This window comes from Pseudomonas sp. BC42, from assembly GCF_021560055.1.
GTDB lineage: Bacteria > Pseudomonadota > Gammaproteobacteria > Pseudomonadales > Pseudomonadaceae > Aquipseudomonas.
Genome location: NZ_CP091067.1, coordinates 1,856,226 through 2,082,126 on the forward strand (window position 1 = coordinate 1,856,226; position 225,901 = coordinate 2,082,126).

The window sequence follows — 225,901 nt, forward strand, 5'->3', positions numbered from 1 at the left end:
CGGTGCTGACCTTTTTGCTGGCACGAAAGAAGTCAAAAAGATTCATTATCTACCTCCAAACAGGCGCTCGAAGAATCCCTTCTTCTCGACATCAAGGAACCGATGTTCCACGGTTTTGCCCAGCAGACGATCGACCGCGTCGCTGTAGGCCTGGCCCGCATCGCTCTGGTCGTCGAGAATCACCGGTACGCCCTGGTTGGAAGCCTTGAGTACCGCCTGGGATTCGGGAATCACCCCGAGCAGGGTCACTGCGAGAATTTCTTTGACGTCTTCAACGCCGAGCATTTCGCCATTGCTGACGCGCTCCGGGTTGTAGCGGGTCAGCAGCAGGTGCTCCTTGATCGCATCTTCGCCCTTTTCGGCGCGGCGGGATTTGCTGGCCAGCAGGCCGAGCATGCGGTCGGAGTCACGGACCGAGGACACTTCAGGGTTGGTCACGACGATCGCTTCGTCGGCGAAGTACATGGCCAGGTGCGCGCCTTTCTCGATACCTGCAGGCGAGTCGCAGACCACGAACTCGAAGGTTTCCTTGAGTTCCATCAGGACTTTTTCCACGCCTTCGAGGGTCAGCGCGTCCTTGTCCCGGGTCTGGCTGGCGGCCAGCACGTAGAGGTTTTCCAGGCGCTTGTCTTTGATCAGGGCTTGCTGCAGGTTGGCTTCGCCGTTCACCACGTTGACGAAGTCATACACCACGCGACGCTCGCAGCCCATGATCAGGTCGAGGTTACGCAGGCCGACGTCGAAGTCGACGATGACTGTTTTGTGACCACGCAGAGCGAGGCCGGTACCGATAGCGGCGCTGGTGGTGGTTTTACCCACGCCACCCTTGCCGGATGTAACCACGAGAATCTTGGCCAAGGTGTTTCACCCCTAAGGAAAAAGGACTTTTAGCCCCTGAAAAACATCTCTTGAAAACTACTGCAGTCGGACAGCCTTGGCTGGAGCTCGGTCAGCGGCAGGGTTCATCGTCGATAAACACTGCTGATTGCCAATTTCCTACTTCGTTTGAGCCGTAATCGCTACGTTTTAGAGATGCTTGGAAAATGCGGCAGTATCCGTTAAAGACGTGTGATGTTCAACACGTCACCCGACAGGCTGACCTGGACTCCAGAGCCCCATAGCGGGTCGCGTCGCAGGTCCTCGGAAACCTTGTACTGACCGGCGATGGAGATCAGTTCAGCGCTCAATTGCTGACAGAAAATCCGTGCCTTGGTGTCGCCTTTGACGCCAGCCAGGGCCCGGCCGCGCATCGGGCCGTATACATGGATATTGCCATCGGCGAGAAGTTCCGCTCCGGGGCTTACCGAGGACACCACCACCAGATCGCCACCCTGGGCATAGATCTGCTGTCCGCCGCGTACTGGCGAAGTGATGATGCGGGTCGGTTTGACCGTAGGCTCCGGGGGCTTTTCCGGCACTTTCTTGATTTCGCTCTCGGGCGGCTCAAGTGGCCGTTCCCGGGCACCGGAAGGCGGTAGCACCGGCAGGTCGACGGCAATCGCCGCGGCGATGTCTTCTATGCGGCTGGCACGAATGGCCAGGGTGCGCAGGCCGTGCTGGCGGCAGACGCGCATCAGCCCGGGCAGATCCACCGAGCCCTCGGCGGCAGGCAGCTTGTCCAGCGCCAGCACCAGCGGCGCGTTGCTGAAGAAGTTCGGGGCCTGGGCGACTTTCGCGGCCAGTTGGCGATCAAGGCCTTCAAGGTCGTTGCGGGCCAGTTCAAGCACCGTGATGGCGAGCATGCTGCCCTTTAACTGGAACACAGGATCTTGGTCTAGCGATTCGGTTTGGCTCATGGTCTGCAGAAGGCGGCTTGTCACTAAAAGTGCCGAGACTTATAACGAGATCGCCCGCGGCCCGCAAGCCAGGGCGAACCGATGTAGAATGCGCGACCTTGTTGTCTGTCCCGGAATCTGTAATGGATCGCCCGCGTTTTCGAGCTGCATTCTTGTCTCCACGTTTCTGGCCGCTGTGGCTGGGACTTGGCGTGTTATGGCTGATCGTCCAGCTGCCTTATCCCGTGCTCCTGCAAATCGGTCGTGCCCTGGGGGCGCTGATGTACCGGGTGGCCGGTGATCGGCGGGCGATCGCCCGGCGCAATCTGGAACTGTGCTTCCCGGAAAAGTCCGCCGCAGTGCGCAAGCGCCTGCTCAAGGAGAACTTCGCCTCCACCGGTATCGCCTTCTTCGAAATGGCCATGAGCTGGTGGTGGTCCAAGCCGCGTCTGGCGCGCCTGGCCCATGTCGAAGGGCTGGAACACCTCAAACAGGCCCAGCGCGACGGGCATGGGGTGATTCTCATGGCCCTGCACTTCACCACCCTGGAGATCGGCGCGGCGCTGCTGGGCCAGCAGCACACCATCGACGGCATGTATCGCGAACACAAGAACCCGTTGTTCGACTTCATTCAGCGCCGTGGCCGTGAACGGCACAACCTGGACTCTCTGGCCGTCGAGCGTGAGGACGTGCGTGGCATGCTCAAGCTGCTGCGGGCCGGCCGGGCGATCTGGTACGCGCCGGATCAGGACTATGGCATCAAGCAGAGCCTGTTCGTGCCGCTGTTCGGCATCCAGGCCGCTACCGTTACCGCCACCAGCAAGTTCGCGCGTCTGGGCAAGGCCCTGGTGGTGCCTTTCACCCAGGAGCGCCTGGCCGACGGCAGTGGCTACCGCCTGGTGATCCATGCGCCGCTGACGGATTTCCCTGGCGCCACGGAAGAAGAGGATTGCCTGCGGATCAATCAGTGGGTCGAAACGGCGTTGCGCGCCTGCCCCGAGCAGTACCTATGGGCCCATCGGCGCTTCAAGAGCCGGCCGCCGGGCGAGCCCAAGCTCTACACGAAGCGCGGTTGAACTTACGGGTACTGATCGGGACCTTGTGCGCCATGGATGGAGTGAATTGATGAGTGCGGCGGAACCGGTCACCGGTTTGATTCTTTCGGGTGGTGGCGCCCGGGCGGCCTATCAGGTGGGCGTGCTGGCGGCGATTGCCGAGTTGATGGGCCCCGGGGCGCGCAATCCGTTTCCCGTGATTGTCGGCACCTCGGCCGGGGCCATCAATGCCGTCAGCCTGGCCAGTGGCGCCACGGATTTTTCCGCGGCAATCAAGCGTCTCACAGCGTTCTGGAGCAGCTTTCGCAGTGATCAGGTGATGCGCAGCGATTGGCCCGGGGTGATTCGCCAGGCCAGCCGTTTTGTCGGCCACAGTCTGCTGGGGCTTGGTGCTCAGGTGCCGGTGGCGTTGATCAACAACTCACCGTTGCGTGACCTGCTCAACCAGCACATGCACCTTTCGGGCATCAATCAGGCCATTGCCCAGGGGCAGTTGCACGCGGTGGCGGTAACGGCTTTCGGTTATGAATCCGGACAGGCGGTGACCTTCTATCAAGGGGGCGGGGTCATCAATCCCTGGTTGCGCCACCGGCGGATCGGCATTCCCACCCATCTGACGGTGGACCATCTGCTGGCCAGTGCGGCCATTCCCCTGTTGTTCGCTCCGGTCAAGCTCGACCAGGAATACTTCGGCGATGGCGCGGTGCGCCAGTCGGCGCCCATCAGTCCGGCCTTGCACCTGGGAGCCAGTCGCGTGCTGGTGGTGGGGGTCAGTGGCAACCCGCGGGGCAACGATCCGGACACCTCACTGCAGCGCACGTACACCGGGCAGCAGCCGACCCTGGCACAGATCGGCGGCCATATGCTCAACAGCACCTTCATTGACAGCCTGGAAAGCGATATCGAGCTGCTGGAGCGACTCAATCATTTCAGTCGCCTGTTGCCGGGCAGCGCGGCGGATCGCAGCCTGGGCATTGCGCCTGTGGAAGTACTGGTGATTGCCCCGAGCCAACCGATCGACGAAATCGCGGCGCGGCACCGGCAGGAGTTGCCGGCGGCGTTGCGCCTGTTCCTGCGTGGACCCGGGGCGACCCGCACCAGCGGTGCCGGGGTCCTGAGTTATCTGCTGTTCGAGGCGGCGTACTGCAGCGAGCTGATAGAACTGGGCCGCAGTGACGCCCTGGCCAAAGGGGAGGAGTTGGCGCGGTTTCTGGGCCTTAAGGGTTGAAGCCCGGGCTCAGCCGATGAGCCCGGGATTTTCCCAGCCTGAGCTCAGTGAGGCAGGTAGTCCTGGATGAACTGGCGGATTACACCGATAAAATCCTCGTCCGCGGTAAAACCCAGCTCGCTGGCATATCTGGCACTGAAGGCTCCCGGCCAGGAGCCGACGATGCGTTCGATGTTGGCATCCGGGCGTAGCTGAATACGCTGGGCAACCTCGTCGCCCGCCACTTCCCGCAGCGCATCGATCATCTGTGCCACGCTCAGCGACAGGCCGGGCATGTTGATCACTCGGCCCTGACCCAAGCGCTTCCCGGCCAGTTCATGGCCATGGATCAGGTTGGCAATGGCCTGGGCTGGAGACATCAACCAGAGTCGGGTATTCAGGGGCACCGGGCAGACGCTGGTCTGGCCGCTGAGGGGTTCTCGGATGATACCGCTGGCGAAGCTGGACGCCGCCAGGTTCGGTTTGCCAGGTCGCACCACGATGGTTGGCATGCGCAGGCTGCGGCCATCGACGAAGCCGCGGCGGCTGTAATCGGCGAGCAGCAGGTCGTTCATGGCCTTCTGGGTTCCGTAGGAGCTTTGCGGAGCCCAGACCTGATCATCGTCGACGTTAACCGGCAGTTGCCCACCGAAGACGGCCACAGAACTGGTCATCACCCACTTTGGGCAGGAGCCCAGCTGGCGCGCCCGTTCCAGCAGACCTTGGGTCGCACTGAAGTTGACCCGCATGCCCAGTTCGAAATCACCTTCCGCCTGGCTGGAGACCACGGCGGCCAGGTGAAAGATGCTATCGGTGTCGACGTCGATCAGTTTGGCCAGCACCTGTACATCGCTAATGTCTCCTACCTTGATCTGCACCCGTGGGTCAACGAGGCCCTGCACGGGCTCCCGGTCGAAAGCGGTAATGCGCTTGATGGGTTGCAACTGGCCATGGCGGTCCGTGAGTGTGCCCCGTTGCAGCAAGACTTCGATCAGCCGCCGTCCGAGAAAGCCGGCCGCGCCGGTGACAAGAATATTCATAAGTGGCTCCAACTGTTCAGCGATTGACGAGTTTTCCGGGAATCTTGAAGACCAGCAGGGCGCCGATGAACAACGCGCTGGCCATGACGTACATGCCGATGGTGGTGCTTTGGGTCAGGTCTTTGAGAAAGCCCATCAAGTAAGGCGAGACGAAACCGGCGAGGTTGCCCCAGGAGTTGATCAAGGCAATGCCGGCGGCGGCCGCGGTGCCGCCGAGAAAGGCCGTGGGCAGGCTCCAGAACAGCGGCAGGGTACTGAAGGCGCCCATGGCACCCAGGGTCAAGCCGATCATCGATACCGTGAAGTTGTCACTCCAGGTGGCGGAAATCATCAGGCCGATACCGCCAAGTACAGCGGTCAGCGCCAAATGCCAGCGGCGTTCGCGCAAGCGGTCAGCGCTGCGGGAGATCAGCACCATGGTCAGCGCTGCCGCGGCATAGGGAATCGCCGTGAGCATGCCGACCTCGAACACGTCGCTGACCCCGGCCTGGCGAATCAGCGAGGGCAGCCAGAAGCCAACGGTGTAGAAGCCGGCGATCATGCAGAAATAGATGGCGGTCAGCAGCCAGATCCGGGGTTGCCCGAACACTTGCCTGACGCTGTGAACCTGATGGCCGTCGGCCTCTGCCTCGATTCGGGCCTGCAGCAGGTTTTTTTCTTGGTGGGTCAGCCAGCCCGCGTCGGCGATACGGTCGTTGAGGCAGTAGATCACCAGGCCGCCCACCAGGATCGACGGCAAGCCTTCGAGGAAAAACATCCATTGCCAGCCCGCAAAGCCCTGGTGGCCATTGAGGGCACTCATGATCCAACCGGACAGCGGCGCGCCAATCAACCCCGAAAGCGGTACCGCGGTAGCGAACAGGGCGTACATCTTGCCGCGGCGGTTGGAAGGGAACCAGTACGACAGATAGAGGATGACCCCCGGATAGAACCCGGCCTCGGCGATGCCCAACAGAAAGCGCATCACATAGAAGGAGGTAGGGGTGCTGACGAAAGCCATGCACGAGGAAATGATGCCCCAACTGATCATGATGCGAGCGATCCACAGGCGCGCACCGACCCGATGCAGGATCAGGTTGCTGGGAATTTCCACCAGAAAGTAGGCGATGAAGAAAATCCCCGCGCCCAGCCCGTAGACCGCTTCGGAAAATTGCAGGTCTTCGGACATCTGCAACTTGGCGAAGCCGACGTTGACCCGATCCAGGTAGGCCACCAGGTAGCACAGCAGCAGCAACGGCAGGATGCGCCAGGCGACTTTGCGATAAGCCAGGTCTTCAAAGGAGGTGGTGGGGGAGCGGGCGGCAGTTTGCGACAGTGATTCAGTCATGTCTTTACCCATCCTTTTTTCTTGTATTTGGGTGATTTTGTTTTTATCGGACTTGCTGAGGTGTCTTAGATATCATAATACATCATACGAATTCAACGACCAGATACCGAACGGGACGGCGTGCATGAAATGCAGTACCGTTAGCCACTTTGAATACAGAGATACCCATGTCCAAGCCTGACAACTCTTCCCTCGCCGTCGATTCCCTGGCGACGCTCAAGGATGCGGCCAAGGGCACCCTGGCGGATCAAGTGACTGCGGCACTCAAGGCGCATATCGCCAGTGGCGAGGCCCTGCCGGGTTCGCGGCTGCCCACCGAGCCGGTCATGTGCGAGCGTTTCGGGGTCAGCCGCACGGTCATCCGCGAGGCGATTTCGCGCTTGAAGTCGGCCGGGCTGGTGGAGGTGCGCCAAGGTAGCGGCACCGTGGTCAGCGAGGGCGCGCATATCAAGGCCTTCACTATCGATCTGGATGTACGCGGGTCGATCGAGGCGGTTCTGCGAGTGACTGAACTGCGACGTGGTATCGAGGGCGAGGCGGCGGCGCTGGCTGCGCAGCGGCATACCCCGGAGCAACTGCAGGCGATCCATCAGGCGCTGCTGGCCATCGATGTGGCCGAGCAAGCCGGCCAGGACGGCGTGGAACAGGACCTGGCCTTTCACTTGTCGATTTCCCAGGCCACCGGCAATCCGCTGTATCCCTCATTGCATGAGTTCATTGCCCAGTTCATCAAGGAGGCGATCCGCATTACCCGCTCCAATGAGGAGCGGCGCCGGGATCTGGCGCATTCGGTGCGCGATGAGCATTTCGCGGTCTATGGGGCCATTGCCGCGCGGGATGTCGAAGGGGCGCGGCAGGCAGCGCTGAGCCACATCCACAATGCGGTGGAACGGCTCAAGAGTGCCGATCCGGCATTCTGGCGGGACTCCGGATCACGTCTTGCCTGATAGGCAGCATCGCGCTTTCCCATCAGCCTGAGCGGCCGGCGCTCATCGGAACATGAGGGCCGGCCGTCTCACGGGGTATCAGAAGTGGTACTTGACCAGCAGGCTGGCAGTGTCCTGGTTGGTCTGGAAGTTGCGCGAATCCTCGATACCGTACTTGTTCTTCCAGTAGTCGTATTCGAAACCGACGTACAACTGCTTGGCGCCCCAGTTCAGTGCCTTGCCCAAGTCATATTTGATCTGTGGGTTGAAGTGCAGGTTGGCGTGGTAGGTGCCCTTGGCGTTCTGGTCGTTGTCCACCACCCAGTCCATGAATCCGTCGATCAGGATGTCCGAGCGGCCCACGGGAATGGTGTAGGACCACACCGGAGTGATCTGCCAGACGTTGTCGCCCGGGCGGCTGCCTTCGGTGTGACGCTGGTAGAAGTTCAGCTGGAAGTAGTCGAAGCCCGGTACTGCCAGGTCGAAGCCCGGGCCGATCAGGTAGGACTCATTGTCGCCTTCGCCGAATTCGTAAGTGAACGCCAGGAGCACGTCCTTGATCGGGCCGAATTCCAGTTTCTGGTCGAAGATCTTGCCGAACGACAAGCGTGGCGAGAACTCGCCGTAGTAGGTGTCGGGGCCGACGTTGCCGTCTTCCTTGCCGTTGTAGAAGATCCGGTCGAGGAAGAAGAAGTTGTCGCCGTACTTCCAGGCGTCGGCATGTTCGAAGGTCACCGTCTGTTGAATCTGCGGGTTGACCTCGAAGTTCTTGCCGTACAAGTAAGTCAGGCTGTTGTTCTGCCACTGCAACAGGTCGCCAGCCACGGCCTGTCCCCCCACCAGCGCACTGGCGGCCAACATCAGGCTCTTGCACATCGGTTTCATTCGGTTGCTCCCAAGTAGGTAGTTCCACGTTTTTATGGCTCGGCGCTCTGGTATGGCGCCTTTTTTCTTTGCTTTAAAAAACCATCCGATCGGTCAGCTTTGTTGCTGGTAGCAAGAGCTGAGCCAAGGCCGAAAAAAAGCAAAAAAACTCCCGGTCGGCTGTAGCAATACAGTCGAACGAGAGTGTTTCGAGCATTGATTTCGTGCGCCTCGAGACCTGTCCTGGCCGGGATAAGTTGGCCTTCAGGTCAGGTTTTTCATCCGGGCTTTTTTTTAGACCGGATTTGCGCGGCCGCGGAGAATACTGGCTCCCACGGCAGGGCTCAAGTGCTCTGCAACAGCGCACTGGCAGCCACTTTGGGGCAGGCAGACCGCACATCTCAGCGCGTTGTCCGTGCTGAGAGGCGCAGAAACCGCGCGGACGACCCGCCATCAGGGGCGCAGTGGGTGGCCGCAAGTGGGTGAGCGGCGGACATTTGTCGGGCTGGTGCAGGCTGCATGGCGGGCTCCCTGTTTATTCTTGTTTTCAAGGCGCGGCGTTGTTGGGCAGTGATCGGTACAGGGCTGGCGAGCACTGCACTCATGCATGCGCGGTGAGGCAGGGATCGGGGCGCCGGTCCGGCGCCCTGGTCAAGCCTTAATGCTGGTGAGCCTGTTCAGCGTTGCTGATGGCGCGCTCGGTGCCCCCGAGAATGTTGAACAGCAGGTTCAGCACCAGGGCGCTCAAGGTCGCCATGGCAATGCCGCTGTGGGTGATGGGGCTCATCCACAGTGGCAGGTGGGCAAAGAACTCCGGGCGCACCACGGGAATCAGGCCCATGCCGATGCTCACCGCCACCAGCAGTTGATTGCGCCGGTCGCCAATATCGGCTTCCTGGAGGATCTTGATCCCGGTGGCGGCCACCATGCCGAACATGGCGATGGCTGCGCCGCCCAGTACCGCTGGAGGAATCGAGGCCACCAGGAATGCCGCCTTGGGCAGCAGGCTGAGGATGATCAGCAGGCCGCCGGCAACGATGGTCACGGAACGGCAGCGCACCCCGGTCATCTGCACCAGGCCGATGTTCTGGGCGAACGAAGAGTGGGTGAAGGTGTTGAGGAAACCGGCGAAGAACGAGGCGCCGGCATCACACAGCAGGCCACGGCGCAGCATGCGCGGGGTGACCTCCTGGCCGGTGATCTTGCCCAGGGCCAGGAACATCCCGGTGGATTCGACAAAGATGATCACCACCACCAGGCACATCGACAGAATGGGGGCCAGGTGGAACTGCGGCATGCCGAAGTGCAGCGGGGTGACAACCTGCAGCCAGGGCGCCTGGGCCATGCCGCTGAGGTCGACCATGCCGATCATGCCGCACAGCACGTAGCCAAGGCCCATGCCGATCAGCACGGAAATGTTCACCCAGAAACCACGCATGAAACGATGGATCAGCAGGATGGTGCCCAGCACCAGTGCAGCGATGGTCAGGTAGATGGGCGAACCGAACTGCGCGGTACTGCTGCCACCGCCGGCCCAGTTCACCGCCACCGGAAACAGTGACAGGCCGATCGAGGTGATCACCGTGCCGGTGACCAGGGGCGGGAAGAAGCGCACCACCTTGGACATGAATGGCGCCATCAGCATGCCGAAGAAGCCTGCGGCGATGGTGGCGCCAAAGATGCCCTGCATGCCGATGCCGGGCATGCCGGCCATGGCCACCATGCTGCCTACGGCGGCGAAACTGGCCCCCATCATCACCGGCATGCGAATGCCCATGGGGCCGATGCCCATCGACTGGACGATGGTGGCGATTCCGGCCACCAGCAGGTCGGCATTGATCAGGAAGGCGATTTCTTCACGACTCAGGCCCGCGGCCTGTCCGATGATCAGCGGCACCGCAATTGCACCGCCATACATCAGCAGAACGTGTTGCAGCCCCACCAGGATCAGTTGCAGGAAAGGCAAGCGCACAATGGCGGGCGCGGCGGGGACGCACTGTTCGGATGAATCGGACATGCAACACCTCGAATCTTTTTATTCTTGTGATTTAACCGCTGCGTCTTGGTGCGCAACGGGTTTGCCGCGGACGAATCTTGGACGGCTGACGGCAATCAAGCCCGCCCCTACAGATGAATCCGGTTCTGTAGGAGCGAGCTTGCTCGCGAAGCAGCCTGGGTGCAGGCACTGATCAGTGGGTTTGGGCCCCCTGGGCAATCCAGGCGCCGATCAATTCACGTTCCTGCTGGGTCATCTGGGTGATGTTGCCCAGCGGCATGATCTGGCTGGTCACGGCCTGGGCCTGGATACGCGCAGCTTGCAGGCGGATCTGTTCCGGTGTGTCGAACATCACCCCGGCAGGCGCGGCGCTGAACAGCGGGCTGGTGGGCTTGGCCGAGTGGCAGACCGCGCAACGCTCCTGTATCACGCTGTGCACCTTGTCGAAGGCCGGGCCGGCATTCGAAGCCTGCGCCGGGGCGCTGGCCGCGGCAGGCGCAGCTGGCGCTGGTGCTGGTGCTGGCTGAGCTTCGGTCGTGGTTGCCGGTTTGCCACCCAGGGCGGTTTCCGGCAATGGCTGGAACTGGGTCTGGGCAGGGGCCTTGGCCACGTCCGCAGCACTGGGCGCTGGCGTCGGACCGGTCACATAGGCCAGGCAGATCATGCCCAGCGCCGCCACGGGCAGGGTCCAGGCGAACTTGTGGCTGTCATGACGGGTGTTGAAGTAGTGACGCACCAGCACTGCCAGGACCGCGATCCCGGCCAGGATCAACCAGTTGTACTGGCTGCCGTAGGTGCTCGGGAAGTGGTTGCTGATCATGATGAACAGCACGGGCAGGGTGAAGTAGTTGTTGTGACGCGAACGCAACAGGCCCTTGGCCGGCAGGGTCGGGTCGGGGGTGCGGTTTTCCGCGATCGCCGCCACCAGCGCGCGCTGGGCCGGCATGATGATGCGGAACACGTTGCCCACCATGATGGTGCCGATGATTGCACCCACATGCAGGTACGCGCCTCGGCCGCTGAACACCTTGCTGAAGCCATAGGCGGCGCCGATCAGCAGGAGGAACAGAATGAAGCCGAGCAGGGCGGGTTTCTTGCCCAGTGGCGAGTCGCAGAGGAAGTCGTAGACGAACCAGCCGGCGATCAGCGCACCGATCCCGATGGCCACGCCTTCAGGGCCGGTCAGGCCGCTGCCGGGAGCCACCAGGTAGAGCATCGGGTTGTAGTAGAACACCAGGCACAGCAGGGCGATCCCCGACATCCAGGTGAAGTAGGCTTCCCACTTGAACCAGTGCAGGTTCTCCGGCATCGAGGGAGGGGCCAGCTTGTATTTTTCCAGGTGATAGATACCGCCACCGTGAATCGCCCAGAGGTCGCCGGACAGGCCGTCCTTGGGGTTGACGCGATTGAGGTTGTTCTCCAGCCAGACGAAGTAGAACGATGCGCCGATCCAGGCCACACCAGTGATCATATGTACCCAACGCACGCTCAGGTTGAGCCATTCCAACAGATGTGCTTCCACAGTCTTTACCTCTTGCCTGTCACTCTTGTTGTCGAGTGATCAGGCCTTCTCTTATTGGTGGGGGGCGAGGATCAAACGCTCATCCTCTTTGAAGAAATGCTCATCGCAGTTATTGCCTTTGCCACTGCGATCAACCACCAGGAAGTCATCCCGCTTTTCGATCGTCAGCACCGGGTGGTGCCAGACGCCGCGATGGTAATTGATGCCCTGCCTGCCATTGCTGACGAAGGCGCGGACCAAGCCTGATACAGGTTCATCGCCAAGTGGCGCGACCACGATCAGAAAGGGGTTGCCGAGCAGCGGGATGAAGGCCTGGCTGCCCAGCGGATGGCGTTCCAGCATGCGAATGGTCAAGGGCATTTCCAGCGCGTCGGCGCGGAAGATGCTGATGATCGCTTCGTCCTCCGGCTGGGCGGTTTCAACCGTCGCCAGGCGGTGGAAGCGCATGGTCGAACCATTGTTGATCATGAAGTGGTCGCTGCCGTCGGTCTCGATTACGTCACCGAAGGGGGCGAAGGCTTCTTTGCTCAGGGGTTCAATCACTAATGTGCGCATGCTGTTCTTCTTATGTTCTCTGATAAGGGTGTCGGTTCATCATCCCCTGGCGCCGCCGGCTTGCCGGCGACGGCGGCCTCAAGCGGAGCGGGGATGCTGAGCTGCCGCTACAGGGCCTGTAGACGGAACAGGGCGATCTTGTTGATCTCGGCCAGCGCGCATTTGAACTCGGTATCCACGGTGTTGTGGATGCGGGTTTCGAACGCGGCGAGGATCTGGTGCCGGTTGCTGCCCTTCACCGCCATGATGAAGGGAAACTTGAACTTGGCCTTGTAGGCATCGTTCAACTCGGTGAAACGCTGGAACTCTTCGGCCGTGCATTGGTGAATGCCGGCACCGGCCTGTTCGTTGGTGCTGGCTTCGGTCAGCTGGCCCTGGACGGCGGCTTTGCCGGCCAGGTCCGGGTGAGCGTTGATCAGTGCCAATTGGGCGGCGTGATCGGCGCTCAAGAGGATATCGCTCATGCGCTGGTGCAGGCCTTCGATCTGGTCGACGGAGGCGTCGAGGCCCAGGTCGTAGGCTTTTTCAGCCACCCACGGCGAATGCTCGTAGATGTCGGCGAAGGCCTTGACGAAGGCTTCACGGCTCAGGCTCGAGGGCTTGAGGCTCTGGAAGGCGGTCATTTCGTCGCTCCCTGGTAAGGATGGGTCTGTTGCCAGTGGCGGGCGATGTCGACGCGGCGGGTGAACCAGACCTGTTCATGGCCTTTGACGTACTCGATGAAGCGCTTGAGCGAAGCCAGGCGTGCAGGGCGGCCGATCAGGCGGCAGTGCAGGCCGATGGAGAGCATCTTCGGCGCTTCGGCACCTTCGGCGTAGAGCACGTCGAAAGCGTCTTTGAGGTAGTGGAAGAAGTCGTCGCCCTTGTTGAAGCCTTGCACCTGGGTGAAGCGCATGTCGTTGGTGTCCAGGGTGTAAGGGATCACCAGGTGGGGCTTGCCGGTAGGGTTGTTGGGTTCCCAGTAGGGCAGGTCATCGTCGTAGGTATCGCAGTCGTAGAGGAAACCGCCTTCCTCCATCACCAGGCGCCGGGTGTTCGGGCCGGTGCGGCCGGTGTACCAGCCCAGGGGGCGCTCGCCGGTGATCTCGGTGAGGATGCGGATGGCTTCGAGCATGTGCTCGCGTTCCTGGGCCTCGTCCATGTACTGGTAGTCGATCCAGCGGTAGCCGTGGCTGCAGATCTCGTGACCGGCTTCGACCATGGCGCGGATCACGTCCGGGTGGCGCTGGGCGGCCATGGCCACGGCGAAGATGGTCAGCGGAATGTCGAATTCCTTGAACAGCATGAGAATCCGCCAGACGCCGGCGCGGCTGCCGTACTCGTAAAGCGATTCCATGCTCATGTTGCGCTCGCCCTGCAGCGGCTGCGCCGAAACCATTTCCGACAGAAAGGCTTCCGATTCCTTGTCGCCATGAAGAATGTTGCGCTCGCCGCCTTCTTCGTAATTGAGCACGAAGGACAGGGCGATGCGGGCATTGCCCGGCCAGTGAGGATGAGGAGGGGTGGAGCCGTAACCGATCAGGTCGCGAGGGTAGTCAGCGCTCACTGCAGTCTTCCTTCTTGTTCGTGATAACGGTGGCGTGGCGGAACCTGAAGCCGGGAAGCCAGGTGGGCGTCACTGCGATGGGGCGATTGTATACAAATTTATATTCAGTTTGTAAGCCCGATTTTTTGCATTTTTCCGCTTTTGTCACGAGGAATCCTGCTTGCAAGAAACTTGCCCGGTTGGTCAGCTTATGCCTGGAGAGTCGCCTGCTGCTGAGGTTTGGAGGGCGATTCGCAGGTTGCCGGGGAGGGCACCGGTTGTGGGCATATTTGTGATTATTGTTGTGTACAATTTTTTTGAAAAATGTCTTAATCGGAACCTCTCCGCAGCCTTTTCACTGCTGAAACGCCGCGGTCCCCTTTCAATCACTGACTCCGGGAGGCGCGAGGCCTGTTCACTCATTGGGCGACAGGCACGCAGAATCAATGGGACGTTTGACTACACATGTTTTGGATGCCGCACATGGCTGCCCTGGCAGCGCTATCAAGGTCGAGCTGTATCGGGTTGAAGGGACGCAGCTGGAACTGGTCGCCAGCGCCCTGACCAATAGTGATGGCCGCTGCGACAGTCCCTTGCTGCAGGGGGAAGACTACCGCTCCGGGGTCTACCAGTTGCAGTTCCATGCCGGTGACTACTACCGCGCCCGAGGCGTGCCACTGCCGCAGCCGGCCTTTCTGGATGTAGTGGTGCTGCGTTTTGGCATCAGTGCCGAGCAGGAGCATTACCACGTGCCGCTGTTGATCTCGCCTTACAGCTATTCGACCTACAGAGGAAGCTAGGACTTACCCCCAAGAATCCTGCGCAAATAGCTTCTTTTGGTCCTTGCCCGCTCACACTGCGGGCTTTTTTTCGTCCCGTTGAAAGTGCCGCCGGTGCAGGTGGCTATTGGCGGGTTGGCAACAAGCGTGTCAACGACTCAGGAGGGATGCAGCTCCAGCCGCGCCGAACAGTCCGGCGCTGAGGCGATTGAACCAACTCTGGCCCTTGCCGCTGCGCAGGTAGCCGGCGGCGCCGCGGGCGCCAAGGCCGTAGGCCAGCTTGCAGCCCAGGTCCAGCAGGGTCCAGGTGGCGAGCATGATCAGCAGTTGCGGCATAAACGGTTGCTGGGCGCTGAGAAACTGCGGCAAGAAGGCGGCGAAAAACAGAATGTCCTTCGGATTGCTCGCCCCTAGGACAAAAGCGCGCCCGAACAGTGCACGAAAGCGCGGTATCGGTGCGGCATCCATCAGCACGGCGCCTTGCTTGTGCTGCCGTGACTGCAGCCAGCTTTGCCGGGCCAGATAGAACAGGTAAAGCGCGCCGACGATCTTCAAGGTGCTGAACAGCTGTTCCGAGGCCATCAACACCGCCCCCAGGCCCAGGGCCGATGCGCTCAACAGGCAGATCGAGGCCAGCACGCCACCCAGAAACGCCGGGTAGGAGCGGCGCAGGCCATGGTTCAGGCTGTTGCTGATCATCAGCAAGGACAAGGGCCCGGGGATCAGAATCACCACCAGTGCAGCGCCACTGAACAACAGCCAGGTTTCCGGGTTCATCACGTTCTCTCCATGCACAAAAGCCCCATCCGGCGGGATGGGGCAGGTGAAGCCGGAGCAATTTACAAGAAAATGAACTTGGCGATGAAGATTGCGCACAGCACATACAGGCTGATGGAGATTTCCTTGTGCTTGCCGGTTCCGGCCTTGAGCACCACATAGGTGATGAAGCCCAGGGCAATGCCGTCGGCAACGGAGAAGGTCAGGGGCATCATGATTGCCGTGACGATGGCCGGAATGCTGTCGGTGGCTTCGTCCCAGTTGATGTGGGCCATGCCGCCCATCATCAGCATCGCGACATAGATGAGGGCGCCGGCTGTGGCGTAGGCGGGGATCATCCCCGCCAGCGGCGCGAAGAACATGGCGGCGATGAACAGCACGCCTACGGTGACTGCCGTCAGACCGGTGCGCCCGCCGGCTGCCACCCCGGCGGCACTTTCCACATAACTGGTCACTGGCGGTACGCCGACCACGGCGCCGAAGACGCTGGAGGCGCTGTCCGCCTTGAGGGCCCGGGACAGGTTCTCGATCTTGCCGTCGGGGTTGACCAGGCCGGCGCGCTGCGCCACGCCCATCAGGGTGCCGGCGGTGTCGAACATGTGCACGAAAAGGAAGGCCAGGACCACGCTGATCATGCTGACGTTGAACACCCCGGCGATATCCATGGCCATCCAGGTTGGCGCCAGGCTCGGTGGGGTGGAGAGAATACCGTTGTAGTGCACCAGGTCCATGCCCCAGCCGGCCAGGGTCACGGCGATGATGCTGAGCAGAATGGCGCCGAACACCCGGTGGTAGCTGAGCACCGCGATCATCAGAAAGCAGATCGCCGCCAGAAGCGGGCCGGGCTCGCGCAGGGAGCCGAGCTTGATCAGGGTCGCCGGACTGTCGACGATGATGCCGGCGGTTTTCAGGCCGATCAGGCCGAGAAACAGGCCGACCCCGGCGCCCATGGCATAGCGCAGGCTCACCGGAATGCTGTTGAGCAGCCATTCACGGACCCGGGACAGGGTCAGGATCATGAACAGCACGCCGGAAATGAACACGGCTCCGAGAGCCGTTTCCCAGTGGTAGCCCATGGTGCCGACCACGGTGTAGGTGAAAAAGGCGTTCAAGCCCATGCCCGGGGCCAGGCCCACCGGCCAGTTGGCGTACAGGCCCATCAACAGGCAGCCCAGGGCGGCAGCGATGCAGGTGGCAACGAAGGCGGCGCCATGATCGATACCGGCATCGGCCATGATGTTGGGGTTGACGAAGATGATGTAGGCCATCGTGATGAAGGTTGTCAGACCGGCAATCAGCTCGGTCTTCACCGTGGTGCCGTGCAACCTGAGTTTGAAGATGCGTTCCAGCCAGCCGCTGTTCAGCGAGGGCGAGAGGTCCAGCGGAGAGGCTTCGGATTTGCGGCTTTCCACAGCGAGTACTCCTCAAGAGTTTTATTGTTTTTTCCAGAACCGGGCATCAGAAGGTGGGCGGCGGCTCTTTGAGGCAGGCAGGGCTTGTGGGGTTTGTTGACTTTCAGGTCAAGAACTCACACGGGCGAATTATGCTTTTGTATACAAAGAAAGCAAATAATGTTTTTGCTTTTGTGTGCGAAAAATCTGAGGGCGTGGCTATATACCGGCCCCCGCTTATGCCCTGGGGCCGACCGTCGTGCGTGTGCGATAGACGCCGCCCGAGCGGACGGCGAGGGAGGGCAGGGTCAGAGGTCTGCGATTTTTCCGGCCAGGGCCTGGTTCACCGCCAGCCAGCCGTCGACGGCGCTTTCTCCAGCTTCGCTGAACGCGCGTTGCAGCAGCTTGACCTGCTCGCGGCGCAAGGCTTGTTCGAAACGCGCACCATCGGCGCTCAACTGCAACAGGCGTTTTCGTTTGTCGCTGTCCGGGGCGACGCTGTCCACCAGGTGCATTTCCATGAGTTGGCGCAAGGGCGTGTTCAACGCCTGCTTGCTCACACCCAGCAGGTTGAGCAGCTCTTTCACGCTCAGCCCCGGGTAGCGCGCGATGAAGAACACGATGCGTTGGTGCACGCGACTCAGGCCACGGCGTTCGAGCATTTCGTCGGCCTTGGCGGTGAAGGCCTGATAGCCAAAGAAGAAGGCCTCCATGGCGGCCTGTTGCGAGGTCTGGTTTTTAAGGTCAAGCATATTGACGTATCTGCGAAAGTCGGCGTAATTTCGGTCAAGCAGTTTGACGTATTTTCTCCCTCCTTCGCTAGCGGTGATCTCCATGGCTTTCTCCGAACGTGTATCGCGCCTCAAAAGCTCCCTGATCCGTGAAATCCTGGCAGCGGCCCAGCGCCCGGAAGTGATGTCGTTCGCTGGAGGCCTGCCGGCCGAAGTGATGCTGCCCAAGGTGCAGTGGCAAGACATGCCGCTGTCCATGGGGCAGTACGGCATGAGTGAAGGCGAGCCGCAGTTGCGAGAGGCCCTGGCTGCCGAGGCGCGCAAGCTGGGTGTAGCCTGCGAGGCGAGCCAGGTCCTGGTGGTCAGCGGCTCCCAGCAGACCCTCGATCTGGCGGCCAAGCTCTACATCGACAAGGGCACGCGGATCATGCTGGAGGCCCCGACCTATCTGGCGGCCCTGCAGATCTTCCAGCTGTTCGGTGCCGATTGCCTGACGGTGCCCCTGGAGGCTGACGGTCCGGACCTGGCGCAGATGCGGGCGAACCTGGAACAGCATCGTCCGGCCTTCGTCTATCTGATTCCGACCTTCCAGAACCCATCGGCGGTGCGCTATAGCGAGAGCAAGCGCGCCGCCGTGGCGGCGTTGCTGGACGAGTTCGGGGTCACCCTGATCGAGGACGAGCCCTATCGCGAACTGACTTTCGATGGTGGCAGTGCCACGCCGATTGTCAGTCGTCTGCAGAAGGCCAGCTGGATCTACACCGGCACGGTGTCGAAAACCTTGCTCCCGGGATTGCGGGTCGGCTACCTGATTGCCAGTCCGGACCTGTTTCCCCACCTGTTGCGTCTGAAACAGTCTGCTGACCTGCACACCAACCGCGTCGGCCAGTGGCAAGCCATGCAATGGATCGGCAGCCGGCAGTTCCAGGAGCACCTGGACGCGCTGCGCAGTTTCTACCGCCAGCGACGGGATGCTTTCCAGGTGGCATTGCAGAGTCATTTCGCCGATCTGGCGGATTGGCAGGTGCCCGAGGGCGGTCTGTTTTTCTGGTTGAGCTTGAAACAGCCCCTGGATACCCGCACTTTGCTCAAGTCGGCGTTGGAGCAGGACGTGACTTTTATGCCCGGCGAACCGTTCTTCTCTGAACCGGAGCGCAATCATGGGCATCTGCGGCTGAATTTCAGCCATATCGATCCGGCGCGTCTGGACGAAGGCCTCAAGCGGCTGGCCACCGTGATACGTCAAGCACAGGCTGCACAGGCAGCCTAAGGGGAGGGCCATGTACAAGGTTTATGGCGATTACCGTTCGGGCAACTGCTACAAGATCAAGCTGATGCTCAATTTGCTGGGGCTGCCCTATGAATGGCAGGCGGTGGACATTCTCGGAGGCGATACCCAGACCGAGGCTTTCCTGGCGAAAAATCCCAACGGCAAGATTCCGGTGCTGGAACTGGAAGACGGCACTTGTCTGTGGGAGTCCAACGCGATTCTCAACTTTCTCGCCGATGGCAGCGAGTTCCTGCCCAGCGAACCGCGCCTGCGTACCCAGGTTCTGCAGTGGCAATTCTTCGAGCAATACAGCCATGAGCCCTATATCGCCGTGGCGCGTTTTATCCAAGTCTACGAAGGCTTGCCCGAAGAGCGTCGGGAGGAATACCTGAAGTTGCACAAGCGTGGCTACAAGGCACTGGATGTGATGGAAAAGCAGCTGAGCCGCACGCCTTACCTGGTGGGCGAGCACTATTCGATTGCCGATATCGCGCTCTATGCCTACACCCACGTGGCCCATGAAGGCGGCTTCGACCTGGCCCGATACCCGGGGATCCAGGCCTGGATCCAGCGAGTGCAGAGCCATCCGCGGCATGTCGGGATGTTCGATTGAACGGACCTGGCCGGATCTGCAACTGACCCGGGACGGCATCGTCCCGGGGAAGGGCCTCAGGCCGCGGAGAAGCGCTGGTTCAGGTAATCGATGATCACCTTGGATTCGTACATCCAGGTGGTCTGGCCGTTCTCTTCGATCCGCAGGCACGGCACCTTGATCTTGCCGCCCTGTTCCAGCAGGGTCTGGCGATCCTGCTCGTTGTTCTTGGCGTCGCGCAGGGCCACCGGCACGTTCAGGCGGTGCAGGGTGCGGCGGGTCTTCACGCAGAACGGGCAGGCATGGAACTGATACAGGGTCAGGCCCTTGGCGGCCGCTTCGACGTTCGCCTGATCGGCAGCTGTGCGCTTCTGCTTGCGCGGACGGGTGATGAAGTCGATGAAAATGATGAGTTGACCCAGGCCGACTCGCAGCGCTTTGACGATCACGGTATTGCCTCTTGCCCATGAATGAAGGGGCGGCAGCTTACCTGATTTTGCCGGGCGAAAAAAAAACCGGCGATCATCGCCGGTTTCTTGTCTGCCGTCTGTCACTTGATCAGGCTGAGGAACTCGCTGCGGGTCGCCGCATTCTCACGGAACTCACCCAGCATCACCGAGGTGATCATCGACGAGTTCTGCTTCTCCACACCGCGCATCATCATGCACATGTGCTTGGCCTCGATCACCACGGCGACGCCCAGGGCACCGGTCACTTGCTGGACGGCGTCGGCGATCTGCCGGCTGAGGTTTTCCTGGATCTGCAGGCGACGGGCATACATGTCGACGATGCGCGCCACTTTCGACAGTCCCAGAACCTTGCCGCTGGGAATGTAGGCGACGTGCGCCTTGCCGATAAACGGCAGCAGGTGGTGTTCGCACAGCGAGTAGAGCTCGATGTCCTTGACCAGCACCATTTCGCTGTTGTCGGAGCTGAACAAGGCACCGTTGGTGACCTCTTCCAGGGTTTGGGCATAACCGCGGCAAAGGTACTGCATGGCTTTGGCGGCACGCTTGGGCGTGTCGAGCAGGCCCTCGCGGGAGACGTCCTCGCCCAGTTGGCCGAGGATCGCGGTGTAATTCTGTTCCAGAGACATGAAACTACCTGTGGGATTTTACGCAAAGGGCAAGGGTACGGTGGCGGACACGACGCTGCAAGCGTGATGCAGCGGCTTTATTCGTCACGGCCTTCCATCATGGTGCGTTTGAGCATCACGTAAAGCGCACCGGTGCCGCCGTGTTTGGCCTGGCACGAAGTGAAGCCCAGCACCTGTGGATGTTGGCGCAGCCACGTGTTGACGTGGCTCTTGATCATCGGGCGCTTGCCGTCCAGGCGCACGGCCTTGCCGTGGGTGACGCGCACGCAGCGGATCTCGAAACGGGTGGCCTCGGCAAGAAACGCCCAAAGGGTTTCCCGGGCCTTTTCCACCGTCATGCCGTGCAGGTCGAGGCTGCCTTCGAAGGGGATCTGGCCGATTTTCAGCTTGCGCATCTGGCTTTCCTGGACCCCGTCGCGGGCCCACATCAGCTCATCTTCCGGTCCTACATCGATGACGAACTGATCGGACAGCCCATCCACCGTAGTGGTTTCGCTGCGCACGGTGGCGGCCTGGCGCAGCTTGGCGATCTGCGCGCGGTCAGCCTTGGGTTTGCCTGTATCGGCACGATCGTGCTTGATCGGCTTGACGCCGCGGATCTCGTTTTTGAACAGGGAAAAATCGTCGTCTTGCATGTCAGCCTCCGCGAAGGGCGGCTAGTTTACCCAACTCGGTACACCTTCTGGCGCGCAAATCGCGCGCAGATTCGTCAGTCGTGTTTTTTCATCAGGTGTGGCGCCATGTTCAGTGCCAGGGGCTGGCGCATGCGCCGCCGGCAACGCCGCCACAGGCGAACGCCGACATACAGCAGTAACAGGCCAACCGCCAGAATCACCGCCGACCCGGCCGGGCTGGCATTGAGTTCTCCCAGCGCCGGAGCACGGCCCAGCAGGCTGGCCGCACCTGCCATGGCCAGCAGCACGCCGAATGTCGCCAGCAACGCGGAGAATCCCGCCCCCAGGCGCAATCGCCAGTTCCGCGGGCTTCTGGGCCGCAACCGGCGTGCGTCAAAACCATCGGATATCTTCATTCCGACCTTCCTCAATGGGTATCGGCCCTTCGACCGGGAGTTGACCGGGTGGTTCCTGAGGCTAAGGCAATTGCTGCAAATGCGAGGCGTTTATGGATGAGCGGCCCGCCAGCCGCTCACCAGGGCTGATCAGATCAGGCTTGCGGTCTGGGCGAGGGTGGCGAAGTTGTCGGCCATGATCGCCATTTCGGTCTGCTGAACATGCTCGGCACTGAGGATGCCGCCCTTGTAGGGCAGGTCGCGGGTGGCACAGGCGTCTTCCACCAGGGTGCAGCGGAACCCCAGGTTCTTGGCTGCCCGCACGGTGGTGCTGACACTGGAGTGGCTCATGAAACCGGCCACGATCAGGTCCAGGGAACCGAGGTCTTGCAGGCGTTTTTCCAGTTCGGTGCCATGGAAGGCGCTGGGCAACAGCTTGCCGATGATGGTTTCGTCGCCTTGCGGCTCAAGGCCGGGGATGAACTCGCCGCGCTCGCCCTGGGGGTCGAACAGACCACCGACGGTGCCGAGGTGGCGCACATGCACGATAGGCCGGCCGGCCGCCCGGGCCGCCACCAGCAGTTGACGAATATTGGCTACGGCCGCGTCCATGCCGGACAGGGCCAGGGGACCGCTGAGGTACTCTTTCTGGGCGTCGATGATCACAAGGGTCGCGTGGCTCAAATTGGCCGCGGCGTAACCACGACCGCTGAGTTGAAACATCGTCTTTGGAACGGACATTCTGGGGCTCCTGTGAGTGGGGCTTTTGCGACATTGTCCTCTGGCAGAGCGCTTCTGTGAATCGCTACTAACGTAAGGTGCGCCGTTGTTGGCCTGCAGCCTTGTCAAGAGGGGCAAGGTATTGGCCGTTGAGCGGCAAAACTTGCGCGGCGGACGATTGCCTGCCTGCGGTTTTTCATTCGTCGTCGGCAGGCGTTTTGGCTGGTAGTATTGCCGGTCGTTTTGTCAGGAGTCTGTCCCGTGATCACTTCCCGCCTGCGCACCTTGCGCGACCATATCCGCTGGGCTGTCAGCCGCTTTCATGGGGAGGATCTGTTCTTCGGCCATGGCACCGACAATGCCTGGGACGAGGCCCGCCAACTGGTGCTCGGTGCCTTGCACCTGCCTTGGGAAATTGCCGACAGCTATCTGGATTGCGCTTTGGAAGAGGACGAACTGGCCCACCTGCAGCACCTGCTCAAGCGGCGTATCGAAGAGCGGGTGCCCACCGCCTACCTGTTGGGCGAGGCCTGGTTCTGCGGCATGTCGTTCATCGTCGATGAGCGGGTGCTGATTCCCCGTTCCCCTATCGGCGAACTGATTGAAAAACGCTTTGAACCCTGGCTGGGCAACGAGCCGGCGCGGATTCTCGACCTGTGCACCGGCTCCGGCTGCATCGGTATCGCCTGCGCCTACGAATTCCGCGACGCCGAAGTGGTGCTGGCGGACCTGTCCTTCGAAGCGCTGGAAGTGGCCAATCAGAACATCGAGCGGCACGGCGTCGACGAGCGAGTGTTTACCGTTCAGGGCGATGGCTTCGATGGCTTGCCGGGGCAGCGCTTCGACTTGATCGTGTCCAACCCACCCTATGTCGATGCCGAAGACTTTGCCGACATGCCGGACGAGTACCAGCATGAACCCGAGCTGGGCCTGGCTTGTGGCGACGATGGCCTGAACCTGGTGCGCCGCATGCTCGCCGAAGCTGCCGATCATCTGACCGAGAAGGGACTGCTGATCGTCGAAGTGGGCAACAGCCAGGTTCACGTCGAGGCACTTTATCCGGAAGTGGATTTTGCCTGGCTCGACTTCGAGCGCGGTGGTCATGGCGTGTTCATGCTCACGGCAGAGCAGTGCCGCGAGCATCAGGCGCTGTTTGCTTCTCGCGTTTGAGTGATGGGCCGGCCCGCGTGATGCGGGCCTTGAGCCGTCAGCAGTATGCGACTCAGCGGTGCGTCGCAATCCAGATCAGCAGCCCCGCCTGGAATACCGCGAAGGCCACCAGGCAGGTGATGGTGAAGCGCAGGCCGGTGTCTTCACGTTTGTACTTGGTGACTTTCTCTTCCTGCTTGCGCAGATTGACTTCCAGCTCTTCCAGGTTCTGTTCGGCCTGCTGGAGCATCTGCGCCGCTTCCAGTATTTCCACGAACTGCAGCTTCTCGGTGTTCCACTGGCTCAGCAGCTCGCCTGCCTGGACATCCTTGACGCTGCCCTTGAGGTGTTGGGCGTCGGCATACACCACGTCGAAACCCTGGGTGCGCAACACATGATCGCGACGCAGGCGAGTGTCTTCGTTGAGGGCCTCCTTGTTGCCGAGGTCGAAGCCGTCCACGCGGTAATGCGGCCACTTCTTTTGCGCCCACTGCGCGGCCTGGGCTAGCAGGAAGCGCCCGATGCCGCGGTTCAGCGGTTCGATCTGCAGCCCACCCTCGGGCTCGAAGTACACCCGGCGGGTCTCGTGCTCCACCCAGACATCCAGGTGATTCTGTTCCTTGCGCACCCGCTGACCGGGCAGGCGGATCGTCATGCGCAGCAGGCTGTGCTCTTTGTTGTTGCGTTCGGCATAACCGAACTCGACAAAGCGCAAAGGCCGCACGCCGGTGGCGCGATCGGTCTTCAGGGGCGCCAGGCGCAGCATCTTGTGATGTTCGGCCTGAACGTCCGCCCACGGCAACGGCGGCGCTTCCGGGGCGACGGCTTCCTGCTCGGAGGCGGGTGAATTCGGGGTATCAGTCATAAGGGCAAGTCCTGTCCAATCGCTGCGCGCCGACAGCAATCGAACGGCCGGCAAAGACTTATCGGCCGTTTTTTTCAGGACTGGAGGGTAAAAACAGCCTAACGGGTGTGAAGTCCGTCAATAAAACTGATGATCGACCGGCCCAGTTCTGCCGCCAGGGGCAGTTGCGGGTCCCTGTAGGACGCCAGTTGGCGCTTGAGATCGTTGGGCACGATACGCATGACGTGGTTCATGCCGTCGATCAGGGTCAGTTGGGCGTCGGTTTTCGCCGCCTTGAGCACCCGGGCGTCGTCGACGCTGACCTGGATGTCGTTGCTGCCCTGAATGATCAGCGCCGGCATTTTCAGGCGAGCGAAGGCGGCGGCCGGGTCTTCGCGAAACAGGGTGATCAGATAGGGCTGTACGCTGGGGCGGAAGATCACTTGCAGGGCCGGCGGCACATCGCTGTCCACCTGGCCGGCCTTGAGGCTGTCCAGCAGTTCATTGCTGCGCACCATCAGTGCGGGTGGCAGGCGATAACTCAATTGCTGGCGCAGGACCTGATCCACGGGCCGGGCGGTGCCGGAGATGGATATCACCCCCGCGGCATCCAGTTGCGGTGCGGCGAGGCTGGCGATCAGCGCCCCCTCGCTGTGGCCCAGCACAATCAGTTGGCCCAGGCGCGGGTCGGCCTTGAGCTTCTTGCCCCAGGCCACGGCGTCGGCCACGTAGGCATCGAGCGTCAGGTTGCGTTCGTCCGGGGTCGCCGCGAGACTGGCCGCCACGCCGCGCTTGTCGTAGCGCACGCTGGCAATGTTGTGCTTGGCCAGGACCCAGGCCAGGCGCTTGAGGCTGTCGTTGCGTCCGCCGTCGGGATTGTTGCCGTCGCGGTCGGTGGGGCCCGAGCCGGAAATGATCAGCACCACCGGCACGGGTTGCTCGGACTTGGGCAGCAGCAACGAGCCATACAGCTCGCCGTGGCCGGTGTCCAGGCTGACGGGGCGTTGCAGGACGGTCGCCTGGACCAGGCCGGTGAACAGGGAAAGGCTCAAGAGAAGGGCTCGCAGCATCATCACGCCATCATGGATAAGGTGCCAGTTGGACTCAGGCAGCGGCAGAAGGTTCGAGGATGAACTAGTTGGGTAGCCTGCGTATACTTGCGCCCTTCAGTAATCCTGATTGAGTTATTTCGGCTGATTTCACGGAGCTCCCCGCATGTCCGGCAATACCTACGGCAAGCTGTTCACTGTCACCACCGCGGGCGAAAGCCATGGCCCGGCGTTGGTCGCCATTGTCGACGGCTGCCCGCCGGGTCTTGAGCTGTCCCTGGAGGATCTGCAGCGTGATCTGGACCGGCGCAAGCCCGGCACCAGTCGGCACACCACCCAGCGCCAGGAGCCCGACGAGGTCGAGATCCTTTCCGGAGTGTTCGAGGGCAAGACCACGGGCTGCGCCATCGGCCTGCTGATCCGCAACACCGACCAGAAGTCCAAGGACTATTCGGCGATCAAGGATCTGTTCCGTCCGGCTCACGCCGACTACACCTACCACCACAAGTACGGCATTCGCGACTACCGTGGCGGCGGTCGCAGCTCGGCGCGGGAAACCGCCATGCGCGTGGCGGCCGGAGCCATTGCCAAGAAATACCTGGCCACTCAGGGCATCGTGATCCGCGGCTACATGAGCCAGCTGGGGCCGATCGAGATTCCCTTCAAGACCTGGGATTCGGTGCAGGACAACGCCTTCTTCAGTCCCGATCCGGACAAGGTTCCGGAGCTTGAAGCCTACATGGACCAGTTGCGTCGAGATCAGGATTCGGTGGGAGCCAAGATCACCGTGGTGGCCGAAGGCGTGATGCCGGGCCTGGGCGAGCCGATCTTCGATCGTCTGGATGCCGAGCTGGCCCATGCGTTGATGAGCATCAATGCGGTCAAGGGCGTGGAAATCGGCGCCGGTTTCGCCTGCGTCGCCCAGCGCGGGACCGAGCACCGCGATGAACTGACCCCGCAAGGGTTCCTCAGCAATAACGCCGGCGGCATTCTGGGGGGCATTTCCTCGGGGCAACCGATCATCGCCCACCTGGCTCTCAAGCCGACGTCCAGCATCACCACGCCCGGGCGCTCGATCGACATCGATGGCAATCCGCTGGACGTGATCACCAAGGGCCGCCATGACCCCTGCGTGGGCATTCGCGCCACGCCGATCGCCGAAGCGATGATGGCCATCGTGCTGATGGATCACCTGCTGCGTCACCGCGGCCAGAATGCCGACGTGCGCGTCAGCACGCCGGTACTGGGTCAGCTGTAATGGCGGTTCTGCCAGTCGCCACGGCCTGATGGCCGGGGCGGCGCTGCCGTACTGGCGGCTTTCCAGTTTCTACCTGTTCTACTTCGCCCTGCTGGGGTCGACCGCGCCGTTCCTGGCGTTGTATTTCGATCATTTGGGTTTTTCCAGCGCGCGGATCGGCGAGCTGGTGGCCATTCCCATGCTCATGCGTTGCGTGGCGCCCAACCTGTGGGGCTGGCTCGGTGATTACACCGGCCGGCGCCTGGCAATCGTGCGTTTTGGCGCGTTCTGTACCCTGGTCTGTTTCTCCCTGATCTTCGTCAGCAAGAGCTACGCCTGGCTGGCGATGGTCATGGCGCTGCATGCCTTTTTCTGGCATGCGGTACTGCCACAGTTCGAGGTGATTACCCTGGCGCATCTGCAAGGGCAGGCCTCTCGCTACAGCCAGATCCGTCTCTGGGGCTCCATCGGTTTCATCCTTACGGTGGTCGCGATGGGCCGCCTGTTCGAGTGGCTGAGCCTGGATATCTATCCCGTGGCGCTGGTGATGATCATGGCGGGGATCGTGCTCAGCAGCCTGTGGGTGCCCAATGCCCGCCCCGTGGTCCAGGGGTCGCGTCTGGCCGGGGACGGCTTTCTCCAGCAGTTGCGCGGTCCCGGTGTGCTGGCGTTCTACCTGTGCGTGGCGCTGATGCAGATGAGCCACGGGCCGTATTACACCTTCCTGACTCTGCACCTGGAACGTTTGGGCTATACCCGCGGCTTGATCGGCATGCTCTGGGCCCTGGGAGTGGTGGCCGAGGTGCTGATGTTTCTGGCAATGAGCCGGATTCTCGCGCGGTTTTCCGTGCGTCGGGTGCTGTTGGCGAGTTTTCTGTTGGCGGCGCTGCGCTGGTTGCTGCTGGGCAGTCTGGCGGAGTATCTCGGGGTGCTGTTGTTGGCGCAGGTGCTGCACGCGGCCACCTTCGGCAGTTTTCACGCCGCGGCCATTCATTTTGTCCAACGCAGTTTCGGTGCGCGCCAGCAAGGCCAGGGGCAGGCGTTGTATGCCGCCCTGGCCGGAACTGGTGGTGCGCTGGGGGCCTTGTATGCCGGCTACAGCTGGAACGTCCTGGGCGCCACATTGACCTTTAGTATTGCCAGCGTCGCCGCCATGGCCGCAGCCGTTATCATTGCCACCCGCATGCAAGAGGAGTTGCCGTCATGAGCAGCCTGTCCGTCTACCACGTATCCAGCCCGGACCTGCCGAACAAGGTTCTGACCCATTTCGACGATATCGCGGCGACCCTGGCCGAGCAGGGCATTCGCTTCGAGCGCTGGCCCGCCACCACCCGCATCGTGCCGGGCGCCAGCCAGCAAGAGGTGATCGACGCCTATCGCGAGCAGATCGACCGGTTGATGACCGAGCAGGGGTATCTCAGCGCCGACGTGATCAGCCTCAACCGCGACCACCCACAGAAAGCCGAACTGCGCGCCAGCTTTCTCGACGAACATCGTCATGGCGAGGATGAAGTGCGATTTTTCGTGGCCGGACGCGGTCTGTTTTCCTTGCACATCGACGACTACGTCTATGCCGTGCTCTGCGAAAGAAATGACCTGATCTCGCTGCCTGCGGGCACTGCGCATTGGTTCGATATGGGCGAGGAGCCGAATCTGGTGGCCATCCGCCTATTCAATAACCCGCAAGGCTGGGTTGCCAATCCGACCGGCGATCCCATCGCCAGCCAGTTCCCGCGGCTGGAAGACTAGGCGCGGGGAACAACGACCACAGGCCGGCCCACGCAACGTGGGCCGGCCAGTCGAACCATGGCAGCAGGCTTACGCGCTGTGGTAGGTCGGCAGGGCGAAGCGGTTCTGGCTTTGCAGCATGGAAATCTGAGGCAGCTCACTGGCCTGTTCGGCCAGATCCCGACGAATCGCGCTGATGACCCAGGACAGTTGGTCGGCGGCATGCAGCTGCGCGTAGGAAATCGAACGCTTGAACTGTTTGCCTTCGCTGTTGCGCAGGGTCAGCAGGATGCCGCCGTCGGGACGAGGCTGGGTGGTGACTTCGAAGTTGGAGAACAGGGAGGAGAATTTTTCTTGGATCAGGCTCATGTCTATCAGCTCCGTTAGCTCTTGAAGGGCAAGCGTGAACGGATAGGTGCAGCGATTGTGCCAGTATTGATATTTTAAAAAATCCTTTCAAATCAATTGGTTATATTTTTCATTGAAATCCTGATTCGTGCAAATTGCATGAAAGGCCATCGTGCATCCTGCATTTTGCAGGTTGGTGGCGGGGCAGGGCGGGCGTAGGTACAGAGGTGTGACCACAGGCTGGGGCGGAAAATTCAATCGCTGATGCAAGGTTTCAGGCCTCTGCCGAATCCCGCCGCAGAGATACAAAAGTTTGCAAAAACCCCGTGTACAGTCTCGCGACGGCTGACGTATTTTCCAGCCAGTCACGCCGTTTCAAGTCGGCCTTGGCACCTTGCCGAAGACCGTTGAGAGGCGTTTCTGCGACATGGAATGGTGGGGCGCGATCTTGGCGATCCAGCCCGCCAGATAATAAAAATACCAGGACGCCCTCCATGAACGGTCCCACCGCATCGATGCCGGTGCTGTCAGCAGCGCCGCGCTTGTCCTTTCTCTGTCCCGCCCCGGGAGCCATCCACCGTCCCTGCTTGCCCGTTGCCGACACCCGGGGCGCGGCGCCCGGTTGAGCCCTGTTCCGGCCCTTGTCACGCCCGACCCGTCTGGTCGGGGCACAGACTGTTGTCTTCGAACCGGAGCACGCATGAACAAGCACAAGAGCGACATGATCACCTGGGGCATGATGCTGCGTAAGCTGCCTTCCATTGCCAGGGCGCTGCCGCGGGTGGTGCGTGGCGTCAGGGCGGGAAATATCGACAAGCCTGATCAGGCCTGTGGCCTGGGCTGGAGCTTCGAGCAGGCGACCCGGCGCAATCCCGATGGGCCGGCCTTGTTGTATGGCGATCGGATCCTCAGCTATTCCCAGGTCAATCAGTGGGCCAACCGTATCGCCGCCTACCTGCAGGATCGAGGCATCGGCAAGGGCGATGTGCTGGCAATCTTCATCGAGAACCGCCCGGAACTGCTGGTCACGGTGCTGGCGGTGGCCAAGCTCGGGGGGATCTGCGCGATGCTCAACACGGCCCAGACCCACAGCGTGCTGGCGCATAGCCTGGAGCTGGTGAGGCCGGCGGGGATCATGCTGGGCGGTGAGTTGCTGGCGGCCTACGGGGCGGTGCGCGAGCAGGTGGGGATCGACCCGCAGCGCACCTGGTTCGTGGCCGATCAGGACACTTTCGCTGATCCGGGCACTGCCCCGGACGGGATGCTCAACCTGATGGGCGAGAGTGCCGGTTATCCCGCCGACAATCTGCAGCAGACTCAGCAGATCTTCTTCAATGACCCCTGCTTCTATATCTATACCTCCGGCACTACGGGCCTGCCCAAGGCGGGGATCTTCAAGCATGGGCGCTGGATGCGCACATCCGCCGGTTTCGGCACCATCGCCCTGGATATGCAACCCGACGACGTGGTGTATTGCACCTTGCCGCTGTATCACGCCACCGGGTTGTGCGTGTGCTGGGGCTCGGCCATCACCGGGGCGTCGGGATTCGCCATTCGGCGCAAGTTCAGCGCCAGTCAGTTCTGGGACGATGCGCGTCGCTACAAGGCGACGACCCTGGGCTATGTCGGTGAGCTGTGTCGCTACCTGATCGATCAGCCAGGCAGTGCGCAGGACACCGAGCATGGTGTGTTGAAGATGATCGGCAACGGCCTGCGGCCGGGAGTCTGGAGCGAGTTCAAGCAGCGTTTTGGCGTCGGTCATGTCTGTGAGCTGTACGCGGCCAGCGACGGCAATATCGGCTTCAGCAATATCCTCAACTTCGACAACACGGTGGGGTTTTCCCTGATTCCCTGGGCGTTGGTGGAATATGCCCACGACACCGGGGCACCATTGCGCAACAGCCAGGGCTTCATGCAGAAGGTGGCCAAGGGCGGCCAGGGCCTGCTGTTGGCGAAGATCGACGACAAGGCGCCGCTGGATGGCTACACCGATCCGGAAAAGAACCTCAAGGTGATCCTCAAGGATGTGTTCGAGAAGGGCGATTGCTACTTCAACACCGGTGACTTGCTGCGCGACATCGGGTTTGGCCATGTGCAGTTCGTCGATCGGCTGGGGGACACCTATCGCTGGAAGGGCGAGAACGTTTCCACCACCGAGGTGGAGAACATTCTCCTAGGGCATCCACAGATTGCCGAAGTGGTGGCCTATGGCGTTGAAATCCATAACACCAACGGCCGGGCGGGGATGGTGGCGATCACGCCCGCGGAGTCCCTGGCGACCCTGGATTTCGGCGAATTGTTGCAATTTGCCCGGCAGCAGATGCCGGCGTATGCCGTGCCGCTGTTTCTGCGGATCAAGGTGAAGATGGACACCACCGGCACGTTCAAATATCAGAAAAGCCGCCTCAAGGAGCAGGCATTCGACCTGGAGCAGGTGGCCGATGATCCGATCTATGCCTGGTTGCCGGGGTCGGACACTTACGTGCGGCTGACCCCGCCGATTCTGGCGGACATTCAGGCCGGACGCCTGCGTTATTGATTGTGTCTATGGCGCTTCTTGGGAAAAAAGGGATGACAGGCCGCGGCCGGCTTGGGGACACTAGCGCCTTTCCGATTTGCCGAACCTGGAGTTTCCGATGACCGACAAAAGCCGCCAGATGACTGAAGAAGAGGCCGCCCAGTTTGTCGAACAGGTATTCAACGTGGCCCGTCAGGGTGACGCACAGATGCTCGACAAGCTGGCGGCCAGTGGCCTGCCGGTCAACCTGCGCAACCACAAGGGCGACACCTTGCTGATGCTGGCCGCCTATCACGGGCATGTCGACGCCGTGCAGGTGCTGCTCAAGCACAACGCCGATCCCGAGATTCGCAACGACAATGGCCAGAGCCCGATAGCCGGCGCTGCCTTCAAGGGCGACCTGGCGGTGGTCAAGGCCTTGGTGGAGGGCGGCGCGCAAGTGGAAGGTTCGTCCTTTGACGGGCGTACTGCGCTGATGATGGCGGCGATGTTCAACCGCTGCGAAATCGTCACCTACCTGATCAGCCAGGGCGCCGATCCCAAGGCGCGCGACAGCAATGGTGTCAGTGCCCTGGAAGCCGCCAGGACCATGGGCGCGGTGGACACCGCCGCACAGCTGGAAAAACTCCTGGCCTGAGCCGTCAAGGCCCGAGGGGCGAGGGCGCCGGGTGCACCTCACAGGCGTAGGTCTGGCCGCGCACTTTAGGCTATCCTTCGCGCCCTCGAATTTCCTTGCCTACAGGATGTGCCCATGAAAACCGCCCTTATCGAACTCATCAGCAAAATCAGCTCCGGGTGCATGGGCGACGCCGAGATCCAGCAGATCGCCGACGAAGCGGCCCAGGCCTACGCCGATCCCCAGGCGTTCCTGGCGGCCAACCCGGACATCAACTATGACGACAGCTTCCCCATTCCCCTGGGCGAGTGGGTGGTGGTCGGCAGCTTGCCCGATACCGTGCTGTTTCAGGCCGACACTTATGTCGATCTGTTTGCACAGATCGTCGCTTCCTTCGGCAAGGACGTGCCTTTCAACATCAAGCCCAAGCAACTGGCGAAGATCGAAGCCCTGACGGCCTTGAACCGCATCCAGATCCAGATGGGCAGCATGAACCCGGAAAACGGCGGCTATGTGCTGATGAATTTCAGCCAGTTGCTCGATGACGAGCTGCAGATGGTGCTGGTCTACGGCCATGACCTGCCGCGAGTGCTTGAGCTGTGTGCCGAGGTCGGGATCGCCGCGGCGCCGGCCCTGGAAGCGCTGAAGATTGCCGTGCACGTCTGAGCGGGTCTCCGTGCAATACAGGGGAACCCCGAAGGTGGGCGGCTATCCTAAGGAGGCACACCATCATTTGGGAGCGACACCATGGGTTCCACCTTCAATGGCCTGATTGGCCTGATCATTCTGGCCCTGGATATCTGGGCCCTCATCAACGTGCTGAAAAGTGGCGCCGAAACCGGGATGAAGATCCTGTGGGTGCTGTTGATCATCTTCCTGCCGGTTTTGGGGTTGATCATCTGGGCCATTGCCGGGCCGCGAGGCAATGTGCGGCTCTGACCCGTGAAGGTTGCAAGATGAAGAAAAGGGCCGTCAGGCCCTTTTTGTGTGACTAAACATGCGTTAAACGAAATTTTCACAAAGCCTCAAAGACAATTCGCCGGCGTTTTTCCCCTGGTGTAAATCCCTGCCATCTGTTGTTCCAGAGCCGTAGGAGGTGGGCTGGTCGGTAGTGCCCACTAATCAATGGCAATGCCTTCAGTGATCGTGCAACATCTGCGCACCGCGTAATCCCCGTCGCCCTGGCGACAAAAAGAGGGCAGAACGCCGCTTTTTCTTTGCAACTTAAACTTCCAATGGGTCCTAAAACGACATGGCAAACTCGGATGCCCTGAGTCAGCAGCGATCCTCGAATCGCTTGCTGCAACCGACCGTTAAATCCCATCTGGCCTACACGCTGCTGTGCGCGCTGGTCGTGATGGTGATGCTCTCTTTGTTGCGCGTTGCGCTGCTGATCTACAACCGCGAGATGATTCTCGACACCCCGGCTTCGACCTTTCTTGAGGCGTTCGCCAATGGGCTGCGTTTTGACCTGCGGCTGGTGGTCTATCTCAGCGTTCCGCTGATCCTGGCGCTGACCAGTGCCCGGGCCATGGCGGCGCGCGGACTGTTGCGCTTCTGGCTGACGGTGACTTCCAGCATCGCGCTGTTCCTCGGCCTGATGGAGATGGACTTCTACCGTGAATTCCACCAGCGCCTCAACGGCCTGGTCTTTCAGTACGTGAAAGAAGATCCGAAAACCGTGATGAGCATGCTCTGGTACGGTTTCCCGGTGGTTCGCTACCTGCTGGCCTGGGCTGTGGGGACCTGGATTCTCAGCCTGGCATTCAAGGGCGCTGACCGTGCCACTCGGCCCCGTGGCCCGTTCAGCGGAGGCAATGTCGGTACGCGGCAGATTGCGCCCTGGTATGCGCGCATCGCGGTGTTCGTGGTCTGCCTGCTGATCTGTGTGGTCGCCGCCCGTGGCACGCTGCGGCAGGGCCCGCCCATGCGTTGGGGCGACGTCTACACCACCGAGTCGAACTTCGCCAACCAGCTGGGCCTCAACGGCACTCTGCAGTTGATGGCGGCCGCCAAGGATCGCCTGTCCGAAGACCGCAACAATATCTGGAAGGCGACCCTGCCTCAGCCACTGGCTCAGCAGACCGTACGCGACATGCTGCTGGTGCCGAACGACAAGCTGGTGGATGCGGACATCGCCGCCGTGCGCCGTAACTACAGCCCGGATGCGGACAAGACCCTGCCGATCAAGAACGTCGTGGTGATCCTGATGGAAAGCTTCGCCGGGCACTCGGTCGGTGCTCTGGAGCGTCCGGGTCAGATCACCCCTTATTTCGACAAGCTGTCGAAGGAAGGCCTGCTGTTCGATCGCTTCTTCTCCAACGGCACCCATACCCACCAGGGCATGTTCGCCACCATGGCTTGCTTCCCCAACCTGCCGGGCTTCGAGTACCTGATGCAGACCCCGGAAGGCAGCCACAAGCTGTCCGGCTTGCCGCAGCTGCTCAGCGCCCGCAAGTACGACGATGTGTATGTCTATAACGGTGATTTCGCCTGGGACAACCAGTCGGGGTTCTTTGGCAACCAGGGCATGACCAACTTCGTCGGCCGCAATGACTTCGTCAATCCGGTGTTCTCCGACCCGACCTGGGGTGTGTCCGACCAGGACATGTTCAACCGGGGCCTGGAAGAGTTGAAGGCCCGTGATGGCAAGGGGCCGTTCTACGCCCTGCTGCAAACCCTGTCCAACCACACCCCCTATGCGTTGCCGACACCATTGCCCGTGGAGAAGGTCACCGACCGTGGCAGCCTCAACGAGCACCTGACCGCCATGCGCTACTCCGACTGGGCGCTGGGCCAGTTCTTCGAGAAGGCGCGCAAGGAGCCGTACTTCAAGGAAACGCTGTTTGTCGTGGTCGGCGACCACGGTTTTGGCAATGAGCAACAGATCACGGAAATGGACCTGGGCCGTTTCAACGTGCCGATGCTGATGATCGCACCCGGTATCCAGGAGAAGTTCGGCCAGCGCGACCACACCGTGGGCACGCAGATCGATATCGTGCCGACCATCATGGGCCGCCTCGGTGGTGATGTGTTGCACCAGTGCTGGGGGCGTGACCTGCTCAACCTGCCCGAAGGCGACAAGGGCTTTGGCGTGATCAAGCCGTCGGGTAGCGATCAGACCGTGGCGCTGCTGACGGCGGATCGGGTGCTGGTCCTGCCCAAGGAAATGCCGCCCAGGCTGTACAAGTACGAACTGGGTGCAGCACCCGGAGGCGAGCTGATTTCCGGAGCCGCCGATGAGGCGCAGCTCAAGCAGAAGCTGGAATCCTTCCTGCAGACGGCGACCAAGAGCCTGATCGACAACACCGCCGGCGTGGTCAACGGCAAGCCGGATTGACCCTTGGACTTGTCGGCGCTTGTAGAGCGTTGGCAAGACCTTGCTGAGAAAGAAAACACCCCTGATGGGGTGTTTTTTTTTGCCTGTCGACAGATGAGGCCATTGATTTGTCTTGAGGTATTTCCCGTTCTTCTTGGGAAAAGTTTCTCGGTGATTAGTCGATTTCTCGCGTTTAAATGGGAAATTTCTTGGATTTTAGGATTCATCTGATGTTAGCCAATACAACAGACTGTAATGATCGCATCCGCTTCGGCCCGGACGGATACGCACAAAGCTCCAGATCTGGCACGCAGCATTGATTGTTGAATGGTGTGGTCGGCAGTACGCCACGATGATGGGTAAATGGAGAATTAAATGAAAAAGTTTCGTTTGGCGGCGGGTGTTGTATCGGCTCTATTCTTCGCGGCAAACAGTGCTTTTGCATATGATGTGCTGCTTACATTTGAGGGTAAGGTTGTACCCACGACATGTAAGGTAGACGGGCTTTCTGAAATTAAACTTAATCCTGTGAGTACAAGTGCTCTGAAAAGCTCGGGTGATTTTGCAGGTGCGAGTCCTTTTACTATTCATGTGTCGGGGTGTGATGCTACTAAGTTAAAAGGAAAGTTTAGTTTTGAGTTTCCTAAAGTGGACGCTAAAACAGGCGCTCTTATAAACAGTGCTCCAGGTGGTTCCACGGCTCAGATCCAACTGCTTGATCATGGAAGTAATCCTATTCATCTACTGGCCTCATTTGCTCAAGAGCCGTTTGCGCCCGTGGTTGCAAATGAAAGTGAGGCGCGATTTGCATTCGCTGCTCGGTACTTGGCAGGTGAAGACCCAGTGACTGCAGGGGACGTTAAAGCCGAACTGACCTTTGATCTTGTTTACGAGTGAAATCAAAGCCTTGAAGCCTGAGCTTCGAGGCTTAATCCTGTGAGCGATAGAGTCCATGTTTTGTTGTTTCATTTCACGTCTGATCACTTGTATCGCTATTTTGCTGTGTTCTCTATCCGTCCAGGCCAGCGTGGTGGTTGATGCCACGCGAATTGTCTATCCAGCCAAGGAGCGCGAGGTTTCTCTCAGGCTGAGCAATCAGGGGCAACAAGCGGCGCTGGTACAGACCTGGATCGACGATGGCCGCGTCGATGCCAAGCCGGATGAGGTGGATACACCTTTCATGGTGACGCCGCCCATGGTGCGGATCGATCCCGACAAGGGGCAGTCGCTGCGGATTGCCTTTGTACCGTCAACTCATTTGCCCAAGGATCGTGAGTCGGTGTTCTGGCTCAATGTGCTGGATGTACCCCCACTGGCGAGTGCGCAGGTCGGCAATCACATGCAACTGGCGTTTCGTACGCGTCTGAAGTTGTTTTTCCGCCCTGCGGATCTTCCGGGAAGTTCCACTGAAAGTGCGGAAAAACTGCGCTGGAATTTATCCAAGTCTGGCAAGGATACTGTCTTGCAGGTGCACAATGATGGAGCCTTTCATGTGTCTTTCAAGTCGGTTGAGTTAAAGCTCAAAGATGGTCGGGCTGTAACAGTAGAAAGTCATATGGTTGCTCCAAAATCATCTGCTGATTTTGTTTTTGAACAAACACCCAAGGCCTCCGAGGTCGGGGTGGGTGTGATGTACGAATGGATCAACGATTTTGGAGTCAATGTGCGCGTTGAGGCCAAGCTGCAACAATAAAATACTCCAGAAAAAGCTCTTGGTTTTATCCCCTGCTTAATGTTCGTGCCGAGGCATTTGCCTCGGTATTTTCGTCATTGACCCATCGTACTGACTGTTCGGGCAGGTTAGATGAGTGCTTTGTCAAAAAAGTTGCTGTTACTTGTGAGTTGCGTACTTGCTTACTCTAGAAAGTGTTTGGTTGTGCGTGATGGTTTTATTCTGGGCAGCATGACGCTGATCGGATCGTGGATGGTTATTGATGTCAGCGCGGCTGACGAGCCGATTCGTTTCAATCCGGCGTTCTTTGGCAACAGTCGTGGAGAAACGCTGGACCTGTCCAGGTATGAGCAAGGTAATCCGCTGACGCCCGGGACTTATCGGCTTGATGTGTATCTCAATCAAAACCGGGTTGGGACTCAAGAGATCCTGCTCAGGACCGTGGCCGATGGTTCAAGGGTCGAGCCCTGCCTGCCACCCGCTTTGCTGGAGCAACTGGGCGTTGATTTCACCCGGCTGCCCGAGGACCAGGTCAACCGGGCCCGCGCCGCCGAGTGCCTGGGGCCCGACGAAATGGTGCCTCAGGGGCGCCTGGAAGTGGACATGGCCGACTTGCGCGCTGATCTGTCCATTCCTCAGTTGTACCTGAGCCGGACCCAGCGCGGTTATGTGTCGTCCAAAGAGTGGGATGCGGGGGTCAATGCAGGCTTTCTCGGCTACAGCAACAACCTGTCCGAGAACCGTAGCAACGGACAGCGCAGTCGCCAGTTTTATAGCGGCCTCAATACGGGGCTCAACCTGGGCCAATGGCGCCTGCGACACAATGGCTCCTACAGTTATGACGATCAGTCAGGTTCCGGCGGTCGCAGCCAGTACAACGCCTTGAGCAGCTATGTGCAGCGCGATATCACCGCAGCCCAGGCCCAGCTGACCTTGGGGGAGTTCTATACCCCCGGCAATCTGTTCGACAGCTTTTCCTTTACCGGCGTACAACTGCGCAGCGATGAGCGCATGTTGCCTGATTCGATGCGTGGGTTTGCGCCCGTGGTGCGTGGCGTCGCCGATACCACCGCCAAGGTCAGCGTGCGTCAGGGCCAGAACCTGTTGCATGAAACTACGGTGCCCCCGGGGCCGTTTGCCATCGATGACCTGAACAGCGCGGGCTACGCCGGTGACCTCAATGTCACCATCACCGAAGCCGATGGGCGGACCAAAAGTTTTGTGGTGCCCTATGCCTCGATGGCGCAGTTACTGCGGCCCGGCAGTTCGCGCTTCAGCCTGAGTGCCGGACGCTACCGCGATGACAGCCTGGATACGCTGCCCGGTTTTGTCCAGGGAACCTATCAGTACGGCTTGTCCAATCTGTGGACCGGTTATGGCGGCAGTATCCTGGCTCAGGATTATCGGGCCTGGCAGGGCGGCGTGGCCTTGAGCACTTCCCTGGGAGCGGTGGCGCTGGATCTGACCCATTCCCAGGCCTCGGGCTTGAACGATTCAGAGGCTGACGGCCCCACGCAACTCAGTGGTCGCAGCCTGCGCTTGTCGTACAACAAGCTGATTGAAACCACTGCCACCAACTTCAGCGTGGCGGCCTATCGGTTCTCCAGTGAGGGTTATCTGAACTTCGACGAGTACGCTCGCCTGCGGGACAGCCCGTCGCAAGACCGGTCGTTCAAGCAACGCAGTCGGCTGCAGTTGAGCCTGAGTCAGCCGATAGGCGAGCGCATGGGGCAGTTGAACTTTTCCGGTCTGGCGCAGGATTACTGGAGTCGCGATCAGGGGCGGGATCTGAGCTATCAGGTGGGGTACTCCAACAGTTACAGCTGGGGAAGTTTCAGTTTCAGCGCCGCCCGCACCCGCAGCGCAGGGGGCAGCATGGACAATCAATACCTGCTCAGTATCAGTTTGCCTCTGGGACGCAGCCGCTATTCACCCTACCTGAGCTCGTCCATCAACTACGACGCCAGCGGCAATCACGGCGTCAATAGCTCCTTGAGTGGCAGTCTCGGCGAAAACGCCCAGGTCGGTTACAGCCTCTACGGTTCACGTGATCGTTATGCGGGGCAAAGCAACAGCAACTATGGCGGCAACCTGCGTTATGACGCGGCCCATGCCAACTACAACCTGAGCGCCAGCCGTGGCCAGAACTATCAGCAAGCCAGCTTCGCCATGCAAGGCACTCTGGTCGCCCACCCGGGCGGCATCAACGCCACCTCGGGGCAGGGCGAAACCATGGCGGTACTCGAAGCCGCCGGGGCCAAAGGGGCTCAGGTCCTGAGTAACGCCAACACGCGGATCGCTGATAACGGTTATGCAGTCGTGACCGGACTTACGCCTTATCGACGCAACGATATGGCCCTGGACCCTAAGGGCACTTCTCGGGATGTCGAGCTGGAGATGACCTCGCAACAGACAGCTCCGCGTGCGGGGGCGGTGGTCATGCTGCGTTATCCGACCGTGGTGGGGACGGCCGTGCTGCTCAAACTGGTACGCGATGATGGCCAGATGATCCCCTTGGGCGCGCAAGTTCTCGGTGCCAATGGGGAGGTGTTGACGCAGGTCGGACAGGGCGGCCGAGCCTTTGTTCGGGGATTGGAAGGTCAGGGGCAGTTGTTGATTCAGTGGGGGGCAGGGCAGAGTTGCCTGGCCTCTTATCGCATGCCCAGCGCCCCCTCCTCGAATGACGAGTATTACCAGCAATTGGAGTTGCCCTGCCATAAGGGCGGCGCAAACTTAAACAGGTAGGTAAGGGATGAGTATCAAAGTCCTGCTCAACAATCGATGGTCCTTAATCGCGTGGTTACTGCTTGCCACCATTTATGGCAATCACGCTCTGGCCACATGCACCGGAAAACCATTGTCGACACCCTTCACCAGTGCCGACTTCGCCATGCTCAAGCCTCCGCGCGATATTCCGGTGGGCAGCACTATCCTGGTCAAGGAGATAGACCAGGGCAACACCACCATGACCTGTAGTGGCAACGGGCTCTGGTTTGACTACGGCTTTGTCGGGGGCGCCACCAAGACCGCCTTTGAGCATGTCTATGAGACGGGAGTGCCGGGGATTGGCATGCGGATCTACTGGTACAACGAGGGCGGTGTTTACATGGAATGGCCCAGGTTCGAGCGTCGGTTGAACGCCACCACCTATTCACCGCCGCATAAGTTCAAGTTCGAACTGGTGAAGACCGGCACCATCAGCTCGGGAAAGTTCATCGATCACAAGATCGAGATTTATTATCACAACCAATTGAGCAATAAGATTTCGTTCAATAACGTGTCCTACACCGCTCAGAGCAGGGGTTGTACTGTCGCCCGTCCGGTGCAAACGGTCACCATGCCCACTGTTCCGCTGGGCAAGTTCGAGCCGGATGCCACTCCGATCGGCCCCAAGTCGTTTGCGATCGATCTTAAGTGTGACAAAGGCGTCAAGGTTGCCTATTACATCACCGGGCTCAATACCGACCTGCATATTTTAAAAAACAGCGTGGGGAAAGGCATGGCCAAGGGTGTGGGCCTGATCCTGGTTCAAGGTGATGCCAGCAGCCAGACCCAGCAAATGTTTGGCACCCGCACTGAGTTCAAGACTTCGCAAACTACTGTCGATGACGAAAGACTCAGTATCCCGCTCACTGCCTTTTACATTCAGTACGGTCCGGAAGTAACGGCAGGCGATGTCCTGGCCAACGCCACGGTGACGTTCATGTATGAATGAACGGGGGTTCTTCACTCGTCTGTGAACCCTGCCCAGCGTCCTGTCGTCAGGACGCTGGCTGTTTCAGTAGTCAGTTCACGCTAAAGCGGTCTGGCTGATTCAAATCCTGCCCAGCAGCAATAACACCAAGAGCACCACCAGCACGACGCCGATGATTCCCGAAGGGCCATAACCCCAACTTCTGGAGTGGGGGAATACAGGCAGGCCGCCAATCAGCAGCAAAATCAGAATGACGATCAGAATGGTGCCCATGGTGGTTTCCTTGAATTGAATAGAGTTGAACAACGCAGTTGTTCAAGGACAACTTGGCTTTATGAATAAAGCCAAGCGCTTAATAAATCCGACTCTGCGCCTATCGAGATAATTCCAAATTTTTTAATGTATTGCGCTGCCCGGGTTATTTCCTTTGCGTCTGTCATCGGTCGCGCGGCACCGTGCACCCGGCCAGTGGTTTGCCCGGGGCATTCAGCAGCCTGATGGTGCGTGGGTGGCGCAGGGGCCTTCGCTACACTGCGGCCCATCTTCCCCGGAACAACAAGGCAACTCTTATGCACAATCGCATGATGATCACTGGCGCGGGCTCCGGCCTGGGTCGCGAAATCGCTTTGCGCTGGGCCCGCGATGGCTGGCGGCTGGCCTTGTCCGATGTCAGCGAAGCGGGTCTGCAGGAAACCCTGAAACGGGTCCGCGAAGCTGGTGGCGACGGCTTCGTGCAGCGCTGCGACGTGCGTGACTACAGCCAGTTGACGGCGTTTGCCCAGGCTTGCGAAGTCAAGTTCGGCGGCATCGACATCATCGTCAACAACGCCGGTGTGGCTTCGGGCGGTTTCTTCAGCGAGCTGTCCCTGGAGGATTGGGACTGGCAGATCGCGATCAACCTGATGGGCGTGGTCAAGGGCTGCAAGGCCTTTCTGCCGCTGCTGGAACAGAGCAAGGGCAAAATCATCAACATCGCCTCCATGGCCGCCTTGATGCAGGGCCCGGCCATGAGCAACTACAACGTGGCCAAGGCCGGCGTGGTGGCGCTGTCCGAGAGCCTGCTGGTCGAGCTGGCGCAGCAGGAAGTCGGCGTGCACGTGGTCTGCCCGTCGTTCTTCCAGACCAACCTGCTGGATTCCTTCCGTGGTCCGACCCCGGCCATGAAGGCCCAGGTGGGCAAATTGCTGGAAAGCTCGCCGATTACCGCCGCCCAGATTGCCGATTACATCCACACCCAGGTCAACGCCGGCCAGTTCATGATCCTGCCCCACGAGCAGGGACGCATGGCCTGGGCCCTGAAGCAGCAGACCCCTCAGGCGCTGTACGACGAAATGACCCTGATGGCCGACAAGATGCGCGCCAAGGCCAAACAGAGCGCTCCTTGAGCTTGCTCCACCCCCTTGGCCTCGTTAGGGTTGCCGGCACCTGGCAATCCTGACGAGACCTTGCATGCTCAATTACCTGTGGTTCTTCCTCGCCGCGCTGTTTGAAATCGCCGGCTGCTATGCCTTCTGGATGTGGCTGCGCCAGGGCAAGAGCGCCTTGTGGGTGATTCCCGCCCTGATCAGCCTGACCCTGTTCGCCCTGCTGCTGACCAAAGTCGAAGCCACTTACGCCGGACGCGCCTATGCCGCCTACGGTGGCATCTACATCGTTGCGTCCATTGGCTGGCTGGCGGTGGTGGAGCGGGTGCGGCCCCTGGGCTCGGACTGGCTGGGGCTGTTGCTGTGTGTGATCGGGGCCAGTGTGATTCTGTTCGGCCCGCGCTTTTCCAACGGTTGAGCATCCCGGCCCAAAGGTTTGGGCCGGTCCAGGCATCAGTCGAACAGCTCCTTGGGCACGTCGTGCTTGAGCATCAACTGGCACTGTTCGCTGTCCGGATCGAAAACGATCACCGCCTGGCCCTTGCTCAGGGCCTGACGAACCCGCAGCACACGGGTTTCCAGAGGCGTCTCATCGCCGTTGTCGGTGCCCTCGCGGGTGACGAAGTCTTCGATCAGACGGGTCAGGGTGTCGACTTCAAGTTGGTCGTGGGGAATCAGCATGGGGGCCTCCGAAAAACAATCCCGGATGCTACTGCGCCCGGGGCCGTGCCGCCAGTTGTAGCGCGCACAAACCCCGGGTCGCGGTTCAGGACCTGGTGCCCACCAGGCTGTCTACCGAGGGCACCCGAGTGTCGCTTTCCATCTGGGTGTCGTGTTCCAGCTGATGACTGAAGCGGTCCAGGGAACCCTGGGCCGGTTGTGCATCGCTGGCAAACACCGGCGGGCTGAGAATGTAGGCGCTGAGCAAGCGGCTGAGCGCCGCCAGGCTGTCAATGTGGGTGCGTTCGTAGCCGTGGGTGGCGTCGCAACCGAAGGCCAGCAAGGCGGTGCGAATGTCATGGCCGGCGGTGACCGCCGAATGGGCGTCGCTGAAGTAGTAGCGGAACAGGTCGCGGCGCACCGGCAACTCGTGCTCGGCAGCCAGGCGCAGCAGGTGCCGGGACAGGTGATAGTCGTAAGGGCCGCCGGAGTCCTGCATGGCCACGCTGACCGCGTGTTCGCTGGAGTGCTGGCCCGGGGCGACCGGGGCGATGTCGATGCCGACGAATTCACTGACGTCCCAGGGCAGGGCCGCCGCCGCGCCGCTGCCGGTTTCCTCGGTGATGGTGAACAGCGGGTGGCAATCGATCATCAACGACTCACCGCTGTCGACGATGGCCTTGAGCGCTGCCAGCAGGGCGGCGACGCCGGCCTTGTCATCCAGGTGCCGGGCGCTGATGTGGCCGCTTTCGGTGAACTCCGGCAGCGGGTCGAAGGCGACAAAGTCGCCCACGCCTATACCTAAGGATTCGCAATCGGCGCGGGTGGTGCAGTAGGCGTCCAGGCGCAGTTCGATATGGTCCCAACTGATGGGCAGCTCATCCACCGCCGTGTTGAAGGCGTGGCCGGAGGCCATCAACGGCAGCACGCTGCCGCGCAATACGCCGTTGTCGGTGAACAGGCTGACCCGGCTACCCTCGGCAAAGCGGCTGGACCAGCAGCCCACCGGGGCCAGGGTCAGGCGGCCGTTGTCTTTCACCGCGCGAACGCTGGCACCGATGGTGTCCAGGTGCGCGGACACCGCCCGGTCCGGGCTGTTCTTCTGGCCCTTGAGGGTGGCGCGGATGGTGCCGCGCCGGGTCAGCTCGAAGGGAATGCCCAGTTCTTCCAGGCGTTCGGCAACGTAACGCACGATGGTGTCGGTAAAGCCGGTGGGGCTGGGAATGGCGAGCATTTCCAGAAGGACTTTCTGCAGGTAAGCGAGATCGGGCTGGGGAATCTGACGGGTCATGGAAACTCCGGATGAAAAAGGCCATCGATGGTTTCGATGAGGCAGTGAGAGGCCTGAAGAGGGCTTTCGCTGGCAAGCCAGCTCCTACGAATGAAGGTAGGAGCCGGCTGGCCGGTGAAGGATCAAGGCGCAGGTTGGCTGTGGGGAAACAGCAGGTCGATAAAACGCTCGGCAGTGGGTTGCGGGTCGTGGTTGGCCAGCCCGGCGCGTTCGTTGGCCTCGATGAACACATAGTCCGGCTGGTCCGCCGCGGGCACCAGCAGATCCAGGCCGACCACCGGAATGTCCAGGGCCCGGGCCGCGCGGATGGCGGCGTCGGCCAGGGCCGGATGGAGGAGGCTGGTGACGTCTTCCAGGGTGCCGCCGGTGTGCAGGTTGGCGGTGCGTCGGACGAACAGCCGCTCCCCGGCCGGCAGCACGCTGTTGTAGTCGTAACCGGCGGCATGCAGGGTGCGCTGGGTTTCCTGGTCCAGGGGGATCTTGCTTTCGCCGCCGGTGGCCGCCTGGCGTCGGCGGCTGCGGGCCTCGATCAACGCGCCAATGGAGTGCTGGCCGTCGCCGATGATCTCGGCGGGACGGCGAATGGCCGCGGCCACCACTTCAAAGCCGATCACCAGGATGCGCAGGTCCAGCCCTTCGTGGAAGCTTTCCAGTAACACTCGGCTGTCAAAGCGGCGGGCTTGGTCGATGGCGCGCTGCACCTCTTCAATCGTGCTCAGATCCACGGCCACGCCTTGTCCCTGTTCTCCGTCCAACGGCTTGACCACCACTCGCTGGTGCTCGTCGAGAAACTCCAGGTTGTCGTCGGCGTTGCCCGCCCGTTGCTGGGCGGGCAGCTTCAGGCCGGCCTCTTTGAGCACCTTGTGGGTCAGGCTCTTGTCCTGGCACAGGCTCATGCTGATGGCACTGGTCAGGTCGCTCAGGGATTCCCGGCAGCGCACCCGGCGACCGCCGTGGCTGAGGGTGAACAGCCCGGCGTCGGCGTCATCCACCTGGACATCGATGCCACGGCGATGGGCCTCCTCGACGATGATCCGGGCATAGGGGTTGAAGTCCGCCTGGGGCCCGGGGCCGAGGAACAGCGGCTGGTTGATGCCGTTCTTGCGCTTGATGGCAAAGGTCGACAGGGTGCGAAAGCCCAGCTTGGCGTAGAGGCTCTTGGCCTGGCGGTTGTCGTGCAGCACCGACAGGTCCAGATAGCTCAGGCCGCGGCTCATGAAGTGTTCGATCAGATGCCGCACCAGCACTTCGCCCACGCCCGGGCGGCTGCAATCGGGGTCCACCGCCAGGCACCAGAGGCTGCTGCCGTGCTCCGGGTCCTGGAAGGCCTTGTGATGATCAAGGCCCATGACGCTGCCGATCACCGCGCCGCTGTCCTGGTCTTCGGCCAGCCAGTACACCGGACCGCCCTGATGGCGCGGGGTCAGCCGTTGCGGGTCGATGGGCAGCATGCCCCGTGCCTGGTACAGGCGGTTGATGGCCTGCCAGTCGGACTCGCTTTGCGCGCGACGGATGCGGAAGCCGCGAAACACCCGGGTGGCCTGGCGGTAGTCGCTGAACCACAGGCGCAGGGTGTCGGAAGGGTCGAGGAACAGCTGCGTCGGTTCCAGGCCCAGCACCTGCTGCGGCGCGGCCACATACAGAGCAATGTCGCGTTCACCGGGCTGCTCGTTGAGCAGTTCCGCGGCGAGGCTGCCGGGATCGGGAAAGGTGTGGCCGATCAGCAGTCGGCCCCAGCCGCAGTGCAGGGCAATGGGGGCGTTGCCGGGTTCGCTGCCGTCTTCGGCAAAGCGCGCTTGCAGACGTTCATAGGAGGGCGCCTGGCCGCGCAGCAGGCGTTGGCTGTAAGCCGTGGCATTGGCTTTCATCGGTCAGATTCCTTGTTCGCTGAGCCACAGGTTCAAGGCCGCCAGTTGCCACAGCTTGGAGCCGCGCAGTGGGGTCAGTTGGCCCTGGGGATCGGTCAGCAGGCGATCGAGCATGGCCGGGTTGAACAGGCCGCGATCCTGGCTCGGGTCCAGCAGCAGTTCACGCACCCAGTTCAGGGTGTCGCCCTGCAAATGCTTGAGGCCCGGCACCGGGAAGTAGCCTTTCTTGCGGTCGATGACCGCGCTGGGGATCACCCGCCGCGCCGCTTCCTTGAGCACCTGCTTGCCGCCGTCCGGCAGCTTGAAGCGTGCCGGCACCCGGGCCGACAGCTCCACCAGGCGGTAGTCGAGGAAGGGCGTGCGCGCCTCCAGGCCCCAGGCCATGGTCATGTTATCCACACGTTTGACCGGGTCATCCACTAGCATCACCGTGCTGTCCAGGCGCAGGGCCTTGTCCATAGGCGCGTCGGCGCCGGGTTGGGCGAAATGCTCGCGGACGAAGTCGCCGGCGGCGTCGTGTGCCGTCAGCCATTGCGGCTGCACGGTGGCCGCGTAGTCGTCGTAGCTGCGATCGAAGAAGGCCGCACGGTAGGCAGCATACGGGTCGCTGGCGCCGTCTACCTGCGGGTACCAGTGGTAGCCGGCGAACAGTTCGTCGGCGCCTTGGCCGCTTTGCACCACCTTGCAGTGCTTGGCCACTTCTCGGGACAACAAATAGAAGGCGATGCAATCGTGGCTGACCATCGGTTCGCTCATGGCGCGGAACGCCGCCGGCAACTGGTCGATGATCTCGCCCTCGTCGATGCGCAACTGGTGATGCCGGGTGCCGTAGTGGCGGGCAATCAGGTCCGAGTACTGGAACTCGTCGCCGCGTTCGCCGCCGGCATCCTCGAAGCCGATGGAGAAGGTCGACAGGTCGTCCACCCCGACGTCTCGCAGCAGGCCCACCAGCAGGCTGGAATCGACACCGCCGGACAGCAGCACGCCGACATCCACCGCCGCCCGCTGACGGATGGCCACTGCCTCGCGGGTGCTATCGAGCACCCGGTCAGTCCAGTCTTCCAGGGTCAGCTGGGTTTCGTCGGCACGGGGGCCGTAGGGCAGGGACCACCAGGTCTGCTGGTCGGTGCGGCCGTCGGCTTCGATGCGCATCCAGGTGGCCGGTGGCAGTTTCTCGATGCCCGCCAGCAAGGTGCGGGGCGCCGGCACCACGGCGTGGAAGTTCAGGTAGTGATTGAGCGCCACCGGATCGAGAATCGGGTTGATGTCGCCGCCCTTGAGCAAGGCCGGCAGGGCTGAGGCGAAGCGCAGGCGCTGGCCGGTGCGCGACAGGTACAGAGGCTTGACCCCGAGGCGGTCGCGGGCGATGAACAGGCGCTGGGCGTCGCGCTCCCAGATGGCGAAGGCGAACATGCCGTTGAGCTTGGGCAGCAGGTCGGCGCCCCAGGCGTGATAGCCCTTGAGCAGCACTTCGGTGTCACCGCCGGAATGGAAGGCGTAGCCCCGGGCTTCCAGTTCGGCGCGCAATTCGGGGAAGTTGTAGATCGCGCCGTTGAAGGCCAGGGACAGGCCCAGTTGGTTGTCGATCATGGGCTGCGCCGAGCCGTCCGACAGGTCCATGATTTTCAGTCGTCGATGGCCCAGGGCGATCGGGCCCTGGCTGTGAAAGCCCCAGGCGTCGGGGCCACGGGGGGCCAGGTGATGAGTGATTCGTTCAACCGCTGCCAGGTCGGCAGGTTGATGATCAAAGCGTAATTCGCCAGCTAATCCGCACATAAGTCCTTACCGGTTTTTCCGTTGGGGAGAGTCGATCCGCAGTCGCCAAAACGGCGGCTACCTGGAAACTGACCTGTGCATAACTCGGGAGTTTTAGACCGATCGGTTATAAGCCGGCCGGTGGTGCTGAGGCGTGAAGAGCGGTTTTGCGTTCGGCCAAGGGCCGGCGGCGCTCTTCAACACCCGGGGTTGGCGCTCTGTCTCAGGCCTTGCCGCGAATCAGGCGGCGCAGGGCAAAGCGATTGGGATGGCAGGCTTCGGCCACGCTCCTGGGCAGTGGCAGCGGCTCGTTTTCCAGCCAGGCGGCCAGCAGTTCGCCGGACAGTGGCGCAGTGATCAGGCCGCGAGAACCGTGGCCGCTGTTGATGTACAGGCCATCGAGCCAGGGGCAGGGCAGGTCCGGCACCTGGCGCGCGTCCTTGCCCAGGGCGGCGTAGGTGTCGGCGAACGCTGCCGGGTCCGCCAGGGGGCCGACGATGGGCAGGTAGTCCGGGCTGGTGCAACGGAAGGCCGCACGACCTTGCAGGCGGTCCAGGGGCAGTTGCTCGGCGTTCAGGCGTTGCAGCAGATCACTGGAGATTTCCCGCAGCATGTCCAGGTTGCCGGCATGCTCGGCGCTGGTCGGGGTCAGGTCCTGGCTCTTGAAGTCGAAGCTGGCGCCCAGGGTGTGCTCCCCAAGGCGCGGCGGAGCGACGTAACCCTCGGCGCAGACCACGGTGGCCAGGCTCTGGCTTTGCGCAGTCTGCGGCAGGCGGGTGATCTGCCCGCGAATGCGCTTGAGGGGCAATTCGGCACTGGCCGGGAAGCGCCTGATTTCGGCGGCACCGGCAAGGATCACCACCGCCGCACTGGCCAGCATCCGTTCGCCGTCCCAGGCTTGCCATTGCTGATCGACCCGGCGTAACTCCAGCACCTCCCGGTGCGCCAGGACCTGGATCTGCGGATGATCGGCCTGCCACTGGCACAGCGCTGGCGGATGCACCCAGCCGCCTTCGGGGTAGAACAGGCCGCCGTGTTCCAGGCCTATGCCGGCCAGGGCCTGGGCCTCTGGCTGGCCCAGCCGCCGCAGCAGGTCGGCGGGGAAGGCCGCGGCCAACTGCGCCTGGCGCTCGGCTTCCTTGGGGTTGAAGGCCAGTTGCAGTACCCCGCAGCCGTCCCAGTCCAGGCCACGTTGCAGGTGTTCCAGCTGGCGCCGGGTGTAGCCGAAACCGCTGAGGATCATTTGCGATAGCGCAGTGCCGTGGGCGGAGAGCTTGAGGTAGAGCACCCCTTGCGGATTGCCCGAGGCTTCCTGGGCCAGTTGTTCGTGGCGTTCGAGCAATTGCACCTGCCAGCCGCGGGCGGCAAGGCTGGCCGCACTGGAGCAGCCGGCCAGGCCGCCGCCGATCACCAGGGCGGTTTTGGCCTGGGCCGGTGGGCGGGCGAACCACGGCTTGGCCTGTGCCGGCGATGGACTGTCCTCGGGCCAGCCCAGGAATTCGCCGCGCAGCACTTCCCACTTGCGACCGATGCCTGGGGTGCGCTTCATCTTGAAACCCGCCGCGTTCAACAGGCGGCGTACCCAGCCGGTGCTGGTAAAGGTGCTGAGGGTGGAACCCGGTGCCGCCAGGCGCGCCAGTTCGGCGAACAGTTCCGGGGTCCACATGTCGGGGTTCTTCGCCGGGGCGAAGCCGTCGAGAAACCAGGCGTCGATCTGTGCGTCCAGTTGCGGCAATTGTTCCAGGGCGTCGCCGATCAGCAGGGTCAGGGTGACCCGGCCGTCGTCCAGCACGATGCGCTGGAAACCGCCGTGCACGGCGACGTAGTGCTTGAGCAACTGCTGGCTCAGTTCCGTCAGTTCCGGCCACAGGGCCAGGGCCCGTTGCAGATCGGCCGGACTCAGGGGGTACTTTTCCACGCTGACGAAATGCAGCCGTGCAGTGGCCGGCGCCTGCTGCCGGAACAACTGCCAGGCGCAGAGAAAGTTCAGCCCGGTGCCGAAGCCGGTTTCACCGATGACGAATCGCGCATCGGCATTCAAGGCGGCAAAGCGTTCCCGCAGGCGGTTCTGTTCAATGAACACATGGCGGGTTTCCTCCAGGCCCGAGTCGCTGGAGAAGTACACGTCATCAAAGACCCGCGAGCGCGGGCGTCCTTGGTCGTCCCAGTCGAGCTGGGCGTGGGGCAGTTCAGGTGTCATGTTCGGCTCGTCTGGCGCAAGGCGGCCATTCTAGCCGATCGCCGGCGCCGTGCCTGATCCACGGCAAGGCTGAGCGGGGTCGGGGATTTGTTTTCCTTGGCCGAGGCCGATCCGCTAGTCTTGGACAATTCTTGGAAGGAGCCACCCATGTTCGAATCCGCTGAAATCGGTCACGCCATCGACAAAGAAACCTACGATGCCGAAGTGCCGGCCTTGCGCGAGGCCTTGCTCGAGGCGCAGTTCGAGCTGCGCCAGAAGGCCAGGTTTCCGGTGATTGTGTTGATCAATGGCGTCGAGGGCGCGGGCAAGGGCGAGACGGTCAAGCTGCTCAACGAATGGATGGACCCGCGGCTGATCGAAGTGCGCACCTTCGACCAGCAGACCGATGAAGAACTGTCGCGACCACCGGCCTGGCGCTACTGGCGGATGCTTCCGGCCAAGGGCCGCATGGGGGTGTTCTTCGGCAACTGGTACAGCCAGATGCTCCAGGGCCGGGTGCATGGCGAGATCAAGGACCCGCGCCTGGACCAGGCGATCAATGGCGCCGAACGCCTGGAAAAGATGCTCTGCGATGAAGGCGCGCTGATCTTCAAGTTCTGGTTTCACCTGTCCAAGAAACAGATGAAGGACCGCCTCAAGTCCTTGCAGGATGATCCGCTGCACAGCTGGCGCATCAGCCCGCTGGACTGGCAGCAGTCAGAAACCTACGACAAGTTCGTCAAGTACGGCGAACGGGTCCTGCGGCGTACCAGTCGCGACTATGCGCCCTGGCATGTGATCGAGGGTGTCGATCCGCATTACCGCAGCCTTACCGTGGGCCGGATCCTTCTGGAGGGCCTGCAGAATGCCTTGAACCGCCAGCCGCTGAGACCGGCCCAGGTCAACGCCGCGCCGTTGCCGACAGCGGTGGATGAGCTGAGTCTGCTGGATAGCCTGGACATGACCCAGCACCTGGACAAGGACGACTACGAGGAGCAGTTGATTACCGAGCAGGCGCGCCTGGCCGGTCTGCTGCGGGACAAGCGCATGCGCAAGCACGCCCTGGTGGCGGTCTTCGAGGGCAATGACGCGGCGGGCAAGGGCGGCGCCATTCGTCGGGTCGCCGCGGCCCTGGACCCGCGCCAATACAGCATCGTGCCGATTGCCGCGCCCACTGAAGACGAACGCGCGCAGCCCTATCTCTGGCGTTTCTGGCGGCATATTCCGGCGCGCGGCAAGTTCACCATCTTCGATCGTTCCTGGTACGGCCGGGTCCTGGTGGAGCGGGTCGAGGGCTTCTGCCAGCCCGCGGACTGGCTGCGGGCCTACAGCGAGATCAACGACTTCGAGGAGCAGTTGGCCGATGCCCGGGTGATCGTGGTGAAGTTCTGGCTGGCCATCGACAAGGACACGCAACTGGAGCGTTTCCAGGCGCGGGAGGCGATTCCCTTCAAGCGCTTCAAGATCACCGAGGACGATTGGCGCAACCGCGATAAATGGGGCGATTACCGTCTTGCCGTCGGCGACATGGTCGACCGTACCAGTACCGAAGTGGCGCCCTGGACCCTGGTGGAAGCCAACGACAAGCGCTGGGCCCGGGTCAAGGTTCTGCGCACCATCAACCGTGCCCTGGAAGCCGCCTTCGAGCGCTCCGACAAGCACGACAAGAAAGACCGGAAGGACAAGAAGTAGGCCGATGGTCGCGCATACGCCCAGTGAATGATTGTCGCGGCGGCGAGGGAGGGGCATCTATGCTCGAGGCTCTTCCTGCTGCCAACAACAATGAGGTGCGTCATGCGTGAAGTGGTGATCGTCGATAGCGTACGGACTGGCCTGGCCAAGTCCTTTCGCGGCAAGTTCAACCAGACCCGTCCGGATGACATGGCCGCGCACTGCGTCAATGCGCTGCTCGCCCGCAATGGCATCGATCCGGCCAGCGTCGAGGACTGCATCGTCGGCGCCGGTTCCAATGAAGGGGCCCAGGGCTTCAACATCGGCCGCAACGTCGCGGTGCTCTCGGCCCTGGGTACCGGCACGGCGGGCATGACCCTCAACCGTTTCTGCTCCTCGGGCCTGCAGGCGATCGCCATCGCCGCCAACCAGATCGCCTCCGGCTGCAGCGACATCATCGTTGCCGGTGGTGTCGAATCCATCAGCCTGACCATGAAGAGCGTCAACACCGACAACCTGATCAACCCGCTGCTCAAGGAGCAGGTGCCGGGCATCTACTTCCCCATGGGCCAGACCGCCGAGGTGGTGGCCCGGCGCTACAACGTCAGCCGTGAAGCCCAGGACCGGTATTCCCTGCAAAGCCAGCAGCGTACCGCCCAGGCCCAGGCCGACGGCCTGTTTCGCGACGAGATCGTGCCGATGACGGTCAAGTACCACGTCGAGGACAAGCACACCGGGCAAGTACAGATGCTCGACGGTGTAGTGGATCGTGACGACTGCAACCGCCCGGATACCACCCTGGAAAACCTTGCGGCCCTCAAGCCGGTGTTTGCCGAGGACGGTTCGGTGACCGCGGGCAACTCTTCGCAGCTGTCCGATGGCGCCTCCATGACCCTGGTGATGAGCCTGGAACGGGCCCTGGCCCTGGGGCTCAAGCCCAAGGCGTTCTTCCGTGGCTTTACCGTCGCCGGCTGCGAGCCGGACGAGATGGGCATCGGCCCGGTGTTCTCGGTGCCCAAGCTGCTCAAGGCCAAGGGCCTGAAGGTGGATGACATCGATCTGTGGGAACTCAACGAGGCATTTGCCTCGCAGTGCCTGTATGCCCGCGACCGCCTGGAGATCGACAACGCCAAGTACAACGTCAATGGCGGCTCGATCTCCATCGGCCACCCGTTCGGCATGACCGGCTCGCGCCAGGTCGGGCATCTGGTGCGTGAATTGCAGCGGCGCAACCTGCGTTACGGCATTGTCACCATGTGCGTGGGCGGTGGCATGGGCGCCACGGGGCTGTTCGAAGCCGTGCGCTAGTTTTCGCGGAGTCGGCAAGCCGGCTCCTGCGGGGCCGGTTTGCGACCTGCACAATTCTGTTTGCGCTGGGTCGCCAACTGTCACTGTGTCGAGGGTTGGCGCGGGCCTAGAATGTGCACCTCACTGGCACGGCTTTTTGGGGTTCGCATGCACGTCTCGTCCGGTCGTTGGGTCTACGGTCTGTTCCTGGCCCTGTTGACCGCGCTGTTGTGGGGCATCCTGCCCATCAAGCTCAAGCAAGTGCTGCTGGTGATGGACCCGGTCACCGTGACCTGGTTTCGCCTGCTGGTGTCCGGCGGCTGCCTGTTCCTCTATCTGGCGGCGGTCAGGCGCCTGCCACGCTGGCGCTTGCTCGGCCCGAAAGGGATATGGCTGGTACCGATCTCGGTCTTGGGCCTGGTGGGCAACTACGTGCTGTACCTGATGGGCCTGAACCTGCTGAGCCCGGGCACCGCGCAACTGGTGGTGCAGATGGGACCGATCCTGTTGCTGATCGCCAGTGTGTTTGTGTTTAAGGAGCGGTTCAGCCTGGGGCAGGGACTGGGGTTGCTGGTGCTGCTGATTGGCTTCGGGCTGTTCTTCAATCAACGGCTGACCGAGCTGCTGACCTCGCTCAGTGACTACACCGCCGGCGTTCTGACCATTCTCGCCGCTTCCGCGGTCTGGACCTTCTATGCCCTGGGCCAGAAGCAGCTGCTGAGCGTGTGGAATTCCTTGCAGGTGATGATGGTGATCTACCTGTTCTGCGCCTTGTTGCTGACGCCCTGGGTACACCCGCTGGAAGCCCTGGAGCTGAGCCCCCTGCAAGGCTGGCTGTTGCTCGCCTGTTGCCTGAATACCCTGATCGCCTACGGTGCCTTTGCCGAGGCCCTGGCGCATTGGGAGGCGTCGCGGGTCAGCGCGACCCTGGCGATCACGCCCCTGGTGACCTTTGCCGCGGTGGCGTGGGCGGCCTGGGTCTGGCCGGAGCATGTGCAGGCCGAACAGATCAACGGCCTGGGTTATGGCGGGGCGTTGCTGGTGGTGCTGGGGTCGGCGCTGACGGCCCTGGGGCCGTCATTGATGGCGGGGTTGCGCGCCCGGCGGCAGCGGATCGCGGCGGGGTGAGCTGCGCTGGCGAGTCAGTTCCTGCAGCAACCCGTCTGTAGGGACTGGCTGGCCAGCGAACAAGACGCCGCGCTAACCCTGTTTTCCGGCCTCCAGCATGTTTTCCGGGCGGACCCAGGCATCGAACTGCTCATCGGTCAGGTAGCCCAGCTCCAGCGCCGCTTCGCGCAGGGTCAGGTTTTCGGCGTAGGCCTTCTTGGCGATCTCGGCGGCCTTGTCGTAGCCGATGTGGGTGTTCAGCGCGGTCACCAGCATCAGGCCGCGTTCCAGGTGCGCGGCCATCTGCTGGGGATCCGGTTCCAGCCCGGCGATGCAGTGCTGCTGGAAGTTGCTGCAGCCGTCGGCCAGCAAGCGGATCGATTGCAACAGGTTGTGGATGATCACCGGCTTGAACACGTTCAACTGCAGATGGCCCTGGCTGGCGGCAAAGCCGATCGCCACGTCGTTGCCCATCACCTGGCAGGCGAGCATCGACAGGGCTTCGCACTGGGTCGGGTTGACCTTGCCGGGCATGATCGAGCTGCCCGGTTCGTTGGCCGGCAGCTTGACTTCGGCCAGCCCCGCCCGCGGGCCAGAGCCCAGCAGGCGCAGGTCGTTGGCGATTTTCATCAGGCACACCGCGAGGGTTTTCAGTGCGCCGGACAGGGTGGTCAGCGGCTCGTGGCCGGCCAGGGCGGCGAACTTGTTGGGGGCGGTGACGAACGGCAGGCCGGACAGCGCGGCCAGTTCGGCGGCAATGGCTTCACCGAAGCCGTGGGGCGAATTCAGCCCGGTGCCCACCGCGGTGCCGCCCTGGGCCAGTTCGCAGACCGCCGGCAAGGCGCTGCGGATGGCCCGTTCGGCGTAGCCCAGTTGAGCGATGAAGGCGGAGATTTCCTGACCGAAGGTAATGGGCGTGGCGTCCATCATGTGGGTGCGTCCGGTCTTCACCAGCTTCATGTGCCGGGCCGACAGTTCGGCCAGGCCGCCGGACAGCTCGGTGATCGCCGGCAGCAGTTGGAACTGCACGGCCTGGGCCGCCGCGATGTGCATGGCGGTGGGGAAGCAGTCGTTGGAGCTTTGCGAGCGGTTGACATGATCGTTGGGGTGCACAGGAGACTTGCCGCCCCGGGGATTGCCCGCCAGTTCGTTGGCCCGCCCGGCCAGGACCTCGTTGACGTTCATGTTGCTCTGGGTGCCGCTGCCGGTCTGCCACACCACCAGGGGGAACTGATCGTCATGCTCGCCGGCCAGCACTTCGTCGGCTGCCTGTTCGATCAGCCGGGCGATGTCGGCGGGGATATCGCCATTGCGATCATTGACCCGGGCGGCGGCTTTCTTGATCAGGGCCAGGGCATGCAGCACGGCCAGGGGCATGCGCTCGTTGCCGATGGCGAAGTTGATCAGCGAGCGCTGGGTCTGTGCGCCCCAATAGGCTTGTTCCGGGACTTCAACCTGGCCCAGGCTGTCGGTTTCGATTCGATTCATCGTGACATTCCTCCAAGTCTGACTGGCCAGTTTAGGCCCTGATCTGCGGCCCGGGTTCCGTGCGCGGAGGTTTTGTGTCGGTTATCCGGGCAAAACCGGGGTCGCTGGGGCGTGGGGTTGAGGGACGCGGATTAATAGGCGCAGAATGGGCGCCCTTGGGGTTTTACCTCGCCTGCTAGAAAAGGAAACTCGATGACCCGTTTTCGTGCCATCTGTACCGCGGTTGTTCTGGTGTGTGCCAGCGGCCAGGTTCTTGCCGATACCGCCAGCCACAACGCCAGTGCCGAGGCCTTCCTGACCCTGGCCCATGCGGACAAGCTCGGTACGCCGGTGTACATGCAAGTCCAGCAAATGTTCGCCCAGCGTTTTGAACAGACCAAAGCCCCGGAATCCAAGCGCGCTCTGCTGGAAACCTACCAGGCCAAGGCCAACGCCGCGCTGGATCAGGCCATTGGCTGGAACAAGCTGAAACCGGACATGGTCAAGCTCTACACCAGCAACTTCAGCGAGTCCGAGCTCAAGGACCTGGTCGCGTTCTACCAGTCGCCACTGGGCAAGAAAGTCCTGGAAAAAATGCCCCAGCTGACCCAGCAATCGGCGCAGATGACCCAGGCCAAGCTGGAAAGCGCGGTGCCGGTGGTGAACAAGCTGCTGGCCGACATGACCGCCGAGCTCGAGCCCAAGGCGGCCCCGGCGAAGAAGAAGTAAGCGGAGCCCGCAATGACCATGCAACAACGTATCGAAGCGGCGCTCGCGGCCTTGCAGCCCGAGCACCTGCAAGTGCTGGATGAAAGCCACATGCACAGCCGTGGCCTGGAAACCCACTTCAAGGCGGTACTGGTCAGCGAGCAGTTCGCCGGCCTCAACAGCGTCAAGCGTCACCAGAAGGTCTACGCCACCCTCGGTGAGCTGATGGGCCAGTTCCATGCGTTGGCGCTGCACACCTACACCCCCGAGGAGTGGTCGAAGATCGGTGTGGCTCCGGCCTCGCCGACTTGCGCCGGTGGTCGATAGGAGCGGGTGCGTCTCGCCGCAGTTCTGAGGTCACTCAGGTGCGGCTTGCCGCTTGGAGCTTGAGGCTGCCTTTCTGATAGAATCCGCAACGCGCCGCTTATGCCGGCGCGTTTTTTTTTGCATCCGGTTCACCCTTTACGAGGGTAGCCACCTGGAGAGATTTCCCATGACACAACCCATTGTCGTGGCGGCACTGTACAAGTTCGTCACCCTCGAAGATTACGTCAGCCTGCGCGAGCCCCTGTTGCAGGCCATGCTCGACAACGGCATCAAGGGCACCCTGCTGATCGCCGAAGAAGGCATCAACGGCACGGTTTCCGGCAGCCGCGAAGGCATTGACGGGCTGCTGGCCTGGCTGAAGAACGATCCGCGCATGGTCGATATCGATCACAAAGAGTCGTATTGCGACGAGCAGCCGTTCTATCGCACCAAGGTCAAGCTCAAGAAAGAGATCGTCACCCTTGGCGTGCCCGGCGTCGACCCCAACAAGAAAGTCGGGACCTATGTCGAGCCCCAGGACTGGAACGCCCTGATCAGCGATCCGGAAGTGCTGCTGATCGACACCCGTAACGACTACGAAGTGTCCATCGGCACCTTTGAAGGCGCCATCGACCCCAAGACCACCAGCTTCCGCGAGTTTCCGGACTACATCAAAGCCAACTTCGACCCAAGCAAGCACAAGAAGGTGGCGATGTTCTGCACCGGCGGCATCCGCTGCGAGAAGGCTTCGAGCTACATGCTCAGCGAGGGCTTCGACGAGGTGTTCCACCTCAAGGGCGGGATCCTCAAGTACCTCGAAGAGGTGCCACAAGAGGAGAGCAAGTGGCAGGGCGATTGCTTCGTGTTCGACAATCGGGTCACCGTTCGCCACGACTTGAGCGAAGGCGACTACGATCAATGTCATGCCTGCCGGACTCCGGTGAGCGTCGAGGATCGGGCGTCCGAGCACTATGTGCCCGGCATCAGCTGCCCGCATTGCTGGGACAAGCTGAGCGAGAAGACCCGCCGCAGTGCCATCGACCGGCAGAAGCAGATCGAATTGGCCAAGGCGCGCAACATGCCGCACCCGATCGGTTACAACTACAAGCAATCTTCCTCCGAGGCTTGAGCCATGTCTGCCCGCCTGCTCTATGTGATGGACCCGATGTGTTCGTGGTGCTGGGGTTTTGCGCCCGTGGCCCAGGCCCTGGCAGAGCAGGCCCAGGCTGCCGGTGTCGAGCTGCATCTGGTGGTGGGCGGCTTGCGCACCGGGAGCGGCTCGGCGCTGGAACCCAACACCCGGCGCTACATTCTTGAGCACTGGCAGGCGGTGCAGCAGGCTACAGGCCAGCCGTTCACCTTCGAAGGCGCCTTGCCCGATGGCTTTGTCTACGACACCGAGCCGGCTTGCCGGGCGATCGTCACCGCCCGGAGCCTGGCCCCGGACTGCGCCTGGAGGCTGCTGGGGCTGATCCAGCGGGCGTTCTATGTCGAAGGCCGTGATGTCACCCTGGCCAGTGTGCTGGTCGAGCTGGCGGAGCAGGCCGGGGTTCCGCGGATCGAGTTCGCCGAAGCCTTCGACCGGGCCGAGCAGCACGCGGCCACGGCGGCGGACTTCACCTGGGTCCAGGACCTGGGAATCGCCGGATTTCCGACCTTGCTGGCAGAGCGCAACGGCCAGTTGGCGCTGCTGACCAATGGCTATCAGCCGCTGAGCGAGTTGTCGCCGTTGCTTGGCCGCTGGCTGGAGCGCGCCGCCTGTGCCTGAGCCGGTCGAATCCAGCATCCCCGGCAAAACCGTCGATCGTCTGAGCTGGGGTGAGATCCGCCGTCTGGCCCTGCACCACCGGAAGTCGCTGTGGATCGCCAACGGCGTGGCCGTGCTGGCAACGCTGTGCAGTGTGCCGATTCCGCTGTTGCTGCCATTGCTGGTGGACGAGGTGCTGCTGGGGCATGGCGACGCTGCGCTGCAAGTGATGAACCGCCTGCTGCCGGGCGGTTGGCAGAGCGCGGCGGGCTACATCGGCCTGATGCTGCTGGCGACCCTGATCCTGCGTTGCTCCGCCCTGGTGTTCAACGTGGTCCAGGCGCGGCTGTTTGCCGGGCTGGCCAAGGACATCGTCTACCGGATCCGGGTGCGCCTGATCGAGCGGCTCAAGCGTATTTCCCTGGGGGAATACGAAAGCCTGGGGGGCGGCACGGTGACCATCCACCTGGTCACCGATCTGGACACCGTGGACAAGTTCGTCGGGGAAACCCTGAGCCGGTTCCTGGTGGCCATGCTGACCCTGGTGGGCACGGCGGGCATCCTGATGTGGATGCACTGGAAGCTGGCGCTGCTGATCCTGCTGTTCAACCCGCTGGTGATCTTTGCCACGGTGCAACTGGGCAAGCGGGTCAAGCACCTGAAAAAACTGGAAAACGACAGCACCTCGCGGTTCACCCAGGCGCTGACCGAGACGCTGGAGGCGATTCAGGAAATTCGAGCCGGCAACCGTCAGGGCTACTTTCTCGGTCGCCTGGGGCGGCGTGCCGAAGAGGTGCGCGATTATGCCGTGGCCTCGCAGTGGAAGAGCGATGCCTCGGGCCGGGCCAGCGGCCTGTTGTTTCAGTTCGGCATCGATATCTTCCGCGCCGCCGCGATGCTCACGGTGCTGTTCTCCGACCTGTCCATCGGCCAGATGCTGGCGGTGTTCAGCTACCTGTGGTTCATGATCGGCCCGGTGGAGCAGTTGCTGAACCTGCAATACGCCTACTACGCCGCCGGCGGGGCCCTGACCCGGATCAACGAGTTGCTGGCGCGGGCCGACGAGCCGCAGTACAGCGGTGGTACGGATCCGTTCCTGGGCTGCGAAACCGTGGGCATCGAGGTCCGCGGCCTGAGCTTCGGTTACGGCGATGAACGGGTGCTGGACAACCTGAACCTGTCCATTGCGCCTGGCGAAAAGGTGGCCATCGTCGGCGCCAGTGGCGGTGGCAAGAGCACCCTGGTGCAGCTGCTGCTGGGGTTGTACACGCCGCAGACCGGCGTGATCCGTTTTGGTGGTGCGACCCAGCAGGAAATCGGCCTGGAAACCGTGCGCGATAACGTCGCCGTGGTGCTGCAGCATCCTGCGCTGTTCAACGACACCATTCGCGCCAACCTGACCATGGGGCGCGAGCGCAGTGACAGCGCCTGCTGGCAGGCTCTGGAAATTGCCCAGTTGGACGCCACCGTCAGGGCCTTGCCGCAGGGACTGGACAGCGTGGTCGGACGCTCCGGGGTGCGTTTGTCCGGTGGCCAGCGCCAGCGCCTGGCCATTGCACGGATGGTCCTGGCCGAGCCCAAGGTGGTGATCCTGGACGAGGCCACCTCAGCCCTGGATGCCGCCACCGAATACAACCTGCATCAGGCCTTGACGCGCTTTCTGCGTGGGCGGACTACGCTGATCATTGCTCATCGCCTGTCGGCGGTAAAACAGGCAGACCGGGTTTTGGTGTTCGATGGCGGGCAGATTGCCGAAGATGGCGACCATCAGCAGCTTATTGCCGATGGCGGCCTTTATGCCAAGCTTTACGGGCATCTGCAGCAGGTTCGATAGTCTTGAGTTTTATCCGGCTTTCTGTGCTTAGTGCTTGAATTTCCTGGTGGAATAACCGTTTCAGCGTGAGGCAGCGGCCGTTTCCTCCTGCTGGTCAGATCCGCTTGCAGCTCGCCTTGCGTCGGATCTGAGGAAATTGGCCTAATCTGTGCTGGCTGGGGCGGGACTACTGGGTGTTCATTTGGCAGTGCGCGAGCAAGGACCCTCATGAAGCAAAAGCGGACTTTCGCAACGCCGCGGTTGTTGGGCATCGTCTGGCCCTTTATCGCCGTGGTGTTATTCCAAGCCTTGTTGGGCGGCCTTAGCCTCTATGTCCTGTCGGCAGTGCGTGGTTACGTGGCTGGCGAAAGCCTGTGGTCCAAAGGGCAGAAGGACGCCATCTACTACCTCAATCTGTACGCCGACAGCCGCGACGAAGGCACCTTTCTCAAATACCAGAACGCCATAGCCGTGCCTCAGGGCGGGCATGAGCTGCGGGTGGCCCTGGATCGCCAGCCGCCGGATCTTGAGGCGGCGCGGCTGGGGATCCTCAAGGGCGGCAATCACCCGGATGACGTCCCCAGCCTGATCTGGCTGTATCTCAACTTCCGCCATTTCAGCTATCTGGAAAAGGCCATCGATTTGTGGACGGTGGGTGACGGCTACCTGCTGCAGCTCGATACGGTGGCCCGAGAGATGCACCAGGGGATCGGCAGCAACAGCGCCAGCGAAGCCGACGTCAAGCGCTGGAAGGGTCAGATCTTTGCCATCAACGATGGGGTGACGCCGGCGGCCAAGGCCTTCAGCGACGCCCTGGGAGAGGGCTCGCGGGTGATCTTGCGCCTGTTGCTGGTGACCAACCTGGCCACGGCGTTGGTCCTGATTGCCCTGGCGTTGCTGCGCACCCACAAGCTGCTGGCCCAGCGCCATGCCTTTGCCGACGCCTTGCAACTGGAGAAGGAGCGCGCGCAGATTACCCTGCAATCGATTGGCGATGGGGTAATCACCACGGATGTCGAGGGCGCCATTGCCTATATGAACCCGGCCGCGGAAGAGTTGACCCGCTGGAAGGCCGAGCAGGCGGTGGGATTGCCCCTGGCCGCGCTGTTCAATCTGCTGGATGAGAACGCCCAGACCGATGGGTTCACCCTGATCGAGCACATTCTCAGCGGCCAGCTCAGCGGTGGCAGCGAACATTCCAAGCTGATCCAGCGCCTGGATGGCAGCACGGTCTCGGTGACCCTGGTGGGGGCGCCAATCCGTAATGCCGGCAAGGTCAGTGGCACGGTGCTGGTGCTGCATGACATGACCCAGGAGCGGCAGTACATCGCCAATCTGTCCTGGCAGGCGACCCACGATGCACTGACCGGGCTGGCCAACCGCCGCGAGTTCGAGTTCCGCCTGGAGCAGGCCCTGCACAACCTGATCCGCCAGCCGGCCCGGCACGCGTTGATGTTCCTGGATCTGGACCAGTTCAAGCTGGTCAACGACACCTGTGGTCATGCCGCCGGAGACGAGTTGCTGCGACATATTTGTGCGCTGCTGCAGTCGGGGCTGCGCGAAGGTGACACCCTGGCGCGGCTGGGGGGCGACGAGTTCGGGATTCTCCTGGAAAACTGCTCGCCGGAGGCGGCGGAAAAGATTGCCGAAGGGCTGCGTCAGACAGTGCAGAATCTGCACTTTGTCTGGAAGGGCCGGCCGTTCGTCACCACGGTGAGTATCGGTCTGGTGCACATCGCCCAGACCCCGACGACCCTTGAGGCGTCATTGCGGGCGGCGGATATGGCCTGCTACATGGCCAAGGAAAAAGGACGCAACCGGGTCCAGGTCTACCATGCCGACGATTCGGAGCTTTCCCTGCGATTCGGCGAAATGGCCTGGGTCCAGCGCCTGCACATGGCTCTCGAGGAGAACCGTTTCTGCCTCTATTCCCAGGAGATCACGGCCTTGGGTCATGCCGAGCGTGAGGGTGGGCATGTCGAGATTCTCCTGCGTCTGCACGACGAGGCGGGCAGGATGATCCTGCCGGACAGCTTTATCCCGGCGGCGGAGCGCTACGGCCTGATGACCTCTCTGGATCGCTGGGTGGTGCAGAACGTGTTCAAGGTCATTGCCCAGTGCATTGCCGAGGGGCGTGAAGGGCCCATGGCCATGTGCGCGATCAACTTGTCGGGGATCACCATTGGCGACGACGAGTTTCTCGACTTCCTGAGGGAGCAGTTCATCGTCTATGGCGTACCGCCGCAGATGATCTGTTTTGAAATTACTGAAACCAGTGCGATTGCCAATTTGGGCAGTGCGATCCGTTTTATAAATGAACTCAAGGGCTTGGGCTGTCATTTTTCCCTGGACGACTTTTGTGCGGGAATGTCGTCGTTCGCTTATCTCAAACATTTGCCTGTAGACTTCCTCAAGATCGATGGAAGTTTCGTAAAGGATATGCTGGACGACCCGATTAACCGCGCCATGGTCGAAGTGATCAATCACATCGGGCATGTCATGGGTAAGCGCACGATTGCCGAGTTTGTTGAAACACCGCAGATCGAGCAGGCCTTGCTTGAGATCGGCGTGGATTATGCTCAAGGCTACATTGTTGAACGCCCGCAATTGTTTACCTGTGACAGCCTGCAGTGTCGACCCGTGCGACCACGGCCCTTGTTGTTCAAGGCGCCCGGCACCTTCCGTTGAAACCTCTTTTGGGTCCGCACATCACAATCAAAAGGAGTCCGACAGTGATCGACACATTCAACCGAACCGGCCCGCTCATGGAAGCTGCCAGCTACCCCGCCTGGACCCAGCAATTGATCCAGGACTGCAGCGAGAGCAAGCGCCGTGTGGTGGAGCATGAGCTGTACCAGCGCATGCGCGACAACAAGCTCAGCGCCAAAGTCATGCGCCAGTACCTGATCGGCGGCTGGCCGGTGGTTGAGCAGTTTGCCCTGTACATGGCGCAGAACCTGACCAAGACCCGTTTTGCCCGCCACCCCGGCGAGGACATGGCGCGCCGCTGGCTGATGCGCAACATTCGTGTCGAACTCAATCATGCCGATTACTGGGTGCACTGGAGTCGGGCCCACGGTGTGACCCTGGAGGACTTGCAGGCCCAGCAAGTGCCACCGGAACTGCATGCCCTGAGTCATTGGTGCTGGCACACCAGCTCTGCGGATTCGCTGATCGTGGCTATTGCGGCCACCAACTACGCCATCGAAGGGGCGACGGGCGAATGGTCGGCCCTGGTTTGCTCCAGTGGTGTCTACGCTGCCGCGTTCCCGGAAGAGGAGCGCAAGCGCGCCATGAAGTGGCTGAAGATGCATGCCCAGTACGATGATGCTCATCCCTGGGAAGCGTTGGAGATCATTGTCACCCTGGCGGGCCTGAATCCGAGCAAGGCGCTGCAAGCCGAGCTGCGGCAGGCGATCTGCAAAAGCTATGACTACATGTTCCTGTTCCTGGAACGTTGCATGCAGCAGGAAAAGACCACGGTAACCCGCGAGCGTCTCGCGCTGGTCGAGGGGTAAGGCAGGAGGTGCGGGCAGGTCGCTGGTCGCCGGCGCGGGGCGCTTGTGACGATGGCGTTGCCCGCCACTGCTTGTGAGGTGTGGGCCGGCGTCTAGCCGGCCATCGCCAGGCGATTGCGGCCTTCGCGCTTGGCCACGTACAGCGCGCTGTCGGCGCGACGCAACAGGCTCTCGGCGGACTCTCCCGGCAGCAGGGTCGAGCAGCCCAGACTCACCGTCAGTTCGATTGAGTGGTCATCGGCTCGATACTCCTGCGCTTGCGCGGCATGTCGCAGCCGTTCTCCCACCATTGCTGCGGCCTCGCGCCCAGTGTTGGAAAGCAGGATCAGAAACTCCTCCCCGCCAAAGCGAAACACCATGTCCACATTGCGCAACTGCGCCTTGATCGAGGCCGCCACGGCTTTGAGCACTTCGTCGCCGGTACTGTGGCCGTAGCTGTCGTTGATCCGCTTGAAGTGATCGATATCCAGCATCAGCAATGACAGTGGTAGCTGGTGGCGGCGAGCCATCTCGATTTCCCGTTGCAGGGTCTGGTCCATGGCGATGCGGTTGCCGGTGTCGGTCAGCGGATCGCGCAGTGCACTGCGGGTGGCGGCGCGATACAGCAGGGCGTTGCGCATGGGGTACAGCAGGGTGGACAGCAACGACTCCAGGCTGCCCTGTTCGCTGTCGCTGAAACGCTGGTTGCGCCGGAACACCAGTTCGCCCATGGGCTCGCCTTCATGGCTCAGGCTGTAGCTGATGGAGTGGTGCCCGCGCTGGCCAAATTCCAGGCGCAGATCACTGGGGGCGTGCTCATAGCGCAGGGCATCAAGGGGGACCAGTCTTTGCGCTTCGCGAAAGAACAGGCCGAGGATGCGTTGTGGCTCAAGGCTGGTCTGCAGTTGCAGGCTCAGTTGCTGGCGCAATTGTCCGAGGCTGATGGGGTGCTTGACCGGCGGTGTCTGTTGGCCAAAACCCAGGCGTTGCAATTTCGCGCTATCGAAGTCAATTGCGTTGGTCTGGGAAGGTGTTTTCATCTGAGCTTGAGCCCCCTGAGCACTGTGTACGCTGTTACTGCCTGGGTGAGAGCGGCTCGGAGCTGCGCGTCATACTGTTCCTTCAGTCCCGTAGGACAATTGCGCGCATTTTATGCCGCTCGCCATTGGCTAGAAAGCCCTTGGCGCAAGCCGGTTACCACAGTGTTGATGCACTGTGCGTTGAGTGTTCTTAGAGCGAAACTCGTGCCATTCGGTTCATCTGAATAAAACTCGTTTTAATTCAAATGGTTGGTGATTGTTTCGGAAGGCATGTCGCCTCAAGCGACACTTGTTTGGCTTGAGAACCCCCGAGAACCGGGAGCGGTAGAGGCATCGCGCCAGTATTCTGGCGCGACGAACGGGAGGGGTTACTGCGCGTCGAAAGCCTGGCCGTTGATCCCGGCGCTGTCCGGGCCCATGAGGTACAGGTAGACCGGCATGATCTCTTCCGGTGTCGGGTTGTTGCTCGGGTTTTCCCCGGGGTAGGCCTGGGCCCGCATGCTGGTGCGGGTGGCGCCGGGGTTGATGCTGTTGGCGCGAACCGGGGCCACGGTATCCAGCTCATCGGCCAGGGTTTGCATCAGGCCCTCGGTGGCGAACTTGGACACGCCGTAAGCCCCCCAATAGGCCCGCCCCTTGCGTCCGACGCTGCTGGAGGTGAAGACCACCGAGGCATCCTGGGACAGCTTGAGCAAGGGCAGCAGGGTGCTGGTCAGCATGAACATCGCGTTGACGTTGACTTGCATCACCCGCATGAAGTTTTCCCCCGACAACTGCTCCATCGGTGTGCGAGGGCCAATGATCGAGGCGTTGTGCAGCAGGCCGTCGAGATGGCCGAACTCGGTCTCGATCATCGCCGCCAGCTCGTCGTATTGGTGTGGCAGGGCGGTTTCCAGGTTGAACGGGATCACCGCAGGCTGAGGGTGGCCCGCGGCTTCGATGGCGTCGTAGACCTCGGTCAGGTTGGCTTCGGTCTTGCCCAGCAACAGTACCGTGGCGCCGTGGGCAGCGAAGGTCTTGGCGGCGGCGGCGCCGATGCCGCGGCCGGCGCCGGTGACCAGGATGACCCGATCCTTGAGCAGTTCGGGGCGAGCGGAGTAATCAAACATAAAGGGCCTCAACAGAAAATGGAGCGTTCCCGGCGCTTAGCCGGGAATGCCGCTGCTCAGCAGCTGCACAATGCGTTATCCAGAACCTGGCGCAGTTCCAGCGGGTGATTGATCACCACATCGGCGCCCCAGTGCCGGGGGTTATCGTCCGGATGGATGTAGCCATAGGTCACTGCGGCAGTCTTGGTGCCGGCGTCGCGGCCGGACTCGATGTCTCGCAGGTCGTCGCCGACGAACAGGACGCTGGCCGGGTCCAGGTCGAGCATCTTGCACGCCAGGATCAGCGGCTCCGGATCGGGCTTGCTGTTCTTGACGTGGTCAGGGCAGATCAGCAGCGCCGAGCGCTCGGCCAGTCCCAGTTGCTGCATGATCGGTTCGGCGAAGCGCAGCGGCTTGTTGGTGACCACGCCCCAGATCAGATTGGCTTTTTCGATATCGGCCAGCAGCTCGGCCATGCCGTCGAAGAGCCGGCTGTGCACGGCGCAATGCGCGAGGTAGCGCTCGAGGAACTCCAGGCGCAGTTCTTCGAAGCCCGGGGATTCCGGATCCATGGAGAAGGTCACTGCCACCATGGCCTTGGCGCCGCCGGAGACTTCGTCGCGAATGTGCTGATCGTTGATCGGTGGCAAGCCGCGATCATGGCGCATGCCCTGGCAGACCGCGATGAAGTCCGGCGCAGTATCGAGCAGGGTGCCATCCATATCGAAAAGAACGGCTCTGATAGCCATGTCTCACTCCTCTCGCAGGGTCTGGATCATGTAGTTGACGTCAACGTCCGCCGCCAGCTTGTAGTGCTTGGTCAGCGGGTTGTAGGTCAGGCCAATGATGTCCTTGACGGTCAGGCCGGCGGAGCGGCTCCAGGCGCCAAGCTCCGAGGGGCGGATGAATTTCTTGAAATCGTGAGTGCCGCGGGGCAGCAGCTTCATGATGTATTCCGCACCGATGATGGCGAACAGGTAGGCCTTGGGGTTGCGGTTGATGGTCGAGAAGAACACCTGGCCGCCGGGCTTGACCATGCGGAAGCAGGCACGGATGACCGATGAAGGATCGGGAACGTGTTCGAGCATCTCCAGGCAGGTGACCACGTCGAATTGCTCGGGCATTTCCTCGGCCAGGGCTTCGGCGGTGATCTGCCGGTACTCGACGTTGACGCCGGATTCCAGCTGGTGCAGTTGTGCCACGGCAAGGGGGGCCTCGCCCATGTCGATGCCGGTTACGGTGGCGCCACGCTGGGCCATGGCTTCGCTGAGGATGCCGCCGCCACAGCCGACGTCGAGGACTTTCTTGCCCGCCAGGCCGACCCGCTCATCGATCCAGTTGACCCGCAGCGGGTTGATGTCGTGCAGGGGCTTGAATTCGCTTTCGCGGTCCCACCAGCGATGGGCCAGGGCTTCGAATTTGGCGATTTCAGCGTGGTCGACGTTGCTCATGGGTGGTGCTCCAAAGCTAATGAATGCTGTGTTGGGCCTCGAGCATCCGCTCAAGGCCCGGGTTATTGGGTGTGGCCGCCGATGCGCTGGCCCCAGCTGCGGGCGGTGGCGCCAAGCTGTTGTTCATCGAGGCGGGTCAGGCGCCGGTCCTCCAGCAGTTGCTTGCCGGCGACCCACAGGTGCCTGACGCAGTCCCGGCCGGTGGCGTAGATCAGTTGCGACACCGGGTCGTAAATCGGTTGCTGGGCCAGTCCGGACAGGTCGAAGGCCACCAGGTCTGCGGCCTTGCCGATTTCCAGGGAGCCGACTTCGCTTTCCAGGCCCATGGCCCTGGCGCCGTTGAGGGTGGCCATGCGCAGCGCGCGATGGGCGTCCAGGGCGGTTGCCGATCCGGCCACGGCCTTGGCCAGCAGGGCTGCGGTGCGAGTCTCCCCCAGCAGATCCAGATCGTTGTTGCTGGCCGCGCCATCGGTGCCCAGCGCAACATTGACACCGGCCTGCCACAGGCGCTCCACCGGGCAGAAGCCGCTGGCCAGTTTCAGGTTGGACTCCGGGCAATGAATGACGCTGGTGTTGGTTTCTACCAGTAAAGCCAGGTCGTCATCGCTGATTTGGGTCATGTGAACGGCCTGGAAGCGCGGTCCCAGCAGTCCGAGGCGAGCCAGGCGCGCCAGCGGCCGCTCACCGCGCTGCTCCAGGGATTGCTGCACCTCGAATGCGGTTTCATGCACGTGCATGTGGATCGAAGCGTCGAGCTCTTCAGCGATCACCCGAATCTTTTCCAGGTTTTCGTCGCCCACGGTGTAGGGGGCGTGGGGGCCGAAGGTGATCTTGATCCGTGGGTGATGCTTGAGGTCGCCAAACAGTTCCACTCCCTGACGAATGGCTTCGTCGGCGTCGTGGGCGCCGGGGATGGGGAAGTCCAGGATCGGCATGGCGATCTGTGCACGAATGCCGCTGTTGTGCACCCGTTCACTGGCAACCTTTGGGAAGAAGTACATGTCAGAGAAACAGGTGATACCGCCTTTGATCTGTTCGGCGATGGCCAGGTCGGTGCCGTCACGGACGAAGGCTTCATCCACCCACTTGGCTTCGGCGGGCCAGATGTGCTTCTCCAGCCAGGTCATCAGTGGCAGGTCGTCGGCCAGGCCACGGAACAGGGTCATGGCCGCGTGCCCATGGGCGTTGATCAGACCGGGGCTGAGCAGCATGCCGGGCAGCTCGCGGATTTCGCTGGCGCGGCACTTCAAGGCTTCGCTGCGTGGCCCGATGAAGTGGATGCGGCCGTCGCGGATGCCCAGCCCGTGGTCCTTGAGCACGACCCCGGCCGGCTCCACCGGTACCAACCAGGTCGGCAACAGCAGCAGGTCGAGCGCAATGTCACGGTTTGGCATCGAATATCGGTCCAGGGCTTCATATAAAGGATGGCGAAGTATACCCGAGCGTCCTGGCGGGGTGATCGCTATAATCGGCCGCTTTTGTTCATGAGTACGGGGTGAGGGATGCGCGATCGTCTGTTGGCTGCGGAGAAGGTCAAGGCCATTGAATGGCGAGATAGCACTCTGTACCTGCTCGATCAGCGGAAATTGCCCCGCGAGCAAGTCTGGGTTGCATGCGACAGTGTGGCCGGGGTGGTTGAGGCGATTCGCTCGATGGTGGTGCGCGGTGCGCCGGCCATTGGCATCTGCGCGGCCTATGGCGTGGTCCTGGCGGTGGGCGCGCGCCTTGCCGCGGGCGGTGACTGGCTGGCAGCCCTGGAAGAGGATTTCAACCTGCTGGCGGACTCGCGCCCAACCGGTGGTCATTTGCTCTGGACCCTGAATCGCATGCGCGAGCGCCTGGATCGGGTCAAGGATCAGGCCAGTCCACTGGCGGCCCTGGAAGCCGAGGCGCTGGCGATCCACGAAAGCGATCGGGAGGCCAATCTGACCATGGCCCAATTGGGCGTGGAGCTGATTCGCCGGCATCAGGGCAATCCCCAGGTCCTGTTGACTCACTGCAACACCGGCGCCTTGGGCTCCGGCGGTTTCGGCACTGCGCTGGGGGTGATCCGTGCGGCGTGGCTGGAAGGCATGGTCGAGCGGGTCTATGTCGATGAAACGCGGCCCTGGCTGCAAGGCTCGCGCTTGACCGCCTGGGAGCTGGCCCATGAGGGGATTGCGTGCACCGTCAATGCCGACTCCGCGGCCGCGCACATCATGAAGACCAAGGGGGTGACCTGGGTGGTGGTCGGCGCTGATCGGATCTGCGCCAATGGTGATGTGGCGAGCAAGATCGGCACTTATCAACTGGCGGTCAATGCCATGCACCATGGCGTGCGCTTCATGGTGGTGGCCTCCAGTTCGAGCATTGATATGACCCTGGTCAGTGGCGAGGATGTTCCTCTGGAAGAGCGCGAAGGCAGTGAGCTGCTGGATGTCGGCGGGCAATCGCTGGGTGCCTTGGTGGAAGTCTTCAATCCGGTATTCGATGTGACCCCGGCGGACCTGATCGATGCCATCGTCACCGAGAAGGGAGTTGTCGAGCGTCCGGACGCCGCCAAGATGGTGCAATTGATGTGTCGCAAGCGCTTGCATTGACCGTGGTCCGCGGAAATGGTCGGTGGCGACTTCCCGGGGCGGCTGTCCAGTCAGCAAAAACCGGTCAAATGCGTACGAATTTGTCCTCTGAGGCTCTCTCGTCTCTTATCAGGCTGTCACCGGTCAACTAACTATGCTCCATGCGCGTCTGGGGGATAGGTGCGTGGCGGCGATTGTGATAACATCCGGCGGTTTCCAAGGTGGTCCGATGCGGCCGCCTTCACTGCGCAAATCCATGGCATAACTTGTTGATTTGTCGTAAGTCGGTGCATGGCACTAGGCCTGCAGCGGCGAGCTTCGTTCGTCCCATATGGATGTGACGAAGTTTCACCAGAAAAAGGAATCAGGCTTCTCATGGGCGAACTGGCCAAAGAAATCCTCCCGGTCAATATCGAAGACGAGCTGAAACAGTCCTATCTCGACTACGCGATGAGCGTAATCGTCGGGCGGGCACTGCCTGATGCGCGCGATGGCTTGAAGCCCGTGCACCGGCGTGTGCTCTACGCGATGAGCGAGCTCGGTAACGACTGGAACAAGCCGTACAAGAAATCTGCCCGTGTTGTCGGTGACGTGATCGGTAAGTATCACCCGCATGGTGATACCGCGGTGTACGACACCATCGTTCGTATGGCCCAGCCATTCTCCCTGCGCTACCTGCTGGTAGACGGCCAGGGTAACTTCGGTTCGGTCGACGGCGACAACGCGGCGGCCATGCGATACACCGAAGTGCGCATGACCAAGCTGGCGCACGAGCTGTTGGCCGACCTGCACAAGGAAACCGTGGACTGGGTGCCGAACTACGACGGCACCGAGATGATCCCGGCGGTCATGCCGACCAAGATCCCCAACCTGCTGGTCAACGGTTCCAGCGGTATCGCCGTGGGCATGGCGACCAATATTCCGCCGCACAACCTCGGTGAAGTCATCGACGGTTGCCTGGCGCTGATCGACAACCCCGAGCTGAGCGTTGACGATCTGATGCAATACATCCCCGGTCCGGACTTTCCGACCGCGGCGATCATCAACGGTCGTGAAGGCATCATCGAGGCCTATCGTACTGGCCGTGGCCGCATCTACATGCGTGCCCGCTCGATCATCGAAGACATCGACAAGGTCGGTGGCCGCCAGCAGATCGTCATCACCGAGCTGCCTTACCAGCTGAACAAGGCTCGCTTGATCGAGAAGATCGCCGAGCTGGTGAAAGAGAAGAAACTCGAAGGTATCACCGAGCTGCGCGATGAGTCCGACAAGGACGGTATGCGCGTAGTGATCGAGTTGCGTCGCGGCGAAGTGCCTGAGGTGATCCTCAACAACCTCTACGCCCAGACCCAACTGCAGGCAGTGTTCGGCATCAACATAGTGGCGCTGATCGACGGTCGTCCGCGGATCCTCAACCTCAAGGACCTGCTGGAAGCCTTCGTTCGTCACCGTCGCGAAGTCGTGACCCGCCGCACCGTGTTCGAGCTGCGCAAGGCCCGTGAGCGTGGCCATATCCTTGAAGGCCAGGCCGTTGCCCTGTCCAACATCGACCCGGTCATTGCCCTGATCAAGGCCTCGCCAACACCGTCGGAAGCCAAGGAAGCGCTGATCAGCACGCCGTGGGAGTCCAGCGCGGTCATGACCATGGTCGAGCGCGCCGGCGCGGATTCCTGCCGTCCGGAAAACCTTGATCCGCAGTACGGTCTGCGCGATGGCAAGTACTTCCTGTCCCCGGAGCAGGCGCAAGCCATCCTGGAGCTGCGTCTGCACCGCCTGACCGGCCTCGAGCACGAGAAGCTGCTGGCCGAGTATCAGGAGATCCTCAACCAGATCGGCGAGCTGATCCGCATCCTCAACAGCGCTACGCGCTTGATGGAAGTGATCCGCGAAGAGCTGGAAGTGATCCGTGCCGAATACGGCGATGCCCGTCGCACCGAGATCCTTGATGCCCGTCTCGACCTGACCCTGGGCGACATGATTCCGGAAGAAGAGCGCGTGGTGACCATCTCCCACGGCGGCTATGCCAAGACCCAGCCGCTGGCTGCCTACCAGGCTCAGCGTCGCGGCGGTAAGGGCAAGTCGGCTACCGGCGTCAAGGATGAGGACTACATCGCTCACCTGCTGGTTGCCAACAGCCACACCACGCTGCTGCTGTTCTCCAGCAAGGGCAAGGTGTACTGGCTCAAGACTTACGAGATTCCCGAAGCATCCCGCGCCGCTCGCGGCCGTCCATTGGTGAACCTGCTGCCGCTGGACGATGGCGAATACATCACCACCATGCTGCCGGTCGAGGAATACACCGAAGGTCACTACATCTTCATGGCTACCGCCAACGGCACCGTGAAGAAGACCCCGCTGGAATCCTTCAGCCGTCAGCGCAGCGTCGGTCTGATCGCCCTGGAGCTGGACGAAGGCGATGTGCTGATCAGTGCCGCCATCACGGATGGCGAGCGCGAAGTGATGCTGTTCTCCGACGGTGGCAAGGTGACTCGCTTCAAGGAGTCCGACGTGCGTGCCATGGGCCGTACCGCCCGCGGTGTGCGCGGCATGCGTCTGGCCGAAGGCCAGAAACTGATCTCCATGCTGATCCCGGAAGAAGGCAGCCAGATTCTCACCGCTTCCGAGCGTGGTTTTGGCAAGCGCACGGCCATCAGCGAGTTCCCCGAGTACAAGCGTGGCGGACAGGGCGTTATCGCCATGGTCAGCAACGAGCGTAACGGTCGCCTGGTTGGTGCGGTGCAGGTGCTGGACGGTGAGGAAATCATGCTGATTTCCGATCAGGGCACCCTGGTTCGTACTCGGGTCGACGAAGTGTCGAGCCTGGGCCGTAACACTCAGGGCGTGACCCTGATCAAGCTGGCCAACGATGAAACCCTGGTGGGCCTGGAGCGTGTGCAGGAGCCATCGGAGATCGAGGGCGAAGAGTACGAAGGTGAAGAGGGCGCTGAAATCGAGGGCACCGTGCTGGATGCGGCAGCCGAGCCGGATGATGCAACCGATAGCCAACAGGCAGACGCCGCAGGCGAAGAAGAGTCGCAAGACTAAATAAATCGTAGCAGGGCAGAGTGTTTGCTCTGTCCGCTACCGTGAATGCATAGCGAGAGTGGATGTGAGCAAACGAGCCTATAACTTCTGCGCAGGTCCCGCTGCGCTACCTGAAGCTGTCCTGTTGCGTGCCCAGGCCGAATTGCTGGATTGGCATGGCAAGGGCCTCTCGGTCATGGAGATGAGTCATCGCAGCGATGAATTCGTCTCCATTGCCACCAAGGCCGAGCAGGATCTGCGTGATCTGCTGAATATCCCCTCGAACTATAAAGTGCTGTTTCTGCAAGGCGGCGCCAGCCAGCAATTTGCCCAGATTCCACTGAACCTGCTGCCAGAAGGCGGCAAGGCTGACTACATCGACACCGGTATCTGGTCGCAGAAAGCCATCGAAGAGGCTTCCCGCTACGGTCAGGTCAATGTCGCGGCCACTGCCAAGCCTTACGACTACTTTGCGATTCCCGGCCAGAACGAATGGCAGCTGTCGAAAGACGCCGCCTACGTGCACTACGCGCCGAACGAAACCATCGGCGGCCTGGAGTTCAACTGGATCCCGCAAACCGGCGATGTTCCCCTGGTGGCCGACATGTCTTCCGACATCCTCTCGCGCCCTGTGGATATCTCCCGTTTCGGCATGATCTACGCCGGCGCGCAGAAGAACATCGGTCCCAGCGGCATCCTGGTGAACATCATTCGCGAAGACCTGCTGGGGCGTGCCCGTTCCCTGTGCCCGACCATGCTCGACTACAAGGTCGCTGCGGATAACGGCTCGATGTACAACACGCCGCCGACCCTGGCCTGGTACCTGTCCGGCCTGGTGTTCGAATGGCTGAAGGAGCAGGGCGGGGTGGAAGCCATCGCCAAGCTCAACGAGGTCAAGCAGCGCACCCTGTATGACTTCATCGATGCCAGCGGCCTGTACAGCAACCCGATCAACAAGTCCGACCGCTCGTGGATGAACGTGCCGTTCCGCCTGGCCGACGATCGCCTGGACAAGCCGTTCCTGGCTGGCGCCGAGGCCCGCGGTCTGCTCAACCTCAAGGGCCATCGCTCGGTGGGCGGCATGCGCGCCTCCATCTACAACGCCGTGGACATCAACGCCGTCAATGCGCTGGTGGCTTACATGGCAGAGTTCGAGAAGGAACACGGCTGATGTCTGAGCAAGAACTCAAGGCCCTGCGCCTGCGCATCGATGCTCTGGACGAGAAGGTCCTGGAGTTGATCAGTGAGCGTGCGCGGTGTGCCCAGGAAGTTGCCCGGGTGAAGATGGCTTCCCTGGCAGAAGGCGAAGTGCCGGTGTTCTATCGTCCCGAGCGTGAAGCTCAGGTGCTCAAGCGTGTCATGGAGCGCAACCAGGGGCCGCTGGGCAACGAAGAGATGGCGCGTTTGTTTCGCGAAATCATGTCTTCGTGCCTGGCCTTGGAGCAGCCGCTGAAAGTGGCTTACCTCGGCCCTGAAGGTACCTTCACCCAGGCAGCGGCCATGAAGCACTTCGGTCACGCCGTGATCAGCAAGCCGATGGCGGCGATCGACGAGGTGTTCCGCGAAGTGGCGGCCGGCGCGGTCAATTTCGGCGTGGTGCCGGTGGAGAACTCCACCGAGGGCGCGGTCAACCATACCCTCGACAGCTTCCTCGAACACGACATGGTGATCTGCGGCGAAGTCGAGCTGCGTATCCACCACCATCTGCTGGTGGGCGAGAACACCAAGACCGACAGCATCAGTCGTATCTACTCCCATGCCCAGTCCCTGGCCCAGTGCCGCAAGTGGCTGGACGCCCATTATCCGAATGTCGAGCGCGTGGCGGTGTCCAGCAACGCTGAGGCGGCCAAACGGGTCAAGGGCGAATGGAACTCGGCGGCCATCGCCGGCGACATGGCTGCGGGTCTGTATGGGCTGACGCGCCTGGCAGAGAAGATCGAGGATCGTCCGGACAACTCCACGCGCTTCCTGATGATCGGTAATCAGGAAGTGCCGCCGACCGGCGACGACAAGACTTCGATCATTGTCTCCATGAGCAACAAGCCCGGTGCCCTGCACGAGTTGCTGGTGCCGTTCCACGACAACGGTATCGACCTAACGCGCATCGAGACCCGACCCTCGCGCAGCGGCAAATGGACCTATGTGTTCTTCATCGACTTCGTTGGCCACCACCGTGATCCGTTGATCAAGGATGTGCTGGAGAAGATCAGTCAGGAAGCAGTGGCACTCAAGGTGCTGGGTTCCTACCCGAAAGCGGTTCTCTGAGGCTTTAACAATGAGTGGCGACTTCCTCGCACTGGCACAACCAGGCGTGCAACAACTTTCGCCTTACGTTCCGGGCAAGCCCGTGGACGAACTGGCCCGTGAGCTGGACATCGATCCGGCCACCATCGTCAAGCTGGCGAGTAATGAAAACCCGCTGGGCGCCAGCCCCAAGGCGCTGGCGGCGATTCGTGACGAGCTGGCGGAATTGACCCGTTATCCCGATGGCAACGGCTTTGCCCTCAAATCCCTGCTGGCCGAACGCTGCGGCGTGGATATCCAGCAGGTCACTCTGGGCAACGGCTCCAACGACATCCTTGAGCTGGTGGCGCGGGCCTACCTGGCGCCAGGACTGAATGCGGTGTTCAGCGAGCATGCCTTTGCCGTCTATCCCATCGTGACCCAGGCGGTGGGGGCCGCGGCGCGTGTGGTTCCGGCCAGGAATTGGGGGCATGACTTGCCGGCCATGCTCAAGGCCATCAATGAGCAGACCCGTGTGGTGTTCATTGCCAACCCGAACAACCCGACCGGTACCTGGTTCGGTGCCGAAGAACTGGATGAGTTTCTGCAGGACGTCCCGGCTCATGTGCTGGTGGTACTGGACGAAGCCTATATCGAGTACGCCGAAGGCAGCGATCTGCCGGACGGCCTGGACTTCCTGGCGGCCTACCCGAACCTGCTGGTATCGCGGACCTTCTCCAAGGCCTATGGCCTGGCGGCCCTGCGGGTCGGTTATGGTCTTTCGACCCCGGTGGTGGCGGATGTGCTGAACCGAGTCCGTCAGCCGTTCAACGTCAACAGCCTGGCCCTGGCGGCGGCTTGTGCCGCGTTGCAGGATGGGGATTACCTGGTTGAGAGCCGTCGTTTGAATGAGGCGGGCATGCAGCAGCTGGAGGCCGGGTTCGGTGATCTGGGCTTGAGCTGGATTGCGTCCAAGGGCAACTTCATTGCCGTGGATGTGGGGCGCGAGGCTGCCCCCGTGTTTCAGGGCTTGTTGCGTGAAGGGGTGATTGTGCGTCCGGTGGCTAACTACGGGATGCCTAACCATTTGCGCGTCACCATCGGCTTGCCGGCGGAAAACACACGTTTCCTTGAGGCTTTGGCCAAGGTTCTGGCTCGTGGTTGATGTCATTCCAACGCAATCTGCTGTACCTATGATCGGTCGCCTGGTGGTGATCGGTCTGGGATTGATTGGCGGCTCCTTCGCTAAGGGGGTGCGCGAAAGTGGCGTGTGCCGCGAAGTGGTCGGTGTCGATCTGGACCCGCAGTCCCGCCAGTTGGCGGTTGAGCTGGGGGTTGTGGATCGCTGTGAAGAGGATCTGGCTCTGGCTTGCCAGGGGGCCGATGTGATTCAGCTGGCCGTGCCGATCCTGGCCATGGAAAAGCTTCTGGCGCTGTTGGCCAGGATGGATCTGGGGCAGGCGGTGCTGACCGATGTCGGCAGTGCCAAGGGTAATGTGGTGCGCGCGGCACAAGAGGCGTTTGCTGGCATGCCGGCGCGCTTCGTCCCCGGGCATCCGATTGCCGGCTCCGAGCAGAGCGGTGTCGAAGCCTCCAATGCCCAGCTGTTCCGTCGCCATAAAGTGATCCTGACGCCTCTGGAGCAAACCGATCCGGATGCGTTGGATCTGGTCGACAGGCTTTGGCGTGAACTGGGGGCGGATGTTGAACACATGCAGGTCGAGCGCCATGACGAGGTCCTGGCGGCCACTAGTCACTTGCCGCACTTGCTGGCATTCGGCCTGGTGGATTCGCTGGCCAAGCGCAGTGAAAATCTCGACATCTTCCGTTACGCTGCGGGCGGGTTCCGCGATTTCACGAGAATCGCCGGCAGCGACCCGGTCATGTGGCACGACATCTTCCTCGCCAATCGCGAAGCGGTTCTGCGCACACTCGATACATTTCGCAACGACCTCGACGCCCTGCGCGATGCGGTCGATGCAGGGGACGGGCATCAGTTGTTGGGCGTATTCACTCGCGCCCGGGTTGCCCGCGAGCATTTCGGTAAAATCCTGGCCCGCCGGGCCTATGTGGACGCTATGAACTCCAACGATCTGATTTTCCTGGCAAATCCTGGTGGCCGCCTGTCTGGGCGGATTCGTGTACCGGGCGACAAGTCGATTTCCCACCGTTCGATCATGCTCGGCTCCCTGGCTGAAGGCACCACTGAAGTCGAGGGTTTCCTCGAGGGTGAAGATGCCTTGGCCACGTTGCAGGCATTTCGCGACATGGGGGTGGTCATCGAGGGGCCGCACCATGGGCGTGTGACCATCCATGGTGTGGGGTTGCATGGCTTGAAGCCGGCACCGGGCCCGATCTACCTGGGCAACTCCGGTACTTCGATGCGTCTGCTCTCCGGTTTGCTGGCTGCGCAGAGCTTCGACAGCACTCTGACGGGGGATCCTTCTCTGTCCAAGCGCCCAATGAACCGCGTGGCCAATCCGCTGCGGGAAATGGGGGCGGTGATCGAGACGGCGGCCGAAGGGCGTCCACCGATGGTGATTCGCGGTGGTCACAAGCTCAAGGGGCTGACCTATACCTTGCCAATGGCCAGTGCCCAGGTTAAGTCGTGCCTGCTGTTGGCCGGTTTGTACGCTGATGGGAAGACCACCGTCACCGAGCCTGCGCCGACTCGCGATCATACCGAGCGCATGCTGCGAGGCTTCGGTTACTCGGTGAATGTCGACGGTGCAACCGCTTCGGTTGAATCCGGCGGCAAGCTCAAGTCGACTCATATTGAAGTGCCGGCAGATATCTCCTCTGCAGCGTTCTTCCTGGTCGCGGCGTCGATCGCCGAAGGTTCGGAGCTGGTGCTTGAGCACGTGGGTATCAACCCGACCCGTACTGGCGTAATTGATATCCTGCGGCTGATGGGTGCTGATATTCGTCTGGAGAACCAGCGCGAAGTCGGCGGTGAGCCTGTTGCGGATCTGCATGTGCGCGCAGCCAAACTCAAGGGGATCGAGATTCCCGAGGAATTGGTACCGCTGGCAATCGATGAATTCCCTGTGTTGTTCGTGGCGGCGGCCTGCGCTGAAGGACGCACTGTGCTGCGCGGCGCGGAAGAGCTGCGGGTCAAGGAATCCGACCGTATCCAAGTCATGGCTGACGGCCTGTTGACCTTGGGGGTCAAGTGCGAGCCGACTCCGGACGGCATCATCATTGATGGTGGTCAGATCGGAGGGGGCGAAGTGCACGGTCACGGCGATCACCGTATTGCCATGGCATTCAGTGTTGCCTCGTTGCGAGCCAATGCGCCGATTCGTATTCACGACTGCGCGAACGTCGCGACTTCGTTCCCGAATTTTCTCGCGCTGTGCGCGCAGGTGGGGATTCGGGTTGCACAAGAGGCTCAGTCGTGAATATCAAGGCGCCTGTAATCACCATCGACGGGCCCAGCGGTTCCGGCAAGGGCACCATTGCCGGCAAGTTGGCCAAGCATTTGGGGTGGTGCTTGCTGGATTCCGGCGCTTTGTACCGGTTGCTGGCGTTCGCGGCACGCAATCATGGGGTCGACCTGACCAACGAAGAGTCGCTTAAGTTGCTGGCGGCGCATCTTGATGTGCAGTTTCTTGGCGCCACCGAAAATCATCCGCAGAGAATCATTCTCGAGGGCGATGATGTAACTGATGATCTGCGTAATGAGCAGGTTGGTGCCTGGGCTTCTCAGGTCGCGGCGCTGCCGGCCGTACGTGATGCCTTGTTGCAGCGTCAGCGAGCTTTCCAGGAGCCGCCGGGGCTGGTTGCGGATGGTCGCGATATGGGGACAGTGGTGTTTCCGGATGCGCCGTTAAAAATTTTCCTCACTGCCAGTGCCGAGGAGCGTGCTCGTCGACGTTACTTGCAGTTGAAGGGGAAAGTCGATGGTGTTAGTCTGTCGAGTCTGCTAGATGAGATTCGTGCGCGCGATGAGCGCGATACCCAGCGAGCGGTGGCCCCGCTCAAGCCGGCGGCCGACGCCATACAGCTGGATTCTACGGAGTTGTCCATCGATCAGGTGTTGCAACGCATTCTGAGCGAGATCGCCATTCGCGATATCGCCGGGTGAACAAGGAAGATCGCGGGGGACCAGTCATAGTCCTGCGATCTTTCTTTTATATGAACGTAACCCACATTGTCTGGGATGTGGCAGATGGGCGTATTCTTCGCCCTTATCAACAGGAATTAAAATGAGCGAAAGCTTTGCGGAACTCTTTGAAGAAAGCCTAAAAACCCTGAACCTTCAGGCAGGCTCCATCATCACCGGTGTTATCGTCGACATCGACTACCAAGCGCGTTGGGTAACCGTTCACGCTGGTCTGAAGTCTGAAGCACTGATCCCGCTTGAGCAGTTCTACAACGATGCTGGCGAACTGTCCATCAATGTTGGTGATGAAGTTCACGTTGCTCTGGATTCGGTTGAAGACGGTTTCGGTGAAACCAAGCTCTCCCGTGAAAAAGCCAAGCGCGCTGAATGCTGGATCGTTCTGGAAGCAGCCTTCGCAGCCGAAGAAGTGGTCAAGGGCGTTATCAACGGTAAGGTTAAAGGCGGCTTCACTGTCGACGTTAACGGCATCCGTGCGTTCCTGCCAGGTTCTCTGGTTGACGTCCGTCCTGTGCGCGATACCACGCACCTGGAAGGCAAAGAGCTCGAGTTTAAAGTCATCAAACTCGATCAGAAGCGCAACAACGTTGTCGTTTCCCGTCGTAGCGTCCTCGAAGCCGAGAACTCCGCTGAGCGTGAAGCTCTGCTGGAATCCCTGCAGGAAGGTCAGCAAGTCAAAGGTATCGTCAAGAACCTCACCGACTACGGCGCATTCGTTGATCTGGGCGGCGTTGATGGCCTGCTGCACATCACCGACATGGCTTGGAAGCGCATCAAGCATCCATCCGAGATCGTCAACGTTGGTGACGAGATCGATGTCAAGGTTCTGAAGTACGATCGCGAGCGCAATCGTGTTTCCTTGGGTCTGAAGCAACTGGGCGAAGATCCATGGGTCGCTATCAAGGCTCGTTACCCAGAAAGCACCCGCGTTACCGCGCGTGTAACCAACCTGACCGACTACGGCTGCTTCGCTGAGCTGGAAGAGGGCGTTGAAGGTCTGGTACACGTTTCGGAAATGGACTGGACCAACAAGAACATCCATCCTTCGAAAGTCGTACAAGTTGGCGACGAAGTGGAAGTTATGGTTCTGGACATCGACGAAGAGCGTCGTCGTATCTCCCTCGGCATCAAGCAGTGCAAGTCCAACCCATGGGAAGACTTCTCTGGCCAATTCAACAAGGGCGATAAAATCTCCGGCACCATCAAGTCGATCACCGATTTCGGTATCTTCATTGGTCTGGACGGCGGCATCGACGGTCTGGTTCACCTGTCCGACATCTCCTGGAACGAAGTGGGCGAAGAAGCCGTACGTCGCTTCAAGAAGGGCGACGAGCTGGACACCGTTATCCTGTCGGTTGACCCAGAGCGCGAGCGTATTTCCCTGGGTATCAAGCAACTGGAAAGCGATCCGTTCTCCGAGTACGTTCAAGAGAACGACAAAGGCGCAATCGTTAAGGGTGTTGTAAAAGAAGTTGACGCCAAAGGCGCCATCATCACCCTGGCTAACGATATCGAAGCTACTCTGAAAGCCTCCGAAATCAGCCGCGACCGCATCGAAGATGCGCGTAACGTTCTGAAAGAAGGCGAAGAAGTTGAAGCCAAGATCATCAGCGTTGACCGTAAGAGCCGTGTAATCCAGCTCTCGATCAAGTCGAAAGACGTTGAAGACGAGAAAGAAGCTATCCAGAGCCTGCGCGACAAGCCAGCTGCTTCGGATATCGCTGCTGGTCCTACCACTCTGGGCGACCTGCTGCGTGCACAGATGGAAAAACAGAACTAAGTTCTGTCTGGCCATAAAAAGGGCGACTTCGGTCGCCCTTTTTTATGCGTGAGATTTGAGGTGAAAAGAGTGGGGAAACCAATGTCAGCAATGGGTTGTCTCTTTCTTAGCGGCTGGCTCCTTTGGGTCTAAGCTTTTAGTCTAACGGTGTGTTACCCGGGCGGCGCTGGCTGTCCTAAGGAAGAGCATGATCAGGCTGAGTGTTGTTGTCTTTTTTCTTCTCCTGGCCGGGTGTGTGACCAATGTAAAGACCCATGCAGTTCGTGGGGGCAGCGGTATAGAGATTGACTGTTCAGGATTGGGGGTGGGCTGGGGCAAGTGTTACGAGCGTGCTGAGCTTGAGTGTGGGGCTGATGGATACAAGGTCATCACCAAGTCCATCGACTCCAAGGATGAGGAGGGGGATTACCCTTTTGGTTGGAATCCGGCGGGTTATCTGACTCGAACGATGTTAGTCGTGTGCCGATAGGTAGATATTGTATTTTGACTGCTGCTTCCTTTATAGGCTGCTGAGTTTGTGTCTGCTCTGCGCATGGGCTGTTCAAAACCTTCTGGGCGTGCTAAAACCTTTTGAGCACTGACCTAGCTGCTTGAAAAAGAAGGGAAAAATATGACGAAGTCGGAGTTGATCGAACGAATTGTCACCCATCAAGGGCTGCTGTCATCCAAGGATGTCGAGTTGGCCATCAAGACAATGCTTGAGCAAATGTCTCAGTGTTTGGCTACAGGTGATCGGATTGAAATTCGCGGGTTTGGTAGCTTTTCGCTTCACTATCGGGCTCCTCGGGTAGGTCGGAATCCAAAAACGGGTCAATCAGTTAGTTTGGATGGAAAATTCGTTCCACACTTCAAGCCCGGTAAGGAACTTCGAGATCGTGTGAATGAAGAGGATGAGTAATGATTTAACAGGTGCCTGGTTTGGATTTGTGAGTTTTTCGTATTTCAATGTTTTTAATGAGCTTTTTCTGTTTGAAATTTCTGTTTGTTTTAAGTGTTAGTGTTTTTGGCGCATTTTTGTTGGAATGAGTGTGTCGTTTTTTTGTTTTTATGTTTTTTGCTGTGTATATGTTTTGTTTTTTTGGGGGGGTAAGTGTAATTTCGAGGGTTTGTGTTTGGGGTCATTAATTGATGGTTTCTGTATGTGGGCCACTGTCGGGAAATGGTGTGGTTCATGCTGATTAGATTGGCTGTGCTGCGGATTAGATTTAGGTTGTGACGGATTGTGCTGTTGTTATGCATTATTCTTGTTAAGGTTTATATGTGTGCAGAACTTCCTATTAAGTATCTTGATTTTTTAAAATTTATAAGCGGGGTGGGATCTGCATAGTGAAATGAGTTGGGGGGGTAATTGCATCTTGTGTTGGTTTTGAATCAAGGTTTCTAGCCAATGAGGGGAGTTGCCTGTTAATGGCTGTTTTGACGAATAATATATTGGGTAGTGATTTTTGGTGAACATAGTTACGTATTTTTTTTCTGTTTTTTTTTGGGGGGGCGGTTTTTGTATTGCTTTGAATTTTTTAAAAAGATTTGATTTTTGGAAGTTTTGTAGTCTTAGGTTTGAGCTTTTGTCTCGCTGCTAAACAGCGTTGTCGAGAAGGATATTGTATTTTATTTTTTTATGAGGCGCGGGTTGCCAAATATTTTATTCAAAGGGAGCGGTTTGCCAATTGTCGCTTTCTCATTCGGTTTGGGGCTTAAACATAAATGGTGATTTGGTGGCTGATGTCGGCGGTATTTGGTGCTTCGCTGTTTTTAACATGGGGGTTGCGGCGTTACGCATTAACTCGCAGCTTGCTGGATATTCCCAATCATCGTAGTTCCCATTCAGTTCCTACTCCAAGAGGAGGGGGAGTAGCAATTGTCTTGAGTTTTCTTGCGGCAGTCCCTCTCCTGACATTTTTTGCTGATTTGCCTTTGTCATGTATATGGGCTCTATGGGGGGCAGGTGGGCTTATAGCTGTGGTTGGTTTTCTGGATGATCATGGGCATATAGCTGCACGTTGGCGACTAGTCGCGCATTTCTCTGCCGCTATTTGGGCAATGTTCTGGATGCGTGGTCTGCCAGCTTTACAGTTATTAGGAGTCGATTTCGATCTGTCTTGGGTTGGTCATCTTTTAGCCGTTTTCTATCTGGTCTGGATGCTTAATTTATATAATTTCATGGATGGTATTGATGGAATAGCCAGTGTTCAGGCGGTAACTACATGCCTTGGCGCATGTCTTATCTATTGGCTGGCTGGTGATACATCTTTGATCTGGTCACCGTTATTATTGGTTATGGCCGTTTTGGGCTTTTTGTATTGGAATTTTCCTCCTGCGCGTATCTTCATGGGGGATGCGGGTAGTGGTTTTCTTGGTCTTGTGCTGGGGATTTTATCAATACAGGCGGCGTGGGTTTCGCCGCGCTTCCTCTGGGTGTGGGTGATTCTTCTCGGTGTATTTATTGTTGATGCGACCTTTACACTGATGCGTAGATTATTACGTGGCGATAAAGTTTATGAAGCGCATCGTAGTCATGCTTATCAGTTTGCGTCGCGTCAGTTTGGTAGGCATTTGCCTGTGACCTTAGCGGTCATGGTAATCAATATTTTTTGGTTGTTGCCGATAGCCATATGGGTGGGGCTCTTCGATCTGGATGGTACTATAGGCACGGTATTGGCATATGCGCCGTTGGTTTTCCTTGCTGCTAGGTTTAATGCTGGCAAGCTTGAGAAAACCGCCTGATAGTGGTCAATATCATGGGCTGCCAAAGAAAGCTCCCCATTGGCGCTAAAACTGATATTCAGGAAAGGGGCTGGGGCTCATAGAAGCGATTATGGATAAAATACGAACACGTCTCTTGAGGCTTCCGCGCCGACAAAAACGAGTCCTGCAAGTAATAACCGATATCTTTTTGGTATGGGCGGCATTGTGGATAGCGTTCGTCGTGAGGCTGGGTTTTGATGATCTCAGTAACCCCTTTGTTGTGCATTTCTGGCTTTTTGCAAGCGCACCTGTCGTTGCTATTCCGTTATTCATCAAGTTCGGAATGTACCGTGCGGTCATGCGTTACTTCGGGAACGATGCCCTCATTGCAATAGTCAAGGCGGTAACCTTGTCTGCATTGGTTCTTGCACTGGTTGTCTATCTGTACAGTAATCATCAAACCGTAGTGCCACGTTCAATTGTATTCAACTATTGGTGGTTGAGTATGGTTATGATCGGTGGGCTCAGACTGGTTATGCGCCATTATTTTCTCGGGGATTGGTTCACGGCTGCTCAGCATGTACCGTTCACCAATCGTGATGATGGTTTGCCCAAAGTTGCGATCTATGGTGCAGGTGCCGCAGGTAATCAGTTAGTTGCCGCGTTACGATTAGGGCGTCTTATGCGCCCAGTTGCATTTATCGATGATGACAGCAGTATTGCCGACAGAATGATCGCTGGGTTGCAGGTATATAAACCCAAGCATTTGCAGCAAATGATCGACGACACCGGAGCAGAAGAGATACTTCTGGCAATTCCTTCATCAACTCGCAGTCGTCGGAGAGAAATCCTTGGTTTTCTTGAGGGGTTCCCTCTTCATGTCCGTAGTGTTCCCGGATTCATGGATCTTGCCAGTGGTCGAGTGAAGGTAGATGACATTCAAGAAGTAGACATTGCTGACTTGCTCGGTCGTGACTCTGTTCCCGCTCAAGGGGATTTGCTGGCGCATTGCATCCAGGGACAAACCGTCCTGGTGACAGGTGCCGGCGGATCTATTGGCTCTGAACTATGTCGGCAGATTCTGAGTCTGAACCCTACTACGTTAATATTGTTCGAGCATAGTGAGTTCAATCTTTACAGTATCTTGTCCGAGCTTGAACAGCGGCGAACGCGTGAGGCGCGCGCTGTAAAACTGCTTCCGATTCTAGGATCGGTGCGTAACTTTGAGAAGTTGTTGTCGGTCATGAAGACCTGGAACGTCGCGACGGTCTATCATGCAGCGGCTTATAAACACGTGCCTATGGTGGAGCATAATATTGCGGAGGGCGTGCTCAACAATGTGATAGGCACACTCAACACTGCACAAGCTGCCTTGCAGTCCGGTGTTGCCAACTTTGTACTGATTTCCACTGACAAGGCTGTTCGCCCAACCAATGTAATGGGCAGCACCAAACGTTTGGCGGAGCTCACTCTGCAGGCCTTAAGCAAAGAAGTGGCTCCGGTGTTATTCAATGACCCGTCGAATATTTCAAGGGTCAATAAAACCCGTTTCACCATGGTGCGTTTCGGCAATGTATTGGGCTCCTCGGGATCGGTCATTCCGCTGTTCCATAAGCAAATCAAAGCCGGCGGCCCATTGACGGTCACCCATCCGAAAATTACTCGCTACTTCATGACCATTCCTGAGGCTGCGCAGTTGGTTATTCAGGCAGGGTCGATGGGGCAGGGTGGTGATGTTTTTGTATTGGACATGGGCGAGCCAGTAAAAATTGTCGAGCTGGCAGAAAAGATGATTCATCTCTCCGGGCTGAGCATACGCTCGGAGAAAAATCCCCACGGTGATATCGCCATCGAGTTTACCGGTCTGCGTCCTGGTGAAAAGCTTTACGAAGAGTTGCTGATTGGTGACAACGTAGTGGCTACTCAGCATCCGATGATCATGAGTGCCAATGAAGACCATCTGCCTTGGGATTCACTGAAGGTCAAGCTCAGTGAGCTCCTTGCAGCGCTGGACGCAGATGATTATGCAAGGGTTCGCCAGTTGCTCCGTGAGACGGTGAGTGGCTATACACCGGATGGCGAAATTGTCGACTGGGTTTATCAGCAGCACCGCCTCAAACCCTGAGGCTACATACGCAGTAACTCTCCCGCCTTTGACTTGCCTCCCGCATCACCTAGGTTTGGAAGGCAGCTTCGGAAAAGCTGCTTTCCTTACTCGATGTCATGGAGCGTCATTATGCAAAACTCGTATTTCCTCTCTCTGATCTTTGCCTTCCTGGCCAGTCTTTCGCTTACCACTCAAGCGGCTCCTCTTGTCAACGCGCCGGCCAGCTCTCCCGAAATTGTGGAGCTGGCAACCGCTCAAAGTGGCAAGGTCAATATCAATACCGCTGACCAGGCCTTACTGCAGCGCGAGCTCTTCGGTATTGGCGAGGCCAAGGCCAAGGCGATTGTTGCTTATCGTGAAGAGAATGGCCCTTTTGCTTCGGTGGATGAGCTGTTGGAGGTCAAGGGGATTGGCAAGACCATCCTGGAGCGCAATCGGGACAAGCTCGAGGTCAATTGATTTGATTCTGTAATCACCAGAGGCCGGACTTCCACCGGCCTCTGGCGTGTCTGAGGGCTTCTGGCTCGCAAGTGAACCTGCGGCGAAGTCATGGATGGTTTTAGCGACTCAGGGATGTCAGGTCGCAAGCGTTCACTGCCTTCGAGCGTTGTCTGGAGCGGGCGGTGTTACTTAAGCTCCCGCTCCTTCAGGCCATTGGCGACAACATCCAGAATCCGCTCGCCCAATTCAGCGTTTTCCACGCTGCGCGAGAGCATCAGCGCACCCACCAGGGTCGACATGATCATCAGGCTGCGCTGCGCTTTGTTATCGCCTTCCAGGGTGTCTTCCAGTTGCGCGAGCCTGGTGTTCAGTACTGCATCGGTGATGGGGCTGGGTTGGCCACGTTGGCCGAGCTCCGCGCTCATGGTCGGTAGCGGGCAGCCCAGATGGGGGGAAGTCCGGTGCCATTCGGACAGGTAGTTGTCGATAAACGCCTGTAGCGGCTGCGCTTGTGCGAACAAGGTGGCGCAATGGGCATCCAGGTCTTGGGCCGCTGAGCTTAGTGCTTCCTCTACCAGCTCATCCTTTGATTTGAAGTGGGAGTAGAAACCGCCATGGGTCAAGCCCAGCGCCTTCATCAGGGGCTGTAACCCCGTTGCGCCTATTCCATCACGGCGAAAGCGTTCCGAAGCTTCTTTGATAATGCGTTGGTGAGTCTGGGCTTTATGGTCTGCTGAATAACGCATTTGAGAAACCTCCACATCTAGAGCGCCATTTTAACCAAGGATGGTCAGATCACGCCGCACCTTCTTGTAGGCTTTATCTGTAGGTACAGCGTTCTGACAGGTATTGCTGCTCGGAGTCTCAGGGAGGTTTGGCACGATAATTGTTCGCTGATTGATCAAAAGTTGTTGAACAATCCAGAGGCGCCTCCATGAGCAACGGTTTATCCCTGGCGGACCTGATCACCGTGGAACTGCGTGCAGACATCATCGGCGGTCGCTTGCTGCCTGGCATGCCGCTGGTGGAAAGCGAGCTGGTCAACAGTTACAACGCCTCTCGCAACACCATTCGTGAAGCACTGCACCGTTTGGGTCAGGAGGGCCTGGCCCTTTATGTCCGGCATAAGGGCGTGGTGGTTCGCCGTCTCGGTCATGACGACATACGGGACCTGTTTCGGGTACGCCGCACTCTCGAGTTGCAGGCGATCGTCGGCGCCCGCCCTCTGTGTGAGCTGCAGTCCGAGCGCATGCTTGATGCCATCGAAGCGGCCGAGCTGGCCCGGGAACGTGAAGACTGGCGCGCCGTCGGTACCCATGGTTTGCGCTTCCATCAGCATGTGGTGGGGTTGCTGGATTCGCCGCTGTTCGATGAGTTCTTCACCAATGTGGTCGCACAGTTGCGCCTGGTGTTTTGCAACGCGCCAGACGAAGCGCAGTTTCAGGCCCCCTGGCTGATGCGTGACCGGATCATTTACCAGTGCTTGGCAGAGGGGGACAGAACCTCCGCCGGCGAGGCCATGGAGACCTATCTGGACGACTCCGAGCGCTTGTTGTTGAGCATGTTCAGCCAATCCTTACGTCACTGAGCGAGGGCGATACCCATGTACAAAGACTATCCAGCGGCTTACCAGGTCAGTAAAGGTTCGGCGCTGCAGGTGGACACGGCGTTCTATGAACGTATTCGCGACAGCCGTGAGCAGCGCACGCTGGTCGAGCAATTTGAGGTGCCGATCCGCACCGGGCGTGCCTGGAAGGTTCCCGCCGGACATGTGTTTCGCGTCACCACTCCGGCAGGGCCGCAGGTGGGTGATTTCAACGTCTGGAATGCCAACGACCCGCGGGAAAGGTTATGGGCGGCCCGGACCCGGCAATTGCAAGGGGCTCACGTCAGTACCCACGATCGACTCTGGTCGAACCTGCCTTTTCTTCGGCCCCTGGTCACCATCACCGATGACAGCCTGGCGAATTACGGCATTGATGAGCACGGCGGTCGCCTTCACGACCTGTTGGGCACCCGTTGTGATCCCTATGTCAACCGCATGCTCACCGGCGAGGACTTCCACCACCACTGTCACTCCAACCTGACCCGGGCGGTGCTGCCCCACGGGCTGACCGAGTTTGACGTGCACGATGTCTTGAACATCTTCCAGTGCACCGGCCTGAATCACGACGACATGTACTTCATGAAGGCCTGTCCGGCACAGAAGGGCGATTATCTGGAGTTCTTTGCCGAGATCGACTTGCTGTGTGCGTTGTCGACCTGCCCGGGCGGTGATCTGTCGCTACCGATGTGGGGCCCGGATGCCCAGGATCCCTTGAGCGTATGCCGGCCGCTGGGGGTCGAGATCTATCGTCTCGACGAAACCCTGCTCGAAGGCTGGAGCCAGCCGCAGCGCGCGGCCTACAAAGGATTGCACGGCTTGCATATCGCCAAGGCCGAATGGGAACAGTAGGGCACGAAATAGCCCCTTCATCCGTCGGTGAAGGGGCTGGGGATCAACGATCTCGTGCTTCCTTGGCATCCATTTCCGCGTTGCGTTGCGCCACGCGTTTACGCTGCTCATCGGTCAACTCCACCTTGTTGGCGGTGTCGCGCAGCAGCATCAAGCCGCCGACGATCGAACCGATAGCAACCACCAGGATCAACCAGGCATACCAGGGCATAGGACTCTCCTTGAACGGCAGTTCCCGAGGACGAAGGTTCATCCTCGGCACGGCCTGTAATGCTTTGAGTTAAAGCACTGCGCAGGGGTTCCATTGTATGCCCGATTGCCCTGGCCAGTGGCGACTGATGCTTACAGCCCGGTGAGCATGGCATCCGCCGGAGCATTGGCCCGCAGTTGTGCGGTGAGTTGGAAGTAGATGAAGCCCAGCACCATGAAAGCCAGGAAGATCAGGCCGATCAGGGCGTTGAACCAGGCCATGGCTATCAGGCACACCACGGCCAAGACCAGGGCGATCCCCGGTATCAGCGGATAGCCAGGAGCACGAAAGCTGCGTGGCAGGTTCGGTTCGGCCCGGCGCAGTTTGAACAGGCTGAGCATGCTCATGATGTACATCACGATGGCGCCGAACACGGCCATGGTGATCATCGCTGCGGTGAGGGTCATGCCGCCCAGGTTGATCAGGCCGTCGCTGTAGATCGCGGCGATGCCGATCAGGCCGCCGGCGATGATTGCTCGGTGCGGTGTTTGAAAGCGCGACAGCCTGGCCAGGGAAGCGGGCAGGTAACCGGCCCGGGCCAGGGCGAAGAACTGCCGCGAATAGCCGAGGATGATCCCGTGAAAACTGGCGACCAGTCCGAACAGACCGATCCACACCAGCATGTGCAGCCAGCCGGAACTGTCGCCGACCACCGCCTTCATTGCCTGGGGCAAAGGATCGTTGATGTTCGACAGGGTGCGCCAGTCGCCCACGCCGCCGGCGAAGAACATGACACCCATGGCCAGCAGCACCAGGGTCAGAATGCCGCTGATATAGGCCTTGGGAATGGTGCGCTTGGGATCCTTGGCTTCCTCGGCGGCCATGGCGGCGCCCTCGATGGCCAGGAAGAACCAGATGGCGAAGGGAATCGCGGCGAACATCCCGGCGATCGCCGGAGCGCCGAAGGTGTCGGCACCGGCCCAGCCATTGAGGGCAAAGTTGCTGAAGCTGAAGGCCGGGGCCACCACCCCCATGAAGACCAGGAGTTCCGCCACCGCCAACACACAGACCACCAGCTCGAAGGTGGCCGCCAGTTTCACCCCGAGAATATTCAGGCCCATGAAGACGATGTAAGCGCCCACCGCAGCGTGCTTGGGGTCCAGCGCCGGAAACTGCACATTCAGATAGGCTCCAATCGCCAGGGCGATGGCCGGTGGGGCGAAGACGAATTCGATCAGGGTGGCCAATCCGGCGATCAAGCCGCCTTTCTCGCCGAAGGCGCGACGGCTGTAGGCAAACGGGCCTCCCGCATGGGGAATGGCGGTGGTCAGCTCGGTGAAACTGAATATAAAGCAGGTATACATGGTTGCGACCAGTAAGGAGGTCAGCAAAAAGCCCAGGGTCCCGGCGACCCCCCAGCCATAGCTCCAGCCGAAATATTCTCCGGAAATCACCAGGCCAACCGCGATTCCCCATAAATGCAGCGTGCCCAAGGTGGGTTTGAGTTGTGTGTTCATCGGTGGCTCCCTGAACGGTTGACAGTGCTCGGGACAGGCCGCTGCAGCAGCCGTGCCAGCCCAGCAACCCGCGTCGTAAAGTCGGGAAAGCTGTCGTATCGAGGATATTTCCCGCTTTTTCGCCGCTGATTCCCTTCCACCCGCGCTGTCCTCGCGCTTCTTTTTGGGGCACGACCGCTGTTGGCCTCTCAGGCCCGTCCTGCCACCGTGCGCGCCAACCCAGTCTTTACGCTTTCTTTATGGGCTGCCCACCCCGTCGATCTCGTTCCTTTACAGGGACCCTGCGGACAATGACGGCATTCGCGGCAATCGCCGTACCTCGGAGACATTCCATGAACATTCTGGACGCGGTATCGCTGCTGCTGGCAGTGGGCCTGTTCGTTTATCTACTGGTTGCGCTGTTGCGCGCGGACCGGAACTAGGAGCTGCGGTTATGCACAGTTATGACTATTGGCTGATCCTGGCCTTTTTCGCCCTGGTGCTGTTGCCGGCGCCCTGGCTGGGACGTTTCTACTACCGGGTCATGGAAGGCCAGCGTACCTGGCTGACGCCGCTGCTGGGGCCGGTGGAGCGTGTCTGTTACCGGGTTTCCGGGGTCGATCCGCAGGTGGAGCAGAGCTGGCAGAAATACGCCCTGGCCCTGCTGGCGTTCAACCTTGCCGGCTTTGTCCTGCTGTTCGCCATCCTGCTGTTCCAGGATCACTTGCCGCTCAACCCGCAGCATCTTCCTGGGCAGGAATGGACCCTGGCGTTCAACACGGCGGTCAGTTTCATGACCAATACCAACTGGCAGTCCTACAGCGGTGAAGCCTCCCTGAGCTACCTCAGTCAGATGGTGGGCCTGACCGTGCAGAACTTCGTCAGTGCGGCCACCGGCCTGGCGGTGCTGGTTGCCCTGTGCCGCGGCATCGGCCGGCGTTCGGTTCGCACCCTGGGCAATTTCTGGGTCGACATGACCCGCGCGACCCTTTATGGCCTGCTGCCCCTGTGCCTGCTGCTGGCCCTGTTCCTGGTCTGGCAGGGCGTGCCCCAGACCTTTGCCCATTACGTGGACGCCCTGACCCTGCAAGGCAACGAGCAGGTGATCCCCCTGGGCCCGGCAGCCAGCCAGATCGCCATCAAGCAGCTGGGCACCAACGGCGGCGGCTTCTTCGGCGTCAATTCGGCGCATCCCTTCGAGAACCCCACCGCCTGGAGCAACCTGCTGGAACTGGTGTCGATCATCCTGATTCCGGTGGCCCTGGTGTTTACCTTCGGCCATTACGTCAAGGACCTGCGCCAGAGCCGCGCCATCATCGCCTGCATGTTCGCCCTGTTCCTGATCGGCGGCGCCACCTCGCTGTGGGCCGAATATCAGCCCAACCCGGCGTTGCAGAACGCTGCGGTAGAACAGACCGCCCCTCTGGAAGGCAAGGAGGCACGCTTCGGCACCACTGCCACGGTGCTCTGGTCGGTGACCACCACCGCCGCCTCCAATGGCTCGGTAAACGGCATGCATGACAGCCTCAACCCGCTCAGTGGCATGGTGGCGCTGATCAACATGATGGTCGGCGAAGTGATCTTCGGCGGCGTGGGGGCTGGTCTCTACGGCATGCTGCTGAACGTGCTGATTGCGGTGTTCCTGGCTGGATTGATGATCGGCCGCACCCCGGAATACCTGGGCAAGAAGCTTCAGGCCAAGGAAGTGCAACTGTTGGTGGTGACCCTGATGGTGATGCCCATCGGCGTACTGGTCCTGGGCGCCCTGGCTGCCAGCCTGCCGGGTCCGGCCGCTGCCATCAGCAACCCGGGGCCCCACGGCTTCAGCCAGTTGCTGTACGCCTACACCTCGGCCAGCGCCAACAACGGTTCGGCATTTGGCGGCTTCAGCGCCAATACCCCGTTCCACAACCTGATGCTGGGCCTGGGCATGCTGATCGGGCGTTTCGGCTACATCCTGCCGGTGCTGGCCCTGGCCGGCAGCCTGGGCTTGAAGAAAACCGCGCCCATCGGCCTGAACAGTTTCCCCACCCATGGCCCGTTGTTCGTGGCCTTGCTGACCGTGACCATTTTGCTGGTGGGGGGGCTGACCTTCCTGCCGACCCTGGCGCTGGGCCCTATCGCCGAACACCTGAGCATGGGCTTCTGAGGACCTGATGATGAATATGCATGTTCCTGTCTCAAACAAGGCTGCCGATGCGCCCGCCAAGACCAAGCCGGCCAAGGCCGAAGCGTCGGGCACCGCGATCTCGGCCCTGTGGCGTCCGGCGCTGATCCAGGCCTTCGTCAAGCTCGATCCGCGCCAGTTGCAGCGCTCGCCGGTGATGCTGGTGGTGGAGTTGACGGCGCTCCTGACCACCGTGCTGTGTTTCGTGCCGGACACCGCGGTGCCGACTTTCGTCGCTGCCCAGATCGCCCTGTGGCTGTGGTTCACGGTGCTGTTTGCCAACTTCGCCGAAGCCCTGGCCGAAGGTCGGGGCAAGGCTCGCGCCGACAGCCTCAAGGCCGGTAGCGAGGGCTTGAGCGCCCGGCGCCGGAGCGCCGATGGCGGCTATCAGCTGGTGCCGGCGACCCAACTGCGCAAAGGCGATGTGGTTCGAGTCGAAGCCGGGGAAATGATCCCCGGGGACGGTGAGGTGATCGAGGGCATCGCCGCGGTCAACGAGGCGGCGATTACTGGTGAGTCGGCGCCGGTGATCCGCGAATCCGGTGGGGATCGTTCGGCGGTGACCGGCAATACCCGGTTGGTTTCCGACTGGCTGCTGGTGCGCATCACCAGTAACCCCGGAGAGTCGACCCTGGATCGCATGATTGCCCTGGTGGAGGGCGCCAAGCGGCAGAAGACCCCCAATGAAGTGGCCCTGGACATCTTGCTGATCGGCTTGACCCTGATTTTCCTGCTGGTGGTAGTGACCCTGCAGCCGTTCGCCCACTTCGCCAATGGCAGCCTGCCGCTGGTGTTCCTGGTGGCGTTGCTGGTGACCCTGATCCCCACCACCATTGGCGGCCTTCTGTCGGCGATCGGGATCGCCGGGATGGACCGACTGGTGCGCCTGAACGTGATCGCCAAATCCGGTCGTGCGGTGGAAGCGGCAGGGGACGTGCACGTGCTGTTGCTGGACAAGACCGGCACCATCACCTTCGGCAACCGTCGTTGCAGCGCCATCCACCCGGCTCCCGGGGTCAACGCCCGGGAACTGGCGGAGGCGGCCTTGCTGGCCTCCCTGGCGGATGACACCGCCGAAGGCAAATCCATCGTCGAGTACCTGCGCGAACTTTATCCACAGCCCGAGCCGACCAGCGATGTGTTGACCGCCGTGCCGTTCAGTGCGGAAACCCGCCTTTCCGGCGTCGACTACCAGAGGCGGATCTATCGCAAGGGCGCGGTGGATTCGGTACTGAGTTTCGTCGGCCTGGAGCGCCGCGACCTGGCCCCGGCCCTGTCCCGGGAGATCGACAAGATCGCCCAGAGCGGCGGCACGCCGCTGCTGGTCTGTGGCGAAGGCCGGATGCTCGGCGCCATTCACCTCAAGGACGTGGTCAAGCCCGGTATCCGCGAGCGTTTCGCCGAGTTGCGCAAGCTGGGGATCCGCACCGTCATGGTCACCGGCGACAACCCGCTGACCGCCGCCGCCATCGCGGCGGAGGCCGGGGTCGATGATGTGCTGGCCGAGGCCACGCCGGAAAAGAAACTGGCGCGCATCCGTCATGAGCAGAATGACGGGCGTCTGGTGGCCATGTGCGGCGACGGCGCCAACGACGCCCCGGCACTGGCCCAGGCCGATGTCGGCATGGCGATGAACGACGGCACCCAGGCGGCCCGCGAGGCGGCCAACATGGTCGACCTGGACAGCGATCCGACCAAGCTGCTGGACGTGGTGCAGATCGGCAAGGAGCTGCTGGTGACCCGTGGCGCCCTGACCACCTTTTCCATTGCCAACGACGTGGCCAAGTACTTCGCCATTCTGCCGGCGTTGTTCGCGGCGATTTATCCACAGCTGGGCGTGCTCAACATCATGCAACTGACCAGCCCGCAGAGCGCGATCCTTTCGGCGATCGTGTTCAACGCCCTGATCATCGTGGTGCTGATCCCCCTGGCGCTGCGTGGCGTGCGGGTCCAGGCGGCCAGCGCCGCTCACCTGCTGCGGCGCAACCTGCTGGTCTATGGCGTGGGCGGGATAGTGGTGCCCTTTGTCGGGATCAAGCTGATCGACATGCTGCTGACCGCGCTGCACCTGGTGTAGCCCGCCGCTGGCCGGCGCAGGACGCAGCAAGGTTTGCGACCTGATCGCCGGCAGCCGGCCCCTGCACGTGACCGAATGAATCGAGGAATGAGAAATGACTAGCGTATTGCGTCCGGCCTTGAGCCTGATGGTGTTGATGACCCTGATCACCGGCGTGGCTTATCCGCTGGTGGTCACTGGAGTGGCCCAGGTCGCGTTTGCGGACCAGGCCAACGGCAGCCTGGTGCGTGATGCCGAGGGCAAGGTGCGGGGCTCGGCCCTGATTGCCCAGGATTTTGTCGGCGATGCCTGGTTCCATCCGCGCCCTTCGGCGGGGGCCTTTGCCACGGTATCCAGCTCTGCCAGCAACCTGGCGCCGAGCAACCCGGCCCTGGCCACCCGGGTGATCGACGATGCCCGCAAGCTCCAGGTTGCGGGTCAGGGCCCGGTGCCCCTGGCCCTGCTCACCACCTCGGGCAGCGGCCTTGATCCGCACTTGCCACCCGAGGCAATTGACTATCAACTGGCGCGGGTCGCGGCGGCGCGCAATCTGCCGGCGGACCAGCTGCGGGCCCTGGTGGCGGCACATACCCAGCGGCCCCTGGTGGGGCCACCGGTGGTCAATGTGCTGACCCTGAATCAAGCCCTGGACCAGTTGTAAGCGCTGGCGCCGGCGGCGGCAGCTAGAGTGCCTGGTGAATTGAATGTTTCGTTGCAGAGAGATACCCCATGAGTGATTCCGGTCGCGCCGATGCGCTGCTCGCTGAACTGCCCCGTGACGGTCGTGGCCGGCTCAAGGTCTTCCTCGGTGCCGCTCCCGGCGTCGGCAAGACCTACGCCATGCTCCAGGCTGCCCACACGCAACTGCGCCAAGGGGTCAAGGTGCTCGCCGGGGTGGTGGAAACCCACGGGCGCGCCGAGACCGAGGCGCTGCTGGCCGGTTTGCCGCAGCAGCCCCTGGTGCGTTCGGAATACCGCGGGGTGATGCTCGAGGAAATGGACCTGGACGGCCTGCTCAAGGCCAAGCCCAAGCTGGTGCTGGTGGATGAGCTGGCCCACAGCAATGCCCCCGGCAGTCGGCACGCCAAGCGCTGGCAGGATATTCAGGAACTGCTGGCGGCCGGCATCGACGTGTTCACCACGGTCAATGTCCAGCACCTGGAAAGCCTGAATGATCAGGTCCGCGGCATCACCGGGGTCCAGGTGCGTGAAACCCTGCCCGACTGGGTGCTGCAGGAAGCCTATGAACTGCTGCTGGTTGACCTGCCGCCACGAGAGCTGCTGGAGCGCCTGCGGGACGGCAAGGTCTATGTGCCGGAGCAGGCGCGGGCGGCCATCGATGCGTTCTTTACCCAGACCAATCTCACCGCCTTGCGCGAGTTGGCGATGCAGACCGCCGCGGCCCAGGTGGATAACGACCTGGCCCTGGGCTACCGCCAGCTTGGCCAGGCGGCGCCGGCGGTGCGGGGGCGTTTGCTGGTGGGCATTGACGGCGATGCCCAGGCCGAGCGCCTGGTGCGCCATGCCAGTCGCGTGGCCCAGCGTCGGCACCTGCCCTGGAGCCTGGTGCATGTGGACAATGGCCGGCTGCAGGACGAGCAATCGCGCCTGCGGTTGCAGGCGGCGCAGCAACTGGCTGAGCGCCTGGGCGGGGAGGTGGTGCTGCTGCGCGCCGGCGAGGTGGCCAAGACCTTGATCCAGCACGCCGCCGAACGCCGTGCCAGTTTGCTGCTGGTGGGGCAGTCCAGTCGTCGCTGGCGTCGGCGCTGGTTTGGCGGCGGCCTGGCGGCGCGCCTGTTGCGCAACGCCGAGGGCCTGGAGATCAATGTCCTGGACACCGATCCTCTGCCGCATCAGCCGGGCTTGCGCAGCCAGCATTCCCTGCAGTGGTTCGACTATGGCCTGGCGCTGTTGGCCACCGTTCTGGCCAGTGCCCTGGCCTGGGGGGTGGCCAGTGTCCTGCCGCTGCCGAACATCTCGCTGGTGTTTCTCGCCGCGGTGTTGCTGGTGGCGGTGCGCAGCAGCCTGGGGCCGGCCCTGGCCTGCGCCGCGCTGTCGTTTTTGGCCTATGACTTTCTGTTTATCCCGCCCAGTTTCTCGTTTGCCATCCAACGTGAAGAGGATGTGCTGACCCTGTTGTTCTTCCTGCTCATGGCGGCGCTCACCGGCAACCTGGCGGCGCGCCAGCGGCGGCAGCTGCAGGCGCTGCGTGAAACCCAGGAGGAAACCGGCGAGTTGCTCGATCTGTCGCGCAAGCTCACGGCCGCCACCGATCGGCAGGCGGTGATCAGCGCCGCAGCCCAGCACCTGCACGGTCGCGATGAATTGCGCATCTGCCTGCTCAATCGCGACGGGCAGGGCGGCTGGAAAGTCGAGACCGGCGGTTCGCTGCAGTTTTCCGAGGCCGAGCGGGCCGCGGCGGACTGGGCCTGGCAGCATGATCAACCGGCGGGCCTGGGCACCGGGACCCTGCCATTCGGACGCTGGTGGTGGTGGCCGCTCTCGGTGGACGACGGTCCCCTGGGGCTGTTGGGCGTGTGCCCCAGGGAAGGCGAGGAGTTCAGCGGTCAGCGCCGGCGCTTGCTCACGGCCCTCAGCCAGCCCCTGGCCCAGGCCCTGGCCCGGGCGCGTCTGGCCGAGGACCTGGAGGCGGCGCGCCTGCACGGCGAAACCGAACAGTTGCGCAGTGCCTTGCTGGCCTCGGTGTCTCACGACCTGCGCACGCCGCTGACGTCGATGCGCGGCAGTATCGACAGCCTGCTGGCCCTGGGGGAGGCGATCCCCCTGGAAGATCGGCGCGAATTGCTCGAAGGGACGCGGGATGAAGCCGAGCGCCTGGATCGCTATATCCAGAACCTGCTGGACATGACCCGGCTTGGGCATGGTGCGTTGAAGCTGGCCCGGGACTGGGTGGCGCCGGGGGACATAGTCGGCAGTGCCCTCAACCGTCTGCGGGTGGTGCTGGCGCCGTTGCGGGTGAGCACCGAGCTGCCGCCGGACCTGCCGCTGCTCTATGTCCATGCGGCCCTGATCGAGCAGGCGCTGGTCAATGTCCTGGAAAACGCCGCACGCTTCTCGCCGCCCCAAGGGCGTTTGCAGCTGAAAGTCAGTGCCGGTGAGGGGGAGTTGAGCTTTGCCGTCAGCGACGAGGGGCCGGGGATTCCCGAGGAGGAGCGGGCGAAGATCTTCGACATGTTCTACACCTCCGCCCGCGGCGATCGTGGCGGGCAGGGCACGGGCCTGGGGCTGGCGATCTGTCAGGGCATGGTCGGCGCCCATGGCGGGCATATCAGCGTCGCCGAAGGCATCGACGGCCAGGGCACTTGCATCACCTTGCACCTGCCGCTGCAGACCCAGCCGGAGCTGGAGAACGACCTGTGACAAGCCGTGATCCGCAACACTGCCAGTGCGCACGAAGGCCATTTGGATGTGGCCCGGCGTGCGCTACTCTTTTGCCTCTTATTTGCCTTGAATTGAACCCATGAGCCAGACCGCGACCATCCTGGTCATCGACGACGAGCCGCAGATCCGCAAGTTCCTGCGCATCAGCCTGGCGTCACAAGGATACAAAGTGATTGAAGCCGGAGCCGGTGCCGAAGGCCTGGCCCAGGCGGCGCTGAACAAACCGGACCTGCTGGTGCTCGATCTGGGGCTGCCGGACATGGATGGCCAGCAGGTCCTGCGCGAGTTTCGCGAGTGGTCGACGGTGCCGGTGCTGGTGCTTTCGGTGCGCGCCAGCGAAGTGCAGAAGGTCGAAGCCCTGGATGGCGGCGCCAATGACTACGTGACCAAACCCTTCGGCATCCAGGAGTTCCTGGCACGCATCCGCGCCCTGCTGCGCCAGGCGCCCGCCGGCGAGGTGCAGGAAGCGGCCTTGCAGGTGGGGCCGCTGACGGTGGACCTGGCCTATCGCCGGGTACTTCTGGACGGTCTTGAAGTGGCCCTGACCCGCAAGGAATACGCCGTGCTGGCGCAGCTGGCACGGCATCCCGGGCGGGTGATCACCCAGCAGCAGTTGCTCAAGGACATCTGGGGACCGACCCACACCGAGGACAGCCACTACCTGCGGATCGTGGTCGGGCATCTGCGGCAGAAACTGGCGGACGATCCGACCCGGCCTCGGTTCATCGTGACCGAGGCGGGAGTGGGCTACCGGCTGTTGGGCGGCGATTCCTGAGCTGTCGGGCTCGGCTCTTGCTGGCTCAGCGCTGTTCCTGTTCGTAGCGGTCCAGGGTGTCGCTGGCGATTTCCCGCCCCAGGGCGATCAGCTCCGGCGCCTTGTAGAACTCGAAGAACCGGCACACGCGCTTGGGCACGTTGATCAGGATGTCCGGCGGGTAGCCGGCAATCTTGTACTGCGCCAGGGAGGTCTGCATCACCTCGAAGCTCTGGTTCACCAGATCCAGCAGCGACGCCGGGCCGACGTTGTCGATGATGAATGAACCACTGGCGGACTTGGGCGCGCCTTCGGTTTCCGGTGCGGCCGCCGGTTGCTGGGCCTCCGGCTCGGCGCCTTCGACCCAGGGATTGATGTCGGCCGCTTCGCTCTTGAAGGCTTCCTGTTCGAGCAGCAACAGTTGCTCGGCCTGCTTGCGGCGGAACGGCAGGTGCGAGCCCAGGGAATTGATCAGGCTGTCGAAGCGGCTCTTGAACGCCGGCGGGCGCTGGATCACCGGCAACTGGTAATGGCGCTGGTTGGTGGAGTTGAGGTTGACCGCGATGATCAGGTCGCAATGACTGGACACCACCGGCACGATCGGTAGCGGGTTGAGCAGGCCGCCGTCCACCAGCATGCGATTGCCCTGCATCACTGGGGTGAACAGGCTGGGAATGGCCGCCGAGGCGCGCATGGCCTGATGCAGGCAGCCCTCCTGGAACCAGATCTCCTGTTGGTTGGTGAGGTCGGTGGCCACGGCGGTGTAGGGAATGCGCAGGTCTTCGATGTTGACGTCACCGACGATCTTGCGGATCTGGCCGAAGACCTTTTCGCCGCGAATCGCCCCCAGGCGGAAGCTCACGTCCACCAGGCGCAGCACATCGAGGTAGTCCAGGCTTTCGATCCATTCCCGGTACTCGGCGAGCTTGCCTGCCGCGTAGATGCCGCCCACCACCGCGCCCATCGAGCAACCGGCGATGCAGGCAATGTCATACCCGCGTCTTTCGATCTCCTCGATGACCCCGATATGGGCATACCCGCGTGCGCCTCCTGAGCCGAGGACCAATGCAACACGTTTGTTCATGATTCGTCCCTTCGCCAAACAGGCTGCAACAATGCACCCATAGCGCCCCGGGGTTCAATTGCTGATGCGCCTGCGGCTTGCATCAGTGTTTTTTCCTAGGGGCGATGGGGCGGTGACGTTATGCTCCTGCGGCTATATTTTCCAAAGGTCGAGTCAGGCACTTTTCGCGGCTGCCATCGTCTTAACCTGTACGACTGTTTCTTTTTCCTGAGGTGTCATTGATGAAAGCCTGGATCTGTTTGCCCCTGATTGCATTGGTTCTGACCGGTTGCGCGGGCAAGACCGCCTACCGTGACAGTTGCGGCACTCAGCTGGACGCCGCCTGGCATGAGCTGGACCTGGCCAAGGCCGAAGGGTTCGCTGGCACCGTGAGCTATTCCAAGGCCCTGTCGCTGCTGACCGGTGCCAAGACCCAGCAACAATTCGAAGCCTTTGAAGGCTGCACCAAGAAAGCCGAGAAGGCGCGCTTCTACATTCGCGAGTCGCGTGCCGGGCGCTGAGTCGCGCCAGGCGCTACGCTGAAGCGGCAACCCTCATAGCGTGGGGCCGTGACCGGGCGCAATGCCAGTCACGGGCCCACGTTTTCATTCTTGAGCTGGATAAGCCGAATTCAGGCTTGCACGTCGTATTGGGGAACCCGTGATGTCTGCCTTGGTTGATCGATTGGTGGTTCAGATCCTGAGCCTGGAAGTGAGCTTGCTGGCTTGTCAGGCGCGCATGGCGGCGGCCACCGATGCCGAGGCGCTGCACGACTTGCGCATCACCGTGCGCCGCTTGCGCAGCCTGTTGCGCCCGTTGCGCGGCTTGCCCGGTGTCGAGCAGTTGGAGGCGGCAGCCGGCGCGGTTGGGCAACTGACAACGCCGATTCGTGACCGTGAAGTACTGGCGGCTTATCTGCACCAGCATGGCCAGCACCTTGCCGCCGAGCGGCGCACCGCCCAGTTGCGCCGGGAGTATTCGGCAGTGGCTGGCGGACCCCAGCTGGCCCAGCTGTTCCTGGTACTGGATGCGTTTCCGCGATTCCTGCGGGCTTGCCAGCGCCAGGGTTTGCTCCGAGGTTTGCGCGTGCGGATTGAGAAGCGCCTGGCCAAGCAGTGGAAAGCCCTGGGCAAGGCGCTGCAGGACCCCGCTCACGATCGCCATCGTTTGCGGCTGTTGATCAAGCGTGTGCGCTACGCGGCCGATGCCTATCCCGAGCTCGATCGTTTGCCGGCGCTGGCGATGAAACGTCTCAAGGCGGCCCAGGGCGCCCTGGGGGATTGGCATGACTGCTGGCAGTGGCTGGCGCAGGCCGAGCAGCAAGCGGATCTGCTGCCCTGTGTCGCCGTCTGGCGTCGAACCATGCTCAAGGCCGAAACCGCGGCTGACCAGGTGCTGGATCAGTTGTACGACGATTGCTTGCGAAAGTGATTGTCATTGTGCGGCTTATCTGTCCGCTGCTTTGGCCGGAATAGTGGCTGTGCGGCTCTAAGGCGCTGGTTAAGATCCCTGAGTCTTTTTTTTGCCCCCGAGGTTTTCATGCGTTTCTATGATTTGCTCGAAGCCGTTCGCAGCCAGCCCCAGGCGCTGACCATTCCGGCCGAGTGGGCTCAAGGTCGCGCCAGTTTCGGTGGCCTGGTGGTCGCCCTGCAGTACGAAGCGATGCGCGCCAAGGTTCCGGCCGCCCGCCCGGTGCGCTCTTTGGCGGTCACTTTTGTCGGGCCCGTGGCGCCGGACGTTCCGGTCAGTTTTGAAGTGGATGTCCTGCGTGAAGGCAAGGCGGTCAGCCAGGTATTGGGACGGGTGATGCAGGAAGGCCAGGTGGTGACCCTGGTGCAGGGCAGCTTTGGCGCCTCACGCGAGTCTTCGGTGACGATTGACGCCGAACCTGCGCCCGAGATGAAACACTGGGATGACTGCCAGGAGCTGCCCTACATCAAGGGCGTAACCCCGGAGTTCATGCGCCATCTGGCGATGCGCTGGAGCGTTGGCGGCTTGCCCTTTACCGGCAACCGTTCCCGGGACATGGGCGGCTGGGTGCGTTTGCGCGGGGAGGTCAAGGAAGAACCCGTGACCGAGGCGCACATCCTGGCGCTGGTGGATGCCTGGCCGCCGGCCTTGTTGCCGCACCTGAGCAAGCCGGCCGCCGGCAGCACCCTGACCTGGACCATCGAGTTCGTGCAGCCGCTGCTGCCAGTCAGCACCCTGGACTGGTGCAAGTACCGGGTGGAAACCGAACATGCCCGCGACGGTTACGGCCACGCGGCGGCGGCACTCTGGAGTCCCGATGGACAACTGATTGCTCTGAGCCGGCAGACGGTGACCATCTTCGCCTGAGGCCTCAGTGCCGGTGGCGTTGCAACCAGGCCCGCCACCAGGCACCACTGAGGACAAAGCGCGGGAAGGTCAGAAACTGTTCCACCAGCAGGCGTTGCACGGCGTCCTGGCGATCAGTGAAAGGCTCGACGGCTTGGGCTTCCAGGCTATGGCCGTGGCGTTGCAGGCCCAGGGCGGCCAATACACCGACCAGGCCGATGGCCAGACTCAGGAAACTCAGGGAAAACACGCCCGAGACAATCAGCAGAAAACCGACGATGAACAGCGGTACGGCAATCAGGTGCAACACCAGATTGGTCGGGTGCTGGTGGCTCTGCGGGTAGACGCGCCATTGCCAGGCCGGAAGATTGGGGTGACGTTTGCCCATGGTGATCATCCTCAGTTCTTGAAAACTCGTGAACCAAGAATAGGGGCGAGGTCGTAAGAGGGCGAATCAAGGCTGGCTATCGTTCCGATAGCCAGCGGGCATGTGCAGGGGATCAGAGTTTCAGTTGGCCGATGGCCTTGCTCAGTTCGCCGGCCAGGGTCGCCAGTTCACTGCTGGTGGTGGCGGAGGCCACGGTCTGTTGCACGGTGTTTTCGGTGACGTCGCGGATGCTCACCACCGCCCGGTTCATTTCTTCGGCCACCTGGCTTTGTTGTTCTGCGGCCACGGCAATCTGCGTATTGCTTTCGCGCATCTGCGCCACCGCGCCGGTGATCTCCGCCAGAGCCGCCCCGGCTTCCTGGGCCTGCTGTACGCAGTCGTCGGCCTTGAACGAGCTCTCCTGCATGAAGTCCACGGCGTCCCGGGTGCCTGCCTGCAAGGCTGCGACCATGCCGGTGATCTCGTCGGTGGAAGACTGTACGCGTTTGGCCAGATTGCGCACCTCGTCGGCCACCACGGCAAAGCCGCGGCCCATTTCGCCGGCTCTGGCGGCTTCGATGGCGGCGTTGAGAGCCAACAGGTTGGTCTGTTCGGCGATGCTGTGGATCACGTTGACCACGCCGTTGATCTTCTGGCTGTCTTCCGCGAGCTTTTGAATCATCTCGGCGGTTTGCTGCACGCCGTTGGAGAGCCCGGCAATGGACTTCTGCACTCGGCCGACCACTTCATGGCCGGTGCCGGCCAGGGTGTCGGCGGTCTGGGACAGGTCCCGGGTGGCGCCGGCGTGCTGGGCGATGTGGAAGACGGTGGCGGACATTTCGTTGATGGCAGTGGCGGCCTGATCGGTTTCACTTTGCTGACCGAGCATGCCGTGACGCACATCGTTCATGCTCGAGGCCAGGCGCGCGGCGCCCTGATCCAGCTGGCGAGCGGTGTTGGCCACGGTGTTCACCACCCGCTGGTAACCGGCCTGCATGGCATTGAAGGCGCTGGCCATCTGGCCGACTTCGTCCTTGCAGGACAGCGGCACCCGGGCCGACAGGTCGCCGGTTTTCTCCACATGCAGCATCACATCCTTGAGGGTGTTGAGCTGGCTGAGGAGAAAGCGGATCAGCAACTGCGAGGCGCAAAGCATGGCGAACATCAGGATGAAGACGGCCACGGCGTAATGGGTGAAGCGGTCGCTGAAGACCTGAGCCAGGCTCGGTGCGTGGGCCAGTACGGCAACCTGCTGGCCATTGGCGCGGCTGACGACCTCCGCACCCAGCAGCGGGTTGTCGCCGAAGAGCGGCATGTGATTGATTTCGACCCAGCCGTTGGCGCCGTTCAGTTCAGGCAAGGCCTGTTCGTTGAGGCTGGGAGTCTGGCCCTGGGAGAAGGCCAACAGGTTCTCGCCACTGGGCAAGGGCTGTCCCGCAGGCCAGGCATTGAGCAGATGGGCCTGGCTCCGGGCTGCGGCCTGGGCGGCCTGACTACGGGCCTGCTGCTCCAGTTGCACCGCGTACAGCACCAATAACAGGGTGGTGACGAAGGCGACCGCATTGACCGCCCAGAATTTGTATTTCAGCGAGATATTGCTAAGCCAGGCACCCATAGAAGGTCTTCTCTGATTGAGCGAAACAGTATTGGCAAGGTGCCAGTATTGTGCCGCTATGATCTCGGAAAAATCTTGATATGGGTCAAGCAATTTCTGGCAAGTTGAAAAAGGCTCTGGAGCAGGCCGTGCTGTGGCGGGCCAGGTCTTGCGGCGTTTCGTCCCGGTGCAGAGCCACTTCCCGCAGGACTTCTGTCAGGTAGGCCGGTTCGTTACGGCCATTTTTCGGTTTCGGCCGCAGGCTGCGGGGCAGCAGGTAAGGGGCGTCGCTTTCCAGCATCAGGCGTCCCCGGGGGATGTTGCGCACCAGTGGATGCAGATGGGTGCCCCGGCGTTCGTCGCAAATCCAGCCGGTGATGCCGATATGCAGGTCCAGGTCGAGGTAGCTGAACAGCGCTCGTTGCTCGCCGGTAAAGCAATGCACCACGGCTGCCGGCAAACGGTCACGAAAGTCTCGCAGAATGTCCAGCAGACGCTGGTTGGCGTCGCGTTCGTGGAGGAACACTGGCAGTTGCAGTTCGGCCGCCAGGGCCAGGTGCTCTTCCAGGACCTTTTCCTGCTGCGGGCGAGGGGAGAAGTCGCGGTTGAAGTCTAGCCCGCATTCGCCCACCGCCCGTATCCGCGGCTCGCTGAGCAGGGCGCGCAAGCGCCGCGGACTGTCGGCATTCCAGTCGCTGGCAGAGTGAGGGTGCAGGCCCGCAGTGGCGAACAGTCTTTGCCCGTCGGCATCCAGTTGCTGGCACAGTTCCAGGGCCTGTTCGCTGCCATCGACGCTGGTTCCGGTGAGGATCAATTGGCAGACCCCGGCCTCATAGGCGCGATTGAGAACGGCTTGGTGTTTTTCGGCAAAACAGGGATTGGTCAGGTTGACGCCGATATCGATGAGTTGCATGGTGCTATCTCCGCCTGCGGCCGGAAAGCATATCAGAGCTGTAGATTTATAAGAAAAGCCAAGAACTACAACGAGTTAACGCTGTCTTTTGCTGCCAGAAGCACGTAGCGGCCGGGCATTGTGCCGCCGTTTCGCTGCTCTTTTGCACCTTGCCAGCGCTCAAGGCGCTCTGTTTCTGTCGATCAAGCCTTCAAAAAACGACGAAGGGTTGAACAGTATTTCCTGCGGAGAACGGATGACCCGACCCTCGATCTTGCTCGCGCTGTGCCTGTCGCTGCTGCTGCCCTTACCGGCGCTGGCCCGTCTGGCCGGACCGCCGGAAGCCCTGGCGTCCGGCAAGGTCCGCGACCTGGCAGAGATCCGCAGCAGCCGCGTGCTGCGGGTGCTGGTCAATCAGAGCCGCAACAGCTCCGGTGAGGTCCAGGGACAAGCCATCGGCGTCGAATACCATCGCTTGCGCGCGTTCGAGCAATACCTCAATGGTCATGCCCGTGACGGACAGGAAATCAGCCTCAAGATCATTCCCAAAGCCAAGGATCAGTTGCTGGGCGCGTTGCAGCGGGGAGAGGGCGATCTGGTGGCGCCTGGGGAATTACTGGAGGCTCTGCCGGGCCATGCGGTCAGTTCCAGCGATCCCATCGTCAGCAATGTTCCGTTGCTGTTGGTGGGTATCAAGGGCGAGCGTCGTTACACGCGGATCGAACAGCTGTCCGGCAAGACGCTGACCCTGACCACCGGCAGTGCCGCCGGCGAGGCGGTGAGTCAGATCAATCAGCGACTGGCGTTGCGCAAGCTGGCGCCGATCAAGGTCGAGTGGGTGGATCCGAGTCTGGCGGTGGAGGACGTGCTGGAAATGGTCCAGGGGGGAATCTTTCACCTGACCATCGTCGAGCAGCCGATTGCCGAGCGCTGGAGCAAGATCCTGCCCAAGCTGCGTTTCGATCGACAGTTGAAGATCAGCGAGCCGGGCGAGGAGCACTGGTTTGTGCGGCGCGATGCGTCGATGCTGCGGGCCAGCATCGACCGTTTTCTCAAGAGCTATAAGACCCCGGCGGATCAGGATGTGGCGTTCCTGCGCATCTATCGGCGTCAGTATCAGGTGCATTACCCCCTGGCCCAAGCCGACCGACAGCGCCTGGAGAAACTGCGTCCGGTGCTGCAGAAGCATGCCGGGGAACAGGGCATGGACTGGCTGAATCTGGCGGCCCTGGCGTTCAAGGAGTCGGCTCTGCAACCCAGCGTCAGGAGCGGTAGTGGCCCCACCGGACTGATGCAGATCACGCCTTCGGCGGCGCAACGGGTCGGGGTCAACAATATCCAGTCCCTCGATAGCAATGTGCAGGCGGGAGCCAAGTACCTGGCGATGATTCGTCGCAAGTTTTTTGCCAGTCCCAAGCTCAACGAACGCGAGCGCATGGCTTTTGTCCTGGCCGCCTACAACATGGGGCCGGAACGGGTGCAGGGCATGCGCAGCGAAGCCCGGCGGCGAGGGCTCAATCCCAATCAGTGGTTTTTCCAGGTGGAGCGAATCGCCATGGAGCAGGTGGGTATGGGCGCGGTCAGCTATGTTAATAGCGTCAACAAATACTATCTGGCCTTCGATCGTGAACGGGACTCGCTGGAGCCTCGGGAGCGAAAAGTTGCGTCTCGCAAATAATCGAAAATACTGATTGTTATCTCGGAATTATTCCGCTTTTAACATGATAAAAACTGATTAATATGGCGACCAACTTCCCCGTCTTACACAGGACTACACAGCATGAGCACACTGATCAAAAACGTACTGAGCACTCGCGCCGGTTATGGCTTGACCGTTTTGCGGATTTTCGTCGGCATCATCTTTGCCGCCCACGGTTCGCAAAAACTCTTTGGCTGGTTCGGTGGTGGCGGCCTGGCGGGGACGGCTCAGTGGATGGAGAGCATCGGCCTGGCGCCGGGGTATCTGATGGCGTTGCTGGCCGGTGGTACCGAGTTCTTCGCGGGTCTGGCGCTGATCATTGGCCTGTTGGCGCGTCCTGCTGCGCTGGGCCTGTCGTTCACCCTGCTGGTGGCAATCTTTTCGGTGCATATCAGCCACGGTTTGTTCATGGCCAACAATGGCTATGAATTCGCCCTGGCGCTGCTGGGCGGTACCCTTGCCGTGCTGTTTGAAGGCGCCGGCAAACTGTCGCTGGATGCAACGATCGCCAAGTAATCCGTGGGCTTGATTCGTCCGTCGCTGGTGGCTTTCGGACGCTCTGGATCAACCCTTAGGAGAAATTCCAAGGCCTGCCTGTGCAGGCCTTTTTCGTTGCTGCGAAATCTTGACACTGACCGGCCGGCTTCTCTAGGATGCTGCCCATGCGCCGATTTAAACAGCTACTTGCGGGGCGCCAGGTGAGTCGAAAGACCATCGATAGAAGCTGCAGGCAGGCTTCGAAATACCGCTAAAGCGCTGGTTCGGTGTTGCCTCTCACCTGCCCGGCAGAAACCAGAGGCAGAGACACAATACGATGAATGCACCACGCCCCCTTGTACGTCTTGCGCCGCTCACGGCGAGTCTTTCCCAGCGCAACCCGAAAATTCTTCTTGGCGGCAAGCACCAACCCACCCTGTTGCGTTATCTCGATGGCTGGCCGCGGCGTTCCGCGGGCCCGGCGGCATTTCTGATCCAGTTCGTCGAAGAGGGCGAGTCCCTGGCACGTTTTGCCAGTGACAGCTTTGATCTGGCGGTCATTCCGGCACCCAGTGCCGAGCACGCCGCTGAAGTCATCAAGCAATTGACCCGCGTCGCTCGCCAAGGGCTGATCATTCGCCGCTAGTGGTTCGGCGGCTCCGACGGCGCTGCGCAGCTTGCTGCTGACTGCGCCGTATTTAGATAGTGATTGCATCGAGCAGACAGTGGCTGGCGTATCTCCAGCTGTGGCGGATGCTCCTTGCTCATGCACTGATCGGGGCTGGCTATTCAAACAACCGCATTGCGCTTTGCCAGTTCAGCCAGGGCTACCAGGTTGGAAATGTTGAAGCGCTTGAGCAAACGCACTTTGTAGGTACTGACGGTCTTGTGGCTGATCAGCAGGGCGTCGGCAATCTGCTGATTGTTGAGGCCGGTGGCCAGCAGTTTCAGGACTGTGATCTCGCGATCGGTCAGGCGGGAGATCAGTACGCTTTCCTGGCTGGCGGCATTGGTGTTCTGCTGCAGGATATTGATAGTGTCTTCCGGGAAGTAGCTGTACCCGGACAGAATGGCCTTCACTGCATTAGCCAGTTCGTGAAGATTCTCGGTCTTGCACAGAAACCCCGCGGCTCCGGCCTGCAGGCAGCGCAAGGCGAAGTTCTTCGAGTCGCTTGAAGTCAGGACCAGGGTTTTCACATGCAGGTCCGCGGACTTGATATGGGCGATGACCGAGAACCCGTCCAGGTTGGGAATCCCCAGGTCGAGGATCAACAGGTCGGGCATGTGTTTGCGCACCAACTGCACGGCGTCCGCACCGTTGTCGGCTTCAGCGACGATGGTGTGGTGATGGGGTTCCAGCACCGACCTGATGGCCAGTCGGATCAGTGGGTGGTCATCGACGATAATGATGTTGCCCATTTAGTGCATTCCCTTTGTTTTTTAGAGGTTTTGGTCGTTGGTGGCGGGTTCTTTGCGGAGGTAGGTTGCAGGTTGTCAGGCGCGCCGAGTGCAAACTCTGTTGCTTAAAATGTGTCTGAGGCCGTAAGCCTCGGCGGTTTGGCTCTATGATTGGCCGACCTCTCTGAAATCTAAATCGGACAAATCTGATAGTGCTGCGTTAACGATGCGCGGGGAGAGCAGCCGCCCGAGATCGGCCGGGTTCAACGGTTAATTCAAATAACAGAACAGCCGCTACAAGGCTGGAAGGTGACAAGCCAATTGAGTACCAAGCTCATCACGCAGGATGGTTACGACGCACTGAAGCAGGAGCTGGATTATCTGTGGCGGGAGAAACGTCCGGACATCACCCAGAAGGTCACCTGGGCCGCGTCCCTGGGGGATCGCAGCGAGAATGCCGACTATCAGTACAACAAGAAGCTGCTGCGGGAGATTGATCGTCGGGTGCGCTACATCCGCAAGCGTCTGGAAGACATGAAAGTGGTGACCTACGCCCCGGAGCAGGAAGGCCGGGTATTTTTCGGTGCCTGGGTCGAAGTGGAAAACGAGGCCGCCGAGATCAAGCGCTTTCGTATCGTCGGTTATGACGAGATCTATCTGCGCAAGGACTACATTTCCATTGACTCGCCGATGGCCAGGGCGCTACTGAAGAAGGAAGTGGGCGACGAAGCCATTGTTCATACCCCGGCGGGTGAAACCTGCTGGTGGATCAACCAGATCGAGTACGTGAAGTAGGCTCGGCAGCCGGCGCTGGCGAGCCATGAGTCTTCATCCTTCGCGCAGGACGCTCAAGGGGCTGGCGTTCAACGCCCGGCGGGTGCCGAAAATTCCGGCTCCGCCTACCAGCAGCGCGCCAATCACCGGCAGCAGTAATAGCCAGGGGTGGGGGTGCCAGGGCAAGTCGAAGGCAAACCGGTAGAGCACCAGGCTGATCAGTTCGCTGCCCAGGGCCGCCAGCAGGCCGCTGACCGCGCCAAGCAAGCCGAACTCGATCCGTCGGGCCTTGATCAGCAACCGTCGTTCGGCACCGAGGGCGCGCAGCAGCGCACCCTGGCGAATGCGTTCGTCCAGGGTGGCTTGCAGGCCGGAAAACAGCACGGCCATTCCCGCCGCCAGGACAAACAGCAACACATATTCCACCGCCAGAGTGACCTGGGCCAGGATGCTGCGCAGCTGCTCCAGCAGGGCCTCCACTTGAAGGATGGTGACTGCCGGGAAAGCCCTGGACAGTTCGACGATCTGCTGGTCGTGACCTGGACTCAGATAGAAGCTGGTGAGGTAGGTGGCGGGCATGTCCTTCAGGGTGCCTGGCTGGAAGATCATGAAGAAGTTCGGTTGGAAGTTGTCCCAGTTGATGCTGCGCAGGCTGGTGACCTGGGCCTCCCGATTGACTCCCGCCACGGTGAAGATCAAGCGGTCACCCAGTTTCAGCTTCAGGCTTTGCGCCACCTTGGCCTCCACGGACACGCCAGGCACCGGGTCGTCGGTCTGGCTCGACCACCATTGGCCTTCGGTGATGCTGTTGCCGGCAGGCAGATCAGCGGCCCAGGTCAGGCTCAGATCACGCTGAACGGCCCGGTCGCCACTGGAGTCCTTGCTGACGATCTCCCTCACAGGTTCGCCATTGATACTCACCAGGCGTCCGGGAACCACCGGATACAGCGGTGCCGAGGGCGCCGAGAGTTGTACCAGGCGATCGCTGAAAGCCTGCTTTTCGGCCGGCAGTATATTCAGGGCAAAGTAGTTCGGGGCATTTTTGGGCAACTGGTTCTGCCAGGTATCCAGCAACTCGCCCCGCAGCAGGGCGATCAAGGCCATGGACAGCAGAATCAGGCCGAAGGCCAGGGATTGCCCGGCCGCCGCCAGGGGGTGACGCAGTAATTGGCCCAGCCCCAGGCGCCAGGGCAGGGACGACCGGGCCAGCAGGCGACGCAGGCTTTGCAGCAGCAACAGCAGCAATCCGCCCAGGAACAGTGCAGCGATCAGGCCGCCACCGAGCAGGGCGAAGGTCAGCAGTAGATCCAGGCTCAAGCGCCACATGATCAGGCCCAGGGCAAATAGCGCGGCGCCATAGATCATCCAGGTGCTGGAGGGAATCGGCAGCAGGTCGCGCCGCAGGACCCGCAATGGTGGGACCCGTCCCAGTGCGGCCAGGGGCGGCAAGGCGAATCCCGCCAGGGCGACCAGCCCGGTGCCAATCCCGGCGATGGCTGGCAGCAGTCCTCCAGGTGGCACGTCGTTGGGCAAAAGATCATGCAACAGGTAGAACAGGCCAAGCTGGGCCAGCCAGCCCAGCAGCGCGCCGGCGAGGCTGGCCAGCAGCCCCAGCACTGCCAACTGCACGCTGAACAGCAGCATGGTTTCCCGGCGTGACAAGCCCAGGCAGCGCAACAGGGCGCTGGCATCGAAGCGGCGAGCGGCAAAGCGATTGGCTGACAAGGCCACGGCGACACCCGACAGCAGCACTGCCACCAGGCTGGCCATGTTCAGGTAGCGCTCGGCCTTGCCCAGGGCGCCGCCGATCTGCTGGTTGCCATCTCGGGCGTCCTGCAGTCGCTGGTTGGCTGCCAGTCCCGGCTTGATCAATTGGCGGTAGTGTTCGAGGGCTGCGGCGGGGCCGCGCCAGAGTTCCTTGTAGCTGACCCGGCTGCCAGGCTGGACGACGCCGGTGGCTTGCAGGTCATCCAGGCTGATCAGCACCTGGGGCGTCAGGCTGTAGAAGTTGCCGGCCCGGTCGGGCTCATAGGTCAGGACCCGCGCCAGGCGCAGGGTCTGCAGGCCGACATCGATGCTGTCTCCGATCTTCAGGTTCAGGGCGGTCAGCAGTCGTGACTCGACCCAGGCCTCGCCCGCCTTCGGCCCCCCGCCCGATTCTTCGCTGGCGTAGGGAGCTGCTGCGCTCTTGAGCTGGCCGCGCAGCGGGTAGGCGGAGTCCACGGCCTTGATGCTCGACAGCTGGATGCCGTTGTCTGTGGCGATGACGCTGGAGAATTCGACAATGCGTGCATGCTCCAGCCCAAGTTCGCGCCCGCTGTCGATTTGTTCCGGGCGTGCCGGCGAGCTGCCCTCCAACAGCAGGTCGGCGCCGAGAAACTCGGTGGCGCGCAGCAACATGGCGCCATTGAGACGGGCGCCGAAATAGCCGATGGCGGTACTTGCCGCCACGGCGACCAGCAACGCAAAGAACAATACGCGCAACTCGCCGGCGCGGGCGTCGCGCAGCAACTGGCGGACGGCGAGGCTCAGCAGGCGCAACAGTGGCATGCGTGCCATCAAGGCTCCAGAGGGGCGACCAGCAAGCCCGCTTCAAGACGGATCAGGCGCCGGCAGCGATGGGCCAGGCGTTCATCGTGGGTCACCAGCACCAGGGTGGTGCCGCTTTCCTTGTTGAGTTCGAACAACAGGTCACTGATGCGTTCGCCGGTGTGACTGTCGAGATTGCCAGTGGGTTCATCGGCAAACAGCACATCGGGTTCGGCGGCAAAGGCCCGGGCGATAGCTACTCGTTGCTGCTCGCCGCCGGACAGTTGGCGTGGCGAGTGGCTCAGGCGCTGGCCGAGGCCGACTCGCTGCAGCAACTCGGTGGCTCGCTCTCGGGCGTCACGGCGGCCATCCAGTTCCAGGGGCAGCATGACGTTTTCCAGAGCATTGAGGCTGTCGAGCAGTTGAAAGGACTGGAAGACGAATCCCACGTGTTCGGCCCTGATCCGCGCCCGCTGATCTTCATCCAGGCGGCTCAGGGCCTGACCGGCCAGGGTCACTTCACCGCTGCTGGGCAGGTCGAGTCCGGCCAGCAGGCCGAGCAGGGTGGATTTGCCGGAGCCGGAGGCGCCGACGATGGCCAGGCTGTCGCCCTGATTCAGCTCCAGGTCGAGTTCGTGCAGGATGGTCAGTTCACCTTCCGCGCTGGGAACCACTTTGCTAAGGTTCCGCGCAGTGAGAATGCTTGCGCCCATGGAGAATCCGATGCGTGTATGGTTTTTGAGTGCCGGCCTGGCCTTGATGTGCATGGCCCAGAACGCAGCGGCGGGTACGGTCCTGATCGTGGGCGATAGTATCAGTGCGGCTTTCGGCCTGGATACCCGCGATGGTTGGGTGGCCCTGCTGGAGAAGCGGCTCAAGGACCAGGGTTTTAGCGACAAGGTCGTCAACGCCTCGGTCAGCGGCGACACCAGTGCGGGGGGGCAGGCGCGGCTGCCGGCGCTGCTTGCAGCACATAAGCCGCAAGTGGTGATCCTTGAATTGGGTGGCAACGATGGCTTGCGCGGCCAGCCGCCGCAGCAATTGCAACAAAATCTTGCGTCGATGATCGACAGTGCTCAGGCCGACGGGGCCAAGGTTCTGCTGTTGGGCATGCAGTTGCCGCCCAATTACGGTGTGCGCTACACCCGGGCGTTCGCCCAGGTCTATAGCCAGTTGGCCAGCGACAAGCAGGTGGCCCTGGTGCCGTTTTTTCTCGAAGGGGTCGGCGGTCATCCCGAACTGATGCAGGCGGACGGTTTGCACCCCGCGGCAGCGGCCCAGGGCAAGTTGCTGGAAAATGTCTGGCCGACGCTAAAACCGCTGCTTTGACGCTTTTCTAGTGGCAGTGTTTCGGCTAATGTGGCGCCCCCGATTTGGAGCCCCCAATGCCGCGTCCCGCCTGGTCCCTGTTTGCCTATCAACTGATCGAGCCTGATGAGCAGCTTGACCTGTTCGCCTGTCAGGAAGTTCGGGTGCATCTGGTGACTCGGCAGTTGGAATTGGGTGGTTCGGCCGACCGGACCTTGTGCGGCACCTTGCTGCCTGCGCAGCCGCGCTGGTCGAGCGTGGATCGGACGATTTTCCAGGACCAGCGACTCTGCCCTCTGTGTCGGGCGATCCTGGAGTCACAAAAGCGCGGGACGCCACCGATCTGGCCTGAGCTGCGCTTCGAGCTGTAGGCGGTCGATCGCCGACCGTTGCGACAGGGATTTCATGTGTCTGTGCTTGTCTCCCCGCTTGGCTCCCGTAGCCTCGGGGCGGGGGTGTACAATCGCGTTTCTATCACTCGTTGTTCATGCGAAGGATTATCCGGATGTTGCCGCGCCTCCCTGCCGTCACCCGCTGCCTGACACTTGCCGCATTGTGTGTGGCCGGTCCCGTTGCAGCATTGGAATTGCCTCTACCGCCGCCCGGTGAAGATATCGTCGGCCAGGTGCAGGTGATCAAGGCCAAGTACGAAGACACCTTTGCCGATCTGGGTACCGCCTACGACCTGGGCTACCTGGAAATGGTGGCAGCCAACCCGGGGGTCGATCCCTGGTTGCCAGGAGCCGGCACCGAGGTGGTCCTGCCGACTCGCTTTGTCCTGCCTCCCGGGCCTCGTGAAGGCATTGTGATCAACCTGGCGGAGTATCGCCTGTACTACTTTCCCAAAGGGCGGAATGTGGTTTACACCTTCCCCCTGGGCATTGGGCGTGAGGGCTGGGGGTCGCCGATCGCGCACACCAGCATCACCGCGAAGACTCCGAATCCGACCTGGACGCCACCGGCGTCGATCCGGGCAGAACACGCTGCCGACGGTGACCCGTTGCCAAGCGTCGTACCTGCCGGGCCGGACAACCCCTTGGGACCATTCAAGTTCACCTTGGGCACCCCCGGCTACCTGATTCACGGTTCCAACAAGAAGTTTGGCATTGGCATGCGCACCAGCCATGGCTGTTTCCGCATGCTCAACAACAACGTGCTGGAGATGGCTGGCATGGTTCCGGTCGGAACTTCGGTGCGCATCATCAACGAGCCGTACAAGTTCGGCGTCAGTGGCGGAAAAGTCTATCTGGAGGCGCACACGCCATTGGATGACAAGGGCAATCCTTCAGTGGTCGATAAACACACTGCGGTGATCAATGCCTTGCTCAAGCGCGAAGATCTTGCCAATAACCTGCGTATGAACTGGGACGTGGTGCGTGATGTAGTGGCCGCCGAAGACGGGCTGCCAGTGGAGATCGCGGTACCGACGACCGCAGCGCCTGCGGCATCGACGTCCAACCTGTCCTACGATCTGCAGCAGTAAGCGCTGTAATAGAAACCCGCCGATGTCGACTGGCAGCGGCGGGTTTTTTATTGCCGGTGAAAAACTCCGGGCAATAAAAAAGCCGATCCAAAAAATGGATCGGCTTGTTAACAATCCCGAGGGACTATTACTTGCGGCTAGCTTTTTCCAGCATACGCAGAGCGCGCTCGTTAGCTTCGTCAGCAGTCTGTTGTGCTTTTTGAGCAGCAGCCAGAGCTTCATCAGCTTTACGGTAGGCTTCGTCTGCACGAGCCTGAGCACGAGCGGCTGCATCTTCAGTAGCAGTCAGACGAGCTTCGGTTTCTTTGGATACGCTGCTGCAACCGGTAGCCAGAACTGCGGCCAGAGCCAGAGCAGAGAATTTCAGAACGTTGTTCATCGTGTTCCCCTTCAAGGACTTTCTATTAGTAGCTATCCCCCCAGAGTGGGGAAATAACCGGCGTACATACTACCCATTACTTGTAGTAAGTAAACTGACGTAGCGCAAGAAGCAAAAAAAATTCTAGGTGGTGATTCTTTTTCGAGCAACTTTTTGGGCGGTTGTATAAAAAATATTCAATCGCAAGGCTCTGCCAGAGGGTGCTGCTCGTTTGCCAGCATTGCTCACGGACTTTTCCGATCACTGTTTCGGAGTCTAGGCTAAAGTCGTTCTATATTGCGTGACCGACACTTTTCTTCAGATTCCGCGCAGCCTTGGCCTATCTTTATCCATCTCGCCGGTGACTTTAAGAAGCGCTGTTCGTCTTAAGTTCCAGCATCCGGCGATGTATAGCCTCAACCCATTCATGCGCTGAACCGGGCAGTGGTTCCTGCAAGGCCCGATTGGGGTATTTGCGCTGATCTGTGACGAGTGTGGCTTGAGCATTTGCGCCAAGGGCGCCTACTATTTTGTAACGTGCTCGCGATGCAAGAGCGGTAGCTTCTACTCGGCGTCCGACTGGCACGAGGTGGCGTAAGTTGTTCCTTCGCCGGAAAAACATCGGTAAGGTAGGGGTCAGCATTCCAGACCCGCAAGGAGTAGTGATGAGCGAGGCGTTGTCCATCCACCATGACCAGGCTGGTCATCAGTTCGAGACCAATGTGGACGGTCATCGTGCCTACCTGACCTATATGGACCTGGGTAAGCAAACCCTGGATATCTACCGCACCTTCGTGCCCAATGCGTTGCGTGGGCGCGGTATTGCCGCGGCGCTGACCGAGCAGGCACTGGAGTACGCCGAACGTATGGGCTACACAGTGATTCCTTCCTGCTCCTATGTAGAACGCTACATGGAACGCCATCAGCGTCACGCCGCGAAGCTCTGATCGGGGCGACCATGAAAAACGCCGGGCTTGGCCCGGCGTTTTTGTGTCTGGCGAATGTGATCAGCTGCGATCGCGTTTCGGCAGTACATCCTTGAGCTTGGCGTGCATGCTGCGCAGGGTTTTCTCGGTGCTTTCCCAATCGATGCAGGCATCGGTAATCGACACCCCGTACTGCAGGTCCGACAAGTCTTTTGGAATGGCCTGGCAACCCCAGTTCAGATGACTTTCCACCATCAGGCCGATGATCGACTGATTGCCTTCGAGGATCTGGTTGGCGACGTTCTCCATGACCAGTGGTTGCAGCGCCGGATCCTTGTTGGAGTTGGCGTGGCTGCAATCGATCATGATGTTCGGCTTGATCTTGGCCTTGCTCAGGGCCTGTTCGCAGACCGCGACACTGACCGAGTCATAATTGGGCTTGCCATTGCCGCCACGCAATACTACGTGGCCGTAGGCGTTGCCTTTGGTGGTGACGATCGACACGCCGCCCTGTGGGTTGATCCCCAGGAAGCGGTGGGGACTGGAAACCGATTGCAGGGCGTTGATCGCTACCGTCAGGCCGCCGTCGGTGCCGTTCTTGAAGCCCACGGCAGAGGACAGGCCGGAAGCCATCTCGCGGTGGGTCTGGGATTCCGTGGTGCGGGCACCGATGGCCGACCAACTGATCAGGTCCTGCAGGTATTGCGGGGAGATGGGGTCCAGAGCTTCAGTGGCAGTGGGCAGACCCATTTCCGCGAGGTCCAGCAGCAACTGGCGACCAATATGCAGACCGTCCTGAATCTTGAACGAGTCGTCCAGGTACGGGTCGTTGATCAGGCCTTTCCAGCCAACGGTGGTCCGCGGTTTCTCGAAGTAAACGCGCATCACCAGATACAGGGTGTCGGAAACTTCCGCCGCCAGGGCCTTGAGTCGCTCGGCGTACTCGTGGGCTGCCTTGATGTCGTGGATCGAGCAGGGCCCGATGACGATGAACAACCGATGGTCAGTGCCGTCGAGGATGTTGCGGATCACTTCGCGACCCTTGGTCACGGTGCGCAAGGCGGTGTCGCTCAGCGGGATGTCTCGTTTGAGTTGATCAGGGGTGATCAGGGTCTCGTTGGAGGCGACGTTTAGGTCGTTGATCGGTAAATCAGCCATCGTGTTACTCGTCAGGTCACGGGTGCCGGCCGCCAGCGATCCCCGCGCGGCGGAGCACAGCGGATTTGAGCGCGTCGGGGAGCGGAACCTTAGCGCGTTAGCCGGTGACTCTACAATGGGCAAGGGGCGGTTTTATTGGGCTAAGGCTGCACAAAAGCCTGGTGTACACGGTCTTGCGAATAGTCTTCTGCATGCCGTTCGACCCAATCCAGAGCCAGGGCTTCGATGCATTGCTGTTCGCTTAGCGGTTCATGCAGGCGGCAGTAGCGGGCGATCTGGCACACCTGCTCGCCCATGCGAGCGCTGAACAGGGTTTGCTCATCGACGAAGGCGATACCCACCAGATAGCCGCGCTTGCGTTTCAGGCACCAGGCAACATAACCGTTGTAGCGTGCGTTTTCCCCCAGCGAGGGCATGTGCACCTCCAGCGCGGTGCCGTGGCGCCAGGCGCGGTGGTAATTGCACGCCATGCCACCGAGGCTGATAGTGTGCAACCGCTGGCGCGAAATGCAGGCGTACTTGCGCAGGGTCAGTTCAACCGGAACATCATCAGGATGAGGCAGAAAACGTCCCATGACCGCAGACTCCGAGTGTCGTCCATTTGACATTATTTCCCCCAGTATAGTGATCGAATTGGAACTGACCGACTTCGACATCGACCAGCAATTACTGAGCCTGGATGGCGTTTCCCTGGTGGTTTTCACCTCCCCCGGTTGCTCCGGTTGTCGCTGGGCACGATCACAGCTGCCCGGGATGGGACTGCCGGTCGCGCGCCTGTGCTGGGTCGATGCGGGCGACAACGGTGGGGCAGTGGAGCGCTATCAGGTGTTTCACCTGCCGGCGCTGTTCGTGGTGCGCGACGGTGAGTTTTATGGATCCTTAGAATCGCGGCTGACGCCCAATGCGCTCATTGCGGGCCTGCGTCAGGCGCTCAATCGAATGCCAGAGGAGTTGCCTTGATGGGTGCAGACCGTAAGCCGCGTATAGGCATTATCGGAACCGGAGCGATCGGAGGTTTTTACGGGGTGATGCTGGCGCGGGCCGGTTTCGACGTGCATTTTCTGCTGCGCAGCGAGTTCTCCGCGGTGGTGGAGCAGGGACTGCGGGTCAATAGCGCCCAGCATGGGGTGTTGAGCCTGAAGCCGGTGCAGGCATACGCCAGTGCCGAAGAGATGCCACCTTGTGACTGGCTGCTGGTGGGCGCCAAGACCACCAACAATGTCCAGTTGGCGCCGGCGATCATCCAGGCGGCGGCGCCTGGGGCCAAGGTGCTGTTGCTGCAAAACGGGCTGGACGTGGAGGACGCCTTGCGTGCCGAGCTCCCCGACACGCTGCATCTATTAGGCGGCTTGTGCTTTATCTGCGTGCATCGCGCGGGCCCCGGCCAGATCGAACACCAGGCTCTGGGGGCGGTGAACCTGGGTTACCACAGTGGTCCGGCCAGTGCCGATCCGGCCCTGAGCCAGGCGCTGGTCGAGGAGGGGGCGGCGTTGTTTCGTGCTGCCGGGCTCGACTCCCAGGCCATGAACAATCTGCATCAGGCGCGCTGGCAGAAGCTGGTGTGGAATGTGCCGTACAACGGCCTGTCGGTGCTGCTCAAGGCCAGCACCACGCCGCTCATGGCCGACCCGGCCAGTCGCGAGCTGATTCAGGACCTGATGCAGGAAGTCTTGCAGGGGGCTGCGGCTTGCGGTCATGTGATCCCTGAGGCTTATGCACAGCAACTGTTCAGGTCCACTGAGCACATGCCCGATTATTGGCCGAGCATGTACCACGATTTCCTGCATCAGCGCCCTCTGGAGTTGGCGGCTATTTATGCTGCACCTTTGGCAGCGGCACGGGCCGCGGGTTGCGAGTTGCCGAAAATCCGGGCGTTGTACCAGAGCCTGTGTTTTATCGACCGGCACCATGTTTGAGCTTATGACCTGAAGGGGGCGCGGTATGGCAAAGGGACTGGATGGCAAACTGGTGGTGGCAATCTCTTCGCGCGCTTTGTTCGACCTGAGCGAAAGCCATAAGGTCTATCTGGCCCAGGGCGTCGAAGCCTATCGGCAATATCAGATCGAGCACGAGGACGAGATTCTTGAGCCAGGCGATGCCTTTCCATTGGTGAAGAAACTCCTGAGCCTGAATGCCAGCCTGGGCCGGGCGCGGGTCGAGGTGGTGCTGGTGTCGCGCAACAGTGCCGACACCGGCCTGCGGGTGTTCAACTCGATTGAACATTACGGCCTGGGTATCTCTCGTGCGGCATTTGTGGGGGGGCGCAGTCCCTATCCCTACCTGGCAGCCTTCGGCAGCGATCTGTTTCTCTCCACTCATGCCGACGATGTCCGCAGCGCACTGGAGGCCGGATTCGCCGCTGCAACGATCCTTTCCGGTGGGGCCCGACGCGCTGCCAATGGCGAACTGCGCATCGCCTTCGACGGCGATGCGGTGCTGTTTTCCGACGACTCGGAACGGGTCTACCAGGCCGCAGGTCTGGAAGCGTTTCAGGCCAGTGAGCGGCAGTCGGCGCGGGAGCCTCTGCCCGGAGGACCTTTCAAGGGGTTTCTGGCGGCGCTGAATCTGCTTCAGGGCGAGTTTGCCGACGACGCCTGCCCGGTCCGCACGGCCCTGGTCACCGCCCGCTCGGCACCGGCCCATGAGCGGGTCATTCGCACCTTGCGCGAGTGGAACATCCGTCTCGACGAGTCCCTGTTCCTGGGCGGCCTGGAGAAAGCGGCCTTTCTCGAAGCCTTCGCCGCCGATGTTTTTTTCGACGACCAGGCCGGTCATTGCGAGTCCGCTCGCGAGGTGGTCGCTACCGGTCATGTGCCTCATGGCATCAGCAACGAAGCCAGGACTTGAGCCCGAAACCTGGTGGTTTTGCCTCCAGCCTCCCACAGTTCCTGGCACTGCTAAGCTGAATCCATCTCCGCCATCTTGGCAGTTGAGGAGGTCATATGATTCGTTCGATGCTGTATGCCACGGACCTCGGTCTGTACGCTCCCTTTGTCATGCAGCATGCCCTGGAGCTGGCTCGAACGTTCAATGCCGACTTACATGTAGTGCACGCTGTGGAGCCCATGGGATTGTTCGCCGAATCGGTGTTGCAGAGCTATCTGGACGAGCAGTCGCTGAACGAGTTTCATCGCCAGGGCCTGAGCACCGTGATGGCCAATATCGAACAGCGGGTACTGGACAGTTTTCGCGAGGAACTGGGTGAAGGCATGCACGACCTGAGCTTGATCCAGTCGGTGCGGGTGCTTCAGGGTGACCCGTCCCAAGTGATTCTGGAGCAGGCGGCGAAACTCTCGGTGGATTTGCTGATCGTAGGAAGTCACAGCCACGGGGTCGGTGCGCAAACTCCTCTGGGGCGCACCGCATCACGGGTTTTGCAGTTGTCCAAAGTGCCGGTTTACCTGGTGCCGCTGGTCCAGCGTCGACGGCAGGGGGATGCCTGAGGGCGGAATGGAAAAATCTGAATAAAAGTTCTAGATTTATTCTCCTGACCATTAATATAGTTATATACCGTCGCTGATACCCGTGGCGTCTACCTGCTTTGAGGGATTCATATGAAGCTTCAACAATTGCGCTACATCTGGGAAGTGGCGCACCACGACCTCAACGTTTCAGCCACCGCGCAAAGCCTTTACACCTCGCAACCGGGTATCAGCAAGCAGATCCGTCTGCTCGAGGACGAGCTCGGGGTCGAGGTCTTCGCTCGCAGTGGCAAGCATCTGACGCGGGTGACCCCGGCCGGCGAGCGGATCATCACTACCGCCGGCGAGATCTTGCGCAAGGTCGAAAGCATCAAGCAGATCGCCCAGGAGTTCTCCAACGAGAAGAAAGGCACCCTGTCGATTGCCACCACTCACACCCAGGCGCGTTACGCCTTGCCTCCGGTGATCAGCAGCTTCATCAAGCAATACCCGGATGTGGCCCTGCACATGCACCAGGGCTCACCGATGCAGATCGCCGAAATGGCCGCCGACGGCACCGTGGATTTCGCCATCGCTACCGAGGCCCTGGAGTTGTTTGGCGATCTGGTGATGATGCCGTGCTACCGCTGGAACCGTTGCGTGGTGGTGCCACAGGGCCACCCGCTGACCAAGTTGCCGAAACTGACTCTGGAAACCCTGGCCGAGTACCCGATCGTCACTTACGTATTCGGTTTCACCGGCCGCTCCAAGCTCGACGAAGCCTTCAGTCATCGCGGCCTGACGCCAAAGGTGGTGTTCACCGCCGCCGACGCCGACGTGATCAAGACCTATGTGCGCCTTGGGCTGGGCGTGGGCATCGTGGCCAAGATGGCCGTCGACACCAAGCTCGACAGTGACCTGGTGGTCCTGGATGCCAGTGAGCTGTTCGAGTCGAGCATCACCAAGATCGGTTTCCGTCGCGGCACCTTCCTGCGCGGTTTCATGTGCGACTTCATCGAGAAGTTCGCTCCGCACCTGACTCGCGAAGTCATGGCCAAGGCCATTGCCTGCCACAACAAGCAGGAACTGGAAGAACTGTTCGACGGCGTCGAACTGCCGGTTCACTGATCCTAGCGGACCTCGGTGACAGTGAAGTGTTGCCGAGTCCCCGCCACCACGATTTCCACCTCATCCTCCTCGAACTTGCCCAACAGGCTTTTGCCCAGCGGGGAGCGCGGGGTGATGACGGTTACCAGCTGTCCGACCACCTGGACTTTCAAGCCCGCTCCATCCGGACCGAGAAACAGCCATTGTTCGCGGCCATTTTCATCCTCAAGTCCCAACAGCGTGCCGACCTGGATCCCTGACTGCGCGTCGTAGGGACGCAGGCCAAGGTTTTGCCAGAGGCTCAATGCCTGGCGGATCTCCTCGACCCGGCGAGCCTGCCCGGCTGCCAGGTAGGACGCCTCAAGTCCCAGCGTGTCGTACTTGTTCTCGGCGATGTTCTCTTCATGGGTGGCGGTTTCGTAGGCGGTTTGTGCGGCCCGTACCGCGACCTCCAGGTCGTCCCGGAGCTGTTGCAGAATCAGTTGGCAGACAGACTGTTTATTCATGATCAATTACAGAATTGCAGGACATTGGCCCGGCTCTTGTCACTGGGCGCGGTCTGGTCCTGCTGCAACCAGAACTGGCATTTGGGGTTGGACAGGTTGCGCGGGTTGCTGCGAGCGTTATCCAGGGATTGCAGTTCTTCGTTCTTGCGCAGGTTGTCCTGATATTGCTCGAACATCCGATTGGGTGGCTCCGGCGCCACTACCGGCGGCTTCGCCAATTGCTGTACGGCTTGCGCCACAGGGGCCAGTTGCTGGCTGAAGAGAAAGTGCGAACCCAGCCAGCAAGTCAGGGCAATCGCCAGAAAACCCAGCCACAAGCCCAGGGCAATGCTGCCGCTGAGCGCCAGGGCATTGAAGCTGATGCGCAAGGGGCGACGAGCGGGCGGGCGATAGGACATGGTTGCCTCCTGGCGGGCGGTAGTGGGCGAGGGCTGATTGTCGCACGAAGATTAATCGAGGTTGGCTCTTCTGCGCAGGAGCATTTATGCGGACAATCGGCGCCTTTGCCAATCGGGGACTGGAATGAAAGCCTCCTGGGACATTTTTTGCAGCGTCGTCGACAACTACGGCGACATCGGCGTGACCTGGCGTCTGGCCCGGCAGTTGGTGGCCGAGCATCAATGCGCGGTGCGCTTGTGGGTCGATGATCTGCGGGCCTTTGAAAGGATTTGCCCGGAAATTGACACCCAGCGGCAGCGCCAGGAACAGGATGGGGTCGAGGTGCGGCACTGGTCGGCCCAGTGGCAGGCTGAGGCGGCCGCGGATGTGGTGATTGCCGCGTTCGCCTGCCAGTTGCCCCACGCCTATATGGAGGCCATGGCCGACCGCGAGCGGGCGCCCCTGTGGTTGAACCTGGATTACCTGAGTGCGGAAGACTGGGTCAGTGGCTGCCACGGCCTGCCGTCAGTGAAGTTTCGTGGCGTACAGAAGTACTTTTTCTTCCCCGGATTCCAGCCTGGTACGGGCGGTTTGCTGCGCGAAGCCGGGTTGCTTGAGCGCCGCCGGCATTTTCAGGCCGATCGCCAGGCCCAGCAGGAGTTTCTGCAGGGCCTGGGAGTGACTCCCGCCGCCGATAGCCGCTTGATGTCGCTGTTTGCCTACGAAAACGCCGGCCTTGGCAGTTGGCTGGAAGCGTTGGCCGCCGATGCGCGACCGACTCATTTGCTGGTGCCTGAAGGACGTATTCTGGGCGACGTGCAGCGCTGGCTGGGAGTGGAATCTCTGACGGTCGGCAGTCTGCAGGTGCGTCAGTCGCTGACGGTCCAGGTCTTGCCCTTTGTGCGCCAGGAAGATTACGACCGTTTGCTGTGGTGCTGCGCCTTCAACGCGGTGCGCGGGGAGGATTCCTTCGTGCGCGCACAATGGGCCGGGCGGCCGATGCTCTGGCATATCTATCGCCAGGACGAAGATATTCACCTGGACAAGCTCGAGGCTTTTCTTGTCCTGTACACCCGGGCACTTTCCCCGGGCGCCAAGGCGGCGGTACTGGCCCTGTGGCAGGCCTGGAATACCGAGGCCGCGATGACCGAACCCTGGAAAAACCTGCTGCAACACTGGCCGGAAGTCGCCGCACATGCCCAGCAATGGTGTCTGGAACAAGGCTTGCAGGCCGATCTTGCTGCGGCGCTGGTGCAGTTTTACCTAAATTGGATATGATACGCGGCCTAGATTTTTGTAAATCCCATCCAAATTCGGATATTCGCAATGAAAACTGGTAAAGAACTCAAACCCGGTACCGTGATCCGTATCGACAACGATCCTTGGCTGGTTCAGAAAGCTGAATTCACCAAGTCCGGTCGTAACAGCGCGATCATGAAGACCAAGCTGAAGAACCTGCTGACCGGTTACAAGACCGAAACCGTTTACGGTGCGGACGACAAGCTGGACGACGTGATCCTGGATCGCAAAGAAGCGACCCTGTCGTTCATCAGCGGTGACACCTACACGTTCATGGACACCACCGACTACACCATGTACGAGCTGAACGCCGAAGACATCGAAGCGGTTCTGCCGTTCATCGAAGAAGGCATGACCGACGTTTGCGAAGCCGTGTTCTTCGAAGACCGTCTGGTTTCCGTTGACCTGCCGACCACCATCGTGCGTCAGGTTGACTACACCGAAGGTTCCGCTCGCGGCGACACTTCGGGCAAGGTGATGAAGCCTGCCAAACTGAAAAACGGTACCGAGCTGAGTGTTGCGGACTTCATCGAGATCGGTGACATGATCGAGATCGATACCCGCGAAGGCGGTTCCTACAAGGGCCGCGCCAAGGTTTGATCCTGGCTCGACCTTGTACATGAAAAAGCCCGACTTCGAGTCGGGCTTTTTTATGCCTGGCGTTTGCCGTTCAGACGCTAACGTGCAAGCGCACATCGACGTTGCCGCGGGTGGCGTTGGAGTAGGGGCAGACCTGATGCGCCGCGTCCACCAGGCTTTGCGCTTCATCCTGGGCCAGGCCGGGCAGGCGTACATGCAGATCGATATCCAGGCCAAAGCCGCCAGGGATCTGACCGATGCCGACGTGGGCGGTGATCGACGCGTCGTCCGGAATCTTGCGCTTGCTCTGGCTGGCCACGAACTTCAGTGCGCCGATGAAGCAGGCGGAATAGCCGGCGGCGAACAGCTGTTCCGGGTTGGTGGCCTGCCCACCGGCACCGCCCAGCTCCTTGGGAGTGGCCAGTTTGACGTCGAGGATATTGTCACTGGAGACGGCGCGACCATCACGGCCACCCGTGGCGGTTGCAACAGCGGTGTAGAGAGTTTGCATGGCGAGAGCCTCGTATCGATTATTTTTGCGCTAATAGTTTGCGCGCCAAGTAAGTGCGAAATAAATGTACTGCGCCAATATTTAGTGTGCAAGATAATTTTTCAGGGAACACCGCAAAAAGCCCATCAATTCGCGCCAAGCAGTTGATTTTAAAAAAGATATATTTTCATTGCGAAAACCAGCTCCCGCCGCTGGGAGCTGGTTGATCGATGCCGCCTCAAAGGCTGTCTTGCAAATGCCCCCGCAGTACCTGCAACTCCTCCTGCAACCGGCGCAACTGCTCCACCGTGCGGCCGCTGGCGCCGAGGATGCACTGGGGGATTTCCCGGGCCTGATCCTTGAGGGCGCGACCCTGCTCGGTCAGTTGCACAATCACCACCCGCTCATCTTCCCGGCTGCGGGTCCGGCTCAGCAGGCCCTCGGCTTCCAGGCGCTTGAGCAGTGGCGTCAGTGAGCCCGGATCGGTCAGCAACCGCTGGCTGATCTCGCCCACGGTCAGTCCGTCGCGCTCCCAGAGCACCAGCATGGCCAGGTACTGCGGGTAGGTCAGACCCAGTCGCTGCAGCAATGGCTTGTAGACCTTGGTCATCAGCAGCGATGTGGAGTGCAGGGCGAAACATACCTGGTTATCCAGCAGCAGCTGTTCGCAAGTGTCCGCGGTAGAGGGTTGGGTGGTCATGAGGCTGGCCTTGATCATTAATGGTCCTGAATCTAGCGGGCGAGTCTTTAATGCGCCAGATAATTTTCCCCCAGGCCTAGCCCATGGCGCTTTGCAGCGCCAGGTCCCAGGGTGGAATCGGGCTGAAACGGCTCTTCAGGTATTCCAGGAGCAAGCGGCTGCGGGCATTGGGGTGCTGTTCCATGCGCAAGGCGTAGATGCCGGCGGTTTCCGGCTTGGGCAGGCCGCCGTCGCAGAACAGCGGCACCAGTTCCCCCCGCAGCAGGTATTCGCTCACCAGCCAGGTCGGCAGGTGCGCAATTCCCAGGCCGGCCAGGGCCCCGGAAAGCAGCGCTTCGGCATTGTTGGCACTGAGGCGGATGCGCTGGGGGCGATGGCTCTGCACCTGGCCATCAAGCTCGAAACGCCAGGCAAACAGCGGCGCCAGCCCGTCCCAGTCCAGGCCATCGTGCTGGCTGAGTTCGGCGGGATGGGTCGGGATGCCGCGGTTTTTCAGGTAGGACGGGCTGGCGCAGGCGATGCGCACGATGCTGGCCAGGGACGTGGCGACCATTCGCGTATCCACCCGCTGGCCTGCGCGCAGGACCAGATCGACCTTGCCCAGATGCGAGCCCTGCATGTCGACGAAGCTGTCGATCAGGTGCAACTGCACGTCCAGCCCCGGATAGAGCGCCAGGAAGTCGGCAATGGCCGGTGCCAGATGGCGGCGACCGAAGGCGGCCGGGGCATCAATGCGGATCAGGCCTTCCGGGGCGTGGCTCAAGGACACCGCTTCGGCGCGAGCCAGTTGCAGTTCAGCGACGATGCGCCGAGCCCGTTCGGCGAAGGCCAGGCCCGCCGCAGTAGCGACTACCGCGTGGGTGGTGCGCATGAACAGTGGGGTGCCCACGGCATTTTCCAGGCTGTCGATGCGCCGAGCCACGGCGGAAGGGGTCAGGGGATGACGGCGGGCCGCGGCGGAAAAGCTTCCGGCTTCCAGCACATCGAGAAACAGCCCCAGTTGTTCGGTGAGGATATTGGGATTCATGATCAGGTCGCTTATGCGAAAACGGCACAGCCATTGTGCGTTGCTGTGCGTTTCCGAGCCAGGGCCGACTGCGTAGCATGCAGCTCTCGGGTGAGGAGAGACGCTTTGATCGAGTTAGTGATGTATCTGTTGTTGGGCGCAGCCCTGGGCACTGTGGGCGGTCTGTTCGGGATCGGTGGCGGTTTGATCGCCATTCCGGTGCTGGGGGTCATGTTCGGCCTGGACCAGCAGATTGCCCAGGGCACCGCGCTGGTGATGGTGGTGCCCAATGTGATGCTGGCGCTGTGGCGTTATCACCAGCGCAACCGCATCGAACTGCGCCATGCCCTGCCGCTGGCGCTGATGGGCTTTTGTTTCGCCTGGCTCGGCTCGATCTGGGCGGTGGGCATTGACGCGCAGAAGATGCGTATCGGCTTTGTCGCCTTTCTCCTGGTGCTGTCGGCCTACAACCTGCTGCGCATGTTCATGAGCAGCGCGCCGGCCAGCACGCAGATGCGTTATTCCTGGCCTTGGCTGGGGGTTCTGGGCGCCGCTTCCGGGGCCATGGGCGGTTTGTTCGGCGTGGGCGGAGCGGTAGTGGCCACGCCAGTATTGACCAGCATCTTCGGCACCACCCAGGTGGTGGCGCAGGGACTGTCCCTGGCCCTGGCGCTGCCGAGCACCGGGGTGACCCTGGTGACCTACGGCTTGCATCATCAGGTGGACTGGATGATCGGCCTGCCGTTGGCGGCCGGCGGTCTGTTGAGCATCAGTTGGGGGGTGAAGGTGGCTCATGCCTTGCCCGAGCGCCTGTTGCGTGGGTTGTTCTGCGGTTTCCTGGTGGTGTGTGCCGTGATGCTGGCCTTCAAAGTTTGAAGCCTTCGACGATGTGCTCTGCCAGGCATTCGGTGATCGGGGAGGGATTGTTGAGGTTGCGCACCAGCATGATGCTGGCTTCCGGCAACTGCGGCAGCCCCTGTGCCTCGCCGAGGATGCGCATGTCCGGGGTGATCAGGCTTTCCAATTGGGCGGTGACCGCCAGCCCGGCGCTGACCACCGCCATGATCGCCGACAGGCTGGAACTGTTGTAGGCAATGCGGTAGTCCAGGCCCGCAGCGTCCAGAGCGTTGCAGGCCCAGAGCCGGCAGAAGCAGTCGCTGTTGAACATTGCCAGGGGCAAAGGTGTTTGCTCGTGGGGATTGAAGCACTGGGCCACGGCCCAGACGAAGCGCTCCTTGCGCAGCAGTTGGCCGATCTCGCTGCCCGGCTCGCGGGTGACGATGGACAGGTCCAGGTCCTGGCGTTGCAACAGCTGTTTGCTCGACTCGCAATGCACCTCGATCTGGATCAGCGGGTAGCTTTGGGCAAAGCGCGACAGAATCCCCGGCAGAAAGCGCATCACATAGTCATCCGGGGTGCCGATGCGTACCAGGCCCACCATGTGCGGCTCGCGCAGGGTGTTGAACACCTCGCTGTGCAGTTTCAGGATGCGTCGGGCGTAGCCCAGCAGCACCTGGCCCTCGGCGGTGAGCTTGACCTGGCGCCCGTCGCGCTGGAACAGCTGGCGCTGCAGTACGTCTTCCTCCAGGCGCTTCATCTGCATGCTCACCGCGGATTGAGTGCGATTGACCCGCTCGCCGGCCCGGGTAAAACCGCCTTCATCGGCGATGGCGACGAAGGTGCGCAGAACTTCGGTGTCGATGCTAGGGAACTGGGACATTGCATCAAATCCTGAGATGTATGGCATAAGAAACATTCGTTGGATTGATCTTAAGCCCCGGCAGACACTGTCGTCATCCCCACTGGAGGGCAAGATGATGAAAGGTCAAAAGGGTTATGTGCTGGTCCACAAGCTGTCATTTCAGGCGCTGGCCTTCAGCGGCCTGTGGCGTCGGGTCATGCGCTGGTATGAGCTTGGGCGCGAGCGCCGGATGCTGGCCGGGCTGAGCGATGAGGCGTTGAAGGACCTGGGGCTCACGCGGGTCGATGTCGAGCATGAGCGGGTCCGCCCGTTCTGGGACGACCCGATGCATAAATAGCGGCAAGGGTGCTACACAAGCCGGTTCCCGGTGCGCTAGCGTGCGGGCAGACAAGGAGACTCCCCCATGCCCGCAGAATGTTCTTTCTCACTCAAGCAAGCTCGCCGATTGGCCCTGGCCGCCCAGGGGTTCGGCGGGCGCCGGCCGCCGGCAATGATCAAGGCCGCGGGGCTCAATCGACAGATCGAGCGCCTGGGCCTGCTGCAGATCGATTCGGTCAATGCCCTGGTGCGGGCGCATTACCTGCCGCTGTTCTCCCGACTGGGCAGTTATCCACAGGCGCTGCTCGACCAGGCCGCCTGGAGTCAGGGCCGGCAACGCACCTTGTTCGAATACTGGGGGCATGAGGCGTCGTTGCTGCCCATGTCCATGTACCCGTTGCTGCGCTGGCGGATGCAGCGGGCGCGGCAAGGGCAGGGCATCTATTCGCAGCTGGCGCGTTTTGGCCAGGAGCGCCTGGTCACGGTCCGTCGGGTTCTGGCGGCGGTCCAAGAGCAGGGCGCGCTGGGTGCCGGCAGCCTTTCCACCCGCGAGGAGCGCGCCGGGCCCTGGTGGGATTGGAGCGATGAAAAGCACGCCCTGGAATGGTTGTTCGCCGCCGGTGAAGTGACGGTGGCCGGGCGTCGTGGCTTCGAGCGCCTCTACGATTTGCCGGAGCGGGTGCTGCCGGCGGCCATTCTCCAGCAGTCGCCGCTGGACGAAGCCCAGGCCCAGCGCGGCTTGCTGGTGCACGCGGCCAGGGCCCTGGGCGTGGCCACGGAGAAGGACCTGCGAGACTACTTTCGCCTGGATCCCGGCGACAGCCGTGCGCGTCTGGCGGAGTTGCTGGAGTCCGGCGAGTTGTTGAGTTGCGAAGTGCAGGGCTGGCGCCAGCCGGCCTACTGTCTGCCGCAGGTCAGGGTGCCGCGCCAGGTCGACGCCAGTGCGTTGCTCTCACCGTTCGATTCGCTGATCTGGGAGCGCAGTCGCACCGAGCGGCTGTTCGACTTCCGCTATCGGCTGGAGATCTACACGCCAAGGCACAAGCGGGTCTATGGCTATTACGTGCTGCCGTTCCTGCACAACGAGCGGATTGTCGCCCGCATCGACCTGCGGGCGGAGCGAGCCCAAGGCTGCCTGGCGGTGCATGCGGTGCATGAGGAGGAGCCAGGCCTGGACGAGGAGGGGGTTATGGCGTTGGCCGGGCAGCTACGGCAGATGGCCACTTGGCTGGGGCTGGAGCAGATTCAGCTCAATTGCCGACGTGACGGCGCACGCCGTCTGCGTGAGGTCATGGCGTGATGAGCTTCGCGGGCAAGCCCGCTCCTACGCTGCCCTTGTAGGAGCGGGCTTGCCCGCGAAAGCGCTTCTCAACGCTTGACCTGTTTGAGCGTCTCGGCGATCAGGAAGGCCAGTTCCAGGGACTGGTCGGCGTTCATCCGCGGGTCGCAATGGGTGTGATAGCGGTCCGACAGGCCGTCTTCGGTGATCGGGCGGGCGCCGCCGATGCACTCGGTGACGTTCTGTCCGGTCATCTCGATATGTATGCCGCCGGCATAGCTGCCTTCGGCCTGATGCACCTGGAAGAACTCTTTGACCTCGCTCAGGATCTGCGCGAAATCCCGGGTCTTGTAGCCGCTGCTGGCCTTGATGGTGTTGCCGTGCATCGGGTCCGAGCTCCAGAGCACTTGCTTGCCTTCGCGCTCGACCGCGCGGATCAGCTGTGGCAGGTGGTCGCCGACCTTGTGGGCACCCATGCGCACGATCAGGTTGAGCCGGCCTGGATCGTTGCTCGGGTTGAGGATATCGATCAGGCGGATCAGTTCCTCGGTGTTCATGCTCGGGCCGACCTTGACCCCGATCGGGTTGTTCACCCCGCGCAGGAACTCGACGTGGGCACCGTCGAGCTGGCGGGTGCGGTCGCCGATCCACAGCATGTGGGCCGAGCAGTCGTAGTAGTCGTTGGTCAGGCTGTCGCGACGGACGAAGGCTTCCTCGTAATTGAGCAGCAGCGCTTCGTGGGCGGTGAAGAAGCTGGTTTCGCGCAGTTGCGGCGAGCTGTCCATGCCGCAGGCGCGCATGAAGGCCAGGGTTTCATCGATGCGATCCGCCAGCTGGCTGTACTTCGCGGCCAGGGCCGAGTTGGCGATGAAGTCCAGGTTCCACTTGTGCACCTGATGCAGGTCGGCAAACCCGCCCTGGGCAAAGGCCCGCAGCAGGTTCAGGGTGGCGGTGGCCTGGTGATAGGACTGCAGCAGGCGGTCCGGGTCCGGTACCCGGCTTTTCTCATCGAAACCGATGCCGTTGACGATGTCGCCACGATAGGCCGGCAAGGTCACGCCATTGATGGTTTCGTCGTTGGCCGAGCGCGGTTTGGCGAATTGCCCGGCCATGCGCCCGACCTTGACCACCGGGCAGCCGGCGGCAAAGGTCATGACAATGGCCATCTGCAGCAGCACCTTGAAGGTGTCGCGGATCTTCGCCGCGGAGAATTCGGCAAAGCTTTCGGCGCAGTCGCCGCCCTGCAGCAGGAAGGCGCGACCCTGGGTGACTTCGGCGAACTGGCGGCGCAACTCCCGGGCCTCACCGGCAAACACCAGCGGTGGATAACTGGCCAGGGTCTGCTCGACCTGCAGCAGATGTGCGGCGTCGGGGTACTGGGGTTGTTGCTGGATCGGCAGGGCGCGCCAGCTGTCGGGGCTCCAGGGTTGGCTCATCGCGGACTCGAGTGTTTTACGGTGGGAGGGGCATGTTAGCAGCAAATTAGTGCGTGACCTGCTCCTCTCGCTTGGCCGACAATCGCGCCTTTCCCGCTCGCTGCCGAGCGGTTGGTTTCTCGCGCCGGCCCGATTGCGGGCCCCGCGACTAGGAGATGAAATGACTGAGGAGCGCGTCGAGCGTGTGCTCGCCGAGGTTCATGACGAGTTCGGCATGATTCGGGTATTGGAAGTGGCGGACTACCGCTTCCTCGAATTTGGCGACGCCATCGAGCAAAGCTGCGTGTTCACCGCCGACCCCAGTTGGCTGGAGTACGACTACACCCGGGCCATGCTGATCGGCGCCCTGTGTCATGAGGCGCCGGAGAGCGCGCTGTTTCTCGGCCTGGGCGCCGGGACCCTGACCCAGGCCTGCCTGAAGTTCCTGCCCCTTGAAGACGTCGAGGCCATCGAACTGCGTCCGGATGTGCCGCGCCTGGCCATCGAGTACCTGGGGCTGGACGACGATCCGCGTCTATATATAAGAATCGGCGATGCCCTGGAGCTGCTGGACAGCGCCGAATCCGCCGACCTGATCTTCGTCGACCTGTACACCGATGTCGGCCCCGGCGTCGGCCATCTGGCCTGGGGGTTTCTGGAAAACTGCCAGAAGCGCCTCAATCCCGGGGGCTGGCTGGTGATCAACCAATGGGCCACCGATGATGGCAAGCCCTTGGGCGCCGCGCTGTTGCGCGGGCTCTATCACCGGCATTACTGGGAGCTGCCGGTGAAGGAAGGCAACGTGATTTTGATCGTGCCCTCCGATCTTGATCAGACGCTCGATCTGCCAGCTCTGAATGCCCGGGCCGAAGCCCTGGCCCCGCGCCTGGGTTACTCCCTGCAGCCGCTGATCAAGGCCATTCGCCCCGCCACTTAAACCCCTGCCAGGCCACGGCTGGCCGGCGAAGACGATCCGCCGGCCAGCCGGTTCAACAGCCCTTGAACACCCCGGGGCGTTTCTCGATCATCGCTCGCACCCCTTCCTTGGCGTCTTCGCTGTTCATCAGCTTGTGCACCAGCGGCGGCAGGCCCTGAGCGGCCAGTGTTTCGCCCTCAAGCCGGGCCTGACGCGCCGACATCAGCGTCGCCTGCACGCCCAGCGGTGCTTGCCGGGCGATGCGTTCGGCCAGTTCCACGGCCCGGGGCAGCAGGTCTTCGCTGGCCATCACCTCCTGCACCAGTCCCAGGCGCAGCGCTTCATGGGCGTCGAACTCATCGCCGGTGAGCAACCAGCGCATGGCATTGCCCCAGCCGGCCAGTTGGTGCAGGCGCAGGGTCGCGCCGCCGAAGGGAAATATTCCGCGTTGCACCTCCATCTGGGCAAAGCGCGTATTGCTGGCACACAGATTGATGTCCGCCGCCAGCATCAGCTCGATACCGATGGTCAGGCAGTAGCCCTGCACAGCGACGATCACCGGCTTGCTCACCCGCGGTCCGGCGAACACGCCCCAAGGGTCGCAGCCGCCGGGTGGTGCCTGCCAGCCCTGGGCCAGGGCGGCACCGACATTGGCCAGGTCCAATCCCGCGGTGAAGTGCTCGCCGTGGCCGAACACCACGGCGATCCGCGCCTGGCTGCTGGCTTCGAACTCGCCGTAGGCCAGGCTCAGCTGGTTGAGCAGCTCCAGGTCGAAGGCATTGCGCTTGGCGACCCGGTCCAGGCCGATCAGGAATAGGTGACCGCGCAGTTCGCGGCTGACACGGCTGGCACTGGGCTGATTCATGGACGCGATCCTCAAGGGGTTAGAGGGAATGGGCGAGACGGCTTTCAAGCACCAGGGTGAATCGTTTTAGCGGTGACGACCAACAGCGGCGGGCCCAAGCAAAATAGCGCGCCCTTCGAGTCTGCGCAAAGCCCGTGACCATCGGGCGTTGAGCGGATTTTTCCGATAAAAAAAACTCCCTTTTTTGAGTAATTCCGGTATAGTGCGCGCCGGCCTTTAGCCGGGCCACGTTTAGGTAATGCAATTCCCCGAAGTCAGCTTCGGCTGCTTGTCCGCTGCGCGGACTATCCTTGACGATCCATTCATCCAATCGTTTTCGCAAATCCCCGCCGACAAAGCTGCCAGGGTGACTCTTGAGTCTTACACGGCATGCGCAGCTTTGGAGCATGGGTCTTTGCGGATGCACTTAGAGGCAGACCCATGACCCAGGAAATCGGCGGCTTCGCCGCTCTTGAACTTCATCCCAATATTGTTGCTGCAGTAGTCGCTACCGGCTATGAAGAGCCTTCGGCTATTCAGCAGCAGTCGATCCCGATCATCCTTGCCGGGCACGATATGATTGGCCAGGCGCAAACCGGTACCGGTAAAACCGCTGCCTTTGCCCTGCCTATCCTGCACCGCATTGATCCGTCCAAGCGCGAGCCGCAAGCTCTGATCCTGGCCCCAACCCGTGAGTTGGCGCTGCAAGTTGCAACCGCTTTCGAAACCTACGCCAAGCAGATGCCGGGCGTGACTGTTGTGGCCGTCTACGGCGGTGCGCCGATGGGCCCACAATTGAAAGCAATCCGGAATGGCGCACAGATCGTTGTCGCCACACCGGGCCGTCTGTGCGACCACCTGCGTCGCGACGAAAAAGTGTTGGCCACCGTGAACCACCTGGTTCTCGACGAAGCCGACGAAATGCTCAAGCTGGGCTTCATGGATGACCTGGAAGTCATCTTCAAGGCCATGCCTGAGTCCCGCCAGACCGTACTGTTTTCGGCCACCCTGCCGCAGTCGATCCGGGCCATTGCCGAGCGTCACCTGAAAGACCCGAAACACGTCAAGATCCAGAGCAAGACCCAGACCGTCACCGCGATCGAGCAGGCTCACCTGCTGGTTCACGCTGACCAGAAGACCTCTGCCGTTCTGAGCCTGCTGGAAGTTGAAGATTTCGACGCCCTGATCATGTTCGTGCGCACCAAGCAAGCGACCCTGGACCTGGCCAGTGCCCTGGAAGCCAAAGGCTACAAGGCCGCTGCGCTGAACGGTGACATCGCCCAGAACCAGCGTGAGCGCGTGATCGACTCCCTCAAGGATGGTCGTCTGGACATCGTTGTGGCCACCGACGTCGCCGCTCGTGGTCTGGACGTACCGCGCATCACCCACGTATTCAACGTGGACATGCCGTACGACCCGGAATCCTACGTGCACCGTATCGGCCGTACCGGCCGTGCCGGTCGCGAAGGTCGCGCACTGCTGCTGGTGACTCCGCGTGAGCGCCGCATGCTGCAAGTGATCGAGCGTGTGACCGGTCAGAAGGTTGCCGAAGTTCGCCTGCCAGACGCCCAGGCCGTTCTTGATGCCCGCATCAAGAAGCTGACCAACAGCCTGTCGCCACTGGTGGCCGATGCCGAAGCGACCCACGGCGAGCTGCTGGATCGTCTGACCGCCGACATCGGTTGCAGCCCGCGTGCTCTGGCCGCGGCCCTGCTGCGCAAGGCCACCAACGGTCAGGCGCTGAACCTGGCAGCCATCGAGAAAGAGCGTCCACTGGTGCCCAACAGCGCGCCACGTGGTGATCGTCCTGAGCGTTCCGGCGATCGTCCTGATCGTGGTGACCGTGAGCGTCGCGCGCCAATGCCTCTGGGCGAAGGCCGTGCTCGCTGCCGTACCGCGCTGGGTGCCCGTGACGGTATCGCTGCCAAGAACCTCTTGGGCGCGATCCTCAACGAAGGTGGCCTGGCCCGTGAAGCCATCGGTCGCATCCAGGTGCGTGACAGCTTCAGTCTGGTCGAGCTGCCGGAAGACGGTCTTGACCGTCTGCTGACCAAGCTCAAGGACACTCGCGTGGCTGGCAAGCAGCTGAAACTGCGTCGCTACCGCGAAGATTGATCCGCCCTCGGGCTGATTGATCAGGCATAAAAAATCCCCGACTGGTTCGGGGATTTTTTTTGCCTGGAGTTCGGGCCGGGACTGTTCGCCGGCAAGCCGGCTGCTGCGCGGCGGTGTAGCAGCCTTGGCGCTGAGGCTTCAGCCAAAGCGGTAGATGTCCATGCCCAGCGCGCCCAGGGTGAAGCCCTGGTGGGCCACGCTGAATTCGCCACCGGCACCTCGGGCGAAGTACAGCGGCAGCAGGTGTTCATCGCTGGGATGGCTGCGCACGGCATGCGGTGCCTGCTGCCGGTAATCATGCAGGGCCGCTTCATCATTGGCCGCCAGTTTTTCGATCATCCAGTCACGAAAGGCCTTGGCCCAGGGTTCGACGCTTTCCGGACCGGCGTGCCAGTCCAGTTCCCGCAGGTTGTGGGTGATGCTGCCGGAGCCGATCAGCAACACGCCCTGTTGCCGCAGGCCTGCCAGGGCGTGGCCGATGCGGGTCTGCAGGGCCGGGCCCAGACGAGTGGGCAGCGATAGCTGGATCACCGGGATGTCCGCTTGCGGGTACATCAGCGACAGCGGCACCCAGGCGCCGTGGTCGAAGGGGCGCTGGTTGTCCAGCTGCGCCGGTAGGCCGTCGGCCTTGAGCAGCTCCACCACTTGTGCCGCCAGTTCAGGATCGCCGGGAGCCGGGTATTGCACGGCAAACAAGGCGGCGGGGAAGCCGCCGAAGTCATGCCAGGTTTCCGGATGAGGGTGGGCGCTGACCCGCAGATCCTGGCTTTCCCAATGGGCTGAAACCACCAGGATCGCCTTGGGGCGTGGCAGCTGTGCCGCCAGGTTGGCCAGGGCGGGACCACTGGCACCGGGTTCCAGGGCCAGCATGGGAGAACCATGGGAGATAAACAGGCTGGGGAGCATGAGGAAGGTCCTGAAGGTTAAGATGCGCCATCTTCAATCAGATCATTGATCTAAATCTAATATAAGTTTTAGCGCTTTTTGATCGAATTTTAAGGACTTCTCATGCAAGCGGACTTTTGGCACAAGCGTTGGGAGCGGGATCAGATCGGCTTTCACCTGGCAGAGGTCAACCCCTACCTGCAGCAGTACTGGCCGGCTCTGGGGCTGGCAGCACAAACCCGTGTGCTGGTGCCGTTGTGCGGCAAGAGCCTGGACCTGATCTGGCTCGCCGACCAGGGCTTCGAGGTGCTGGGCATCGAGCTGGCGGAAAAGGCGGTGGAAGATTTCTTCCGTGAGCATCAGTTGCAGCCTCAGATCAGTCAGCACGGAGAGTTCAAGGTCTATGCCCAGGGTCCGATCCAGCTCTGGTGCGGCGATTTCTTTGCCCTGACTGCCGAGGACACGGCTGGTTGCACAGCCCTGTACGACCGTGCGGCCATGATTGCCTTACCCCCGCCGATGCGGCAGCGCTACACCGCCCACCTCAATGGCCTGTTGCCGGAGGGCAGCCAGGGGCTGCTGATAACCATGGACTACGCCCAGGAGCAACTGGACGGGCCGCCATTCGCGGTGCTCGACGATGAAGTTCGACAGCGCCTGGGGGAGGTCTGGCAGCTGCAGGTCGAAACGGAGCGCGACATTCTGGGAGAGAGCTGGAAGTTTCTCCAGGGTGGCGTGACCCGGCTGGTGGAGCGGGTCTATCGCCTGAACAAGCAAGGTGTCCGTGAATAGGCTTTATTGGCGACCATGCAAAAGGGCGACTCGCGTCGCCCTTTTGGGTATGGCCTTGCAGCGGATCAGCCGCGACGACGCAGGGCGTCGATACGCTCTTCCAGCGGCGGGTGGCTCATGAACATGCGAGCCAGACCCTGTTTGATGCCGCCATTGATGCCGAAGGCGTTCAGGGTGTCGGGCATATGCACCGGCAGGCCCTGTTCCGAACGCAGGCGCTGCAGGGCGCCGATCATGGCGTTGGTGCCGGCCAGGCGGGCACCGGCTTCGTCGGCACGGTATTCACGCTTGCGCGAGAACCACATGACGATGGCGCTGGCCAGGAAACCCAGGACCAGCTCGGCGAAGATGGTCGCCACGTAGTAGGCAATGCCCTGGCCCTCTTCGTTCTTGAAGATCACCTTGTCGACGAAGTTACCGATGATCCGCGCGAAGAACATCACGAAGGTGTTCACCACGCCCTGGATCAGCGCCAGGGTCACCATGTCGCCGTTGGCAACGTGACCGATCTCGTGGGCCAGCACGGCTTTCACTTCATCGGGCGAGAAACGCTCCAGCAGGCCCTGGCTGACCGCTACCAGGGCGTCATTCTTGTTCCAGCCGGTAGCGAAGGCGTTGGCCTCGTAGGCCGGGAAAATACCCACTTCGGGCATCTTGATCCCGGCTTCGCGGGACAGTTGCTCAACGGTTTGCAACAACCATTGCTCATGGCGGGTGCGCGGTTGAGTGATGATCTGCGTGCTGGTGCTCATCTTCGCCATCCACTTGGAGATGAACAGCGAGAACAGCGAACCGGCAAAACCAAAGACGGCACAGAAAATCAGCAGCTGATTGAGGTTGAGATCAACCCCATTGGCCGCCATGAACCCGTTGAAGCCGAAAAGGCTCAGGGTGATGCTGGCAATCAGCACGACCGCAAGGTTAGTGGCCAAAAACAGCAGGATTCGCATCATGGTTGTAGAAATCTCCTCAAGCTAAAGATGTAGCGTACTGCGGGGTATATAAGGTGCGGCAACGGCCTATTCAATACGGCTTCTATTTCAAACTGTGTCGTCTAGCCCCGGGGTTAGGCAGTTGCATTGACGCGGCGCGAGCGATTGTCGGATGGGGCAATCAACCGGCTGCGGTGCAGGGTTTGTGACCATGGGCCGGGCGGAAAGTGCAAGCTTATAGAAGGGGCGTGGTGCAGGGCAGTGAAGATGTGTTGCTGAATTAATCGCAGTGCGACCGGGTAAGGATCGCACTGCGTGATTCGGATTACTGACGGTAGGACTTGAGGAAACTTCCGATCCGACCAATGGCCTGTTCCAGGTCATCCACTCGCGGCAGGGTGACCACGCGGAAGTGATCCGGCCAAGGCCAGTTGAAGGCGGTGCCCTGGACCACCAGGAGTTTTTCCGAAAGCAGCAGGTCGAGAACGAACTTCTCGTCGTTATGGATCGGGCAGACTTTCGGGTCGATCCGGGGGAAGGCATACAGCGCGCCCATGGGTTTCACGCAGCTGACCCCGGGAATGTCGTTGAGCAGCTCCCAGGTGCGGTTGCGCTGTTCCAGCAGGCGGCCCGGCGGCAGCACCAGGTCGTTGATGCTCTGGTAGCCGCCCAGGGCGGTCTGGATCGCGTGCTGGCTGGGCACGTTGGCGCACAGGCGCATGTTGGCCAGCATGTCGATGCCTTCGATATAGCTCAGGGCATGTTGTTTGGGACCGGAAATCGCCACCCAGCCGGAACGGAAACCTGCCACGCGGTAGGACTTGGACAGGCCGTTGAAGGTCAGGCACAGCAGGTCCGGTGCCAGGGAAGCGGTGCAGATGTGCACGGCGTCGTCGTAGAGGATCTTGTCGTAGATCTCGTCCGAGAACACCACCAGGTTGTGCTGGCGGGCCAGTTCCAGCATGCCCAGCAGCACTTCCTTGGGGTACACGGCGCCGGTGGGGTTGTTCGGGTTGATGATCACCAGGGCCTTGGTGTTCGGGGTGATCTTGGCCTTGATGTCGGCCAGGTCCGGCCACCAGTTGGCCTGCTCGTCGCACAGGTAGTGCACCGGGTTGCCGCCGGCGAGGCTCACCGCGGCGGTCCACAGCGGATAGTCCGGGGCTGGCACCAGCACTTCGTCGCCGTTGTTGAGCAGGGCCTGCATGGCCATCACGATCAGCTCGGAAACACCGTTGCCCAGGTAGATGTCTTCAATGCCGATGCCTTCCACCTGCTTTTGCTGGTAGTACTGCATCACCGCCTTGCGCGCACTGAACAGGCCCTTGGAATCGCTGTAGCCCTGGGCGGTGGGCAGGTTGCGGATCACGTCCTGGAGAATCTCGTCCGGCGCTTCGAAACCAAAGGGCGCCGGGTTGCCGATGTTCAGCTTGAGGATGCGATGGCCTTCCTCTTCCAGACGCTTGGCGTGCTTGAGCACTGGGCCGCGAATGTCATAACAGACGTTGGCGAGCTTGTTCGATTTGCTGACCTGCATGGCGATGTGTTCCCGAAAATGAACGATCCAGGCGGAGGATGAACTACCGTACTGGGAATCCTGCCGTGTCACACCGGCCTGTAGCCCGCACCGGCTGCGGCAAAATCCGTTTGAATGGGTGTAACGCGGCTGCCAGACTGGCGTCTGACGAGGCGCAATCATACGTGCCGCCCGATCCGTGGAAAAGACACAGATCGGGCTTTTTCCGTTGCAGAGGAAGGACCATGGAAAAGCTGGAAAAAACCCTGGAAGAGTGGCGGGCGATGCTCGATCCGGAGCAGTACAACGTCTGCCGGCTCAAAGGCACCGAACGCCCGTTCTCGGGCAAGTACAACGCCACCAAGACCGATGGCGTCTATCACTGCATCTGCTGCAACGAGCCGCTGTTCGACTCCCGGGCCAAATTCGACTCCGGCTGCGGCTGGCCCAGTTTCTACGAGCCGATCGCCGACAGCGCCATGGTCGAGATCCGGGACATGAGCCACGGCATGATCCGCACCGAAGTGGTCTGTGCCAAGTGCGATGCCCACCTGGGCCACGTCTTTCCGGACGGTCCGCCACCCACCGGCCTGCGTTACTGCATCAACTCGGTGTGCCTGGATCTCTCGCCGCGCTAGGGCACAAGGCGACTCTTGGGTCGCCTTTTTATCAATTAAATTGCACACAATTTAATTGGGCGCTATTTTTACCGACTCTTATCCTGAGTGGAATTGCTGCCATGACCGACTCGCTGCTGACTATTCCCTGCACCACCATCAAGGGCGAACACAAGACCCTGGCGGACTTCGCCGGCAAGGCCGTGCTGGTGGTCAACACCGCCAGCAAATGTGGCTTCACCCCTCAGTACAAGGGGCTTGAGCAGCTGTGGCAGACCTACAAGGACCAGGGCCTGGTGGTGCTGGGTTTTCCCTGCAACCAGTTCGGCAAGCAGGAGCCGGGTGACGAAGGGGCGATTTCCGAGTTCTGCGAGCTGAACTATGGCGTCAGCTTCCCGCTGTTCAAGAAGATCGACGTCAATGGCGCCGCGGCCCACCCGCTGTTCGTCCAGTTGAAGAAGCGCGCGCCCGGTGTCCTCGGTTCCCAGGGCATCAAGTGGAACTTCACCAAGTTCCTGATCGGTCGGGACGGCAAGCTGGTCAGGCGCTTCGCTCCGGCGACCAAGCCCCAGGACCTGACCCGCGAGATCGAAGCCCTGCTCAAATGAACGACCTGCCCGTGGATGCCTCCCTCCAGCTCGACCGCCAGCTGTGCTTCAAGCTGTACGCCGCCTCGCGGGCGGTGGTGCGTGGTTACAAGCCGATGCTCGACCGCCTCGGCCTGACCTACCCGCAGTACCTGGTGATGCTGGTGCTGTGGGAGTGGCAGGCGACGCCTGTGCCGCAGCCGACCGTCAAAGCCCTGGGGGAGCGTCTGTTGCTCGACTCCGGAACCCTGACCCCGCTGCTCAAGCGTTTGCAGCAACTGCAGTTGGTGCAGCGCCAACGTTCCGGGCGTGATGAACGGGAAGTGCACCTGAGCCTGAGCGAAGCCGGACTGGCTCTGCGGGATCAGGTGCCGCCGCTCAAGGCGGCGCTGTTGTGCGACAGCGGCGTCGATCTCGACAACCTTGATCCCTTGCGCGACGGCCTCGATCACCTGCTGCAGCAGATCAGAGCCTTGTCGTAGTCGGCACCCACTGGTCCAGCAGGGCGATCAGTTCCTCGCGGCGAAATGGCTTGGCCAGGTAGTCGCTCATGCCCGCGGCCCGACAGCGTTCACGCTCCTCGGGCATGGCGTTGGCGGTCAGGGCAATGATCGGCAGGTCCGGCCAGCGTCCGCTGCGACGGATCTGCCGGCTGGCCTCGTAACCGTCCATGACCGGCATGTTGCAATCCATCAGCACCAGATCGAAGCGGTTGTGCTCCAGTTGGTTGAGGGCTTCGGCACCGTGGGCGGCCACGGTCACCGCGCAGCCGAGTTTGCTCAGCATGCCCTTGGCCACCAGTTGGTTCACCGGGTTGTCTTCCACCAGCAAAATGTCGGCCCGACGCCGCTGCGTCGGCATGTTCAACTGGGCGTCGTTGAGGGTGATGGTTTCCGCCAGCAATGAGCGGCGCAGGGTCTGATACAAGGCATTGCGCGCCAGGGGACGGGCCTGTTGCTGCAGTGGCGCCAGGGCGCTGGCCTCCTCGCTGGGCAGGAAGCTGCCATAGGCGGTCACCAGCAGGATCGGCGCGGTGATGGCCGGGCGCAGGCCAAACAGGCATTCCGGGCAATCGGTGATCAGCAGGTCGGGATTGATCCCGGCCAGCGAGGCCTCGATGTCGTAGCGCCGGTAGTCCAGGCCCCAGGTCGGCAATAGGGAGTCGAGCAGTTCGGCCAGGCCGCTACCGGCATCGGTAATGCCCACGACCTTTCCGGACAAGGCCGGTGGCGGGGCCGAAGGCGTATGGCAAGGCAGCGGCAGATCGGCGCAGAACTGGCTGCCGAAACCGACTTCCGAACTGATGGTCAGGCGCCCGTGCATGGCTTCGCACAGGTTGTTGGTCAGCGCCAGCCCCAGGCCGGTGCCGCCGTACTGGCGGGTGATGCCGGCGCCTGCTTGGGTATAGGGCTGGAAAATCTTCACCTGGGCTTCCTGGGCGATGCCGATGCCGGTGTCGCAGATCTCGATGCGCACCCCGTCACCCTGCGTGCTCAGGCGCACATCGACCCGGCCGAAGCGAGTGAACTTGAGGGCATTGGACAGCAGGTTGCTGACGATCTGCCGCACCCGCATCGGATCCCCCAGCACCAGGGCCGGAAAGTCCGGAGCGATCAGGCAGGCCAGTTCCACGCTGGCCGCGGCGTTCTGCGACAACAGGTTGGCGGTGTCCTCCACCAGCACCCCGAGATCGAAGGGAATGCGCTCCAGTTCCAGCTGCCCGGCGTCGAACTTGGACATGTCGAGAATATCGTTGAGCAGCTCCACCAGCACCTTGCCGGAGTCGTGGGCGATGGACAGCTGCTGGCGCTGTTCGGGGTTCAGAGGGCTGTCCAGGGCCAGGGCGATCATCCCCAGCAGGCCGTTGAGCGGGGTGCGGATCTCGTGGCTCATGTTGGCCAGGAAGGCGGCGCGGGCCTGGGCCATGTCCAGCGCGGTGCGTCGGGCAAGCTCCAGTTCTTCGTTGGACTGGCTGAGCCGGGCGTTGCTGGCCTTGAGCTCGGTGGTACGCGCCGAGACGATGTTTTCCAGTTGCCCGAGGTACTCGGTCAGGCGGTTCTCGGCAATGCGGCGCTGCTGGATTTCCGTGGCCATGATCTCGAACTGCTGGTTGGCGACCTTGACCAGCACCCCGACTTCATCGTTTTCATGGCCCGGGGGGAATTCCAGCGGAGTCTGTTGCGGGCTGCGCGGATCGCGGCTGCTGAGCTCGCGGATCACCCCCACCAGCGGCTTGGTCAGCATCACGTAGAACAAGGCCAGGAGAATCCCGGTGAGGATCAGGCTGCGGGCAAAACCGTTGATCAGGGTGACCTCGGCGCGGCGCAGGAAGCGACTGCCGAAGGCATAGGTGTCCACGTCCAGGTGCAGGGTGCCCAGGGATTCTTCCGGCAGGTGGCTCAGGTACAGGCGGTCCTCGAACTGGCGGTCGGCGCCGAACAGGAAGTCGCTCAGGGCCCGGTAACCGCTCTGTTGCGGCGGGCGCTCGACGTTGGCCAGCAGGGTATTGTTGTTGTCGATCAATTGCGCGCGAATGATCGCCGGGGAGCGCAACAGGCCCAGGGTCAGCTCCTGGGCCAGTTCGGCGTCGATGTTGTAGGCAATGCGCGAGGCCGGGTTGTGGCTGATTTCCAGCAATGACTGGATTTCACGATTGATGGAGGCGTCTTCACTGGCATAATCGATGCCGATTTGCAGCAGACTGAGCGCGGTCCCCAGAATGAACCCCACCAGCACGGTGAGCCGGGCCTGTTTATAGGACAGGCGGTTGGTGAACTTGATATCCATGGGGGGCTGAACCACTTTCGTTTCCCTTCGCTGCGCAAGCATAGCTGATCATCTTTGGTTGCCGGTCGGGTCGGCAGCAGCTGACAAGGCGATAGACCCTTTGATCAGGACGGCGTTTGGTCTGTGTGCCGCATCATTACCTTGAACGTGCCTGAGGAAAAGCCGTGGATGCCCGATTGAATGCATTTCTTGAACGTGCCGACGCCGTGCTGGCCCGGATCGAACCGCTGTTGCCGACCCTGCGCCAGAACATCGACTGGAACCAGTGCCTGGCCGCGCGCTGGCAGCGCGAGGGCCGCAGCGGCTTCCTGCTGCCCCTGGAGGTCAGCCTGGACATGCGCCTGAGCGATCTGATCGGGGTCGACAAGCAGCGCGAGCAACTGGCGCGCAACACCCGGCAATTCCTCGATGGCCTGCCGGCCAACCATGCCCTGCTCTGGGGTTCGCGTGGCACGGGCAAATCCTCCCTGGTGCGCGCCTTGCTGGCCGAACATGCCAAGGGCGGCCTGCGGCTGATCGAGATCGAGCGTGATCATCTGGCGGACCTGCCGCGGGTGGTGGAGCAACTGGTCAAGCTGCCCCAGCGTTTCGTGCTGTTCTGCGATGACCTGTCGTTCGAGGCCGGCGAGGGCGATTACCGGGTGCTCAAGAGCGTGCTCGACGGGTCCCTGGAACAGGCCCCGGAAAACGTATTGCTGTACGCCACGTCGAACCGCCGGCACTTGGTGCCGGAAAAGGAAAGCGACAACGAGAACTGGAAGCGCGTCGACGGCGAGCTGCACCCCAGCGAAGCGGTGGAGGACAAGATCGCCCTGTCGGACCGCTTCGGCCTGTGGCTGTCGTTCTATCCCTTCACTCAGGAACACTTTCTCAATGTGGTGGAACACTGGATCGGCGAGCTGGCGCGCAAGGCCGGCTTGAGCTGGCAGCGCACGGAGGAGCTGGACATTCTGGCGGTACGCTGGGCCACGGGCCGGGGTAACCGCAACGGCCGGTGTGCCTATCAATTTGCCCGCTATTGGGTGGGCTTGCAGTTGTTGGAGCAAAAAGCATGATCGATTTGCAAAGTGCCGGCCAAGGTCTGGATGGCTACGGGCTGTTGTGTGCCCAACTGGAGTCGCTGTTGGCCGATGAGCGTGACTTCATCGCCAATGCCGCGCAGTTCTCGGCGTTCCTGTTCAGCCAGCTCGACGACCTGAACTGGGCCGGCTTCTACCTCAACCGCAACCAGGAACTGGTGCTGGGTCCGTTCCAGGGCCAGATCGCCTGCGTGCGGATTCCCTTCGGCCGTGGCGTCTGCGGCACTGCCGCGGCCACCCTGCAGACTCAGCGGGTAGAGGATGTGCATGCCTTTGCCGGACACATCGCCTGTGACAGCGCGTCCAACAGCGAGCTGGTGGTGCCCCTGGTCAAGGACGGCCGGTTGATCGGCGTGCTCGACCTGGACAGCCCGAAGCTGGCCCGCTTCAGTCCGGCGGACCAGGCCGGGATCGAGCAACTGGCGGCGATCTTCCTGCGCCTGAGTGACTGCTGACCGCCATCAGGCGGTCAACCCTGCCTTTTTCAACAGCGCGTCCCGATCCACGGCATCGATCTGCTCCGGCACCAGGAAGCGCTCGGCGTAGCGCTGATAGATCTGCTCCTGGAGAAACAGCTCGAACAGCTCGGGATCGATGTGGGCGTCGCGGCACATCATGGCCATGATGTTCAGCGCTTCGCTGAGGGTCTTGCCCTTCTTGTAGGGGCGGTCCGCGGCGGTCAGGGCCTCGAAGATATCGGCGATGGCCATCATCCGCGCCGGCAGGCTCATCTGTTCGCGCCTGAGCTGCTTGGGGTAGCCGCTGCCGTCCATCTTCTCGTGATGGCCGCCGGCGATCTCCGCCACGTTCTGCAGGTGGCTGGGGAAGGGCAGGTGGTTGAGCATGATGATGGTCTGCACGATGTGGTGATTGATCACATAGCGCTCCTCGGCGGTCAGCGTGCCCCGGGGCACGCTCAGGTTGTACAGCTCGCCGCGGTTGTACTTGTGGGCCGGCACCTGGAGCTTGAAGCCCCAGGGATTGTCCGCGGTCATGATCTCCACCGCGCTGCGCTCGAACAGGTGTTCCGGCTTGTCCGCCAGCAGCCGCTCCTGCACCGGCAGGCTGGGCGCCGGCATGCGTTCCTGGCGCCGCAGCTCTTCCCAGGACACCCCCAGGCGATCATCCAGGGTCCGGCTCCAGGTGCGCTGGGCGATATTCTGCAGGCGCTGCTGGTCGGCCTCGGCCATGAACTCGGTCCCCAGGTTGCAGCGCGCGACAAAGGCGAAGTCGTCGTCCAGGGCACGCAGGCGCTCGTCGCGGCTGGCGGCCTGGGCAGTGACTTCCGCCCCTTCGGCCACGGCCCGCCAGTAGTCGATCCAGGCATCGCGCTTGAGCACTTCGAAGCGGGTACGGATTTCATGGATCCGATCGTTCAGGGTTTCCAGCTTGGTGGCCTTGTCCACCACGTATTCCGGGGTCGTGACCTTGCCGCAATCGTGCAGCCAGGCTGCGATATGCAGGGCTTCCCATTCGTCGTCGGTAGGCTGGTAGGCGGCGAATCGCGGGTCGTGGCTGGCGGCCGCGGCCTCGGCCAGCATCAGGGTCAGGGCCGGCACCCGCTGGCAGTGGCCGCCGGTGTACGGGCTCTTGGCGTCGATGGCGCCGGCCAGTAGCTGGATGAAGGCGTCCAGCAGTTGCTTCTGCTTGTTCTGCAGGCGCTGGCTTTCGATGCACAGCGCGGCGGTGGCGGACACCGCCTGGATAAAGGCGATCCGATCCGGGCTGAGTTTGTCCAGGTCCGCCTCGGTGCCGCTGTCCTCCAGAAACAGCAGGAGCATGCCCACCATTTCGTGATGGCGGTTGCGCAAGCGCAGGCCCAGCAAGTGGGCGCTGGGACTGTTCAGGGCCAGCAGCACGCTTTGCAGGCTGCCGGCCTGTTCGAAGCCCAGGGTGGTGACCACGGTGTCGCTGTCGGTGAGTTGGCGCAGCCAGTCCGGCAGCCGGTGGTCGGTCAGGTCCTTGGTGGCGATATTGAAGCGCGGTAGATCCTGATGTTCGCCGTCGATGATCAGGCCATAGGGTTCCAGGCGCGCGCCCTTGCTTTCAGAGAGGTAGATCAGGCCGGCCTTGGCCTGGGCCAGCTTGACGGTTTCCGACAGCACTCGTTGCAGCAGCGGGTCGAAGCGGGTTTCCGCCGACAGGCTGGCATTGATCTCGAAAAAGCTCGCCAGGGTGTCTTTCATCCGGGCCATGGACAGGCTCAGTTGATCCACTTCCAGCACCGGCGAGCGGCGTGACATCGGCACCTTGAAGTCGAAACTGCGGATGGCGTCGGCCTCTTGCACCAGGGCGCGCAGCGGTCGCACCAGCACCCGCGAGATCAGCCAGCCCAAGGGCAGGCACAGCAGCAGGATGGTCAGGGTGATCAGCGCGCCTTGCCAGCGCAAGCGATAGGCATCGGCCAGCAGCTCATCCTCGGGCACCAGCAAGGCCAGTTGCAGGCCGCCCGGCCCGCCCTCGGCGATCCGGTTGCTGGCGGCGATCCAGCTGCGCCCCTCGGACTGCAAGTGGCCGTTTTCCGCCTGGTCTCGCAGCAGCGCGCCGAACACCGGATTCAGGGCATTGGCCTTGATCAGGCGTGCGCTGTGCTTCTCCAGGACCAGCTTGTCGCTGTCGGGATAGGCCACGACGTTGCCCCGGTCGTCGAGCAGGGCAATCTCGGTGCCGGGGGTGACCCGGTGCTTGGCCAGGGTCGAGGACAGTTGTTCCAGCGTCAGGTCGGCGCCCATCACTGCCAGGTTGCCGCTGCTCAGGGCCAGGGTGGTGCCGACGTTGTTGGTGGAATAGAAGACATAGGGCTCGGTGGTGATCTGCTCGGTTTCGTTGCGGGCGTTGGAAAACCAATCGCGGTTGCGAGGGTCGTAGCCCTCCTGCGGGTGCTCCTGGCGGCCGATCATCGAGAGCTGCGAATCGAAGAACAGTGATTGTGAGTGCATCTGTCCGGCGTTGGCGTCGCGCTCGATGCTCCAGACTTCGTAGGCACTGTTGGGCGGCGCCTGGCGCTGATTGCGGATAGCCGCGTCGCGCAGGGGCCGCACCATGAAGAAATCGCCATTGGCATACCCCAGGTACAACGAGGCCAGGTTCGGGTTGTCCTGCAGCGACTGGCTGAACGGCCTGAGCAGTGCCAGGCGTTGCTCCAGGTTGCCGCTCTGGGTCGCCGGGTCCCCGGCCAGCAGGCGCAGCAGATGGCGGATGGGTTCGTAAGTGGACTTCAGGTCGCCGCGCACATCCTGTTCGATGCGCTGGAAGAGCTTTTCGCTGCTTTGCAGGATGATGCGGGTGGTCTGTCGGTAGTTGTAGATCCCCAGGATGACCCCGGTGAGCAACATCAGCAGGGTGAACATCACGCTGATGTGGATATGAAGAGGAAAGCGACGGAGGGCAGGCGTTGGCGTGCTCGGCATTGCAATTCTCTCCGGAGGCGCATGGGGCTGGGTTCTAGGCCCAAGCATAGTTAAGGCCGGCTCTTCCTGCCTTGGCCCCGTCGGCTGCGGGTTGACGGGGCTGGCCTGCAGGGACGGGTGGCGAGGCAATACTGGCCCTTTGATATTTATCTGGCAAGCGCAGGCTTCATGGCGGATTCGTCAGCTGCGGGGCGATGCTTTTCTGCCCTGTGGCTTGCGTCTTGGAGGGCTCGGGTGGCGGGTGATCAAGGTGGCGATGCAAGGACTGGGCGAAGTGCACCAGGTCCCGGTCCAGGCGGCGGACCGCAGCGCTTATCGCCTGCTGTGCAGCCGGTTGCAGGCAAGCCTGTTCCAGAGCCTCGCACCCGGCTTGCAATGCCCCGGCCCCGACCATCAGCGCCGAGCCCTTGATCTTGTGGGCCAGGGCCACCAGCGCCCGGGGATCACTGGTCGGGATCTGCTCCAGCTGGCGCCGGTCCTCCTGGCAGCAGCGCAGCAACTCGTTGAGCATGCGCCGGGCGAACAGCGGCTTGCCACGGGTCAGGGTCCGCAAGGCGCGGATGCTGAAGCTGTCGGGCCGAGGCCGGGGCTTGAGGCTTGCCAGCCTGCGGCTCAAGTGCTCCAGGCCCAGGGGCTTGGCCAGGCAGTCGTGCATGCCGGCGTCGAGGCCGCGCTGGAGCGCTGGCGGGTCGGTGTCGGCGCTGCAGCCGATCAGGGTGGTCGCCGGCCGCTGCTCCCGTGTTTCGTGCTGGCGTATGGCCTCAGCCAGCTGGTAGCCGTCCATCGATGGCATGTTGCAGTCGAGGATCAGCAGGTCGAAGTCGCCTTGGCGCCACAACTCAAAGGCCTGGCGTCCGTCGCTGGCGCAGGTGACCCGGTGTCCGAGGTACTCCAGCTGGCCCTGCAGCAGGGTCAGGCTGGCGCGGTGGTCGTCTGCCAGCAGCACATCCAGCGGCACCGCCGTGGCGGGCAGCGGCTCTGTGGCAGCCGCGGCGGCTTGGGCGGTGCGGCCGCTCAGGGGGAGCCTGACCCGCGCCTCGCAGCCGGGGCCGCTGCGCCCGTGCAGGCTCAGGCTGCCGCCCATCTGCCGGCACAACTGGTGGCTGATGGGCAGGCCAAGCCCGGCGCTGTTTCGCGGCGACTGGCTGTCGGGGTCAAGCTGGGCGAAGGGCAGCAACAGCCCCTGGCGTTCCTGCTCGGGAATGCCGATACCGCTGTCTTGCACTTGCAGCAGCAACTCGTACCGATCCTGGCTTGCGGCGGGCTGCAAAGTCGCCCTGACCTGGATCGCGCCCTGCTGGGTGAACTTGATGGCGTTGCTCAACAGGTTGCCCAGCACTTGCTTGAAGCGCAGAACATCGATCAGCACCTGGGGAACGGGGCTGGGGGCGTTGAATTCCAGCTCCAGCGCCAGGTGCTTTTGCCGGGCCTGGGCGTGGAACACCCCGATCTGCCCTTCGATGCAATCGCGCAGGTCGACCCAGGTCGGGTTCAGGCGCAGGTGGCCGGACTCGATCCGGCTGATGTCCAGCAGGTCATCCAGCAGTTCCTTGAGGTCGCCGGCCGCGCCCAGTGCCAGCTCCAGCGGCGCGTGGGTTGGCGAACTGTCGCCGGTGCTGCGCAGCACCAGCTCCAGCAAGCCGATCAAGGCATTCAACGGGGTACGGAGTTCGTGGCCAAGGTGCCCGAGGAAGCGGCTCTTGTTGCGATCGGCCGCTTCGGCGCGCTGCTTGTCGGCCTCCAGGGCCGTCGCCGAGCGGGCCAGTGCCTGCAAGTGCCGGCGCTGCTGGCGCAGTTGCCGATAGAGCCGGACCTGGTTCAGCCATGAAGCCAGCAGTATCAGGCTGATGATGCCAACGGGCTGGAGCAGGGTGTCGATCATCGCTCGGCCGCTCGCCGCGACGGTGGTATCGGCAACTGGCGTCTCATATCAGTTCATTGCGCTTGGCCATGTCCACCAGTTCATTCATCGAGGTGGTAGCCAGTTTCTGCATGATGCGTTTCTTGTAAGTGCTGACGGTCTTGTGGCTGAGAAACATGCCCGTGGCGATTTCCTTATTGGTCTGGCCCGTGGCGAAAAGTTGCAGAACCATCAACTCCCGATCACTCAAGGAGTTGAATTGGGCCAACTCCAAAGTTGCTCCCAGGGCGGCCCGGTCAAGGTGCAGGGCCTGGCTGGGAAAGTAGTTGTAGCCGTTGCAAATGGCCTTGACGGCACTGAGCAGTTCGCTCAGGTCTTCGCACTTGCACACATAGCCACTGGCGCCGGCGCGCATGCAGCGACTGGCAAACAGGGCTGCGGACTGGGCCGTAAGCACCAGGATGCGCATGGATGGGTGCATGTTGCTCAAGCGCTCCAGCAGCTCCAGGCCATCGAGCTTCGGGATGCAGATATCGAGGATGACCAGGCTGGGTTCGCATTCGCGGACCATTTGCAGGGCATCCACGCCGTTATCGGTTTCACCAATGATCTGATACCCCTCGTGCTCCAGCAGAATACGCACCGCCATGCGTATCACGGGATGATCGTCAATGATAAGTACTGAGCCCATGTTGGCCTCCTGCCGATAAAGGAAAGTCCGAACAGTAGCCCAGCCGCGGGAGCGGAAATAGTTGCGAAAGTGTTGAAAAAACCAATCTAAGACAGGTCTTACAACGAATAAGGGGAGGTATTACAGCCGGTTGGCTGTCACGTGAAGTTAAGGCGGAGCGCAGCGCCCCTGAACCCGGAATAAAGGCCCCGGCGCGAGTCCGTGCAGGCCGCCCCCCGCGAGGAGGGCGGCCCGGGCCTCATGGGGTTTTCTGATCGATGCCGGCTTGCAGCAGCTGGCTGTCGGTATGGCCGCCGATCCGCAGCGGACCGAGGTTGAACGCCTGGTCCTGGCGGGTGGCGTCATCCTGTTTGCGGGTCAATTCGGCCACGCTGCCGGTGGCAATGTTGACCGGTGACTTGGACAGGTTGGCGCCGACGTCCACGCGCAGTTCCGAGCCGGCCAGGTCGGTTTTGCTGACCTTGGCCCCCCCCAGTTCGACGCGACCCTCGCTGGCCCCGATGCGCGCACCGGTGAGCTGGGTTTCGCCGCTGACCTTCAGGTTGACGCCCTGCTGGGTACTGATCCCCGAGGCCTGTTCCACGCGGTTCTTGCTCTCGTGGCTGACGTTCAGGTTCAAGGTCGGGGTATAGGAGGTCTGACCGCTCTTGTCGCCAAACAGCACGCCTTCAGCGGTATTGGCCACTTTGCTGCCGGTGGTGTTCTTCTCGCTGACCGAGTAGCTGTCGCTGGTTTTCGGCCAGAAGCGTTCCTTCAGGCTGGAGAAGCGATTGCCCACGGCGTCGGCCTTGTCGGCCAGGTAGTTCTTGGCCTTGTCCACGCCGTTGCCAAAGGCGCCGCGTGGCTCAGGGTTGACGTCGTAGCTGCCGCTGCGGCTGAGTTTTTCCCCCAGGCGCTCCTTGGCGTCGCTGGCCTTGGCGACCAGGTTGTCTTTCGCCGAGCCGAGTTTGTCGACGCTCTTGTCGACGGCGTTTTCCAGCTTTTCCCGGTGCTGGTCGAAGCCTTTTTCGGCCTTGGCCTTCAGGTCGTCCTTGAGCGGACCGGCCGGCTTGGCCAGCTTGTCCACCAGCCCCGGCTGGTTCTTCGCCACTTCCAGCTTGGCGTCGATATTGACCTGGGTGCTGCGCAGCCGGTCCTGGCGGCTTTCGATGTCGAGGTTGCCACCGATGGCCCCGTCGAGGCGTTGCGCGTCGATGTTGGCGCCGGCCAGGTGCACGTTGCCGGCGCTGTTGAGGGTCACCTGATCGGCCTTGATCAGGCTGTTGTGCTGAGTCGTGTTCTGGCGCTGATCGACGTCGATCTTGGCCCGGGCATTGATCCCGCGATCGACTTTCGGCGAGTCGTGCTCACCGGCATCGGCCAGGGTGGTCTTGCCCATGCTGCCACCGGCGCCCAGGGTCAGGCCCCAGTTGTTGTGGACCTGGGTGGACTGCGCCGACTCCTGGTAGATGCCGCCCTGGGCCGCATCCAGCACCACCTTGGCGGCGTCGATGCGCGTGCCCTGCAGGTGAATGGCGCTGTCGCCCTCGGCGGCGCTGGCCAGGCGTACCTGGCCCTGGCTGTAGAGCTGGGCGCCGCGCTGGCTCTGATCGTTTTCATTGACCCGGCCGATGTTGAAGTTGGCACTGAGGTTGACGCTCTTGCCGCTGCTTTGCTCGCTGCTGGTCTTGCTGCCACCGGCCGTGAGGCCGCCACCGAGGTTGCTGCCCTGGCTGTGGTGGGTGTCCACCGCGGCTTGCAGGTCGAGCTTGCCGCCGGCGTCCAGGGTGATATCGCCGGCCGGACGCGCGGCGTTGCCGATCTGCGTGCCTTGCAGCGTCAGGTCGCTTGCACTCTTGAGGTTGACCGGTCCCTGGCCCTGGATGCTGGCGACCCGTGCCTGGCTGTCCTGCTGTTCGAGGCCCTTGTGATCCAGTTGCAAGCCGGCGCCGACATTGAGGTTGGTGCCGCTGCTACCTGGAGTGGTGCCCAGGGTCAGGGAGGCATCGCCACGCAGGCTGGAGTTGCTGCTGCTCTGGCGATCATTGGCCTGATTGAGTGCCAGCTTGCCGTCGGTCTTGATGTTGACGCCGCCCTGGCCGCCATTGAACTGGCTGCCTTCGAAGCGGGCATCGCCACCGACCTTGATGTCCACGCCCTGGCTGCCTGCGTAGCTGCCGACCTGGGCCTTCTCGGAGCTGCTGGTGACGTTGCTGCTGCCACCGGCACCGCTGCCACGGATGTTCAAGTCTTCACCGGTGTTGGTGTAGACCCGCACGCCAACCTTGGCGTCCACGGCCTGTTCGCTGCTGCTGTGGGTATCGCTGGCGGCACTGGCCAGCAGGCTGCCGGCGTCGATCTTCAGCGCGCCGTCGGTGGCGCGGTACTGGGTGCCCTGGTCCTTGAGTTGGCCGTCGGCCTTGACCGCGACCTGGGCGCCGCTCAACTGGCTGACCACGGCGGTGCTGGCGCTTTCATTGCGCTGGCGGTTCTGGTGGCTGACGTCCACATCGAGCCCGACATTGGGCTGTTCCAGGGCATCGAGTACCCCAGGCTGATGGAACTTGCGCTGGGCCACGCCCTGGATGGCTTTTTCGATGGGGCGGGTGACGCCCTTGTATTCGACGTTGGCGCCGACATCCACCGCCCAGTTGTTCTCCTTGTGGCTGCTGCTTTCGCGGTTGTGTGCGGCCTGGTTGTCGATCTCGGCTGCATTGACCTGCAATGCACCGCCAGCCTTGACCTGTGCGCCTTCGGTGGTGAGGCGGTTGCCGGCATTGATGGTCAGGTTGCCGCTGGCAGCGATGTTGCTGGTCTGGGCAGTGCTCTTGCTGCTGCTGTCCTGGCTGCTGTTGTGGGCCACTTCCAGGCCATTGCCGGCGCGGTCCAGGCCGCCGGTGTAGTAGAAGCCGCCACCGGTGGTGGTGCTGTCGCTGTGCTTGGCGGTGGTGTTGTCCGCTGCCAGCAACTGCACATTCTTGCCGCTCAGGCTGGCATCGCCGGCCGTGGCCGCAAGGTCGCTGCCTTGTACCTTGAGGTCCTCGCCGGCAGTGACCGCCAGGGTGCCGCCAGTGAGGCTGGAGGCCTGTTGCCGGGTGCTGTCGCTGCTGTCGTTGCGCTGCTCATCCTGGTAGCGCACCCCGGCCCGGTACTGGCCGGTGCCCGGAGCGTTTTCCTTGGCGTAGGCGTCGAAGCCGCGCTTCTGGGTGCTGCTGCTGTCGTGCCGGGTGTCTTCGGCTGCGACGACCTTGACCGTGCCCTTGGCGCTGGCGTCCAGGGCTCCCGCAGCGGCGACCTGGGAGCCGCTGATGGTCAGGTCCTCGGCACTTTGCAACTTCAGGTTGCTGTCCGAGCGCACCTGGCTGCCGACGGTGGTGCTGCCTTGGCTCTGCTGACGGCTCTCGTCCTTGGTGATGCCGAAGAACTTGCTGTCCTTGCTGTGGCTGTTGCGATGGGAGGTGTCCTGCACGCCGTCGATGGTCAGCGAGCCTTTGTTACTGATGACGCTGGCCTGGGTGGCGCCCCGGGCCTGGCTGCCGCTGATGCGCACGCTGTCGGCACGCACGATCAGCTTGCCGTCGGCGTTGACCTTGCTGCCCTGGTTCTCGGTCTTGCCCTGGTCGCCGTCGGCGTTCTTGCCGAAGAAACCACCGCCCACCAGGTCGCCGGAGTAATGCTGGTTGCTCTGGCTCTGCTGGCGGCTGGCGCTGGTGATGTCGACGTCCTTGGCGGCCAGCTGGATGTCGCCCTTGCTGTGCAGCTCGGCGCCTTCAAGGCGCAGCTTCTGCTGGCTGTCGAGTTGCAGTTGCTGGCCGCTCTTGAGCTGGCTGGTGACGCTTCGCTGCTGGCTGCTGGCGTTGTCCCAGTTTTCCTTCCACAGGTGCTTGCGGTGCTGGCCCTGGTCGCGCTGGGTGTGGGTTTCGGTGGCGGCGGTCAGTTGCAGGTCGCCGCCACTCTGGGCGTTGAGGTTGTGGCCGGCCTCGACGCTGCTGCCCTGGATCCGGGTATTGGCGCCGGATTTCAGCTCCGCGTCATGCTGGGCCAGCACCTTGTTACCGTGCTGGCGTGTTTCGCTATCGGTCTGGGTAGCGTCGTAGGTCTCCCAGGTGATGCCGATGGTGCTCTTGTCCCACTGTTGGCGTTTTTCCTGGAGCTTGCGGCTTTCGATGCTGCTCAGGGTCAGGTTGCGCCCGGCATCGAGCTTGACGTTGCGGCCGCTGACGTCGGTGGCGGCCAGGGTCAGGTCCTTGGCGCCGTGCAGTTCGATATCGCCCTGGCTGCGCACCCCGGCGCGAACCGCGTCGAGGCTGTTGTCCACGGCCTGGCCGCGGATGTCCAGGTCACCGGCGGAAGTCAGTTTGACCCCGTCGCGGCCGTCCACCTGGACGGCGCCGACGCGCACCCCGGCGCCTTCAGCGGTGCTGACGATATTGATCCGCCCGGCCTGCATGGCGCCGAACAGGCTGGCATCGATGCGCTGGTCCTGGGTGTGGCTGGTCGGGTCGACCTTCAGCACCTTGCCGCTGGGGTAGTCGAGCTGATTGCGGCCCACGGTCACGTTCAACTGGTCCCGGGCGGCGAGGCTGCCTTTGCTGTCGATGCGTGGGGCGATCAGGTTGATCGAGCCCTCGGCGTTGCGCAGGCCGCCGCCGTGGATATCCAGCTGGCCCCGGGCGTCCTGGGTGTTGAGCCCCTGCAGCTTGCCGTCCTGGAGTTCCGGGCGACCCACCACCAGGTTGGCGTTGGGGGTGTTGATGAAGCTGCCGCCATTGACCGAGATGCCGTTGGGGTTGGCCAGCACGAAGTCGGCGGCGCGGCCGAAGATTTCCTGGGCGCCATTGAGTTGCGAGGCGTTGCGGCTGATCACCTCGTTGAGGATCACGCTGGCCGCCTGGCCGTGGAGTTGCTGGTTGGCCGCCAGTTGCCCGGCCAGTTGCGACTGCCCGGCTTGCAGGGCGTTGTTCAGCACCACCCCCTGTTGCCCGACGTTGTAGTCCAGGAACTGGTTGTGGGACAGGCCGCCGGCGTTGGGCGCGACGATGTTGACGATGGGCACGCCGCCCTGGTTCTGCAGTTGCGGGGTGCCGCCGGGGCCCTCGACCACGGTGATCCCGCCGGCCAGGGCCAGGGGCAGATGGGATACCAGCAGCAGGCCGGCGATGGTCCAGCGCAATCTGCCCTGGGGCGAAAGGTTGAAGCGGTGAGTGTTGTCAGGCATGAGAACCTCGTTCTGAGTAAGTGAGCCGGGCGTTGCCTTCTAGAGGGGCGACGGCGCGTTGTGCTCAGGTTCGTCGGGTATTTCAGGCTAATCGGCGGTTGATCAAATCTGCAGGCTGAACCTGGCCAGCCAGACTTCCGGTTCCGTTCGGAAACCTTGTGGGGTGTTGAGGCTGTGCTGGTAATCCAGGTCGACCTGAAGGTTTTTCCAGGCCAGGTTGAGGCCCAGGCTGGCCGCGCTCAGGTGCCGACTCTGGGCACCGTGTTCGGCCTTGATCCAACCGTTGTCCAGGCCCAGGCGCGGGGTGATCTTGAGCGGCAGGTCGCTGTTGAGCGGCAGGCGCAGGGTGTTGCGCCACACCGCGCCGATGGCGCCGGAGGCACTGTTGAGGCGGTAGCCGCGCACCGCCGAATCGTCGGTGCCCAGCAGTTGTTCGATGGCCGGCAGCGGGTCCGGGCTGTACTGCGCCGAGAGCTGGCTCTGCCACTGCCAGCGCTGCTCGCCCAGCTGGCCGTTGCGCCACTGGCTGAGGCCGGCGCGGTACTTGCGAAACTGTGCCTGGGGCAGGTTGCGCTGCACCTGTTGCGAGTCGCGGTCGGCGCCGAACCAGGTCAGGCCCTGGGCGTAATTGACATCCAGGTTCCACACCGCGCTGTCGAGCCAGAACAGGTTGAGCCCGGCCTCGGCCACGGTCAGGGTCGGGCTCTGGATCTGCAGGTGGGCCTTTTGCAGGTAGCTGTCCACATCCTTGTAGGCCAGTTGCAGGTTGGCGCTGAGCTGGTGGCTCTGGTCGCGCCACAGCACCCGGTCGGCGCGGCCGCTGACCATGTCGGTGCGGCCGCTGTTGTACAGGGTGGTGCGGGCCAGCTTCAGCGGCGCGCGGTATTCGGCGTGGCTGGCGAACAGGCTGTAGGTCCAGTAGCCGTAGGGCACCGAGTAGAACAGGCTGCTGCTGCGGCTGTAGCGCGGGCCGTGGTTGAGGGTGTCGCTGTAGTTCAGGTTCAGCGCGTCGTTGATCTGCAACGGGCTGTCGAGATTGAGGTTGATCGACTGGCGGTCACGCCCGGTGCCGGCGCTGCCGAGGTTATCCACACCCAGGCCGAATCCCCAGCGCGCGGCGCTGCTGCGTGAACGCAGGATGATCCGCGAGGCGCCGGGCTGGCTGCCGGGGGCGATGTCGGCGGTCAGGTCCAGGGAGCGCAGGCGGTTCAACTGGTCCAGGCCCTGTTCCAGGTCCCGCAGGTTCAGCGGCTTGCCGAGCATGCCGGGGAAGGCCCCGCCCAGGGACACCGGCAGACTCTGGTCGGCCAGTTCGATGGCTTCGACGTAGCCTTCCTCCACCAGGATATCCAGGCTGTGCCCGGCGGCCGGGGTGCTGGCCAGGTACGGGCGGCTGGCAATGTAGCCGGCCTCGACATAGAGGCGAGTGATGGCCGCCAGCAACTGGTTGATCTGATTGACCCCCATGCACGGCGCGACATACGGCTTGATGGCGTCGTTGAGCCGGGTTTTGCCGAACAGGCTGACACCGCCGATGCGGGTGCCGCTCAGGGGCCAGCAGCGCTCGTCGCTGGCGGGCTGCCGGGGCAGGTCGGGGTTGGCCGGGGTGCTGCTGAAGCTGCCGCGCTGCATCTGCCGCTGGCGCTGTTCCAATTGCAGTTGTTGCAGGTCGCGTTGCTGTTGCTGCTGCAGGCGCAGGGCTTCCTGGCCCGGTTGCACGTCGGCCAGGGCCAGGGCCGGAGTCAGGCAGATCAGGCCCAGCAACAATCCCAGGCAGCCGTTGCCCATAGGGGCGAAAAGGGAGCGGTCAGTGCGTGATGAATAGGGCACTTGGCATCCTTACTGTAAAAAGACCAAGTGACGAACAACAGAAAAGCCGATCGTTGAGGCTCAACTAGTGACGTCGCTTTAAGTTCTGCACGGTGAATATGAGGTGCCGTCGATCGCTATATCGACGACCTATCTTCAAGTGCTCGCGAGTGACAATTCCTGAGTGAGAGCCGGGTGCTTCAATCTAAAATCAGGTATGACAAAAGGGTTGAGTGAGTTGCAGTGCAAACGTTACAGCGTGGTGTGAAACTAATTTTTCCGGGGGCGGTCAGCGGGGAAATATCTTGTTGAAATCGAGACTATCCGAAACTAAAAACTCGATTTGTACGTAAATTGTAAATGCATAGAAGGCTAACAAAAAATTCCTGGCGGCCTTGATTGGCAAGGGGTTCAGGCAATCGGTGAGAATCTGCAAAGGTAGGATGTTTGGTTGAATCAAGAACAGGTGTTGGAATGTGTGAAAGCAGCGCAATATCTGCGCGCCGCACACCGAGTGTTTACGGCTAGTTGATCTTTCTACCTGAGTAGTTGCTCTAGTCTTGTTGTTCGTTAATTGAAGTCATGTTGCTCGGGGAATGCCTTAGAGTCGGACTCTTGAATGACATGCCCGTAATGCCGAGTGTTTTTCCCCCTGTATTGGCGCATATCCGGAGTTTGTCGGCCGCTGTTGCGCCGGCCGGGCTAGGGGAATCCCTTAGTTGTCGATTGGATGTTGCCGGTCATATCAAGTGCCTGGCGCGGCCGCCAGGCACTTGATGTGCGAGGGTCATTGCGGACTTGAGCGTCCGGTCATTTCCCGGGCCATTTCACTGGCGTAGCTGTCGGTCATGCCGGCGATGAAATCGATCATGCGCAGGAACGAGGTGTGCAGCGGCCAGTTCGGATCCGGCGCGTTGTTGCCCAGCAGATCGAGGATCCGCCGGTTCTTGAACGACGGCGTCTTGCCGCCGTGCTGCTCCAGTGCCGCGCCGCAGAACGAGTTCAGCAGGATTTCCAGGGTGGTGTAGGCGCCGATCTCGTGCAGGGTCTTGCGCTTGTCCTGGAAGATCTTGCGCCGTGCCACGTCCTTGGCATTGAGCACGCAACGCTTGGCCGGGCCATGCATGTGCTCCACCAGATCGCCGTGCAGGGTGCCGGCCAGCAGGGCATCCTGCTGTTCGACAAAGGCCCGGGCGGCGGCGTTGGTCAGGTGCTCGATGGCCTTGCCCCGCAGGATCGCCAGGCGCCGCCGGCGCGAATCCCCCGGGCCCAGCTGGCGATAGGTTTCCGGCAGGTCGTCGCCCACCAGCCCCAGCAGCAGGGACTCGACTTCGGCGTACTCCAAGAGGTCCATCTCCAGCCCGTCTTCCAGGTCGATCAGGGCGTAGCAGATGTCGTCCGCGGCTTCCATCAGGTACACCAGCGGATGCCGGGCCCAGCGCTGGTCTTCCAGTTGTGGCAGGCCGAGCTTGTGGGCGATCTGCTCCAGCAGCGGCAATTCGCTCTGGTAGCAGCCGAACTTGTGCTTCTTGTAGCCCAGGGAGTCGGCATGGCGCGCGGTCCAGGGGTACTTGAGGTAGGTGCCGAGGGTGGCGTAGGTGAGCCGGGTGCCGCCGTCGAACTGGTGATATTCGAGCTGGGTGAGGACCCGGAAACCCTGGGCATTGCCTTCGAAATTGAGGAAGTCCTGGCGTTCGGCCTCGCTCATCGCGTCCAGCCAGCCACGCCCGGCGGCCTGCTGGAACCAGTGGCGGATGGCGTCTTCGCCGGAATGGCCGAAGGGCGGGTTGCCGATGTCATGGGCCAGGCAGGCCGACTGCACGATCATCCCCAGGTCGCTGGGTTCGCACCAGTCGGGCAGGGCGTCGCGCAGCGTCTCGCCGACGCGCATGCCAAGGGAGCGACCGACGCAGCTGACTTCCAGGGAGTGGGTCAGGCGGGTGTGGATATGGTCGTTGCTGGACACCGGGTGCACCTGGGTCTTGCGTCCCAGGCGGCGGAATGCGCCGGAGAAGATGATGCGGTCATGGTCTTTATGGAAAGGGCTACGGCCGAGTTCTTCCGGGCTGTGCACTGGCTTTCCGAGGCGTTCGCGGTTGAGCAGGGTCTGCCAATCCAAGGCGGGGTCTCTCCGAAAAAAAACTGAAGGGCAGAGCTTCCGGGTTCCCGGGCGTGGCCGCAAGAGGCGCATGGCCTGCGCTGGTGCATCTATAGGGCCGACGCCTTCGCTGGCAAGCCAGCTCCTACGCGGAAATGGCGTGGCCTGCGCCCCCAGCTGTAGGAGCCGGCTTGCCGGCGAAAGGGCCTGCTAGTCGTGCACCCGTCTGGCGAACGCCTTCGTCGGCAAACGGGGCGGGGCTACAAGCCGGCGGCGTCGATGTCGATCAGCAGCAGGCGCTGGCCGTTGTCGAAGAACTGGCCGGCGGTCAGGCAGTACTGGTTGCTGGTGGCGTCGCGATAGGTGCTGGACAGGGTCAGGCGCCGTTCCTCCCAGCCTTCGGCCAGCAGGTGATAGAAGTACGGGCGCCAGGACCAGTTGTGGCCGACGTAGCTGCTGTCGGCCTGCCAATGGTTGTGGCGCCATTCCAGGTTCGGGGTCAGTTGGGTGCCGTGGCGATCGCACTGGTAGAAGCGCAGCAGCCAGGGAAAGGCCGTGACCTCGGGCAACTGGCTGATGGGTGCCTGGGCCTGGGCCCAGGCCTGCAGCAGGTGCATCAGTTCCGCCAGTTGCAGGCGCATGTGCATCAGGCGATTGCGTTCGGCCAGCTTGTGCCGCACGTAGCGCTCGCGCAGGCGGGCGAAGGGCTGGACGAAGGCATCACTGGCGAACAGCTGTTCCTGGGCCCGGGCAAACAGAAAACCCTGGACATAGCGCGAGCCGCACTCCAGGGCGAAATCCAGCTCGGCCTCGGTTTCCACCCCTTCGGCGATGATCCAGCAGCCGGTCTTTTCCGCCATCAGGGCCAGGGCCTTGACCACGTCGCTGCTGGGGCCGCCGCGGGCGGCGGCCTGGAACAGGCGCATGTCGAGCTTGAGGATGTCCGGTTGCAGGGCCAGCACCCGGTCCAGTTGCGAGTAGCCGGCGCCGAAGTCGTCGATGGCGATCCGCGCCCCGGCCTGGCGGTAGCGCGCCACCACTTCGCTCAGACGCTGGCTGTTGCCCCCCAACTCGGTGATTTCGAAGACGATGCGCCGCGGGTCGACGGCGTTGTGCTGGATCTGCCTGAGGCTCGGCAGGGCTTGCCCGGGCCTGAGCCGGCTGATCCAGCGCGGGGAGATGTTCAGGCTCAGGAACCAGTCCGCCGGGGCCTCGTGCAGGCGCCGCAGGGCGTCGTCGCGGACCTGGCGGTCAAGGCGCCGCAAAGCGCTGGAAGGGGTACGCGGATCGGCGAACAGCGGTCCCACCGACGTCAGCTGGCCATTGCTCTGGCGCAGGCGGCCCAGGGCCTCGACCCCGGCGATCCGCCCGGTGGCGGTATCGATGAACGGCTGGAAGCAGGCGAGCGGTTGCCCGTCGATCACAGAGCCTCCTTATAAGATTCTTGTGGTTAGGAAGTCTTGGCTGCCGGGTGCACAGGCAGGAGTCGGCCCTTTGGTTAAGGGGCCGATCGGGGTTGCATAGCAAGAATGCAGCCAGATGTGGAACCGCCAGTGACAGGTCGGTTGCGCAGGGGCGATCAGGGCTTGCGCGAGGTGCCTTGCAGCGCCAGCCGGATCAGCGGCAGCAGGCTGGTGCCCAGACGAACCAGGCGCGTGAGGCCGCCGGTGCCCCCGCTTTTGGCGCCCTTGCCGGTGAGGAACCCCAGCAGGGTCACCACCGCCACGCCCCAGAGTGGTGCGTGCTTGATGCCAAAGCCTTCCTGCCAGCTTTGTCCCAGGCCACGCACCCGTTGCAGGGGTTGCAGCAGTTGCTGGGACTCGTGGCGGATTTCCTGGCGGTGCATTTCCATGCGCAGGCGAATCAGTACCTTGCGCATCTCCCGGCGTGAGGTGTTCTGCGGAATGTCGGGCAAGTTCATGGCAGCAGGCGCTCCCGATCGTTGGCCAGCTCTTCGAGCGTGGCGTGGAAGGGTGAGGATTCATCGAAGATCGCCGCTTTCAGGCGCAGGCCGCAGAACAGCGCCGCCAGGGCGTAGAACACGCACAGACCGATGATGCCGGCCAGGCGATAGCTGTCCCACAACAGGATCAGCACCAGCGCCGACAGCCCCACCAGCAACAGCAGGGCGAACACCAGGGCCAGCCCGGCGAACAGCAGCAGGCTGACGGTGCGGGCCTTCTGCTCCTGCAACTCGATGCCGAACAGTTCTACGTGGCTGTGCAGCAGGCCCAGAACCGCGGCTCCCAGACGCCGGGAGGACGCGCTTGGACCGCTGCCGGACGAAGTGGATTCGCCGATAGCCATATCAGCGCCGCGTCGCCAGCAGGCCGATCAGAAAGCCCACGCCGGCGGCGATCCCGACCGACTGCCAAGGGTTGCTTTGCACGTAGTCCTCGGCGGCGGTGACGGCGGCCTGGCCGCGCTGGCGCAGGGATTCCTCGGTCAGTTGCAGGGTTTCCCGGGCCTTGAGCAGGCTTTCGTGGATCTGTTCGCGCAGTTCGTCAGCCTGGTCGCCAGCCAGGGTCGCGGTGTGTTCCAGCAGACGCTCCGTGTCACTGACCAGTGCCTGAAAATCCGCCATCAGTACTTCTTGAGCCGTCTTCGCCGTTTTGCTGGCCATGGTTGTTTCTCCGTTGATTGCGTGTGTGAGCTATGAGTGTGAGCCCTGAGTGAAGGTTCACTGTAATTGCCTGGTACAGCTTTTGCTTTGTCCTGGTGCGCAAGACGTCGGGCTTGCGCCGAAAACGAGCGAGGGTGGCGCGCTAGCCCGCGTAAACCCTGGCCGAAAAATCACAACCTCAAGGTCAATCTGCTTTCCGTGGTCTTGCGTCCGCTGCCTGGCGCGCCAAAACGGTTCACCGACAGCGCGGATCGCGCACCCGGGGAGCCAACTTGGTGCAAGGTCGGCTGCAAGGTGCGGGAGATGATGGCCGATTTCGGATCTGCCTACTCCATGGAAAATCTGCAAAGCGCTGTGGACACCCTGGTCCACGGTTCCAACACCCTGTTCATCCTGATCGGGGCGGTCATGGTCCTGGCCATGCACGCCGGTTTTGCCTTCCTTGAGGTGGGCACCGTGCGCCTGAAAAATCAGGTCAATGCACTGTCGAAAATCCTCAGTGACTTCGCCGTCTCGACCCTGGCCTATTTCTTTATAGGCTATTGGATCTCCTACGGCGTGAGCTTCCTGCAACCGGCCGCGGTCATCAGCGCCGATCACGGCTATGGCCTGGTGAAGTTCTTCTTTCTGCTGACCTTCGCCGCGGCGATCCCGGCGATTATCTCCGGCGGCATCGCCGAGCGCGCGCGTTTTGTGCCGCAATTGTGCGCCACGGTGCTGATCGTGGCCTTCGTCTACCCGTTTTTCGAGGGCCTGGTGTGGAACGGCAATTTTGGCGTGCAAGCCTGGTTGCAACAGCGCTTTGGCGCCGGGTTCCATGATTTCGCCGGGTCGGTGGTGGTGCACGCCATGGGCGGCTGGCTGGCGCTGGCGGCGGTGCTGTTGCTGGGGCCGCGCAACGGACGCTATCGCGACGGCAAGCTGGTGGCGTTCGCGCCGTCGAGCATTCCGTTCCTGGCCCTGGGGTCGTGGATCCTGATTGTCGGCTGGTTCGGCTTCAACGTGATGAGCGCCCAGACCTTGCAAGGGGTCAGCGGCCTGGTGGCGGTGAACTCGCTGATGGCCATGGTCGGCGGCACCGTGGCGGCATTGATCGTCGGGCGCAATGACCCGGGCTTTCTGCACAACGGGCCACTGGCCGGGCTGGTGGCGATCTGCGCCGGTTCTGACCTGATGCACCCGGTAGGGGCCCTGGTGACCGGGGCGATTGCCGGGGCCTTGTTCGTCTGGTGCTTCATCGCCGCCCAGAGCCGCTGGAAGATCGACGACGTGCTCGGGGTCTGGCCGTTGCATGGCCTGTGTGGCGCGTGGGGCGGGATTGCCTGCGGGATCTTCGGCCAGAGCGCGTTGGGCGGCTTGGGCGGGGTCAGCCTGGCCAGTCAGGTGTTCGGCACCGGCCTCGGGGTGCTGGTGGCGCTGCTGGGCGGTTTTGCCGTGTATGGCCTGATTAAGGCCGCCTGCGGGCTGCGCCTGACCCAGGAGCAGGAGTACTACGGCGCCGACCTGTCGCTGCACAAGATCGGTGCGGTGAGTCAGGACTGAGGCACTCGCGGCCCTGGCGGCGTCACGCCCAGGGCCATTGCAGGGCGGCCTCAACCGCCCTGCAGGCGGGCTTCGCAGGCCTCGATCGCGGCCTGGGAGCCGGACACCAGCACCCGGTCGCCGGCCTGCAGGCGCGGTGCCGGGTTCAGCGGCAGGTCGTTGCCGTTGCGTTGCACGCCTTGCACATCCACCCCCAGGGCCTCCAGGCCGAGCTCTTGCAGCAGCCGGTTGCAGGCGTGGGCGTCGGCGTCCAGGTTCACCGCGTGCATCTGCACCGCCGGCGGTTCGTGATTGTCCTGGGTCGTGCTTTGCGCGCCGTGGTAGAAACCGTGCAGCAGGCGATAGCGGCTGTGGCGCACTTCGTCCACGCTGCGTTGCACCCGCTGCTCCGGCAGGCCAAGCATGATCAGTGCGTGGGAGGCCAGCATCAGGCTCGACTCCAGCAATTCGGGCACCACTTCGTTGGCACCGGCGGCCTTGAGTTCGGCCAACTGGCTGTCGTCCCGGGTCCGCACCAGGATCGGCACGTTGCGGTCCAGGCGCCGCGCGGCCTTGAGTACCGCCAGGGCGATGTCGGTCTTGTCCACGGCAATCACCAGCAGGCGGGCCCGCTCCAGGCCCACCGCGGCCAGCAGGTCGCCACGGCGGCAATCGCCGTAGTGCACGCAGCTCTCCGCCGCCGAGGCTTCCTGGACCCGCACCGGATCATCGTCCAGGGCAATGAAACGCAGGTGCTCGTGCCGCAGGAAACGCCCGATGGACTGGCCGACCCGGCCATAGCCGCAGATCACGACATGGCCCTGCAGCTCGGCGTTCTGCGCGCTGATCTCCTCCAACTGGGCGGCCTGGTTGGGCTTGCGGTGCAGGCGCGCGGTGATCACCGGCGCGGCCCGCAGCAACAGTGGGGTCAGCAGCATGGAGCTGAAGGTGGCGGCCAGCAGCAGGCTGCTCAAGTGGGACGGGATCATCTGGGTCAGTTGCATCTGCGCCATCAGGGCGAAGCAGAATTCGCCGCCCTGGGCCAGGGCCAGGCCGCTGCGCCAGGCCGTCTCGCCGTCGCTGCCGCGCAGCTTGAGCAGGATCGCCACCACGCTGCCCTTGATCAGCAGCAGGGCCAGGGTCAGGCCGAGGATCAGCAGGCTGTGATCGATGAACAGTTGCAGGTCGATGAGCATGCCGATGCTGACGAAGAACAGTCCGAGCAGAATGTCGCGGAACGGGCGGATATCGGCTTCGATCTGGTGCCGGTAATGGCTTTCTCCCAGGAGCATGCCGGCGAGGAAGGCGCCCAGGGCCGGCGACAGGCCGAGCAGGTGGGTGAGCCAGGCGGTCAGCAGCACGATCACCAGGGCCAGTAGCACGAAGAGCTCGGCGGAGTGGGAGGCGGCGACTTCATGGAACAAGCGCGGCAGCAGCCAGCGGCTGGCCAGCAGCAGGCCGAAGAACAGCACCAGGGTCTTGCCCAGCGTCGCCGGCAGGGCCCAGTACCAGGCGTGCTCGCTGTTGCCGGCGAAGACCGGCACCAGGGTCAGCAACAGCACCGCCACCACGTCCTGGAACAGCAGCACGCCGATGGCGTTCTGCCCGTGGCTGCTGAAGATCTCGCCGAGGCTGGTCAGCTCCTTGCTGACAATCGCGGTGGAGGACAGGGCCAGCCCGGTGCCGAGCATCAGCGCCGCGCTCAGGGGCATGCCGAACAAGGCCAGCACTCCCCCCAGGATCAGCCCGGTGCACAGCACTTGCAGGCTGCCCAGGCCAAACACCACATGGCGCAGGGCGAGCATCTTCGACAGGGAGAATTCCAGGCCCAGGGAGAACAGCAGGAACACCACGCCCAGTTCGGCCAGGTCCGGCAACTCTTCACTGTCGTTGACCCAGTCCAGGGCGGTTGGCCCGACCATCAGGCCGACGGACAGGTAGCCCAGAACCGGCGGCAGGCTCAGGCGCCGGAACAGCGCGATGACCACCAGTGACGAGGCGAGAATGATCAGCAGATTGGCAAACAACGGGCATCTCCGGACAAGGGGGCGGGCAGGGCAAAGCCTAGAGGCAAAAAAGCGGCGAGGATCGCCTGGACGGCAAAAAAACACCCTGACTCACGTCATTCTTTGTCGAGAATGCTTCATATTCATGAGCCTCAGAATCTGCCTGTCCGGGGGCTGTCCGCCTGCCGCAGCATTCTCGGAGCAGAGCCACGCAGGGGCACGGATCCCGGGTCTGCCAGGACCAGGAGCGGGTCGACGGCTTGCCTGCTCGCGCCTAAAATAGGCACCTGTTCTTCACACGGTTGCCCTGTCATGCCCCCTGAATGCCAATTGTTCGGCACCCTTGGTTGCCATTTGTGCGAACTGGCCGAGGCCGAGTTGATGCCGCTGGTGGAGCACGGCCTGATGGTCGAGCTGGTGGATATCGCCGAGAGTCAGGAGCTGTTCGAAACCTATGGCCTGCGCATTCCGGTGTTGCGCCGCGTGGACAATGGCGGCGAGCTGGGCTGGCCCTTCGATGCCGAACAGGTGGTGGCGTTCCTGCGCTGACCCCCGGGTAGCCGGGGCGCGACTTCCGCCTGTCGCCCGTCCCCGGAATTCATTGGCGAGATCCGTCGATTCGGTTACTGTATGCATATACAGCTATCGAGGAGTCTCGCCATGTCTCTCACTTTCCTGACCGGTTCCGAACGCTCACAGCCGTTGCCAGCCCGTTTCCTGGAGCAGGGTGACGGTGACTGTGCCTCCCTGGCCAGTGAGCCCATCGGCAACGGTTTTTCCCTTGACCGGACCCTGGGGCTGGGGGCTCCGCAGATCCACGGCCTGCTGGTGGATGACGACAACCTGCTGGGGTTCGGCATCTACCCCGGAGACCGGTTGATCGTCGATCGCTCGGCCACTCCGGTGGTGGATCAGTACCTGGTGGTAAGGCCCCGGGGCGCGGCTGAATACTCCCTGCGCCTGCTGGCGCCCGATCCTCGGGGCGGCCTGTTGCTCAAGGCGGCGCGGCCTTCAATTCCCTCCATGGCGCTGGATGACCCGGACTCGATCGAGATCTGGGGCGTGGTGCTGTGGGTGGTCAGTTATGTGGGGCGCAAGCAGCCCTGATGGATGTGGCGCACGCTTCGAATCGTTAAAGGAATACATGATGGTCAATGTCGAACAACTGAAAAACAGCGTGAACGGCATGTCTGCCGATGTGGTTCGGGAGGCGGTGCTGGAGCTGCGCCTGGACGGACTGGTCACTGAAGGCAAGACGCCCTTCAACAAGTTGCATTTCAATACCTGCTTTGCCGAGATCGAGGCCCTGTTCCAGCGTGCCGGTTACCATCGGCAACTGGATGTGGTGGGTTACCAGGGGCTGCTGTACGCCCTCTATGATCCAGGCCGCTGGGAGGCGGTGGATGTATTGCGCTGGCTCAAGGAGTTCACCGAGGCTGCCGCGCAGGCCCGGCATTCGTGCGCTTGAGGCCGGGCAAACTGATCCTAGGTTTCCCGGGGGCTGCTGTTGGATAATGCCGCCTCGCATTGAACCCTCGAGTTTTGTCATGTCCTCCGCGAGTTTTTCTGCTGCACAGCATCAAGCCAGCACCTTGTACCTGCCCCCCGGCTCCTGGCCGACGGTGCTGGACTGCCTGTGCGATCACTTCAAGGCCATCAGCCGCGAGCAATGGCTGGATCGCATCGCCCGTGGTCGGGTGCTGGACGGGCAGGGCCAGCCCATCAGTGTGGACCTGGCCTATCGCGAAGGCCTGCGGATTCATTATTTCCGCGAGGTGCCGGACGAGAAGGTGATCCCGGTGCAGGAGACCATCCTCTATGCCGACGAGCATCTGGTGGTGGCGGACAAACCGCATTTCCTCCCGGTCACCCCGGCGGGCGAGTATGTCGAGCAAACCTTGCTGCGCCGTCTGATCCGGCGCCTGGACAACCCGCACCTGGTGCCCTTGCACCGCATCGACCGGCACACCGCCGGGCTGGTGCTGTTTTCCGCCGATCCGGGCAGTCGTTCGGCCTATCAGGCGCTTTTCCCCACCCGGCGGATCGAGAAACGCTACGAGGCCATTGCCGGCGCCTTGCCGCACCTGAGCTTTCCCCTGTTGCACAAGAGCCGCCTGGTGGACGGCGAGCCCTTTTTCCGCATGCAGGAAGGCGCGGGCGCAAGCAACACCGAAACCGCCATTGAGGTCAGGGAAAAGCACGGCGACCTGTGGCGTTACGCGCTGTACCCAGTGACCGGCAAGAAGCACCAGTTGCGCGTGCACATGAGCGCGCTGGGGGCGGCGATTTGCAACGACCCGTTCTACCCCGAGGTGCTCAAGGATGCCGAGGACGATCATGCCAGGCCGCTCAAGCTGCTGGCCCAGGGGCTGCGTTTCATCGATCCGCTGACCGGACAGGAACGCGAATTCGAGAGCCGCATCTGCCTGCAGTGGTGAAAACCCTTTCGCAGAAACAATAAAACCCGCACCAGGCGGGTTTTATTGCGTGCAGATCGCTAGCCGTCGGACTTACAGCTCCTTGACGGTGCGGACCTGATCCTTGTTGATGCGGGTGCGCTTGCCGTCCAGCTGTTCGAACTCGTAGAAACCCGAGTCCTTGTCGTATTGGGGGGTGTCGACGGCCTGGATTTCGCGACCGTCATTCAAGGTGATCACTGATGGCGAAGCGCAACCGGCGAGCGTGGCCAGGCCCAGTGCGAGCATGAAAGTGGCGAGGGTCCGATGAGTCATTGTGTGTCTCCGAAATGAGTACTTTTGAGTGCTGGTCTTCAGACGTATGGTGCGTCTGCAAGTTCCTTGGCCAGGTGCATTCTGCCACGTTGTCAGACAGATCGTAGGCGTTCAGCGAGTTATCTTGACTAGTGTCGCGTGCCTGGCCGCGCAGGCGGATGCCTGTTCCTGGCGGCCTGCGCAGGACCGTCCCAGGGGATTGCCGGCCGCCAGGGGCGGCGGATCGGAGCGCTGTGATATAACACCGGGCTGTTTCTCTTACCTCAGGATCGAGCCTATGAAAGCCAAGGCTGATGTACCTTTTGTTCCCCTGAACATTGCGGTGTTGACCGTCAGTGATACCCGCACCCTGGAAACCGACACTTCCGGACAGGTCTTCGTCGAGCGTCTGGGCGCCGCGGGTCATCGTCTGGCCGCACGGGTGTTGCTCAAGGACGATCTGTACAAGATCCGCGCCCAGGTCGCCACCTGGATCGCCGACGAACAGGTGCAGGTGGTGCTGATCACCGGCGGTACCGGCTTTACCGGTCGCGACAGTACCCCGGAAGCGGTGGCCTGCCTGCTGGACAAGCAGGTCGACGGTTTCGGTGAACTGTTCCGGCAGATTTCGGTGGCCGATATCGGCACCTCCACCGTGCAGTCCCGCGCGCTGGCCGGGCTGGCCAACGGCACCCTGGTGTGCTGCCTGCCGGGCTCCACCAATGCGGTGCGCACTGGCTGGGATGGAATCCTCGCCGAGCAACTGGATGCACGCCACCGGCCGTGCAATTTCGTGCCCCATCTGAAACAGGCGGCGGCTTGTGAATCCCGTGGGTAAGCCGGGCAAGCTCGGCGCCTTGATGCCGGTTGAGGAGGCGCTGGACCGTTTGCTGGCCATGGCCGCGGCGGCGCCGATTGTCGAGCGCGAATCATTGCCCCTGGCGGCCACTCAGGGCCGGGTGCTGGCCGAGGCGCTGATCTCCAGCCTGGACCTGCCGCCCTGGCCCAACAGCGCCATGGACGGCTACGCCTTGCGCCTGGAGGACTGGAAGGGCGAGCCCCTGCCGGTCAGCCAGCGGATCTTCGCCGGACAGTCCCCCGAGCCGTTGCAACCGGGAACCTGCGCGCGGATTTTTACCGGCGCGCCAGTGCCGGCCGGGGCGGATTGCGTTGAGATGCAGGAAAACGTCCAGGTTCAGGACGATCAGCGGGTGCTGTTCAACCAAGCCTTGAAGATCGGCCAGAACATCCGTCCCCAGGGGCAGGAAACCACGGTGGGCGAGCAGGTGCTCGCAGCCGGCACACGCTTGGGGCCGATCGAGCAGGGGCTGGCGGCTTCCCTGGGATGTGCCGAACTGGTCGTGGTGCGGCGGGTCCGGGTGGCGGTGCTGTCCACTGGTGACGAGTTGGTGGAGCCGGGCCAGGCCCTGGGCCCCGGGCAGATCTACAACAGCAACCGGGTACTGCTGTGCAGCTGGTTGCAGCGTCTGGGCTGCGAAGTGCTGGACGCGGGCATCCTGCCCGATGACCTGCCCGCGACCCGCCAGCGCCTGGCGGAGTTGGGCGAGGTCGATCTGATCCTCTCCACCGGCGGGGTGTCGGTGGGGGAGGCGGACTTTCTCGGTATGGCCCTGCGCGAAGCCGGCGAACTGACGCTGTGGAAGCTGGCGATCAAACCCGGCAAGCCCCTGACCGTCGGCCATTTTCGCGGTGTGCCGGTGATCGGTCTGCCGGGCAACCCGGCTTCCACCCTGGTGACCTTTGCCCTGCTGGCGCGGCCGTACCTGCTGCGGCGCCAGGGTGTGCAGCAGGTGCAGCCATTGCGCTTCCAGGTGCCTGCCGGTTTTGTCTGGCCCCAACCGGGCAATCGTCGCGAGTACCTGCGCGGGCGCCTGGAGAACGGGCGAGCGATCATCTATCGCAACCAGAGCTCGGGGGTGTTGCGCAGCGCGGCCTGGGCGGAAGGTCTGGTGGAAGTGCAGGAAGGCCGGACCCTGGAAGAGGGCGATTGGGTCAGCTTCATTCCGTTGAGCGAGGTGCTGGATTGATCGAGGGCGGGCCCGGTTTGGTGTCGGGCCCGCGCCTCGCGGTTCAGCGCAGCAGGAGCAACAGCAGCAGGCCGAAGCGGCTGTGGAAACCCCAGGCCACCAGCCCCGCCATTATCGAGGCCGCCAGCGTCAGCCAGCCCACGCGCTTGAGTATCGACAGCAGCCTGGAATGAGGCGCTTGCGCCTCGCAGGAGAGCGGCAGATCGAACTCCGTTGACGGGTGCCCCGTCAGCCAGGAGCTGTCCTTGATGCGGGTCAGGGGTGAATGCCCCCGTGAATAAAACCCCTTGTCGTTCATGACGATTCACTTCCCTGTATGAGGCGTCAGCGCCTGGCATGCACAGTCACTGATTGGCCCGACAGGGTCAATTCAGGCAATTCTCATTCTGCAGTCAGAAAATTTACTTTAAGTCCTGCACCTTTTTTCAGGTCCTCGGGGCTGTTGCGCCAGACTCATGGGCTCGACGCGGTTTCAGCGAGTGCCGGGGGCGATCGGGGTCCGGCCATACAGGTCGTTGAAGCGCACGATGTCGTCTTCGCCCAGGTATTCGCCGCTCTGCACTTCAATCATGACCAGGTCGATGACCCCGGGATTGCTCAACCTGTGGGGGCGCCCGGGTTTGATAAAGGTCGATTCATTGGTGTCGAGCAGGAGTTCGTCTTCTCCGTTGGTCACCCGGGCCATGCCGCTGACCACGATCCAGTGCTCGCTGCGGTGGTGATGCATCTGCAGGGACAGTGAGGCACCGGGCTTGACCTCGATGCGCTTGATCTTGAAGCGCGGCCCTTCCTCGAGCACGGTGTAGGCGCCCCAGGGGCGGTTCACGGTGCGGTGCAGCCGGTAGGCATTGTGGCCCAGGCGCTTGAGCTCCTGGGCGATCAGTTTGACGTCCTGGCTGCGCTTGCCATCGGCGATCAGCAGCGCGTCCGGGGTGTCGACGATGATCAGGTTGTCCAGGCCGACTGCGCCCACCAGGCGCTGGCGCGAATCGATGTAGCAATTGCTGACTTCGTGCAGCACGGTGTCACCGGTGCAGTGGTTGCCCTGTTCGTCCGCCGGGATCAGCTCGCGCACCGCCTGCCAGGAGCCGATATCGCTCCAGCCGATCTGGCAGGGCACCACGGCGACTTTCTCCGAGCGTTCCATCACCGCGTAGTCGATGGAGATGTCCGGCGCCTGGGCGAAGCTGTCGCTCTCCAGCTCCACTTGCAACTCGTGGGGGCCTTCCTTGCGGTAGCTCCGCTCCAGGCAGTGCTCGACGGCGCTGAGCACCTGCGGCACGAACTCCCGCAGCTCCTGAAGAATCGCGTCGGCGCGCATGCAGAACATGCCGCCGTTCCACAGGTGCTGGCCGCCCTCGACGTAGCGCTGGGCGGTGGCGGCATCGGGTTTCTCGACAAAGCGCCTGACCTGGAAGCTGTGGTCGTCCAGAGCCTGACCTTTCTCGATATAGCCGAAGCCGGTTTCCCCATGGGTGGGCACCAGGCCAAAGGTCACCAGCCAGCCTTGTTCGGCCAGTGGCCGGGCGCTGTCCACCGCAGCGGCGAATGCCGCGACATCCTTGATCAGGTGGTCGGCGGGCAGTACCAGCAGTTGTGCATCAGCGCCGTAGCGCTGGCTGACATGCAGCGCCGCGGCGGCGATGGCCGGCGCGGTGTTGCGACCAAAGGGTTCGAGGATGAAGTCCAGCTCGATCCGCGCCTGGTTCAGCGGGCGATAGTCGTCCAGGGTGCGGAAGAACACCTCGCGGTTGGTCACCGTCAGCAGCCGTTCGACGCCCTTGAGGGCGGCAGCGCGGGCGAAGGTCTTCTGCAGCAGGCTGTCGCCGTCGGGCAGGCGCATGAAGGGTTTGGGCGTGGCCTCGCGGGATACCGGCCACAGGCGGGCGCCGGCGCCGCCAGCAATGATGCAGGGAATGAGAGTGCTCACTCAGTGGGTCTCGCGGAACATGATGATGGGCGCCATGGTGCGCCAGCGGATGCGCAGATCAAAGCGGATTGATTGGTTTTCGCTGTGGCGCGCAGCGAATTCCAAAGGTTGGGCGATTGTTCCAGGCGGTCGCTTGAGGTCGCTCGGCCATTGGTTTGCGCCCGGCCAGGGGGAAGTGGCTGCAGGTGCTGAAGGGGCGACAGCTGACTCAGCCTGATCCGGAGCGGGCCGCCCGGACAGATCCGCGGCAGGTAAAAATTAATCGACGGGACAGACTTTTTTCGCATGGCCCGGGGTCAACATCCTTCAAGGATTCAATAATCGGAGTCATGGCTGATGAGTGAGCGCAAGGCACTGCTGATACTGCACGGCAAACAGGCCCTCAACGATGAGGTCCGCGCGGCGGTCGAGGCCAAGCGGGCCCAGGGCTGGGCGTTGTCGGTGCGGCTGACCTGGGAGGCGGGGGATGCCCGGCGCCTGGTGCATGAAGGGCTGGCCGCCGGCCACACGCAGCTGATTGCCGGGGGCGGTGATGGCACTTTGCGTGACATCGCCGAGGCCCTGGCCAATGCGCCGAACCCGGCCAGCCTGGTGCTGTTGCCTCTGGGCACGGCCAATGACTTTGCCCGGGCCGCCGGGGTGCCACTGGAGCCGGCTGCCGCCCTGGAGTTGCTGGAGGTTGCCCCCCGGGCGGTGGATCTGGGGGAGGTGGGCGGGCAGATATTCCTCAACATGGCCACCGGCGGCTTCGGCAGTCAGGTGACCGCCAACACCTCGGAAGACCTGAAGAAAGTCCTTGGCGGCGCGGCTTATCTGTTTACCGGGCTGTCGCGCTTTGCCGAGCTGAGCGCGGCCTATGGCGAGTTGCAGGGGCCGGATTTCCACTGGCGCGGCGAACTCCTGGCCCTGGGCATTGGCAATGGCCGTCAGGCGGGGGGCGGGCATGAACTGTGTCCGGGTGCCCTGGCTGATGACGGTTTGCTGGATATCAGCATCCTGCCGGCCCCGCAGGAACTGGTGGGCACGTTGAAGAACCTGCTGGCCGGCGGCCTGGGGATCGACAACATGTTTGTCCGTGCGCGGCTGCCCTGGGTCGAGATCAAGGCTTCACGGGGGCTGGACATCAACCTCGATGGCGAGCCGCTGCAGGGCGACACCTTGCGCTTCAGCGCGCGTCCGGCGGCCTTGCAGGTGCATTTGCCGGTGGACTCGCCGTTGCTCGGCGGTACGCCTTAGGTCAGTCGTCGAGGCTGATGATGTGTTCGCGCACGGCGAACAGCACCAGGCCGGCGACGTCGAAGATCTGCAGGCGTTTCATGATCTGCGAACGGTGGGTTTCCACGGTCTTGATGCTCAGCCCCAGGCCCAGGGCGATCTCCCGGGTGGATTTGCCGCGCACGATCAGCCGCAGGATTTCCAGTTGGCGAGCGGTCAGGTTGTGATTGTCCACCGGCTGCGGCGTGTGTTTCTGGGCCCGGGTCAGGGCCTGGGTGATCACTGTGTGAGCGATGGCCGGGCTCAGGTAGCGTTCGTTGTTGCGCAGGGCTTCCAGGGCATGTTCCAGCTCGGTGGCGGTGGTGTCCTTGAGCAGGTAGCCGTGGGCGCCGGACTCCAGGGCCTGCATGATCAAGGCCGGATCGGTGTGCATCGACAGGATCAGGACCTTGCTTTGCGGGTGCAGCGCCTTGAGCCGGCGCAAGGCGTCGAGGCCGCCGATGCGCTTCATCGACAGGTCCAGCAAGATGATGTCCGGGCGCAGTTGCTCGACCAGTTCCAGCAGGTGCGCGCCGTCGTCGGCCTCGCCGATCACCGCGTATCCGGGAATGTCCATGACCAGGGCACGCACGCCAGCCCTGATGAGCGAGTGGTCATCCACCAAGAGTAAATTACAGGTCAATGGGAAACCTTATTCGTGCTGGCCCGTTCCAGAGTGCGGGGGGCCCAGGGAAAGAGTGCTTCGATCTGGGTGCCTTGGTCGGCTTCGCTGGTGACTTTCAGCAGGCCGCCCAGCTGGCTGATTCGTTCCTGCATCCCGGCCATGCCGCGCTGACCCTGGGCGCCCGGATCGCTGGCCGGGGCGAACCCCTGGCCGTCGTCGCTGATGAACAGCGAGAGGCCTTCGGGCAAGCGCTGTACGCGCACCAGCAGATTCTTGGCCCGGGCATGACGCAGCATGTTGGTCACGGCTTCCTGAGTGATGCGAAACGCCGCCACCGCCATCTCCTCGGGAATTCCCGTCAGGCGCTGGTGGCATTCAAGGCTCCAGTGCACCGAGGTGTTTTCCAGGGTCTTGAGCAGGTGGGCGCGCAGGCTGGCCTCCAGGCCCAGGCTGGTCAGTTGCCGGGGGTTGAGAATGGCGGACACGTCGCGGACCTTGGCCAGGGTCTCTTCCAGGGTGGTGGCGAGCACGGCGCAGGGTTGCTGCAAGTCGTCCGGCAGACGGCGCTTTAGCCAGTCGGTCTGCAACTTGGCCGCGGTCAGCAGTTGGCCAATGTCGTCGTGCAGTTCCCGGCTCAGGCGGTGGCGTTCATTCTCCTTGACCTTGAGCAGGCGCTCGGCCAGTTCCTGAGGCTGGAACCGGATGGACTTTCGCGAATAGCCGTATTGCATCCAGATGCAGGCCAGCGCCGCGATATTGACTGCCAGCAGGCTCATGGGCACGGGCCGGCCCAGGCTGTAGATCAGCACATTGCCCAGGCTTGAGCAGGAGCACAGCAACAGGCTGAACCAGCGCAGATGATCACGGGAAGGAGGCCAAGAGAAGAATGACTTGAGGCTGGCGTACATAGCGGATGGAGCCAATGAATGTTCGCTGCGAAGTGCCCGGTCAGGTATGGATGACGAGGCTTGTTTGAGAAACAGTGTTATTTGAATTGCCGGCTTCGATCAATGCAGTGTGTGGGTTTTGCAGAAGCCGCGTAGTGACTGTCGACATTGGAATCAAAGTGCCATTATCTGGGTCCGTTTATGCGCCGCATAATACCACCGAACATACCGTTGGTCGCGTTTATACACGCAGGTATATATGTCTTCAAAGTCAGGAATATCGGGCTCAGGCACGCTTGTGCCAGTTAGTCTGCGGGCCTTGGAGAGCCAATCGCCAATAGGAACTGTCGTTGAATTTGCGCGGGAAAATATGGATTGGAACAGTAAGTCCGGGCCCGGCATTAGTTGGTTTTTTTGCAACGATGCTGTCGTTCTTGAGTATGAAATATTCAATAACGACCTATTAGTTGTCCTTGGGCCCCAGGGTTCTATCGATGTTCTGTGTTAGCGATCGTAGATAGCGGCTTTATCGGCCATCGCTTGGCGCAAGTGCAATTTCAATGGCTGCAGGACGGGGAGGCGCAGGTGCAGTTCTGTGTCACTTGTTGGGTCAGTTCGCCGATCAGCATGAGCTGTTCGCTGTCGTCCAGATTGAGTTGGCCATTGTGCGGGTCGACCAGTTCCAATTGCCAGGCCATCAGGGTCAGGCAGCTCCTCAAGGCATCGAGGATCGGGTCGTTGAGGTCCACCGGGTGCACGGTGCGTTTGAGCACGCCATGGATATGCAGCGCGAACTCGGCCAACGGGCTGATGGCGTGGCGCGCTGCGATCTGGGCCAGGGACTGCAGGCTAGCGAGCAGGCAGTTGATGGCCTCTTCGTCGTTTCTGATCAGGTGCAGATGACTCAGGCAATCTTCCGATTTGGCCAGCAGGGCCTGGGCTTCGAGCAGGAACTCAGGCAGGGGTGGGGCGCATTCGTGGCTGTCCTTTAGCATGCTTATCTCCATGACTTCGTGTCCGATGAGGGGATAGGGCTCTGGCTGAAGGGGGTTAAGGTATGGTGCGCTTTTTCAAATTGTATATAGGATAATTCTGATTTTATTTCCGGGGTTGCAGCCGCCTGCGAGAGGCGATTTTCATCGTTTCCGAACGCTGCCCAAATACCGGCCACAGCCATGCGGCGCATGGGCGCTGGGGCGTGATGGGCGAGGGGGTTTAGGCTTGAAAGGGTGCTGGGCCACCTTTCTGCGGTCACAAACAAAAGCCTGACTCCGTTCATGCAATGAGAATGGCGTCACATTAATGGCTATTGGATATCGCGAATATCAGGATGGTCCTGATTGTTGCTAGGGGAAACCCTTAGGCGCAGGAACTTCACGCCGTGATTAAGGTCGCGTCGTCGCAGACTGGTGTTGCTGAATTGACGGCCTCAGTAAAGCATGATGTTAATGTGACATCAATGGCTTTCATATGGCAATTTGCATGTGGGTCAAGATACGGCGCAGCCCGCCGATATCTGTCTTTAGTGAATTCATCAGAACAAGCCCAGGAGTCATTAATGGCCGGCATTCTCGACACGGTAGATCAACGCACACAGCTGGTGGGTGAGAATCGCCTGGAAATCCTCATGTTCCGCCTGGCCGGTCGGCAGTTGTTCGCCATCAACGTCTTCAAGGTTCAGGAAGTCCTGCAACTGCCCAAGCTGACCCTGATGCCCCAGCGTCACCCGTTTGTCTGCGGTGTGGTCAACCTGCGCGGCCAGACCCTGCCGGTGATCGACCTGTCTCAGGCCATCGGCATGCGCCCGCTGGTTCCGGGGCCCAACAGCACCATCATCGTCACCGAGTACAACCGCTCGGTGCAGGCGTTCCTGGTGGGTGGGGTGGACCGCATCGTCAACATGAACTGGGAAGCCATCATGCCGCCGCCTACCAGTGCCGGGCGCCAGCACTATCTGACGGCCATCAGCAAGGTCGACGAGCAACTGGTGGAGATCATCGACGTCGAAAAGGTCCTGGCCGAAATCGTCCCCTACAATGCCAAGGTTTCCCGGGACAAACTCGAAGATCCGGTGCTGGAGCGCGCGCGCGGTCGTGAAGTGCTGCTGGTGGACGACTCCAATGTGGCCCTCTCCCAGCTGCGCGATACCCTCGGCCAGCTCGGGGTGAAGATGCATATCGCCAGTGACGGCCTCAAGGCCCTGAACATGCTCAAGGCCTGGGCCGATACCGGGGTCGAGATGACCGACAAACTGCTGATGGTGTTCACCGATGCGGAAATGCCGGAAATGGACGGCTACCGCCTGACCACCGAAATTCGCAACGACCCCCGTCTGCGTGGGCTGTATGTGGTGCTGCACACCTCCTTGTCCGGCAGTTTCAACGAATCGATGGTCAAGAAGGTCGGTTGCGACAACTTCCTCTCCAAGTTCCAGCCGGACAAGCTGGTGGACGTGGTCCGTCAGCGCCTGATGCTGGACGAAGTCAGCGCCTGAACCCGGGCCGGTGTCGATAGCCGCTCTCCCTGTGCCTTTGTTTGCTCCGAGCGCTGGTATAGGGTGAGCTTTTTTGCTCACACAGGGAGTTGGACATGCGTCTTAGTGCGCTTTATCGATACCCGTTGAAATCCGCCCGGGGCGAAACCCTGCAACAGATCGGCCTGGACAAGCTCGGGCTGCAAGGGGATCGCCGCTGGATGCTGGTGGATGAAGCCAGCGGGCGTTTTCTCACCCAGCGTGCGGTGGCGCGCATGAGTCAACTCTCGGCCTTGTACAACGACCAGGGCGGCCTGACCCTCAGTGCTGCCGGGTTTGCCAGCCTTGAAGTACCCCTGCCCGATGCCGCGGCGGCCTTGCGTGGGGTGACCATCTGGCAGGACAGCCTGCGGGTTCCCGATGCCGGGGATGAGGCGGCTGCCTGGGTCAGTGAGTTCGTCGGCAAGCCTACCCGCCTGGTGCAGGTGCCGCTGGAACGGGCGCGGAGCACCGCCGCCGGCTACGGCAGGGACGATGATCAAGTGGCGTTTGCCGACGGCTTTCCGCTGTTGCTGATTGGCCAGGCGTCCCTTGACGATCTGTCCAGCCGGGTCGGGCGGCCTCTGGAGATGCTGCGTTTTCGTCCCAATCTGGTGATCGAGGGCAGCCAGGCCTTTGCCGAGGACCAGTGGCGGCGCATACGGATTGGCGACCTCGAGTTTCGCGTGGTCAAGCCGTGCTCGCGCTGCATCCTGACCACCATCGACCCCCAGACCGGCGAGCGCAGCGCCGACCGCGAACCCCTGGCGACCTTGCAGAAGTACCGGGCCCAGGCCGACGGGGCGATGTTCGGGCAGAACCTGGTCAACGACGGCCCGGGTCGTCTGCAGGTGGGGATGCCGGTCACGGTGTTGGAATAACCTTTCGCCGGCCCCAAGAAAAATGCCCGTCTGTTGCGCAGACGGGCATTTTTTATCGGTGATAAAGCCGCAGCGGCTCGATCAGCCGCGGTACTCGCACAGATAAGCGGTGTCCACCGCGACTTTCAGCTGGAACTTGCTGTTGGCCGGTACGTTGAACTGGCTGCCGGCAGGGAAGGTTTCCCAATCGGCACTGTCGGGCAGGCGCACGGTCAGCGCGCCGGACACCACGTGCATGATTTCCCGTTGTGCCGTACCGAACTCGTATTCGCCCGGGGCCATGACGCCAATGGTGGCTGGGCCTTCGGCCGTGCCGAAGGCAATCGACTTGACGGTGCCGTCGAAGTACTCGTTGACTTTAAACATGGGCGATTCCTCAAGAAAGGGTCAAAAAGGCTGGCCAGTATGCACAAGGCCTCAAGGGCCGTCACCTGCCGCCATCAAGGAAGAATCAGGGGCAACAGGCGCGCGGTATTGCGCGCATCTTCCAGGGCCCGATGCTGTTGGCCGTTGAACTGCATGCCGGCCAGTTGCAGGGCCGCATTCAGGCCCAGAGGGCGCTCCAGGCGCCGGGCCTTGGCGAAGCGCTGCTTGAGGTTCATGTGCGGCACTTCATTCAACAGGCTGTGCAACTGCTGGTTGTGCCATTCCAGCTGCAACTGCTTGCGGTCGTAGTCGCCCCAGCTGGCCCAGCCCTCCAGGCGCGGCCGATGCTGGCCCAGCCAGCGCTCGAACAGGTTCCAGACCTCGCTCAGCGGCGCGGCGCTGTCGATGTTGGCCTGGGTGATATGGGTCAGTTCGCGACAGAACGGCGTCAGCCGAGGGCGTCGCAAGGGGCGGACGAAACGCTGGAAGTGGTCTTGTTCCCGGCCTTGGCGGTTGACCAGGGTGGCGCCGATTTCGATGATTTCCATCTCGCTCACCGGCCAGCCCCCTTCATCCGTCGTGGCTTCCAGATCTATTACCAGCCAGTGGGGCATCGCAAATTCCAGCCTTCAACATCCTGATGAGGCTTGAGCGTAGCCAAAGCTGCGGCATCCGCCTAGTGCTCCATTTCCGGGGCGCTGCCGAGCGCTTGCACCTCCAGAAGGATTTGCCGGTTCTTCACCTGATCCCCAAGGTTGACCTGAAGCCGGGTGATCACCCCATCGATTCCGGCCTTGAGCGGGTGTTCCATCTTCATCGCCTCCAGCACCAGCAGCAGTTGGCCCTTGCTGACGCGCATGCCCTCGGTGACCTGCACATCGACGATGGCCCCGTCCATGGGGGCCTTGACGGTGCCGCCATGGGCGTCCGACTGGCCCTGCACCGGCGCATGGCTCAGGTCCTGCAGGCGCAGGCTGGCGCTGGCGCTGCCCAGCCACAGCTCGCCGTCCTGCAGACGGTAGGCGTAGTGGCGCCGGATGCCATTGACCTCCAGGCTGGCCCGGCGGCCATCGGCGGTGCAGATTCTCACCTCGTGCAGCACCTGCGCCTGCCGCACCTGCAACCGACTGGTTGCCGAGGCGCTCAGTTGCAGCGACCACTGCTGCTCACCCAGGCCCAGGCGATAGAGCAGCGGCACACCGGCCTGATTGCGCCAGGCGCGAAGGGCCGCGCCGTGGTGGCTGGCGCTGTGCTGGTAGAACAGTGCCGCGGCAATCGCCAGCTCCTCGTTGCCGGGCACCTGGGGTTGCAGGCTTGGGTCCTGCGCGAAGTGTTCGGCGATAAACGCGGTGCTGAACCGGCCGCTGGCGAACAGCGGATGCCGGAGCAGACCGGCGAGCAGCCGGCGATTGCTCTCAAGTCCCAGCAGCACGCAGTCTTCGACTCCGCGCAAGAGCTTGCGCCGGGCTTCCTCGCGGGTGGCGCCGTGGGCGATCAGCTTGCCCAGCATCGGGTCGTAGAACGGGCTGATCCACTGGCCTTCCTGCAAACCATGGTCGGTGCGCAGCCCCGGCGCCGGCTCCCAGCGCAGGATCTGGCCGGTCTGCGGCAGGAAGTTCTGCGCCGGGTCCTCGGCGTACAGCCGCACTTCGATGGCGTGTCCCTTGAGCTGCACCTGCTCCTGGCTCAGGGGCAGCGGCTCGCCGGCGGCCACTTGCAGTTGCAGGGCCACCAGATCCAGGCCGGTCACCAGTTCGGTCACCGGATGCTCGACCTGCAAGCGGGTGTTCATTTCCAGGAAATAGAACCGGCCGCCTGCGTCCAGCAGGAACTCCACGGTGCCGGCCCCCACATAGTTCACCGCGCGTCCGGCCTTGAGCGCCGCCTCGCCCATGGCCCGCCGCAGTTCCTCGGTCATCACCGGGCAGGGGGCTTCCTCGATAACTTTCTGATGGCGGCGCTGGATCGAGCAATCCCGCTCTCCCAGGTAGATCAGATGACCGTGGTGATCGCCGAACACTTGCATTTCCACGTGCCGGGGCTCGATCAGCGCCTGTTCCAGAATCAGCTCGTCGCTGCCGAAGGCGTGCAGGGCTTCCGAGCGCGCAGTGCGGATCTGTTCCAGCAGATCCTCGTGCCGCTGCACCAGGCGCATGCCGCGCCCGCCACCGCCAGCGCTGGCCTTGATCATCAGTGGGTAACCGATGCGCTGTGCCTCGCGCTGCAGGGTCGCGTCAGCCTGGTCCTCGCCCTGATAGCCCTGGATACAGGGCACACCGGCTTCGAGCATGGCGATTTTCGAGCGGCGCTTGCTGCCCATCAACTCAATGGCGGCGGCGCTGGGGCCGATGAAGGTGATGCCGGCGGCGGCGCAGGCGGCGGCGAATTCGTGGTTTTCCGAGAGGAAGCCATAGCCCGGGTGGATGGCGTCGGCGCCGCTGCGACGGGCAGCGTCGAGGATCGCCTCGCTGTTGAGGTAGGACTGCTGCACCGGGGATGGGCCGATGTGCAGGGCTTCGTCGGCCATGTGCACGTGCAGGGCCTCGGCGTCGGCGTCGCTGTACACGGCCACGGTGCGATAGCCCAGGGCCTGGGCGGTGCGCTGGATGCGGCAGGCGATTTCGCCGCGATTGGCGATCAGGATCTTGTTGAAGAGGGGCATACAGGCTCCCGGGAGTCGGTGGGTGGGGCATTCGCCGGCGAACCGGCGTCTACCAGGCGCTCAACCGGCCCAGGCCGGTTGGCGTTTCTGCACGAAGGCCAGGGTGCCCTCGACGCCTTCTTCGCCCATGACTGCGTTGGCGAAGTCGCTGGCGGCCTGGTCCAGCAACGGGCCCCGGGGCTGCTCGACACTGGCCAGCAGCAGGGCCTTGGTCGCCGCATTGGCTCCGGGAGCGCAGCGCAGCACCTGGGCCAGTTGCTGCTCAAGGCGTGCCTGCAGGGCCTGGACATCGGGCTCGACAAAGTGCACCAGCCCCAGGCGCTGGGCCTCGGCACCGTCGAAGCGGGCGGCGGTCAAGGTCAGGCGCCGGGCCTGGGTCAGGCCGATGCGCTGCACCACGAACGGGGCAATCTGGGCCGGCAGCAGGCCCAGGCTGGTTTCCGGCATGCCGAACTGCGCCGATTGCTCGGTGATGGCGATGTCGCTGACACAGGCCAGGCCGAAGCCGCCTCCCAGCACCGCGCCTTGCAGCACGCAAACCAGTACCTGGGGCAGCTGTTGCGCCTCTTCCAGCAGGGCGCCGAAGGCCCGGTTCAAGTCCCGGTAGGCGCTGCTGCCGTGGGCTCGGGCGCCGGCCATGTCCTTGAGGTCGCCGCCGGCGCAGAAGTGCTCGCCAGCGCCACGCAGGACCAGGGCGCGGACGCTGCGCCGATCACGGATCGCCGCCATCACCGTGCGCAGTTCGGCGACCATCTGCAGGCTCATGGCGTTGCGGCTTTCCGGGCGGTTGAGGCGGATGAACAGCACGCCATTGCGCGACTCCAGCAACAGCGTCTGGCAGGCAGGAAGCGGGCTCATTTCTTTTTCCCCGGCAGGATGCCCATGAGTTTGCAGATGATCCCCAGCATGATCTCGTCGGCACCACCGCCGATCGACACCAGGCGCACGTCGCGATAGGCCCGGGCCACCGGGTTGTCCCACATGAAGCCCATGCCGCCCCAGTACTGCAGGCAGCTGTCGCTGACCTCGCGGCCCAGGCGCCCGGCCTTGAGCTTGGCCATGGACGCCAGGCGGGTCACGTCCTGGCCGCGCACATACTGCTCGGTGGCCTGGTAGACCAGGGCCCGCAGGCACTCGATCTCGGTGGACAGTTCGGCCAGGCGGAAGTGGATCACCTGGTTGTCGATCAGCGGGCTGCCGAAGGTGCGGCGCTCCCTGCAGTATTCGATGGTGCTGTCGACGCAGTATTCCAGGCCCTTGATCATGTTCGCCGCGCCGAACAGCCGCTCCTCCTGGAACTGCAGCATCTGCATCATGAAACCCGCGCCTTCGTGGCCGATGCGGTTGCGCTGGGGCACCCGCACATTGTCGAAGAACACCTGGGCGGTTTCCGAGCTGCGCATGCCGAGCTTGTCCAGGTGCGAACTGAGGCTGATGCCCGGGGTGTTCATCGGCACCATGATCAGCGACTTGTTGACGTGGGGCTTGTCGTCCGAGGTGTTGGCCAGCAGACAGATGAAATCGGCGCTGGGGGAGTTGGTGATCCACATCTTGCTGCCGTTGATCACGTAGTCGTCACCGTCCTTGCGCGCATGGGTCTTGAGCCCGGCGACATCGGAGCCGGCGCCGACTTCGGAGACGCCGATGCAACCCACCTGCTCGCCGCTGATGGCCGGGCGCAGGAATTCGTCGCGCAGCTCATCGGAGCCGAAGCGCGCCAGGGCCGGGGTGCACATGTCGGTCTGCACGCCAATGGACATGGGAATGCCGCCGCAATGGATGGTGCCGAACTCCTCGGCGGCGACGATGGAGTAGCTGTAGTCCAGGCCCATGCCGCCGAATTTTTCCGGCTTGGAGATGCCCAGCAGCCCCAGCTCGCCGGCCTTGCGGAAAATTTCGTGGATGGGAAAGCGCCCGGCCTTCTCCCATTCCTCGACATGGGGATTGATCTCGCGGTCGACAAAATGGCGCACCGTGCGCCGCAGCTCTTCGTGTTCCTGGGTGAAGATCATTGTTGTTCTCCTCAAGTGGGGTCAGACCGCGAAATGCCCTATCAAAACCGTGCCACGCCGAAACTGTTGGGCTGCAAGGGGCGGGCGTCCGCCTCATGGCAGATATCCAGCAGGTAGCCCAGCAGGGTGCGGGTATCCCGCGGGTCGATCAGCCCGTCGTCCCACAGGTTGGCGCTGCCATACAAGGCGGTGGACTGGCTGTCGAGCTTCTGCGCGGTGACCTGCTCCAGCATGTCGAGCATCTTCGGGTCGGCTTCCTGGCCGTTCTTCGCCTGCTTGGCCTCGGTGACGATGCGCAACACCTTGCCGGCCTGGGCGCCGCCCATCACCGCCGTGCGGCTGTTGGGCCAGGCGAAGATGAAGCGCGGGTCCAGGCCGCGGCCGCACATGGCGTAGTTGCCGGCGCCGTAAGAGCCGCCGACGACGATGGTCAGTTTTGGCACCCGGGCATTGGCCACCGCCTGGATCATCTTCGCCCCGTGCTTGATCACCCCTTGCTGTTCGGATTCGGTGCCCACCATGAACCCGGTGGTGTTGTGGAAGAACAGCAGCGGCGTGCGGCTCTGGTCGCACAGCTGGATGAACTGCGCGGCCTTGCTCGCGCCCTGGGGCGTGATCGGGCCGTTGTTGCCGATAAAGCCGCAGGCCCGGCCCTGGATCTGCAAATGGCCGCACAGGGTCTGCGCATCGAACTCGCCCTTGAACTCCAGGAACTGCGAGCCGTCCGCCAGGCGGGCGACGATTTCCCGGGCGTCGTAGGGCTTTTTCGGGTCAGAGGGAATCAGCCCCAGCAATTCGTCGATGGGGTACAGCGGCTCGCTCCAGGTCCGCGCCGGCTGCACCGGCAATTGGGCATTCCACGGCAGCAGGCTGACGATCTCGCGGACGATGCGGATGCCATCGGCATCGTTCTGCGCCAGGTACTCGGCGGTGCCGGCGACCTGGGCGTGCATCTCGGCGCCCCCCAGTTCTTCATCGGTGGCCACTTCACCGGTGGCGGCCTTGAGCAGCGGCGGCCCGGCGAGAAACAGCTTGGCCTTGCCGCGCACCACCACCACGTAATCCGAGAGCCCGGGCTGATAGGCGCCGCCGGCGGTGGCCGAGCCGTGGACCACGGTGATCTGCGGCAGGCCCATGGCCGACATCCGTGCCTGATTGGCGAAACTGCGCGCGCCTTCGACGAAGATTTCCGCGGCGTAGTTGAGGTTGGCGCCCCCGCTTTCCGCCAGGGTCACCACCGGCAGCTTGTTCTCCATGGCGATCTGTTGCAGGCGCAGGGACTTCTTCAGGCCACTGGGGGAAATGGTCCCGCCCTTGATCGCACTGTTGTTGGCCACCACCAGCATGCGCACCCCGCACACATAGCCGATACCGGCGATCAGCCCGCCGCCGGCCTGGCTGCCGTCCTTGTCATCGTGCAGCTTGTAACCGGCCAGGCTGGCCAGTTCGAGAAAGGGCGCCCCCGGGTCCAGCAGCAGGTTGAGGCGCTCGCGGGGCAGCAACTGGCCGCGCTGGTCGAACCTGGCCTTGGCCTCGGCCGCCTTGTTCAGCAGGTCCTGCTGCAACTGCTGCACCTGTTGCAGGCCCGTCAGCATCGCTTCGCGGTTCTCGGCGAACGACGGGCTGTGGGGATCGAGCTGGGACTGGATCACCGGCATGAGTTATTCCTCGCCCTTGAGCACATCGGGCAGGTAGGCCCGGTGAAAACCGTTGTACGACTCACTGTTGCGCGCCTTGCTCAACGGCCAGGCACGGCTGCCGAGGCTGGCGGCACCGTCGATGCGCAGGGTGCTGCCGCTGATAAAGGCCGCGCCGGGGCTGAGCAGAAAGACAATGGCGGCGCTGACTTCCGACTCCGTGCCAATGCGCTTGAGCGGCACGTGCTCGCGCAGGGTCGGAATCACCGCCTTGAACGCGCCTTCGTAAGTGTCCATGCCGCTGGAGGCGATCCAGCCCGGGGCCACCGCGTTGACCCGAACCCCGGCATGGCCCCATTCATAGGCTGCGGTCTTGGTGAAGTTGTCCATCCCCGAGCGCGCCGCGCCGGAGTGGCCCATGCCCGGCATGCCGCCCCACATGTCGGCGAGCATGTTGACGATGCTCCCGCCGTGGCGGCTCATGGACTGGTTGAACACTTCCCGGGCCATGAGGAAACCGCCCACCAGATTGGTGCGCAGCACGGTCTCGAAGCCCTTCTGATTGATCGACGCCAGCGGCGCCGGGTATTGGCCGCCGGCATTGTTCACCAGGCCATGGATCGGACCAAAGCGCTCGACCCACTGCCCTACCAGGGCCTTGACCGCGTCCTCGTCGCGAATGTCGCAGGCCTGCCACTGGGCCAGGCCGCCGTCCTCGGCAATCTCCCCGGCAACCTGCTGCAGTTTCTCCGTCTTGCGTCCCACCAGCAGCACCCGGGCGCCGAGGGCCGCCAGTTCATGGGCGGTGCAGCGGCCGATACCGCTGCCGCCGCCGGTGACGATGACGGTCTGGCCGGCAAACAATCGGTCTTTGAAAATCGAGTCGTACACCACGGCCACTCCTTTAATTGACGGCGTCGGCGATGCGCCGCGGCACCGGGATCTGGATCTCCAGCAACTGCTGGGCGAAGGCCTTGCCTTGCGGGTCGATGCGCAGGCTGGCGACACCGCCGCCGCCCAGGGCGTTTTCCAGCAGGAAGTTGAGGCTGTGCGTGCCCGGCAGGTACCAGCGCTGCACGCGGCCGTGGACCGGGTCCAGCACGTGCCCCATCCAGTCCGCCAGCACTTGCGGGCTCAGGGCTTCGGCGATCCACGGCAGGTAGTCGGGATCGCGCGCCATGACCCCGATGTTGCTGTGATTGCCCTTGTCGCCGGAGCGCGCCACCGCCAGCTTGACCAGGGGCACGCTGGCATCGGCCCGTCCCCGGGGCACGGGCAGGGCATGGGCGACGGGCAGGGCGCCGGGGTCCAGAGGCTCGGTGCGGGGCAGGGCACAGGGATACTGCTGGCCGGCAAAGTCGATGTGCAGCTGGCAGGCGTCCTTGTCCAGCAGGAACGAGAACAGTCGGATGACCGGATAGACCGTGGGCCGGCCGCCGACAATTCCGGTCAGGCCCGGGGCCATGCCGGTGGCGGCCTGGGCGATTTCCCGGGAGAACAGCACCAGCGCCGCCTTGTGCGGGTGACGCACCGCCAGCTTGATCACCACTTCGCGGCTGTCCTGGCGGCGGCCGTGGGGACCGTAGGTGGCTTCGCTGCCCAGCAGCTCGATATTGACTTCGCTGTAGTCCGGCCAGCCGCGCTGGGCAAACATCTCGCGGGTCTTGTCGATGATCGCCTGGCTGACCCGGCGCGCCTTGGCCACCGCGTCGATCCCGGCCATCAGGCAACTGGCGGTGCAGCGGAAGCCGTCCGGGTAGGTGGCGCTGACCTTGTACTGATGGCTGGGGGGCAGGCCCTTGGCTCCCTGCACCGCCACGGCATTCGGCGCTTGCTGATGCAGTTGCACCTCGGAGAAATCGCACACCACATCCGGAAGCAGGTAAGCCTGTGGATTGCCGATTTCGTACAGCAGTTGTTCGCCAACCGTCAGCGGGCTGATCAGTCCGCCGCTGCCCGGCGCCTTGCTGACCACGAACCGGCCGTCGGCGCCGACTTCCACGATGGGAAAACCGATGTGCTCGTAGTCCGGCACGTCGCGCCAATCGGTGAAGTTGCCGCCGGTGCATTGGGCGCCGCATTCGATGATGTGTCCGGCCAGGGCGGCCTGGGCCAGGCGGTCGTAGTCCTGCCACGACCAGTTGAATTCGTGGACCAGGGCCGCACTGACCACCGCGCTGTCGACGCCGCGCCCGGTGATCACGATATCCGCCCCTAGGCCCAGGGCCTCGACGATGCCCGGGGCGCCAAGGTAGGCATTGATGGAGACACACATCGGCGGCAGGGGCGCGCCGCTGAACATCTCCTTGATCCCGGCGCCGGCCAGTTGCTTGAACTGTGGCTGCAGGTCATCGCCCAGCAGCACGGCGATCTTCAGCGGCACCCCGGCCTGCTCGCAGGCGGCGCGCAAGGCCTGGGCGCAGGCGTGGGGATTGACCCCGCCGGCATTGCTGATGACGCGGATCTTCTGTGCATGGATCGAGCCCAGCAAGGGCGTGAGCACCTCGACGAAGTCCGTGGCGTAACCGGCGTTCGGGTCCTTCATGCGTGCCCCGGCCATGATCGACAGCGTGATCTCGGCCAGGTAGTCGAACACCAGGTAGTCCAGGCGTGCGCCTTGCACCAGTTGCGCGGCGGCACTGCTGGTGTCGCCCCAGAAGGCGCTGGCGCAGCCGATTCGTACAGTCTTGGTCATGGCAGGGCTCTCGGAAAAAGAACTGCGAGGAGGCTACCAAGCAAGCGCTTGGTTTGTAAATGGGCCGATGGATTCTTCTGCCCAAGCGCTTGCTTGGTGATCCCGGGGGGCTTAAATTGCGCGCGCTACAGCCGGTTTCAGGCTGGGCTCTTGATGAAGTGACGCTAGGAGAACACCGGTGGACGAGCAAAAAGCCTTGCAGGTGGTACGCGAGCTGATTGCCAGCGGGCAAGTGACCGATCCCGACAGTGCCCGGGGCAAACTGTTGCAGACCGCCGCCCATCTGTTTCGCAACAAGGGCTACGAACGCACCACGGTGCGCGACCTGGCCAGCGCGGTGGGCATCCAGTCCGGCAGCATCTTTCACCACTTCAAGAGCAAGGACGACATCCTGCGGGCGGTGATGCAGGAAACCATCCACTACAACACCGCCCTGATGCGCGCCGAGCTGGCCGAGGCCGGCAGCGTGCGCGAGCGGGTGCTGGCGCTGATCCGCTGCGAACTGCAATCGATCATGGGCGGCAGCGGCGAAGCCATGGCGGTGCTGGTGTACGAATGGCGTTCGCTGTCCGCACAAGGTCAGGCCGAGGTGCTGGCCCTGCGCGACATCTATGAACAGATCTGGCTCCAGGTGCTGGGTGAGGCCAAGGCCGCCGGGTTTATCAAGGGCGACGTGTTCATCACCCGGCGCTTTCTCACGGGCGCCTTGTCCTGGACCACCACCTGGTTTCGTGCCCAGGGCAGCATGACCCTGGAGCAGTTGGCCGAGGAGGCCCTGCTGCTGGTGCTCAAGGATCATTCGGACGCCGACTGATTCAGCAGTGCAACATTGTCGAAGAGCCTTAAAGCGCCTAGCTTTAGAGCATCATTTTTCTTTTGTCCGAGGTAGGTTGCCTTGATGTCCTTGCCGCTGCGATCAGCCTTGCGAATGCTCCTGCTGGCACTGGCAACCCTTTGGGTCTGCCCGGTCTCCTCGGCGCAACTGGTGCGGGTCGCGGCGGCGCATTTTCCGCCCTATACCGTCCGTCCCGAAACCGGCGCCGACACCGGCTTGCTGCCGCAACTGGTGGAGGCCCTGAACCAGTCCCAGAGCAAGTACCAGTTCGTCCTGGTGCCGACCTCGATTCCCCGGCGTTTCCGCGATTTCGAACAAGGCCGGGTCGACCTGGCGATCTTCGAGAACCCGGCCTGGGGCTGGAAGGACATTGACCACACCAGTGTCGACATGGGCCTTGAGGATGCGGAGATCTTCGTCGCCCAGCGCCAGCCCAATCGCGGCCAGGAATATTTCGCCGACCTCAAGGGCAAGCGCCTGGCGCTGTTCAGCGGCTATCACTACGCCTTTGCCCAGTTCAACGCCGACCCCAAGTACCTGGCCGACACCTTCAACGCCACGCTCACCTATTCCCACGACAGCAACCTGCTGATGGTTCTGCGGGGCAGGGCGGACATTGCCCTGGTGACCCGCTCCTACCTCAGCGATTTCCTGGCCCGCAATGCCGAGGACAACGTCCAGTTTCTGGTGTCCCAGCGCATCGACCAGGTCTACCACCACTACAGCCTGATCCGCCCTCAAGCACCGATCAGCGCCGAGGACTTTGCCGGGCTGCTGCAAAAACTGCGGGACAACGGCCAGATGCGCAAAATCTTCGATCCCTACCGCATCGTCGTGATGCCCGTGCCCCACGCCTGAGCCCAGGGAGCCGCCCGGCTCCCCGAGGGGCACCTAAATTTCTCCCGCCGGTCCACGTCACTTGCTTGAATGCCCTTTGACGGTGAGGCCTGCCATGTCCCTTGTAAGTCCGCTGAGTGTCGAGACCCTGTCGGCGGCTGTGCTATCGGGCATCGATGAGGTCGGCGCCCGGCATCGGTTGTTCCCGGCATGGCCCAGCCAGGGCCAGGAGTCCGAAGCGCCGGATGCCCGGGCCGAGCGGCAGGAGCAGTTGGCGTTCTGGCTGTCGGCCCAGGTGCATGCGCTGTACCTGGACCCGCCGGGCACGCCGCCACCCGCCCACGCCGATGCCTGTGCCGGGCAAAACCGTTGTCGGTACTGCCGGCAGGACTTCGATCTCTTGCACAAACGTGCCGCGTTGCTGGTGCTGGGGCGCAGTGGCCTGCTGGAGGGATAAGCGGCGTTCGGCGCTCAGCGCCGGGCGAAGGTATCGGGACGATTGCCCGAGACTTTGCGGCAATGCACCAGGGCATCGCGAATCATGAAATTGACCAGGGTCGGCGAGACGCCCAGCTCCTTGGCGATGTCCTTTTGCGGCACGCCGTGCAGGCGATACATCTCGAAGGCATAGCGGGTGCGGCTGGGCAGCTCGGTCAGGGCATCGGCAATGTGTTCCAGGGTGGAAAAGTTCATGTGCGAGGTTTCGGGCGAAGCGCCATGAATCACCACATTCAGGCCTTCCTCTTCGGTGCCCGAATACTTCTGTTCCAGCGCCTGCTTGCGGTAATGGTCGATGGCCAGATTGCGCACGATCTGGAACAGGTAGCTGAGCTGGGCCTTGAACGAGGAGGTGATTTGCGGGGCCGACTGCAGGCGGAAAAAGGCGTCCTGGACCACGTCCTCAGCCCGGGACCGGCAGCCGGTAATCCGCGCTGCGATCTTGACCAGAATCAGACGGTTGTCGACAAAAGCCTGGAGTAACGGTGAATCGCACCTGCTTGTGGATACTTGTTCCGTCATGGAAATCACCTTGTTGCAAAGAAGTTAGTGGGACGTCAGAAAAGTCTGAGCCGTCCTACACATCGAGCGACAAATTAGGCTGAATGATAATGATTGTCAATTGAGAAAAAGAACTAATGCTCTCTATCGGTGCAGATTGAGAACAGCGGCTCATTCAGGGGGCGGAGCGGGTCCTGCCAGGGCCCGTGGGGACTAATTATTTGCCGAGGCCATCCGTTCCCATGGGAGAAAGATTCCGGGCAGCAAGCCCGGGTGCGGCGCCTCGCGGATGCCTGTGACCTGTTGCCAAGCCGTTGATTTTCGGTGGTTTGCCAGGGGCATGGCAGGGCAGGGGCCGCTCTCCATCGCAAGCACACTCCTGGCAGGAAACCCCATGACGGACGCGTTCGAACTCCCCAGCACCCTGGCCCAAGCCCTTCAACGCCGGGCAGTCCTGGCCCCTGATCAAGTGGCGTTGCGGTTCCTCGCCCAAGAGCAGGAGCAGAGCGTGGTGCTCAGCTACCGGGACCTGGATCTTCGCGCGCGGACCATTGCCGCGGCCCTGCAAGCCAACGCTGAATTCGGCGACCGCGCGGTGCTGCTGTTCCCCAGTGGCCCGGACTACGTCGCAGCGTTCTTCGGTTGCCTGTACGCCGGGGTGATCGCGGTGCCGGCCTACCCGCCGGAGTCGACCCGACACCATCACCAGGAGCGGCTGCTCTCGATCCTGGCCGACGCCGAGCCACGGTTGCTGCTGACCAGCGCCGGGCTGCGCGACTCACTGTTGCAGATGGACGAACTGCAGGCCGCCGGGGCGCCGCAGCTGCTCTGCGTCGACACCCTGGACCCCGCGCTGGCGCAGGACTGGCAGGCGGTGGAGCTCAAGGACCAGGACATCGCCTTCCTGCAGTACACCTCCGGTTCCACCGCGCTGCCCAAGGGCGTGCAGGTCAGCCACGGCAACCTGGTGGCCAACGAGCTGTTGATCCGCCGCGGTTTTGGCATCGACCTCAACCCGGACGACGTGATCGTCAGCTGGCTGCCGCTGTACCACGACATGGGCCTGATCGGCGGCCTGCTGCAGCCGATCTTCAGCGGCGTGCCCTGCGTGCTGATGTCGCCGGCCTACTTCCTGGCCCGCCCCGTGCGCTGGCTGGAAGCGATCAGCGAATACGGCGGCACCATCAGCGGCGGCCCTGATTTCGCCTACCGCCTGTGCAGCGAGCGGGTCAGCGAATCGGCCCTGGAGCGTCTCGACCTCAGCCGCTGGCGCGTGGCCTATTCCGGTTCCGAGCCGATCCGCCTCGACACCCTGGAGCGCTTTGCCGAAACCTTCGCCCCCTGCGGTTTCAGTGCCGACAATTTCCTCGCTTCCTACGGCCTGGCCGAAGCCACCCTGTTCGTCGCCGGGGGCGTGCGCGGCCAGGGCATCCCGGCCCTGCACCTGGACGACCGGGCCCTGGCGCAGAACCGCGCCGAGCCGGGGCAGGGCAGCGCGATGATGAGTTGCGGCTTCAGCCAGCCTGAGCACGCCGTGCTGCTGATGGATCCGCAGCAGCTCACGGAATTGCCTGACAACCGCATCGGCGAAGTCTGGGCCAGCGGACCGAGCATCGCCCACGGCTACTGGCGCAATCCCGAAGCCACGGCCAAGACCTTCGTCCAGCATGCCGGCCGCACCTGGCTGCGCACCGGCGACCTGGGCTTCATGCGCGACGGCGAGCTGTTCATCACCGGGCGCCTGAAGGACCTGCTGATCGTGCGCGGGCACAACCTGTATCCCCAGGACATCGAAAAGACCATCGAGCGCGAAGTGGAAGTGGTGCGCAAGGGCCGGGTGGCGGCGTTCGCGGTCAGTGACCAGGGCCAGGAAGGCATCGGCATCGCCGCGGAAATCAGCCGCAGCGTGCAGAAGATCCTGCCCCCCGAAGCACTGATCAAGGCCATCCGCCAGGCGGTGGCCGAAGCCTGCCAGGAAGCGCCCAGCGTGGTGGTATTGCTCAACCCCGGGGCCCTGCCGAAGACCTCCAGCGGCAAGTTGCAGCGCTCCGCCTGTCGCACCCGGCTGGCCGATGGCAGCCTGGATCACTACGCGCTGTTCCCCCAGGCCGAGGCTGCACCCGCTGGCGTTCAGGATGCGTCCGACGACGCGCTGCAAAACCTGATCGGGCGAATCTGGCAGGAGCACCTGCAATGCGCCGCCGTGGCCGCCGACGATCACTTCTTCCTCCTGGGAGGCAACTCGATCGCCGCCACCCAGGTCACGGCCCGTCTGCGCGAGGAACTGGGCCTGGAACTGAGCCTGCGGCTGTTGTTCGAAGCGCCGACCCTGGGCGCCTTCACCGCCGCCGTGGCGCGTCAGCAACAGGACGGCGGCGTGGCCCAGGGCAGCATCCAGGCCCTGTCGCGCCAGCAGCCGCTGCCCCAATCCCTGGCGCAGAACCGCCTGTGGATCACCTGGCAACTGGACCCCCACAGCAGCGCCTACAACATTCCCGGTGGCCTGCGCCTGCGCGGCGAGCTGGACGAAGACGCCCTGCGCGCCAGCTTCCAGTACCTGCTGCAGCGTCACGAAGCGCTGCGCACGCGGTTCTTCGAGCGCGACGGCCACGCCCTGCAACAGGTGGACGCCGCCGGTGAGTTCAACCTGCAGGTGATCGACATCAGCGATCTGCCTGTGGCCGAGCGTGAAGCCCGGGCGCAGCAGATTCGCGAAGACGAGGCGCGCACCCAGTTCGACCTGGAAAAGGGCCCGTTGTACTGGGCGACCCTGATCCGCCTGGACGACGAAGAACATCAACTGCTGCTGACCCTGCACCACATCATTGCCGACGGCTGGTCGCTGACTGTGCTGATCGACGAACTCTCCCGGCTCTACGCCGCCGCGGCCCAGGGCCAGCGCCTGGAGTTGGCGCCCCTGGCCCTGCAATACGCCGACTACGGCAGCTGGCAGCGCCAGTGGCTGGCCCAGGGCGAAGGCCAGCGCCAGCTGGACTACTGGAAGCAGCAACTGGCCGATGAGGCCCCGGTACTCAGCCTGGCCACCGACCACCCGCGTTCGGCCCAGGCCCGCCACAGCGCCGCGCGCCACAGCCAGCGCTTGAGTGTGACTCTCAGTGAGGCTGTGCGTCAGACCGCCCAGGCCTGGCAGGTCACGCCGTTCATGCTGTTGCTGGCCACCTTCCAGACCCTGCTGCACCGCTACAGCGGGCAGACCGACATCCGCATAGGCGTGCCCAACGCCAACCGTCCGCGCCTGGAAACCCAGGGCCTGCTGGGCTTCTTCATCAACACCCAGGTGCTGCGCGGCCAACTGGAGGCGCGCCAGACCTTCGCCGAGTTGCTGCAACAGACCCGCCGCACCGTCCTTGAGGCCCAGGCGCATCAGGACCTGCCCTTCGAACAACTGCTCGAAGCCTTCCCCGGCGCTCGTGAGCAAGGCCTGTTCCAGGTCATGTTCAACCACCAGCAGCGCGACCTCAGCGCCTTGCGCCGCCTGCCGGGGCTGCTGGCCGAAGAGCTGCCGTGGCACAGCCGCGAGGCCAAGTTCGACCTGCAACTGCACAGCGAGGAAGACCGCAACGGCCGCCTGAGCCTGGCCTTCGACTATGCCGACGAGCTGTTCGATGCCGCGACCATCGAGCGTCTGGCCGGGCACTTCATCAGCCTGCTGGAGCAGGCCTGCCAGCAGCCGGACAGCGCCCTGGGCGATTTGCCGTTGCTCGGCAAGGTCGAAGCGGCGCAATTGCAGCAATGGAGCATGGCCCCCTGCGCGCGCGCCGAGCGTTGGTTGCCGGAGCGCCTGCAGGAACAACTGCAGCAGACCCCGGAGCGCACCGCGCTGGTGTGGGACGGCGGGCAACTGAGCTTTGCCGAACTGCACGCCCAGGCCAACCGCCTGGCCCATTACCTGCGGGACAAGGGCGTCGGCCCGGACGTGTGCGTGGCCATCGCCGCCGAGCGTTCGCCACAACTGCTGATCGGCCTGTTGGCGATCATCAAGGCTGGCGGCGCCTACGTGCCCCTGGACCCTGATTACCCCGCCGAGCGTCTGGCCTACATGCTCGAAGGCAGCGGCGTGCAACTGCTGCTGACCCAGACCCATTTGCTCGGCCAGATGCCCGAAGCCCCGGGCGTCAGCGCCATCGCCATGGACGGCCTCAAGCTCGACAGCTGGCCGAGCCACGCCCCGGGCCTGCATCTGGACGGCGACCACCTGGCCTACGTGATCTACACCTCCGGCTCCACCGGCCAGCCCAAGGGCGTGGGCAACACCCATCGTGCCCTTATGGAGCGCCTGCAATGGATGCAGGACAGTTACCAGCTGCAAGCCGACGATGTGCTGATGCAGAAGGCCCCCATCAGCTTCGACGTGTCGGTGTGGGAGTGCTTCTGGCCATTGATCACTGGCTGCCGCCTGCTGCTCGCCGCCCCCGGCGAGCACCGCGACCCGCACCGCATCGCCCAACTGGTTCAGGAGTACGGCGTGACCACGCTGCACTTCGTGCCGCCGCTGTTGCAGCTGTTTGTCGATGAACCGCTGAGCGCCGAATGCCACAGCCTGCGCCGGGTGTTCTCCGGTGGCGAAGCCTTGTCCGCCGAGCTGCGCAACCGCCTGCTGCAGCAGTTGCCGAACGCGCAACTGCACAACCGTTACGGCCCGACCGAAACCGCGATCAACGTCACCCACTGGCAGTGTTCGGTGGAGGACGGCGAGCGTTCACCCATTGGCCGGCCGCTGGGCAATGTGCTGTGCCGGGTGCTGGATGCCGAGCTCAACCTGCTGCCCGCCGGGGTTCCGGGCGAGCTGTGCATCAGCGGCCAGGGCCTGGCCCGGGGTTACCTGGGACGCCCGGCGCTCACCGCCGAACGCTTTGTGGTCGACCCGCTGAGTGAGGAGGGCGCACGCCTGTACCGCACCGGTGATCGGGTGCGCTGGTGCGCCGACGGCGCCCTGGAATACCTCGGCCGCCTCGACCAGCAGGTCAAGCTGCGGGGTTTTCGGGTCGAGCCGCAGGAAATCGAAGCACGGCTGCTGGCCCAGGACGGCGTGGCCCAGGCCGCGGTGCTGGTGCGCGACAGCGTCGCCGGCCCGCAGTTGATCGGCTACTACACCGCCCCTGCCAGCGACGAAGATGAAACCGAGCAACGCGCCCGGCTGACCGCCGCCCTGGCCGCCGAGTTGCCGGAGTACATGGTGCCGGCGCAACTGCTGCGCCTGGACGCCATGCCCCTGAGCCCCAGCGGCAAGCTCGACCGCCGCGCCTTGCCGGAGCCGCAGTGGCAGGTGCGCGAGCACGTCGAACCGAGCACCGATCTGGAACGGCAGATCGCCCAGATCTGGCGCGACGTGCTGGGCCAGCCCCGGATCGGCCTCAAGGACGACTTCTTCGCCCTGGGCGGGCATTCCCTGCTGGCCACCCAGATCATTTCCCGCACCCGTCAGGCCTGCGATGTCGAGCTGCCGCTGCGGGTGCTGTTCGAAGCCAGCGAGCTGGGAGACTTTGCCGAACAGGTGCGGCTGATCCAGCAGTCCGGCGCGCGCAACCAGCAGCCGCCGATTGCCCGGGTCGACCGCAGCCAGCCGGTGCCGCTGTCCTACTCCCAGCAGCGCATGTGGTTCCTCTGGCAGATGGAGCCCGACAGCCCGGCCTACAACGTCGGCGGCATGGCGCGCTTGTCTGGCGTGCTGGACGTGGGGCGCTTCGAGGCTGCGTTGCAGGCGTTGATCCTGCGCCACGAAACCCTGCGCACCACCTTCCCCAGCATCAACGGCGTTGCCCATCAGCAGGTGCATGCCGACACCGGCCTGCGCATGGCCTGGAAGGATTTCTCGGCCCTGGCCCCGGAGGCACGACAGCAACGCCTGCAACAGCTGGCGGACAGCGAAGCCCACCAGCCATTCGACCTGGAGACCGGCCCCTTGCTGCGCGCCTGCCTGGTCAAGGCCGGGGAGCAGGAGCACTACTTCGTCCTGACCCTGCACCACATCGTCACCGAAGGCTGGGCCATGGACATCTTTGCCCGCGAATTGAGCGCGCTGTACGAAGCCTTCCTCGACGACCGCGAATCGCCCCTGCAACCCCTGCCGGTGCAGTACCTGGACTACAGCGTGTGGCAGCGCCAGTGGCTGGAGTCTGGCGAGCGCCAGCGCCAGCTGGATTACTGGATCGGGCAACTGGGCCGCGAACACCCGCTGCTGGAACTGCCCAGCGACCGGCCACGGCCGGCGGTGCAAAGCCACCAGGGCGAGCTGTACCGCTTCGACCTGAGCGACGAGCTGGCGGCCCGGGTGCGGGCTTTCAATGCCGAACACGGCCTGACCCTGTTCATGACCATGACCGCGGCCCTGTCGGTGCTGCTCTATCGCTACAGCGGCCAGACCGACCTGCGCATCGGCGCGCCGGTGGCCAACCGGATCCGCCCGGAAAGCGAAGGGCTGATCGGCGCCTTCCTCAACACCCAGGTGCTGCGTTGCCAGCTCGACGGGCAGATGAGCGTCGGCCAGTTGCTGGAGCAGGTGCGCCATACGGTGATCGAGGGCCAGTCGCACCAGGACCTGCCGTTCGACCATCTGGTGGAAGCCTTGCAGCCGCCGCGCAGCGCCGCCTACAACCCGCTGTTCCAGGTGATGTGCAACGTCCAGCGCTGGGAGTTCCAGCAAAGCCGGCAACTGGCGGGCATGACCGTGGACTACCTGGTCAACGATGCCCGGGCCACCAAGTTCGACCTCAACCTGGAAGTCACCGACCTGGATCAGCGCCTGGGTTGCTGCCTGACCTACAGCACCGACCTGTTCGACGAACCGCGGATTGCGCGCATGGCCGGCCATTGGCGCAACCTGCTGCAGGCTCTGATTGACGATCCGCAGCGGCGCTTGTGCGAACTGCCGCTGCTGCACGCCGAGGAACAGCAACAGCTGCTGGACAGCCTGAGCGTCGAGCCCGGTGAGCAACGTCTGGATCAGTGCATCCATCACCTGTTCAGCGAGCAGGCCCTGGCCCGTCGCGACGCTCCGGCCCTGACCTTCGCCGGGCAGACCCTGAGCTACAGCGAACTGGACAGCCGCGCCAACCGCCTGGCCTGGATGCTCCGCGAGCGTGGCGTGGGCCCGCAGGTGCGGGTCGGTCTGGCCCTGGAGCGTTCCCTGGACATGGTCGTCGGCCTGCTGGCGATCCTCAAGGCCGGTGGCGCCTACGTGCCCCTGGACCCGGAATACCCCCTGGACCGCCTGCACTACATGATCGAAGACAGCGGCCTCGGCCTGCTGCTCAGCGATGCACGGATGTTCGCCGCCCTGGGTGAGTTGCCGGCGAGTGTTGGTCGTTGGTGTCTGGAGGAGGACGGCGCGTTGCTGGCCGACTACCCGGCCAGCGAGCTGCCGTTCATCAGCCTGCCCCAGCATCAGGCGTACCTGATCTACACCTCCGGCTCCACCGGCCAGCCCAAGGGCGTGGTGGTGTCCCACGGGGAAATCGCCATGCACTGCCAGGCGGTGATCCGCCGTTTCGGCATGCGCCCGGACGACTGCGAGTTGCACTTCTATTCCATCAACTTCGACGCCGCCACCGAGCGTCTACTGGCACCGCTGCTCAGCGGCGCCCAGGTGGTGCTGCGGGCCCAGGGCCAGTGGGATGCCGAAGAGATCTGCCAGCTGATTCGCCAGCATCGCATCAGCATCCTCGGCTTCACCCCCAGCTACGGCAGCCAGCTGGCCCAGCACCTGGCCACCCAGCAGCAGACCCTGCCGGTGCGCATGTGCATCACCGGCGGCGAGGCCCTGACCGGCGAACACTTGCAGCGCATTCGCGCGGCGTTCCAGCCGAGCCTGTTCTTCAACGCCTACGGCCCCACCGAAACCGTGGTCATGCCCCTGGCCAGCCTGGCGCCGGAGCACTTGGCCGAAGGCGTGGCCAGCGTGCCCATCGGCCGCATTGTCGGGGCGCGGGTGGCTTACATTCTCGATGCCGATCTGGCGCTGGTGCCGCCCGGCGCCACCGGTGAGCTGTATGTCGGCGGCGCCGGCCTGGCCCAGGGGTATCACCGTCGTCCGGGGATGAGCGCCGAGCGTTTCGTGGCCGATCCGTTCTCCGGCGATGGCGGGCGCCTGTACCGCACCGGGGACCTGGTGCGCCAGTGCGCCGACGGTCAGCTGGAGTACATCGGCCGGGTCGACCATCAGGTGAAGATTCGTGGTTTCCGCATCGAGCTGGGAGAGATCGAAACCCGTCTGCTGGATCATCCGGCCGTGCGTGAAGCGGTGGTGCTGGCTCTCGACACCCCGGCGGGTAAGCAGCTGGCCGGTTATCTGGTGAGCGAGGTGGCCGAGCACGACGAGGTGCAGCAGGCCAACCTGCGTGAAGCTCTCAAGCAGCAGCTGAAAACCCAGCTGCCGGACTACATGGTGCCGACCCACCTGATCCTGCTCGACAGCATGCCGCTGACCGCCAACGGCAAGCTCGACCGCCGGGCCCTGCCGATGCCGGACCCGGAGCTCAACCGCCAGCAGTACGTGGCGCCGAGCAACGAGCTGGAACAGACCCTGGCCAAGGTCTGGGGCGAAGTGCTGAACGTGCGGCAAGTGGGCCTCAACGACAACTTCTTCGAACTGGGGGGCGACTCGATCCTGTCGATCCAGGTGGTCAGCCGCGCCCGCCAGCTGGGGCTGCACTTCACCCCGCGGGACCTGTTCCAGCACCAGACCGTGCAGACCCTGGCCCGGGTTGCCAGCCATACCCAGCGCATCAGCGCCGAGCAGGGCCAGCTCAGTGGCGAAGCGCCGCTGACGCCGATCCAGCACTGGTTCTTCGACAGCCGCATTCCCCAGCCACAGCACTGGAACCAGGCGCTGCTGCTGGAGCCGCTGGGCCTGCTCGATGCCCAGACGCTGGAGCAGGCGCTGTTGGCGGTGCTGGAGCAGCACGACGCCCTGCGCCTGCGTTTCAAACCGGTGGATGGGCAGTGGCGCGCCGAGTACCTGCCGCTGTCCGACGCGCCTGTGCTGTGGCAAGTGCGGGTGCCGTCCATGGCCACCTGCGAGGCACTGTTCGCCGATGCCCAGCGCAGCCTCGACCTGGAACACGGGCCGCTGCTGCGGGCGGTGTTGGTGGACGGACCGGAAGGCGAGCAACGCCTGCTGCTGGCGATCCACCATTTGGTGGTGGATGGCGTGTCCTGGCGCGTGCTGCTGGAGGATTTGCAGAACGCCTACCGTCAGCTGCAAGCCGGACAGAGCCTGAACCTGCCGGCCAAGACCAGCGCCCTGCGGGACTGGTCGAGCCGCCTGCAGGCCTATGCCGGCAGCGAATCCCTGCGTGAAGAACTCGGCTGGTGGCAGCAGCAACTGGCCGGCCCGGCCGCGCAACTGCCGGGCTTGAATGCCGCCGGTAGCCAGCAGCATCAGCAGGCTCGCTGCCACAGTGTGACTCTGGATGCCGAGCGCACCCGCCAACTGTTGCAACAGGCCCCGGCGGCCTACCGTACCCAGGTCAACGACCTGCTGCTGACCGCCCTGGCCCGGGTGCTGTGCCGCTGGAGCGGGCTGCCTTCGGCCCTGGTGCAACTGGAAGGCCACGGCCGCGAGGCGCTGTTCGACGAGATCGACCTGACCCGCAGCGTCGGCTGGTTCACCAGCGCCTATCCGCTGCGCCTGACCCCGTTGCAAGTGGAAGAAGCGGCCGGGCAGGGCGCCTCGATCAAGGCCATCAAGGAACAACTGCGGGCCGTGCCGCACAAGGGCCTGGGTTACGGCGTTCTGCGCTACCTGGCCGATGACGCCTGCCGCGAGGCTTTGGCGGCGCTGCCGCTGGCGCCGGTGACCTTCAACTACCTGGGGCAGTTCGACCAGAGTTTTGGCGCCGATGCCTTGCTGCGTCCGCTGGATGAGTCCGTCGGTCCGGCCCACGCTCCCGAAGCGCCGCTGCCCAACGAGCTGAGCATCGACAGTCAGGTCTATGGTGGCGAGCTGGTGCTGCGCTGGACCTACAGCAGCGAACGCTTCGCCGCCGAACTGATCGGTGAACTGGCGGACGCCTACCTGGGCGAGCTGCAGGGCCTGATTGCCCATTGCCTGAAGGACGATGCCGGTGGCCTGACGCCGTCGGACTTCCCCCTGGCGCGCCTGACCCAGGCCCAGCTCGATGGCCTGCCGGTGCCGGCTGTGCAGATCGAAGACGTCTACCCGCTGACCCCAATGCAGGAAGGCATGCTGCTGCACACCCTGCTGGAGCCGGGCACCGGCTTGTATTACATGCAGGACCGCTACCGCATCAACAGCGAGCTGGACCCGGAGCGTTTCGCCCAGGCCTGGCAGGCGGTGGTGGCGCGCCACGAGGCTCTGCGCGCGTCGTTCTGCTGGAACGTCGGCGAAGACATGCTGCAGGTTATCCACAAGCCGGGCCGCACCCCGATCGAATTCCTCGACTGGAGCGCGGTGCCCGAGGCCGAGCAGGAACCCAAGCTCCAGGCCCTGCATAAAGCCGAGCGCGAGGCCGGTTTCGATCTGCTCAACCAGGCGCCGTTCCACCTGCGACTGATCCGCGTCGGCGCCGCGCGCTACTGGTTCATGATGAGCAACCACCACATCCTCATCGATGCCTGGTGCCGCTCGCTGTTGATGAACGACTTCTTCGAGATCTACACCGCCCTGGGCGAAGGCCGCGAGGCGCAACTGGCGGTGCCGCCGCGCTACCGCGACTACATCGGCTGGCTGCAACACCAGAGCCTGTCCGAGGCGCGGCAGTGGTGGCGGCAGAACCTTGAAGGCTTTGAACGCACCACGCCGATCCCCAGCGACCGGCCGTTCCTGCGTGAACACGCCGGTGACAGCGGCGGCATGATCGTCGGCGACTGCTACACCCGCCTGGATGCCCGGGACGGCGCGCAACTGCGCGAGCTGGCGCAGCAGCATCAGCTGACCGTCAACACCTTCGCCCAGGCGGCCTGGGCCCTGGTGCTGCGGCGCATGAGCGGGGATCGCGACGTATTGTTCGGGGTCACCGTGGCTGGGCGCCCGGTGCAGATGCCGGAGATGCAACGCACCGTCGGCCTGTTCATCAACAGCATCGCGCTGCGGGTCAAGCTGCCCGAGGAGGGCCAGCGTTGCAGCGTGCGCCAGTGGCTCGGCGACCTGCTCGACCGCAACATGCAACTGCGTGAATACGAGTACCTGCCGCTGGTGGCGATTCAGGAATGCAGCGAGCTGCCCAAGGGCCAGCCGCTGTTCGACAGCCTGTTCGTGTTCGAAAACGCCCCGGTGGAAGTCTCGGTGCTGGACCGCGCCCAGAGCCTGAACGCCAGTTCGGATTCCGGCCGTACCCACACCAACTTCCCGATCACCGCCGTGTGCTACCCGGGGGATGACCTCGGCCTGCACCTGTCCTACGACCAGCGCTACTTCGAACAGGCCACCATCGAGCGCCTGCTCGGCGAGTTCAAGCGCCTGCTGCTGGCGCTGATGCAGGGTTTGCATGGCGACATGGCCGACCTGCCGCTGCTGGGTGAAGAGGAGCAGGATTTCCTGCTGGCCGGCTGCAACCAGAGCCGGCATGAGTACCCGCTGGAGCGCAGCTACGTGGAGCTGTTCGAGGCCCGGGTGGCGGCCCATCCGCAACGCATCGCCGCCAGTTGCCTGGAGCGGCGCTACAGCTACGCCGAGTTGAACCAGCACAGCAACCGCCTGGGCCATGCGCTGATCGCCAACGGCGTGGGCTTTGATCAACCGGTGGCCTTGCTGGCCGAGCGCGGCCTGGAACTCTTGGGCATGATCATCGGCAGCTTCAAGGCCGGAGCCGGCTACCTGCCCCTGGACCCGGGCCTGCCGAACCAGCGCCTGGGGCGCATCATCGAGCTCAGCCGCACGCCGATCCTGGTCTGCACCGCGGCCTGCCGCGAACAGGCCCAGGCCCTGCTGGACGAGTTCGCCTGTGCCGCACGGCCACGGTTGCTGGTCTGGGAAGAGCTGCAAGCCGCCGGGCATGCCGAAAGCAACCCGGGGCGCTACAGCGCGCCGGACAACCTGGCCTACGTGATCTACACCTCCGGTTCCACCGGCCTGCCCAAGGGCGTGATGGTGGAGCAGCGCGGCATGCTCAACAACCAGCTGAGCAAGGTGCCGTACCTGCACTTGAGCGAGGCTGACGTGATCGCCCAGACCGCGTCCCAGAGCTTCGACATTTCGGTCTGGCAGTTCCTTGCCGCACCGTTGTTCGGCGCCCGGGTCGACATCGTGCCCAACGCCATCGCCCACGATCCCCAGGGCCTGTTGGCTCACGTCCAGGAGCAGGGCGTCACCGTGCTGGAGAGCGTGCCGTCGCTGATCCAGGGCATGCTCGCCCAGGACGCCATTGCCCTGGATGGCCTGCGCTGGATGCTGCCCACCGGCGAGGCCATGCCGCCGGAACTGGCGCACCAATGGCTGCTGCGTTATCCACAGATCGGTTTGGTCAACGCCTACGGTCCGGCGGAATGTTCCGATGACGTGGCCTTCTTCCGCGTGGACCTGGCTTCGACCCGGGGTACCTATCTGCCCATCGGCACGCCCACCGACAACAACCAGCTGTATCTGATGGACGAAGCCCTGGCGCTGGTGCCCCTGGGCGCGGTCGGCGAGCTGTGCGTGGCCGGCACCGGGGTTGGCCGCGGTTACGTCGGCGACCCGTTGCGTACCGCGCTGGCCTTTGTGCCCCATCCGTTCGGTGCGGCGGGCGAACGCTTGTACCGCACCGGCGACCTGGCACGCCGGCGCAGCGACGGCGTACTGGAATACGTCGGCCGGATCGACCATCAAGTGAAGATCCGCGGCTACCGCATCGAGCTGGGGGAGATCGAAGCGCGCCTGCACGAACAGCCGGAAATCCGCGATGCCGCCGTGGTGGTGCAGGAAGGGGTCAACGGCAAGCACCTGGTGGGTTACCTGGTGGCCAGTGACTCAAGCCTGAGCCCGAGCGAATGCCTGGAGCGGATCAAACCGCGTCTGCGCGCCGAACTGCCGGAATACATGGTGCCGCTGCACTGGCTGTGGCTTGCGCGCCTGCCCCTCAACGCCAACGGCAAGCTTGATCGCAAGGCCCTGCCGGCCCTGGAGATCGGCCAGTTGCAGAGCCAGGACTATCAAGCCCCGGGCAGCGAGCTGGAGCAGACCCTGGCCGATATCTGGGCCGAGGTGCTCAAGGTCGAACGGGTGGGTGTGCGCGACAACTTCTTCGAGTTGGGCGGGCATTCCCTGCTGGCCACGCAGATCGCCTCGCGGGTACAGAAAGCCCTGCAACGCAACGTACCGCTGCGGGCCATGTTCGAATGCAGCACGGTGCAGGAGTTGGCCGCGTACATCGACGGTTTGGGTGCCAATGAAATCAGCGAGGAGAAGGTTGATCGCTTGAGTGACCTGATGGCCGAGTTGGAGGGCTTGTAAGCTTTTGCGGCGGGCGCAGCCACCCCAAAGGCTGCGCCTCACTCCTTCAGGAAGGTCGCGCATTCAGGCTTTACGGCCGTTGCATAACCGAGCGGTCTCTACAGGAAGCCTATTCAGGGGGGAAATAGAAAGGCAGTATTCAGCTAAGGGTTTTTGTTTGCCCTTATCGATTGGACTGAGCATGAAGAAAAAATAACAAGGATGCACCGAATGAAAGCAGAGTTGCGAGGCGGCGAAAAAATCATCAAAGAAGGGCCGGCAAACCTTCAAAGGAATATTGAGACGGTGGGCGGAAGGCTTTTTCTGACGAACCAGCGTCTGCTATTTGTCGCGCATAAAATTAACTTCCAAAGCGCTCCTGACGAGATTGAAATCTCAAACGTCCAGTCATTGCAGCCGGCGTGGACTAGATTTTTAGGTTTTATCCCCATTTTCCCCAACTCTTTATCTGTTTTTACAAAGCAGGGTATAGAGTCTCGATTTGTACTATTTGGCCGTGACGCATGGGCTGCTGCTATTGCTGCAACCATGAATGGGGCCAATGGCTAAATAACCTTCAGTTTGAAATAGTTCGCCGCGCATTGCCCGACAGCAGCCCTGTCGGGCTTTGTCGTTTCAGACAGTTCAAGGACCGGAACCATGGCAGAACAGCTTTACTGGCACGACATCGAAGACTCCCTGGGCAACTGGAGTGGCCTCGGTGTCGAGGTCGAACCGGGTGCCTCGGACAGGCCGCCGCTGCACCTGCGCACCGGCAACAATGCCCGGATCAAGCTGATGCACCACGACACGCCACTGTTCTGGGCCACCTTCGCCTGGGATCACGGCGGCGTCTGGCTGGTGCGCAACCCGCTGGCGGAAGGCGCCGAATGCCGAATGCTGGCCCCCATCGATTCACCCACAGTCCAACAGTACGCAGCCCTGGCGCCTGAGCTACGGATCAAGGCCTGGAGCCGCTATTTCGTCAGCCGCCTCAGCGAAAGCGCCCGGCACTTCCTCACCCCCGGTTTCTGGCTGGCCCAGAGCCTGCTGCCGGAGCCCTCCAGCACCGCGAACGGCCTGGACCACTGGCGCTTCACCTCGGTGATCGATCCTTTGACCCACGTGCCCAGCTGGCACCTGTACGGCGAGGATTTTCTCGACAACCTGCAACCCCAGACCCTGGAGTGGATCGACTGGTGGCACGGCGGCGGCAAGCTCATCGGCCTGCACCGGGTCGATCCCCAAGCGGGGCGCTTGAAATGGTGGCGCAAGAAGGCCCGGGAAGGCAGCCTGCCGCCGATTCTGCTGTGGTACGTCGGCGGGCTGGCCTCCTATGTGGTCATCGATGGGCATTACCGCTTGCAGGCGGCCATCGCGGAAAACCTCGCGCCATCATTCATCGTCCTCAGCGCCACCCGCGAGCGCGACTTCACGCCGAGCCTGGAGCATCAGCAGCGGGTCATGGATTCACTGCGCAAGCGCGGCGACGCGGTGCCGCGAAACCCGGCCCTGAGCACCGAGCACCTCAACCGGGTGCTGATCCAGGCGTTCGATGACCGGCCGCAATACCGCAGCGCTACCCCGGCCTGGGCCGGCAACGAGCCGCAATCGCAGTGGTGTGACGAGGTGCTCCAGTGCCTGAGCGGGCAAGGGCTGGAGGACCAGATGGAGGCGGTGATTGCCCGGCGTGGATAGGGCGCTGGCCGTGTTCGCTGGCAAGCCAGCTCCTGCAGGGGGGCTGCGTGTAGGAGCCGGCTTGCCGGCGAACAGGTCCCCAAACACTCTGCTATATTCGCGCCCGCCCGCCGCAGGGCCGGTCATTGATAAAGGATTAGGGACAATCGTGGAACAGCTTTTCTGGCGTGACATCGAGGATTTGGCCGGCCAGTGGAACGGCCTCGGCGTGGACGTCAAACGCCCGGCCAGTGGCAAGCCCAACCTGTGCCTGCTCAGTGGCGACAACCGCCGCATGCAGCTGGTGCTGGGGGACCAGACTCTGCTCTGGGGCACCATGTCGCACTGCCGCTATGGCGTGTGGCTGGTGCGCAATGACCTGCCGGAGCAACTGCCGCAAACCCTGGTGGGCCCCATCGACTCGCCTCAGGTTGAACAACAGGCGCGCCTCGACCCGGCCCTGCGCCTCAAGGCCTGGAGCCGCTTCTTCGTCGAGCAACTGATGCAGCACCAGCCGGACTTCTTCTACCCCGGCTCCTGGCTGGTGCGGGCCTTGCGCCCGGCGTCCCAGAAACCCATGCGGCCGCTGCTCAGCGGCACCGAAGCCTGGTACTTCAAGGGCGGCGAAGACGCCCAGAGCCATATGCCGCAGTGGGCGATCTACGGCCGCAACATCCTCGACAACCAGCAGCCCGGCTCGGCGCGCTGGGTCGAGTTGTACGAGGGCGGCGGGGCGGTGGTCGGCCTGCATGCCGTGGACCCCCATTCCGGACGCTTGAAATGGTGGCGCAAAAAAGCCCGCGAAGGCAGCTTGCCGCCGATCCTGCTGTGGTACGTCAGCGGCCTGAACTGCCACCTGATCCTCGACGGTCATTACCGCCTGCAGGCGGCCATCGATGAAAACCTGCCACCGGAGTTCCTGGTGCTCAGCACGCCGCGGCTCTACCACTATCGCCCCAATCCGCAAGAGCAGCAGAAAGTGCTGGGGGCGCTGCAAGTGCAGGTCCAGCGCAACAACCTGGACACCAGGCGCTTCAACCAGTTGCTGATCAGCACCTTTGACGATCGGCCGTATCACGGCTTCGGCAGCCAGTCGTGGGCGGGGATTGCTTCGGAGCAGGAGTGGATCGACCAGGTCAGCGGCATCCTCAAGGCGCGCGGAGGCCTGAGCGATCTGGAGGAAATCCTCGAACGCGAGGCGCCGGAAGAATACCGCTGAGTCATGCTTGCGGCTGATGCCAATCGGTTTTTTGTAGCCGCTGCCGCAGGCTGCGTACGGCTGCGCAGCAGACGCGGCGATTTCAAGGCCGCCAGCGGTCTTTGACAGGAGATCGCCAAGCAAGGTCCTGCGGACCTTTTCGCAGCCTCGCCAAGGCTCGACAGCGGCTACAGTACCCCCTGGCGACCCTGTAGCCGCTGCCGCAGGCTGCGTACGGCTGCGCAGCAGACGCGGCGATTTCAAGGCCGCCAGCGGTCTTTGACAGGAGATCGCCAAGCAAGGTCCTGCGGACCTTTTCGCAGCCTCGCCAAGGCTCGACAGCGGCTACAGTACCCCCTGGCGACCCTGTAGCCGCTGCCGCAGGCTGCGTACGGCTGCGCAGCAGACGCGGCGATTTCAAGGCCGCCTCAGGTCTTTGACGGGAGATCGCCAAGCAGGGTCCTGCGGGCCTTTTCGCAGCTTCGCCAAGGCTCAGCAGCGGCTACAGGGCAACAATTCCATAGGTCCATAGGCCAATGCCGATCGGGGCAAGGTGGTTTCGGAAACGGGCTGGAAGGTCGCTGGAATGGTGTTTAGTCGCTTTCTTTTGTAAGGCAAATCCGAGAAACTGCGGGCCGCTTGAATGCGCCTGGTGGGCGGGCTAGGGTTCCGGAGCCATCGCCCAATCGATGGCTCGGATGTGCAAGTCCGACCGTTACCAGACGCATAAGCGCTCAGTCATGCCTGAGCGATTTCATGTTCGCCGTGTTATGGCGGCCGTGCGCGGGAGATCTTCGGATCTGCCGGGGTTCTGGTAACTCGGTCTTGCACACCCGCGTACGGCTGCCACCTTATTCGTGTGCAAGCGAACGGTGTCAGCTCCTTGTCATTACCAGGAGTTTGACCATGAAAAAGCTCGTCCCCGATCCCCCCACGTCCTATCGCGATCCCGCCCTCAAGGAAGCCAACGCCACCCTGCGCGTGGCCCTGGCCCGGCAACCGCTGGACCCCGCGCTGTTCCAGCTCACGACCCAAGCCAAAGCCGTTTCCCCCGACTCGCTGTTCAGCGTGCGCGAAGGCGTCAGCGCCGAAGAGGCCCTGGTGCATGTGGCGTTGTTGCTCAAATGCGCCGAAGAGGTCTGCGATGAAATCACCCAGCAGGGCAGCGACCTGGAGCGCGGGCTGATCTGGTCCATGGTGTATTCGGTGGAGATGGCCCGCGCGGTGGTGGAGGCCTTGCTCGACGGCCAGCGCGGGCCGTGAATCCGGGCATTTCCTGATACGTTTTTGTCGCCCCGGTCCGATTGACTGAGCCTGGTTCACGGCACAGTCTGTCGGACCTTTTTCGTCATTCCCTACAGGAGCTAGCCGATGCCTTTCGCGACCATCGATGGACAACCGTTGCACTACCTTGACCAGGGCCAGGGGCCGGTGGTGTTCCTGGCCGGCAGTTATTTGTGGGACACCAGCATGTGGGCGCCGCAGATCGAGGCGTTGTCGGCGCAGTACCGGGTGATTGCGGTGGACCTGTGGGGCCATGGCCAGTCCGGGCCGTTGCCGCAAGGCACCGCGTCGCTGGACGATGTGGCGCGGCAGATGCTGGCCTTGCTCGATCATCTGCACATTGAGCGGGTGACGTTGGTGGGCTTGTCGGTGGGCGGCATGTGGGGTGCACGTCTGGCCCTGGCGGCGCCGCAGCGCATCGACGGTCTGGTGCTGATGGACACCTACCTGGGGGCCGAGCCGGAGCCGACCCGGCAATACTACTTTTCCCTGTTCCAGCAGATCGAGGACAGCGGCCTGATCGCCGAAGCGCTGCTGGATATCGTGGTGCCGATCTTCTTCCGCCCGGGTATCGATCGGCAGTCGGCGCTGTATCAGGATTTTCGTGCCAGCCTCGCGGCGCTGCCGACCGAGCGTTTGCGCGCGAGCGTGATTCCCATGGGGCGCATCACCTTCAGCCGGGCGGATGTGCTGGATCAGCTGCAGCACCTGGATGGGCCGAACACCTTGCTGCTGTGTGGCGATCAGGACCAGCCGCGGCCACCTGCGGAAACCATCGAGATGGCCGAGCGCATTGGCTGCCCTTATCAGCTGGTGCCCGAGGCCGGGCATATCTCCAGCCGTGAGAACCCGGAGTTCGTGACCCGGGCCTTGCTGGCGTTTTTACAGCGCCACGGTTGAAGCCCGATTCTTCCGAGTTGGCTTGCCGACCAAAAGGCCCGCAAGCCATGCGCCAAGCTGACGGAGGCCGTCGCCAGCGAACACACTGAAAGGTCGCTGGAATGGAGTGACGGTGTTCAGCTTGAAATCTGTTCTTCCAGAGGGTTCAGTTGCGCCAGAAATGAAGCCGCGCCCATTCTTTTCAAGGGGTATTTGCCACGGCTCACGGCTTCGAAGTACCGCAGCGACCCCCAGAGTTCAAAATCCCCCACCAGATAGACCCGACGTTTGGCCCGGGTGAGTGCAACATTCAGCAGATTGGGTTTGGATGCGGCCCACTGCGCAGCTCCAGCATGATCAAGGTCGGCCCCCAGCAGCATGAAGACGGTGTCTTGTTCTTTACCCTGGAAGGTATGCACGGTGCCGATGGAGGATTTCAACCATTGCTTCAATTCCCCCGAGGGCAATTTCGGACGATGGTTGGGGCTGGCCCAAGCAGCCGCGCGTATGGCTTTCTGCAGGGCCAGGCGCACGGCCTTGAACGGTGAAATCACGTACAGCTGCGGCAGTTCTCCGTCGCGTAAGTAGAGTTGCCCGAGCAGATCGACCATGAACTCGATCTGTTTAGGCACGACTTGTTTGTGTTCGACATGGCCAGGGATGTCGACCCAGCAACTGGAGCTGTAGACAGGGGCGCCCTGTTCGGAATGCGCATTGGGCAGACCAAAGACCATCTTGTTGCCGTAGGCGATTTGATTCGACAGGCTGAACATGGGTTCGATGCAGCGTCTGTGGACCCTCAACGGGCTGCCGATCCACAGTTCTTCGTCGGTATCGTTCCTGAAAACGCTTCCATAGCGATTGTTCTGGTCCGCCAGGCTCTGCACCGACACGCGATTGGGGGCGAAGGCTTGGTTTGCGGTGTGTACTGACAGCTGGCCGAGTGCCTTGACCAGGCGTTGCGGCAGGGTGAAGACCGGTTCGATTTGCATAGGGTCGCCCACGATCATGGCTCGTTTAGCCCGCCACAATGCGCCGATGGCTGCCTGAGGCACGGCTTGTCCCGCTTCGTCGATATACAGCCAGCCCAGCGAGCCGGCCCCCATCCCGCGGAACTGGTTGGCAAAGGAGGCAAAAGTACTTGAAACCACCGGTATCACCATGAACAGACTTTGCCAGAGCACCTGTGTGAGTCGCTCATCCTCGGGCATCTTGTTGCTGAGCAATAGGCTGATGGCGGTGAGGTTGGCGCTAAAGCCCTTGCCGTTCGAGCCCGAGGGGGCAACCTCGGCAAGCCAGGCTTCATGCAGGGTCAAGGCCGCGGCGAATAACGTCGAACGCAAGTGATTGAGTGCGGCATCGTGCCAAAGCCCGTTTATCTGGAAGTCACGGTCTTCCAGTTCACTCAGATGACCTGGCAAGTTCGGACGCCCCAGGCGGACGGCGAAATCATCCAGGGATTGGCACTTGCCCTGCCACTGTGTTCTACGCGTGTCGAGTTCGCTCTCACAGAACAGCAATGAGGTTTGCGCCTCTTCAAGTTTCGGGATCAGGCTGTTGTCGAGCAGGCTTTTCGCGCTGTTGATCTCTTCGTGCGCCTGACGCTGCAACCGGGCATTTTCCCGTTGTTCATCTCGATGCGTCCTAGCTGCTGGCGTGTTGAACAAGCGCTTCCACCATGCCGGGCGACCGCGATCTATCAGGCGTTCTAGTTCCTGAAGGCTGCCCAGATGTTGCTTGGACGCCTGGAGTTTCTGCTGGTGTTGGTCCAGCGCTTGCTGGGCAGATGCCTTGAGCTGTTCGGCCTGATGGAAGGCCTGTTGTTGAAGGCCCAGGAAGGTTTGCTCATCGGTAGCCGACATCTCACTCAGCAGGGTGGCATAACGGGCCCGTTCCTCCAGCGCCTTGCTGACAGCCTCATCGGCTTTTTTGAATGCTGCGCGGGCCTCCTTGAAGCTGGGCCCTTTGTATTCATCCACCCATTGACGAATCGTCCGTGGTTTATGGGGGGCGGTGGAATCTACCGGGTTGAAGAACATGCGCTCCTGCAACGCTTTACGGTTGCCACTGTTGCCCAGTGCGGCGCAGATCAGTCCCCAGGGTTTGTCCTCATCAGACAGTTTGCTGATGCTGCCATCACTGTTCTGAGCGGCAACTTTATGGGCAACCGGTTGCAGGTACTGAACGTTGCTCCAGCCTTTTCCCAGCGACTTGCGTTTGGGCAAGTCTCGGGAAATGTTTTCTACGGCGGCATTGTTAGAGGAGGCCACCACCATTTCATAGCCGGTCAACTCGGGTTTGAGCGCGCGGAGGGTGTAGGTATTTGCCATGCCCTTGAAGGTGACCTGAGGCTTTTTTCCGCCAACGAATGCATCCGCTGCGTCGATGTATCCCGCCAGAACCCGGGCCCGACGAACAATGTTCTCTGCGAACATGTCACGCAACAAAGTCGTTTTACCGGTCCCCGGCGGGCCGTTGACGGTGAACACACCGCTGTTTTCCAACGTGCCAAGTGCGCTGTTGATCGCGAACTGTTGCATCAGGCTCATGGCGTGGCCTGGTTCATCCGGCCAGTGTCCTGGGTTGATACATTGGGGTTGCAAGGCCTGATAGATGGCCTTGCGTCCATTCTCGGTATACAGGTCAATTCGTTTGCTTGGATCGGCTTCAGCCAGGTACTGCAAAAGAGCAGGGGGCTGTTCTCCACGCTGCAAGCTGGCGATCACACGCTCGATATCTTTTACGAAAAAGCTGTTGAGTATGTCGATCTCGGTATCGGCTTCTTCTTCGTCCTCGACTTTCGCGACCTGTGCTACTGAAGGTTGAGTGAGCGGCTTTTCGACCTTGGGCTGAGTCAGCACCTGAAGCAGCGCAAGAGGGGCGCGGCCGTCCTGGTCCGGGGTAAAACGGGCCCAGTTGCACAGCAGTTGATGCAGATACATGACCTCGTCGGCCGTCAAGGCTGGGTCATCATTTTGCTGGCGCTGTCCATGGAAGTTGTGCAGCAGTTTTGCCAACTGCTCCTTGGCTTCCTCGAAGGCTTGGTGGCCCAGGGCATCAAGCCCTTTGGTGATTGTTTGCCCCAACGCCCAAGGAGCGGTGGACAGTGAGAATGCATCGAGTTGAGGAACCGCTTGAGCATTGAGCTTGATCTTGGCGAAGCAGGTCAGCCCTTCAAGCTCCACTCGTTCCTGTTCTTCGTAGAACGTGTTCTCGTCGATTGAGCAGGCGGCCAGGTGCGGTTCGCAAAGGGTAGCAATGACGGAGGCGTCAAAAACCCCAATATAGAGGTTGAAGCCTGTGATTTTTAGGTCATCGGGTATGGAGAAAGTGCGCCAATGACTGTGCTGGAGATCTTCCCGTGAGAGCCATCGGGTCTCCCATTTTTTTAAGTCCTCGACATATTTCTCAAGTGCATAAGGTAAAAAGAATTCCACCTTATGCCAGTAGTCGAGAATCTCTAGAAGTCTGGCTTGTCCTTGAGCTGTCAAAACGTCACATCCCTGTCAGTGTAAAAAAGACAATAGTGTAACGCTGTCGATAAGGCTAAAGGCCATTACTAGTTCAGGGATGGGGGCATCTCGCTTATTTCGGGCCGAGAATCTGCGTCAGCTTGCTCGGGGCCGGGGCGCCCTGCTGTTGTTGCAAGTCGCCCTTGTCGTCGAGGTAGAAGATCGCCGGGGTCGCCGACAGCTCCAGTTCCTCCATCAGTTTCATGTTGGCGTCGAGCTTGGCCTGCACGGCCGCGGGAATGCTCGCCAGGGGTTTCAGGGCGCTGCCCTTGCCGGCTTTCTCATGCTCTTGCAGGGCCTGTTGCGGGTCCTTGGCGGCCAGCAGGGCGGCGGATTTGCCCGGGCTGTCTTCGCGGATGATGCCCACCATGATATGCCGTAGCTGCACCTTGCCGGCTTTGACCCAGGGCCGGGCCTGCTCCCAGAACATGTTGCAGTAGGGGCAGTTGGGGTCGCTGAACAGGTAGACGATGCGCGGTGCGTCGTCCTTGCCATCGGCGATCCAGTTGCTTTTGTCCAGCTTGTTCCAGACTTCCTTGGCCATCGGTGCGTAGACCAGCTTCTGCAAGGGTTCGGCGCTCAGGTCCTTGCCGTCGGCGTCGTACAGGTTGCCCAGCAGCACGTGCTTGCCGTCCGGGGTGAGGTACAGGGTCATGCCACGGTTCTGGTACTGCGCGGCGTAGCCCTTGAGGCCATCCGGGGCATCGAAGCTGCCGATGATCTTGGCGCCTTTTTCTTCGATCTTGCGGATCGGTGCGGGCAGTTCTTCGGCCTGCAGCAGCGGCGCGTTGAGCAGGGCTGCGCCCAGGGACAGGCTCAGCAGGTGGCGGATGAAGGGCATGGCAGTTTCCTTGCAGGGGCGACCGGGGTCGGATGGGCGTCGTCGAAGTTTTCCAGGGCACGGGCCAGGCTGGCTTCCGAGAGTTCACCCAGGTGACTGCTCAGCAGGCGGCCGTCGGCGCTGTAGAACAGTGTAGTGGGCAGGGCCATGGAGCCCACGGCCTGGCCCAGGCGGCCGCCGCTGTCGAACAGTACGTTGTCCAGGTTGAGTTCCTGGGTGGCGAGGAAGGTGGCCACGCTTTGCATGCTTTCGCCCTGGTTGACGAACAGGAAGGTCAGGTCCGGACGTTGCTGCTGAGCGCGCTCCAGGACCGGCATTTCTCGCCGGCACGGCGGGCACCAGGTGGCCCAGAGGTTGATCACCAGTGGCCCACCCTGGTAGTCGGTGAGCTGCACGGTGTCGCCTGTGGCATTGCGCAGGGGCATTTCCGGCAGGCGGGTGCCCTGATCGTAGAGCGTCAGGGACAGGCTGGCCAGCAGCCAGAAGGCCAGGCCGCTGGCGATACCGGCGCCCAGCGGGCGGCGCAGCGGTGGGCGTTTCCAGCCCCAGGCCAGGGCTGCCAGGAGCATGAAGATGACCCCCGGCCAGGCCAGGAAGCCGCCGTCGCGCAGGTCGATGATCAGCCACAGGTTGTGCTGGTAGTGCTTCCAGTAAGCGATGACGAAGCAGATCCGCGCCGCGAGCATGCCCAGCAGGAACAGCATGAACAGCACCGATTCCGGGTTGTCGCCGCCGCGCTTGGCCACCCGCCAGCCCACCAGGGTGGCCAGGGCCAAGGCACTGATCAGCAGCAGGTGGTTGAGGGCGATGGCGAAGGTGCCGATGGTAAAGGTCAGCATCAACGGGCTTCCCGGGTCTGGGTCCAGCGTTGCAGGAAGGTGTTGGCATCCACTTCACCGGTGATGCGCTGGCTGCGGCGTTCGCTGCCGTCCGGGCCGATCCACAGCATGCTCGGTGGCCCCGGCACCTTGTAGCGGCCCAGCAGTTCGCGGCCGTCGGCGTTGTCCAGGGTCACGTCCAGGCGCAGCAGGCGCACGTCCTTCAGGGCGTCGAGGACTTGGGGCTGGCCGAACACGGTTTTCTCCATGATCTTGCAGGACACGCACCAGTCGGCGTAGTAGTCCAGCAGCACCCATTGGCCCTGGGCCTGGGCGCTGTCCAGGGCACGTTGCAGCTCGCCGGGCGACTTGACGGTGGTGAAGGCATCGTGGGCGGTGGCGCTGCTGGCCACGTTGCCACCGCTGTAGACCTTCAGCGGTCGCCACAGGTCATCGCTGCCACCAGCGGCGCCCACCAGCAGCACGCTGCCCCACAGGCCGAACAGCACGGCGGCGGCGCCGAACAGGTGCAGCAGGCGCCCGGCGATGGCCCGTTGCTGCCAGGCGCAATAGGCCAGTACCAGGGCCAGGGCGCCCCACAGACCGATCCACAGGCTGGTGTCGAGCACCGGGCGCAACATATAGATGGCGGTGCCGAGGAACAGGAAGCCGAACACGCCCTTGAGCAGGTTCATCCAGGGCCCCGGCTTGGGCAGGAAGCGGTTGCCCAGGGTCACCAGCAACAGCAGCGGCAGGCCGATGCCCAGGCCCAGGGCGAACAGCGCCAGGCCGCCAAACAGGGCATTGCCGGTCTGGGCGATGTACAGCAGGCCACCGGCCAGGGGCGCGGTCATGCACGGGCCCACCAACAGCGCCGACAGCGCGCCGAGAGCGCCACAGCCGATCAGGCTGCCGCCCTGGCGCTGGCGGCTGGCGCCCTCCAGGCGGTCGCGCAGAAACGCCGGCATTTGCAGTTCAAAGAAGCCGAACATCGGCAGCGCCAGCAGCACGAACAGCGCGGCAAAGCTGCCCAGCACCCAGGGCTGTTGCAACCAGGCCTGCAGGTTGCTGCCCAGCAGGGCGGCGATCACCCCCATGCCGGCATACACCAGGGCCATGCACAGCACGTAGCTGGAGGCCAGGGCGAGGCCCCGACGCGGGCTGGCGCCGCTGCCGACCACGATCCCCGCGAGGATCGGCAGCATCGGCAGTGAGCAAGGGGCGAAGGCCAGCAGCAGGCCGAAGCCGAAGAAGGCCAGCAGGCCCAGGCCCCAGGATTTTTGTTGCAGGTCGTTGGCCAGCAGTTGGTCCTGGGCCGTGCCGTTGCCGGTTGCGGCGCTGTTGCCGGCGGCAACGGCGGGGGCGCCCCCCAGGTTGACCTCCAGGGTCTGTGGCGGGTAGCACAGGCCGGCGTCGGCGCAGCCCTGCCAGCCCAGCTTGACCTTGCCGCTGGCGGCTGCCGGCAGCTTCACTTCCAGGCCCTGGCGATACACCGTCTGTTCGCCGAAGAACTCGTCGCTGTGGTGTTCGCCGTCCGGCAGGGCCGGCTGATGGTCCTGGGCCAGGCCGTCGAACTTCAGGCGCTTCTGGTACAGGTAGTAGCCGTCGGCAATCTGCCAGAACAGCTGGGTTTCCCCGGAAGGCAGGCGCTCGGAGGTGAAGGTGAAGGCCTTGTCCACCGGCAGGAAGTCAGGCTTGACCTCGAACGGATTGTTGCCGGCTTCTGCCAGGGTGGTGAACAGCATAAACAGCAAGATGAGCAATCGACGCATGGTCAAGCCTTAAACCGGTGCAAGTGGGAAGCACAATGGCGGGTCCTGATTAACCGATGATTAACCATACTTGGGTTGTTGCAGGGCGGCGCCGGGCATAATGTCCGCTTAATCCGCTGCCTGCCTAATCAACGCCTTTCGTTACAGGACCGACCATGCACGTACTTGTCTGTGAAGATGATGAGCTGATTGCCAGCGGAATAGTCGCCGGCCTCACGGCCCAGGGCCTGACGGTCGAGCATGTGGCCTCTGCCTCGGCGGCGCGGGCCATGCTCGGCGTGGCCGATTTCGACGTGATGGTACTGGACTTGGGCCTGCCGGATGAAGATGGTTTGAAGTTGCTCAAGCAACAGCGCCAGCAGGGCCTGGAGATTCCGGTGCTGATCCTCACCGCCCGCGACTCGGTGAGCGATCGGGTCGACGGCCTGCAGGCCGGGGCCGACGATTACCTGCTCAAGCCCTTCGACCTGCGGGAACTGGCGGCGCGCCTGCACACCCTGTTGCGCCGGGTGGCGGGGCGCAGCGTCAACCTGATCGAGCACGGGCGCCTGACCTACGACCCCAGCACCCGGGAAACCCGCCTGGGCGGCGAACCGGTGGACCTGTCCCGGCGCGAACAGGCGCTGCTCCAGGCCCTGCTGCACAACCGCGGCCGGGTGCTGTCCAGCGAACAGCTCAAGGACAGCGTCTACGGGTTCAACGATGAGCTGGAAAGCAACGCCCTCAACGTGCACATCCACCACCTGCGGCGCAAACTCGGCAACGGCATCGTCGAGACGGTGCGCGGCCTGGGCTATCGCCTGGGGCCGGCCGATGGCCAGGAGAAGTCATAAGTGAGGAGCCTGCGCCTGCGCCTGAGCGTGACCCTGGGCGCTGCCTTCATTCTGATCTGGACCCTGGCCGCGGCCTGGATGCTCAGCGATCTGCGCAATCAGATGATGTTTTCCCTGGACCAACGCCTGGTGGCGTCGGCGCGCATGGTGGCCGGCCTGCTGGAACAGATGCCGGCGCTGCCTTCCGACACCCATGCCCATCCCATTGCCAGCGCGGCCTTGACCATTCCCGGGGGCATGGCCTGCCAGGTCAGCTCCCTGCGCGGGCAGGTCCTGGCCCGTAGCCACAGCACGCCTGAACACACCCTGGAAGCCGAGAAACTGGGCTTTCATGACCAGATGATCGACGGCGCGCCCTGGCGCACCTTCACCCTGGTGCGCGGTGATCTGCGCATCACCACCGCCGACCGCCAGGTGGAACGCGAAGCCCTGAACATGTCGGTGCTGCTGGCCGCTTCGGTGCCGGTGGGGGTGGCCTTGCTGGGCTGTCTGTGGCTGTTGTGGCTGGGCATCGGCCAGAGCCTGGCGCCGTTGAACCGGATTCGCGACGCGCTGATGCGCCGCAGCGCCGACTCCCTGGAGCCGTTGCAGATCCAGCCCATGCCCAGCGAATTGCGGCCGCTGGTGGACACCCAGAACCAGCTGTTCCAGCGCATCGCCAAGACCATCGAACGCGAACGCCGCCTGACTGGTGATGCCGCCCATGAATTGCGCAGCCCGCTGACCGCGATCAAGACCCACCTGCAGGTGGCGCGCATGACCGACGGTGCGGCCCGGGATCAATCCCTGGCCCGGGCCGAGGAGGGCGCCGACCGCCTGCACCGGACCCTGGAGCAACTGCTGTTGCTGGCTCGGGTCGAGGGCAGCCTGTCGTTCGATGACGGCGTGCACTGCAATGCCGAGCAAGTGGTTCGCCTGGCAATCCAGGATGCCGCCGTGGGCGCCCGGCAGCGGGTCAAGGTGCACCTGGGAGAGCACGCCGCCGAGGCCCCGGTGGCCATGCCCTCGACCCTGGCGATTGCCGCCTTGCGCAACCTGTTGGACAACGCCCTGCGCCACACCCCGCAAGACTGCCCGGTGGAGTTGAACCTGGAGCTGGTGGCCGGTCGCCTGCGTTTCCAGGTGCGTGACCATGGTCCGGGGATTGCCCAGGAAGACCTGCAGCACCTGACCCAGCGCTTCTGGCGCAACAGCCAGAGCACGGGGTGCGGACTGGGCCTGGCGATTGTCCAGGCCATCGTCCAGCGCTGCGGCTGCGAGCTGAACTTCGACAGCCGTCCTGACGGCCTGCGGGTCGAACTGACCCTGCCTGCCCACCCCGCCTGACCCATCACCGCCCGCCGCAGGCGCTGGCTTGCCAGCGAAGGGGCCTTTGAGACCGCCTTCGCCAGCAAGCTGGCTCCTACAGGGCCTTGTACGTTCCGCCTGCCCGCCGCAGGCGCTGGCTTGCCAGCGAAGAGGCCCGTGAGACCGTTTTCGCCAGCAAGCTGGCTCCTACAGGGCCTTGTACGTTCCGCCTGCCCACCGTAGGAGCTGGCTTGCCAGCGAAGGGGCCCTTGAGATCGCCTTCGCCAGCAAGCTGGCTCCTACGGGGCGGTATGTGCAATTTCCTCGCCCTGGGGTGTAAATCCCGACCTCGCTGGTGCGTTTTTAGAACAGGAAAACCTGTCAGTGTGCACCCGCGCTTGGGCTGCGCATTCGGCCGGTGGCCGTTTTGCTCAAATTGCAGCGCGAGGGTTCGAGACATGTCAGCCGTTACCAGCCTTATGGACGATCAGCCGGTGGCCCTTGCCGCCATCCCGGCCGAGACGCTTTACCAGTTCGACGAGTCGCCCCTGCTGGCCCGTCAGAACCGTCAGGAATCCAATGCCCGCAGCTACCCACGGCGCATCCCCCTGGCCCTGAAGCGGGCCAGTGGCATTCATGTCGAGGATGTCGAAGGCCGGCGTTTCATCGATTGCCTGGCCGGTGCCGGGACCCTGGCCTTGGGCCACAACCACCCGGTGGTGATCGCCGCGATCCGGCAGGTACTGGCCGATGAACTGCCGCTGTTGACCCTGGACCTGACCACCCCGGTCAAGGACCAGTTCGTCCAGGATCTGTTCGGCCTGTTGCCCGAGGCCCTGGCCGCCGAAGCCAGGATCCAGTTCTGCGGCCCCACCGGCACCGACGCCGTGGAAGCCGCGCTGAAACTGGTGCGCACCGCCACCGGGCGCAGCACTGTGCTGTCGTTCCAGGGCGGTTACCACGGCATGAGCCAGGGCGCGCTGAGCCTGATGGGCAGCCTGGGGCCCAAGCGGGCCCTGGCCGGCTTGCTCAACAACGGCGTGCAGTTTCTGCCGTTCCCCTACGACTACCGTTGCCCGTTCGGGCTCGGTGGCGCCGAGGGGGTCAAGGTCAACCTGCATTACCTGGAAAACCTGCTGAACGATCCTGAAGCGGGCGTGGCCCTGCCGGCGGCGGTGATCGTCGAGGCGGTGCAGGGCGAGGGCGGGGTGATCCCGGCGGACCTGGACTGGCTGCGAGGGTTGCGGCGCATCACCGAGCAGGCCGGGGTGGCGCTGATCGTCGATGAAATCCAGAGCGGCTTTGGTCGCACCGGCAAGATGTTCGCCTTCGAGCACGCCGGGATCATTCCCGATGTGGTGGTGATGTCCAAGGCCATCGGCGGCAGCCTGCCGCTGGCGGTGATGGTCTATCGCGACTGGCTCGACACCTGGCAGCCGGGGGCGCACGCGGGCACCTTCCGCGGCAATCAGATGGCCATGGCCACCGGTTCCGCGGTGATGCGCTACCTCAAGGAACAGCGGCTGCCCGAACACGCGGCCGCGATGGGTCAGCGTTTGCGCGAGCACCTGCTGATCCTGCAGCGCGACTACCCGCAACTGGGGGATGTCCGCGGCCGTGGCCTGATGCTCGGCGTCGAGCTGGTGGACCCGGCCGGCGCGCCGGACGCCCAGGGCCATCCGCCACAGCATTTGCGCCTGGCTCCCCTGGTGCAGCGTGAATGCCTCAAGCGCGGCCTGATCCTCGAACTGGGCGGGCGCCATGGCAGCGTGGTGCGCTTCCTGCCGCCGCTGATCATCAGCGCGGCGCAGATCGATCAGGTGGCGGACATCTTCAGCAAGGCAGTGGCCGCCGCGGTGGCCAGCCTCTAATTTTTCTCGGCCCTGGTTCGTTCCTTCTACACAACTGCCACGCCTGGGGCGCGGCACACCTTATTAACGACGGAGACAAGCAATGACTTCAGTATTCGACCGTGAGGACATCCTGTTCCAGGTGGTGGTCAACCACGAAGAGCAATACTCGATCTGGCCCGACTACAAGGCCGTGCCGCAAGGTTGGCGCACCGTGGGCAAGAGCGGTTTCAAGAAGGAGTGCCTGGCCTACATCGAAGAAGTCTGGACCGACATGCGCCCCCTGAGCCTGCGCCAGAAGATGGACCAGCAGGCCGTGGCCGGCTGATCTGCAAGGCCTGTAGCCGCTGCTGAGCCACGGCGAAGCTGCGCAAAGGGCCGCAGGCCCTTCAGCGTTCTCAAGAGCAGCGCCTCCTACGGAGCCGTTCGCAGCCTGCGGCAGCGGCTACAAAAACCCGGATCGAGATTATTGCTGTAGCCGCTGCTGAGCCACGGCGAAGCTGCGCCAAGGGCCGCAGGCCCTTTTGCGTTCTCAAGAGCAGCGCCTCCTGCGGAGTCGTTCGCAGCCTGCGGCAGCGGCTACAGAAATCCGGATCGAGATTATTGCTGTAGCCGCTGCTGAGCCACGGCGAAGCTGCGCAAAGGGCCACAGGCCCTTCAGCGATCTCAAGAGCAGCGCCTCCTGCGGAGCCGTTCGCAGCCTGCGGCAGCGGCTACAAAGGCGCTGGCTTCTTGAGCTTGACGGGGTTTTCATGCCCGGCGATCAGGCGCTGCGCTTGACGGCCTGCAGGGTGTAGCTCAGTGGCAGGCGCCATGGCGCTTGCTTGAGTCGCCATTCGCCGCGTTCATCCACCACCATCTGCCCGGGCAGGGCCTCCCAGGGAATGCTCTGGTGCTCCACCAGCCCGGTGATTTCCAGGCCCTGGGCCAGCAAGGCGCTGATGATTTCCCCCAGGCCGTGGTTCCATTCGTGGGTCACCGTGGCCTTGAGGCTGCTTTCGGTTTGCACGTAGGTGTTTTCGTCCTCCCAGACCAGCGGCTCGCTGCGTTCGAAGTAGGGGTATTCCACCCGCAGCGAGTCGCTGTGATCTTCATTCAGGGCCCAGAGCATCGGGTGCCCTTCGCGGATAAACAGCCGGCCACCGGGCTTGAGCAGGGCGCCGACGGTCTGTGCCCAGCGCTCGATGCTCGGCAGCCAGCACAGCGCGCCGATGCCGGTGTAGACCAGATCGAAGCTGCCCTTTGGCAACACCTCGGCGGCCAGGAACACGTCCGACTCGTGGTAGTCGATGGGTGTATGGCAGCGTTGGGCCAGGGTCCGGGCTTCAGCCAGGGACGCCGAGGAAAAATCCAACCCGCTCATCTGCGCGCCGAGGCGGGCCAGGGACAGGGTGTCGGTGCCGATATGGCATTGCAGATGCACACCGCGCAGGCCCTGGATGTCGCCCAGCAGGGGGCGGTCGAACTGCACCACGTCGGAGAGAAACTGCGGGTCATCGACGAAGCGCTGCACCGCGTAATCCGCCGAGGCGGCGTGCAAGGGCGCGCGTTCGTCCCAATTGGTCTTGTTGAGTGTCAGGTATTCGCTCATGGCGTGGGGGTCCTGTCTGGGCATTTTTGCGAAGCGCAGACTAGCACCGGGCAATGAGCACAATCTTGAGCAAATATGTAAGCGGCCCCTGATGCCGACTGTAGCCGCTGCAGAGCCATGGCGAAGCTGCGCAAAGGTCCGCAGGACCTTGCCTGGCTATCGCCCGCCGAACGCCGCGTCCCTGCGGGCCGTTCGCAGCCTGCGGCAGCGGCTACAAGGCCAGGGCCTGGGTGACTTTTTGCAGGTTGCCTTCCAGTTCGCCGAGCGGGTCGGCGCTGTCGGTTTCCAGCACCAGCAACTGGCTGCCACCGGCGCTGATGGCGGCTTTCAGTGCCTCGGACGGCTGGCGGTGGTGCAGGACCAGGGCCACGTCGTTGTCCTTGAGCCGGGCTTGCAGCTTCTGCAGGGCTTCGGGCGTCCATTCGTTGTCGGCGCGGGCGTCGACTTCCACCAGCTCCAGGTTCAGGCCGCTGACCAGATAGCCAAAGTGCTCGGAGAGGCTCAGCACGCTGAGGTTGTCGGCCTCGGCCAGGCGCGCTTCGCTGTCGGCGCTGAGTTTCAGCAGGCGTTGTTTCAGCCCCGCCAGGTTGCGCTCGATCTGGGGCTTGGCTTCGGGGGCCAGGCGTGCCAGGTCGGCGGCGAGCACATCCGCCATGCGCCCCAGGTTGTTGCTGGACAGCCAGGGCTGGGCGTTGAGCCCGTCGCGCTGGCCCGGTTGCAGGGCCACCCCGGGCAGGGCGCCATCCACCGGGCGGGCGGCATCGATTTCGACGATGCGGATGTTGCTGCGCCGGGCGTTGGGGTACAGCGGGTCGTCCGGCCAGATCGAGCGCAAGCCGATCACCGCGTCGGCATCCAGCGCCAGCTTGCTCAGGGCCGGGGCGCCGCGCCCGGTGAAATAGGCGGTCTGCCGCGAGCCGGGGAGGTTGGCCGGGGCCGCCCGCTCCAGCTTGATGGGGGTGCCTTGCAGCAGGATCTGCCCCAGGCCGAAGGTCACCGGCAGCGAGGCCAGCACCGTCAGCGGTTTCTGCGAGGCGGCGCTGTGCAGCGCGGTATTGCCCATGCCATGGCTGGCCACCACGCGCATCGGCTCGAAGTGGTCGCGCTCGGCCAGGGCCGGGGTGCTGATCAGGCCGCCGAGGATCAGGGCCAGGCTCAGCTGACGCAATGACAAGTGACGCAGTGAACTGTGCATTTATCCGATATTCCCTTTCAGGCTGGGGACAGTGCCGCGGGCGATGGCGGCCAGGGCGAAGGCCACGCCGGCCACCAGGATGATGGCCGCGCCGGAGGGCACCGGCAGGTCGAAGATGATCGGCAGCAAGATGCCGCACAGGGTGCTGACAGTGGCGATGCTCACCGAGATCCAGAAGAAGCCCTTGAGCGACTGGCTGAGCAGGCGGGCGGCAGCGGCCGGAATCACCAGCAGCGCGCCCACCAGGATCGCGCCGATGACCTTGACCGCCGCCACGGTGATCAGGGTCACCAGGATCACGAACAGGTAGTCCAGGGTCTTCACCGCCACCCCGCGCACCGCCGCCAGCTGCGGGTTGAAGCTGGCCAGCATGATGCGGTTGTACAGCGGCAGGCTCAGGCCCAGCACCAGGGCGCCGACGATCAACAGCACCAAGAGGTCGTTGCCGTTGACCGTGAGCACCGAGCCGAACAGCACGTTCTCCAGGATGTGCACGTTGATCTTGCCAGCCAGGATCAGCAGCAGGCTGGCGCCCAGGGCCAGGGACACCGAGAGAAACACCCCGATCAGGGTGTCCGGGGCCAGCCCGGTGCGGTTGCGCAGGTAGTTGAGGAGGATGCCGAACAGCAGGCAGTAGCCGAACAGGCTGCCGTAGGGGCCGGTGTAGGGCTCGCCCAGCAGGATGCCGATGGCCACCCCGGTCAGCGCCGCGTGGCCCACGGCTTCAGAGAAGAAGGCGAAGCGCTTGACCACCACCAGGGTCCCCAGTCCACCGAGCACCGGCCCGATCAGCAGGCCGGCCAGCAGCGCATTGACCACGAACCCGTAGGCCAGGGCTTCGGGCAGGTAGCCGGCCGAGGCCCAGCCCTGGACCATCAGGCGAAAAGCTTCATAGGTCATCAGGCAGCGCTCCCGGCGGCTCGTGGATGGGTGGAGAACAGGCTGAGCAGGCGCTCCGGGGTCAGGGTCTGTTGCGCCGGACCGTCGAACAGCACCCGGCGGTTGAGGCCGGTGACCCGGTCTGCCAGGCGGCCCACGGCTTCCAGGTCGTGCTCGATCCACAGCAGGGTGATGCCGCTCTGGCGCCAGTCGTGGAGCAGGCGTTCGAAGACCTGGATCCCGGCTTCGTCCAGGGCCGACATCGGTTCGTCCAGCACCAGCAGTTGCGGGGCCGGGATCAGGCCCTGGGCCAGCAGCACCCGCTGGCGTTCACCGCCGGACAGCGCGCCCATGCGTCGCTTGCGCTTGTCCTGCATGCCGACCCGTTCCAGGGCGTCGCCAATCGCCTGGGCGAAATGCCGGCTCAGGCCGAGGAAGGCCGGGCGCCGCTGGCACATGGCGGCCATGAAGTCGTCCACGGTCATCGGCAGGCCACGGTCGAATTCCAGGGCCTGGGGCACGTAGCCGATGGTGCCGGGGGCGCCGGGCCATTGCAGGCGCAGTTGGCCCTGGTGCGGCATCTGCCCCAGCAGGGTCTTGATCAGCGAGCTCTTGCCGCCGCCGTTGGGGCCCACCAGCGCGTGCACGCTGCCGGGCTGCACCTGGAAGGTCACGCGGTCGAGGATGGTGGTGCGGCCCAGGGTCAGGCCGACCTGGTCGAACTCGACGGCCGGACCGCGCAGCAGGGTTTCGATGGCGGTCATGCCCCGGCCTCCTGGATGGCCCGGACCACGGTGTCGAGGTTGCCTTTCATCTCCTTCTCGTACTTGTCGGCGCTGTAGTCGCCGTAGGAAATGTGCGACAGCGGGTAGAGCTTGACCCCGGACTCGCGCTGGATGGTCTCGACGTAGGTGGAGGGGAAGTCCATCTCCGAGAAGATCACCTTGACGTCCAGCTCGCGCAGTTGGTCGATGGTCTTCTTCAACTGGCTGGGGCTGGGCTCGATGCCGTGGGCCGGTTCCACCACCGCGGTGACTTGCAGGCCGAACTCGCGCAGCAGGTAGTCGTAGGCGGCGTGCACCGTGGCCACCCGCAGGTCGGCATTGGGCGCCTGGGTCAGCTTGGCCAGGGCGTCGGCGCGCAACTGGCGCAGGCGCTTGCCGTAGGCCCGGGCGTTCTGGGTGTAGGTCTTGGCGTTGGCCGGGTCCAGCTTGCCCAGCTCGCGGGCGATGTTGTTGACCTGGGCGATGGACGCGCTGATGGAGAGAAAGGTGTGCGGGTTGACCACCTTGCCGGCGCCCCGGGCGGCGACCCCGGTGGCGGCTAGCAGCGGCACGTTCTCGTTGGCTTCGATCAGCGGGATGTCCGGGCGCTCGCTGGCGGCGATCATGCGATCGGCGAAGTCATCGTGGCCCACGCCGTTGAGGACGATCACGTCCAGGCTGCCGATGCGCTTGATGTCCTCGGCCCGGGGCTCGTAGGCGTGGGGGTTGAAGCCGGCGGGAATCAGCGGCACCACCTCGGCCTTGTCGCCGACGATGTTCGCTACGTAGCTGTAATAAGGGTGCAGGGTGATACCGATGCGCAGGCGCTTGGCCGGGTCGGCGCTGACCACGGGGCTGAGCACCAGGGCCAGCAGGCTGACCAGCAGCACCCGCAGGAATGGGCGGCGTTGCGATGAAATGGGCATGGCTAGCGTTCTTCTCTCGGGTGAATGCAAAAAGATCAGTGACGATGCTGGCGAGTCACCCCGGCATCGAATTGCGCGACCACCTGTTGCCAGCCGGCGGCGGCCAGCGTCGCGTCGCTGAGATCGACCGGCACGGCGACGGATGGGGCGCGGTTGAGCCAGATGTCCACCTTGGCCTGATTCTCGGTATCCAGGCGCATCAGGAAGGAGCCGGCCACTTGCGGGTTCTGGCTCAGGCCCAGGTAGGCCTGTTCGTGCAATTGCCAGGCGTGGCCGCCACGGCTGACCGAACTGGCGTCCTGGGCGAAAGGGGCGAAGCCTTCCGCGGCCAGTTGCTCCGGGCTCGGCAGGCTCTGGTGTTCGGCGTGCAGCAGGTGGATCTCGTCGAGGGTCACCCGCAGGTCGGCATAGATCCCTTGCTCGCCGGCGCTGAGGTCGCGACGGGCGTCCAGTTGGTGGCTGGCGACGCTGGCGGTTTCGACTGTTTCGCCGCGCCACAGCACCACGCTGCCGGCGACACACAGAATCAGCAGGCACAGCAACAGGACGTAGAGGGTTTCGTGGCCGGCGCCGGCGGGGCGCACGACCTGGGTGGTGGCAGGAGTCATGGGGCCTCGATATCCGCTTGGTCGATCTCGACCACGTGGCCGGGGCCTGCATCGAACAGCACGTAGAACTCGCTGGAAGGCTTCTTGAAGGTCAGGGTCGAATCGCTGCCGAGCTTGCCCGGCACGAGGATGGTTTCGTCGTAGCCGATCACGTCCAGGGTCACTCCCGGCGCGCCGCTGCCATCGGAAAAACCACCGGTGCAGCGGATCTGCTCGGCGTCGATGGCCTTGCACTCGCACATCGGGTTGTGGGCCAGGGCGCTGTGGCTGAAGGCGCCGGCCAGCAGCAACAGGGCCAGGGCGCCAAGGCGCCGGGGGGGTACTGCGCGGGTCATCGTGTGCCTCCTTGTTTTTCGAGCCAGGCCACGGTGGCGGGCGAGGCCAGGCTCAGGGGAATGGATGCCTGGTGCATGCTGCCGTCCCAGCCTTCCAGGGTGATCCACAGCTCGGCGTCGGCTTTGGTCTTTTCCGGAATCGGCAGGCTGGCCCCCATGCGGTACGGGCTGCCGAAGAAGATCACCCCGGCGGCCCGCAGGCTGCGGGGCTTGCCGATGCGCAGGTAGGTGGCCTTGACCGGTTCGATGCAGGCCTGGCACAGGGCGGCGTTGAAGCTTTTCAGGTAGCCGGCGGGGCCATCGCTGCGGGGCGCTTCGTTGCGCATCTCGGCCAGACGCAGGCTCCAGGGGCCGACCTGGATTTCACCGATCTCCCGTTCCCCCAGGCCGCTGTCGCCGCGAAACAACGACGCATCGGCGAGGTACTTGGGCATGAAGCCCAGGGGGATCAGCAACAGCAGGATGTTCAGGT

201 protein-coding genes and 1 pseudogene (2 of these 202 only partly in view) are annotated in these 225,901 nt (G+C 62.6%); 104 read left to right on the plus strand and 98 right to left on the minus strand.

Features of this window, described 5'->3' with window-relative positions; translation table 11 throughout:
• From minE to minC, 3 genes are all read right to left on the minus strand, one after another.
• A protein-coding gene (gene minE / locus L1O02_RS08865; RefSeq protein WP_007898843.1) for a cell division topological specificity factor MinE crosses the window boundary here: on the minus strand, nucleotides 1-46 show its start. Its footprint begins 209 nt before the window's first position; 46 of the gene's 255 nt are visible here — the first part of the coding sequence; the start codon lies at nucleotides 44-46; its stop codon lies beyond the left edge, outside the window.
• A complete protein-coding gene (gene minD / locus L1O02_RS08870) occupies nucleotides 46-858 on the minus strand; it encodes a septum site-determining protein MinD (protein WP_011062650.1) in 813 nt (270 codons plus the stop codon). The genes minE and minD overlap by 1 nt, the downstream gene beginning before the upstream one ends.
• A 200-nt stretch (nucleotides 859-1,058) precedes the next feature.
• On the minus strand, nucleotides 1,059-1,796 hold the full coding sequence (minC, locus tag L1O02_RS08875; protein ID WP_060840504.1) for a septum site-determining protein MinC: 738 nt from the start codon (nucleotides 1,794-1,796) through the stop codon (nucleotides 1,059-1,061).
• Between the two features lie 122 nt (nucleotides 1,797-1,918).
• Between minC and L1O02_RS08880 the strand changes: the two genes are divergently transcribed.
• A complete protein-coding gene (locus L1O02_RS08880) occupies nucleotides 1,919-2,851 on the plus strand; it encodes a lipid A biosynthesis lauroyl acyltransferase (RefSeq protein ID WP_108546102.1) in 933 nt (310 codons plus the stop codon).
• A 49-nt stretch (nucleotides 2,852-2,900) separates the two neighbouring features.
• Nucleotides 2,901-4,058: a patatin-like phospholipase family protein gene (locus tag L1O02_RS08885; protein ID WP_108546101.1), complete on the plus strand. Its 1,158-nt coding sequence runs from the start codon at nucleotides 2,901-2,903 to the stop codon at nucleotides 4,056-4,058.
• Between the two features lie 44 nt (nucleotides 4,059-4,102).
• Here the strand turns inward: L1O02_RS08885 and denD are convergent, their stop codons facing one another.
• Nucleotides 4,103-5,077, minus strand: coding sequence for a D-erythronate dehydrogenase (gene denD, locus L1O02_RS08890; protein ID WP_108546100.1), 975 nt, complete (start codon nucleotides 5,075-5,077; stop codon nucleotides 4,103-4,105).
• A 16-nt stretch (nucleotides 5,078-5,093) separates the two neighbouring features.
• Nucleotides 5,094-6,404, minus strand: coding sequence for an MFS transporter (locus L1O02_RS08895; RefSeq protein WP_108546099.1), 1,311 nt, complete (start codon nucleotides 6,402-6,404; stop codon nucleotides 5,094-5,096).
• A gap of 161 nt (nucleotides 6,405-6,565) precedes the next feature.
• Between L1O02_RS08895 and L1O02_RS08900 the strand changes: the two genes are divergently transcribed.
• Nucleotides 6,566-7,351 (plus strand): FadR/GntR family transcriptional regulator, encoded by a 786-nt coding sequence (locus L1O02_RS08900; RefSeq protein WP_047305657.1) that lies wholly within the window; start codon nucleotides 6,566-6,568, stop codon nucleotides 7,349-7,351.
• A 78-nt stretch (nucleotides 7,352-7,429) separates the two neighbouring features.
• Here the strand turns inward: L1O02_RS08900 and L1O02_RS08905 are convergent, their stop codons facing one another.
• The 6 genes from L1O02_RS08905 to puuE all read right to left on the minus strand — a co-directional run bounded on the left by L1O02_RS08905 (nucleotide 7,430) and on the right by puuE (nucleotide 13,813).
• The gene (locus L1O02_RS08905; protein WP_108546098.1) at nucleotides 7,430-8,215 is read right to left on the minus strand and encodes an outer membrane protein OmpK; all 786 of its coding nucleotides are present in this window, start codon (nucleotides 8,213-8,215) and stop codon (nucleotides 7,430-7,432) included.
• 637 nt (nucleotides 8,216-8,852) lie between these two features.
• Nucleotides 8,853-10,211, minus strand: coding sequence for a nucleobase:cation symporter-2 family protein (locus tag L1O02_RS08910; RefSeq protein ID WP_060840500.1), 1,359 nt, complete (start codon nucleotides 10,209-10,211; stop codon nucleotides 8,853-8,855).
• Nucleotides 10,212-10,383: 172 nt separating this feature from the next.
• Nucleotides 10,384-11,712 carry a urate hydroxylase PuuD gene (locus L1O02_RS08915; protein WP_060844327.1) on the minus strand — a complete coding sequence of 443 codons (1,329 nt, stop codon included), beginning with the start codon at nucleotides 11,710-11,712 and terminating at the stop codon, nucleotides 10,384-10,386.
• Nucleotides 11,713-11,763: 51 nt separating this feature from the next.
• Entirely contained in the window at nucleotides 11,764-12,267 is a 504-nt protein-coding gene (locus tag L1O02_RS08920; RefSeq protein WP_016962791.1) for an ureidoglycolate lyase, read from the minus strand.
• A 107-nt stretch (nucleotides 12,268-12,374) separates the two neighbouring features.
• On the minus strand, nucleotides 12,375-12,890 hold the full coding sequence (gene uraD / locus L1O02_RS08925) for a 2-oxo-4-hydroxy-4-carboxy-5-ureidoimidazoline decarboxylase (protein WP_060840498.1): 516 nt from the start codon (nucleotides 12,888-12,890) through the stop codon (nucleotides 12,375-12,377).
• The gene (gene puuE / locus L1O02_RS08930) at nucleotides 12,887-13,813 is read right to left on the minus strand and encodes an allantoinase PuuE (RefSeq protein WP_108546097.1); all 927 of its coding nucleotides are present in this window, start codon (nucleotides 13,811-13,813) and stop codon (nucleotides 12,887-12,889) included. The genes uraD and puuE overlap by 4 nt, the downstream gene beginning before the upstream one ends.
• Nucleotides 13,814-14,238: 425 nt before the next feature.
• Between puuE and uraH the strand changes: the two genes are divergently transcribed.
• On the plus strand, nucleotides 14,239-14,592 hold the full coding sequence (gene uraH, locus L1O02_RS08935; RefSeq protein ID WP_060840496.1) for a hydroxyisourate hydrolase: 354 nt from the start codon (nucleotides 14,239-14,241) through the stop codon (nucleotides 14,590-14,592).
• Nucleotides 14,593-14,721: 129 nt separating this feature from the next.
• Here uraH and L1O02_RS08940 read toward each other — a convergent pair whose 3' ends face one another.
• The 3 genes from L1O02_RS08940 to L1O02_RS08950 all read right to left on the minus strand — a co-directional run bounded on the left by L1O02_RS08940 (nucleotide 14,722) and on the right by L1O02_RS08950 (nucleotide 17,491).
• Nucleotides 14,722-15,348, minus strand: coding sequence for a LysE family translocator (locus tag L1O02_RS08940; RefSeq protein ID WP_129406374.1), 627 nt, complete (start codon nucleotides 15,346-15,348; stop codon nucleotides 14,722-14,724).
• 62 nt (nucleotides 15,349-15,410) lie between these two features.
• Nucleotides 15,411-16,760 carry an NCS2 family permease gene (locus L1O02_RS08945; protein WP_060840494.1) on the minus strand — a complete coding sequence of 450 codons (1,350 nt, stop codon included), beginning with the start codon at nucleotides 16,758-16,760 and terminating at the stop codon, nucleotides 15,411-15,413.
• Nucleotides 16,761-17,047: 287 nt separating this feature from the next.
• Entirely contained in the window at nucleotides 17,048-17,491 is a 444-nt protein-coding gene (locus tag L1O02_RS08950; protein WP_108546095.1) for a MarR family transcriptional regulator, read from the minus strand.
• Nucleotides 17,492-17,573: 82 nt separating this feature from the next.
• Here L1O02_RS08950 and L1O02_RS08955 point away from each other — a divergent pair, with 82 nt between their 5' ends.
• Both L1O02_RS08955 and L1O02_RS08960 read left to right on the plus strand, forming a co-directional pair.
• Nucleotides 17,574-18,740 carry a PLP-dependent aminotransferase family protein gene (locus tag L1O02_RS08955; RefSeq protein ID WP_060840492.1) on the plus strand — a complete coding sequence of 389 codons (1,167 nt, stop codon included), beginning with the start codon at nucleotides 17,574-17,576 and terminating at the stop codon, nucleotides 18,738-18,740.
• A 10-nt stretch (nucleotides 18,741-18,750) separates the two neighbouring features.
• Nucleotides 18,751-19,353: a glutathione S-transferase family protein gene (locus L1O02_RS08960; RefSeq protein WP_060840491.1), complete on the plus strand. Its 603-nt coding sequence runs from the start codon at nucleotides 18,751-18,753 to the stop codon at nucleotides 19,351-19,353.
• Between the two features lie 56 nt (nucleotides 19,354-19,409).
• On the opposite strand, the gene L1O02_RS08965 is transcribed toward L1O02_RS08960, so the two are convergent.
• From L1O02_RS08965 to L1O02_RS08985, 5 genes are all read right to left on the minus strand, one after another.
• Nucleotides 19,410-19,781: a glutathione S-transferase N-terminal domain-containing protein gene (locus L1O02_RS08965; protein ID WP_108546094.1), complete on the minus strand. Its 372-nt coding sequence runs from the start codon at nucleotides 19,779-19,781 to the stop codon at nucleotides 19,410-19,412.
• Nucleotides 19,782-19,882: 101 nt separating this feature from the next.
• Nucleotides 19,883-20,428, minus strand: a complete 546-nt coding sequence (gene folE / locus L1O02_RS08970; RefSeq protein ID WP_011062625.1) for a GTP cyclohydrolase I FolE — start codon at nucleotides 20,426-20,428, stop codon at nucleotides 19,883-19,885.
• A 77-nt stretch (nucleotides 20,429-20,505) separates the two neighbouring features.
• On the minus strand, nucleotides 20,506-21,063 hold the full coding sequence (locus L1O02_RS08975; protein WP_060840489.1) for a Smr/MutS family protein: 558 nt from the start codon (nucleotides 21,061-21,063) through the stop codon (nucleotides 20,506-20,508).
• Nucleotides 21,064-21,137: 74 nt separating this feature from the next.
• Entirely contained in the window at nucleotides 21,138-21,458 is a 321-nt protein-coding gene (locus L1O02_RS08980) for a hypothetical protein (RefSeq protein WP_060840488.1), read from the minus strand.
• A gap of 129 nt (nucleotides 21,459-21,587) precedes the next feature.
• Nucleotides 21,588-22,178, minus strand: a complete 591-nt coding sequence (locus L1O02_RS08985; protein ID WP_060840487.1) for a cysteine hydrolase family protein — start codon at nucleotides 22,176-22,178, stop codon at nucleotides 21,588-21,590.
• 240 nt (nucleotides 22,179-22,418) lie between these two features.
• On the opposite strand from L1O02_RS08985, the gene prmB reads away from it, so the two are divergent.
• On the plus strand, nucleotides 22,419-23,327 hold the full coding sequence (gene prmB / locus L1O02_RS08990; RefSeq protein WP_016962780.1) for a 50S ribosomal protein L3 N(5)-glutamine methyltransferase: 909 nt from the start codon (nucleotides 22,419-22,421) through the stop codon (nucleotides 23,325-23,327).
• Between the two features lie 52 nt (nucleotides 23,328-23,379).
• Here prmB and L1O02_RS08995 read toward each other — a convergent pair whose 3' ends face one another.
• Both L1O02_RS08995 and L1O02_RS09000 read right to left on the minus strand, forming a co-directional pair.
• Nucleotides 23,380-24,171, minus strand: a complete 792-nt coding sequence (locus L1O02_RS08995) for a hypothetical protein (protein WP_060840486.1) — start codon at nucleotides 24,169-24,171, stop codon at nucleotides 23,380-23,382.
• 98 nt (nucleotides 24,172-24,269) lie between these two features.
• Nucleotides 24,270-25,223, minus strand: a complete 954-nt coding sequence (locus L1O02_RS09000; RefSeq protein WP_108546093.1) for an alpha/beta fold hydrolase — start codon at nucleotides 25,221-25,223, stop codon at nucleotides 24,270-24,272.
• 142 nt (nucleotides 25,224-25,365) lie between these two features.
• Between L1O02_RS09000 and aroC the strand changes: the two genes are divergently transcribed.
• Genes aroC through L1O02_RS09015 form a run of 3 tightly spaced genes read left to right on the plus strand, consistent with a single transcriptional unit; the run spans nucleotide 25,366 to nucleotide 28,185 of the window.
• Nucleotides 25,366-26,457 carry a chorismate synthase gene (gene aroC, locus L1O02_RS09005; protein WP_060844324.1) on the plus strand — a complete coding sequence of 364 codons (1,092 nt, stop codon included), beginning with the start codon at nucleotides 25,366-25,368 and terminating at the stop codon, nucleotides 26,455-26,457.
• A 28-nt stretch (nucleotides 26,458-26,485) separates the two neighbouring features.
• Nucleotides 26,486-27,643 carry an MFS transporter gene (locus L1O02_RS09010; protein WP_060844323.1) on the plus strand — a complete coding sequence of 386 codons (1,158 nt, stop codon included), beginning with the start codon at nucleotides 26,486-26,488 and terminating at the stop codon, nucleotides 27,641-27,643.
• A complete protein-coding gene (locus L1O02_RS09015; protein WP_108546092.1) occupies nucleotides 27,640-28,185 on the plus strand; it encodes an acireductone dioxygenase in 546 nt (181 codons plus the stop codon). Before L1O02_RS09010 ends, L1O02_RS09015 begins: the two co-directional genes overlap by 4 nt.
• A 69-nt stretch (nucleotides 28,186-28,254) precedes the next feature.
• Here the strand turns inward: L1O02_RS09015 and L1O02_RS09020 are convergent, their stop codons facing one another.
• On the minus strand, nucleotides 28,255-28,533 hold the full coding sequence (locus tag L1O02_RS09020) for a DUF3509 domain-containing protein (protein ID WP_019093389.1): 279 nt from the start codon (nucleotides 28,531-28,533) through the stop codon (nucleotides 28,255-28,257).
• 679 nt (nucleotides 28,534-29,212) lie between these two features.
• On the opposite strand from L1O02_RS09020, the gene L1O02_RS09025 reads away from it, so the two are divergent.
• The 9 genes from L1O02_RS09025 to L1O02_RS09065 all read left to right on the plus strand — a co-directional run bounded on the left by L1O02_RS09025 (nucleotide 29,213) and on the right by L1O02_RS09065 (nucleotide 40,352).
• Nucleotides 29,213-31,051 carry a long-chain-acyl-CoA synthetase gene (locus L1O02_RS09025; RefSeq protein WP_060844322.1) on the plus strand — a complete coding sequence of 613 codons (1,839 nt, stop codon included), beginning with the start codon at nucleotides 29,213-29,215 and terminating at the stop codon, nucleotides 31,049-31,051.
• A gap of 97 nt (nucleotides 31,052-31,148) precedes the next feature.
• Nucleotides 31,149-31,667 (plus strand): ankyrin repeat domain-containing protein, encoded by a 519-nt coding sequence (locus L1O02_RS09030; RefSeq protein WP_060844321.1) that lies wholly within the window; start codon nucleotides 31,149-31,151, stop codon nucleotides 31,665-31,667.
• A 114-nt stretch (nucleotides 31,668-31,781) separates the two neighbouring features.
• The gene (locus L1O02_RS09035; protein ID WP_060840478.1) at nucleotides 31,782-32,312 is read left to right on the plus strand and encodes a hypothetical protein; all 531 of its coding nucleotides are present in this window, start codon (nucleotides 31,782-31,784) and stop codon (nucleotides 32,310-32,312) included.
• A gap of 81 nt (nucleotides 32,313-32,393) precedes the next feature.
• Nucleotides 32,394-32,585: a PLD nuclease N-terminal domain-containing protein gene (locus L1O02_RS09040; RefSeq protein WP_235759783.1), complete on the plus strand. Its 192-nt coding sequence runs from the start codon at nucleotides 32,394-32,396 to the stop codon at nucleotides 32,583-32,585.
• Nucleotides 32,586-32,898: 313 nt separating this feature from the next.
• On the plus strand, nucleotides 32,899-34,986 hold the full coding sequence (locus L1O02_RS09045; RefSeq protein ID WP_060840476.1) for an LTA synthase family protein: 2,088 nt from the start codon (nucleotides 32,899-32,901) through the stop codon (nucleotides 34,984-34,986).
• Nucleotides 34,987-35,340: 354 nt separating this feature from the next.
• Entirely contained in the window at nucleotides 35,341-35,862 is a 522-nt protein-coding gene (locus L1O02_RS09050) for a fimbrial protein (RefSeq protein ID WP_082729923.1), read from the plus strand.
• Between the two features lie 55 nt (nucleotides 35,863-35,917).
• Nucleotides 35,918-36,658, plus strand: coding sequence for a fimbria/pilus periplasmic chaperone (locus L1O02_RS09055; RefSeq protein WP_060840475.1), 741 nt, complete (start codon nucleotides 35,918-35,920; stop codon nucleotides 36,656-36,658).
• Nucleotides 36,659-36,889: 231 nt separating this feature from the next.
• Nucleotides 36,890-39,382, plus strand: a complete 2,493-nt coding sequence (locus tag L1O02_RS09060; protein WP_181321636.1) for a fimbria/pilus outer membrane usher protein — start codon at nucleotides 36,890-36,892, stop codon at nucleotides 39,380-39,382.
• Nucleotides 39,383-39,389: 7 nt separating this feature from the next.
• On the plus strand, nucleotides 39,390-40,352 hold the full coding sequence (locus L1O02_RS09065; protein ID WP_235759784.1) for a fimbrial protein: 963 nt from the start codon (nucleotides 39,390-39,392) through the stop codon (nucleotides 40,350-40,352).
• 99 nt (nucleotides 40,353-40,451) lie between these two features.
• On the opposite strand, the gene L1O02_RS09070 is transcribed toward L1O02_RS09065, so the two are convergent.
• Entirely contained in the window at nucleotides 40,452-40,604 is a 153-nt protein-coding gene (locus L1O02_RS09070; RefSeq protein WP_007945780.1) for a DUF3309 family protein, read from the minus strand.
• 296 nt (nucleotides 40,605-40,900) lie between these two features.
• Here L1O02_RS09070 and L1O02_RS09075 point away from each other — a divergent pair, with 296 nt between their 5' ends.
• Complete coding sequence (locus L1O02_RS09075) at nucleotides 40,901-41,716, plus strand: SDR family oxidoreductase (RefSeq protein WP_235759785.1); 816 nt, start codon at nucleotides 40,901-40,903, stop codon at nucleotides 41,714-41,716.
• A 64-nt stretch (nucleotides 41,717-41,780) separates the two neighbouring features.
• On the plus strand, nucleotides 41,781-42,113 hold the full coding sequence (locus L1O02_RS09080) for a YnfA family protein (RefSeq protein ID WP_102860827.1): 333 nt from the start codon (nucleotides 41,781-41,783) through the stop codon (nucleotides 42,111-42,113).
• 35 nt (nucleotides 42,114-42,148) lie between these two features.
• Here L1O02_RS09080 and L1O02_RS09085 read toward each other — a convergent pair whose 3' ends face one another.
• The 5 genes from L1O02_RS09085 to mnmC form a co-directional block, all read right to left on the minus strand.
• The gene (locus tag L1O02_RS09085; protein ID WP_025127101.1) at nucleotides 42,149-42,376 is read right to left on the minus strand and encodes a YheU family protein; all 228 of its coding nucleotides are present in this window, start codon (nucleotides 42,374-42,376) and stop codon (nucleotides 42,149-42,151) included.
• Between the two features lie 85 nt (nucleotides 42,377-42,461).
• Complete coding sequence (locus L1O02_RS09090) at nucleotides 42,462-43,646, minus strand: osmoprotectant NAGGN system M42 family peptidase (RefSeq protein ID WP_235759786.1); 1,185 nt, start codon at nucleotides 43,644-43,646, stop codon at nucleotides 42,462-42,464.
• 122 nt (nucleotides 43,647-43,768) lie between these two features.
• Nucleotides 43,769-45,514 (minus strand): N-acetylglutaminylglutamine synthetase, encoded by a 1,746-nt coding sequence (gene ngg, locus L1O02_RS09095; protein ID WP_108546086.1) that lies wholly within the window; start codon nucleotides 45,512-45,514, stop codon nucleotides 43,769-43,771.
• Between the two features lie 3 nt (nucleotides 45,515-45,517).
• On the minus strand, nucleotides 45,518-47,290 hold the full coding sequence (locus L1O02_RS09100) for an N-acetylglutaminylglutamine amidotransferase (protein WP_108546085.1): 1,773 nt from the start codon (nucleotides 47,288-47,290) through the stop codon (nucleotides 45,518-45,520).
• A gap of 202 nt (nucleotides 47,291-47,492) precedes the next feature.
• Nucleotides 47,493-49,469 (minus strand): bifunctional tRNA (5-methylaminomethyl-2-thiouridine)(34)-methyltransferase MnmD/FAD-dependent 5-carboxymethylaminomethyl-2-thiouridine(34) oxidoreductase MnmC, encoded by a 1,977-nt coding sequence (mnmC, locus tag L1O02_RS09105; protein ID WP_108546084.1) that lies wholly within the window; start codon nucleotides 49,467-49,469, stop codon nucleotides 47,493-47,495.
• Between the two features lie 147 nt (nucleotides 49,470-49,616).
• Between mnmC and pap the strand changes: the two genes are divergently transcribed.
• The 3 genes from pap to L1O02_RS09120 all read left to right on the plus strand — a co-directional run bounded on the left by pap (nucleotide 49,617) and on the right by L1O02_RS09120 (nucleotide 53,534).
• Nucleotides 49,617-51,140, plus strand: coding sequence for a polyphosphate:AMP phosphotransferase (pap, locus tag L1O02_RS09110; protein ID WP_108546083.1), 1,524 nt, complete (start codon nucleotides 49,617-49,619; stop codon nucleotides 51,138-51,140).
• Nucleotides 51,141-51,242: 102 nt separating this feature from the next.
• Complete coding sequence (locus tag L1O02_RS09115) at nucleotides 51,243-52,427, plus strand: thiolase family protein (protein WP_060840465.1); 1,185 nt, start codon at nucleotides 51,243-51,245, stop codon at nucleotides 52,425-52,427.
• A 147-nt stretch (nucleotides 52,428-52,574) separates the two neighbouring features.
• On the plus strand, nucleotides 52,575-53,534 hold the full coding sequence (locus tag L1O02_RS09120; protein ID WP_060840464.1) for a DMT family transporter: 960 nt from the start codon (nucleotides 52,575-52,577) through the stop codon (nucleotides 53,532-53,534).
• Between the two features lie 72 nt (nucleotides 53,535-53,606).
• Here the strand turns inward: L1O02_RS09120 and L1O02_RS09125 are convergent, their stop codons facing one another.
• Nucleotides 53,607-55,001: a class II fumarate hydratase gene (locus tag L1O02_RS09125; protein ID WP_108546082.1), complete on the minus strand. Its 1,395-nt coding sequence runs from the start codon at nucleotides 54,999-55,001 to the stop codon at nucleotides 53,607-53,609.
• A 192-nt stretch (nucleotides 55,002-55,193) separates the two neighbouring features.
• On the opposite strand from L1O02_RS09125, the gene L1O02_RS09130 reads away from it, so the two are divergent.
• The 7 genes from L1O02_RS09130 (at nucleotide 55,194) to L1O02_RS09160 (ending at nucleotide 63,072) form a co-directional block, all read left to right on the plus strand.
• Nucleotides 55,194-55,709 (plus strand): DUF2059 domain-containing protein, encoded by a 516-nt coding sequence (locus L1O02_RS09130; RefSeq protein WP_042940787.1) that lies wholly within the window; start codon nucleotides 55,194-55,196, stop codon nucleotides 55,707-55,709.
• Nucleotides 55,710-55,721: 12 nt separating this feature from the next.
• Nucleotides 55,722-56,015 carry a BolA family protein gene (locus L1O02_RS09135; RefSeq protein ID WP_060840462.1) on the plus strand — a complete coding sequence of 98 codons (294 nt, stop codon included), beginning with the start codon at nucleotides 55,722-55,724 and terminating at the stop codon, nucleotides 56,013-56,015.
• A gap of 166 nt (nucleotides 56,016-56,181) precedes the next feature.
• Nucleotides 56,182-57,123, plus strand: coding sequence for a rhodanese-related sulfurtransferase (locus tag L1O02_RS09140; protein WP_060844311.1), 942 nt, complete (start codon nucleotides 56,182-56,184; stop codon nucleotides 57,121-57,123).
• Nucleotides 57,124-57,159: 36 nt separating this feature from the next.
• The gene (locus L1O02_RS09145) at nucleotides 57,160-57,762 is read left to right on the plus strand and encodes a DsbA family protein (protein WP_173655954.1); all 603 of its coding nucleotides are present in this window, start codon (nucleotides 57,160-57,162) and stop codon (nucleotides 57,760-57,762) included.
• Nucleotides 57,763-57,778: 16 nt separating this feature from the next.
• A complete protein-coding gene (locus tag L1O02_RS09150) occupies nucleotides 57,779-59,575 on the plus strand; it encodes an ABC transporter ATP-binding protein (protein WP_181321639.1) in 1,797 nt (598 codons plus the stop codon).
• Between the two features lie 207 nt (nucleotides 59,576-59,782).
• Complete coding sequence (locus L1O02_RS09155; protein ID WP_060840458.1) at nucleotides 59,783-62,242, plus strand: EAL domain-containing protein; 2,460 nt, start codon at nucleotides 59,783-59,785, stop codon at nucleotides 62,240-62,242.
• Between the two features lie 44 nt (nucleotides 62,243-62,286).
• Entirely contained in the window at nucleotides 62,287-63,072 is a 786-nt protein-coding gene (locus L1O02_RS09160) for an iron-containing redox enzyme family protein (RefSeq protein ID WP_060840457.1), read from the plus strand.
• 92 nt (nucleotides 63,073-63,164) lie between these two features.
• On the opposite strand, the gene L1O02_RS09165 is transcribed toward L1O02_RS09160, so the two are convergent.
• The 5 genes from L1O02_RS09165 to L1O02_RS09185 form a co-directional block, all read right to left on the minus strand.
• Nucleotides 63,165-64,091: a GGDEF domain-containing protein gene (locus L1O02_RS09165; RefSeq protein ID WP_060840456.1), complete on the minus strand. Its 927-nt coding sequence runs from the start codon at nucleotides 64,089-64,091 to the stop codon at nucleotides 63,165-63,167.
• Between the two features lie 368 nt (nucleotides 64,092-64,459).
• Nucleotides 64,460-65,200 carry a YciK family oxidoreductase gene (locus L1O02_RS09170; protein WP_235759787.1) on the minus strand — a complete coding sequence of 247 codons (741 nt, stop codon included), beginning with the start codon at nucleotides 65,198-65,200 and terminating at the stop codon, nucleotides 64,460-64,462.
• Between the two features lie 56 nt (nucleotides 65,201-65,256).
• Nucleotides 65,257-65,928, minus strand: a complete 672-nt coding sequence (gene mupP / locus L1O02_RS09175; protein WP_060840454.1) for an N-acetylmuramic acid 6-phosphate phosphatase MupP — start codon at nucleotides 65,926-65,928, stop codon at nucleotides 65,257-65,259.
• A 3-nt stretch (nucleotides 65,929-65,931) separates the two neighbouring features.
• Nucleotides 65,932-66,630: a bifunctional 2-polyprenyl-6-hydroxyphenol methylase/3-demethylubiquinol 3-O-methyltransferase UbiG gene (gene ubiG, locus L1O02_RS09180; RefSeq protein WP_016964097.1), complete on the minus strand. Its 699-nt coding sequence runs from the start codon at nucleotides 66,628-66,630 to the stop codon at nucleotides 65,932-65,934.
• Between the two features lie 62 nt (nucleotides 66,631-66,692).
• On the minus strand, nucleotides 66,693-68,024 hold the full coding sequence (locus L1O02_RS09185; protein WP_060840453.1) for a TRZ/ATZ family hydrolase: 1,332 nt from the start codon (nucleotides 68,022-68,024) through the stop codon (nucleotides 66,693-66,695).
• 108 nt (nucleotides 68,025-68,132) lie between these two features.
• Here L1O02_RS09185 and mtnA point away from each other — a divergent pair, with 108 nt between their 5' ends.
• From mtnA to L1O02_RS09250, 13 genes are all read left to right on the plus strand, one after another.
• Entirely contained in the window at nucleotides 68,133-69,209 is a 1,077-nt protein-coding gene (mtnA, locus tag L1O02_RS09190) for an S-methyl-5-thioribose-1-phosphate isomerase (protein ID WP_108546080.1), read from the plus strand.
• Nucleotides 69,210-69,563: 354 nt separating this feature from the next.
• A complete protein-coding gene (gyrA, locus tag L1O02_RS09195) occupies nucleotides 69,564-72,233 on the plus strand; it encodes a DNA gyrase subunit A (RefSeq protein ID WP_060840451.1) in 2,670 nt (889 codons plus the stop codon).
• A gap of 64 nt (nucleotides 72,234-72,297) precedes the next feature.
• Nucleotides 72,298-73,383 (plus strand): 3-phosphoserine/phosphohydroxythreonine transaminase, encoded by a 1,086-nt coding sequence (serC, locus tag L1O02_RS09200; protein WP_042940789.1) that lies wholly within the window; start codon nucleotides 72,298-72,300, stop codon nucleotides 73,381-73,383.
• The gene (gene pheA / locus L1O02_RS09205; RefSeq protein ID WP_016964092.1) at nucleotides 73,383-74,477 is read left to right on the plus strand and encodes a prephenate dehydratase; all 1,095 of its coding nucleotides are present in this window, start codon (nucleotides 73,383-73,385) and stop codon (nucleotides 74,475-74,477) included. Before serC ends, pheA begins: the two co-directional genes overlap by 1 nt.
• A gap of 10 nt (nucleotides 74,478-74,487) precedes the next feature.
• Nucleotides 74,488-75,600, plus strand: coding sequence for a histidinol-phosphate transaminase (hisC, locus tag L1O02_RS09210; protein ID WP_060840450.1), 1,113 nt, complete (start codon nucleotides 74,488-74,490; stop codon nucleotides 75,598-75,600).
• Nucleotides 75,601-75,628: 28 nt separating this feature from the next.
• A complete protein-coding gene (locus L1O02_RS09215) occupies nucleotides 75,629-77,836 on the plus strand; it encodes a bifunctional prephenate dehydrogenase/3-phosphoshikimate 1-carboxyvinyltransferase (RefSeq protein ID WP_235760238.1) in 2,208 nt (735 codons plus the stop codon).
• A complete protein-coding gene (gene cmk / locus L1O02_RS09220) occupies nucleotides 77,833-78,522 on the plus strand; it encodes a (d)CMP kinase (protein WP_011062580.1) in 690 nt (229 codons plus the stop codon). Before L1O02_RS09215 ends, cmk begins: the two co-directional genes overlap by 4 nt.
• A 121-nt stretch (nucleotides 78,523-78,643) precedes the next feature.
• Nucleotides 78,644-80,338 (plus strand): 30S ribosomal protein S1, encoded by a 1,695-nt coding sequence (gene rpsA / locus L1O02_RS09225; protein ID WP_007931318.1) that lies wholly within the window; start codon nucleotides 78,644-78,646, stop codon nucleotides 80,336-80,338.
• A gap of 187 nt (nucleotides 80,339-80,525) precedes the next feature.
• Nucleotides 80,526-80,807: a hypothetical protein gene (locus L1O02_RS09230; RefSeq protein ID WP_108546078.1), complete on the plus strand. Its 282-nt coding sequence runs from the start codon at nucleotides 80,526-80,528 to the stop codon at nucleotides 80,805-80,807.
• Nucleotides 80,808-80,948: 141 nt separating this feature from the next.
• Entirely contained in the window at nucleotides 80,949-81,236 is a 288-nt protein-coding gene (gene ihfB, locus L1O02_RS09235; protein WP_017906414.1) for an integration host factor subunit beta, read from the plus strand.
• 806 nt (nucleotides 81,237-82,042) lie between these two features.
• Entirely contained in the window at nucleotides 82,043-83,062 is a 1,020-nt protein-coding gene (locus L1O02_RS09240; RefSeq protein WP_108546077.1) for a glycosyltransferase family 4 protein, read from the plus strand.
• A gap of 88 nt (nucleotides 83,063-83,150) precedes the next feature.
• Entirely contained in the window at nucleotides 83,151-85,148 is a 1,998-nt protein-coding gene (locus tag L1O02_RS09245) for a nucleoside-diphosphate sugar epimerase/dehydratase (protein WP_235760239.1), read from the plus strand.
• A 111-nt stretch (nucleotides 85,149-85,259) separates the two neighbouring features.
• Complete coding sequence (locus L1O02_RS09250) at nucleotides 85,260-85,589, plus strand: helix-hairpin-helix domain-containing protein (RefSeq protein ID WP_060840447.1); 330 nt, start codon at nucleotides 85,260-85,262, stop codon at nucleotides 85,587-85,589.
• Between the two features lie 167 nt (nucleotides 85,590-85,756).
• On the opposite strand, the gene L1O02_RS09255 is transcribed toward L1O02_RS09250, so the two are convergent.
• Nucleotides 85,757-86,317 (minus strand): TetR/AcrR family transcriptional regulator, encoded by a 561-nt coding sequence (locus L1O02_RS09255; RefSeq protein ID WP_060844298.1) that lies wholly within the window; start codon nucleotides 86,315-86,317, stop codon nucleotides 85,757-85,759.
• Nucleotides 86,318-86,505: 188 nt separating this feature from the next.
• On the opposite strand from L1O02_RS09255, the gene L1O02_RS09260 reads away from it, so the two are divergent.
• The gene (locus tag L1O02_RS09260) at nucleotides 86,506-87,159 is read left to right on the plus strand and encodes a GntR family transcriptional regulator (protein WP_235759788.1); all 654 of its coding nucleotides are present in this window, start codon (nucleotides 86,506-86,508) and stop codon (nucleotides 87,157-87,159) included.
• A gap of 15 nt (nucleotides 87,160-87,174) precedes the next feature.
• Complete coding sequence (locus L1O02_RS09265) at nucleotides 87,175-88,026, plus strand: DUF1989 domain-containing protein (protein ID WP_060844296.1); 852 nt, start codon at nucleotides 87,175-87,177, stop codon at nucleotides 88,024-88,026.
• Between the two features lie 43 nt (nucleotides 88,027-88,069).
• Here the strand turns inward: L1O02_RS09265 and L1O02_RS09270 are convergent, their stop codons facing one another.
• Together L1O02_RS09270 and eat are read right to left on the minus strand one after the other, a co-directional pair.
• Nucleotides 88,070-88,237 carry a DUF2897 family protein gene (locus L1O02_RS09270; protein ID WP_082729282.1) on the minus strand — a complete coding sequence of 56 codons (168 nt, stop codon included), beginning with the start codon at nucleotides 88,235-88,237 and terminating at the stop codon, nucleotides 88,070-88,072.
• A gap of 131 nt (nucleotides 88,238-88,368) precedes the next feature.
• Nucleotides 88,369-89,733, minus strand: a complete 1,365-nt coding sequence (gene eat, locus L1O02_RS09275) for an ethanolamine permease (RefSeq protein WP_235759789.1) — start codon at nucleotides 89,731-89,733, stop codon at nucleotides 88,369-88,371.
• Nucleotides 89,734-90,065: 332 nt separating this feature from the next.
• On the opposite strand from eat, the gene kdpF reads away from it, so the two are divergent.
• The 6 genes from kdpF to L1O02_RS09305 all read left to right on the plus strand — a co-directional run bounded on the left by kdpF (nucleotide 90,066) and on the right by L1O02_RS09305 (nucleotide 98,112).
• Complete coding sequence (gene kdpF, locus L1O02_RS09280; protein ID WP_016964080.1) at nucleotides 90,066-90,155, plus strand: K(+)-transporting ATPase subunit F; 90 nt, start codon at nucleotides 90,066-90,068, stop codon at nucleotides 90,153-90,155.
• 11 nt (nucleotides 90,156-90,166) lie between these two features.
• On the plus strand, nucleotides 90,167-91,861 hold the full coding sequence (gene kdpA, locus L1O02_RS09285) for a potassium-transporting ATPase subunit KdpA (protein ID WP_129406367.1): 1,695 nt from the start codon (nucleotides 90,167-90,169) through the stop codon (nucleotides 91,859-91,861).
• 10 nt (nucleotides 91,862-91,871) lie between these two features.
• Entirely contained in the window at nucleotides 91,872-93,956 is a 2,085-nt protein-coding gene (gene kdpB, locus L1O02_RS09290) for a potassium-transporting ATPase subunit KdpB (protein ID WP_235759790.1), read from the plus strand.
• 94 nt (nucleotides 93,957-94,050) lie between these two features.
• Nucleotides 94,051-94,596, plus strand: a complete 546-nt coding sequence (gene kdpC / locus L1O02_RS09295) for a potassium-transporting ATPase subunit KdpC (protein ID WP_060844293.1) — start codon at nucleotides 94,051-94,053, stop codon at nucleotides 94,594-94,596.
• Between the two features lie 68 nt (nucleotides 94,597-94,664).
• Nucleotides 94,665-97,316, plus strand: a complete 2,652-nt coding sequence (locus tag L1O02_RS09300) for a sensor histidine kinase KdpD (protein ID WP_060840439.1) — start codon at nucleotides 94,665-94,667, stop codon at nucleotides 97,314-97,316.
• Nucleotides 97,317-97,416: 100 nt separating this feature from the next.
• Nucleotides 97,417-98,112 (plus strand): response regulator, encoded by a 696-nt coding sequence (locus L1O02_RS09305; protein ID WP_060840438.1) that lies wholly within the window; start codon nucleotides 97,417-97,419, stop codon nucleotides 98,110-98,112.
• A gap of 25 nt (nucleotides 98,113-98,137) precedes the next feature.
• On the opposite strand, the gene L1O02_RS09310 is transcribed toward L1O02_RS09305, so the two are convergent.
• Nucleotides 98,138-99,175, minus strand: a complete 1,038-nt coding sequence (locus L1O02_RS09310) for a patatin-like phospholipase family protein (RefSeq protein WP_060840437.1) — start codon at nucleotides 99,173-99,175, stop codon at nucleotides 98,138-98,140.
• A gap of 221 nt (nucleotides 99,176-99,396) precedes the next feature.
• Here L1O02_RS09310 and L1O02_RS09315 point away from each other — a divergent pair, with 221 nt between their 5' ends.
• The 3 genes from L1O02_RS09315 to L1O02_RS09325 all read left to right on the plus strand — a co-directional run bounded on the left by L1O02_RS09315 (nucleotide 99,397) and on the right by L1O02_RS09325 (nucleotide 101,491).
• Nucleotides 99,397-99,675, plus strand: coding sequence for a hypothetical protein (locus L1O02_RS09315; RefSeq protein WP_016964073.1), 279 nt, complete (start codon nucleotides 99,397-99,399; stop codon nucleotides 99,673-99,675).
• Between the two features lie 142 nt (nucleotides 99,676-99,817).
• Nucleotides 99,818-100,585 carry a CHAD domain-containing protein gene (locus L1O02_RS09320; RefSeq protein ID WP_060844291.1) on the plus strand — a complete coding sequence of 256 codons (768 nt, stop codon included), beginning with the start codon at nucleotides 99,818-99,820 and terminating at the stop codon, nucleotides 100,583-100,585.
• 108 nt (nucleotides 100,586-100,693) lie between these two features.
• A complete protein-coding gene (locus tag L1O02_RS09325; RefSeq protein ID WP_108546071.1) occupies nucleotides 100,694-101,491 on the plus strand; it encodes a thioesterase family protein in 798 nt (265 codons plus the stop codon).
• Nucleotides 101,492-101,495: 4 nt separating this feature from the next.
• Here the strand turns inward: L1O02_RS09325 and L1O02_RS09330 are convergent, their stop codons facing one another.
• From L1O02_RS09330 to L1O02_RS09340, 3 genes are all read right to left on the minus strand, one after another.
• The gene (locus L1O02_RS09330) at nucleotides 101,496-101,858 is read right to left on the minus strand and encodes a terminase (protein WP_060841993.1); all 363 of its coding nucleotides are present in this window, start codon (nucleotides 101,856-101,858) and stop codon (nucleotides 101,496-101,498) included.
• A 112-nt stretch (nucleotides 101,859-101,970) separates the two neighbouring features.
• Complete coding sequence (locus L1O02_RS09335; protein ID WP_108546070.1) at nucleotides 101,971-103,452, minus strand: methyl-accepting chemotaxis protein; 1,482 nt, start codon at nucleotides 103,450-103,452, stop codon at nucleotides 101,971-101,973.
• A gap of 85 nt (nucleotides 103,453-103,537) precedes the next feature.
• Nucleotides 103,538-104,344 carry a TatD family hydrolase gene (locus L1O02_RS09340; protein WP_108546069.1) on the minus strand — a complete coding sequence of 269 codons (807 nt, stop codon included), beginning with the start codon at nucleotides 104,342-104,344 and terminating at the stop codon, nucleotides 103,538-103,540.
• Between the two features lie 235 nt (nucleotides 104,345-104,579).
• Here L1O02_RS09340 and L1O02_RS09345 point away from each other — a divergent pair, with 235 nt between their 5' ends.
• The 3 genes from L1O02_RS09345 (at nucleotide 104,580) to L1O02_RS09355 (ending at nucleotide 107,145) form a co-directional block, all read left to right on the plus strand.
• The gene (locus L1O02_RS09345; RefSeq protein ID WP_235759791.1) at nucleotides 104,580-106,001 is read left to right on the plus strand and encodes a transglycosylase SLT domain-containing protein; all 1,422 of its coding nucleotides are present in this window, start codon (nucleotides 104,580-104,582) and stop codon (nucleotides 105,999-106,001) included.
• 102 nt (nucleotides 106,002-106,103) lie between these two features.
• Nucleotides 106,104-106,538, plus strand: coding sequence for a DoxX family protein (locus tag L1O02_RS09350; protein WP_060840431.1), 435 nt, complete (start codon nucleotides 106,104-106,106; stop codon nucleotides 106,536-106,538).
• Between the two features lie 298 nt (nucleotides 106,539-106,836).
• Nucleotides 106,837-107,145: a hypothetical protein gene (locus L1O02_RS09355; RefSeq protein WP_060840430.1), complete on the plus strand. Its 309-nt coding sequence runs from the start codon at nucleotides 106,837-106,839 to the stop codon at nucleotides 107,143-107,145.
• A 143-nt stretch (nucleotides 107,146-107,288) separates the two neighbouring features.
• On the opposite strand, the gene L1O02_RS09360 is transcribed toward L1O02_RS09355, so the two are convergent.
• A complete protein-coding gene (locus L1O02_RS09360; protein WP_016967435.1) occupies nucleotides 107,289-107,918 on the minus strand; it encodes a response regulator transcription factor in 630 nt (209 codons plus the stop codon).
• Between the two features lie 300 nt (nucleotides 107,919-108,218).
• On the opposite strand from L1O02_RS09360, the gene greB reads away from it, so the two are divergent.
• Nucleotides 108,219-108,692, plus strand: coding sequence for a transcription elongation factor GreB (gene greB / locus L1O02_RS09365; RefSeq protein ID WP_060840429.1), 474 nt, complete (start codon nucleotides 108,219-108,221; stop codon nucleotides 108,690-108,692).
• 33 nt (nucleotides 108,693-108,725) lie between these two features.
• Here greB and L1O02_RS09370 read toward each other — a convergent pair whose 3' ends face one another.
• Together L1O02_RS09370 and L1O02_RS09375 are read right to left on the minus strand one after the other, a co-directional pair.
• Nucleotides 108,726-111,230, minus strand: a complete 2,505-nt coding sequence (locus L1O02_RS09370) for an ABC transporter permease (protein WP_108546067.1) — start codon at nucleotides 111,228-111,230, stop codon at nucleotides 108,726-108,728.
• On the minus strand, nucleotides 111,230-111,913 hold the full coding sequence (locus L1O02_RS09375; protein ID WP_016967432.1) for an ABC transporter ATP-binding protein: 684 nt from the start codon (nucleotides 111,911-111,913) through the stop codon (nucleotides 111,230-111,232). Before L1O02_RS09375 ends, L1O02_RS09370 begins: the two co-directional genes overlap by 1 nt.
• A gap of 10 nt (nucleotides 111,914-111,923) precedes the next feature.
• Between L1O02_RS09375 and L1O02_RS09380 the strand changes: the two genes are divergently transcribed.
• The 3 genes from L1O02_RS09380 to L1O02_RS09390 all read left to right on the plus strand — a co-directional run bounded on the left by L1O02_RS09380 (nucleotide 111,924) and on the right by L1O02_RS09390 (nucleotide 113,991).
• Entirely contained in the window at nucleotides 111,924-112,529 is a 606-nt protein-coding gene (locus L1O02_RS09380) for an arylesterase (RefSeq protein WP_060840427.1), read from the plus strand.
• A gap of 56 nt (nucleotides 112,530-112,585) precedes the next feature.
• Complete coding sequence (locus L1O02_RS09385; protein WP_007931378.1) at nucleotides 112,586-112,879, plus strand: hypothetical protein; 294 nt, start codon at nucleotides 112,586-112,588, stop codon at nucleotides 112,877-112,879.
• A gap of 134 nt (nucleotides 112,880-113,013) precedes the next feature.
• Nucleotides 113,014-113,991 (plus strand): L,D-transpeptidase family protein, encoded by a 978-nt coding sequence (locus tag L1O02_RS09390; protein ID WP_060840426.1) that lies wholly within the window; start codon nucleotides 113,014-113,016, stop codon nucleotides 113,989-113,991.
• A gap of 127 nt (nucleotides 113,992-114,118) precedes the next feature.
• Here L1O02_RS09390 and oprI read toward each other — a convergent pair whose 3' ends face one another.
• A complete protein-coding gene (oprI, locus tag L1O02_RS09395) occupies nucleotides 114,119-114,370 on the minus strand; it encodes an outer membrane lipoprotei OprI (RefSeq protein WP_003448337.1) in 252 nt (83 codons plus the stop codon).
• A 644-nt stretch (nucleotides 114,371-115,014) separates the two neighbouring features.
• On the opposite strand from oprI, the gene L1O02_RS09400 reads away from it, so the two are divergent.
• On the plus strand, nucleotides 115,015-115,296 hold the full coding sequence (locus tag L1O02_RS09400) for a GNAT family N-acetyltransferase (protein WP_011062548.1): 282 nt from the start codon (nucleotides 115,015-115,017) through the stop codon (nucleotides 115,294-115,296).
• A gap of 60 nt (nucleotides 115,297-115,356) precedes the next feature.
• On the opposite strand, the gene L1O02_RS09405 is transcribed toward L1O02_RS09400, so the two are convergent.
• Both L1O02_RS09405 and L1O02_RS09410 read right to left on the minus strand, forming a co-directional pair.
• Entirely contained in the window at nucleotides 115,357-116,433 is a 1,077-nt protein-coding gene (locus L1O02_RS09405; protein WP_016967428.1) for a 3-deoxy-7-phosphoheptulonate synthase, read from the minus strand.
• A gap of 140 nt (nucleotides 116,434-116,573) precedes the next feature.
• The gene (locus tag L1O02_RS09410; protein WP_060840425.1) at nucleotides 116,574-117,008 is read right to left on the minus strand and encodes a PilZ domain-containing protein; all 435 of its coding nucleotides are present in this window, start codon (nucleotides 117,006-117,008) and stop codon (nucleotides 116,574-116,576) included.
• On the opposite strand from L1O02_RS09410, the gene L1O02_RS09415 reads away from it, so the two are divergent.
• The 5 genes from L1O02_RS09415 to cysB all read left to right on the plus strand — a co-directional run bounded on the left by L1O02_RS09415 (nucleotide 117,007) and on the right by cysB (nucleotide 120,962).
• Nucleotides 117,007-117,393: a thioredoxin family protein gene (locus L1O02_RS09415; protein WP_060844287.1), complete on the plus strand. Its 387-nt coding sequence runs from the start codon at nucleotides 117,007-117,009 to the stop codon at nucleotides 117,391-117,393. The genes L1O02_RS09410 and L1O02_RS09415 overlap by 2 nt on opposite strands.
• On the plus strand, nucleotides 117,393-118,349 hold the full coding sequence (locus L1O02_RS09420) for a putative 2-dehydropantoate 2-reductase (RefSeq protein WP_060840423.1): 957 nt from the start codon (nucleotides 117,393-117,395) through the stop codon (nucleotides 118,347-118,349). The genes L1O02_RS09415 and L1O02_RS09420 overlap by 1 nt, the downstream gene beginning before the upstream one ends.
• Nucleotides 118,350-118,374: 25 nt before the next feature.
• Nucleotides 118,375-119,280 carry a 5'-nucleotidase gene (locus L1O02_RS09425; protein ID WP_060840422.1) on the plus strand — a complete coding sequence of 302 codons (906 nt, stop codon included), beginning with the start codon at nucleotides 118,375-118,377 and terminating at the stop codon, nucleotides 119,278-119,280.
• 95 nt (nucleotides 119,281-119,375) lie between these two features.
• Nucleotides 119,376-119,876: a universal stress protein gene (locus L1O02_RS09430; RefSeq protein ID WP_235759792.1), complete on the plus strand. Its 501-nt coding sequence runs from the start codon at nucleotides 119,376-119,378 to the stop codon at nucleotides 119,874-119,876.
• A 111-nt stretch (nucleotides 119,877-119,987) separates the two neighbouring features.
• Nucleotides 119,988-120,962, plus strand: a complete 975-nt coding sequence (cysB, locus tag L1O02_RS09435) for an HTH-type transcriptional regulator CysB (RefSeq protein ID WP_011062541.1) — start codon at nucleotides 119,988-119,990, stop codon at nucleotides 120,960-120,962.
• 2 nt (nucleotides 120,963-120,964) lie between these two features.
• Here cysB and L1O02_RS09440 read toward each other — a convergent pair whose 3' ends face one another.
• Both L1O02_RS09440 and L1O02_RS09445 read right to left on the minus strand, forming a co-directional pair.
• A complete protein-coding gene (locus tag L1O02_RS09440; protein ID WP_060840420.1) occupies nucleotides 120,965-121,447 on the minus strand; it encodes a GreA/GreB family elongation factor in 483 nt (160 codons plus the stop codon).
• Nucleotides 121,448-121,449: 2 nt separating this feature from the next.
• Nucleotides 121,450-121,845 carry a hypothetical protein gene (locus tag L1O02_RS09445; RefSeq protein ID WP_060840419.1) on the minus strand — a complete coding sequence of 132 codons (396 nt, stop codon included), beginning with the start codon at nucleotides 121,843-121,845 and terminating at the stop codon, nucleotides 121,450-121,452.
• Between the two features lie 124 nt (nucleotides 121,846-121,969).
• Here L1O02_RS09445 and earP point away from each other — a divergent pair, with 124 nt between their 5' ends.
• Together earP and L1O02_RS09455 are read left to right on the plus strand one after the other, a co-directional pair.
• On the plus strand, nucleotides 121,970-123,103 hold the full coding sequence (earP, locus tag L1O02_RS09450) for an elongation factor P maturation arginine rhamnosyltransferase EarP (protein ID WP_235759793.1): 1,134 nt from the start codon (nucleotides 121,970-121,972) through the stop codon (nucleotides 123,101-123,103).
• Nucleotides 123,104-123,151: 48 nt separating this feature from the next.
• Nucleotides 123,152-123,724, plus strand: coding sequence for an elongation factor P (locus L1O02_RS09455; protein WP_007931398.1), 573 nt, complete (start codon nucleotides 123,152-123,154; stop codon nucleotides 123,722-123,724).
• A gap of 70 nt (nucleotides 123,725-123,794) precedes the next feature.
• Here the strand turns inward: L1O02_RS09455 and L1O02_RS09460 are convergent, their stop codons facing one another.
• The 3 genes from L1O02_RS09460 to L1O02_RS09470 form a co-directional block, all read right to left on the minus strand.
• Nucleotides 123,795-124,214 (minus strand): organic hydroperoxide resistance protein, encoded by a 420-nt coding sequence (locus tag L1O02_RS09460; RefSeq protein ID WP_060840417.1) that lies wholly within the window; start codon nucleotides 124,212-124,214, stop codon nucleotides 123,795-123,797.
• 217 nt (nucleotides 124,215-124,431) lie between these two features.
• Complete coding sequence (locus L1O02_RS09465) at nucleotides 124,432-124,893, minus strand: MarR family transcriptional regulator (RefSeq protein WP_060841991.1); 462 nt, start codon at nucleotides 124,891-124,893, stop codon at nucleotides 124,432-124,434.
• Between the two features lie 76 nt (nucleotides 124,894-124,969).
• A complete protein-coding gene (locus L1O02_RS09470) occupies nucleotides 124,970-125,920 on the minus strand; it encodes a LysR family transcriptional regulator (protein WP_060840416.1) in 951 nt (316 codons plus the stop codon).
• A gap of 105 nt (nucleotides 125,921-126,025) precedes the next feature.
• Here L1O02_RS09470 and L1O02_RS09475 point away from each other — a divergent pair, with 105 nt between their 5' ends.
• Entirely contained in the window at nucleotides 126,026-126,775 is a 750-nt protein-coding gene (locus L1O02_RS09475) for a sulfite exporter TauE/SafE family protein (RefSeq protein ID WP_235759794.1), read from the plus strand.
• On the opposite strand, the gene L1O02_RS09480 is transcribed toward L1O02_RS09475, so the two are convergent.
• Nucleotides 126,765-127,619, minus strand: coding sequence for a LysR substrate-binding domain-containing protein (locus L1O02_RS09480; protein WP_060840414.1), 855 nt, complete (start codon nucleotides 127,617-127,619; stop codon nucleotides 126,765-126,767). The two genes, L1O02_RS09475 and L1O02_RS09480, sit on opposite strands and share 11 nt — an antisense overlap.
• Before the next feature lie 97 nt (nucleotides 127,620-127,716).
• On the opposite strand from L1O02_RS09480, the gene L1O02_RS09485 reads away from it, so the two are divergent.
• Both L1O02_RS09485 and L1O02_RS09490 read left to right on the plus strand, forming a co-directional pair.
• Complete coding sequence (locus tag L1O02_RS09485; protein ID WP_060841990.1) at nucleotides 127,717-127,938, plus strand: DUF1127 domain-containing protein; 222 nt, start codon at nucleotides 127,717-127,719, stop codon at nucleotides 127,936-127,938.
• 66 nt (nucleotides 127,939-128,004) lie between these two features.
• Nucleotides 128,005-129,219 (plus strand): winged helix-turn-helix domain-containing protein, encoded by a 1,215-nt coding sequence (locus L1O02_RS09490; protein WP_235759795.1) that lies wholly within the window; start codon nucleotides 128,005-128,007, stop codon nucleotides 129,217-129,219.
• Between the two features lie 68 nt (nucleotides 129,220-129,287).
• Here L1O02_RS09490 and L1O02_RS09495 read toward each other — a convergent pair whose 3' ends face one another.
• A complete protein-coding gene (locus L1O02_RS09495) occupies nucleotides 129,288-130,634 on the minus strand; it encodes a 3-deoxy-7-phosphoheptulonate synthase class II (protein ID WP_060840412.1) in 1,347 nt (448 codons plus the stop codon).
• A gap of 160 nt (nucleotides 130,635-130,794) precedes the next feature.
• Here L1O02_RS09495 and L1O02_RS09500 point away from each other — a divergent pair, with 160 nt between their 5' ends.
• Entirely contained in the window at nucleotides 130,795-131,550 is a 756-nt protein-coding gene (locus L1O02_RS09500) for a spermidine synthase (protein WP_060840411.1), read from the plus strand.
• A 52-nt stretch (nucleotides 131,551-131,602) separates the two neighbouring features.
• Here the strand turns inward: L1O02_RS09500 and L1O02_RS09505 are convergent, their stop codons facing one another.
• Together L1O02_RS09505 and L1O02_RS09510 are read right to left on the minus strand one after the other, a co-directional pair.
• Entirely contained in the window at nucleotides 131,603-132,394 is a 792-nt protein-coding gene (locus L1O02_RS09505) for a crotonase/enoyl-CoA hydratase family protein (RefSeq protein WP_016968523.1), read from the minus strand.
• Nucleotides 132,395-132,413: 19 nt separating this feature from the next.
• The gene (locus L1O02_RS09510) at nucleotides 132,414-132,704 is read right to left on the minus strand and encodes a hypothetical protein (protein WP_164990744.1); all 291 of its coding nucleotides are present in this window, start codon (nucleotides 132,702-132,704) and stop codon (nucleotides 132,414-132,416) included.
• A 76-nt stretch (nucleotides 132,705-132,780) separates the two neighbouring features.
• Here L1O02_RS09510 and L1O02_RS09515 point away from each other — a divergent pair.
• Nucleotides 132,781-134,488 (plus strand): annotated as a pseudogene (locus L1O02_RS09515) (DEAD/DEAH box helicase).
• A 138-nt stretch (nucleotides 134,489-134,626) separates the two neighbouring features.
• On the opposite strand, the gene L1O02_RS09520 reads toward L1O02_RS09515, so the two are convergent.
• On the minus strand, nucleotides 134,627-135,394 hold the full coding sequence (locus tag L1O02_RS09520; RefSeq protein ID WP_108546063.1) for a class III extradiol ring-cleavage dioxygenase: 768 nt from the start codon (nucleotides 135,392-135,394) through the stop codon (nucleotides 134,627-134,629).
• A gap of 102 nt (nucleotides 135,395-135,496) precedes the next feature.
• Here L1O02_RS09520 and L1O02_RS09525 point away from each other — a divergent pair, with 102 nt between their 5' ends.
• A complete protein-coding gene (locus tag L1O02_RS09525; protein ID WP_235759796.1) occupies nucleotides 135,497-136,165 on the plus strand; it encodes a thiopurine S-methyltransferase in 669 nt (222 codons plus the stop codon).
• 65 nt (nucleotides 136,166-136,230) lie between these two features.
• Here L1O02_RS09525 and htpX read toward each other — a convergent pair whose 3' ends face one another.
• A complete protein-coding gene (gene htpX, locus L1O02_RS09530; protein WP_016965069.1) occupies nucleotides 136,231-137,118 on the minus strand; it encodes a protease HtpX in 888 nt (295 codons plus the stop codon).
• 304 nt (nucleotides 137,119-137,422) lie between these two features.
• Nucleotides 137,423-138,634 carry a pyridoxal phosphate-dependent aminotransferase gene (locus tag L1O02_RS09535; RefSeq protein ID WP_016965070.1) on the minus strand — a complete coding sequence of 404 codons (1,212 nt, stop codon included), beginning with the start codon at nucleotides 138,632-138,634 and terminating at the stop codon, nucleotides 137,423-137,425.
• A gap of 224 nt (nucleotides 138,635-138,858) precedes the next feature.
• On the opposite strand from L1O02_RS09535, the gene msrB reads away from it, so the two are divergent.
• From msrB to L1O02_RS09550, 3 genes are all read left to right on the plus strand, one after another.
• Nucleotides 138,859-139,251 carry a peptide-methionine (R)-S-oxide reductase MsrB gene (gene msrB / locus L1O02_RS09540; protein WP_060840408.1) on the plus strand — a complete coding sequence of 131 codons (393 nt, stop codon included), beginning with the start codon at nucleotides 138,859-138,861 and terminating at the stop codon, nucleotides 139,249-139,251.
• 101 nt (nucleotides 139,252-139,352) lie between these two features.
• Nucleotides 139,353-139,838 carry a glutathione peroxidase gene (locus tag L1O02_RS09545; RefSeq protein WP_108546061.1) on the plus strand — a complete coding sequence of 162 codons (486 nt, stop codon included), beginning with the start codon at nucleotides 139,353-139,355 and terminating at the stop codon, nucleotides 139,836-139,838.
• Entirely contained in the window at nucleotides 139,835-140,299 is a 465-nt protein-coding gene (locus L1O02_RS09550; RefSeq protein ID WP_060840406.1) for a MarR family winged helix-turn-helix transcriptional regulator, read from the plus strand. The genes L1O02_RS09545 and L1O02_RS09550 overlap by 4 nt, the downstream gene beginning before the upstream one ends.
• Here L1O02_RS09550 and L1O02_RS09555 read toward each other — a convergent pair.
• The gene (locus L1O02_RS09555) at nucleotides 140,283-142,604 is read right to left on the minus strand and encodes a response regulator (RefSeq protein ID WP_060840405.1); all 2,322 of its coding nucleotides are present in this window, start codon (nucleotides 142,602-142,604) and stop codon (nucleotides 140,283-140,285) included. The genes L1O02_RS09550 and L1O02_RS09555 overlap by 17 nt on opposite strands.
• A gap of 164 nt (nucleotides 142,605-142,768) precedes the next feature.
• On the opposite strand from L1O02_RS09555, the gene L1O02_RS09560 reads away from it, so the two are divergent.
• Together L1O02_RS09560 and L1O02_RS09565 are read left to right on the plus strand one after the other, a co-directional pair.
• Nucleotides 142,769-143,659, plus strand: a complete 891-nt coding sequence (locus L1O02_RS09560; RefSeq protein WP_060840404.1) for an ATP-binding protein — start codon at nucleotides 142,769-142,771, stop codon at nucleotides 143,657-143,659.
• Nucleotides 143,656-144,138 carry a GAF domain-containing protein gene (locus tag L1O02_RS09565; RefSeq protein WP_016965076.1) on the plus strand — a complete coding sequence of 161 codons (483 nt, stop codon included), beginning with the start codon at nucleotides 143,656-143,658 and terminating at the stop codon, nucleotides 144,136-144,138. The genes L1O02_RS09560 and L1O02_RS09565 overlap by 4 nt, the downstream gene beginning before the upstream one ends.
• A 6-nt stretch (nucleotides 144,139-144,144) precedes the next feature.
• On the opposite strand, the gene L1O02_RS09570 is transcribed toward L1O02_RS09565, so the two are convergent.
• The 10 genes from L1O02_RS09570 to L1O02_RS09615 form a co-directional block, all read right to left on the minus strand.
• Nucleotides 144,145-147,093, minus strand: a complete 2,949-nt coding sequence (locus L1O02_RS09570; RefSeq protein WP_235759797.1) for an HD domain-containing phosphohydrolase — start codon at nucleotides 147,091-147,093, stop codon at nucleotides 144,145-144,147.
• 166 nt (nucleotides 147,094-147,259) lie between these two features.
• Complete coding sequence (locus tag L1O02_RS09575; protein WP_108546059.1) at nucleotides 147,260-148,975, minus strand: response regulator; 1,716 nt, start codon at nucleotides 148,973-148,975, stop codon at nucleotides 147,260-147,262.
• Nucleotides 148,976-149,018: 43 nt separating this feature from the next.
• The gene (locus tag L1O02_RS09580; RefSeq protein ID WP_108546058.1) at nucleotides 149,019-149,645 is read right to left on the minus strand and encodes a response regulator transcription factor; all 627 of its coding nucleotides are present in this window, start codon (nucleotides 149,643-149,645) and stop codon (nucleotides 149,019-149,021) included.
• 238 nt (nucleotides 149,646-149,883) lie between these two features.
• On the minus strand, nucleotides 149,884-154,842 hold the full coding sequence (locus L1O02_RS09585) for a hemagglutinin repeat-containing protein (protein ID WP_108546057.1): 4,959 nt from the start codon (nucleotides 154,840-154,842) through the stop codon (nucleotides 149,884-149,886).
• 102 nt (nucleotides 154,843-154,944) lie between these two features.
• The gene (locus L1O02_RS09590) at nucleotides 154,945-156,672 is read right to left on the minus strand and encodes a ShlB/FhaC/HecB family hemolysin secretion/activation protein (RefSeq protein ID WP_108546056.1); all 1,728 of its coding nucleotides are present in this window, start codon (nucleotides 156,670-156,672) and stop codon (nucleotides 154,945-154,947) included.
• A gap of 766 nt (nucleotides 156,673-157,438) precedes the next feature.
• Nucleotides 157,439-158,770: a deoxyguanosinetriphosphate triphosphohydrolase gene (locus tag L1O02_RS09595; protein ID WP_060840397.1), complete on the minus strand. Its 1,332-nt coding sequence runs from the start codon at nucleotides 158,768-158,770 to the stop codon at nucleotides 157,439-157,441.
• Between the two features lie 239 nt (nucleotides 158,771-159,009).
• Nucleotides 159,010-160,173 (minus strand): EAL domain-containing protein, encoded by a 1,164-nt coding sequence (locus L1O02_RS09600; RefSeq protein WP_060840396.1) that lies wholly within the window; start codon nucleotides 160,171-160,173, stop codon nucleotides 159,010-159,012.
• A 155-nt stretch (nucleotides 160,174-160,328) separates the two neighbouring features.
• Entirely contained in the window at nucleotides 160,329-160,670 is a 342-nt protein-coding gene (locus L1O02_RS09605) for a hypothetical protein (protein ID WP_060840395.1), read from the minus strand.
• Entirely contained in the window at nucleotides 160,667-161,056 is a 390-nt protein-coding gene (locus L1O02_RS09610; RefSeq protein ID WP_016965309.1) for a phage holin family protein, read from the minus strand. The genes L1O02_RS09605 and L1O02_RS09610 overlap by 4 nt, the downstream gene beginning before the upstream one ends.
• Nucleotide 161,057: 1 nt before the next feature.
• Nucleotides 161,058-161,372 (minus strand): YqjD family protein, encoded by a 315-nt coding sequence (locus L1O02_RS09615; protein WP_060840393.1) that lies wholly within the window; start codon nucleotides 161,370-161,372, stop codon nucleotides 161,058-161,060.
• Between the two features lie 333 nt (nucleotides 161,373-161,705).
• On the opposite strand from L1O02_RS09615, the gene L1O02_RS09620 reads away from it, so the two are divergent.
• Nucleotides 161,706-162,914, plus strand: coding sequence for an ammonium transporter (locus L1O02_RS09620; RefSeq protein WP_092317122.1), 1,209 nt, complete (start codon nucleotides 161,706-161,708; stop codon nucleotides 162,912-162,914).
• A gap of 50 nt (nucleotides 162,915-162,964) precedes the next feature.
• Here L1O02_RS09620 and L1O02_RS09625 read toward each other — a convergent pair whose 3' ends face one another.
• Nucleotides 162,965-164,920, minus strand: a complete 1,956-nt coding sequence (locus tag L1O02_RS09625) for a monovalent cation:proton antiporter family protein (RefSeq protein ID WP_060840392.1) — start codon at nucleotides 164,918-164,920, stop codon at nucleotides 162,965-162,967.
• 291 nt (nucleotides 164,921-165,211) lie between these two features.
• Here L1O02_RS09625 and L1O02_RS09630 point away from each other — a divergent pair, with 291 nt between their 5' ends.
• The 4 genes from L1O02_RS09630 to L1O02_RS09645 all read left to right on the plus strand — a co-directional run bounded on the left by L1O02_RS09630 (nucleotide 165,212) and on the right by L1O02_RS09645 (nucleotide 167,337).
• The gene (locus L1O02_RS09630; RefSeq protein ID WP_060840391.1) at nucleotides 165,212-165,448 is read left to right on the plus strand and encodes a glutaredoxin family protein; all 237 of its coding nucleotides are present in this window, start codon (nucleotides 165,212-165,214) and stop codon (nucleotides 165,446-165,448) included.
• A gap of 111 nt (nucleotides 165,449-165,559) precedes the next feature.
• Nucleotides 165,560-166,006, plus strand: coding sequence for a S24 family peptidase (locus L1O02_RS09635; protein ID WP_060840390.1), 447 nt, complete (start codon nucleotides 165,560-165,562; stop codon nucleotides 166,004-166,006).
• 40 nt (nucleotides 166,007-166,046) lie between these two features.
• On the plus strand, nucleotides 166,047-166,367 hold the full coding sequence (locus L1O02_RS09640) for a hypothetical protein (RefSeq protein ID WP_060840389.1): 321 nt from the start codon (nucleotides 166,047-166,049) through the stop codon (nucleotides 166,365-166,367).
• 79 nt (nucleotides 166,368-166,446) lie between these two features.
• Nucleotides 166,447-167,337: a pseudouridine synthase gene (locus tag L1O02_RS09645; protein WP_108546054.1), complete on the plus strand. Its 891-nt coding sequence runs from the start codon at nucleotides 166,447-166,449 to the stop codon at nucleotides 167,335-167,337.
• Between the two features lie 72 nt (nucleotides 167,338-167,409).
• Here the strand turns inward: L1O02_RS09645 and L1O02_RS09650 are convergent, their stop codons facing one another.
• Complete coding sequence (locus tag L1O02_RS09650; protein WP_060840387.1) at nucleotides 167,410-167,631, minus strand: YgdI/YgdR family lipoprotein; 222 nt, start codon at nucleotides 167,629-167,631, stop codon at nucleotides 167,410-167,412.
• A gap of 277 nt (nucleotides 167,632-167,908) precedes the next feature.
• On the opposite strand from L1O02_RS09650, the gene moaB reads away from it, so the two are divergent.
• Nucleotides 167,909-168,448 carry a molybdenum cofactor biosynthesis protein B gene (moaB, locus tag L1O02_RS09655; protein ID WP_060840386.1) on the plus strand — a complete coding sequence of 180 codons (540 nt, stop codon included), beginning with the start codon at nucleotides 167,909-167,911 and terminating at the stop codon, nucleotides 168,446-168,448.
• Nucleotides 168,449-168,470: 22 nt separating this feature from the next.
• Nucleotides 168,471-169,658, plus strand: coding sequence for a gephyrin-like molybdotransferase Glp (glp, locus tag L1O02_RS09660; protein ID WP_181321637.1), 1,188 nt, complete (start codon nucleotides 168,471-168,473; stop codon nucleotides 169,656-169,658).
• Nucleotides 169,659-169,701: 43 nt separating this feature from the next.
• Here glp and L1O02_RS09665 read toward each other — a convergent pair whose 3' ends face one another.
• Nucleotides 169,702-169,956 (minus strand): hypothetical protein, encoded by a 255-nt coding sequence (locus L1O02_RS09665; RefSeq protein WP_108546052.1) that lies wholly within the window; start codon nucleotides 169,954-169,956, stop codon nucleotides 169,702-169,704.
• Nucleotides 169,957-170,130: 174 nt separating this feature from the next.
• Entirely contained in the window at nucleotides 170,131-171,588 is a 1,458-nt protein-coding gene (locus L1O02_RS09670; RefSeq protein ID WP_108546051.1) for a mannose-1-phosphate guanylyltransferase/mannose-6-phosphate isomerase, read from the minus strand.
• 336 nt (nucleotides 171,589-171,924) lie between these two features.
• Here L1O02_RS09670 and yegS point away from each other — a divergent pair, with 336 nt between their 5' ends.
• The gene (yegS, locus tag L1O02_RS09675; RefSeq protein ID WP_108546050.1) at nucleotides 171,925-172,824 is read left to right on the plus strand and encodes a lipid kinase YegS; all 900 of its coding nucleotides are present in this window, start codon (nucleotides 171,925-171,927) and stop codon (nucleotides 172,822-172,824) included.
• 1 nt (nucleotide 172,825) lies between these two features.
• Here the strand turns inward: yegS and L1O02_RS09680 are convergent, their stop codons facing one another.
• The 3 genes from L1O02_RS09680 to L1O02_RS09690 all read right to left on the minus strand — a co-directional run bounded on the left by L1O02_RS09680 (nucleotide 172,826) and on the right by L1O02_RS09690 (nucleotide 175,349).
• On the minus strand, nucleotides 172,826-173,485 hold the full coding sequence (locus L1O02_RS09680) for a response regulator transcription factor (RefSeq protein WP_060840381.1): 660 nt from the start codon (nucleotides 173,483-173,485) through the stop codon (nucleotides 172,826-172,828).
• Nucleotides 173,482-174,375, minus strand: coding sequence for a sensor histidine kinase (locus L1O02_RS09685; protein WP_060840380.1), 894 nt, complete (start codon nucleotides 174,373-174,375; stop codon nucleotides 173,482-173,484). The genes L1O02_RS09680 and L1O02_RS09685 overlap by 4 nt, the downstream gene beginning before the upstream one ends.
• A 536-nt stretch (nucleotides 174,376-174,911) precedes the next feature.
• Nucleotides 174,912-175,349 carry a hypothetical protein gene (locus L1O02_RS09690; RefSeq protein WP_060840379.1) on the minus strand — a complete coding sequence of 146 codons (438 nt, stop codon included), beginning with the start codon at nucleotides 175,347-175,349 and terminating at the stop codon, nucleotides 174,912-174,914.
• Nucleotides 175,350-175,912: 563 nt separating this feature from the next.
• On the opposite strand from L1O02_RS09690, the gene L1O02_RS09695 reads away from it, so the two are divergent.
• Nucleotides 175,913-176,848, plus strand: coding sequence for a chemotaxis protein CheV (locus L1O02_RS09695; protein WP_060840378.1), 936 nt, complete (start codon nucleotides 175,913-175,915; stop codon nucleotides 176,846-176,848).
• Nucleotides 176,849-176,943: 95 nt separating this feature from the next.
• A complete protein-coding gene (locus L1O02_RS09700; RefSeq protein WP_108546049.1) occupies nucleotides 176,944-177,747 on the plus strand; it encodes an MOSC domain-containing protein in 804 nt (267 codons plus the stop codon).
• A gap of 81 nt (nucleotides 177,748-177,828) precedes the next feature.
• Here L1O02_RS09700 and L1O02_RS09705 read toward each other — a convergent pair whose 3' ends face one another.
• From L1O02_RS09705 to L1O02_RS09740, 8 genes are all read right to left on the minus strand, one after another.
• Nucleotides 177,829-178,113 (minus strand): pyrimidine/purine nucleoside phosphorylase, encoded by a 285-nt coding sequence (locus tag L1O02_RS09705; RefSeq protein ID WP_011062476.1) that lies wholly within the window; start codon nucleotides 178,111-178,113, stop codon nucleotides 177,829-177,831.
• A gap of 74 nt (nucleotides 178,114-178,187) precedes the next feature.
• On the minus strand, nucleotides 178,188-178,727 hold the full coding sequence (locus tag L1O02_RS09710) for an exonuclease domain-containing protein (protein ID WP_047305507.1): 540 nt from the start codon (nucleotides 178,725-178,727) through the stop codon (nucleotides 178,188-178,190).
• A gap of 62 nt (nucleotides 178,728-178,789) precedes the next feature.
• Entirely contained in the window at nucleotides 178,790-180,775 is a 1,986-nt protein-coding gene (locus L1O02_RS09715) for an acetyl/propionyl/methylcrotonyl-CoA carboxylase subunit alpha (protein ID WP_108546048.1), read from the minus strand.
• Nucleotides 180,776-180,835: 60 nt separating this feature from the next.
• A complete protein-coding gene (locus L1O02_RS09720; protein ID WP_235759798.1) occupies nucleotides 180,836-181,633 on the minus strand; it encodes an enoyl-CoA hydratase-related protein in 798 nt (265 codons plus the stop codon).
• A complete protein-coding gene (gene atuD, locus L1O02_RS09725) occupies nucleotides 181,630-182,787 on the minus strand; it encodes a citronellyl-CoA dehydrogenase (protein ID WP_060840374.1) in 1,158 nt (385 codons plus the stop codon). Before atuD ends, L1O02_RS09720 begins: the two co-directional genes overlap by 4 nt.
• A gap of 41 nt (nucleotides 182,788-182,828) precedes the next feature.
• A complete protein-coding gene (gene atuC / locus L1O02_RS09730) occupies nucleotides 182,829-184,445 on the minus strand; it encodes a geranyl-CoA carboxylase subunit beta (RefSeq protein WP_108546046.1) in 1,617 nt (538 codons plus the stop codon).
• 3 nt (nucleotides 184,446-184,448) lie between these two features.
• The gene (locus tag L1O02_RS09735; protein ID WP_060840372.1) at nucleotides 184,449-185,318 is read right to left on the minus strand and encodes an SDR family oxidoreductase; all 870 of its coding nucleotides are present in this window, start codon (nucleotides 185,316-185,318) and stop codon (nucleotides 184,449-184,451) included.
• A gap of 10 nt (nucleotides 185,319-185,328) precedes the next feature.
• Complete coding sequence (locus L1O02_RS09740; protein ID WP_108546045.1) at nucleotides 185,329-187,119, minus strand: acyclic terpene utilization AtuA family protein; 1,791 nt, start codon at nucleotides 187,117-187,119, stop codon at nucleotides 185,329-185,331.
• A 178-nt stretch (nucleotides 187,120-187,297) separates the two neighbouring features.
• Between L1O02_RS09740 and L1O02_RS09745 the strand changes: the two genes are divergently transcribed.
• From L1O02_RS09745 to L1O02_RS09755, 3 genes are all read left to right on the plus strand, one after another.
• A complete protein-coding gene (locus tag L1O02_RS09745) occupies nucleotides 187,298-187,933 on the plus strand; it encodes a TetR/AcrR family transcriptional regulator (protein ID WP_060840370.1) in 636 nt (211 codons plus the stop codon).
• An 84-nt stretch (nucleotides 187,934-188,017) separates the two neighbouring features.
• Entirely contained in the window at nucleotides 188,018-188,812 is a 795-nt protein-coding gene (locus L1O02_RS09750; protein WP_060840369.1) for a transporter substrate-binding domain-containing protein, read from the plus strand.
• A gap of 94 nt (nucleotides 188,813-188,906) precedes the next feature.
• Complete coding sequence (locus L1O02_RS09755; protein WP_108546044.1) at nucleotides 188,907-189,248, plus strand: pyoverdine biosynthesis protein; 342 nt, start codon at nucleotides 188,907-188,909, stop codon at nucleotides 189,246-189,248.
• Between the two features lie 14 nt (nucleotides 189,249-189,262).
• Here the strand turns inward: L1O02_RS09755 and L1O02_RS09760 are convergent, their stop codons facing one another.
• Complete coding sequence (locus tag L1O02_RS09760) at nucleotides 189,263-189,811, minus strand: RNA polymerase factor sigma-70 (protein WP_060840367.1); 549 nt, start codon at nucleotides 189,809-189,811, stop codon at nucleotides 189,263-189,265.
• Between the two features lie 373 nt (nucleotides 189,812-190,184).
• On the opposite strand from L1O02_RS09760, the gene L1O02_RS09765 reads away from it, so the two are divergent.
• From L1O02_RS09765 to L1O02_RS09790, 6 genes are all read left to right on the plus strand, one after another.
• Complete coding sequence (locus L1O02_RS09765; protein WP_235759799.1) at nucleotides 190,185-203,201, plus strand: non-ribosomal peptide synthetase; 13,017 nt, start codon at nucleotides 190,185-190,187, stop codon at nucleotides 203,199-203,201.
• A 210-nt stretch (nucleotides 203,202-203,411) separates the two neighbouring features.
• Nucleotides 203,412-203,750, plus strand: a complete 339-nt coding sequence (locus L1O02_RS09770) for a hypothetical protein (protein WP_108546042.1) — start codon at nucleotides 203,412-203,414, stop codon at nucleotides 203,748-203,750.
• 90 nt (nucleotides 203,751-203,840) lie between these two features.
• Complete coding sequence (locus tag L1O02_RS09775; protein ID WP_108546041.1) at nucleotides 203,841-204,878, plus strand: ParB/Srx family N-terminal domain-containing protein; 1,038 nt, start codon at nucleotides 203,841-203,843, stop codon at nucleotides 204,876-204,878.
• Nucleotides 204,879-205,026: 148 nt separating this feature from the next.
• Nucleotides 205,027-206,076 carry a hypothetical protein gene (locus L1O02_RS09780; RefSeq protein ID WP_108546040.1) on the plus strand — a complete coding sequence of 350 codons (1,050 nt, stop codon included), beginning with the start codon at nucleotides 205,027-205,029 and terminating at the stop codon, nucleotides 206,074-206,076.
• A gap of 885 nt (nucleotides 206,077-206,961) precedes the next feature.
• Complete coding sequence (locus tag L1O02_RS09785) at nucleotides 206,962-207,318, plus strand: DUF3077 domain-containing protein (RefSeq protein ID WP_108546039.1); 357 nt, start codon at nucleotides 206,962-206,964, stop codon at nucleotides 207,316-207,318.
• Between the two features lie 108 nt (nucleotides 207,319-207,426).
• The gene (locus tag L1O02_RS09790; protein WP_108546038.1) at nucleotides 207,427-208,239 is read left to right on the plus strand and encodes an alpha/beta fold hydrolase; all 813 of its coding nucleotides are present in this window, start codon (nucleotides 207,427-207,429) and stop codon (nucleotides 208,237-208,239) included.
• A gap of 116 nt (nucleotides 208,240-208,355) precedes the next feature.
• Here the strand turns inward: L1O02_RS09790 and L1O02_RS09795 are convergent, their stop codons facing one another.
• From L1O02_RS09795 to dsbD, 4 genes are all read right to left on the minus strand, one after another.
• Entirely contained in the window at nucleotides 208,356-211,709 is a 3,354-nt protein-coding gene (locus tag L1O02_RS09795) for an AAA domain-containing protein (protein WP_235759800.1), read from the minus strand.
• Nucleotides 211,710-211,803: 94 nt separating this feature from the next.
• A complete protein-coding gene (gene dsbG, locus L1O02_RS09800) occupies nucleotides 211,804-212,571 on the minus strand; it encodes a thiol:disulfide interchange protein DsbG (RefSeq protein WP_060844253.1) in 768 nt (255 codons plus the stop codon).
• A complete protein-coding gene (locus tag L1O02_RS09805; protein ID WP_060840359.1) occupies nucleotides 212,547-213,410 on the minus strand; it encodes a TlpA disulfide reductase family protein in 864 nt (287 codons plus the stop codon). The genes dsbG and L1O02_RS09805 overlap by 25 nt, the downstream gene beginning before the upstream one ends.
• Nucleotides 213,410-215,161: a protein-disulfide reductase DsbD gene (dsbD, locus tag L1O02_RS09810; RefSeq protein ID WP_108546036.1), complete on the minus strand. Its 1,752-nt coding sequence runs from the start codon at nucleotides 215,159-215,161 to the stop codon at nucleotides 213,410-213,412. Before dsbD ends, L1O02_RS09805 begins: the two co-directional genes overlap by 1 nt.
• 155 nt (nucleotides 215,162-215,316) lie before the next feature.
• Here dsbD and L1O02_RS09815 point away from each other — a divergent pair, with 155 nt between their 5' ends.
• The 4 genes from L1O02_RS09815 (at nucleotide 215,317) to L1O02_RS09830 (ending at nucleotide 219,459) form a co-directional block, all read left to right on the plus strand.
• Complete coding sequence (locus L1O02_RS09815; RefSeq protein ID WP_108546035.1) at nucleotides 215,317-215,994, plus strand: response regulator; 678 nt, start codon at nucleotides 215,317-215,319, stop codon at nucleotides 215,992-215,994.
• The gene (locus L1O02_RS09820; protein WP_060840356.1) at nucleotides 215,995-217,320 is read left to right on the plus strand and encodes an ATP-binding protein; all 1,326 of its coding nucleotides are present in this window, start codon (nucleotides 215,995-215,997) and stop codon (nucleotides 217,318-217,320) included.
• A gap of 419 nt (nucleotides 217,321-217,739) precedes the next feature.
• Nucleotides 217,740-219,152 (plus strand): aspartate aminotransferase family protein, encoded by a 1,413-nt coding sequence (locus tag L1O02_RS09825; RefSeq protein ID WP_108546034.1) that lies wholly within the window; start codon nucleotides 217,740-217,742, stop codon nucleotides 219,150-219,152.
• Nucleotides 219,153-219,234: 82 nt separating this feature from the next.
• Nucleotides 219,235-219,459, plus strand: coding sequence for an MbtH family protein (locus L1O02_RS09830; protein ID WP_016965112.1), 225 nt, complete (start codon nucleotides 219,235-219,237; stop codon nucleotides 219,457-219,459).
• Nucleotides 219,460-219,894: 435 nt separating this feature from the next.
• On the opposite strand, the gene L1O02_RS09835 is transcribed toward L1O02_RS09830, so the two are convergent.
• The 8 genes from L1O02_RS09835 to L1O02_RS09870 all read right to left on the minus strand — a co-directional run.
• The gene (locus tag L1O02_RS09835) at nucleotides 219,895-220,722 is read right to left on the minus strand and encodes a class I SAM-dependent methyltransferase (protein ID WP_060844249.1); all 828 of its coding nucleotides are present in this window, start codon (nucleotides 220,720-220,722) and stop codon (nucleotides 219,895-219,897) included.
• Between the two features lie 211 nt (nucleotides 220,723-220,933).
• Nucleotides 220,934-221,917: a zinc ABC transporter substrate-binding protein gene (locus L1O02_RS09840; protein WP_108546033.1), complete on the minus strand. Its 984-nt coding sequence runs from the start codon at nucleotides 221,915-221,917 to the stop codon at nucleotides 220,934-220,936.
• Nucleotides 221,918-222,817 carry a metal ABC transporter permease gene (locus tag L1O02_RS09845; RefSeq protein WP_060844247.1) on the minus strand — a complete coding sequence of 300 codons (900 nt, stop codon included), beginning with the start codon at nucleotides 222,815-222,817 and terminating at the stop codon, nucleotides 221,918-221,920.
• Complete coding sequence (locus L1O02_RS09850; protein WP_060840350.1) at nucleotides 222,817-223,560, minus strand: metal ABC transporter ATP-binding protein; 744 nt, start codon at nucleotides 223,558-223,560, stop codon at nucleotides 222,817-222,819. Before L1O02_RS09850 ends, L1O02_RS09845 begins: the two co-directional genes overlap by 1 nt.
• Nucleotides 223,557-224,486 carry a metal ABC transporter substrate-binding protein gene (locus tag L1O02_RS09855; RefSeq protein ID WP_108546032.1) on the minus strand — a complete coding sequence of 310 codons (930 nt, stop codon included), beginning with the start codon at nucleotides 224,484-224,486 and terminating at the stop codon, nucleotides 223,557-223,559. Before L1O02_RS09855 ends, L1O02_RS09850 begins: the two co-directional genes overlap by 4 nt.
• Before the next feature lie 35 nt (nucleotides 224,487-224,521).
• Nucleotides 224,522-225,094, minus strand: a complete 573-nt coding sequence (locus L1O02_RS09860) for a DUF6162 family protein (protein WP_108546031.1) — start codon at nucleotides 225,092-225,094, stop codon at nucleotides 224,522-224,524.
• Nucleotides 225,091-225,429, minus strand: a complete 339-nt coding sequence (locus tag L1O02_RS09865) for a hypothetical protein (RefSeq protein WP_060844243.1) — start codon at nucleotides 225,427-225,429, stop codon at nucleotides 225,091-225,093. The genes L1O02_RS09860 and L1O02_RS09865 overlap by 4 nt, the downstream gene beginning before the upstream one ends.
• Nucleotides 225,426-225,901, minus strand: the 3' portion of a protein-coding gene (locus tag L1O02_RS09870; RefSeq protein WP_108546030.1) for a thiamine pyrophosphate-binding protein. It continues 67 nt past the right edge of the window; the window shows 476 of its 543 coding nt (coding positions 68-543); its start codon lies off the right edge, out of view; its stop codon occupies nucleotides 225,426-225,428. Before L1O02_RS09870 ends, L1O02_RS09865 begins: the two co-directional genes overlap by 4 nt.

What these genes read in the sequence shown, in the direction of transcription:
- minC (WP_060840504.1), bottom strand. Translation starts at nt 1,796, where the DNA reads ATGAGCCAAACCGAATCGCTAGACCAAGATCCTGTGTTCCAGTTAAAG.
- L1O02_RS08880 (WP_108546102.1), top strand. Translation starts at nt 1,919, where the DNA reads ATGGATCGCCCGCGTTTTCGAGCTGCATTCTTGTCTCCACGTTTCTGG.
- L1O02_RS08885 (WP_108546101.1), top strand. Translation starts at nt 2,901, where the DNA reads ATGAGTGCGGCGGAACCGGTCACCGGTTTGATTCTTTCGGGTGGTGGC.
- denD (WP_108546100.1), bottom strand. Translation starts at nt 5,077, where the DNA reads ATGAATATTCTTGTCACCGGCGCGGCCGGCTTTCTCGGACGGCGGCTG.
- L1O02_RS08895 (WP_108546099.1), bottom strand. Translation starts at nt 6,404, where the DNA reads ATGACTGAATCACTGTCGCAAACTGCCGCCCGCTCCCCCACCACCTCC.
- L1O02_RS08905 (WP_108546098.1), bottom strand. Translation starts at nt 8,215, where the DNA reads ATGAAACCGATGTGCAAGAGCCTGATGTTGGCCGCCAGTGCGCTGGTG.
- L1O02_RS08910 (WP_060840500.1), bottom strand. Translation starts at nt 10,211, where the DNA reads ATGTCCGATTCATCCGAACAGTGCGTCCCCGCCGCGCCCGCCATTGTG.
- L1O02_RS08920 (WP_016962791.1), bottom strand. Translation starts at nt 12,267, where the DNA reads ATGCGCACATTAGTGATTGAACCCCTGAGCAAAGAAGCCTTCGCCCCC.
- uraD (WP_060840498.1), bottom strand. Translation starts at nt 12,890, where the DNA reads ATGACCGCCTTCCAGAGCCTCAAGCCCTCGAGCCTGAGCCGTGAAGCC.
- uraH (WP_060840496.1), top strand. Translation starts at nt 14,239, where the DNA reads ATGGGACGTTTGACTACACATGTTTTGGATGCCGCACATGGCTGCCCT.
- L1O02_RS08940 (WP_129406374.1), bottom strand. Translation starts at nt 15,348, where the DNA reads ATGAACCCGGAAACCTGGCTGTTGTTCAGTGGCGCTGCACTGGTGGTG.
- L1O02_RS08950 (WP_108546095.1), bottom strand. Translation starts at nt 17,491, where the DNA reads ATGCTTGACCTTAAAAACCAGACCTCGCAACAGGCCGCCATGGAGGCC.
- L1O02_RS08955 (WP_060840492.1), top strand. Translation starts at nt 17,574, where the DNA reads ATGGCTTTCTCCGAACGTGTATCGCGCCTCAAAAGCTCCCTGATCCGT.
- L1O02_RS08960 (WP_060840491.1), top strand. Translation starts at nt 18,751, where the DNA reads ATGTACAAGGTTTATGGCGATTACCGTTCGGGCAACTGCTACAAGATC.
- folE (WP_011062625.1), bottom strand. Translation starts at nt 20,428, where the DNA reads ATGTCTCTGGAACAGAATTACACCGCGATCCTCGGCCAACTGGGCGAG.
- L1O02_RS08975 (WP_060840489.1), bottom strand. Translation starts at nt 21,063, where the DNA reads ATGCAAGACGACGATTTTTCCCTGTTCAAAAACGAGATCCGCGGCGTC.
- L1O02_RS08980 (WP_060840488.1), bottom strand. Translation starts at nt 21,458, where the DNA reads ATGAAGATATCCGATGGTTTTGACGCACGCCGGTTGCGGCCCAGAAGC.
- L1O02_RS08985 (WP_060840487.1), bottom strand. Translation starts at nt 22,178, where the DNA reads ATGTCCGTTCCAAAGACGATGTTTCAACTCAGCGGTCGTGGTTACGCC.
- L1O02_RS08995 (WP_060840486.1), bottom strand. Translation starts at nt 24,171, where the DNA reads ATGACTGATACCCCGAATTCACCCGCCTCCGAGCAGGAAGCCGTCGCC.
- L1O02_RS09000 (WP_108546093.1), bottom strand. Translation starts at nt 25,223, where the DNA reads ATGATGCTGCGAGCCCTTCTCTTGAGCCTTTCCCTGTTCACCGGCCTG.
- aroC (WP_060844324.1), top strand. Translation starts at nt 25,366, where the DNA reads ATGTCCGGCAATACCTACGGCAAGCTGTTCACTGTCACCACCGCGGGC.
- L1O02_RS09010 (WP_060844323.1), top strand. Translation starts at nt 26,486, where the DNA reads ATGGCCGGGGCGGCGCTGCCGTACTGGCGGCTTTCCAGTTTCTACCTG.
- L1O02_RS09015 (WP_108546092.1), top strand. Translation starts at nt 27,640, where the DNA reads ATGAGCAGCCTGTCCGTCTACCACGTATCCAGCCCGGACCTGCCGAAC.
- L1O02_RS09020 (WP_019093389.1), bottom strand. Translation starts at nt 28,533, where the DNA reads ATGAGCCTGATCCAAGAAAAATTCTCCTCCCTGTTCTCCAACTTCGAA.
- L1O02_RS09025 (WP_060844322.1), top strand. Translation starts at nt 29,213, where the DNA reads ATGAACAAGCACAAGAGCGACATGATCACCTGGGGCATGATGCTGCGT.
- L1O02_RS09030 (WP_060844321.1), top strand. Translation starts at nt 31,149, where the DNA reads ATGACCGACAAAAGCCGCCAGATGACTGAAGAAGAGGCCGCCCAGTTT.
- L1O02_RS09035 (WP_060840478.1), top strand. Translation starts at nt 31,782, where the DNA reads ATGAAAACCGCCCTTATCGAACTCATCAGCAAAATCAGCTCCGGGTGC.
- L1O02_RS09040 (WP_235759783.1), top strand. Translation starts at nt 32,394, where the DNA reads ATGGGTTCCACCTTCAATGGCCTGATTGGCCTGATCATTCTGGCCCTG.
- L1O02_RS09045 (WP_060840476.1), top strand. Translation starts at nt 32,899, where the DNA reads ATGGCAAACTCGGATGCCCTGAGTCAGCAGCGATCCTCGAATCGCTTG.
- L1O02_RS09050 (WP_082729923.1), top strand. Translation starts at nt 35,341, where the DNA reads ATGAAAAAGTTTCGTTTGGCGGCGGGTGTTGTATCGGCTCTATTCTTC.
- L1O02_RS09055 (WP_060840475.1), top strand. Translation starts at nt 35,918, where the DNA reads ATGTTTTGTTGTTTCATTTCACGTCTGATCACTTGTATCGCTATTTTG.
- L1O02_RS09060 (WP_181321636.1), top strand. Translation starts at nt 36,890, where the DNA reads ATGGTTATTGATGTCAGCGCGGCTGACGAGCCGATTCGTTTCAATCCG.
- L1O02_RS09065 (WP_235759784.1), top strand. Translation starts at nt 39,390, where the DNA reads ATGAGTATCAAAGTCCTGCTCAACAATCGATGGTCCTTAATCGCGTGG.
- L1O02_RS09070 (WP_007945780.1), bottom strand. Translation starts at nt 40,604, where the DNA reads ATGGGCACCATTCTGATCGTCATTCTGATTTTGCTGCTGATTGGCGGC.
- L1O02_RS09075 (WP_235759785.1), top strand. Translation starts at nt 40,901, where the DNA reads ATGCACAATCGCATGATGATCACTGGCGCGGGCTCCGGCCTGGGTCGC.
- L1O02_RS09080 (WP_102860827.1), top strand. Translation starts at nt 41,781, where the DNA reads ATGCTCAATTACCTGTGGTTCTTCCTCGCCGCGCTGTTTGAAATCGCC.
- L1O02_RS09085 (WP_025127101.1), bottom strand. Translation starts at nt 42,376, where the DNA reads ATGCTGATTCCCCACGACCAACTTGAAGTCGACACCCTGACCCGTCTG.
- L1O02_RS09090 (WP_235759786.1), bottom strand. Translation starts at nt 43,646, where the DNA reads ATGACCCGTCAGATTCCCCAGCCCGATCTCGCTTACCTGCAGAAAGTC.
- ngg (WP_108546086.1), bottom strand. Translation starts at nt 45,514, where the DNA reads ATGAAAGCCAATGCCACGGCTTACAGCCAACGCCTGCTGCGCGGCCAG.
- L1O02_RS09100 (WP_108546085.1), bottom strand. Translation starts at nt 47,290, where the DNA reads ATGTGCGGATTAGCTGGCGAATTACGCTTTGATCATCAACCTGCCGAC.
- mnmC (WP_108546084.1), bottom strand. Translation starts at nt 49,469, where the DNA reads ATGACACCTGAACTGCCCCACGCCCAGCTCGACTGGGACGACCAAGGA.
- pap (WP_108546083.1), top strand. Translation starts at nt 49,617, where the DNA reads ATGTTCGAATCCGCTGAAATCGGTCACGCCATCGACAAAGAAACCTAC.
- L1O02_RS09115 (WP_060840465.1), top strand. Translation starts at nt 51,243, where the DNA reads ATGCGTGAAGTGGTGATCGTCGATAGCGTACGGACTGGCCTGGCCAAG.
- L1O02_RS09120 (WP_060840464.1), top strand. Translation starts at nt 52,575, where the DNA reads ATGCACGTCTCGTCCGGTCGTTGGGTCTACGGTCTGTTCCTGGCCCTG.
- L1O02_RS09125 (WP_108546082.1), bottom strand. Translation starts at nt 55,001, where the DNA reads ATGAATCGAATCGAAACCGACAGCCTGGGCCAGGTTGAAGTCCCGGAA.
- L1O02_RS09130 (WP_042940787.1), top strand. Translation starts at nt 55,194, where the DNA reads ATGACCCGTTTTCGTGCCATCTGTACCGCGGTTGTTCTGGTGTGTGCC.
- L1O02_RS09135 (WP_060840462.1), top strand. Translation starts at nt 55,722, where the DNA reads ATGACCATGCAACAACGTATCGAAGCGGCGCTCGCGGCCTTGCAGCCC.
- L1O02_RS09140 (WP_060844311.1), top strand. Translation starts at nt 56,182, where the DNA reads ATGACACAACCCATTGTCGTGGCGGCACTGTACAAGTTCGTCACCCTC.
- L1O02_RS09145 (WP_173655954.1), top strand. Translation starts at nt 57,160, where the DNA reads ATGTGTTCGTGGTGCTGGGGTTTTGCGCCCGTGGCCCAGGCCCTGGCA.
- L1O02_RS09155 (WP_060840458.1), top strand. Translation starts at nt 59,783, where the DNA reads ATGAAGCAAAAGCGGACTTTCGCAACGCCGCGGTTGTTGGGCATCGTC.
- L1O02_RS09165 (WP_060840456.1), bottom strand. Translation starts at nt 64,091, where the DNA reads ATGAAAACACCTTCCCAGACCAACGCAATTGACTTCGATAGCGCGAAA.
- L1O02_RS09170 (WP_235759787.1), bottom strand. Translation starts at nt 65,200, where the DNA reads ATGTTTGATTACTCCGCTCGCCCCGAACTGCTCAAGGATCGGGTCATC.
- mupP (WP_060840454.1), bottom strand. Translation starts at nt 65,928, where the DNA reads ATGGCTATCAGAGCCGTTCTTTTCGATATGGATGGCACCCTGCTCGAT.
- ubiG (WP_016964097.1), bottom strand. Translation starts at nt 66,630, where the DNA reads ATGAGCAACGTCGACCACGCTGAAATCGCCAAATTCGAAGCCCTGGCC.
- L1O02_RS09185 (WP_060840453.1), bottom strand. Translation starts at nt 68,024, where the DNA reads ATGCCAAACCGTGACATTGCGCTCGACCTGCTGCTGTTGCCGACCTGG.
- mtnA (WP_108546080.1), top strand. Translation starts at nt 68,133, where the DNA reads ATGCGCGATCGTCTGTTGGCTGCGGAGAAGGTCAAGGCCATTGAATGG.
- gyrA (WP_060840451.1), top strand. Translation starts at nt 69,564, where the DNA reads ATGGGCGAACTGGCCAAAGAAATCCTCCCGGTCAATATCGAAGACGAG.
- pheA (WP_016964092.1), top strand. Translation starts at nt 73,383, where the DNA reads ATGTCTGAGCAAGAACTCAAGGCCCTGCGCCTGCGCATCGATGCTCTG.
- hisC (WP_060840450.1), top strand. Translation starts at nt 74,488, where the DNA reads ATGAGTGGCGACTTCCTCGCACTGGCACAACCAGGCGTGCAACAACTT.
- L1O02_RS09215 (WP_235760238.1), top strand. Translation starts at nt 75,629, where the DNA reads ATGATCGGTCGCCTGGTGGTGATCGGTCTGGGATTGATTGGCGGCTCC.
- rpsA (WP_007931318.1), top strand. Translation starts at nt 78,644, where the DNA reads ATGAGCGAAAGCTTTGCGGAACTCTTTGAAGAAAGCCTAAAAACCCTG.
- L1O02_RS09230 (WP_108546078.1), top strand. Translation starts at nt 80,526, where the DNA reads ATGATCAGGCTGAGTGTTGTTGTCTTTTTTCTTCTCCTGGCCGGGTGT.
- ihfB (WP_017906414.1), top strand. Translation starts at nt 80,949, where the DNA reads ATGACGAAGTCGGAGTTGATCGAACGAATTGTCACCCATCAAGGGCTG.
- L1O02_RS09240 (WP_108546077.1), top strand. Translation starts at nt 82,043, where the DNA reads ATGGTGATTTGGTGGCTGATGTCGGCGGTATTTGGTGCTTCGCTGTTT.
- L1O02_RS09250 (WP_060840447.1), top strand. Translation starts at nt 85,260, where the DNA reads ATGCAAAACTCGTATTTCCTCTCTCTGATCTTTGCCTTCCTGGCCAGT.
- L1O02_RS09255 (WP_060844298.1), bottom strand. Translation starts at nt 86,317, where the DNA reads ATGCGTTATTCAGCAGACCATAAAGCCCAGACTCACCAACGCATTATC.
- L1O02_RS09260 (WP_235759788.1), top strand. Translation starts at nt 86,506, where the DNA reads ATGAGCAACGGTTTATCCCTGGCGGACCTGATCACCGTGGAACTGCGT.
- L1O02_RS09265 (WP_060844296.1), top strand. Translation starts at nt 87,175, where the DNA reads ATGTACAAAGACTATCCAGCGGCTTACCAGGTCAGTAAAGGTTCGGCG.
- L1O02_RS09270 (WP_082729282.1), bottom strand. Translation starts at nt 88,237, where the DNA reads ATGCCCTGGTATGCCTGGTTGATCCTGGTGGTTGCTATCGGTTCGATC.
- eat (WP_235759789.1), bottom strand. Translation starts at nt 89,733, where the DNA reads ATGAACACACAACTCAAACCCACCTTGGGCACGCTGCATTTATGGGGA.
- kdpF (WP_016964080.1), top strand. Translation starts at nt 90,066, where the DNA reads ATGAACATTCTGGACGCGGTATCGCTGCTGCTGGCAGTGGGCCTGTTC.
- kdpA (WP_129406367.1), top strand. Translation starts at nt 90,167, where the DNA reads ATGCACAGTTATGACTATTGGCTGATCCTGGCCTTTTTCGCCCTGGTG.
- kdpB (WP_235759790.1), top strand. Translation starts at nt 91,872, where the DNA reads ATGAATATGCATGTTCCTGTCTCAAACAAGGCTGCCGATGCGCCCGCC.
- kdpC (WP_060844293.1), top strand. Translation starts at nt 94,051, where the DNA reads ATGACTAGCGTATTGCGTCCGGCCTTGAGCCTGATGGTGTTGATGACC.
- L1O02_RS09300 (WP_060840439.1), top strand. Translation starts at nt 94,665, where the DNA reads ATGAGTGATTCCGGTCGCGCCGATGCGCTGCTCGCTGAACTGCCCCGT.
- L1O02_RS09305 (WP_060840438.1), top strand. Translation starts at nt 97,417, where the DNA reads ATGAGCCAGACCGCGACCATCCTGGTCATCGACGACGAGCCGCAGATC.
- L1O02_RS09310 (WP_060840437.1), bottom strand. Translation starts at nt 99,175, where the DNA reads ATGAACAAACGTGTTGCATTGGTCCTCGGCTCAGGAGGCGCACGCGGG.
- L1O02_RS09315 (WP_016964073.1), top strand. Translation starts at nt 99,397, where the DNA reads ATGAAAGCCTGGATCTGTTTGCCCCTGATTGCATTGGTTCTGACCGGT.
- L1O02_RS09320 (WP_060844291.1), top strand. Translation starts at nt 99,818, where the DNA reads ATGTCTGCCTTGGTTGATCGATTGGTGGTTCAGATCCTGAGCCTGGAA.
- L1O02_RS09325 (WP_108546071.1), top strand. Translation starts at nt 100,694, where the DNA reads ATGCGTTTCTATGATTTGCTCGAAGCCGTTCGCAGCCAGCCCCAGGCG.
- L1O02_RS09330 (WP_060841993.1), bottom strand. Translation starts at nt 101,858, where the DNA reads ATGGGCAAACGTCACCCCAATCTTCCGGCCTGGCAATGGCGCGTCTAC.
- L1O02_RS09335 (WP_108546070.1), bottom strand. Translation starts at nt 103,452, where the DNA reads ATGGGTGCCTGGCTTAGCAATATCTCGCTGAAATACAAATTCTGGGCG.
- L1O02_RS09340 (WP_108546069.1), bottom strand. Translation starts at nt 104,344, where the DNA reads ATGCAACTCATCGATATCGGCGTCAACCTGACCAATCCCTGTTTTGCC.
- L1O02_RS09345 (WP_235759791.1), top strand. Translation starts at nt 104,580, where the DNA reads ATGACCCGACCCTCGATCTTGCTCGCGCTGTGCCTGTCGCTGCTGCTG.
- L1O02_RS09350 (WP_060840431.1), top strand. Translation starts at nt 106,104, where the DNA reads ATGAGCACACTGATCAAAAACGTACTGAGCACTCGCGCCGGTTATGGC.
- L1O02_RS09355 (WP_060840430.1), top strand. Translation starts at nt 106,837, where the DNA reads ATGAATGCACCACGCCCCCTTGTACGTCTTGCGCCGCTCACGGCGAGT.
- L1O02_RS09360 (WP_016967435.1), bottom strand. Translation starts at nt 107,918, where the DNA reads ATGGGCAACATCATTATCGTCGATGACCACCCACTGATCCGACTGGCC.
- L1O02_RS09370 (WP_108546067.1), bottom strand. Translation starts at nt 111,230, where the DNA reads ATGGCACGCATGCCACTGTTGCGCCTGCTGAGCCTCGCCGTCCGCCAG.
- L1O02_RS09375 (WP_016967432.1), bottom strand. Translation starts at nt 111,913, where the DNA reads ATGGGCGCAAGCATTCTCACTGCGCGGAACCTTAGCAAAGTGGTTCCC.
- L1O02_RS09380 (WP_060840427.1), top strand. Translation starts at nt 111,924, where the DNA reads ATGCGTGTATGGTTTTTGAGTGCCGGCCTGGCCTTGATGTGCATGGCC.
- L1O02_RS09385 (WP_007931378.1), top strand. Translation starts at nt 112,586, where the DNA reads ATGCCGCGTCCCGCCTGGTCCCTGTTTGCCTATCAACTGATCGAGCCT.
- L1O02_RS09390 (WP_060840426.1), top strand. Translation starts at nt 113,014, where the DNA reads ATGTTGCCGCGCCTCCCTGCCGTCACCCGCTGCCTGACACTTGCCGCA.
- oprI (WP_003448337.1), bottom strand. Translation starts at nt 114,370, where the DNA reads ATGAACAACGTTCTGAAATTCTCTGCTCTGGCTCTGGCCGCAGTTCTG.
- L1O02_RS09400 (WP_011062548.1), top strand. Translation starts at nt 115,015, where the DNA reads ATGAGCGAGGCGTTGTCCATCCACCATGACCAGGCTGGTCATCAGTTC.
- L1O02_RS09405 (WP_016967428.1), bottom strand. Translation starts at nt 116,433, where the DNA reads ATGGCTGATTTACCGATCAACGACCTAAACGTCGCCTCCAACGAGACC.
- L1O02_RS09415 (WP_060844287.1), top strand. Translation starts at nt 117,007, where the DNA reads ATGACCGCAGACTCCGAGTGTCGTCCATTTGACATTATTTCCCCCAGT.
- L1O02_RS09410 (WP_060840425.1), bottom strand. Translation starts at nt 117,008, where the DNA reads ATGGGACGTTTTCTGCCTCATCCTGATGATGTTCCGGTTGAACTGACC.
- L1O02_RS09420 (WP_060840423.1), top strand. Translation starts at nt 117,393, where the DNA reads ATGGGTGCAGACCGTAAGCCGCGTATAGGCATTATCGGAACCGGAGCG.
- L1O02_RS09425 (WP_060840422.1), top strand. Translation starts at nt 118,375, where the DNA reads ATGGCAAAGGGACTGGATGGCAAACTGGTGGTGGCAATCTCTTCGCGC.
- L1O02_RS09430 (WP_235759792.1), top strand. Translation starts at nt 119,376, where the DNA reads ATGATTCGTTCGATGCTGTATGCCACGGACCTCGGTCTGTACGCTCCC.
- cysB (WP_011062541.1), top strand. Translation starts at nt 119,988, where the DNA reads ATGAAGCTTCAACAATTGCGCTACATCTGGGAAGTGGCGCACCACGAC.
- L1O02_RS09440 (WP_060840420.1), bottom strand. Translation starts at nt 121,447, where the DNA reads ATGAATAAACAGTCTGTCTGCCAACTGATTCTGCAACAGCTCCGGGAC.
- L1O02_RS09445 (WP_060840419.1), bottom strand. Translation starts at nt 121,845, where the DNA reads ATGTCCTATCGCCCGCCCGCTCGTCGCCCCTTGCGCATCAGCTTCAAT.
- earP (WP_235759793.1), top strand. Translation starts at nt 121,970, where the DNA reads ATGAAAGCCTCCTGGGACATTTTTTGCAGCGTCGTCGACAACTACGGC.
- L1O02_RS09455 (WP_007931398.1), top strand. Translation starts at nt 123,152, where the DNA reads ATGAAAACTGGTAAAGAACTCAAACCCGGTACCGTGATCCGTATCGAC.
- L1O02_RS09460 (WP_060840417.1), bottom strand. Translation starts at nt 124,214, where the DNA reads ATGCAAACTCTCTACACCGCTGTTGCAACCGCCACGGGTGGCCGTGAT.
- L1O02_RS09465 (WP_060841991.1), bottom strand. Translation starts at nt 124,893, where the DNA reads ATGACCACCCAACCCTCTACCGCGGACACTTGCGAACAGCTGCTGCTG.
- L1O02_RS09470 (WP_060840416.1), bottom strand. Translation starts at nt 125,920, where the DNA reads ATGAATCCCAATATCCTCACCGAACAACTGGGGCTGTTTCTCGATGTG.
- L1O02_RS09480 (WP_060840414.1), bottom strand. Translation starts at nt 127,619, where the DNA reads ATGTCCCAGTTCCCTAGCATCGACACCGAAGTTCTGCGCACCTTCGTC.
- L1O02_RS09485 (WP_060841990.1), top strand. Translation starts at nt 127,717, where the DNA reads ATGAAAGGTCAAAAGGGTTATGTGCTGGTCCACAAGCTGTCATTTCAG.
- L1O02_RS09490 (WP_235759795.1), top strand. Translation starts at nt 128,005, where the DNA reads ATGCCCGCAGAATGTTCTTTCTCACTCAAGCAAGCTCGCCGATTGGCC.
- L1O02_RS09495 (WP_060840412.1), bottom strand. Translation starts at nt 130,634, where the DNA reads ATGAGCCAACCCTGGAGCCCCGACAGCTGGCGCGCCCTGCCGATCCAG.
- L1O02_RS09500 (WP_060840411.1), top strand. Translation starts at nt 130,795, where the DNA reads ATGACTGAGGAGCGCGTCGAGCGTGTGCTCGCCGAGGTTCATGACGAG.
- L1O02_RS09505 (WP_016968523.1), bottom strand. Translation starts at nt 132,394, where the DNA reads ATGAATCAGCCCAGTGCCAGCCGTGTCAGCCGCGAACTGCGCGGTCAC.
- L1O02_RS09520 (WP_108546063.1), bottom strand. Translation starts at nt 135,394, where the DNA reads ATGCTCCCCAGCCTGTTTATCTCCCATGGTTCTCCCATGCTGGCCCTG.
- L1O02_RS09525 (WP_235759796.1), top strand. Translation starts at nt 135,497, where the DNA reads ATGCAAGCGGACTTTTGGCACAAGCGTTGGGAGCGGGATCAGATCGGC.
- htpX (WP_016965069.1), bottom strand. Translation starts at nt 137,118, where the DNA reads ATGATGCGAATCCTGCTGTTTTTGGCCACTAACCTTGCGGTCGTGCTG.
- L1O02_RS09535 (WP_016965070.1), bottom strand. Translation starts at nt 138,634, where the DNA reads ATGCAGGTCAGCAAATCGAACAAGCTCGCCAACGTCTGTTATGACATT.
- msrB (WP_060840408.1), top strand. Translation starts at nt 138,859, where the DNA reads ATGGAAAAGCTGGAAAAAACCCTGGAAGAGTGGCGGGCGATGCTCGAT.
- L1O02_RS09545 (WP_108546061.1), top strand. Translation starts at nt 139,353, where the DNA reads ATGACCGACTCGCTGCTGACTATTCCCTGCACCACCATCAAGGGCGAA.
- L1O02_RS09550 (WP_060840406.1), top strand. Translation starts at nt 139,835, where the DNA reads ATGAACGACCTGCCCGTGGATGCCTCCCTCCAGCTCGACCGCCAGCTG.
- L1O02_RS09555 (WP_060840405.1), bottom strand. Translation starts at nt 142,604, where the DNA reads ATGGATATCAAGTTCACCAACCGCCTGTCCTATAAACAGGCCCGGCTC.
- L1O02_RS09565 (WP_016965076.1), top strand. Translation starts at nt 143,656, where the DNA reads ATGATCGATTTGCAAAGTGCCGGCCAAGGTCTGGATGGCTACGGGCTG.
- L1O02_RS09570 (WP_235759797.1), bottom strand. Translation starts at nt 147,093, where the DNA reads ATGCCGAGCACGCCAACGCCTGCCCTCCGTCGCTTTCCTCTTCATATC.
- L1O02_RS09575 (WP_108546059.1), bottom strand. Translation starts at nt 148,975, where the DNA reads ATGATCGACACCCTGCTCCAGCCCGTTGGCATCATCAGCCTGATACTG.
- L1O02_RS09580 (WP_108546058.1), bottom strand. Translation starts at nt 149,645, where the DNA reads ATGGGCTCAGTACTTATCATTGACGATCATCCCGTGATACGCATGGCG.
- L1O02_RS09585 (WP_108546057.1), bottom strand. Translation starts at nt 154,842, where the DNA reads ATGCCTGACAACACTCACCGCTTCAACCTTTCGCCCCAGGGCAGATTG.
- L1O02_RS09605 (WP_060840395.1), bottom strand. Translation starts at nt 160,670, where the DNA reads ATGAACTTGCCCGACATTCCGCAGAACACCTCACGCCGGGAGATGCGC.
- L1O02_RS09610 (WP_016965309.1), bottom strand. Translation starts at nt 161,056, where the DNA reads ATGGCTATCGGCGAATCCACTTCGTCCGGCAGCGGTCCAAGCGCGTCC.
- L1O02_RS09615 (WP_060840393.1), bottom strand. Translation starts at nt 161,372, where the DNA reads ATGGCCAGCAAAACGGCGAAGACGGCTCAAGAAGTACTGATGGCGGAT.
- L1O02_RS09620 (WP_092317122.1), top strand. Translation starts at nt 161,706, where the DNA reads ATGGAAAATCTGCAAAGCGCTGTGGACACCCTGGTCCACGGTTCCAAC.
- L1O02_RS09630 (WP_060840391.1), top strand. Translation starts at nt 165,212, where the DNA reads ATGCCCCCTGAATGCCAATTGTTCGGCACCCTTGGTTGCCATTTGTGC.
- L1O02_RS09635 (WP_060840390.1), top strand. Translation starts at nt 165,560, where the DNA reads ATGTCTCTCACTTTCCTGACCGGTTCCGAACGCTCACAGCCGTTGCCA.
- L1O02_RS09640 (WP_060840389.1), top strand. Translation starts at nt 166,047, where the DNA reads ATGGTCAATGTCGAACAACTGAAAAACAGCGTGAACGGCATGTCTGCC.
- L1O02_RS09645 (WP_108546054.1), top strand. Translation starts at nt 166,447, where the DNA reads ATGTCCTCCGCGAGTTTTTCTGCTGCACAGCATCAAGCCAGCACCTTG.
- L1O02_RS09650 (WP_060840387.1), bottom strand. Translation starts at nt 167,631, where the DNA reads ATGACTCATCGGACCCTCGCCACTTTCATGCTCGCACTGGGCCTGGCC.
- moaB (WP_060840386.1), top strand. Translation starts at nt 167,909, where the DNA reads ATGAAAGCCAAGGCTGATGTACCTTTTGTTCCCCTGAACATTGCGGTG.
- glp (WP_181321637.1), top strand. Translation starts at nt 168,471, where the DNA reads ATGCCGGTTGAGGAGGCGCTGGACCGTTTGCTGGCCATGGCCGCGGCG.
- L1O02_RS09665 (WP_108546052.1), bottom strand. Translation starts at nt 169,956, where the DNA reads ATGAACGACAAGGGGTTTTATTCACGGGGGCATTCACCCCTGACCCGC.
- yegS (WP_108546050.1), top strand. Translation starts at nt 171,925, where the DNA reads ATGAGTGAGCGCAAGGCACTGCTGATACTGCACGGCAAACAGGCCCTC.
- L1O02_RS09685 (WP_060840380.1), bottom strand. Translation starts at nt 174,375, where the DNA reads ATGTACGCCAGCCTCAAGTCATTCTTCTCTTGGCCTCCTTCCCGTGAT.
- L1O02_RS09690 (WP_060840379.1), bottom strand. Translation starts at nt 175,349, where the DNA reads ATGCTAAAGGACAGCCACGAATGCGCCCCACCCCTGCCTGAGTTCCTG.
- L1O02_RS09695 (WP_060840378.1), top strand. Translation starts at nt 175,913, where the DNA reads ATGGCCGGCATTCTCGACACGGTAGATCAACGCACACAGCTGGTGGGT.
- L1O02_RS09700 (WP_108546049.1), top strand. Translation starts at nt 176,944, where the DNA reads ATGCGTCTTAGTGCGCTTTATCGATACCCGTTGAAATCCGCCCGGGGC.
- L1O02_RS09705 (WP_011062476.1), bottom strand. Translation starts at nt 178,113, where the DNA reads ATGTTTAAAGTCAACGAGTACTTCGACGGCACCGTCAAGTCGATTGCC.
- L1O02_RS09710 (WP_047305507.1), bottom strand. Translation starts at nt 178,727, where the DNA reads ATGCCCCACTGGCTGGTAATAGATCTGGAAGCCACGACGGATGAAGGG.
- L1O02_RS09715 (WP_108546048.1), bottom strand. Translation starts at nt 180,775, where the DNA reads ATGCCCCTCTTCAACAAGATCCTGATCGCCAATCGCGGCGAAATCGCC.
- L1O02_RS09720 (WP_235759798.1), bottom strand. Translation starts at nt 181,633, where the DNA reads ATGAGCCCGCTTCCTGCCTGCCAGACGCTGTTGCTGGAGTCGCGCAAT.
- atuD (WP_060840374.1), bottom strand. Translation starts at nt 182,787, where the DNA reads ATGATCTTCACCCAGGAACACGAAGAGCTGCGGCGCACGGTGCGCCAT.
- atuC (WP_108546046.1), bottom strand. Translation starts at nt 184,445, where the DNA reads ATGCCGGTGATCCAGTCCCAGCTCGATCCCCACAGCCCGTCGTTCGCC.
- L1O02_RS09740 (WP_108546045.1), bottom strand. Translation starts at nt 187,119, where the DNA reads ATGACCAAGACTGTACGAATCGGCTGCGCCAGCGCCTTCTGGGGCGAC.
- L1O02_RS09750 (WP_060840369.1), top strand. Translation starts at nt 188,018, where the DNA reads ATGTCCTTGCCGCTGCGATCAGCCTTGCGAATGCTCCTGCTGGCACTG.
- L1O02_RS09755 (WP_108546044.1), top strand. Translation starts at nt 188,907, where the DNA reads ATGTCCCTTGTAAGTCCGCTGAGTGTCGAGACCCTGTCGGCGGCTGTG.
- L1O02_RS09760 (WP_060840367.1), bottom strand. Translation starts at nt 189,811, where the DNA reads ATGACGGAACAAGTATCCACAAGCAGGTGCGATTCACCGTTACTCCAG.
- L1O02_RS09765 (WP_235759799.1), top strand. Translation starts at nt 190,185, where the DNA reads ATGACGGACGCGTTCGAACTCCCCAGCACCCTGGCCCAAGCCCTTCAA.
- L1O02_RS09770 (WP_108546042.1), top strand. Translation starts at nt 203,412, where the DNA reads ATGAAAGCAGAGTTGCGAGGCGGCGAAAAAATCATCAAAGAAGGGCCG.
- L1O02_RS09775 (WP_108546041.1), top strand. Translation starts at nt 203,841, where the DNA reads ATGGCAGAACAGCTTTACTGGCACGACATCGAAGACTCCCTGGGCAAC.
- L1O02_RS09785 (WP_108546039.1), top strand. Translation starts at nt 206,962, where the DNA reads ATGAAAAAGCTCGTCCCCGATCCCCCCACGTCCTATCGCGATCCCGCC.
- L1O02_RS09790 (WP_108546038.1), top strand. Translation starts at nt 207,427, where the DNA reads ATGCCTTTCGCGACCATCGATGGACAACCGTTGCACTACCTTGACCAG.
- dsbG (WP_060844253.1), bottom strand. Translation starts at nt 212,571, where the DNA reads ATGCCCTTCATCCGCCACCTGCTGAGCCTGTCCCTGGGCGCAGCCCTG.
- L1O02_RS09805 (WP_060840359.1), bottom strand. Translation starts at nt 213,410, where the DNA reads ATGCTGACCTTTACCATCGGCACCTTCGCCATCGCCCTCAACCACCTG.
- dsbD (WP_108546036.1), bottom strand. Translation starts at nt 215,161, where the DNA reads ATGCGTCGATTGCTCATCTTGCTGTTTATGCTGTTCACCACCCTGGCA.
- L1O02_RS09815 (WP_108546035.1), top strand. Translation starts at nt 215,317, where the DNA reads ATGCACGTACTTGTCTGTGAAGATGATGAGCTGATTGCCAGCGGAATA.
- L1O02_RS09825 (WP_108546034.1), top strand. Translation starts at nt 217,740, where the DNA reads ATGTCAGCCGTTACCAGCCTTATGGACGATCAGCCGGTGGCCCTTGCC.
- L1O02_RS09830 (WP_016965112.1), top strand. Translation starts at nt 219,235, where the DNA reads ATGACTTCAGTATTCGACCGTGAGGACATCCTGTTCCAGGTGGTGGTC.
- L1O02_RS09835 (WP_060844249.1), bottom strand. Translation starts at nt 220,722, where the DNA reads ATGAGCGAATACCTGACACTCAACAAGACCAATTGGGACGAACGCGCG.
- L1O02_RS09840 (WP_108546033.1), bottom strand. Translation starts at nt 221,917, where the DNA reads ATGCACAGTTCACTGCGTCACTTGTCATTGCGTCAGCTGAGCCTGGCC.
- L1O02_RS09845 (WP_060844247.1), bottom strand. Translation starts at nt 222,817, where the DNA reads ATGACCTATGAAGCTTTTCGCCTGATGGTCCAGGGCTGGGCCTCGGCC.
- L1O02_RS09850 (WP_060840350.1), bottom strand. Translation starts at nt 223,560, where the DNA reads ATGACCGCCATCGAAACCCTGCTGCGCGGTCCGGCCGTCGAGTTCGAC.
- L1O02_RS09855 (WP_108546032.1), bottom strand. Translation starts at nt 224,486, where the DNA reads ATGCCCATTTCATCGCAACGCCGCCCATTCCTGCGGGTGCTGCTGGTC.
- L1O02_RS09860 (WP_108546031.1), bottom strand. Translation starts at nt 225,094, where the DNA reads ATGACTCCTGCCACCACCCAGGTCGTGCGCCCCGCCGGCGCCGGCCAC.
- L1O02_RS09865 (WP_060844243.1), bottom strand. Translation starts at nt 225,429, where the DNA reads ATGACCCGCGCAGTACCCCCCCGGCGCCTTGGCGCCCTGGCCCTGTTG.